This is a genomic window from Paenisporosarcina sp. FSL H8-0542 (assembly GCF_038632915.1).
In the GTDB taxonomy this organism is placed as follows: Bacteria; Bacillota; Bacilli; order Bacillales_A; family Planococcaceae; genus Paenisporosarcina.
Genome location: NZ_CP152050.1, coordinates 817,501 through 1,048,186 on the forward strand (window position 1 = coordinate 817,501; position 230,686 = coordinate 1,048,186).

Sequence of the window (230,686 nt, forward strand, 5' to 3'; positions counted from 1 at the left end):
GTCCGCCGCAGCAGGTAAAAGCCCTGTAGTCGAAAGTTCGTTCTCTCCTGAGTGGATCCTGAGTACGGCGGAACACGTGAAATTCCGTCGGAATCTGGGAGGACCATCTCCCAAGGCTAAATACTACCTAGTGACCGATAGTGAACCAGTACCGTGAGGGAAAGGTGAAAAGCACCCCGGAAGGGGAGTGAAAGAGATCCTGAAACCGTGTGCCTACAAGTAGTTAGAGCCCGTTAATGGGTGATAGCGTGCCTTTTGTAGAATGAACCGGCGAGTTACGATTGCATGCAAGGTTAAGCTGAGAAGGCGGAGCCGCAGCGAAAGCGAGTCTGAATAGGGCGATAGAGTATGTAGTTGTAGACCCGAAACCAGGTGATCTACCCATGTCCAGGGTGAAGGTAAGGTAACACTTACTGGAGGCCCGAACCCACGCACGTTGAAAAGTGCGGGGATGAGGTGTGGGTAGCGGAGAAATTCCAATCGAACCTGGAGATAGCTGGTTCTCTCCGAAATAGCTTTAGGGCTAGCCTCAATTTTGAGAATCCTGGAGGTAGAGCACTGTTTGGACTAGGGGCCCATCCCGGGTTACCGAATTCAGACAAACTCCGAATGCCAGAGATTTATAATTGGGAGTCAGACTGCGAGTGATAAGATCCGTAGTCAAGAGGGAAACAGCCCAGACCACCAGCTAAGGTCCCCAAGTAATTGTTAAGTGGAAAAGGATGTGGCGTTGCTTAGACAACCAGGATGTTGGCTTAGAAGCAGCCATCATTTAAAGAGTGCGTAATAGCTCACTGGTCGAGTGACGCTGCGCCGAAAATGTATCGGGGCTAAACAATTCACCGAAGCTGTGGATGGATTCCGTATGGAATCCGTGGTAGGAGAGCGTTCTAAGGGCGTTGAAGCTAGACCGGAAGGACTGGTGGAGCGCTTAGAAGTGAGAATGCCGGTATGAGTAGCGAAAGACGGGTGAGAATCCCGTCCACCGAATGACTAAGGTTTCCTGAGGAAGGCTCGTCCGCTCAGGGTTAGTCGGGACCTAAGCCGAGGCCGATAGGCGTAGGCGATGGACAACAGGTTGATATTCCTGTACCACCACTCCACCGTTTGAGTAATGGGGGGACGCAGAAGGATAGGGTAAGCGTACTGTTGGTTATGTACGTTCAAGCAGTAAGGCGTGGAATGAGGCAAATCCCGTTCCTATAACGTTGAGCTGTGATGACAAGGACCATTAGGTCTGAGTTCCTGATTTCACACTGCCAAGAAAAGCCTCTAACGAGGTGGAAGGTGCCCGTACCGCAAACCGACACAGGTAGTCGAGGAGAGAATCCTAAGGTGAGCGAGAGAACTCTCGTTAAGGAACTCGGCAAAATGACCCCGTAACTTCGGGAGAAGGGGTGCTCTATTAGGGTGTTAAAGCCCGAGAGAGCCGCAGTGAATAGGCCCAGGCGACTGTTTAGCAAAAACACAGGTCTCTGCAAAACCGTAAGGTGACGTATAGGGGCTGACGCCTGCCCGGTGCTGGAAGGTTAAGAGGAGTGCTTAGCGCAAGCGAAGGTGCGAATTGAAGCCCCAGTAAACGGCGGCCGTAACTATAACGGTCCTAAGGTAGCGAAATTCCTTGTCGGGTAAGTTCCGACCCGCACGAAAGGCGTAACGATCTGGGCACTGTCTCAACGAGAGACTCGGTGAAATTATAGTACCTGTGAAGATGCAGGTTACCCGCGACAGGACGGAAAGACCCCGTGGAGCTTTACTGTAGCCTGATATTGAATTTTGGTACAACTTGTACAGGATAGGTAGGAGCCTGAGATTCCGGAGCGCCAGCTTCGGAGGAGGCGTCGGTGGGATACTACCCTGGTTGTATTGAACTTCTAACCCTTGCCCCTTAGCGGGGCAGGAGACAGTGTCAGGCGGGCAGTTTGACTGGGGCGGTCGCCTCCTAAAGTGTAACGGAGGCGCCCAAAGGTTCCCTCAGAATGGTTGGAAATCATTCGTAGAGTGTAAAGGCAGAAGGGAGCTTGACTGCGAGACCTACAAGTCGAGCAGGGTCGAAAGACGGGCTTAGTGATCCGGTGGTTCCGCATGGAAGGGCCATCGCTCAACGGATAAAAGCTACCCCGGGGATAACAGGCTTATCTCCCCCAAGAGTCCACATCGACGGGGAGGTTTGGCACCTCGATGTCGGCTCATCGCATCCTGGGGCTGTAGTCGGTCCCAAGGGTTGGGCTGTTCGCCCATTAAAGCGGTACGCGAGCTGGGTTCAGAACGTCGTGAGACAGTTCGGTCCCTATCCGTCGTGGGCGTAGGAAATTTGAGAGGAGCTGTCCTTAGTACGAGAGGACCGGGATGGACACACCGCTGGTGTACCAGTTGTTCTGCCAAGAGCATCGCTGGGTAGCTATGTGTGGCCGGGATAAGTGCTGAAAGCATCTAAGCATGAAGCCCCCCTCAAGATGAGATTTCCCATTACGCAAGTAAGTAAGATCCCTCAAAGACGATGAGGTAGATAGGTTCGAGGTGGAAGCGCGGTGACGTGTGCAGCTGACGAATACTAATCGATCGAGGACTTAACCAAAATGAATTTGAATGGTTTTCAATGACCCGTTTATCCAGTTTTGAGTGAACAAAAAAGTTTTTTTATTTTAAAAAAACGCTTGTAATTCTCATGAGATTTGATATAATAAATCTTGTCTTAAAAAACAAATAGTCTGGTGATGATGGCGAAGAGGTCACACCCGTTCCCATACCGAACACGGAAGTTAAGTTCTTCAGCGCCGATGGTAGTTGGGGGTTTCCCCCTGTGAGAGTAGGTCGTCGCCAGGCTATATATTATTGATCCGAAGTAGCTCAGTGGTAGAGCAATCGGCTGTTAACCGATTGGTCGTAGGTTCGAGTCCTACCTTCGGAGCCATATCTTTGGGGAGCTGTCCGAGTGGCCGAAGGAGCACGATTGGAATTCGTGTAGGCGGGTTAAACTGTCTCAAGGGTTCAAATCCCTTGCTCTCCGCCAGATAATTTCCTTCTATTATATATGGCCCCTTGGTCAAGCGGTTAAGACACCGCCCTTTCACGGCGGTAACACGGGTTCGAATCCCGTAGGGGTCACCAATTTCTTTTTAAGAAAATATAACCAGTTTTCATTTCCGGAGGATTAGCTCAGCTGGGAGAGCATCTGCCTTACAAGCAGAGGGTCGGCGGTTCGAGCCCGTCATCCTCCACCATTTACACTATAAACACTTTCGATAAAGTAAAACGCGAGGGTGACGCAAATATCTAAATCGGATGTTCTAAAGAACAACGCGAGGGTGGAGCAACGAGCCTTACGAAGAAGGCGAAAGCCGATGCAGATGTCAAACTTCTATAAGCGTTGAGTCATAGTGTTTATAACATAATATTATCGCGGGGTGGAGCAGCACGGTAGCTCGTTGGGCTCATAACCCAAAGGTCGCAGGTTCAAATCCTGCCCCCGCAACCAAATGGTCCCGTGGTGTAGCGGTTAACATGCCTGCCTGTCACGCAGGAGATCGCGGGTTCGATTCCCGTCGGGACCGCCATTTTTTATGAAGTGTTAAGAATTGGAATAAGCAAAGAAGGTCTAGGAAGCAAAATGAGTAAGTGAAGGAGCGTACTAATGTACGTGACTGAACGAACGAATGAAGCTGACAACGAGATTCGAAGCTTAGTACAATTCGAATGTGGCTCAGTAGCTCAGTCGGTAGAGCAAAGGACTGAAAATCCTTGTGTCGGCGGTTCGATTCCGTCCTGAGCCACCATTATATTTTTTCCCGCCGGTGTAGCTCAGTTGGTAGAGCAACTGACTTGTAATCAGTAGGTCGAGGGTTCGACTCCTTTCGCCGGCACCATCTTCAATTGGAGGGGTAGTGAAGTGGCTAAACACGACGGACTGTAAATCCGTTCCTTCGGGTTCGGCGGTTCGAATCCGCCCCCCTCCACCAACTTTAGGGGCATAGTTTAAAGGTAGAACTGAGGTCTCCAAAACCTCCAGTGTGGGTTCAATTCCTACTGCCCCTGCCAATTTTATTTTATAGTGGCGGTTGTGGCGAAGTGGTTAACGCATCGGATTGTGATTCCGACATTCGAGGGTTCAATTCCCTTCAGTCGCCCCATTTTTAATAAATTTACTTACAAAAGCATATACTAACATTATGGCGGGCGTGGCGAAGTGGTTAACGCATCGGATTGTGATTCCGACATTCGGGGGTTCAATTCCCCTCGTTCGCCCCATCTTATTAGTGGGGTATAGCCAAGCGGTAAGGCAACGGATTTTGATTCCGTCACGCCCTGGTTCGAATCCAGGTACCCCAGTATTTTTGCGGAAGTAGTTCAGTGGTAGAACACCACCTTGCCAAGGTGGGGGTCGCGAGTTCGAACCTCGTCTTCCGCTCCAACATGATTTGGCGGCATAGCCAAGTGGTAAGGCACAGGTCTGCAACACCTTTATCACCGGTTCAAATCCGGTTGCCGCCTCCATAATATATTTTCATATGTCTGCATGTATTGATTTGCCCGAGTGGTGGAATGGCAGACACGCCGCACTCAAAATGCGGTGCCGCAAGGCGTGCCAGTTCGAGTCTGGCCTCGGGTATCATTAAAAAAGCAGTATCTACTTATGTAGATACTGCTTTTTTAATTTTATATAAATAATAGGGAATACTGAAAGTACAACGGTTTACCTCTGATCGTTCTTTTTATCATTATTGACGGGGTGATTGGCCGCCTTTTTCGTATTTGTTTTTGCTGCTTTGTTTTGACCTATAATATCTAAATCATCTGGACTTAAATCGTATCCATGGCCAAATTCTTCACGATCAAATCTTGCCTTCTTCAAGTTTTTATTTTCTTTTTGTTTGATATTGCCTTTATCTGTAGTCAAAGAAACTCACCTCCATTTCCTGTTAGGATGTTCTGAAAGCCCCAGTTTATTCAAATCCATCTATTGATTAGTTACAAAAAAAACGCCTAAGCAAAATGCTTAAGCGTTTTATGCGAGAAATAAAACATGGCTTATCAACCCAAGCCCCGCACTATTGAGTATTAGCTTTATTTCACTTCATAAACGTTGAAAAATATTCCAATGGAGCGAACCGAAGGGGCTAAGTTTATTAATTTGAATTACAAACGCATATCTTGTTTAAAAGAGTTATTGGATTTTGACTTTCCTTGAATTCGGTTTGGGTTGTAAATAACTCTTCTGTAAAGGAAGGCTGAACAAACCAAGTTCTGCCCAAGAATACAATCAGAAATAACACAAGTGCGTATAAATATGAAATCCATGGAGATAAGAAAAAATTGGACTCCACTGCTTTAAATTGAATGATTCCATCCCCGACGTTCCCAGATACTCCATAAAACAGTCCATATGCAATATTTTATCCACCGTGCAATCCTGAATTTGCCCAGATTGAATGGGTCTTGTAAAAGGAGTGAGCCAAGCTGATACCCAGACAGGCTGAAAAAATAAAGTTATTTATCGTCAATCCTTCTAACCAAATATCGTCAAGCGTATAAAGGATTACCGAGATTACAATCGGCATTCCAAATGCCTTATTAAATAGACGAATTTCTGGTAAAGGAGATATATCAAGATATGATTAAGTCGTTATTCACTTGACCACATTGAATATATCAAATAAAGATAAAGGTGATAAAATGGTTGGCTGGGCTTGGCTGTTAGTTGTATTAAATAGTTTGGATGGAATTGCCACATATGTCGGAATCACAATGTTGATTATCTCCGAAGCTAATCCACTATTAATAAAGTTAGACCCGTTTACTATTCTCATAATTAAACTGTTTTTAAGCACCCTTTTTGCAGTATTTATTTTAAAATATCCATTCCAACAGTTTGGTAAATGTTTTAAATACGTATTGAGTTTTGCCAATGCCTGTTATCTAAGTGTTTTCTTATTTCACATTTTTTGGATTGGCATGAGCATTATGTCTTAAAATTATGCGATATTCAAAAATAGGAATAAAACATTTTCATAAGGGAATCCAGAATAATGTGACCAATGTGATCATTATTTTGGATACTCTAAAGGAGATGATAGCAATGACAAATGTAAAATTAGCCGTTGTTTATTACAAGAAAGAGACATTCCAACTTTTAGATCAACGTACGCTGGTTTAGAAACGATCATTAGGGAACTGAACAATAACGAATAGAAAAAACCGCTTCGATTGAAGCGGTTTTTCTTTGCAATCATGATATAGTTGGCAAGTTAGCCTGAACCTGCTCTTTAGATAAAATTACGGATGAAAAGTTTCCTCCGTTAACTTGTGTAAACATTTTGCCAGCCGCAGTAACAAGCTGCTCTGCAGCCTCAATCGACATGGAAGGCTTTAAAAAGAAAACTTGTAAAGCGTCAACGGTTAGTTCACTGACAGCGGTGCGGAGTGAATCGACAAAAGGGCTGCCAAATGGACCTATCGTATCTTGGATGGTAAGGATGCCATGTAAATTATTTTCACGTCCATTGATTCCGGTATATGTAGTGTCAGATACTCCTAGTTCTATGTGAATATCACTTTCTACATGAGATAAATCATAAAGACCAACAGGGATTTCGTATTGCAAGGAAAAGAAGTTATTTAAATCCACACCACTGTTTAAAGGCTGTAAATAGTTTTGATTGCGAATTCGACGCATCATGGCCTCCATGGCGGGGCGATAACGACCAGGATCGGCTCCAAACTTTTTCCAAAGAGCCCGCCATTCTTTAATTCCTTCATAATCAGTCAATTCTTTATCTTGTAAGTCAAAAAATAAGTGTTCTTGAAATAATTGCATGCGTCCTTTTAACATTTGAGGCGATTCTGAGATGACAAATTTGGTATAATGGTTAATGCCTATTTTAATAAATGCGTCGATTTGAAAAATGGACGATTCTATAGAAGCTTTCATGCTTTCACCTACAATTCGTTTTTCAATAGTTTATCACAAGGAGGGAGAAGTTTTATGAATGTCAATCAATTTCAACAAGAACTAATAACTTATGCACATTCCATTGGCATCGATAAAATCGGCTTTGCTTCTTCCGATCCTTTTCGTGAGTTGAAGAATCGATTGAAACGCCAACAGGAACTGGGGTACCAATCAGGCTTTGAAGAGCCTGACCTTGAAAAAAGAACAGTTCCATCGCTTTTGTTGGACGAAGCAGAGAGTATTATTTCAATCGCTATTGCCTATCCATCCCGCATGGAAAATGCACCGCAAGGGAAGAAAGGTGAGCGACGGGGGATTTTTGCCAGAGCCTCTTGGGGAATGGACTATCATACAGTGTTAAGGGACCGTTTAGCTAAATTGGAGCTGTTTATAGCGGAACATATTGAAGACGCTAAAACACGCTCTATGGTGGACACAGGAGAGTTGTCTGATCGGGCTGTTGCCGAACGTGCGGGAATCGGATGGAGCGCTAAAAATTGTTCGGTTATTACTGCGGAATTTGGATCGTATGTTTATTTGGGTGAAATTATTACGAACATTCCCTTCGCACCCGATACACCGATGGAAGATGAATGTGGAGAATGCCGATTGTGTTTGGACGTTTGTCCGACTGGTGCCTTGATTGAAGGTGGTCAGCTCAATGCGCAACGATGTATTGCTTTTTTGACTCAGACCAAAACATTTTTGCCAGATGAGTTCCGAACCAAAATCGGAAACCGCATCTATGGGTGTGATACGTGCCAAACGGTTTGTCCGAAAAATAAAGGTAAATTCAATATGCATCAAATTGATTTTCAGCCTGACCCTGAAATTGCAAAGCCGTTGCTATTACCACTGTTGAAAATGAGCAACAAGGAATTCAAAACTAAATTCGGCCATGTGTCCGGTTCCTGGAGAGGGAAGAAACCCATCCAAAGGAATGCCATTTTAGCACTGGCACATTTTAAAGAAGATAGTGCCATTCCGGATTTGATTGACTTACTCCAATCTGATGAACGACCGGTGATTCGTGGCACAGCTGCATGGGCCATAGGTAAGATTGGTACATCTGAAGGAATGGAAGCTTTGCAAAAAGCTTTAACAGTAGAGAAAGATCCAGAAGTGATTGAAGAAATTCTCAAAGGGATATCCTTTGAAACCATACATTGAGGAAGTGACGGAAATGGCTATACATGTGGTACTTTATCAACCACTTATCCCAGCAAATACAGGTAACATTGCACGTACGTGTGCAGGGACGGATACGAAATTACATTTAATACGACCATTAGGGTTTTCAACCGACGATAAAATGCTAAAACGTGCAGGGCTCGATTACTGGGAGCATGTTGATATTCACTACTATGACGCTTTAGAAGAGTTGTTTGCTAAATATCCGGAAGGGGAGTTTTTCTTCCTTACGAAGCATGGGTCTAAACCACATACTACGTATAACTATAGCGAGATTGAGAAAGATTTCTTTTTCGTCTTCGGAAAAGAAACGTCTGGTTTGCCTCGTGAATTGATTGATGCGAATCAAGACCGTTGCCTACGTATTCCTATGAATGATAATGTACGCTCATTAAATTTGTCTAATACAGCTGCTATTTTAATTTATGAAGCACTGCGTCAACAAGATTATCCGAATTTAGATTAAAAAAACGGGATTGCTAATTATAGCAATCCCGTTTTACATGATTATTTCTTTTCAGATGCACCTGGTTTGTCATCGTACCCTGCCGTGAAGATCGCAGCAAGGAATGCAACAGTAACACCAAGAATAAGTAGTAAGCTCATTTTTGTTGCCTCCTTTTGAGAGTATTACAATATCATACCTAAGTATAGCTTACTTCATTTCAAAAAGAAATATTCTCCTCGATACAATTATGGCGAAATTCGTTCAATGCAAATGTTGCTTTCTCTGTAAGGTTCTTATACGATAGCAAAAAGGAGCTGAGCGAACATGTCGAAAAAAGAACGAGATCCTGAGAATGGTTCAATGGCTTCATCGATGGAAGAGATGAAACAGCTTGGCCGTCAAATGGAAAAAATGCGTGATGAACATGAATTGAAAAAAGATCATCGAGTTTCCGATCCTGCACAATCGGATGAAGCTGAACCGATTCATAAACGAAAAAACGACTGAAGTCAAAAGGCTCCAGTCGTTTTTATATTAATGAGGCAAGAATAGTAACTGATACAGGAACAGAGCAGCGAAGATATATAGTAACGGATGTACTTTTCGTGCCTGGCCTTTAAAGATTTTTAATAATGGATAAAGGATGAATCCTAGTTCAATACCTGTGGCAATACTTGATGTCAGTGGCATTGTTAAAATAATTATGAAAGCAGGGAAGGCCTCGTCGAAAGAATCCCAATCGATATGCTTCACTGCACTGATCATCAAACTACCGACAATAATCAAAGCTGGTGCAGTAATGGCAGCTACACTTGATAGCGAAGAAACGAGTGGTCCAAAGAAAGCGGCAATGATGAATAAAACAGCGACAGTAACAGATGTTAAACCTGTACGACCACCAACAGCTACACCTGAAGACGACTCGATGTATGCAGATGTTGGGCTTGTACCGAACATAGCTCCGACTGTTGTCGCTACTGAATCTGCAAGTAAAGCCTGTCTTGCACGTGGCATTTTATTGCCTTTCATTAGCCCAGCTTGTTTTGCAACACCAATCATCGTTCCTGTAGTATCAAATAAAGTAACGAGTAAGAAAGAAATAACGATGCCGAACATGCCATAATGGAAGACATCCATAAAAGCAACAGCTGGGTTCCATACAATGATGCCTTCTGGTAAAGACGGCAGTTTCATCAATGTTTCTTCAAACTTCAGTTGGCCTGTGAAGAAAGCAACAATTCCGGTAACAATCATTCCATAGAATAAAGCTCCGTAAACATTCATCACCATCAAAATCAATGTGATTATCAATCCGAACAATGTCAGCAATACTGGTGCACTTGTTAAATCGCCAAGCTTCACCAAGTTTTGGGGATGAGCTTCAACCAAATGAGATAGTCGCAGACCGATAAAAGCGATAAACAAGCCGATACCAGCGGTAATACCATGTTTTAAATTTTCAGGGATAATTTCGATTAATTTTTTACGTAAAGGTGTTAAAGATAAAATGATAAATAATAGTCCGGCAATAAATACTGCTGAAAATGCAGTGATGTAATTAATTTCTCCATTGGATGAAATAACGACGGTGTAAGTGAAAAATGCATTTAAACCCATACCTGGTGCAATGGCGATAGGATAGTTTGCAAATAACCCCATCCATAAAGTACCTATAACTGCTGAAATAATAGTTGCTAGAAAGACTTGATCAAAAGGTACGCCAGCATCTGCCAAGATGACCGGATTGACAATTACGATATAAACCATCGTCAGAAATGTCGTCATACCTGCGAGGATTTCAGTTTTTACATTAGTATTATGCTCATTTAAGCGAAACATAGTGTGTCTCCTTTCAAAAAAGACGAACGAAATAACCAACATTTCATATATTATTCGCTTTTAGGGGGATATGCAATAGTTTTTGATGAATAAATCATCTCACTCGTAAAATTTAGATTCAATTTGTACAATAGATGTATGAAGAAAGAACAAGGAATGGAAAGGATGAAGAACATGACTTTAACAATACAATCCACCAAAACATTACATAACGGCATTGAAATTCCACGCCTGGGTCTAGGCGTTTATAAAATGACAAATCCCGAAGAAGCAGTAAAGGCGATGACTACGGCTCTTCAAGTAGGTTATCGTGCAATCGATACTGCTTCTTTATATGCCAATGAAAAAGAGGTCGGCGAATCGGTTCGGGCAGCTGGTTTAAAACGTGAAGATGTTTTTGTTACAACCAAAGTGTGGAACGCCGATCAAGGGTATGATCAGACATTGCGTGCTTTTGAAGCGTCGCTTGAAAAATTGGGTTTCGACTATTTGGATCTGTATTTAACACACTGGCCGGTTAAAGAAACGTTCGCAGACACATATCGTGCGATTGAACGTCTGTATGATGAAAAATTGATTCGTGCGACAGGTGTATCCAATCACCATCAGCATCACTTAGAAGAAATTTTTGCGAAAGCAAATGTCAAACCAATGGTTAATCAAATCGAGTTAAGTCCACGTCTTACTCAGTATGACCTAAGAACGTTTTGTGCAGACAACCAAATCGCTGTGACTTCCTGGTCCCCATTGGCACGTGGCGGTCTGCTGGACGAGCCATCACTTGTAAGAATGGGGAATAAATATGGAAAGACGTCAGCTCAAATCATCATCCGTTGGCATTTGCAACATGACCTGCTAGTGATTCCGAAATCGGTAACACCAGAACGCATTGCAGCCAATGCCGATGTGTTTGATTTTGAGTTGTCATTTGAAGATATGAAAAATATTGATTCATTGAATTTGAACGAACGCACTGGGGCAGATCCAGATAATTTTTCTTTTAATTTCTAATACAAAGGCTCTGCTAAACGATAATGTTATTATCGTTCATATGCGCTAGCCGCATGTCCCATATGAGCCAACAAGTATGAAAAACTTGTGGGTCTACAGCATTCTATAATAAAGCCAATACAAAAAGAGATTCCATGAGTCATTGATGACTTAGGAATCTCTTTTGTTTTTACTTATTTATTTTGGCTTTCGCATTCTTCGTCTATACAGTTGTTTCATTCGGTTACTTTCTTGAAACTGCGAAAGGTGAGTTATTTATAGTCCTCGACCACAATCATTTCTTTCGTAATCGGGTGAACAAATTGTAGTTTTTTCGCTTGCAAAGAATAATTGTCCGCTCTTGTTCTTGAACCATATAATCTGTCACCTGTAACGGGGTGGCCGATAGAGCTCAAGTGAACACGGATTTGATGAGTGCGTCCAGTTTCCAAAATTACGTGTACTTTTGTGAAATTAGAATCTTGTCCCACAACTTCAAAGTGAGTGATAGCTGTTTGACCTGATGGAGAGACTGTTCGGCGGGTTGAATCATGGCGATCCTTACCAATCGGTGTGCGAATCGTTCCATTTTTTTGAGTCATGTAGCCATCAACTATCGCTTCGTAGACACGAATGATTTGTTTGTCTTCAAGCATACGATCCAACATGGATTTAATAAGAGGATGTTTGGCAATCAATACTAAACCTTTCGTGCCTTGGTCGAGACGATGGACATGCTCTGCATAAACGCCACCTTGTTTTTTAATATAGGCCATGACATGGTTCATACAAGTGCCCGTCTGGCCAGGCTCATTTGGATGTGTTGCCATATCGGCAGGCTTTGAAACGACCAGTATATGTGCATCTTCAAAAAGAATCGGGACATCACAATTTTGTGTCGCTACATAAGAAGAAGGCTCCACTTTCACATTGAAAGTAAGTTTTGTTCCTTTTGGGTAATGATGTTGCCATACCATAGGTTCTCCATTTTCTTTTACGATACTTTTGGCCATACGCATTTCATGCATGATTTTCTTACCAATATGAAAATCGTCGCGCAGAAGTTGTTCGATGGTAATATTGTCTGTTTGCAGCTCATATTCAAATGTTTTAATCATTTACAGTCCTCCTAAAAAGAGACCATGTACGAGGACATGGTCTACGGTATCTTCTATTTTAATACAAATTCATTGAAAAAGGTTTCTATTTGTTCTTTTGGTTGATTACCGACCATACGTGCAACTTCTTTTCCATCTTCAAAATGAATCATAGTTGGAGTAAATTCTATCTTATAATCTTCCCAGCCTTGCTCAAATTCATAAATATTGTATTGCACTAAGTCAACTTCCATATCTTTTACGATTGGCATTAATACAGGAGTCATTGCTTTACAATGAACACAAGTCGGGCTGAAGAAATAAGCAGTTACGGGTTCACCGCTTTCTACTTTTGCTTGTAAGTCATCAGGTAGAATGATATTTTGATAGTTTTCGTCGTCCAGTTGATCAATGGTTTCTTGTTTTAAGTCGTTGGTACCGTAAGGATTGTCCTCTAATTTATTTTTGTTTGATGTATTGTTCAGGACAATCAATAAAGCAAATAAGGCTACGATGATTCCACCGATAATTAATAACTTCTTCATTCTACTTTTCCTCCTTTAAAGCTCTCAATAACATGAAACTTGTAATAGCGATAAGAATAAACGCAGTCAGCGCCAAAAATGGAATCGTGATGAATCCAAAGATGTTGATATATTCACCTGTGCAAGATACACGTCCACAGGCAGGTGCGTTTTCTGATAAAAAGCTGACTTTTTGTAAACCATAATGATATAACGAAATCGCTCCACCAATAATGGAGAACGTAGCAGTCGTTACAGCAATGCGTGCATTTTTCTGCACGTAGGCGATACCTAGAATTATGACGAGTGGATACATGAAAATGCGTTGAATCCAACATAACTCACACGGTTCATAATGCCTTATTTCTGAGAAAAATAAGGACCCCATTGTTGCTGCTAAAGAAACGACCCACATAAACAATAACATATTCTCTGATTTTTTCGACATGTTCTAATCTCCAATTCTGAGGGTAAACTCTTATCAAATTATAATTCTAAGCTTCAAATATGTAAAATATTTTCAACGCAGTCTGCAGTCCTATATAATGAAGTATGAAGCTTTTGTGAAGGAGACGATCTACATGTCAGAGCAATTCGATTTATCCCAATTTGAAATGAAAATGGTCATCAGACAGACGACAATGGATGATATAGAACCTATTTTAGCGATGCAAAAGCTTTGCTTCCCAGGAATGGACCCTTGGAAAGTTGACCAACTACGTAGTCATTTAACTATTTTTCCAGAAGGCCAGATGGTCGCAGAACTGGATGGACATATTATCGGCTCATGCTCGAGTTTAATTATCAACTTTGATGAATATGATGACCGCCATTCTTGGTCAGATGTCACGGATGACGGCTATATAACGAATCACAATCCAGAAGGCTACAATATGTACGGTATAGAAGTTATGGTGCATCCCGAATATCGACGCATGAAAGTAGGGCAGCGTCTATATGAAGCGCGTAAAGAAATTGCCCGTCAATTCAATTTGAAGTCCATTATTATCGGTGGACGTATACCGAATTACCATAAACATTCGGACGAAATGTCGCCACGTGAATATGTGGATGCTGTGTCTCGACACAAAATTTATGACCCAGTATTGACCTTCCAAATCATGAACGGTTTCACGCTTATGCGTATTAATCCGAACTACTTACCTGACGATACAGCTTCAGGTAAGTATGCAACTTTGATGGAATGGAACAATGTTGACTATAAACCGATGTCAAAACGTCATTTCAAAACGAGTTATCCCGTACGTATCTGTGTTGTGCAGTACATGATGCGTGCTATTGAATCATTTGATGACCTGGCAAATCAATGCGAGTATTTTGTAGACGTGGCATCCGATGCGCATTCTGATTTCGTGGTATTCCCGGAGATTTTCACTACTCAGTTAATGTCATTTTTAAATGAACCTTCACCGAGTCGTGCTATTCGTCGATTGACTGAATTCACACCACAATATATCGAACTCTTTACCGATTTGGCAGTTCGCTACAACGTCAATATCATTGGCGGTTCACATTTCGTAAAAGAAGAAGACGATGAGATTTACAACATCGCCTACTTATTCCGTCGCGATGGTTCGATTGAAAAACAATACAAGATTCACATCACACCAAACGAACGAAAATGGTGGGGAATCAGTGCAGGCGATTCAGTCCGCGTCTTTGACACCGATTGCGGAAAAATCGCCATCCAAATTTGTTATGATATTGAGTTCCCTGAACTTGCACGCATAGCAACGGATATGGGTGCCAATATTATTTTTGCACCTTTCTGTACAGAAGATAGACAAGGTTATTTACGCGTGAAATATTGTGCACAAGCCCGCGCGGTAGAAAATCAAATTTACACGGTTATTTCGGGTACTGTCGGCAACTTGCCACAAACCGAAAATATGGACATTCAATATGCACAGTCTGGTATATATGCGCCGTCTGATTTCGAATTTGCCCGTGACGGGATCGTTGGAGAAACGAACCCGAACTTGGAAATGGTGTTAATCGGAGACGTAGATTTAGAAATTTTACGTCGCCAACGACAAGATGGTACGGTCAAACAATTAAAAGACCGTCGCCATGACGTGTATCGTATCGAATATAAAAAAGGCCAATGAGATATAGAAAAGCTTAAGTGCCAGTTACTAGACTGGCACATGAAGCCTGAGCATTTCTCATCTGCTTAATCAACGTTTTTAATGGGGGAATAGATTTGAGTTATCAACGAACTGCCGAAAAGTGGCTTACCTTTGACAAATTGGAGCCTGAATTGAAAGAACAACTTTCTGCAATCGCCCAAGATGAAAAGCGACTGGAAGATGCATTTTACAAAGACTTGGAATTTGGCACTGGCGGGATGCGCGGTGAAATTGGTGCGGGTACGAACCGCATGAATACATACACTGTCCGTAAAGCTTCCCAAGGGGTTGCGGATTACGTAAAAGCAGCTGGCACAGAAGCGATGAAAAAAGGAATTGTCATCGCCTATGACTGTCGCAGGAAATCTCCTGAATTTGCGATGGAAGCAGCAAGTACTTTTGCCAAAAATGGAGTTCAAGCCTATTTATATGAAGAGCCAAGAACTACGCCACAATTATCGTTCAGTGTAAGGGAACTGGATGCTTTTATGGGGATTGTGGTAACAGCAAGTCATAATCCTCCTGAATATAACGGCTACAAAGTTTATGGGAAAGACGGGGCCCAGTTAAATCTGGCAGATGCCGAGGCTGTGATTTCATTTGTTCAGCAAGTAGGCGATGAGTTGGCAGTAGAAGCTGGTAACATTGAACACGCTAAAGAAAATGGATTGATTCAAATGGTTGGTCGTGAGCTTGATGAGTCCTATCTTGAAAATGTCGAATCCATTCAACATCATCAAGACCTGACAGGTAAAAATGATTTAGCTGTTGTATTTTCACCTCTTCACGGGGCATCAGGGTCAACTATACGCAATTTGATGAAACGAGCGGGTTATGAAAACTTTACATTCGTAGAGGAGCAAATGGAGCCGGATGGAGAATTTCCTACATTGAAATCACCGAACCCGGAAGAAGCCAGTGCTTTTGAATTAGCGATGGCTCAAGGTAAAACAACCGGGGCTGACTTATTAATTACAGCTGATCCGGATGGAGACCGTGTGGGTGTGGCAGTGCAAAAAGGCGACAGCTATGTTTTATTGACTGGGAATCAGACTGGTGCCATTTTAATTGAGTATTTATTAACGCAATTAAAAGAAGCAGGAAACATGCCAGCAAATGGACGGGTGTTCAAAACCATTGTGACTTCTGATCTCGGACGAGTGATAGCAGAATTCCATGGTTCATCAACAGAAGATGTACTGACCGGATTCAAATTCATTGGGGAGAAAATTCAGCAATACAATGAAACAAATGAATACACATTCCTGTTTGGTTACGAGGAAAGCTATGGCTATTTGATAAAACCATTTGCACGTGACAAAGATGCGATTCAAACTGTCTTAGCGATCACAGAAGCGGCCGCTTTCTACAAAATGCAAGGGAAGTCATTGCTTGACGTCCTCCACGATTTGTTTGAAAGACATGGCTATTATTTTGAAGGATTAGTATCCGTAACTAAAAAGGGAGCAGATGGAGCACGTGAAATCAAAAGTCTGTTAACCAGTTTACGAACTCAACCTTTGAAAGAAGTTGCAGGCATTGTGATTTCATCACAAGAAGATTACTTGACGCAAACACGCAGCTTTGTTGACGGTCGCAAAGACGAGACACTTATACTGCCACAAGCCGATGTATTGAAATATTTCCTGTCAGATGGATCATGGGTTTGTGTAAGACCAAGTGGAACTGAACCAAAAATCAAATACTATATTGGTGTGACAAGTCCTACCGAAGCTGAAAGCAAGGAAAAAATTGAACGAATAAAAACACAATTCACTGCTGACATGGATAAGCGTTTCGGCCTGTAATTGGAAACCCTATTAGCAAAAAGCTAATAGGGTTTTGTTGATAAGGGGGATAAAAAGTGAATGTGGAAACAACAAGATAACGCATTAAGAAAATCTATAAAGGACATTAATTGGGACGATTTGCTGTTGTACTTAGGACGCAATAACAGAGAACTATTGCACCGTGTGGATTTCGAAAAGCAATCCGTATTAAAAGCGATTCGAATTGATAATGAAATCTTATTAATCGAAGTATCTTACATCCATAACAAACTTGTCATAGCTTTCCCACAATTGAGTACAATTAGTGACCTTGCTATCACCGTAGCGACTGCGTACGTAGAAGTGTGGTTTGATTTATCTCGTGATTTACGCCCATTTTATACATTAGCTGAAGAAGATGCGATATTATCTGGTGTTGTCTCGGCTTATAAAGGGCTCAGGATAGTTGGTGTGGCAGATCTATTTGAAGCGCTTTGTTGGTCGATTATGGGGCAGCAAATAAGTTTGCACGTTGCGTATGCATTAAAACAAAAGCTCGTCACAACATATGGTGAATCTATCGAATATAAAGAAGAAAAGTATTGGTTATTTCCTTCACCCGAGAGAATTGCTACATTGCAAGTTGAGGATTTGCGCAGCCTTTCCTTCACTCAGCGAAAAGCAGAATATGTCATGGGTGTTGCTGGGATCATAGCAACCAAACAATTAACAAAGGAACAGTTTGTTGGGTTGTCATTAACGGAAATGGAAGCCAGGTTAACAGCCATTCGAGGTATCGGGAAATGGTCGGCAAACTATGTCATCATGCGATGTTTCAGGCACCCGGATGCTTTTCCAATAGCTGATGTCGGTCTACATAATGCATTGAAAAAAGTGCACAACGAATCGCAAAAACCGACTTTAGAAGAGATCGAAAGATGGTCCGAAAATTGGGCTGGTTGGCGCGCTTATGCCACGTTTTACTTATGGAGAACTCTTCAGGAGTAAGCATTTCAGTCAAAAGTATGAATCTGTCTTCATGCGAATGCATGAAATCGAATGGTATGATAAGAGTTACAATGATGGTATGACGGAGGCGACTGTATGCAATCAAATGGACATTCAAATATCGGTTTACTGAAAGAGATTGCCGAGTTATTAAATGAAGAAACCGAAATGACAACGATGCTGCAGGGCGCATTACGAAAATTTTTAGCTGGCACACAGTTTGAAACAGGATGGATATTCTTCATTGATACAAAAGGAAGGCATCAATTAATTGCACATGAAAATTTACCAAATGCACTGGAACATGATAGTTGTCGTCATCTTCAAAAAGGCGGCTGCTGGTGTGTTTCCAAGTATCGCAATGGTGAACTAAAGAAAGCGACGAATATGATAGAATGTCAGCGGATAGAGAATGCCATCGATGCAAAATTAGGTGATCACGGAGGCATTACACATCACGCAACCGTTCCGCTTCAATCAGGTCAGGAAAGATTTGGTTTGTTGAATGTAGCATCCCCCCATACGATTGGATTTACGAATGACGAATTAGCGTTGCTCGAATCGGTTGCCTTGCAAATGGGTTCAGCCATCAAACGAATCGTCTTAACGAAGCAAGAACAGGAAATGGCATTAGTTCAGGAGCGCAACCGATTAGCCCGTGATTTACACGATTCAGTGAACCAGCTTTTGTTTTCCGTTACGTTGACTGCGCGAGGTGGAAGCGAAATGGCGGAGCAGACAGAGGTAAAAGAAACGTTTCGTGAAATTCAACATTTAACGCAGGAAGCTTTGACAGAAATGCGTGCACTTATTTGGCAATTACGTCCAAAGGGTCTTGAAACCGGCTTGGTTGAAGGGATAAAAGGCTATGCAGAAATGCTTGGTTTGTCCTTGAAAGTGAATGTAACCGGGGTTATTAACTTGCCATCACGCATAGAAGAAACTTTGTTTCGTATAGCACAAGAAGGATTAAATAATGTCCGTAAACATTCAGGTGTGCAGGAAGCTGAATTATTCATCACGGTGACACCTTCCGATATGTTACTCGTTTTGAAAGATGAAGGATGCGGATTTCAAATGGATACAAATGTACGAATTCCTTCTATCGGTTTACAGAGTATGCGCGACCGTGCCCAGGCTGCTGGTGGATCCGTAGATTGGGTGAGTGAAATTGAAAAAGGAACGGAACTGTTAATCCGTTTGCCATATTAAGGAGGAATCTGCATGATACGAGTGCTGATTGCGGATGATCATCATGTTGTTCGCCGCGGTTTATTATTTTTCTTGAAAACGCAAAAAGACATGGATGTGGTGGGAGAAGCGACCAATGGGAAGGAAGCTGTTGAATTGACAGCAAGTCTCAGACCCGATATTGTATTAATGGATTTAGTTATGCCAATAATGGATGGGATTCAAGCAACGAAAAAAATCAAAGAACAGTACCCGCAAACAGAAGTGCTGATGCTTACGAGCTTTTCAGACCGTGATCATGTCATTCCTGCTATTGAAGCGGGAGCTGCAGGCTATCAGCTAAAAGATATTGAACCTGACGATTTAGTGGAATCCATCCGCAAACTGATGCGTGGGGAAAATACGTTGCATCCGCTTGCCACCTCGGAACTGATGAAGGTCCGGGAACCGCAAATTGATCCACCGCACAAATTATATCCTTTGACTCCACGAGAGCAGGATGTTTTATCTGAGCTTACAAAAGGGAAAAGCAATAGAGAAATCGCTTCCTCATTGTTTGTCACGGAAAAAACAGTCAAAACCCACATATCCAATATTTTTTCAAAACTACACGTCCAAGACCGCACGCAAGCCGCACTTTATGCAGTAAAGCATGGACTAACTGAACCGAGCGGACTGTAAAAGGAGAGAATGAACATGAAAATTTTAGTCATAAGTGGAGGACCACGTAAACATGGTCGTACCGCAATTGCAGCTCGATTTATTGAACGTACTTATGGATTCCATACAATGGATTTAAGTGTAATGGGAATGCCGATGTACACTGGAGAAGAAGAGCAAGCAAATGAGTCTGTTGTAAAATCTTTACGTCAAGCTGTGCTAGAAGCTGATGCTGTATTGTTGTTATCACCTGAATATCACAGTGCCATGAGTGGAGCGCTGAAAAATGCATTGGACTTCCTGGGCAGTACACAGTTTCTACATAAACCAGTCGGCTTACTTGCTATCGCTGGTGGAGGAAAAGGTGGCATCAATTGCTTGAATAATATGCGTACAGTGATGCGAGGCGTTTATGCCAATGCAATTCCACGCCAGTTGGTGCTTGATCCAAGTACATTTGATTATGACCGAGATGGTCTAGTAAAAGAAGCGGCTGAACAAGTCGATGGCTTAATCGAGGAATTGAAAATGTACGCACGGATCGGGAATGAAATGAAATCGCAAAGTTTGATTTAAAAAGTTGAGAACCAACCTGTTATGGTTGGTTCTCAACTTTTTGCTTTGGTATAGGATTGATCAGTTAAATGTTGTATGTTGATGTACTATTAGTGGAGTTAGTTGTTAATTATTGGGTGATTAAATCTCGATTGATGCCGGTTAAACCAGCTCAAGAGCCGATTAAACAGATATAGACAGAGAAATGCCTAATCAAACAAAAAGCCAACCCATGAAATAGAGGTTGGCCATTTTTGTTATCTTTTTTTAGTAGGTCTTTTCCGCATATCTTTCGTAATTTGTTTCCATTTCCCTCGCTCTGTTTTTTGGGCAGCGGCATCCGCTTTTCGTTCCATGTAAGCAAGCTCACGTTTTATTTTTTCATAACTTGCATATCGTTCTTGTGTCAGGGAGCCATTATTCAACGCTTCCTGCACACCACATCCAGGTTGGCCATTATGTTGGCAATCTGAAAAGCGGCATGTTCTCGCAAATTGCTCTACGTCCTTAAAGCCAGTATCTAAACTTTCACTGTTATCCCACATTTGGAATTCACGCATACCAGGAGTGTCAATCAACAGACCGCCTCCAGGCATTCGGAACAATTCTCGATGAGTTGTCGTATGGCGGCCTTTATCATCATCTTCTCGAATGTCCTGAACGGCCATGACATTCTCACCGCATAGTGCATTGGTTAAAGAAGATTTCCCTACACCAGATGAGCCCAGCAACGCAGCAGTTTTGCCGTCTTTCAATAAGTCTTGAAGTTCGTCAATGCCTTCTCCGGTAACACTGCTGACGACATGTATCGGTACACCAAATGCCACTGTTTCAGCTTGATCCACATAAGAATGTGGATCATCACAAACATCTTTTTTCGTTAAAACGATAACAGGGTTTGCGCCTGAGTCCCAAGCTGCAACCAAATATCGTTCCAATCGACGAAGGTTGAAATCCATGTTCAAAGACATGACGAGAAAGACGATATCTACGTTAACGGCTACAATTTGTTCTACCGTTGTACCACCCGCTACTTTTCGTGAAAATATAGAAGTTCGTGGCAGTATGTTTCGAATGATACCTTTTTCTTCACCTGGCATTTTTTCAACCGCTACCCAATCACCGACAGCCGGATAGTCCCGGCGTTCATGTGCCTGGTGTTTGAAGCTGCCGGAAAGGGAAGCTAGCCATTCACCTTCATCTGTCACCACTCTGTACATATGTTTATGTTCAAGCAATACGCGTCCAATAACGCAAGCTTGCAACTTTTCATTCGAGGACTGGTCTTGCCATTTCGTTGCTAAAGACTCGTTCCATCCGTAATTTTTAATTGTTTTCAATGTGTTAATCATTTTCAATGTGTGTTCCTCCTGATTTGTGTATAAGAAAATTGGAATGCGCCATATGCGCTTCAGTCCATTTACATTTTCTTGGGAAATAAAAAAACCGTGGCTGCGAAAGGCAGTCACGGTTCATACACATCACAAAAGAAACGTTCTACTTGTTAGAAAGCATACGTGTGATGAGATACCTGGAACATGCCAATTCGCAATTTTACGTTCTCAATTAAATTTGCCATAATACCTCACCTGCTTTCGATTTAATAAAGTAACCATAACAAAATCATATTCATCATGTCAATACTATATGTGAGAAATTTTACCCAATTCTGAAAAAAAGTAATTGTCATGTTTATGAAACCGTAACGTAAGGGTATCTAACTAATAAGTTGTTAGAAAAATACTAAAATACGAAAGTGGAGGTATTCGAAATGATGACGAATTCAATTGCCGGACAAAAATGGTGGAAAATTGGTGCTGCAGCTTTCCTGACAGTAGGTTTACTAGGGGCATGTGGTGATGGAGACGATGAAGATGTTGAGAATGAAATCCAAGATGAACAAGACTCTGAATAAGACTTCAAAAAAAACCGCCGATATGGCGGTTTTTTTATGGATTAAAAGTAATATGATTTGGTTTTTTTATAAAAAATATTACATTCACTTGAACATTTTAGAATGGAGTTAGTAAGATGCTGGAGGAAAACGATATATGTAAATTTTGGTAACTGTTATATTATTGGAACCGAATTGCACTGATTACGTCTACTTGTAGTCGTCTCTTTTAAAGAATTATTATTGATAGGATATTCTTTTACTTAAAAGGAACAAATTTTTGTTTTTAAATTCTCGGTTTAAAGTTTCATGATGTACACGAACAATCTATGATACTATATTGTTTTGTAAATATAAGCTTTCTAGCTAGTGGGGTTTTCATATGTTTTCTCAATCATTTTTACAATTAAATACTATTTTTATCAGCATATTAATAGAATCCATACCTTTTGTGCTGATTGGTGTTTTTATTTCAGGATTCCTTCAAATGTTTGTATCGGAAGAAATGATTGCACGAGTTATCCCGAAGAATCGATTTTTGGCCGTCCTCTATGCAACTATTTTGGGTGCCTTCTTTCCTGCCTGTGAGTGTGGCATTGTGCCGATTGTTCGCAGACTTCTCCTAAAAGGGGTCCCTTTGCATGCAGGAATTGCTTTTATGTTAACCGGGCCGATCATCAATCCTATTGTTTTATTTTCCACTTACATTGCTTTCGGAAATCAATGGGACATGGTGTTATACCGCAGTGGACTTGCTTTTATTGTCGCAATGACAGTTGGTATTATCTTGTCCTATCAATTTAAGGGGAATCAACTGTTAGAAAAGGGGAAGATGAATACTCATCATCATCATCATTCTAAGGGACAATCGTTTAAAAGTAAATTTGCGGATATGCTTCGACATGCAGTGGATGAATTCTTTTCTGTAGGTAAGTATTTAATTTTGGGTGCATTTATTGCAGCAACAATGCAAACCTACTTGAAAACTTCTACATTGCTGGACATCGGTCAAACCGACATTACTTCATCGCTTGTCATGATGGTTCTTGCTTTTGTCATGTCGCTTTGTTCAGAAGCAGATGCATTTATTGCTTCTTCATTCAGTAGTACTTTTTCAGTCGGATCTATCGTGGCATTTCTTGTATTTGGTCCAATGGTAGACATTAAAAATACTCTTATGATGCTCAGTGTTTTCAATAAACGTTTTATCTTTATCTTAATTGGCTATATTGCCCTATTTGTTTTAGTCGGTTCACTATTGATATGAAGGAGGGAAAGTCTTGGTAAGGACGTATATTTTACTCATTTTCACTTTCTTCTTTGCACATTTACATGCTTCAGGAAATATTACGAAATACATTAACATGAAGTATTCCTATCTTTCCTATAGCGCAATTTTCATTTTCGCCATTTTAACAATTGTCCAAGCATATACAGATATCAAACAGTCAAAAGATGAACCTGATGAATCTTGTTGTGATGGAAATCATAGCCATGAAAAAACGAAGCCTTTTTATCAGAGATGTTTCATTTATGGGGTTTTTATATTTCCTTTACTAACTGGCTTTTTTCTGCCGATTGCAACTCTAGATTCTACAATTGTTAAATCGAAAGGATTTTCGTTCAAGGCAATGGAAACAACCGATGAATATGCTGTCACTCAGTACTTGAAACCTGATACCAGTATTTATTATGGCAAGGAAGGCTACGATGAATTAATGGATATTGAAAAAAATAAATATCTATCCAAAAGTAGCGTAATACTTAAAGATACAAACTATCTTAAAGGGTTGGAAACAATCTATAATTATCCTGGGGATTTTCTTGGGAAGACAATTGAATTTGATGGTTTTACATTTAAAGGGGAGACTGTGAACAAAAACCAGCTTTTCGTCCTGCGATTTGGTATTATTCATTGTATTGCAGATTCGGGTGTATATGGAATGTTAGTTGAATTTCCTGAGAATATGAATATCGAAGATGACCAATGGATCCATGTCAAGGGAACCCTCTCTTCAGTCTATTACCAACCATTTAAATCCACCATCCCAGTGTTGCTTGTAGAAGAATGGGAAAATACCAAAGAACCCAAAGAACCATATGTTTATCGTTCATATTAAATTTCATCGATAGTGAAATTCTAAAATCCATAGGCAAGAAAAAAAGGCGTCGCAGACTAACTGGTTCTGTTATGAAGTACAAAATAAAAATATATAACTAAAAGCACCGCAATTGGTACAAATCTGTCATAAGATTTGTATCAAAAAGCGGTGCTTTTTCTATTTCAGTTTATTGACTTGAGAATAGCAATACTAATTTTATAAAAAGGGAGCATGGGGGGTTTGTGTAAATAAGTAAAAGATAGAAAAATGTAACTTTTCTGTTTTTATAACGTATTACAATTAACAAAAGATAATAATTTTAACGTAACACAAATTATCAGGGGGGATTAGAATGTATTATAAACGAATTAAAAAAATTGGAGGCATCTTATTCTTGGTTAGCTCGTGTTTTCTGTTTGCCGCCTGTTCGGAAGAAATTCCTGAACAGCAAAAAGAAGTGGTTGTTTCATTAGAAGATAAAAATGAAGAAGCAGTCCAGGCTGTTCTTGAATCAGAATTCACAGTTCCGAACGAAGAATATGTGCTTATTGTCAAAAACATTGATAAAAAAATGACCGAAATAGGCAGCCACACACCTGAAGCGAATGAAGTAAATGGAGATGTAGAGTCAGGGGTCTCAGATGAATGGCGTGCCTACGAGGAATTAGTTAAAAAAACATATGGACCTTACTTTACTGACCATCTATATGATTACCTTATTTCCAATGTTATTGCTTTTCATTATCACTATGGATATATAGGCTTTGACGAAAATATTCGGTATGAAATGAAAGTTAGTGATATACAAGTAACTAAAAGTGAGAATAAAAACACACCCAAGCATTATGACTTTACCGCTCAGGTAGAATATACGAATAATGCAGGTGAAGTTTCACAACACGAAGTAAAAGGTACGGCAATTCTTTCTGAACCAGGAAAAATTGGGAAGTTTGAAATACTGGATGATGGTGGTTTAGGAGAAAAAGTATCAGTGGACCGACAATAACAACAAAACATTGTGATTTTGCACTGTCTTCGGATGGTGCATTTTATATTTTAAAAGAAAAGCACCGCTAAATGCGGTGCTAATTAATTACTAAGTGATATCCGATATCGGATATTATTTAGTTTTTTTTTCCTCTCAAGAAAACTCGATAGGATTTTTTCAGCGTTTCTTATCGTTAATAAATCAAACTTCTTCGTTTTACCCCAATCCTTCAATTCTTTAATCGATTGTCTCGTGGGGTTCAATATGAACCAGAACCATGCAAAATGGTATTACTAAATGTATTTTTTTCTCAATCTCTTCCGTTATTCGATGACTCTCCACAACATTTAATGATGGATCAACTGTAACGGTTAAATCGACAAACATTAGATTCCCATGCATGCGTCCTTTGAAGTCTTCTAAATGGATGACACCCTGTACTTTTCGAACGAGAACTGAAAGAGTTTCAACCTCATCTTCGTTAAAACCGTCAGTCAAGGTATGTACTGCCTCATTGAAGATATCGAATGCCGTTTTCATGATCAGTAATCCGACTAAAATGGCTGTAATTGAATCCAAGATAGGGAGTCCAAATATAGCAGCTAATATCCCGATAGATGCCCCGATACTGACGAGGGCATCGGATCGGTTATCATATGCTGCGGCTCGAACCGCGGAGCTATTAATTCGATTAGCCAGCCTTAAATTGTATCGATAAACCACATACATCACAATGGCACTACCAGCAGCAACAAATGCTGTTAAGATGGAAGGTGTTTCGTGAATCGGGTGAAGCATGTTCTTTCCTGCATTTATTAATACTTGCAAACCGACAGCAGCCATAATAAAAGAGGCGACAAGGGATGCAACTGTTTCGGCACGGAGATGTCCATAATGATGATTATGATCCGGAGGTTTTTGTGATATTCGAAGTCCAATCAATACAGCAATTGAAGCAGCGATGTCCGTCGAATTATTGAGACCATCTGCTTTTAAAGCTTCGGAAGTACCGATATATCCGATGGTCAATTTTATAGTGCTTAGAACTAAATAGGTACCGATACTTATCCAAGCACCTTTTTCCCCTTCGCGTAATTGTGTATATAGCTCCAATTTGTTTCCCCCCTGCAAAACTTTCAGACATAAGAAAACGACTCTCTTAGTGAGAGTCGTTTCTTTCTAATCGTTCTTCAATCATATTTTCTAATTCTTCTTTAGTTAATTTAATGACTTCAAGATACAGTATGTGATGGCCTTCCATATCTTTAATCGTGAATTCGTATCCTTGTTCAATTATTTTTTCACCTTTAATGGCTTCAAAATGTTTAGTCAGGAACCATCCACCGATTGTATCAATATCTTCTTCATCAATATCAATGCCCAAAATATCATTAACGTTTTCTATTAAAATTTTGGCATCAAGGATATAGTGATGATCTCCTAATTTTTGAACATCCGGCAATTCATCATTATCAAACTCGTCTCGAATATCACCGACAATTTCTTCAAGAATGTCTTCGATTGTTACGAGACCCGATGTTCCGCCATATTCATCCATCAATATTGCCATATGAATACGTTCACGTTGAATTTTCAATAACAACTCACCAATTGGAATGGTTTCAATGACACGAATGATTGGTTGCATATAATCAATGACCGGTCGATTAATATTCTCAGAATCCTTAATATAAGCAGTCAATAAATTCTTCATGTTCACCAAACCGATTACATGATCTTTGTCGCCATCTGTTACTGGATATCGCGTATACTGTTCGACGTTTACCTGGTCAAACACTTGGCGAAGGGTCGTATCTTTATCAATGGTGCTCATCTCGGTACGGGGAGCCATAATTTCTTTGGCAATCCGATCGTCAAATTCAAAAATCTTGTTTACAAACTTATATTCCGATTGGTTGATTTCACCACTTTTCAAGCTATCCGATAGAATTATACGAAGTTCTTCTTCTGTATGTGCCAGCTCTGATTCAGATGCAGGCTTTAATCCAAATAAGCCTGTAAGTGTTCGAGCGGAACCATTTAGGAATTTAATAATTGGATACATGATGCGATAGAACCAAATCAATGGTTTTGCCGTAAACAAGGCAACTTGCTCCGCTTTTTGAATGGCTAACGTTTTCGGTGCCAATTCACCGACCACTACGTGCAAAAATGTAACGAATGAGAACGCAATTCCGTAAGATAGGATATTTGACGTGCTATCACTTAGCTCGAAACGTTCAAATAGTGGATGCAATAAAAGTTCGACAGTAGGTTCTCCAAGTAAACCTAAACCTAACGCGGTCATTGTAATACCCAACTGACACGCAGATAAATATTCATCCAAATTTGAAATGACGCGTTTAGCGTGAACGGCACGTTTATTTCCTTCCGCAACCAATTGATCAATGCGGGTTGATCTCACTTTTACAATAGCAAACTCACTTGCCACGAAGAATGCCGTAAAGGCGATTAAGACAGCAAATGCTGTCAATCGTATGGCTATGTCCAAAGAATTCCTTTGTTCCAGACCCGAATGAGGGGGAGAACAAAGTGTACACCTCCTGTTTTCTAAAAAATAGTTAATACCTATAATAATAAAATACTCAGGTTTAAAAAACAAATATTACTTTCCACACGCAATTTCCCTTTCAACGGTTTCCTTATTTTTGTATCCTAAAAGAAGAGACTTATATGATGGGGGAGTGAATAAATTATGGGAAAAGCTAAGAGAGGTCGATATCTTGAAATCTTGTCCGCTTCAACCAAACTAGGGTTAACTTCCTTTGGAGGTCCAGCAGCACATATCGGTTATTTTAGAGATGAATACGTGCAAAAGAGAAAATGGCTCGACGATAAGCTGTATGCTGATTTGGTTGCCTTATGTCAATTCCTGCCCGGTCCCGCGAGTTCACAAGTAGGGATATCAATCGGTATGCTACGTGGAGGATTACTCGGTGGTATTTTGTCATGGATTGGTTTTACACTTCCTTCGGTTTTAATATTGATGGCCTTTGCATGGATTGTTATGCAATCGGGATCATTTGAAAGTGGTTGGATTCAAGGCTTGAAAATCGTTGCTGTTGCAGTTGTCGCGCATGCATTGATGGGGATGGGCAAAACGTTAACACCGGATCGTCCGAGATTGACAGTCGCAATGATTGCCGCAGCCGCAACATTATTGATTCCGACGGCTTTGGGTCAGATTCTGATTATCATACTAGCTAGTTTGTTTGGCGTACTGTATTACAAAAATGAAAAAGCACCAGATGCAGTCGATATGCCATTGTCATTCGGTAAGAGGACAGGAATTATCGCATGGATTCTATTCTTTGCTTTACTCATTATATTGCCGATCTTTAGACCATTTGTACAAGCTACCTGGTATGCGATCTTTGATATTTTCTATCGTGTTGGTTCTATCGTGTTCGGCGGGGGGCATGTTGTTTTACCAATGCTGGAACGGGAAGTAGTACCAGCCGGTTGGATGTCTTCGGAAGCTTTCATAGCGGGTTATGGTGCAGCTCAAGCGGTACCGGGTCCATTGTTTACACTGGCTGGCTATCTTGGTCAAATCATGGGAAGCTTCTCCGGAGCTGCCATTGCCGTGGTTGCAATGTTTTTACCTTCCTTCCTACTTGTAATGGGAACGTTGCCTTTTTGGGCGGTTATTCGTACTAAACCAAGAATTCAAGCGGCATTGAAAGGTGTGAACGCGGCCGTAGTAGGAATATTACTGGCAGCATTGTATGACCCGGTCTTTACAAGTGCCGTACATGCCCCAATTGATTTTGTCATTGTGTTAATTTCATTTACTCTGTTAGTATTTTATAAACTGCCACCTTGGATTGTCGTGATTATCACCGCAATATTAGGTGCATTGAGCTTCGCTATATTTGGTTAAAAGGGAGAGATGGCTTTGGATACGACTGTGCAATATGCAATAGAAATGGATAAGCATGATAAGATGAGTTCTTTTAAAAAAGAGTTCTACTTACCAGAGAATCAATTATATATGGATGGGAACTCGTTGGGGCTTATGTCAAAACGTTCAGAAGCAACTTTGGATAAACTAATTTCCAGCTGGCGTGAAAAAGGGATTGATGGCTGGACTGAAGGTGAGAATCCATGGTTTACATATCCAGAGCAGTTAAGTGAACGTGTCGCCAAAATTGTCGGTGCTCAAGGAAATGAAGTGATGGTGACTGGCTCCATTACCGTGAATATTCACCAAATGCTATCTACTTTGTTCCATCCGACACCTGAAAAGTCTGTTATTGTCGTTGACGAACTGAATTTCCCTTCCGATATTTATGCGGTGGAAAGTCATTTGCGGTTGCGCGGTCTGGACCCTGCTGTATCGATGCGAAAAGTGAAAAGTACTGACGGCTATACACTAACAATGGATGCAATTGAAGAAATGTTAACAGAGGATGTAGCCATCTTAATGTTACCTTCTGTGTTGTATCGAAGCGGCCAGTTGTTGGATTTGCGTCGCATCACTGAAATGGCCCATGCGAAAGGAATTTTGGTAGGCTTTGATTTGGCACATTCCATTGGCTCCGTACCTCATAACTTACATAATGATGACGTAGATTTTGCAATATGGTGCCATTACAAATACATGAATAATGGTCCTGGGGGAACTGGTGGGCTTTATATTCACGAGCGTCATCATCACGAGTTGCCTGGTCTTGCGGGCTGGTTCGGTTCAGATAAGACCAAGCAATTTGATATGTCTCATGAATTCTCCAAAGCAAATGGAGCGGGTGCTTATCAAATCGGGACCCCGAATTTATTCAGCACTGCGCCTTTAAGCGGAAGTGTGGAGCTTTTTGAAGAAGCGGGAATGGACGCAGTCCGTTCGAAATCACTTGCGTTGACAAAATATTTACGTGAGTTGATTCAAGCGGAAGCAGGTTCATTCGGCTTTGTTGATGTCACGCCCTTTGCAGATGAATCAAGAGGTGGACATATTGCTCTTGCCCATCCAGAAGCTGCCCGGATTTGTAGAGCATTGAAAGAAGCAAATGTCGTTCCCGATTTCAGAGCACCAGATATTATTCGATTGGCGCCGATTAGTTTTTATTCGAGTTTTGAAGATGTGTGGGAAATGGTCCAACGCTTAAAAACCATTATGGTAGAAGAAACATACAAAACGTTCACTAATGAACGAAATGTGGTGGCTTAAATGAAAATACATGACATTTCGATGTTGTTGAACCAGAACGTTGCAGAATGGCCGGGTGATACGCCATTCCAATTTCATATCAACTGGACAAAAGAACAGAGTGGTTCGGTAAACGTCGGACAAATTACGACGAGTACACATATAGGTACCCATATCGATGCTCCTTTTCATTTTGATGAAAACGGAAAGAAAGTTCACGAACTTCCTTTGGAAAACTATATCGTCGACGCGATTGTGATTGATGTGAGTGGAAGTGAGGTTATATCGAGAGAATTGTTGAAAGGTAAAGTGACTGGGGAAGCAAAAGCGGTTCTTTTCCGAACGAATGCCTGGCAGCAAAGAGATGTATTCCCTGAAGCAATTCCAGCATTTGATGCGGATATTGTGGATTGGATGGTTGAGAACGAATTGTCTTTATTTGGAGTCGACTTACCATCGGTTGATGCGATTACTAGCAAAGATTTACCTATGCATCATGCTTTAGGAACTGCAGGTCGCTATATTCTTGAAGGACTTATACTGGACGATCTCAAGGAAGATACTTATCAATTAATCGCACTTCCTTTGAAAATAGAAGGAGCGGATGGAAGCCCCGTGCGCGCAGTATTAATTGAAAAGTAATATGGAATACGAGGACCTTGGCTGAAACGCCGAGGTCCATTTTTAAATAGAAAGTAGTTGGTAGTATACACATGTTCTATGCAATCGCTTTATTTATCCTAGCTGGACTCGCTGAAATCGGTGGAGGATTGCGGACAGTGCTTTAAATGCAAAGCCTTCATACCCACGTTCGAGCAATACCCGTTTAAATACCCTACTTAAATATGCCTAAACGCAATTTATTAACAGAATAATAATTTTTTTCTAAATCTATTGACAATCCAAAAAATGTCATGATAATCTTAATAAGTAAATAACTATGAGAAAAGGAGGTACGTGTCATGATGATCAGAGTTGAAGTTGCTACAAACTACATAGTTAGTCCGTACCTACCAGTCATTTCTCTTTGAGTTCACATTAATCAAGGAACAGGTATGGACACCTGTTCCTATTTTCATGCGCACACGCATCTGGAAACAGGGCGTGTGCTTTTTTGTGTTTTTTTACTACCAAATTTTGGTTGTTGCAGCTCTGCTGTTTCAAATAGAAATGCCAAAGACCATGAATGACCTGTCTGAGGTTGAAAGCAAAAAAACTATGAAAAGGAGTGCTGAAGATGAACATTCAGCTACAGAAACAAATTTTAATCAAGGAATCTCTAGAAGGTGGCTAGTTAAGCCCAACCTGAAAAAGAAAGAAGGAAAATCTTATGTTCTCCGTATTATTTAAACTTAAATGGTTTTTCGCAGAAAACTGGAAGCGATACACAATTGCCATTTCATTATTGATGGTCACGAATGTAATCGAAGTTGTTCCACCATGGCTTCTAGGCGAATCTATTGATGCCATTTATCAACAAACGTTAACATCACAGTTATTGATGACTTTCTTACTTGCTTTACTTGGTGTAACGGTTCTCAATTACTTAAGTAACTTTGTGTGGCAGTACCAACTATTTGGCGGAGCCTATGTTATTGAAAAACAATTACGTAGCCGCTTGATGAAACAATTTTTACGCATGACGCCTTCGTTTTATGAGAAGAACCGAACAGGGGATTTGATGGCGAGAGCGACAAATGATTTAAAGGCAGTCTCCACAACAGCAGGATTCGGTATTTTAACATTGATTGACTCATCCCTTTATATGCTTACGATTTTAGTGACGATGGGAATGCTCGTTAGTTGGAAACTGACATTAGTAGCACTTCTTCCACTGCCTATCTTGGCGATCATCATGCAAATTCTCGGCAAGCGCATCCACGAGAAATATATGAAGGCTCAAGATGCCTTTGGCGATATGAATGATGGCGTACTGGAAGCAGTAGCGGGGGTTCGAGTGATTCGAGCATACGTGCAAGAACGTGCATCAGAAAAACAATTCGCTGATATGACGGAAGATGTGTATTCGAAAAACATGGAAGTTGAAAAAATCGATGCATTGTTCAATCCCATCACGAAAGTATTGACCGGAGTCAGTTACATGATCGGGATAGGGTACGGTGCGTATCTCGTTTCACAACAGCAAATGACACTGGGGGACTTAGTATCATTCAACGTGTATTTAGGGATGATTATTTGGCCAATGTTTGCAATCGGGGAATTGATCAATGTCATGCAGCGAGGGAACGCTTCTCTTGATCGCGTTCAAGAAACGCTCGATTATGAAGAAGATGTCAAAGACGCGTCTCATCCAGTAACAGTCAATCAACCTGGACGCATCGGTTTCAACCAAGTGAAATTCCAATATCCACAGTCTTCGTCGGTAAATTTAAGCGACATCAACTTGCAATTGGAGCAAGGTCAAACGCTTGGAATTGTCGGGAAAACGGGAAGCGGAAAAACGACGTTGATTAAGCAGTTACTTCGTGAATATCCAACTGGAGAAGGAACGATTTCATTAGCCGGCATTCCAATTGAAGATCAAACAAAAGACCAGGTTCGGAATTGGATTGGCTATGTTCCTCAAGATCATGTGTTATTCTCACGGACTGTCAGAGAAAATATTCTGTTCGGTCAACCGGAAGGGACGGAAGAGGATATTGAAACTGCAATTCGTTTATCTCATTTCCAAAAAGACCTGCAATTGCTACCACAAGGATTGGAAACACTTGTTGGTGAAAAAGGGGTCGCGTTATCTGGCGGTCAAAAACAACGTATTTCAATCGCCCGAGCACTCATTAAAAATCCTGAAATCTTATTATTGGATGATTCATTATCTGCTGTCGATGCGAAAACAGAAGCACGGATCATTGAAAATATCCAATCAGAACGACAAGGAAAAACAACGATTATTACCACGCATCGTCTATCAGCCATCCAACATGCAGATTGGATTATTGTATTGGACGACGGTGTAATGATTGAAGAAGGTACACATGAAGATTTGCTGGAGAATGAGGGCTGGTATAAAGAACAGTTCGACCGACAGCAAATTGAGGAGGTGTCATCATGAGTACAGGAAAAAGATTATGGCTGTACGCCCTTCATTATAAAAAATTATTAATCATGGGAATTGCCATGCTGACGGTTGCAGTTGCAGCCGACTTGGCCGGTCCCTTGATTGCCAAAAAAATCATTGACGAACATATTGCAGATACGACTGCAGGTTCAATAGATTTTGAACCGATTGTGATGCTGCTGGGTGTGTTCTTTGCCTTAACGGTCGTGGCAGCAATTTTTCGTTACGGTGAATATTTATTGCTACAAAAAGCTGCGAACCGTGTTATTCAAAAAATGCGAAATGATGTGTATCAACACATCCAAACATTGCCGATCCGCTACTTTGATAACTTGCCTGCCGGTAAAGTAGTTGCTCGTATCACAAACGATACGGAAGCAATACGAGAATTATATGTAACAGTTCTTTCTCAATTTGCTTCAAGTGCTATGTACATTACAGGTATTTATGTGGCGTTGTTCTTCTTGGATTGGAAGATGGCTTCTATCGCATTATTTGTTTTACCTATTTTGTTTGTATGGATGGTCTTGTACCGAAAATATGCATCGAAATATAACCACATCGTCCGTGCAAAAGTAAGTGATATGAACGCGATGATTAATGAATCCATTCAAGGTATGACGATTATTCAAGCATTCCGTCGTGAAGAACAAATGCAAGAAGAGTTCGAAGTGATGAATCGCGAACATTACAAATATCAAAATAAACTGTTGTACTTGGATGCGGGAACTTCACATAACCTGGTTGGTGCAATCCGCTCTATTACATTTGTATTATTCATTTGGTATTTCGGCGGAGCATCTTTAAATGCAACTACTGCGATTTCAGTTGGTGTGTTATATGCTTTTGTTGATTACATTACGCGACTATTTAACCCAGTGACGGGTGTTGTGAATCAGTTAGCTAAATTAGAGCAAGCACTTGTAGCTGCTGAACGAGTTTTCCGTTTGCTGGATCGCTCTGGTGAAGATGTCAGCGACGAAAAAATTGCCCGTTATCGAGGCAATGTTCGATTCGAAGACGTGTGGTTTGCTTATAAAGATGAAGAGTATGTACTAAAAAACATTTCATTTGAAGCTAAGCAAGGGGAGACGGTGGCGTTAGTTGGTCATACCGGATCCGGTAAAAGCTCAATCATGAACTTATTGTTCCGTTTCTATGATGTATCCAAAGGTGCCATAACCATCGATGGAACAAACATTCAAGACTTGTCCCGACAAACTGTGCGAGATCATATGGGAATTGTCTTGCAAGATCCTTACTTATTTACAGGCACCATTGAATCCAACGTCAGCCTTGGAGATGCAAGAATATCCCGTGAAAAAGTGATAGCTTCTCTGGATGCAGTTGGAGGAGAACGTGTTCTGAAGCATTTACCAAATGGAATTGATGAGCCGGTAATTGAAAAAGGAAGCACTCTTTCTTCAGGTCAGCGTCAATTAATTTCATTCGCTCGTGCATTAGCATTTGATCCTGCGATATTAATTTTGGATGAAGCAACTTCCAATATTGATACAGAAACAGAAGAAATTATTCAGCATGCTATGGAAGTGCTGAAAAAAGGACGTACAACTTTCATTATTGCGCATCGACTTTCTACTATTAAAAATGCAGATCGCATTTTAGTATTGGATCGAGGGGCAATTGTTGAACAAGGAACACATGATGAATTAGTTGCACTCGGTGGCCGCTATGAACAAATGTATCGCTTACAATCTGGAGTGGCTCTTAACCCGCAAGTGGGTTAAGGGGCACTCCCTTTTTTATGCTTATTACAAAGTTAGAACTTTTCGAGGTAATTTCTTTCCTTCATGATTTGCTGTGTCCAAATCCAAGCGCCAGCTCGCACCTAAGCTTCAGTCTCTCATGTGAAAGCAGGCTTTCGAATCGAGCCTTCCAGCACCGGTGTCGAGCTTGAGTGACGCTATACGCTTTTCTAGGCATTGCATCTTCCAATTGAAAGTCTTATATTTAGAGAGGCGAAATAAAGGGGTAGGGGATATATATAAACATGAATACCTGGTTGTCTGAATGGAAGAAAAAAATTACAGGTTTTAATCAAAACATACGGATGTTCATGCTTGCGAATGTCCTGATTCAAATTGGTATGGGCGTGTTTATGGTCATGTACAATTTATATATAAAAGAACTCGGATTATCCGAAGTCGTGAATGGGAAAGTCATTTCATATATGTCTTTAGCAACAGCACTTGTCCTGATTCCTGCTGGATTTTTGAGTGATCGTTTCGGAAGGAAATGGAGCATAGCGGTCGGTACATTACTGACGGCGAGTACATTATTTTATAGAAGTATAGTTGTAACTGAAGAACCTATTGTCATTGCAGCGTTCTTTACAGGACTCTTTATGGCTATTGTGCAGGTGTCAGGCGTTCCTTTTCTCGCAGAAAACTCAAAAGCTTCCGAGCGTATGCACTTGTTCAGTATTCACTTTTCGGTTGTCACAGTGGCAAGTGTAATTGGGAGTCTCGGAGGCGGGGTATTGGCTGATGTTCTCGAATTTGGATTTGGAATGACTGCGGTCGACGCCATCCGTTGGTCTCTTCTTGCAGGAGCAGCACTGTTCACATGTGGGATTGTACCTTTATTGAAATTAAAACCTGAAACTGTTTCGGAGGTATCGAAAGTAGAAGCAGTAATAAATCTTCCCGAACAAGACAGCGGATTTAAAATAAATGTACGCATTATTGTGTTATTTGCCTTTGCTCAATTATTAATAGGAATTGGATCGGGTCTAGTCATTCCTTATTTGAATTTGTATTTTGCCAATCGATTTGATGCTTCGTCCGCATTTATCGGATTAGTGCTTTCTCTTGGTTCGGCAATGACAGCTATTGCGATGCTGATTGGTCCGATGCTGATTGGTCCGATGCTGGTCAAAAAAGTTGGGAAAGTAAATGCCCTGGTGCTATTTCAGTTAGGGTCGTTGCCGTTTTTGTTTTTAACGGCTTTTACAACTTCCGTATGGCTTGCATCTGCTGGTTTTTTAATGAGGCAGGCGTTAATGAATGCAGGTAATCCGATTCAAAGCGCGATTGCAATGGAAGTCGTCCATGATAAATATAAAGGATTAGCAAACTCCGTTAATCAAATGGTATTCAATATAGGGTGGGCAGTGATGGGTCCTGTTTCTGCTTTATTAGTGACGACATATGGCTCCTATTGGGGTTACGCCTATGCCTTTTCAATCACGGGTGTTTTATACATTCTTTCTTCCAGTTACTTTTATGTTATATTTGGAAGAAAAAAACAGGTGTTGTAAGGGTTTTTTTCACTTAAATCCGCTATGATGAGTTGGACGGACTTGCATTATGATAAAGATATGACGAATCGTTTAAAACGTCTGGAAGGATAAGTGCGAGGCTTCATCAGAATGATGGTAGGGTAAAGATTGCCGTGATGTTGTAACTCTACTTTCTGCTGTACGTTCTGCTTCAGATCGCACACTTGGATTGATTATCGCCAAAAATTTAGAAAACTGTATTATTGAAGCTAATGAAAGAGGCTCTTCTACAGAAACTGCCATTCAGGAAGCTGTCAGTATGTTGGTGAAAAGTAGATAAATGAGAAATAGCTGGAGACGCGAGATACAGGCGTTTCCAGCTATTTTTGTGTATGAAATAATCCTTCATTCGTAAACATGAAAGAGCATCAGCTCGTGAATCATTTTTTTTACAATTTCTTCATCTGGAGGTATAGAACCGTTTGTCCATGAAATGGATCCATCCGGTAAGTATTCACCAGAATAACGACTTTGCTTATAGAAAAATGAAAATGTCCAGCCAGGTAGTTGTTTGTTTTCAAACATGGGTTTGAAGCTAAAATGTTGCAGCATGATTGGGCTCCTTTCATAGGTAGAGACACACCTGCATACGCTAGAAAAAAGGCGTAAAGGAGTGGCCTAATGTTTAATGAACAATTAAAACAAGCCATATTAGACGAGTATCGAGATTTTTATTTTTATAAATCCATGTTGAAGCTGACTGATGATCCATACTGGCAATCGTTTATCAGGCATGCGATGGAGGACGAAAAAAGTCATTATGAAATGTTCCAACAACTCCATTATATGCTCACCGGCGAATTTGTACAAAATCCCCCTAAACCAAAACCACCAACTAACTTAAAGCAAGCAGCAAAAGAGTCGCTTGAAAAAGAGCTGGAAGCGACCGATTTTTACAAAGAAATGCTGCTTACCGTTCCCTTACCCGAAGCCTACAATCCCTTTTTCATTGCCATGCATGACGAAATGGAACACGCGATCAGATTTTCTACGATGTACAATGCACTTTAAATGAGAGGTTCACATTTTTATCAATCTGCCTTTGTCTGTTATAATGAAAGGCAGATTGACAGAAAAAGGTGAACCAACTTGGACTTTATATGGACATTACTTTTCATGGCATTTATTGGTGCCTTAATCGGTGGGTATACGAATCACCTTGCGATTAAAATGCTGTTTCGGCCTCATGAAGCGAAATATATCGGCAAATGGCGTGTGCCATTTACGCCTGGACTAATTCCAAGGCGAAGAGATGAGTTGGCGAAACAACTTGGCCGAACGGTTGTAGAGCATTTATTGACACCAGAAACATTTAAACGACGTTTCTTCTCTGATGATATGCGAAGAAAAGCGGAGTTATGGATTCAAGGTCAACTAACCAAACATCTTTTTGAATCAGATATGACCTTACAGCAATGGCTTTCAAAAGCTGGCATCGAAAACGTTCCTGCACTTGTAGAAAATAAAATGGATTCCGTTATCGATGAACAATTCGAATCACTTGAATCCAAATTCGCATCAAAAACAGTGAAGGAGCTTGCACCCGAACAGTGGCAGAAACAAGCCGATGAACGCATTCCTGAAATCGTTTCGTATATGATTGCAAAAGGGGAAACCTACTTTGCTTCTGAAGAAGGACGGAAAACGGTTAAACGACTGATAGACGATTTCCTTTCGTCAAAGGGTACTTTTGGCAATATGATTCAAATGTTTATGGGAGAATCTTCTTCTATCGTGGATCGAGTGCAACCGGAAATTCAAAAATTCTTACGCGCACCTGGAACATTTGAACTTCTTACCAATGTTATTCACGGAGAATTGGACAAATTAAAAGATCGTCCCTTGTATGAATTGATTGGTGGGTTTGATTTACAGCCGGTAATAACGGTTGTAAAATCGTATGTCAAACAAGAGGTGGCACTTGAAAAACGTCTGGATGCTACGTTACAATCGTACTGGCCAGAGGGTGCTGATTGGACAGCCAATAACTTGACGCCCAAAATGACTGAATTTATTTTTACCCAAGGCGAAATAAAACTGGAAGAAACGATTCAACGATTAAAGCTTGAAGAGATGGTAGAAGAGCAAGTTGATTCTTTCCCTGTTGAACGTCTTGAAGATCTAGTATTGGGTATCTCTAAAAAAGAATTTAAAATGATTACGGTACTTGGGGCATTACTTGGTGGACTTATTGGTTTAATCCAAGGTGGTATCATGTACTTAATCAATACTATGTAGGAGTGATCACATGTCAGTTAATATTTATGATGATATCAATCGATTAGAAACCACATTCAGAAAAACGTCAGAGTATGCTTCTGTACAAAAAGCAGTAGCAGCAGTAAAGGCGGATGAACAAGCATTAGCGTTGTTTAAGAGCTTCCGTGATTTGCAAATGACACTGCAACAAAAACAAATGCAAGGTGAAGAAATCTCGGGTGAAGAACTTGAGTACGCTCAGAAAACGGCACAACTTGCTCAATCGAATCCTAAAATTGAACAGATGCTTCAAGCTGAAATGGCGCTTAGTGGGTTAATGGAAGAAGTTAACCGTGTATTAATGAAGCCTGTACAGTCATTATATGAAGGAATTTAAACCGGCGATTGCCGGTTTTTTTTTATGGAGAAGTAATTTAACTGAAAGAGGGTAATAAATGAACTAGAGGAAAACTGAAAGGTCCCAAAAAGCATTGCATGAGTTAGAAGATATGCTATAATCTAAGAATCCTTTAAATTGTGTTACTTTACTTGAATGAAGACCTCTGCTCACAACATGAGCAGAGGTTTTTTTGACATTTATGAAAGAATAAATTATTCAAGGTTTTTCTAGTGTTAAAGTTTTGCTATGTTCAGCTCCAAGTGCCAGCCTGTATCTAAGCTTCAGTCCCTCATGAGAAAGCGGGGCTTCGATTCGATGCTTCCAGCGCCGGAATCAGACTAGAGTGGCACTTTGCGCTATTCTTATTTGCTTTTTATTTTGGTCAAATAAAAAACAGACTCTACATTGTAGAGTCTGTTGAAAGGTTAAATTATGCTTTTTGAACGTTTGAAGCTTGAGCTCCACGAGCGCCTTGCTCAACGTCGAAAGTAACTTTTTGACCTTCGTCTAAAGATTTGAAACCTTCACTTTGGATTGCTGAGAAATGTACGAATACATCGTCCCCATTTTCACGCTCGATAAAACCAAAACCTTTTTCTGCATTAAACCATTTTACTGTACCTTGTTCCATTGTTGTTGCCTCCTAGTGTGAAATTCACACAATGTAATACTATCCCTGCCCAAAGTGATCATTAAGACGATAAGTCTGAAACGTATACAAATCTTTTACACCGACAAAAATAATTCTTCTTTATCATAGCACCATTCTCTCGGATTAGCAACTGATTTGATTAAGTGTAAAAAAACATAGTCTAAATGATTAGTTTATTCCATGTTCATTTATCAGTAGAAAGCTGATACAGAGCAGTTTCTGAATTGTATAGGATAATCATTTCTAAATCGTTAATTTCTTATTAACATGATGCCAAAAAGGATTCCTGTAATGATGAAAATAATAACTCCGAAAAAAATGAACCCATAAAGCAAAGAACTCATTCCACTGAATACATCGCCAACAAATGTCTTTGAATATTTCAAAATTTTATCCATTTCCTAGTTCCTTCCTACAATGATTTTCATTAGAAAGCAAAATGATTTACTTAAAGTATTTGTGTTCGGTTTATTATTTTTAATTATACAGGAAAAAATGTAAATAAATAGGGTGCTATCAAAATAGTTAACAAAAATAAAAAGATGCTAACCGAGGTCAAAATTCCCATTGAAAGGTCAAAGACAATTGTGTTAAGATATCAATACAAGCTGCATTGTTCGTAACAATATTAAGTTTTAACCTTTAAGCTGTTGTAGGGAGTTTTTATAGAAACAGGAATGACATGCCACATTCACTTAGGTCAATGAGGACAGGCAGGATGGTTTCCGCGAACACCCACTTTGAGGAGTGGTGGTCTAAAACTTTCTTATTTTATTTACGGCAAAGGCGGCTTTCTTAAAAAGTCTTTAATAGCAAGGTTTTATATGCACTCTTACCAGAAATGGTGAGGGTGCTTTTTTGTGGTCAATTTCTCTGTTGGTGTTAATTTGGTGCAAACTTGCAACAGTTTGGAGCGTCATTTTTCTTTATATATCATAGGTTTATTACGATCAATAATCAAAATTTGCATTAGAATTGACTACGTATTTTTCATCTTCATAAAAACTTGTAAACGAAAAAACATCCATTGTCAGTTTTGTTTGATAAGTACAAACGTTTGTTCTATAATTAGAAATATATGTTCCGATAGTAGGTAACTCATGAAACCCTGGTTTACAGAAGTCGTATAGGTAGTAATGTTTAGATGGAGGATACTGATAATAGTGAATAATGAATCTTATAATATTTGGACATCATCGAAGGCAATTCACAATGATCTCCTTATTGCAAAGGAGCTACTATATAATAAGTGTGGATTTGACTGCACTCTCCCAAGAGCTGAATCTGAAAGTGCCGATTATGGCGCTTATACTTTTGAGATTAGCGGGTTATCTATTAAATATCGAGTAGCTAAGATAACTCCAACCAAGATAGGACAGTTTGTTACTTTATGGAAGAGGGAAGGTAAGGGACCTATTCAACCATTCCACAACTCGGATAATATAGATTTATTTATTGTAAGCACTCGAAAAGACAATTATTTCGGGCAGTTTATTTTTCCGAAATCTGTATTACTGGAAAAAGGAATAATATCAGACTGTAACAATGAAGGTAAACGAGCCATTAGAGTTTATCCACCCTGGGATAATACAACAAGTAGACAAGCGCTAAAAACTCAAAAATGGCAATTAGAATATTTCATGGAAATTATTGAAGATCAATCAATTGATTTAACTCGCGCAAAAAAACTGTTCCAGAGATAAAATGATTTTCATTCCAACGATATAGTCAATAATTTAATGAACCGCCTTATATAAATATAGCCCAGTTCCTATCTAGGAACTGGGCTATATTTATTGAAGACTCTGTTAACGATATTGTAAATATAAAATCGCAATGCTTATTGCATTAAATAAACAATATAAAAAAGGATAATACCGATATCTGCGAGTGTGTGGCTAATCACTGAAGCGGTGATGGATGAAAAAATCTTTCTAAAATAGCCCCAAAGCAAACCTGCAAGTAGGACTGGTATGGTTGCGATAACACTCAAAGGCATATCAACGAGCGGAATCAGAACCAACAAATGATAGAGGGCATAAAAAAATGAAGTAATGATGACACTTCGCATGGTTCCTAATTTATCAAGATATCGCTTGTACATAAATTCACGCCAATACCATTCTTCCAAAAATGGATTGATGCAAATCAATATGAAAATATAGAGCCACATAATCGGACCACTAAATTCCCACTGGACGAGTATATCCGAAACATGATCAATTTCAAATAAGTGACCCATTGCTAATGACAATGAGCCGAAGATTGCAATGGCGCACAAAACTCCGCTAATAAGACCGGTCATAATGGATTTCAATGTTTTTTCAGTTTTGATGGATTGATAAAATGAAGATTTAAGTGCTGGGTTCCTAAAATAAGAAACAAAAGGAATTAAAAAAAGCCAGCTATAAAATAAACCGAATGTGATGGGAATCGATTCAAATATATTGATACCTAAAAAAATCATGATTGTAGGACCGAAAAGGTAGATTACATTTTTCATGTTGCCTCCTGATTGATGGAATGACAAAATCATCTCGACTTTAGTATTGAAATTAAACCATTGGATTATTCGCTTGCCAATTAAGTATAGCAGCAAATGGAATTTTGACCCATATGTCTTATGATTTCAACAGACAATAAAGATTTTTAGTAATAATTAAAGGATTTATCCTTAGTTTCTCGAATAATAATATTATGAATGACTATTCACTCGGAGAGAGGTGTCTAATTTGACATATGAAACAGTAAGTGTAGAAAAAAATGGACGCTTGGCGACGTTGACTTTGAACCGTCCTCAAAGCATGAATGCAATGAACGCTTTAATGATGAGAGAAATTGCCGAAGCACTGGAATGGTTGCACGAAGAGAAAGATGTGCAGGTGTTATTAATCAAAGGAGAAGGACGTGCTTTTTCGGCAGGTGGTGATATTAAAGCAATGTTGGATCCGGAAAGTCCAATGGATATTGACTCAGTCATGGGCGATATATCCCGTCTAGCGAAGGCACTTTATACTCTTCCTATGGTTACGATTGCTTCTGTTCATGGAGCAGCAGCGGGACTGGGGCTTAGTTTAGTGCTTGGGTGTGATGTTGTCATTGCAGAGGAAAACAGTAAACTTGCTATGAACTTTATTGGCATTGGCTTGATTCCAGACGGAGCAGGACATTTCTTCTTAAAAGAAAGAGTGGGTATTCCAAAAGCTAAGCAACTGATTTGGTCAGGTAAAGTGTTGAATGGACACGAAGCCTTGTCCCTTGGCATAATTGATGAAGTGACGGCTGAAGGAAAGGCTTATGATCATGCGGAACTTTCGGCAGCAAAATTCTTGTCTGCCCCTTTGAAAGCAATGATTGCATCTAAACAAATATTACATACGCAACATGTACATGAATTGGAGCGTGTTCTGGCACTTGAAAGTACATCTCAATCAGCAATGCGTCGGACGAAGGATCATTTGGAGGGCATACAAGCCTTTGTGGAAAAACGAAAACCAATTTTTAAAGGTATATAAAAAAATCTGCTTGTAGCGAGATTCGCTTCAAGCAGATTTTTTTATACGTGAAATAAAATTAATTTCCCGGAATTATTGACCAAGCGATGCGTCCGGTCGGTAAAGTCTTTTTCATCGATTAAATCTTGTCCTTTTGCTTTTGCTTCCTCATCAGAGGCAAACTCCCAAGTCTCTTCGACGATTAATTTCCCTGTTTTTTCAAACGCTGTGAATTTATAAGATTTCAAAAATATCAAACCCCTTTGAAATGAATATAAGTTCATTATACAAGTTTTTAAAAAGAAAAAATAGTTTGTGAATTACACATATTTTGGATAAGTAAAGTAAGCTTTACGTAAAGTTAACTTTACGTAAAGGAGGGATGATGGTTGAAGAATTTCGTGAAAGAGAAGCGTATGGAATTAAATATGACGCAAGATGATCTTTCCGAAAAGTTAGATGTATCAAGACAAACCATAATTTCGTTAGAAAAAGGAAGATACAATCCGTCCATCAATTTGGCATTTAAATTGGCACGATTATTTAGTTGCACGATTGAAGACTTATTCGTTTATGAGGAGGAGGAAAAAGGTGTTTGAAAATGTTGATAATTTAGCTGCATTGTCTGGATTCTTTTTCGGTTTTTTGACAGTTACCATCGCACTTTATTTCAATCATAAAATCGGCAAAAAGAAACGAAGATTTGATGAACGTTACCATCAAATGCATACCCGTGCACGGTCGATTGCCTGGAGCATATCAACTTTCTGTATCGTAGGTGCCTGGATGGCCTCAATAATTGTGGAAGGAGCAGGTTTTTCATTTTTTATCTTAACGTTTGTATATGTTGCGCATATGATTGCGTATTTGATTAGTAGTATAGTTGTCGAGAAAAAATTCTAAGGGGTGTTCACATGACATTACAGATAGAACATGTAACGAAGAAATTTGGGGATTTCACTGCAGTCAAAGATTTATCCATGTCTGTTAAACAAGGGAGCATGTTTGGTTTTCTAGGTGCGAATGGCGCTGGCAAAACGACTACTTTCCGCATGATTCTTGGATTATTGGATCCAACAGAAGGGGCCATTACTTGGAATGGCCAACCAATCAGTTATGAAAACAGTACACATATCGGGTATTTGCCTGAAGAACGTGGACTCTATCCAAAAATGAAAGTGGAAGATCAGCTGGTTTATTTAGGTCAGCTCCGCGGCATGAAAAAGAACGATGCAAAAATTGCAGCACATCAATGGCTTGAGCGATTTGAAGTGCCACACTATGCAAATAAAAAAGTGGAAGAACTCTCGAAAGGAAATCAACAAAAAATACAAGTGATTGCCTCTGTAATCCACAAGCCTTCGTTAATCATTTTAGATGAGCCATTCAGTGGGCTGGATCCGGTCAATGTAGAAATTTTGAAAAAAGCGATATTGGACATCCAAAAAGAAGGCGCAACAATTGTCTTTTCTAGTCATCGTATGGACCATGTAGAAGAACTGTGTGAACAGCTTTGCATCATGCATCACGGGGAAGCAATTGTCAGAGGGTCTCTACGTGAAGTGAAAAGAGGATTTGGACGTCAAAACGTTCGATTGAAAGCGGATTTCGATCTTTCCTTTTTAAGTGACATGGAAGGTGTGAATTCATTCAAGCCTTCCATCGAAGGTGGACTATTTCAAATTTCGGAAGAACAAACTGCACATGAATTATTGCGAATGGCCTTAACGAAAGGTGATATTCGATATTTTGCAATTGAAGAGCCATCCCTTCAGGACATCTTTATTGAAAAGGTGGGAAAAGAACATGCGTAATTTCTGGACAATATTTAAACAATCATTTTGGACGAAAGCTAAAACGAAATCTTTTGTGATTACGACACTCATTGTGATTGCCGGGATTTTCCTGATGGCCAACATTGCGACCATAATTACCAAAATTCAGGATGCAGGTGTATTTGATGGGGGAGCGGAGAAAGATACAATTTACGTTGTTGAAGAAGATGGAAAATTGCTCAATCAACTTCAGCAACAATTAAAGGCTTCGGAGAGTGATATCACATTAAAAGCTACCAGCAAATCTGTGGAGGACCTGGAGCAGCAAATTACAGATGAAAAGATTGCTAGTTTCTTAGTGTTGAAGTTAGATGATACAGATACTATCCAAGCGACTTATATATCTAAAAATGCTACTGATTTTGAGCAACCGATGCAGGTTCGTGAAGCACTTCAAACCGTGCAGACAAATATTAAAGCAACTTCTTTGGAACTGTCACCAGAAGAAGTCGGACAATTATTTTCACCAATTCAATTCGAACAGGATGCGGTAAGTGCCTCATCTAAATCAGAAGAAGAATTGAGTCAGGCACGCGGATTGGTTTATGTATTGATTTTTGTCATTTATTTTGCCGTGTTCTACTATTCAAATATGATTGCAATGGAAGTTGCAACTGAAAAATCTTCAAGGGTTATGGAAATCATTATTTCGAGTGTTTCTCCCGTTAAACACATGTTTGCGAAAATTGCAGGTGTGGGCACGTTAGGCTTGTTGCAGATTGCGATATTCGGAGCGGCTGGTTTTACCGCATTGAAAACAAGTTCGTCTGATTTGACGTCCGGTGTATTTTCCTTTTTTGGTTTTTCAAATGTCAGCATTAGTACGATGATTTTCGCTGTTATATTCTTCCTTCTCGGCTATTTCCTGTACGCAACTCTTGCAGCGTTGCTTGGCTCACTCGTGAGTCGAACTGAAGACGTGCAACAACTATTGTTGCCTATGACTTTTTTAATAATTATTGCGTCATTCATTGCTTTTTCGGGTCTTGGAAATCCGGAGGCATCATATGTTCAGTTTGCATCATACTTCCCATTCTTTACACCGCTGGTTATGTTCCTTCGTGTTGGGATGCTTGATTTGCCTATTTGGGAACCTCTATTGGGTATTGGAATATTATTAGTCACTATTTTCATTTTGGGCTGGTTCGGCTCACGGGTATATCGTGGGGGGGTATTGATGTACGGTGCCTCACAATCGTTGAAAGATATTAAGAAGGCATTGGATTTAGGAAGAAAATAAATAGAATCACTAGTAAAAGTGGGGCATAAAATGTCCCGCTTTTTTCTTTTGTAAAAGATATTTCTTTGTTCACCAGAACTGGAATCTGCCTTTCTGGCAAGTAGCATTTTTTACGTGAGAATGATAAAATGAGAACAAATATTCGTTTTTTGGAGGAGGGGCATTATGACAACCATTCGCTTTTTCCACGTGGCTGACTTACACCTTGATAGTCCATTTAAAGGTGTCACATCGATGCCAGAACATCAGTTAAAGACTCTCCGAGACAGTACGTTTAAAGCTTTTCAAACACTGATTGAAACGGCCGTTCAAGAAAAGCCGGATTTCATTTTAATTGTCGGGGACATATATGATGGAGAAGATCGTAGTTTACGTGCACAACATAAGTTTCAGGAAGGGATGGAAGTGCTCAACCGTCATCAAATTCCTGTATTTCTTTGCTATGGAAATCATGATCATCTTGGAGGCAAATGGACACGCTTTCGACTTCCGGAAAATGTCCATGTATTTCGGGATCAAGTAGAAAAAGTGAATATTCAAATTCGACATCATGATGTATACATAAGTGGTTTCAGTTATCCGGAACGCCATGTGAAAGAATCGATGACGACAATGTACGAAGAAGCATTCGAGACGGATGCATTTCACATTGGCATGCTCCATGGCAGTTTGGCAGGGGATACGACACACGCCGTTTATGCACCATTTACTAAAGAAGAACTTATCAATAAAAATTATGACTACTGGGCGCTTGGTCATATACACAAGCGACAAGTTCTCCATTCGGATCCACCCATTGTATATCCAGGAAACATCCAGAGCCGTCACCGGAACGAAAAAGGTACAAAAGGATTTTATGATGTCTTTCTTGAAAAAGGCAACGCGCAATTTAATTTCATACCGACTTCGTCAATTATTTACGACCAAATAAATTGTTCGTGTAAGGGAATTGTTCATGCTAATGAATGGTTTGAAACAATCGATTCGGCAATTGAAAATTTCCGCAATGTTCATGGTGCTGGCGTTCTTGAGATTAATCTAACGGACGTTGATACCAATACGTTAACAATGCTAGAAGGTACTCCACTTGAAGAGTGGCTGTCAATGGTACGGGAGACACAAGAGATGAAAGAGCCTCATATTTGGGTACATGCTATTACATTTGATGCTATAGATGCATTTGAAATGGAATCAAGCGGAATGACTGAACAGGTGATTTCCGTCATGGATACGTGGGATACACAACAATGGAAAGAAATTATTAGTGATGTCTATCAACATCCAAGGTTGAGTCGATATATTGAAAGACTGAATGACAATGACTATGAGACGATTCACTCAGAGGCTCGAACTTTCATCCAAAAAGAACTTGTAGGAAAGGAGTGAAGACCTTCCATGCGTATTCAGAAACTGGTGATTTATGGATTCGGACAACATGAAAATGTAACGATCAATCTGAAAGATGGAATCAATGTATTCTTCGGAAACAATGAAGCGGGAAAAACGACCATTCAACAATTCATTTTGGCGATGATGTTCGGGTTCCCACTCCGCAATCAATCCAATATGAGATATGAACCAAAAGGTGGCGGTCGACACGGTGGACAAGTTCATATCGATCATTCTGAGTTCGGTCACGTGGTGATAGAACGAGTCAAAGGTAAATCTGCCGGAGATGTAACAGTCTTTTTCGAAGATGGTACGCGAGGCGATGAAGAAACGTTAAAAAAAGTACTTTATCGATATGATCGAAACTCCTTTGAATCGATTTTTTCTTTTTCTATTCATCAATTGCAAAACTTTGATAAGATGACCGAAGTAGAGCTAAGTCGGACTCTTCTTTCCTCAGGAACAACGGGTGTAGACACGCTGACGAAGCTGGAGCAACGGGCGACAAAAGAAATGAGTGGCTTATTCAAAAAATCTGGCAGAAATCCGGAAATGAATATGAAAATAGAAGAAATCCGCATGTTGGACCAGAAGCTCAAAGAAGCACGAGCGGAAATCGATCAATACGAACCAGCCATTTTACGGATTGCTGAAATTGATGGAGAAATTGAAAACTTGAATCATGTTGAGCTGCAGGTCAAACAACAAAATGAGCAATTTGCTAAACTCCTTCAAGCTAAACCATTACTGGAAAAACAGAAACAACTTCAATCAGAACTCGCTATCAACCAACAAGGAAATTTTCCTATAGAAGGAATTCGACGGTACGAGAAAACTAAAGATCGCATGCACGAAGCCAAAATTCAGGTGGAACAGCTACAATCTGCTATTCATCAACAACTAGAGCAAGTGAATGAATTATGGTCGTTTGAACAAACGCGGGAAATAGAAGAGTTATTGGCTAAGGAGTCCGAATGGCATCATTGGCTGCTTAGAAAGCAACAGTTGACGAGCGACCTTGAACAAGCGAAATCCGACATACAACAGCAAGCGCGAATGCTAGGGGTCAAAGACAAGTCCCATTTTTCTCAAGTGATAGCTATGGATGTATCTCTTCAAAAAGAAGAGCACTTTCAACAAGTAATGCATCGATTGCAACAAGCCGAAGAGGCTATTCGATTTGAACGACAAAGCTGGGAACGAACAAAAATCGAAAGAGAAGAAATTGAAAGTAGAATGCAACAGCTTCGTGCGTCTGCACCTACTGAAATGGAGCAACAACAAAGTGGAAATGTGCAAAAACTGATAAGACAAGTGGCTGAGTTGAAAGCCCGCCAGCAACTGGAGACACAGCCGGCAGCAGTGACGACAAACATTCCCAAAATTATCACCATCATGATTTGTATAGCCTCCATTCTAGGGGCTATTCTTTCAGGAAACTGGACGATTGCAATTGGTGGAATTGTGTTAGCAGGACTTATTTTTGTGTTATTGAAAAAGATGAACCAAGGTACAGCTGACAGGAAACCCGATGATTATTCATCGCAGATTGCAGCACTAGAACAGGAATTGTCCAGTACGGAGCATTTGGCCGATCGGGTGAGATTGTATAATGAACGAATGGATCAGCTCAAAGAAAAACTTCAAGATCAACATCGGTTGACGGTGAAGGTAGAGCAAAGTATCGGTATTCAAGAGGCAAAATGTGAGGAAGCGAAAGAAACATTATCGGATTTTCTTCAGCTTCATGGATTTACAGAGCTATTGCATCCGAAATTGTTCCCAGAACTGTTTAAACGCATTCGTCATATTCAGGAACAGCAACAATCAATTTCACAAAAATTGACGGATGTTCAATCTCTTGAAGAAAAAATTCAAAAACGACTTAAAAAAATGTCCGAAGCAACGGGAGAGGCACTTTCAAAAGAGCATGCTTATCATCGGTTGCGTGAGATCTGCAACGCTGCAAAAACAAATCGAAAAGAGCATGAAATGTATCAAGTAAAAATGAAAGAATGGGAAGCTCAGCTATCAGAAAAAGAGAAGTTGTTTGATGCCCTGTCTGAAGACGTACAAAAGTTGTGGAGTGAAGCGCAAGTCGATTCTGAACGTGGATTTTATGAAGCCGACGTAGCATACCGTCTGAAACAAACCCTTCAACAGGAATACCAGTCGATTCAAGCTCAACTCAAATCAATTGGTGAAATCGCAATGTCTTCTGTAAATCATGAGGAACAAGAAGCCCAGTTGACTCAATTAAAGGAACAAGCAAATAATCTTACCAAATCCCGCCAAGACTTATTGGAGGTAAAAGCATTACTGAGACAGCAAACTAGCTCAATGCTTAGTGATGAAAATTATGGGTATATGCTACAACAATTTGAACAAAAGAAAACTGAACTCGCAGAACTTGCACATAAATGGTCCGTCAACAAAGTTGTATCGGAAGCCATCAGGCAAACGATGCACAATTTAAAAGAAAATAGACTCCCATTTGTTCTTGAAAAAGCACAGCAGTTCTTTAGGCACTTAACAAATGGACGTTATGAGTCACTTGAAGTTAATGATGAGGGAATTTTCGAAGCGGTCCATTCACAAGGCATGCGTTATCGAATTGCGGAATTGAGTCAAGCTACGAAAGAACAAGCGTATATTGCCATGCGATTCGCTTTGGCGGAATCATTGGTTGGATCCGTGCCTTTCCCATTCGTAATGGATGATCCATTTGTCCATTTCGATCGTTTCCGTGTGAAACAAATGGTACAATTAATGTCAGATTTAGAAAACCATCATCAATTCTTGTATTTCACTTGTCATGAAGAGATGACGGCAATATGGACTGATGCACACATCATAGATGTTGCATTGTTGCAAAAGGAAAGGAGTGTATCGCCGGTATGAAAGGTAAAGGTATTTCAAACTTAGCAGTGGGCGAAACTGTCGATCATAATCTATTAATCAAGCAATCTATAAAGGCATTCACAACGACCGGAAACCCTTTTATGACCCTTATTCTTCAGGACAAAAGTGGAGATATCGAAGCGAAGCTCTGGGATACAAATGAAGAGCATGAAGCGTTGTATCATGCGGAAGCAATTGTTCGTGTAGGTGGAGAGATACAACATTACCGTGGGAAAAACCAATTGCGAATCAAAAGCATTCGAGTTGTAAAAGATGATGAAGGAATTTCATTAAGTGACCTTGTGCCATCTGCTGAGAAAGCGAAAGAAGTATTGTTTGAGGAGTTAATGCAATTCTTCTTTGAAATGAAGAATCCACAGATTCAGCGAATAACGCGTCACTTGTTGAAAAAACATCAAGCGGCCATCATGACTTATCCTGCTGCAACGAAAAATCATCACGATTATGTCTCTGGTTTAATTGACCACGTCGTATCGATGTTAAAGCTTGGTAAATCATTATGTGATTTGTATCCTTCATTGAATAAAGATTTACTCTATGCAGGCATTATTTTGCATGATGTAGGAAAAGTTACCGAGTTATCAGGGCCAATCGCAACTTCTTATACCATCGAAGGGAATTTGTTAGGCCATATTACAATCATGGTCAATGAGATTTCAAAAGCGGCAGAGGAGTTACAAATTGAAGGGGAAGAAGTCATGCTTCTCCAGCACATGGTTTTGTCGCATCACGGGAAAGAAGAGTGGGGCAGTCCTAAAAAACCAATGCTGCGTGAGGCAGAAATTCTTCACTATATTGATAATATCGATGCGAAGATGAATATGCTGGATCGAGCATTAAAGAAAACGAACCCTGGAGAGTTTTCCGAGCGTCTATTCCCACTCGACAATCGTTCATTTTATAAACCAACGTTTGAATAAGAAAACGTGTATTAGGTAGTTAGTTATGCAAAGATTAACAATGATAAATAACAAGGCTCAGTTAATAGAAACGGTCGTTTATCGTACATTTGCGCTAGCCGCATGTTCCGCATGAGCCAATCAGTATGAAAACCACATACTTGTGGGTCTCATTCTTCGAAAGTGCTACTCCTGCGGTTACTCGTCGCCAAGATTATGTCAAACTACCTTTGACCATAATCTTGGCTAGCAAGACCCCACAGTGTGGACAATGGAACGAAGGCTAACGCCTTTGTGACCAACATCCTGTTGGCCCGAGGAGGCTTGCTAGTTCGTTCGCGGAAAGGGCACAGATTCCTTCTTTTTTAAAGAACAACCGTGAAAGTTAACATAGCACATAACAAAAAGGCGCTTCCTCAAATGGGAAGCGCCTTTCCTGTACACATTATTATTCAGCAGCTTCAGGTTCTGCTGGCTCTGGATTTAACATTTGATCGATTGCACCTTTTAAGTCTTCATCGTTAATCTTGATATCTGCTTCTTTCATTAACTTCGATACTTTAGGTAGCAAAGTGCTTTGATCAGCTTTTTGCAATTTTAAGGTTTTAGTTATTTCTGCTTTTTCATCTTCAAATGAACCAACCTTAGCTTCACGCTTGTCCGTTACTTGGATAATATGATAGCCAAATTTAGTTTTTACTGGCTCACTGATTTTATTAACTTCCAATGCCAATGCTGCATCAGAGAATTCTTTTACCATTTTATCTGGAGTAAACCAGCCAAGTTCGCCTCCTGATTGCTGTGCTGCTTGCTCAGTTGAATATTCTTTTGCTACAGTAGCGAAATCAGCGCCACCATCAAGCTTCGCTTTAACTTCCTTCGCAGTTGCTTCGTCTGCTACTAATACATGACGTGCATTTAATTCTGTTTTCATGTTTTCGTATTGAGCTTTTACTTCTTTGTCGGTAACTTTAACGTCTTCAGTTAAAGCTTTTTCTTGCAATAAGTTCAAACGAATGTATTTTTTATAGCTCTCTTCTGTTTGACCTTGTTGTGCAAGATATTGATCAAAGCTTTCGCCCATTTCTTTTTTCTCTTTGTCAAATTGAGCTTTTACTTCTTTGTCTGAAACTTCATATTCTGAAGCTAATACTTTTTCAATGATTAAAACTTGAAGTGCTTGTTTACCAACGGATTCTTTCATTTCTTCATAAAGTTCGTTTTTCGTAATATCTCCAGCTTTAGACGTGACGATTGGTTTGTCGTCTGACGCTGAGTCGCCATTACAAGCTGATAAAGCTAATACAGATGCTGCTAATGTCAATGTTAATACGGTTTTTTTCATGGGAAATCTCTCCTAACTATCTTCTTATTGCCGTTGTTACTATACCATAGACGACGGAAAAACAAAAATGGTTCCCTCATATGCCTACGCTTGTTGAACACAAGAGCATACGATAACAAAGAGGAAGGGGGTGTGCGAAGTGAGTGGTGGGTTCCAGCATCAATCCAGCTTTGCTTTAATCGTTGTATTATTTATTCTTTTGATCATCGTAGGTGCAGCATTTTTGTGCTAATTTAAAAATCAGTAACGGCTGAGATAGACCGACATTGGCGTTGCATAAACTATCGGAAAAGAATATTTTCGGATGAAGTAGTGAAACGACTGTCCGAACTTACGCTGAAGCTGAACAGAGAGGCTCTCTTAATTTGTGGGTTTCTTTAAAAAGTATTCTTTGCTTTTCAAAAAGAAAAAGTCCATTTGCCTGGAGTCAGGCGAATGGACTTTTTTATGCGGTCAATAATATTTCTACATAAAAGGAAACAAGTAAAATCGTCACCAATACATTAATGGTTCGGAAAATCTTATTTTGTTTCTCTTCAGGAATTTCTCGTTGCGCACATAATGCATAAGTCATGCGATTAATCTGGAATAAATACACAATCGAGAATAGTACTACAACTGCGATAATCAAGTTTATTCCTCCCCTCTGCCAATCTTCACAAGCATATCAAAATCAAGAAAAAAAGAACAGCAATCCGTTTAAAAGGTAGCTGGAGGAACAAGAATTTCATATCCCGTTTCCGTTTCTTCAATTAAAGCTTTTTTGGGTGAACGGGCAAGATTTTTAATATATAACAAATCAATCAGACAGAGACCACAATGATAAGCTAGTAGCATCGTAAAATAATGACCAAATTCGGGCATCATGAATGCACCAGTAATCAGCATGCTGTTAATAATAAAAAACGGAGCAAGTAAAGCAAACAAGAAAAGTGCTTTAGGTACAGGCTCTTTTATGCGAATCGATAATATAGGCATAAAGCTGAATTGTTTTTTTACTGAGAAGTGTATGCGATTCCGATATCGAATCAATGGTAAAAAGTGAAGACTCTTATGAACCGGATACAATAACAAGAAACTCAGTAAAAAAACAGCGAATCGATCATCCGAAAGGCGATTGTCGTGTAAAATTTCGAGCAACACATAAAAAAGTGAAAATACGGCAACGACGAGTAATGACGATAACATGAAAATACGATCAAATCCGTATTGTTTTTTTACATTGATGGTTTTCCAGCAGTGCACTGTATGCATCTCCTATTGTAAAATAATGTACTTGCAGATACATACATTACGATGTTTTGATAGAAAAAGCAAGCCAATATTTATTACAAATTAGATAGCGTTTTCAAACGTTGCTATATTAACTCTTGTTTGTAACGGCCGGTTTAATGTTACCAATCTTTTCATCAAAGGATTGATCAATGTTTTTAAATGAATGTTCGAAGATTTCCATAAAGTCATCTCCATAAATATTTCGGATTACTGCCATGACTTCCATGAATTCGGGGAAACGCCCGTATAAATCTTTAAGAGGCATTGAACCTTCAATAACAGCGTGCTGAGAATCGTGATAATGCTCAATCATTTTAATTAATAATTCTTCACCTTGTTCAGTAAGCTCGATATACGTATTCCGCTTGTCATCTTCTCGTTTTGAAAAAGACAAAAGCCCACGTTCTTCCAATTTTTTTGAAAAGTTGAATGCAGTAGACACATGCATTACACCAAACTTTGCAACATCTGAAATGGAAGCCCCTTTTAAATGATATGAAATCCATAAAATATGATGCTCATTAATATTCAAGTCATAAGGTTTTATCCATTGTTGCCAATCCTTTTCGACCGCTTTCCAAAGCGCTTTCGACAACTGGGCAATTCGCTGGCTGTAGAGCATAGCTTCTTTCATGGTATACAATTGTTCAGACATATCGTCACCTGCTTCCATAAAAATCAATTTCTATCATTATAGCAATAAAGTAAAGGCCTGCATAGTTAGAATGTTGGAAATATTAAGATTTAAGTAGTTTTTTTGTTGACGAGAAATTGATTCAAATAAAAAATGCCCTGCAAATTTTTTGCGGGGCATTATGCTTAATTATGAATTGGCTGGTGAAGCATCTTTTTGATGCTTTGTGATTGATTTTTCAAGTTCCTCCATTGCCAACTGAATTGAAGCAATTTCATTTTGAAGACTTTCCTGAATAGGTGCAGTTTCTGACTGCCATTGTTGTACAGATTGTTTCAACTCATTAATCGTTTGCGGTACATCAGTCTTTGCCGTATTAGTTAAACCAGCTATCGATTGTTTTAAATCGCTTATTTGAAACTTAACGTCAGATAATTTCTCTTTCCAATCAGATGATGCCATTTTGACATTCGAACGTAATTCGCTACCGGATTGAGGAGTAGAGAATAAGACCACTGCTGATCCTGCCACAAGACCTGAAACCAGACCAACAAAAAATGTAGAAGCTTTCATTATAGAGGCACTCCCTTCATATATATGTATACTATTCCTTCATTTCAATTAATTAAAACATGTCGGACAAGCCAAAACAACAAGAAATGCGAAAAGTGCCTAGAAAGCCCGATTTCCGTTGGTTGCTAGAGGATAAAAAAAGGCCTGCCATGATTGGCAGACCATAGATTATTTAGTTTGAAAAAGCGGTATCGAATTTTGAACGCTTCAACAATTGCGTTACAATCGGGAAAATAAAGAAGAATGCGATGGCATTCAACGCTACAGTTGGTAAAACAACCCCAACTACAAGACCGCCAAAAGGAACATTTACTCCGAGTACAAAAATGGCAACGGATAGGAAAATGATGCCTGACAGAAGTGTACCAAATCCTGCAAGTGCGACCGAAACTGAAAGTTTATGTGTGAAATGTTTAAGTGCCACAACGACTGCAAAAAAGACAAATGCTGTAATAAACTTATCAATCACGTTTGGTAAAAAACCAGCTGGAAAAGTCGAAAATAATCCAGATATAACGCCAGTTGTCAGTGCGAGTAAAAATACATGTGACGCTTTTGGAAACAATAAAATCCCAATAAACATCATCGTCAACATGAAGTCAGGTTTCATTCCACCGCCGAAACCTGGAACGATTAAGTACAACGCAGCTCCTACACCGACTAATAGGGCCATTAACACTAAATTTTTTGTATTCATTTGCTCATCTCTCCTCAACTATTCTAAACTCATATTTAGGAATCTCCTGACGTATCCTGTGATCGACAGCGAGAAACTTACTTAAGATATTACAAGGTTTGGCAGTAAAATGCAAGTTTACTTGTGTATGTTTGACTTAATCAGTTCTGCATACTCAGCGAACATTTCATTGGTATATTGCTTCTCTTTTGTTTGCCAAGTTGCCTTAAATCCATCAGTTTGATCATATCTAGGTATGAAATGAAGATGGAAGTGGAAAATGCTTTGCCCTGCAGGAGCACCATTATTATTCAGCAAATTCAAGCCGGCTGGCTGAAAAGAAGCTTTGATTGATTCAGCGATTTTTGGCGCAACAGAAAATAATTGTCCAGCTTCTTCTGATGACATGTCATAAACATTTTCATGGTGTTTTTTGGGAATTAATAGCGTATGCCCTTTTGTCAGTGGCATAATATCCATAAAGGCTAACACATGCTCGTCTTCATATACTTTTGTACTTGGAATTGAACCGTCTACAATTTTGCAAAATAGACACTCACTCATTTTGGGTCACGTCCTTTCAAGATATGGTCATAAGTTTATCATACAAAGAAGTGGCAAGTGAAAAGCCATACAGCAAATTTTTTGATAAGATAAAGAATAAAAGGGGTGTATCTGATGAACGTATTGGAAGTAAACGCAGTAACAGGTGGCTATACACGGAAACCAGTCATTCATGATTTATCCTTTTCCATTGCCCCCGGTGAATTAGTGGGCTTAATAGGATTGAACGGGGCAGGGAAAAGTACAACCATTAAGCACATAATTGGGTTGATGAATCCAAAAGATGGAGAAATTCGACTAAACGAAGTGACAATGAAGGAAAATATGGACGTCTATCGTTCATCGTTTTCATATATCCCGGAAACTCCCGTTTTGTATGACGAACTAACATTAAAAGAACATTTGGAACTGACTGCGATGGCCTATGGGTTAGATGAAGCAACTTTGGCAGCGCGTTCAGAAGTATTGTTGAAAGAATTCCGCATGGAAAAACGGTTAAATTGGTTTCCATCACATTTTTCAAAAGGAATGCGACAAAAAGTCATGATTATGTGTGCCTTTTTAGTAAATCCTTCATTATATATTATCGATGAGCCTTTCGTTGGACTCGATCCACTGGGCATTCAATCTTTACTGGATCAAATGAATGAAAAAAAACAAACTGGCGCATCTGTCCTCATGTCTACGCATATTTTATCGACAGCTGAACGCTACTGCGATCGTATTTTGTTATTGCACAACGGTCGCATTCGTGCGCAAGGGACGATGAATGATTTACGGGCAGCGTTCAATATGCCACTTGCTACTCTTGATGATTTGTACATCGCAATGACGAAGGAGCAAGACCATGAATAACCTGCATGATGTATGGCGAATACGGTTTATTCATTATATAAATGAACTACAGAAATACATGAAATATGTATTTACAGGACATCTAGCAATTGTCTTTGTGTTTGTCCTTGGAGCGGGTGGTTATCAATATAGTGAATGGTTGAAGTCTGCACCAACTGATTTTCCGGCTACATGGCTAGTATCTATTGTAATCGGACTATTATTGGCATATAGTCCGCCTACCACATTGATTCGTGAACCGGACCAGGTATATTTATTGCCTTTGGAATCAAAGTTAATGTCATATATGAAGAAAGCGTTAGCTTGGTCATTTTGGTCTCAGATATTTCTAGTCTTACTGCCATTAGTTGTTGCCATTCCTTTACTTACACAAGTAGGACAAGTCAAACCAATGACGATTGGTATGGTTCTTATCACCATTGTATTGTTGAAATTTTGGAATGGCCAAATTGAGTTTGCCTTCCAGTGGGCTAATTCAGGCAAGAGAATCTGGGGAGATCGTTCTATACGTGCCTTAATTTCTATATCTACAATCATAGCCACTTTCACACTGGTTCCCTTTTATTTGGTGCTATTGATTTTCCCAATTGGTTTTTATAGTCTTTGGATTAAGCAGGTTAAGGGACAACCATTCCCGTATGAGCACTTTGTGAAAATGGAACAAAATCGTATGTTGCGTTTTTATAGATTTGCTAATTATTTCACGGATGTTCCTCATGTACGGGGAAGCATTCACCGTCGTCCCTGGATGGATGTCATGTATCGATTGATTCCATTCCAAGAGGGAAACGCACAAAATTACTTAGTGTTTCGTACTTTTGTTCGTACAGATGATACTTTCTACTTATGGCTTCGCTTAACTGCACTTTCTGCAATAGGTGCGGCATTTATTGGCATTCCTGTTGTTGTAATGATTTTTGTAGGAGCTTTGGCATTTGCTTCTGCTATTCAAATCAAACAAGCCCTATCGTCATCAAGTGAATTCCGAATGGATATGCTTTATCCTTTGGACGAAAGTGCGCGGAAGAAAGCGGTGTTGAAATTAGTAAGAGTTGTACAAGTTTTGCAAGCAATAATCGTACTGATTGCTGTGCTTCTTACTGGCGTAGAGCAAGGAATTTTATATGCTTTGCCTCTAATTGTCGTAGTAGTTAGTGAGATTACCTTAAGGATGAGTAAATAGGGAATTTAAAAAGGTCTCATAACCCCCATTACATGGGGGTTATGAGACCTTTTTCTAATACATTTGGTAATAGAAATTACTTTTTCAGAAGGGCAGTAATTTTTCGAGTGGACCATCTGGCTGAATGATATTTTGAATGTCAAGAATCGGAATAGGGAAGTATGGGAAGCCCCAGACGTAAGCGGTGATTTCGTATTGCTGGAAGTAAATGACCAGTGAATGGTCAGCAAAGTAGAAATCTTGATCTGGCCTGATTTTTGTGAATGGTTCAAGCAATTGAATATCCCAATCTTTGATTTTCTGTCCAATGATTTTCGATAAAACTGTGACGTAATCACTATCTGGTTTAAATAAATCTTTTAATTCATACTGTCTTCCTGTAGTTACATCAAACGACAGTGCTTTGACTATGGTATTGCCGTGAGCGCCACCGGTAAACCCATAAACGGTTAATGTCAGACTTAAAATATTTCGTTCGTTTGTCTTGATTTCAAATTGTCCGACCATTTCCTGTAGAAATGGCTCATGAAATCCAAGTTCGACCATAGTGTTATTCATTGTTGAAACAATGACGGAATTGATTTTCATTTCCGCTTGTCGATTGGCGAGACCAATTACAAAAGGATAGTATACGTTAACTTTAGGTGTTTGCTTTTGAAGAACTTTGTGAGCTATGGTAACAGGTAAATCCATTCGTTCATCCTTTCTAAAACATGTCTAATCTTTATCCTCTATAACCGTTACCTCAAAAGTTCCAAGACCCATCGAAGTGGAAAGTTTGTTGGTAAGATCCTGTATGTAGTTTTCTGCTTTTCTTTGACTCGTATCGATTCCATGCAAAATGATCGTTAATTCCTTTTTATCCATACTGAAAATCGTGTACGCAATGCTTCCAGTAGGTTTATATCCTTCATTTTTTAAGGATGTAATAAGTTGTTGCTGAAAGTTCGTCTCGGTCAATTTACTGGTGACGGCTTCAACTTCTTTCACATCTCGCAAATAAAGGTCCTGATCCGATTCGCTAGTCAAAGACGATAGAATTATAATCACGACTACCAGACTGATAAATAAGAAACCTAGCAACATTACTCCTTTTTTTGACCTTCTCATCGCAACCTCCAATTAGACATGGTTTTAAAATCATATGCCTAATCCTTTTAATTATTCGAGGTTTGGCATGAAAGCATGAACCGGGAATAAATAAAAGCTACTTCTTATAAGAACTAGCTTGATGAGGAGGCTTGCCTGTTCATCCGCATAAGGGGCACAGATTCCTTCATTTTTATAATATCAACCCTGAAAGTTAACTGAGCCATTCAAAAAAAGAACCCGACACCATGATATTGATGTCGGATTCTCATTTATTTTACGTCTTGATAATCTACGACTGCTGCACCTAATGTTTTTGCCGCAATCAACATGGCACTTTCATCAAAATCAAATTTGGGATGATGATGTGGGAACATTTCTCCTTGCGGTTGCGCCCCGGTAAAGAAGAATGTACCTGGTACTTTTTCCAAATAGTAACCAAAATCTTCACCGCCCATATGTTGTTCAGTTTCACGGACTTCACTGACACCTGGCACATGTTCAGCCAGTTCTTTCAAAAATTGAGTTTCAGCAACATGGTTAACGACAGCGTTGTAACCACGCTCATATGAAAATTCGTATGTGCAATCATTCGAATGGCATGTTCCTTGAATGACACGTTCCATTTCTTTTTCAATAAGATCACGGACTTCAGGATTGAATGTACGGACTGTTCCAATTAACTTCGCTGAATCCGCAATGACATTGAATGCATTCTCGGCTACAAAAGAACCCACAGATAATACGGCCGATTCCACTGGACTCACTCGACGAGAGACGATTTGTTGCAGGTTAGTAACTAGTTGAGCACCGATTACAACTGAATCTTTTGTTTGGTGGGGGCTGGCTCCGTGTCCTCCGCGACCTTGAATTGTAATTTCGAATCGGTCAGCTGCGGCCATGACCGGTCCGACTCTGTATTCAATTGTTCCTGCAGGAGTCAGTGACCACAAATGTGTACCAAAAATGGCATCTACACCCTCTAAACAGCCTGCCTCAATCATTGGTTTCGCTCCACCAGGCGCATACTCTTCCGCATGTTGATGAATGAGTACGTATTCTCCGGAAAGTTGTTCGCGCATTTGATGCAATGTTTTTCCAAGAACTAATAAAGTAGCGGTATGACCATCGTGACCGCAAGCATGCATAACGCCAGGAACCGTCGATTTATACGAGACATCTTTCTCGTCCTGAATTGGCAATGCATCGAAGTCCGCACGCAGGGCAACAGTTTTACCTGGCAAAGCACCTTTGACTCGTGCAACTACACCATTTCCGCCAACATTTGCTGTGAACTCAATACCTAAATCTGCATAGTAATCTTGAATGTATTTTGCTGTATTTGTCTCTTGAAATGAAACTTCAGGATGCATATGTAAATATCTGCGGATGACTAACATTTCCTCAAATGCCGCATCTAGTTTTTCAAATAATTGATTCTTCACAAAAAAATCTCCTTTCGACTGTCGAAATAGTTTGAATGTTTGTTATTATATCATTGAGGGAACATCAGAACAATTGAAGTTTAATAAATTAACCAAACAAAGCAAATTCCGTCTTAAGGCGGAGAACACATCCCACTAGCGAGAGAAGTATTCGCAAAAGATTTAGTTAGAATAAAGGGTATAAGAAATTTTAGATTGGTGGTAAAAACATGAAAAGGCCATTATTGTCCACGTTTTTTTTTATTGGGATGGGTGCGATTTTACTTAGTTTGAATTTAGGTGTATTTAACTTACAAGAGACTCCCTGGACAACTTTTATTATTCCAGGAATCCTTATTGTGCTTGGATTGATTGCTCTGGATAGTTATATCAAAAAAGATCGCCAAGGTATTTCCTTAGTTTGGGGACTGTTTGCCGCTTTGTACGGAATTCTTATTACATTGGGAATACTGGATTATTTTGAATTTGCATATAGAGACTGGTTGAAATTATGGCCGATTTTATTTGTTGCTATAGGTGTACATCAACTATTCAAACGGCCTTTACAAGAGAAAAAGAAGAAAATCATTACAATTAATACATCAAAAAATAGTGAAAAGAAATCTTTTCACAGTCCTGATTGGGAATTAGGGCCTCTACAATTAACAAAAAATGTGGCTGAATATTTTTTTGACTTTTCAAAGGCAATTATTCCGCCTGGCGAGACTCCGATACAATTAACTGGTTTTGTAGGAGAAATCCATATGTTAATCCCTGAACATATCGGTGCTCATATTACGATTAAAGCGAATGTAGGTGAAGTTGAATTATTCGACCAACTGGATAAAGGACTTGGTTCAGACCTCGTTTATGAAACACCAAACTTTGAAACTTCAGAAAAACGTCTGAGAATATTCATTAAGTACAATGTCGTCGATGTTAAAATTCATGGCGTCTAGGAAGGAAGAGTAGGAATGAAGTCATTTCATGTTGAATCAATTAAACAAGGCTGGCGGCTTGCACGTGATGTCTCCATTTTCCTATTCGCCATTCTTCAACTATATGTTTATTTCATTCCGTACCCATTTATTACTATAAAAGGTTCTATTGTAGTGCCTATCATCGTTTTTATAGTAATCGCTACGTACGAAATGATCCGGGGATATCGAAGGGACAATCATTTATCAAGTCGCCACCGCGATCTACTGGCCGGTTTTGGCATGTTGCAAAACGGCAAATACCGTACCCGTCTTCCCGTTCAAGGAAATGACGAGCTTGGGTTGCTCGAAGAAGGTTTTAATGAGTTGGCAGAACAAATGAATGTCCAATTAAGAACTTTACAACGTCTAGTGGATCAGAATGTCATGATGATCAAACAAGCTGAACAAGCTGCAATGACGGAAGAACGTCAAAAAATTGCACGTGAATTGCATGATGCTGTCAGTCAGCAATTGTTTGCCTTATCGATGCTGTCCTCTGCTGCAGAGAGAACAGTTCTACAAAATCCTGAAAGAGCTGTATCCATTATTCAGCAAATATCTGTTCTATCCGTTAAAACCCTCAATGAAATGCGAGCTCTATTGCTTCATTTAAGACCAATGGATTTACAAAATAAAACCCTCTTTGTGGCACTTTCAGAGTTACTCGAAGAGTTGGAGACGAGGACTGATGTTAAATTCGACCTTAAATTCCCAGAAGAGTCCTGCTTGTCTCAAGGAAGTGAAGAGCATGTGTACAGAATTGTGCAGGAAGTGCTTGCCAATTGTCTTCGTCATGCAGAAGCCACACATGTAAAAATTTTAGCGGAACTCAGTAGTTCACAATTTGTATTGACTATCAGAGACGACGGAAGAGGGTTTGATTCGGCAAAGAAGAAGCAAACATCATATGGATTGATGACGATACGAGAACGCTGTGAAGAAGTAGGCGGCACTGCCCGTTTGCACTCAAAAGAAGGGGAAGGAACGGAGTGGCTTTTCCAGATTCCTTGCCAACCTTTAAAAGGAGGTATGCGTGATGAAACCGATTCGAATTGGCATAACGGATGATCATGAAATGGTCCGACTGGGATTGGTATCTTATTTTATGACAGAACCGGGAATCGAAGTTGTTGGAGAAGCGAGAAGTGGTAAAGAAGGAATCGCCTTAGCTAAAAAACATCTGCCCGATGTGATGCTGATGGACTTGTTAATGGAAGATGGCAATGGAATCGAAGCGACAAAAGAAATCCTGGCTTTTCATCCAACATGTAAAATCATGATATTAACGAGCTATTATGATGAAGAACAAGTATTTCCAGCGCTCGAAGCAGGGGCTTTCAGCTATTTATTGAAAACGTTACCAGCCCATAAAATTTCTGAGGCGATTCATGATGCCGTTAAAGGGCAGGCGACGATTGCCCCTAAAGTGACTGACTTGATGATGAAAAAGCTGCGTCCTAAAGAGCGGTTTCTTCACGATGATTTAACGGAGCGGGAATTGGATGTATTAAAATGCCTAGGGGACGGGCTTAGTAACCAGGAAATTGGGGGAAAGTTATTCATTGGCATCAAAACAGTGAAGACTCACGTGAGCAATATTTTAGGGAAGCTTGAATGTGCCGACCGTACTCAAGCGGCTGTTTATGCCAATCGCAATGGGATCTTGCACGGGAAAGAATAAACTGACTTTCACATTGAGGAGTGTCGAATGATGCCTGTTATCATACACATTACTTACATAAAAGCACCGATTGAAGTGTGTTTCAATCTTGCCAGAAGCGTTGAAGCGCATATGCAAACTACCTCTCAAACAAATGAAAGGGCAGTTGATGGCGTAATAACAGGATTATTGGAAAAAGGTGATTGTGTCACTTGGGAAGCCACTCATTTTGGAGTGAAACAGAGGTTAACTGCCAAAATTATAGAGATGGTTAGACCCAATTTTTTTATAGATGTTCAAGTTAAAGGAGCTTTTCAATCATTTACACATACGCACGAATTTACGGAAATCCATTACGGAACAATGATGAAAGATACATTTGTCTATCATGCACCATTCGGCATCATTGGGCGCGTGGCAGATAAACTGTTTTTGGAAAAGTACATGCAAGGATTTATTGAATCCCGTTCGAATGAGCTAAAGCATCTGGCAGAATTACGAATGAGGGAAATGAAGTCAGAATAAACCTGTTACAATGGACATTTCAAATTTCGAGGATTGGAAATTTCATATCACCTTTGCCACACCCCATCCATACAATATGGGTATTGATTGAAAGGAGTGTGGCATGAATGGATGATCAACAACAGTCCGTAGAATTTGTCAGCAATTTTGATCCTTTTGTGTACCAGACGTTAACGTCAGCTGTAGGAGGAAAAATTGTTGTTCAATTATCAAATAACAGTGTGGTCACAGGTGTACTTAAAGAGGTTGTGCCCGATCATATCGTAGTAGAAAAAAATGGAACACCATTTTACGTTCGTATCCAACAAATTATTTGGGTGTCTCCAGCTTCTCATAAATAATAATTTAATATATTCACTTACTGCACACACGGGAAGAGTCGAATTCGTTTAATTATCAAATTTGAGAGAAGGAGATTCCATGTTTAAACGCGTAAATAGGCTGGCAATCGAGTTGCCTGTACCCGAATATGGCGATGCAAACGCAGCCGCAGCCGTTCAAGAACTTTTGGGTGGTAAATTCGGAGAAATGTCGACTTTGAATAACTATATGTATCAGTCATTCAATTTTCGTCAAAAAACGAAATTTAAACCATTTTATGACTTAGTCGCAAGTATTACCGCTGAAGAATTTGGACATGTTGAGCTGGTTTCCAATACCATCAATATCTTGAACAAAGGTATTTCTTTTGCAGGTGATCCTGATTTGACACCATTGCAAAATGGTAAAGATTTACGAAATACTTACGCGCTCATAGCAACCGCCCAAACTTCGATGGCAGGGGATTCCATGGGTAATCCATGGCGCGGTGACCATGTGTTTTCTAGCGGAAACTTAGTGCTGGATCTGTTGCATAATTTTTTCTTGGAATGTGGAGCAAGAACCCATAAAATGCGCGTTTATGAAATGACGAGTCACGAAACAGCGAGAGAAATGATTGGTTATCTTCTCGTACGCGGTGGCACGCACGTACTTGCGTATGCGAAAGCCATTGAAATGGCCACCGGTGTTGATATAACAAGAATGCTTCCAATACCGAATCTGGATAATCGGTCATTTGATCATGCGGTAAAATATGAAGATCGTGGTTTAGGAAATGTTCTCTTTACATGGAATGATGAAGGGCAGTATAAAGATATTCGCTCTATCTGGAAAGGCGATAATCCGAGTAACGGTCAGCCACTTGTTGTTCAAGATGGTATTCCTAAAGGTGGCCCAATTCCGGACCTTGACGATTTACCCGAAGAGTTTGCCCCAGGCATTGGGCCGGATGAATATCAACAAATTGCCAAACGTTTAATGGCTAACATGTAGGGTTTTAAACGATTTCTCAAGAAGTTAACTTGCTTGTGAACCGAGTTTGAGCGATAAAGTGTTTGATTTGAGCGATAAAAATTTCACGAAATTATTATTAAGAAATCCATAGCCATCAAAAAAGCGCCGTTCCCTTGGGAATAGGCGCTTTTCAATATTATTAAGCTTCGTCTGTCTTTTTTGCAGTTTTATAAGTTGTAACATAAGAAGCACTTGAGAAGATATTTGGACGTTTGTCGATGCCTTCATCGGTACCTCGTTTTTCATGTGCCTTGTTATAAGCTTGTGAATTCTGCCAAGCTTCGAATGAGCCTGCACCAGTCCATTCCGTCAAAATGATGTATGTGTCCGAACCGACTGGACGCAATACGCGGATTGCAATAAATCCTGGCTCATTTTCAATAGCACGCGGACGATTTGTGAATCGGTGTTCAAAAATCGGGCGACCTTCTTCCGTTACTGGGATATTGTTGAAAACGAAGTAGCCCTGGTCACTTAATTCACCTGAAGAGTCGATGACTTCATACTTACGCGGTGTTTGAAAAACTGTTTTGCCACTTGTTTCATGAAGTAGCACTGCATTTCCTTGTCCGTGTAGGACGACCATCTTTTCTCCCGCATGTTTTTCCTTTAAAGAATTCATGAATTCAGGTGTACCTGACGTCAAATAAATATTCATTCAAAATCCCTCCATTCTATAAGTACATTATAATCTTCCCCAGTTAAAAGTGCTCAAAACAACACTTTGTCAAAAGAGTGTCGTTGAATCAAGACAATTCTATGACAATTGCACTTGAAATCTATACAATAGTGTAGAGAACGTCTATATTTAGAACGAATATAACAAGGACGACCCCAAATATGTAATGTTGAAAGGCAGGAAGGCAATTCATGAGACAGATTAACGACACTTTTTTACGCGCAGCGAGAGGCGAGAAAGTAGATTACACACCTGTATGGTATATGCGTCAAGCAGGACGTTCACAACCGGAATATCGCAAAATTAAAGAAAAATATTCTTTAGAAGAAATCACGCATCAACCAGAACTTTGTGCATACGTCACACGCTTACCGGTTGAAAATTACAATGTGGATGCCGCGATTTTATATAAAGATATCGTGACACCACTTCCTGGAATCGGCGTTGATGTGAAAATCAAATCAGGCGTGGGTCCTGTTATTTCTAATCCGATTCGAACAGTGCAAGATGTAGAAAAACTTGGTGAACTTTCGCCTCAAGATCACATCCCATTTGTTCTTGAAACCATCAAAATTTTGACTGAAGAACAACTGGATGTTCCGTTAATCGGTTTCTCTGGAGCTCCGTTCACGCTTGCAAGTTACATGATTGAAGGCGGGCCTTCTAAAAATTACAACAAAACGAAAGCATTCATGGTCTCTGAGCCTCAAGCGTGGTTTGCATTAATGGACAAGCTTGCTGATATGATTATCATTTATACTAAAGCACAAATCGATGCTGGTGCTAAAGCCATTCAAATTTTTGATTCATGGGTTGGCGCATTGAATATTGAAGATTACCGTATTTTCATCAAACCGGTAATGACACGAATTTTTACTGCTATTAAAGAACAAGGTGTACCTGTAACGACATTTGGTGTTGGTGCAAGTCATTTAGCAAAAGAGTGGCATGATCTGCCGGTGGACGTAGTAGGTCTAGACTGGCGCTTATCAATCAAAGAAGCTCGAGCAATGGGCTTAACAAAAACGCTTCAAGGAAACTTGGACCCATCTCTTTTGTTGGCAGATTGGTCTGTCATTGAAGAACGTGCTAAAGAAATCATCGATCAAGGAATCGCTCATCCTTCACACATTTTCAATTTAGGACATGGCGTATTCCCTGAAGTAAATCCAGATACATTAAAACGATTGACGTCATTTGTCCATGAATACAGCCGTGCACAAATCAAAGCACATTCATAAGGCTTACATGTTCGCGCAATGAAATTGAACCTAGCAAAATGAAGATTGTAAATTAATGAACGAGGTGATCAAGTTGACTAAAAAAACAATGGGACTGCTTGTGATGGCTTACGGTACGCCCTATAAAGAAGAAGATTTAGAGCGTTATTATACACATATTCGTCATGGTCGTCCGCCAAGCCCAGAAGCTCTTATCGATTTAAGAGACCGCTATCGTGCAATCGGTGGAATTTCTCCTTTGGCAAAAATTACAGACGACCAAGCGACTGCACTTCGTGACCGTTTGAATGCCGTTCAAGACGAGATTGAATTCAAATTATACGTTGGGTTAAAACATATTGAACCGTTTGTTGAAGATGCCGTGGAGCAAATGCATAAGGATGGAATCACAGAAGCGGTTTCCATTGTACTTGCACCTCATTTCTCAACATTCTCGATTAAGTCGTATAACGGACGCGTACAAGAAACTGCTGAAAAATTAGGTAGTCTACAGATCACTTCAGTAGAGAGTTGGTACGATGAACCAAAATTCATTCAATATTGGTCTGAAAAGGTTTCCGAAACTTTCAATTCGATGTCGGCAGAACAACGTGAAAAAGCTTGTTTAATCGTTTCTGCACACTCATTACCTGAAAAAATTATCGCAAATGGCGATCCATATCCAGATCAATTAAAAGAAACGGCCAACTTAATCGCGCAATCAGCTGGTATTGAAAACTACGAAGTCGGTTGGCAAAGTGCTGGTCAAACGCCAGAACCTTGGATTGGACCAGACGTTCAAGACCTTACTCATGAATTGCACGAACAAAAAGGCTATTCTACATTTGTCTATACGCCAGTAGGGTTTGTCGCAGATCATTTAGAAGTGTTATTCGACAATGATTATGAGTGTAAAGTGGTGACTGATGAAATCGGTGCCAATTACTACCGACCTGAAATGCCTAACACACAACCATTATTTATTGATGCTATGTCCGATGTTGTATTGAAACATTTAGATAAAAAATAAGGAAACTGAAATCGAAAGTGATGATGACTGTGTCTCAAGGAAAACGAAAAGTAGCGATAGTTGGTGGGGGAATTACTGGATTGGCAGCTGCATATTACTTGCAGAAAGAAGCGAAAGAAAAAGGGTATCCTCTTGAAGTAGTTTTGATAGAAGCTTCCCATCGACTCGGAGGGAAAATCCAAACAGTCCGCAAAGATGGATTTGTCATTGAACGGGGACCTGACTCGTTTTTGGCACGTAAAAAAAGCTTTGGCATTTTAGCCGAGGATCTTGGCATCAGTGACCAACTTGTCAGCAATGCAACTGGACAGGCATATATTCTGGTCAATGACGGGCTGCACCCAATTCCTGGAGGGTCTGTCATGGGCATCCCTACACAAATATCGCCTTTCGTCACCTCAGGATTGTTCTCATGGAGCGGGAAATTTCGCGCGGCTGGAGATTTTATTTTACCTAAGTCCTCTGTTAACGGAGATCAGTCGGTTGGACAATTCTTACGTAGACGTTTCGGCGGTGAAGTGGTTGAAAATTTAATTGAACCTTTATTATCAGGCATCTACTCAGGAGACATTGATAAAATGAGCCTTCAGGCTACGTTTCCCCAGTTTTATAAACTGGAACAGGAACATCGAAGTTTGATAATCGGTTCGAAAAAAACGACACCAAAACAGCCGATTGTTAAGTCAAAAGAAGGTATTTTCCGTACATTCAAAAATGGATTGGAAACTGTTGTGGAAGCAATTGAAGAACAGCTTGAACCAGGTTCAGTTATGAAGGGTGTTCGTGTGGAACGTTTCGAACGAGTTGGGGAACAAGTGAATTTGTTCCTAAACAACGATTCAGAAATGCTTCTCGATCAATTGATTTTTGCAACACCACATCTCGCCGCTCTGCCATTATTTGAAGAGCACGGATTGATGGCTGATTTCGAGGAAATGCCTGCTACTTCAGTGGCGACTGTTGCACTGGCTTTTAAAGAAGAAGCAGTCAAACAAGATAAAGAAGGCACTGGCTTCTTAGTGTCTCGAAACAGTGATTACTCCATCACTGCCTGTACATGGACACATCGTAAGTGGCCAACAACAACACCAGAAGGGCATGTATTGCTTCGAGGATTTGTTGGTCGGGCAGGCGATGAGTCTGCGGTTGAATTATCAGACAGCGAACTTGAAAAAATCGTTCTCTCGGACTTACGCAAAACGATTAACATTGATCAAGAACCTCTATTTTCGGTCGTCACTCGATGGAGAAATGCTTCTCCCCAATATGTGGTAGGGCATAAAGAGCGCGTGGCTAAAGCGAAAAGAGAGATTCAAGAGCGTTTTCCAATGATTAAGCTAGCAGGAAGTTCTTATGAAGGACTTGGGCTACCTGATTGTGTCGATCAAGGGAAAGCCGCTGTCAGTGAAGTTTTGGATGACTTGTTTGTTAAATAAATGAATGTGAAAGGGCAACTCCTCGGAGTTGTCCTTTTGTTTACGTTTATTGTAGAGTTATTATAAAAGATTAGAGTGGTATAAAATACCAATTTTCGCTGCGGTAGCTTCGGAGGAATGGTCATGACCAAATAACCTTTAGTAAAAGTAAACGGAGCCTTTTGATTAAGCAGAGAGTACAAGGATAATAGTACCTGCCATATTCACAAAAAAGTTATGAAAAACCAAGTGAAACATCGCGATAATACGATAGAATGTCCTGTATTGACTCCTCAAATGATATGCTAGGTTGCCATCCAAGTTTATTGATTGAATTAGGTCTAAGAGGTTTAACTACTTCAAGGTAATTGCCCAATGTTTGAATCTCAAATTCAACAGAAGAATAAAGACGGAGAGTATTTATCAGGTCTTTTAAGTACTTGTATTTTCCAGACGATATTACATACATTTTGCCAGGAATACCTTTTTGAAATAATGTATCGTACGCCAAAATAGCATCTCTAACATCCAAAAAATCGAGTCTCGCATGTAAGTTAATTACTTTAAGTATTTTTTCGGCATTAGTGAATTCCATTTCAACTACTTTTTTTGCAAGGATTGAGCATTGCCCGAAAGAAATGCCCGGACCGATAAGATTAGAAGGCTTTGCGATAATAACATTCATTCCATAAAGCATTTCCCAGGACTGTGCAATCAATGTTTGAAGAGTTTTCGATAAAGCATAGGGATGGTGAGGAGCGGAGAAGTCGGCAGGATTGAATTCCAGCGAGGATCCAACAACTACAATTCTACAATCAGATTCTTCATTTCGCAGGGCTTCCAATAAATATGCAGTAGAGAAAACATTTGCCTCGAGAGAGCCAAGTGGATCACTCCAGGATGCTTCAACATGGTTCTGACCTGCCAAATGAAGAAGAAAATCGGGTTTTGTTTTTTTGATTAGCATTTTAACTGCCTGTTTATCTGTAAGTTCACATTTTTCATAGGTTATTAAGCGATTTGAAATTTGATTGGTTGCCATTCTCGTTACTGCAATCACATGATAGTTCTCATTCATAAAGTATTGGCATGCGTGTTTCCCCGTAAATCCATTTGCTCCTGTAATTAAAATCCTCGGTTTCCCCAATGGTATAGCATTTAGCGGGAACTGGCTTGATGACTCGTTATTTTGCGTCAAATCCTCCACTCCTATCGGAATGAAAATTGAAAGGACCTAAAAATGAACGGTCAATTAGATCGATAAAAGCATGGGTATCATTCATTCCCTTTTGGATTTTAACGATAGGATCCCAATATAGCCCTTGATGTGCGTTTTTATTAAAAAGACAACTATGTTTGATATCTACATCCGGAGAAGCAGTATGGAGTGGTTGCATATTAATACCATTAATATCTGCCAGTAACTTGAAAAGCTCATTGATGGAAGATTTTTTCGCCGTACTTACTCCTGACAAAATGAACGCGTCAAATAAATGGGAACTAATAAATCCGGCTTTTCCCGTGACAACAACTTTCAATTCACAAACATCCTTTTGTTTTTTACATTGTATGTAGTAGGTGACTATGAGTTTAGGCATTCGAATTTTTACATATAGACCTTCACTTATCGTAGGTAACTAATAGAAGATAAGTTTAAGTTACAGAACACAAATGTATTTTTATTGGGATGGAATTTAAGCAATGGATTGTGAGGAATTGAGTGAATTTGGGTAATGATTTGAGAATTTTCCCCTTTATTTGTTCAACCTTTGTCGTCACGAGTTCCGGTTAGAATTAGAATTATAGGAAGTTAATCCAGATAAAAGTTAATTATAATAGTTGGCGCTAATCTGTTTTGTGTTTTTTCAATTGTTGAAAGTAAGGGCTTTTTTAAAAAAGCTCTTTAAATTGTATTATAGTGTTTAGTAAATCTATCAAAAATTGTAATAGTAGGTGGGAAAACTATGTATCTTATTATGAAATTTATGATTTTCATCATTTTAATCTGGTGTTTTGATTTTCTGTTGAAGATTATGATTTTCCATCCTTTTGGTGCTGATGGCATTATGAGTCTATTCATTCGCTCCATTATTGCAACCATTTTAGCCATTATCAGTTCATACTATATATTAAGAAGGATTAATGATTTATGAACAAATAGTGACAGTAATGAATTGCCTATTGTAAAAAACATAAGAATCTATTATGATTATGACTAGATGACCAATATGGTTTTTTAGTCAATTTTATGAGATGAGGTGAAAGAATTGGATCGCAGACATGAAATTTTAGAAGCAGCAACTAAATCATTTTCTTTATTTGGTTATAAAGCGACCACCATGGATCAAGTGGCGAAGGTTGCAAATGTAGGAAAAGGGACGATTTATACATTTTTTGCAAATAAAGAAGAATTGTTTCATGAAATTGCCTTTACGATGATTAATGAAATGAAGGCAGAAAAAGATGCCATCATTTCGGATCAGTGCTCTTTCCAGAAAAATGCCCATCTCGTATTAATGAAAATGCTGGAATTCCGGGAGCGACACGCTTTACTTGCAAAGTTGATTGCTGAAGAAAAAGATATGAAAACGCCTGTCGTTCAGGCTGTTCTTGTAAAGGTTGAACAAGAAATTGTACGATATATAGCAGAGCATATCGAGCGGGCGATTGCCAAGAATGAAATAAGAGTAGTAGATGTTGAACTAGTCGCCTATTTAATTTTTAAAGCCTATATGGCCTTTGCTGTTGATTGGCAAAAAACTCATGAGCAAGCGCTGCCGGAAGAAAAAATAGTGGATGTATTTCGTGACACTATATTCCGAAGTCTCATTAAGTGAGACTCTTTTTTTGAAACAAAATGACCAATTGAGAAATTCGGTCAATAAGTATTAGGAGGAAATTAGATGATAAAACAAGAATTTCTAAACATTGTTAAGAACCGTAAATTACTTGTTCCAATCCTAGCGGTTTTATTCATTCCGGTATTGTATGCGGGGATGTTCTTATGGGCGTTTTGGGATCCCTATGAACAGTTAAATGAACTGCCAGTAGCAATAGTTAACGAGGATGCGGGAGCTGAATTGGATGGGGAACGCATAACGGTCGGGAAGGATCTCACGAAGAACCTGGTAGATAGTCAAGAGTTCCATTTTGTGGAAGTGTCAAAAAAACAGGGAGAAGAAGCTCTGAAAAAACAAGACTATTATATGGTAATTGAGATTCCTTCGAATTTTTCTCAAAATGCAACGACACTTTTAGATGAGAAACCTGAAAAATTGATGATTGAATACAAACCGAACGAAGGGTTTAATTTCTTATCCGCACAAATTGGTGAGTCAGCAATTGAACAAATTCGTGCAGAAGTAAATAAACAAGTCGTCGCTAGTTACTCTGAAAATCTTTTCGCTTCCATTTCTAAAATGGGCAATGGGTATGGGGAGGCTGCAGACGGAGCTGAGAAATTATCGGCTGGAGCAGATAGTCTTACTTCTGGAGCGACGGATTTGAAAGGTTACTTGGAACAATTGGCAAGTGGATCGGTACAATTGGCTGATGGGTCAACAGCACTTGCTTCAGGAGCCGTAAAAGCATCAAATGGAGCAACAGAATTAAATGAAGGACTTGGGAAACTTACAGCAGGAGCGGGTCAGTTACAACAAGGTGCTGGCAAAGCAGCAGATGGAGCAGGCCAACTGCAAGATGGAGTTGCGTCTTATACGCAAGGTGTCGCAAAAGTATCAAATGGATTAGCGGCGGCAAATGAAAAAGAACAGCAACTCAATGAAGCGCTAAGCCAACTGCAACAAGGTGCCACCATGACGAATCAATCTGTTGGAAAATTGGCAGGGGGGTCTACTCAAGTAACAGCTGGTTTAGAGACTTTATCTGAACAAATGGCTCCGATTCTCGCATCCCTTCCAAAAGAGCAACAAACCGCTTTGAAAGGGGCACTTGAGCAACTTCAACAAGGAAGTTCACAAGTTTCTCAAGGTTTAGGTGAGTTACAAGTCGGAACAGAACAGCTAAGCGGCGGCATGAGTCAAGCATCATCTGGTGCAGAGAAATTAGCTACAGGTCATCAGGAGCTTGCGAATGGATTGTCTACCTTAACTCAATCTTCCGAAGCATTAAATACAGGGGCTGCATCTTTAGCATCTGGAAGTGACACCCTTTCGACTAAGTTGGGAGATTTGAAAAACGGGTTGGCAAGTGCCTCTACGGGCAGTAATGAACTTTCAAACGGGTTGCAACAACTTGTTCAAGGTTCGAACGAGTTAACTTCAGGTACATCACAAATTGCATCAAAATCTGGAGAACTTGCTGCTGGATCCACTGAGCTTGTTGATGGGACAGCGAAACTAGCTGAAGGTACGTCTTCTTTACAAGAAAAACTTGCAGATGCTTCTACTGAAGCAAGCGCAGTAAATGCTAACGAAGATACTATTGACATGGCTTCTTCTCCAGTTGGCGTAACAAAATCAGCTGTCAATCACGTGCCAAACTATGGAACAGGATTTGCGCCATATTTCTTGTCACTTGGATTGTTTGTGGGAGCATTGCTAATTTCGATCGTTTTCCCTCTGGTGCAAACAGCTATCCCACCGACAAGTGGTTTTGCATGGGCAACGAGTAAAATGACCGTTCTCGGTATCGTTGGCGTTGTGCAAGCACTGATTGCGGTAGCAATCCTAATTTTCGGATTAGGATTAGATCCAGAAAATCTTGGATGGTTTATTGCGATTGCCATCATGACGAGTTTCACCTATTTAGCCATCGTGCAATTGCTCGTCTCAGTTCTTGGTGACAGTGGTCGATTTGTCGCCATCATCATTCTTATTTTGCAACTGGTGACAAGTGCAGGAACGTTCCCGCTCGAAATGATTCCGCAACCATTGCAAATATTTAACCAATGGTTGCCGATGACCTATTCCGTACAAGGATTCAAAGCTGCGATTTCCTCAACGGATATTGACTTTATTCAGTGGAATATCGGAATATTGCTGGCATTCTTTATAACAGCAGCTGCATGCACGATGACTTATTTCGTCATTTTGTTCAAGCGACGCTATTCAAAAGTCCAGGAAGCATAAAAAAACGGCCGTTCAGGAGGTAAATCCTGAACGGCTGTTTTTTTAATTAAATAGTATTACATTTATCGCATGTATTACCGTAACATTCATGCTGTTCTTCGATTTTTTCTCCACATTGGGCACATTGCTTAGGGGGAAGGTTCTTGAAAAACTCTACTACATTCTCAATCATGTCGGTGACCTCCTTTTTCTGTACTAGTACTGTTATCGTATATGGTATTGTATTATAACAGTTAAACGAATGTCAACACAAACGCCTAATATTCCTATATAATATGAATAACATCTAAAAGGAGCGATACCCTCATGTATTTTATTGATAACAAAGGAATTACAGATCCTCGCATAAATTTGGCGATTGAAGAATATGCACTAAAAACAATGGACATAGAAAAGGATTCTTTCTTTCTGTTCTATATCAATGAACCAGCTATTATTATCGGCAAGAACCAGAACACCATTGAAGAAATTGATACAGATTACGTAGATATTAACGGTATTCACGTAGTACGCAGACTATCTGGTGGCGGAGCTGTTTATCATGATTTGGGTAATTTAAACTTCAGTTTCATCACGAAAGACGATGGGGACAGCTTCAGAAACTTTAAGAAATTTACGCAACCAATTGTGGATGCGCTGAAAGAAATGGGCGTTGATGCAGAACTGTCAGGACGCAATGATATCTTAGCCGAAGGTAGAAAAATTTCTGGAAATGCCCAATTCACAACAAAAGGCCGTATGTTCAGTCATGGTACATTAATGTTCAATACTGAAATTGATGCAGTGGTTTCTGCATTAAAAGTACGCAAGGACAAAATTGAATCAAAAGGAATTAAATCAATTCGCAGTCGAGTGGCAAATATTACCGAGTTTTTGGACAAGCAAATTACAATTGAAGAGTTTCGTGTGAAATTGCTCCACTCAATTTTTGGTGGAGAAGAAGTTAAAACAATTGAATTGACTGAAGAGGACTGGGCAAATATCAAAGCCCTATCAAAAAAACGTTATGGAAATTGGGAATGGAATTATGGCAAGTCTCCGGCATTCAATATGTCCCATTCAGAAAGATTCCCAACTGGTGGAATTGACGTGAGATTGCAAGTGAAAAACGGAGTCATTGAAGATGCTAATATTTATGGTGATTTCTTCGGAGTAGGCGATGTTGCAGATATCGAGAAGCGAATCATCGGTGTGACTTACGATAAAGCGGCGATTTCTGACGCGCTAGGTGATATGGAAATCTCAACGTACCTTGGCGGAATTACAAAAGAAGAATTCCTACAGTTGATTTATTAATATTCATTACGAAAGCCTGACTTCGGTCAGGCTTTTTTTATGGACAAGAGGTAGCAGGATGGTCGTCCAAATCCAATTTGTGCAACCTGGAAGGCCAAACTATCTACCTAGAAGGCGATTCTGTCTACCCGGAACACCAAACTGTCTACCTGGAATTACGCCATTGTTCCATTCTCTCCTTTCATCGGAATAATCTACATAGAGTAGCACTTCGAGCTGTTCTTAAGTACAATTAAGAAAAAGATATTAAGGGGGAGGACAAGATGTCGACACATCGCATTTATATCGTTGAAGATGATCGGAAAATCGCCTCGCTGCTTGCCGATACGTTACGTAAATATCATTATGAAGTGCAAACGGTTCAAGACTTTGAACTGATTTTAGAAGAATTCGAAGCGTTCGATCCGCACCTCATTTTGCTTGACATTAATTTACCTTCTTATGATGGATACTATTGGTGTCGTCAGTTCCGCATGAAGACGACGTGCCCGATTATTTTTATCTCAGCACGTTCTGGTGACATGGACCAAGTGTTTGCGCTTGAAAATGGTGGGGATGATTTCATCACGAAACCTTTCCACTATGAAATCGTCCTAGCCAAAATAAGAAGTCATTTACGAAGAACTTACGGTGAATATGCAGCGAAACAAGAAGAACGAACGATAAAAACGGGCAAACTCTGTTTATATTTGGAGCGCATGGAACTTCATACTTCTTCGCAAGAAATTCCACTGCAAAAACGTGAGTGTACAATACTTGAGCTATTAATGACCCAGTCACCAAAAGTGGTCACTCGTGAGCAATTACTGGAAGAACTTTGGGACGACCAAGCGTTTGTCGATGAGAACACATTGAACGTTAATATGACTCGTGTAAGGAAGAAATTACAGGACTACGGAATCACCTCAACTATTGAAACAGTAAGAGGGGCTGGGTACCGTTTCATATTAAGTGTGGAGGAGTCGTCATGAATTTCCGGCTTTTTGTGAAAGAACATGCTGCTTACTTGATTTTTCAACTTATTATGGTGCTCTTTATTATGTTGCTGTATTGGTTGGATGGATTTCGCAATGTCGATACGGCTATTTATTCAGTTGTCATCAGCACGTTACTGATTTTATCGTTTTTATTTGGTCGGTTCGTGAAACGATACGCATTTTATCAAAAAGTATTGTCTCCACCCAAGCACATGGAAGAGGCTTTGCAGCGTGATGGGAAATCACCCGAACAACAACAAATAGAGGCGTATTTACAGGGCTTGTATAGACTGTACCAAAATGAAGTTCAAGCACTCTACGCCAACCAGCATCGCCATCTTCAATTCATGAATCAATGGGTGCATCAAATGAAAACACCTCTATCTGTCGTGGAATTGCTATTGCAAGAAGATGGCAATGTCGATAAGAAAAGTATGCAGGAAGAGATTGACCGCTTGAAGCGCGGACTTGATTCTGTCTTGATGAATGCTCGCTTGGATACGTTTGAACAGGATATGCAAATTGAACAAGTACATCTAAAGACATTGGTGTCGGAAGTAGTGTCGGAAAATAAACGCTTGTTCATTACACATCATGTGTATCCAGTGATTGCGATTGATGATGAATTTATCGTGCCAACAGATGAGAAATGGATGAAATTTGTGATCGGTCAATTTATCACGAATGCCGTAAAATACACGTTTGAAGAAGGCAAGAAAGTAAATGTTCAAGCAACCTGTCAACAAGGACAAGTTCTCCTTTCTGTTCAAGATGAAGGAATCGGTATTCCTGCGACCGATCTTCCCCGCGTCTTGAAAGCTTTTTTTACGGGGGAAAATGGTCGGAAAACAGGAGAAAGTACAGGAATGGGCTTATATTTAGCTAATGAAATTTGTGGGAAACTCGGTCATGAAATGAGTGTAATGTCTGAGCAGGGCAAAGGCACGACAGTATCGGTTTTATTCCATAAACATGAAGCTGCAAAGCGAGGTGTAACAGAAGATGAGCATATTGAAAATGGACGAAGTGACGAAAGTGTACGAGGGGAAAGTGACGCATCGTGCAATTAACCAAATAAGTTTTGAAGTGGGAAAAGGTGAATTTGTTGCTGTCATGGGCCCGTCAGGTAGCGGGAAAACTACCCTGCTCAATCTAATTTCAACGATTGATACGGCAACTTCAGGTACCCTCACGATTGATGGGCTACGTCCAGATGAAATGTCAAAAACCGAGCTTGCTCTTTTTCGTCGGAGACAGCTCGGTTTTGTCTTTCAGGATTTTAATTTATTGCAAATGCTTACAGTGGAAGAAAACTTGGTTCTCCCATTAACACTGGATGGACTTCCACTAGATGAAATGAAGCGACGTATAGAGGATTTGGCGAAGAAATTGAACTTGGAACAAATACTTGAAAAACGACCGAATGAAATTTCTGGAGGACAAGCACAACGGACTGCGATTGGGCGGGCGCTCATTCATCATCCCGCCTTTATTTTAGCCGATGAGCCAACCGGGAACTTGGATTCTAAAGCTTCTCGTGATGTGCTAGAACTATTGGCAAAGGTAAATCAGGAACAAAAAACAACGATACTCATGGTCACACATGATCCAATTGCCGCAAGTTACTGTGACCGTGTCATTTTCATAAAAGACGGTGAGTTTTTTAATGAAATTTATAGCGACAATCGCAGGCAAACCTTTTTCCAACGTATTTTGAACGTGCTGTCTTTGCTAGGAGGCAATGTCAATGACCTTTCGACAATTCGCCTATCGTAATGTCATTCGAAATCGTCGAATATATGCCGCTTTTTTTATGGCGAGTATGTTTTCAGTCATGGTCTTTTTCATGTATTCCATGTTACTATTTCATCCGAAAATCGAAGATGAATTTTTAAGGGAATTTGCGGCCTCAGGGATGATTGTAGCGGAAATAATATTGTACATATTTACGCTGTTTTTCCTGTTCTATTCCATGAGCGCTTTTTTACAGGCCCGTTCCAAAGAGTTTGGGTTGCTACTTCAGCTTGGTATGGAGAAGAAGCAATTGAATAAATTGATTTTCCTAGAAACGATGTTGATTGGTGCTGTATCTGTAGCAACCGGAATCTTTTTTGGGTATGCCTTTTCCAAATTCTTTTTTATGATTGTGCGCGAATTGCTTCAATTGGAAAGTTTACCTTTATATGTATCAGTTAAGCCCTTTGCCTTGACAATTGGGGCATTTTTCAGTCTTTTCGTCATCATTGCGATGACGAGCGTCGTGTTCATACGAGAGCAAAAAATAATCGAACTGATACGTGGTTACTGGAAGAACGATGAACTACAAAGTTACTCGACGGTGAAAGCGATTCTAGGCATTGCCATGTTATTGTTTGCGTACGGAGCGGCCGCGTTTACATCGATGAATGTGGTACTGGCTTTGGCCATTGTTTTACCACCTCTTGCTGCACTAGGTACGTATTTCTTCTTTACACATAGTGTGTTGTTTTTGCTTCATCAAGTACGCAAACGCAAGTCTCTTTACTGGCATCCGTATCGCATGATCGCCGTTTCGGAAGTGGCTGTAAAGCTCCGTGAAAATGCACGTATGTATTTTATCGTCACCATCGTTTCGACTGTTGCTTTTTTATCAGTTGGAACATTAACATCTCTGTCTTCCTATACAGGGCAGTTTCGTGAAATAAACCCGCTTTCGCTAATTTATTCGAGTGAAATGAATAATCCATATGAATCGGACCACATTTCATTATTGCGTAAGGAATTGGAAGAGCAGGGGTTATCCTACACGCTTGTGCCGTTCTTAATTAAACAGCAAACTTCATCCTTTTCACGGAACTCGGTGGATATTTTAAGAGAGTCGGATGTCAATAGTTTAGCACTAGCACTCGGTTCGCCACTCATTGAATTGGCTCCTGGAGAAGCCATGTTTATTCCGTATTCTGAGGAATCAATCGGCAATTTAAAAGGTAAAGAAATTCAGACTGTTTTGGAAGAAAGCAATGTCCCGATTAAAATCCATGGTGTATATCCGAAGATGTTATTTCCTTCAATGATTATAGGATCAAACATTGTGGTAGTAGACGACATAGACTATCGATTGATAGACGAACCGTTTGCAGGAAGAACAATGCTTAACTCATCGTATAAATTTTTTGCTTTCCATGTAGCCGAATGGGAACGTACAAAATCAATCGGATTAGATATAGACTCCCAAGTGACGAACGCAATTTATGATGGAGGTTTTACCACTCTGCCATTTTACTTTGAAAATCCAGGATTGAACTACAGTGTTATACGGGCAACATTTTCGTTGTTATTGTTTACAGGGTTAATGGTTGCAGCCGTTTTGTTATTGGCTGCCGGAAGTTTTGTTTACTTTAAACTATATACGGGACTGGAGCGGGACAAACGACAATTTGATGTGTTGAAAAGGATGGGCTTGACCGAACCGGAAATCATCAAAATCGTCAATCGCCAACTGGTTCCTCAGTTTTTCCTACCCTGGGGGATTGCGATGTTACACAGTGCATTTTCATTTTTGTCACTGCAAGTCATTTGGAGGAACTTGGCGGAAGTCTCCATTTTGAGCGAAATGATTTTAGTATTGATTGGTTTCACATTAATTCAGGTCGTTTATTATTTTTTAATACGCTGGCGTTATATTGCACATGTCCGAGCATAAGAACTGATTGCGACGAAGCAGTGAAGCGATGCAACGCACTTTCATGTTTCGAAGCTAGCACAGCGATGCAGAAACAGGAGCATAATGTTTCCAATCAGTAACCCAGGAGCATAATCATTGCGACGAGTAACCGCAGGAGCACCGTGAAAGTTCACGGTGCTTATTGTATTGACTGAACATTTCTTATATAATGAATATATTGAATAATGAGTGAGTATTCATTCAATACAAAGGGGATAGTCAGATGAATTTAGTATCTCGGGTTCGTGAAACGGCTTTGCAACAACCATCTAAAACGGCTTATCATTTTATGGGGAAAGATACATCCTATGCAGAATTCGATCAATCAATTGCTCGTTTTGCGTCAGCTTTGCGTGAACAAGGTGTGGAAAAAGGAGACCACGTAGCATTATTGCTCGGCAATACACCACACTTCTTGATATCTCTTTACGCAACGATGCGTTTGGGAGCTACAGTAATACCAATCAATCCAATCTATACACCTGATGAGATTTCCTACATCCTTCAAGATAGTGACGCGAAAGTAGTAATAGCACTTGATATGCTTTTGCCATTTGTTGTGAAAGCAGCAGGAGCATTTCCGTCAGTCCATACATATGTAATTTGTGAAACTTCTCCAGATATGGAAGAGAAGCTGGCTGCTCTTCCTAAAGAGCTTCGCGGAAAAGTGAAATCTTTTACACAACTAGTCATGTCTGCTTCACCTGACGTTTTACCTGTTGATATTGACCAGAATGACAATGCCGTTATTTTATATACTTCAGGAACGACGGGTCGTCCTAAAGGGGCTATGTTAACGCACGGAAACTTGTATTCAAATGCACGTGATTCAGCTGACTATTTAGGCTTTTCCTCATCAGATAAAGTGCTCGCAACTTTACCTGTATTTCACGTATTTGCACTGACAGTTGTCGTGAATGCGCCACTATTAAAAGGTGCTACGATATTACTAGTGCCTCGCTTTAACCCGCAAGATGTTTTTGAATTAGCGAGGGAAAAGCAAGCAACTGTCTTTGCAGGGGTTCCGACAATGTACAATTTCCTGTATCAATTCCCGCAGGCAAATGTCGAAGATTTCTCAACGATTCGTTTGGCGATTTCAGGAGGTTCTTCTTTACCTGTTGCCTTGCTGCATAACTTTGAAGATAAGTTCAATGTGCAAATTTCGGAAGGATACGGTTTGTCAGAAGCTTCACCCGTTACTTGCTTCAATCCATTAGATCGTAATCGTAAAGTAGGCTCAATTGGGACTTCAATCAGCAACGTTGAAAATCGGGTTGTGAATGAACTTGGCGAAGATGTAGGGGTTGGTGAAGTTGGCGAACTGATTGTCCGTGGACCAAACGTGATGAAAGGCTACTACAAAATGCCAGAAGAGACTGCCGCTACAATCCGTGATGGGTGGTTGTACACAGGTGATTTAGCGAGAATTGATGAAGATGGATATTTCTATATTGTGGACCGCAAGAAAGATTTAGTCATTGTTGGGGGCTACAATGTTTACCCACGTGAAGTGGAAGAAGTATTATTTGCTCACCCGGGTGTCGTGGAAGCAGCCGTGATTGGTCTACCGGATGCCAACTTCGGAGAGACTGTCCATGCTTATGTGGTAGTTAAAGACGAAAGTCTCGACAGTGTAGCTCTGTCCAGCTATTGCGGAGAACATTTAGCAAAATATAAAATTCCACGTAGTTTTGAGTTTCTGACAGAATTACCGAAAAACACGACGGGTAAAATTTTACGTCGTTCTTTAAGAGATCAGGCACTTGCTAAATAATTGAGCAAAACGAAAAGAAACGATTCCATCAATGTGGAATCGTTTCTTTTTCTATTTACAGCATTTTCTCCAAGGCCATGGTTGCTTCCACAGCTGTTTTTTTATCAACTGATATTTGGTTGATGATGCGACCTTCCAAGAGTTCCTCCAAAGCCCACGTTAAATGGGGCAAGTCAATGCGATTCATCGTCAGGCAAGGGCACATAAAGGGATTCAAGGACACGATATCACGGTCAGGATAGGTAGCGATTAAGCGGTTCACTAAATTCATTTCCGTACCAATTGCCCATTTCGAACCTACTTCAGACGCCTCAATCATATCAATGATGTATTTTGTGGAACCAGCATAATCAGATGCGGCAACCACTTCATACGTGCACTCCGGATGGACTAAAATTTTGCGATCCGGCTCTTTTTCTCTTAAATTTGCCACGTGTTTAGGCAAGAAATTCATGTGCACCGAGCAATGTCCTTTCCATAGAATTACTCGAACGTCTTCTAAAGCACATTGCAATTCCAGCTGGTTTTTAATCGGATCCCAAATTGCCATCGTTTCCAAAGGAATGCCAAGTTTCACGGCAGTGTTGCGTCCTAAATGCTGATCAGGTAAAAATAGCATGCGCTCTTTCTGGGAAAGTGCCCATTCCACCATTTCTTCTGCGTTAGAGGAAGTTACCGTCGCACCACCATTGCGACCGACAAATGCTTTAATCGCTGCAGTAGAATTGACGTACGTCAAAGGAACAATTGTATTACCGAAGCATTTTTGTAATTCAATCCAGGCACGTTCTGTTTGATCAATGTTCGCCATATCTGCCATTGAACAACCAGCTCTCATATCAGGCAAAATCACTGCTTGGTTTGGAGTAGTTAATATATCCGCGGTTTCCGCCATGAAATGGACGCCGCAAAAAATAATATAATCGGCCGTTTGTTTTGCTGCAATTTGCGATAACTGAAGCGAGTCGCCAGTCACGTCTGCAAAGGTAATGACTTCATCTTTTTGGTAATGGTGCCCCAAAATGTACAACCTTTCACCCAATAACTTCTTAGCCTTCAATGCTCGTTCATGTAGTTCTTTTGCAGGCGTGTTCAAGTAATGGGCAGGTATTGGATCAGCAATTTGTAATTCTTCTAATAACGATGTCATGCGAAAACGGCCTCCTTGCTTGAAACGGTTAAATTCATGCTGATATCTATGTTTGAGACACTATGTGTTAGTGCGCCAATGGAAATAACATCGACTCCAGTATGACGGTATGATGAAAGTTTATATAAATCAATTCCGCCAGAAGCTTCTGTACGAATGGAAGCTGGCACAAGTTTTGACCAACGTGTCATCGTCTCAGGCGTTTGATTATCAAACATGATGACATGTGGTTTTGCCGCAATTGCTTCAAGTAATTGTTCTTCTGTTTCTACTTCCACTTCAATCATGACCATATGACCAAGCGAAGCACGGACTTTTTCCACGGCTTGCGTAATGGAACCAGCCGCAGCGATATGATTGTCTTTCAACATCACCGCATCATATAAACCGATGCGATGATTAAACCCGCCTCCAGCCCGAACTGCATATTTTTCAAACATCCGGAGACCCGGTGTAGTTTTGCGAGTATCCACAATGCGTGTATGCGATGAGCCAAGTGCTTCCACACATTTAGCTGTCAAAGTTGCAATGGCACTCATTCGCTGAACTAAATTCAATAGCACGCGTTCTCCTGACAGTAAGGAAGAAATCGGACCCTTCAATCGAACAATAGCTTCACCAGATGCCACATGATCCCCATCTTTTTTTAACAGTTCTACTTCCACTGTGTTATCCAGTAAACCATAACCCCATGTAAAACACTGCAAACCAGCTACCACTCCATCCTCTTTAAGACGCACAATGGCCTCGCCGATGTCGGATTCCTGGAAGAGAACTGAGGACACGTCACGATCTCCTATATCTTCAATCAAGAAATTTTTTAACGCAGCTTCTACTTTTAAACGATTCATTTTACAGTCTCCTTACTTTCAATTTCACGTAATCTCGTCGATTCCCCTTGAATGGAACGTTCGATAACTTTTCCTGTCCATTCATCAGCCGACGTTGGATAATCATGTCGATAATGACCTCCTCGGCTTTCAGTTCGAAGGAAGGCGGATTTTGCAATTAAACTGCTAGCTGTATAACGGTGAATAAGCTGTATTTCTTCTTTTGTGTAGTTTGCAAGGTCAAGGCGAGAGAGAGGGAATTCTTGAATGAAATCTGCAAGACCGTTTCCCGTGCGAATAATTCCGACTTGTTCCGTCATTCGTAGTTGCATAGTCGTTAGAGAGACCTGAATGAATGAACAATCTACTTCTTCATCAAGTTGAACTCCTGAGCGAATCACGTTTTCTTGCAATCTCTTTGCCAATCGTTCTGCAAAAACGAGACCTTCCAATAATGAATTACTAGCTAAACGATTCGCTCCATGCACACCTGTAGAAGCTACTTCACCAATTGCATACAGCTGAGGAATGGATGTTTCTCCAATATCATTCGTTTGTATGCCACCCATATGAAAGTGAGCGCCTGGACGAACAGGTAATAACTCATGAAGTGGACTCACACCATAACTCATACAATTAGCATAGATTGATGGAAATTTTTTATCGAACCGGTGAATATGTCGAGCATCCAAATAAACGGGGTCGTTTTTTTGCCAATGCCACTCAATGACACGAGCGACAATATCCCGTGGTGCTAGCTCCATCAACGGGTGAACATCCTTCATCACACGAATTCCGTCTTGATTAACGAGGAAAGCACCTTCACCTCTTACGGCTTCAGAAATAAGACCGCACGATTTTCCATTCAACGTAAAAATGGTGGGGTGAAATTGAACAAATTCCAAGTCTTCCAAAATAGCACCCGCATGATAGGCAAGGGATAACCCATCTCCCGTTGCTACTGGGGAATTGGACGTCTGACTATAAAGTTGACCAATACCACCGGTCGCAAGAACAACATGTCTCGCTTTAATAAGATGTTTGTGACCATTTGAATCACTAACGAACGCCCCAGTACATTGCCCGTCATCAATTTGCAATTGCAGTACGGTATGAAAAGGGAGGCGGGTAACTTTTTCTTGTGTTTGTTCGAGCAAATAATGCATTAACATCTTGCCGGTCTGATCTCCACCAGCATGTAAAATCCTCCGTTGTGTGTGTGCTGCTTCTTGACCAAGTTCGGGTAAGCCATGCGAGTTAGCATCAAAAGGAAGTCCTTGTGCCATCAATCTTTCGATGAGTACTTTTCCCTCATGAACAAGAAGCTCCACGCGTGTATAGTGCGCATGATCAGCAGTAGCAAGTATTGTATCGACGGCATGTGTTTCAGGGGAATCATAAGGAGCAAGTGATGCTGCAATTCCACCTTGAGCAAGTGCAGTATTACTAGTGAAAGGATTTTCTTTTGTGAGGATAGCAATGGACATGGAAGCGGGGAGAGAATGAGCGAGCATTAACCCTGCGACTCCACCACCGATGATACAAATATCAAACATTCTTCACACCAACTTTTCGAAAAGTTTACAGCTGTCTTGACACTATTAATGACATAAAGATACAGTGATTACAAGAAGAAAATCGTTTTTGGAAGGAAAATGGGTGAGTTTTGATGATTTACTTAGATACAGCTGCCACATCACCAATGAGAAAAGAAGCGATTGACGCCTATGTAGAGGCGGCAACGATAGCGTTTGGAAACACACAAAGTTTGCACGATGCGGGTTCAATCGCTGCAGAATATTTATTATCTTGTAAGCAATTGTGGGCAAAATTATTAAATGGACGTGCGGAAGGGATTTACTTTACAGCCAATGCTTCAGAAGGAAATCAATTGACGATTCGATCCTTATTAAGAGGAAGACCTATTGAATATCGGGATATCGTCACAACCAAACTTGAGCATGCTTCCGTATTAACCGCACTGCACGAATTAGAAAAAGAAGGCTACCGTATTCACTACATACCGGTAGACAAATATGGTGTAATCGATTTGCCATTGTTTAAGAAATCGGTGAAACATAATACCGCTTTAGTCATCATGCAGCTAGTCAACTCGGAAATGGGAGCCATTCAACCGGTTGTATCATGTGCAACGCATGCCAAGCAATTTGGCGTGCCTATTCATTGCGATATGGTGCAGGGAGTCGGGAAGATACCCGTGGATGTTCGTGCATTGAATGTAACGTCCGTCGTTTGCTCAGCGCATAAAATTGGAGGACCTAAAGGGGTAGGAATCGTTTATTTAGACCCGTCCGTACACTGGGAATCTGTTTATGAAGGTACCACGCATCAAAGTGGATTTCGAGCTGGCACAGTCGATATCCCAGCAATTGTAGCAGCGACAATCGCGGCAAAATATGCCTTTACGGAGCAAGATGGTGCCTATCAACAGGCGAGTCATTTACAAGATTTTATCTTGGCTAATCTACCTGAATCTGTCCATTTAGTAGGAAACCCAGCGACTAAGTCTCCTTTTATACAAGGATTAATTTTGCCACATGTAGAAGGGCAGTGGCTGATGCTAGAATGCAATCGTCATCAGATTGCCATCTCCACTGGAACGGCTTGTAAAATTGGCTATGGAGAAGCAATTTCTGCTTTGAGCGCAATTGGCCTTGAACGAGATATGGCAAGTAGATTTATAAGAGTTTCTTTTAATCACAAGACAACTGTGGAAGAAATTAATGCATTTTTACACGTTGTGCAAAATTCTTTAAGAGATAACAAGACGAAAGCCACTCCATGAGAAGAGTGGCTTTTAACATTCCATTATATGGGCAATTGAGTATAAAAAATAAATTGTTAATAATTGAAACACAAATGTGAGATATTGCGTATTCTATATATAAATAGAAACTTAAAGAGAGGGGGAAACAAATTGAATATAGGTGACTTCTTTCTCACTATTATTGTGTTCATCATTCCAGTACTCATCACTGGCCTCTTAATTTATATGTTCATGTCCTCGAAAAGCCGTAAAAATCACAACCAACTAAAAGACTCTTTATCAGAGGGCGTATCCAAAAAACAAATCAAGTAAAAAAGCAGAGACTGCAATGGAATAAAAATCCCGGCAGTTTCTGCTTTTTTAATTAGTTGTTTAGAGCAATAAATGTAGGTGATTTGATACTTGTGATTCTAGGTATTTGAGCTTCAGCAGATGTGTAGTCTTGAGTAGCAAAACCTAAAATAATAACTGAAGCCAATAACATAACTGCTAATTTCTTTTTCATTATAATTCCTCCAAGTAAGTAATAGATTTTTGTAAAAATTGATATTCTAATGCTTTTTGATACGTTAAAGACGAATTTTTGTATTTCCTGTGGTAACTATATAAATCAGCTAATTTAATAGCATATTTATTGGCGTGTCGATAATCTTTCGTTTTTTCAAAATAATCTATGGCCGATTTGTATAAGTTTACGTCCTTTAAATCATTATTATTCATAATTTCATAAATTTTAAAATGAAAATAATATGAATTGTTCTTTTCGGAAGGACTTGATTGTAATAAATCAAATCCAGTTTTACACCATTCAATGATTTTCACTGTGTTTTTTTGTTTTGAGTATTCTTTAACTATTGAAAAAATTGATAATAAATAACCTTCAGTATTCTTGGGGCTATTAAAACTCTCGATATAAAATTCTATTGCCTTCAAATGATTATTCTTTTGAGAATACAAAAACCCTAAATTTTGAGTAATTATACCTTCATACTCTTTATACTTTAAATCATTTGCAAGTTTCTTTGCGAGTAAATAACTTTCTTCTGCACTTTTGTACTTTGCAGTATAGGCTTGAGCAATACCAATCACAATATAACAATCAATTGCTCTCTTAAAGATTAAATTATCTTTATAATAACTCAATGCTTTTGAAGAATATTCAATCGTATTTAACAAGTGATTGTTAGAGAGATAAGAAATACTTAAAACGTTATAAAAGTCAGCTATTTCCCAGTCATCCAAATGGAATACAGTTATGAGTTCTAAAGAAGATTCAAGATAAATGAGGGATTCTTTGTATTCTTGCTCAACATGTAACAATATTCCACAGTTTGTATTGAAGAGAAAAAGTTGGCGATCATCAAAGTTTTCTTTCATTTGATTCAACGCTTCCATCAAATTTAACAATATTTCGTTATTTGTATCAGTTATTAAATGTAAACGGAAGAAATAAAGATTGTAGGTATAGAAGTTATGTTCATCTTTAAAAAGAAAATTTCTTTCCTTATAAGATTTCAACTTTTCCAGAATTTCTTCTTTATTTCGATTAATAATTGCATCTTTATAAAGAAGATAAAGCTCAGATAGGAACTCTGTTTCCTCTTCAGTGGAGAGATCCTCATAATCCAGATTTAATCTTTCCAATAAAAGCTGCAGGACATCTTCGCTTGGAACCGTCTGGTTATTCTCAATCTTGCTTAAATAGGAGGTGGAACAGATTCCTTTTGCTAACGTAACTTGTTTCATATTTTGTTGTATGCGGGACATTTTGATGAGTAAACCGATATTATTCATATATCCACCTTTTATACTAATAGAGTCATTGAGTAATATCTACTACTTGTAGTTGGGAAACAAAACTTAAATACCTATAATAAAACGCGTGTTTTGGAAAAAAGTTTCCCAACCTGTTTTTCTTTCTTATTCTATCTTAACGAATTATGATTATATTGTAACTAGTTAATGAATTAGTATTTCTTCAAATTCTACGTTTATTATGAATATTTAGCAATTTTTATCTTTCAACAAGCAAATTATCATTTAAAAAGGAGCTGTTCAGTATGTTTACAGGTAGAATGTATAAATTGGATCGATTTCAGGATGATTTAGCAGTTCTCTTGGAATTTCCTAGTGAATCAAATGTATTGGTCGTTCCAACAGATGATTTAACTTATGATATGAAAGTTGGCGACGTATTACTAGTAGACATTCAGGAAGAAGGCTTTCATATCTCGAAAGTGAACAAACGTGCTGCAAATAAACAGAAAGAAACAGATTCTGTTTCCACTGCACAAAAAATTAACAGTTACTATATTGATTACGAACACGGTTGTTTAGTTTATACAACGGCCAGCTGATTTTAGCGTTCAAAGGCACTGCCGCCAGTGTCTCTGACATATACCGAAAAGCCTGTAATTATTTCCCCCGACCTCGGGAAATAGTTACAGGCTTTTTGATTTGGTTGTTTTACAAATCCTCCCAGGATGTGTAATTGTTTTTTAGAAACAGATACTTATTTGAAGCAGCGTAATATTTTGCAGCATTTTTATATTTATTGATCTCATTAAAATATTCCGCTAAAAAAATATAATATTTATAAGTATATAGATAATCCTTTGCCTCTTTAAAGTATTGGATAGCATTAAGAACTACCTTTTCAAAGTTAACGTAATTCGAGTTCTTTGAAATGTAAATATTAAAATGATGCTTGAAACGGATTAAGCCATTTTCATGTTGTTCATTCAGTAATTCAAGTCCTTTATTTGACCATTCGATTACTTTTAGAGAATTAGATTGCTTTGAGTACTCTTGAACAATAGAAAGTACACTTATTAACTTTATTTCTGTTCTATCACTCAACGTCATACTCTCTAAATAGTTTTCAATCGCTTCTTTCGATTTACCCCGTAATGACATTACGGCACCAAGGTTATGGTAGATAACAGTGAATTGTTCTTCTAAATTAAGCTGTATTGCAATTCTCTTTGCTAGAAGCAATGTCTCTAATGCATCATCTAGTTTAAATGAGGTTTTTTGGGCAACGGCTAGAACTAAATAACACTCAACCGCACGAATGTAAAAGAAATTATCTTTAAAATAAGCTAATGCTTTTTGAATAAATTCAGTAGAGATCACCACTCTTTGATGTTGGATATAAATTATGCTCAGCATATAATAAAAATCTGCTGTTTCCCATTCTTCAATGGATAAATTTTGATGTTCTTTATAGGCTTTTTCAAACGCTGCTAATGATAATGAGAAGTCATGTTTGAAATAATAAAAGCTTCCTAAACAAGAATTGAATAAAAACATCTGGTATTCATCAAAGTTACTGGATAGCTCGGATAATGCCATAATCAGTTCGGTTGTGTCATTTTGAGCATTTTGTACAATTAAAGTCAATCTAAGGACCATGAGCTGATATGTATAAAAATTTGAAGAATCTTTAAATAAGTAACGTTCATTATTAATTTCTTTTAACGCTATAGCTGTGAGTTCGCGGTCTTTGTTCATGACGGCATTGAAATATATCTCACGAATTTGCTTCAGATAACTTTCGTCGTCTAAACTTTTGTTTTGGTTAATCGCAAGTTCGAGTCGGCTTAATAGTAAATTGACCACTTCTTGACTTGGAACGATGGAATTGTTTTCAATTTTACTTAGGTAGGAGGGAGTACAAATCCCTTGAGCTAATGTAATTTGCTTCATATTCCTTCTAATTCTCTCAAGTTTAATCACATGTCCGAAGTTATTCATGGTCGAAGCTTCCTCCTTTACTTATATTTTACATCTTTAAAATTCAATCTTTATCCTACTATACGTTCATTAAACTTAAAACAAAAGTTTAATCAAGAAATTTATTTCATAAAAATGATATATATATGCCCTGAATGTGAAAACTTTCCCAACATTATCGACATTTTTCGACGTTTTTTTCATGTAAACTACTACTAGAGGAATTAAACGAGAGAATATAAAGGGGAGGTGAGTAGGAAATGAAAAATACATCATTGATTTTGATTCAAATTGCTTTGGGCTTTTTTCTTCTAAGAAACAGAAGAAATATCACGAAACCCATACACATAATTGCGTTCGCTTTTTTTACCTTGCTCATGATCTATTCCATTTCAAATCTACTCCCTATTCTTGGTGAAGGTGTAACGGTTGTGAAAAAGCACATCAACACTGAAGTAATCAGATTCTGAAACGAAAAACCATTTGTGTAAATCTGATCCACAAATGGCTGTAGAGGTAATACGAACAATAATATCATCTCGTTTTTGACGTTTTGGATCTTCCACTCCTTTGACTTTGATATCTTTCGTGCCTTTAAACGTAATCGCCTTCATATACCATCCTCCTCAAACGGTGTTCACCGCCTAAAACTTTACCCATATGATTTTTTTCGAAACATTTACAAAAACAACATGTAAAAAGCAAGCAACTCTTTATAAGAGCTACTTGCTAGTGTGTGTGTTTAAACTTTCAATACAAAACTGTCCTATTGAATATGTCCTAGACGTTGTTTCCAAAAAGTTAATTTATCTGCGTTCTAATGGTTTCACGGCAGGACCTTCTAAAACTTCTCCTGTATAAGAGAACCGTGAACCGTGACAAGGGCAGTCCCATGAACGCTCACTGTTATTCCAATGAACATCGCAGCCTAAATGGGTACATGTAGGTTTTACTAAATGTATTTTCCCATGCTCATCTTTATATGCGCCTGTCTTGTGATGATCAATCATGACAATTTTGCCTTCGTCCACCTGTAAATTCTCAAGGGTATCAGAAGGTCTCGTGAATTTTCCTTTTACTAATTCTTTCGCCACATTTGAGTTTACTTTTACAAAGTTTTTCGTATCATGTTGTTTTAGTTTTGATCGAGTAGGTGAGTATAAATCTTTATTGGGATTAAATTTATTTTGGGCAAGATCGGCTAACAATAGACCTGCGGCCGTCCCATTTGTCATACCCCATTTCGCAAAGCCAGTTGCCACAAATACATGAGGCAATCCAGATGTCATTTCGCCGATATAGGGAATACGGTCGAGCGTTTCTAAATCTTGGGCAGACCAATGAGTGTCGATGGACTGGACAGGGAAATGCTGTTTGGCAAATTGTACGAGTGTTTCATAGCGTTCAACGGTAGAATCATCATGAGTAGTATCTTCATACTGCCCGGCTTTGTGACCTTCACCACCGACAATCACGTAGCTTTCTCCTTTATCACCTTTGGCTGTTCGAATTGAACGGGTAGGTTTTTCTACATTGATATACATGCCGTTCATATGCTCATCTGGAACTCTGACACACACCGCGTAGGAGCGTTGCGGCGACAATTTTGAAAAATACAAACCGTCTTTATCGTTAAACGGATAATGACTTGTAACAAGGACTTGCTTGGTCGTGATTTTCATTCCCTCCGTCGTTTCGATAATGATTTCATCATTATGTTTAAGGGAACTTGCTCGGGTTTCTTCGTGAAAAACGACGCCAAGATTCTGTGCTTCTTTAACTAATCTGTTGATATATTTGACAGGGTGAAATTGCGCCTGTTTTGGTAAGGTTAATGTTTCACTTACCGGAAATGGGAGCTCATCCAAGGATATCGATAGTTCACCAGGAATACCAAGCTTGTCATAAGCTGCTTTCTCCGTATGTAATTGGTCAACACCCTGTGTAGTTTGTGCGTACAGAACGGCATCTCGTTCTTCAAAATCACAATCTATGGAAAGCTCGTCTACCCACATTTGTATTTGTTCACGTGCTTGTTGATTTGCATCAAAATATTGGCGTGCCTTGGTCTTTCCGAATGTCTGTATTAACTCATCGTAAATTATTCCGTGCTGTGCGGTTATTTTCGCTGTAGTAAATCCAGTAGTTCCACTGGCGATTTTGCTTCCTTCAATTACGATTACTTTTACGCCTGCCTTAGCGAGGACATATGCTGCAGTCACCCCGGTAATGCCAGCGCCTATAATACATACTTCTGTTGAGACATCCGATTCTATTTGTGGAAATGTTTTGTTTGATCGTACTTTTCTCCAATAGGATTTTGTGAATTTAGGCAATTCAAGTGCACACATAATATAAACCCTCCTGCTCGTAGTTTCTTCATTATTACCCGTTTCCAGAAAATACAATCATGGATGGAAGAATTTGAACTGTAAGGAGGGTTTGAAAATTATATTTCTTCCAAAATAATCATAACCCCGATCAAAATAGGCAAAAGGCAGACAAGGAATAAAATACTCCTAGCAAGCCAAATCGGCAGTTTTTCGAAAAATACTGCAATCAAGATTACGCCAATAAAGAAAAGAATGGAGACTATGATGCTGTCTGATGTAGGAGAGTCTATATAATTCAAATTGACTTTATCACGATCGTATTTGTACACCCAAAAATATATCCCCACTAAGCCTAGAAGAATCAATGCCATTCCACCTAGTATCCAAGCCATAATAAAACCTCCAATTTTCATATAAATAACATACTGCATTAAATTTAAATAATCGATGGGAAAATTATGGTTCAGATTTAAAGGAAAACTCTTACGGATGTCGAAATAGGAATTATGTGACACCTAGGGAGGAAATTAAATGTCAAAACGCAAATTAACTATAGAAGATTTAAATCAATTGGTTTCTGTTACTCAGCCTACTTTAGCACCAAATCAAAAAGAAGCAGTTTTTGTTCATACAAAAATAGACGACAAGGAAAATACATATCAAGCGAATTTATGGCATGTGGAATTGGATTCAAAGAAATTGACACAATGGACACATGGTAAAGAGAAGATTTCTTCTCCTACATATTCCATAGACGGCACGCAGCTTGCATTTTTATCTACTCGTGATGATAAGAATCAACTTTATGTATTGTCCACAAAAGGCGGAGAAGCACGTAAAGTGACTTCATTTGAAGCAGGTGTCAGCAGTTTTGTGTGGTCTCCATGTGGAAAGAAAATATGGTTTTCTGCTTCCTTAAAAGAAGGAAAGAAATTTACTGATGAACCGGATAAAGAGGAAAAGAAAAAACCAGAACCATACGTAGTGGATAAAATGAAGTACAAAATGGACGGTACGGGATTGCTGCCTCAAGACAGTTATAAACATATCGGTGTAATTAATCTTGAAAACGGGGAAGTAACACAATTTACGGAAGGCAATCATTTTTATACGCTACAGTCCGTTTCACACGATGGATCGAAACTGGTCTTCAGTGTCAATCGTTCTGAAAACCAGGATTTCGAATTCCGTCAATCATTGTATTTGGTGGATGTGGAATCGAAGGAAGAAACGGTTGTTATTGAAGAAGATGGTTACTTTGGTGGTGCTGCATTTTCTTTTGATGATTCGAAACTGGCATTTGTCGGTAGCGATGCATCTTTCAAGAACGCAACACATACAGAACTATACGTATATGATATCGAGTCAGGTTCACGCCAAAACCTGACTGAAGGAATTGATGCTCCAGTTGGGGATTATGTCGTAGCAGATACACAACAAGGGGCAAATGCGCCTAACGTTGTATGGACGAAAGATGACCACTTGTATTTCCAAGTATCTACTATGGGGGACGTTCGATTATATGCCGCTTCATTGGAAGGGGAAATGTATCCGGCGACTGGCGACGATGAATATATATATGGCTATGGTGTTGCAAAATCTGGGGAGTTTGCTCTGGTAACGGTGTCCAATCCAACCAGCATTGGCGAACTATATGTACAAACGATTGCGACTGGTGAAAGACAAGCATTAACGACATTCAATGAAACATTTGAAAACGAGGTGGAATTGGTATCACCTGAGGCAATTGTTTATGAAGGTGCAGAAGGATGGAACGTTCATGGTTGGTTAATGAAACCGGCGGACTACGTACAAGGTGAAAAGTATCCATTAATTGTAGAGATTCATGGTGGTCCGCATGCTATGTACGCGAACACTTTTTTCCATGAGCTTCAGCTTTTAGCAGCACAGGGTTATGGCGTTCTGTATGTAAATCCACGTGGCAGTCATGGCTACAGTCAGCTATTCGTTGATGCGGTTCGCGGCGATTATGGCGGCGGTGATTATGAAGACATAATGAAAGGCCTCGATTCGGTACTTGCTGAAAACGACTGGATTGATGAAAATCGTCTTGGAGTAACTGGCGGAAGCTATGGCGGGTTCATGACGAACTGGATTGTCGGTCATACGAATCGCTTTAAAGCGGCGGTCACTCAACGATCGATTTCAAACTGGGTCAGCTTCTTTGGGGTATCTGATATCGGATATTATTTCAACGAATGGCAAATTGGCGCGGATATGACGGATGTTGAAAAACTGTGGAATCATTCCCCTCTGAAGTACGCCAAGAACATCGAGACACCATTATTGATTTTACACAGTGAAAAAGATTTCCGTTGTCCGATTGAGCAGGCAGAGCAACTTTACATTACATTGAAACAAATGAAAAAAGAAGCGGGCTTTGTGCGTTTCCCGGATGCAGATCATAACTTGTCTCGAACGGGTTATCCAAATTTACGCTATGCCCGACTAGAGCAAATTACTGGTTGGTTTGATAAGTATTTATGAGGTGAAATGATTTGATTGAGGCAAGTTCACAGGTCCACTTGCGACCTTTTTATGAAGAGGATTTATGTAGACTATGGGAAATGAGTGCGAAAGAAGAAAATCCCGAATGGAAGAAATGGGATGCACCCTATTATCCATATTCACCAAAAACGTTTGAACAATTTTTATCCGATAAAGATCGTTATCTCAATAAGGAGCATATGTATGGGATTGAAGTGAATGACGAACTAATCGGGATGGTGTCCTATTACTGGGAGCATGAACCTTCTTTATGGCTTGAGATGGGAATCGTCATCTTTAAGCCGGAATATTGGAGCGGAGGCTACGGTGCAGAAGCCTTAAGAAAATGGACGAATCGTCTCTTTAAAACCATGCCGCTTGTACGTGTAGGCTTTACCACGTGGTCCGGTAATTATCGGATGATTCGGGTAGGGGAAAAGCTTGGCATGACGATGGAAGCCCGTATCCGTAAGGTTCGTTACTACAATGGCACATACTATGACTCGATTCGCATGGGCATTTTACGTGAAGAATGGGAAGCACAATCTAAATAATATCAAGACCCCTTTCGCATAATTTGAAAGGGGTCTTTTGGAATTTAGGAGTAGAAATAACGGGTAAACTATGTTATAAATAAGTCAGTTAACCTAATACCAAGTAAACTTATTGGAATAATATATATAAATAAAAAGGAGGATTTACTATGGGACGTGAATTCGTAGATATTTTTGACGAGTGGGTACATTCTTATGATGCATCCGTTTCCGGAAAAGATCCAGAATACCGTGATGTGTTTGAAAAATATGAAGAGATTCTTTCTGCGGTTGCTTCTAAATCATTTGGCACAATTGTTGAATTTGGAACAGGGACTGGAAACTTGACGGCGAAATTAATAGATGCAGGTCATTCTGTTATTGGTATCGAACCAAATAAAGCAATGCGTACGGTAACAGCGAAACGTTTTCCAGAATTAGCAATACTGGATGGGGACTTATTGAAATTTGAAGCACCCGAGAAGGTTGATACATTTGTCAGCTCGTATGTATTTCATCATTTAAAAGATTTAGAGAAAGAAAATGCTTTGGTCACATATGCTACTATATTGCCGGTTGGTGGGAAAATTGTATTTGCAGATACTGTATTTGTTTCAGAAGAAGCAAAACAAGCACAGATTACAAAAGAACGCGCACGTGGTTTTAACAATGTGGCAGATGATTTGGAACGCGAGTACTACACGACGATTCCTGTTTTGACTCAAGCATTTGAAAAAGCTGGCTTTGACGTTCAGTTTGAACAAATGAATGATTATGTGTGGTTAATGGACGCAACTAAAAAATAGACTCTGTTAAACAATGTTGTTGAACTTCAGGGAATCTGTGAAAAAAGCATCTGCTCCTGCGGTTACTCGTCGCAAAGATTAGAACACTGCTCCTGCGGTTACTCGTCGCAAAGATTCCCACCTTCTCAATAAAAATCAACAGTAAAGAGTAAAAAATAAGGAGTGTTTTTGATGAAACAAATGAATGTTGAAAGCTTTAACTTAGATCATACAAAAGTAGTGGCACCTTATGTACGTCTTGCTGGTCGTAAAATGGGCACGAATGGCGACGAAATCCTGAAATATGATATCCGTTTCAAACAACCAAATAAAGAACATATGGAGATGGCAAGTTTGCATTCCATCGAGCATTTAATGGCTGAAAATATTCGCAACCATACAGATCAAGTGGTTGATATGAGTCCAATGGGATGCCAGACTGGATTCTATTTGGCTGTAATCAACCATGACAATTATGAGGAAATCCTAACGATTCTTGAAAAAACGCTGGAAGATGTCCTTCAAGCTACGGAAGTTCCGGCTTGTAACGAAGTCCAATGTGGATGGGCTGCAAATCACAGTCTCGAAGGAGCGAAAGAAATTGCACGCGACATGCTATCGAAGAAAGATGAGTGGCGTAACGTATTTGCGGAGGAAGCATAATGAACGTATACGGCAGCGTACATGAATTAATCGGCAATACACCGGTTGTTGAAATTAAAAATTGTGAAATTCCTAATAATTGCCGTATTTTTGCCAAGCTTGAATTCATGAATCCAGGTGGTAGCGTAAAAGATCGATTAGGCGTTTCTTTATTAAAAGATGCTGAAGAATCGGGAAAACTTCAACCAGGTGGCACTATTATTGAGCCGACCGCTGGCAACACAGGAATCGGTGTGGCTCTTGCCGCCATCGGCAAAGGTTACCAAGTGAAATTTGTGGTCCCGCAAAAGTTCAGTATGGAAAAACAAACTTTGATGCGCGCATTGGGCGCTGAAATTATCAATACACCAACTGAACTTGGAATGAAAGGGGCTATTGAAAAAGCCGCAGAGCTTGTCAAAGAAACACCAGGCGCTTTTTCACCATCTCAATTTTCAAATCCAGCTAATCCTGAAACGTATGTCCATACTTTAGGACCTGAACTTTGGCGTGATTTGGACGGTCAAATTGACGTCTTTGTCGCAGGCGCAGGTTCTGGTGGAACCTTTATGGGAACTGCGAAGTATTTAAAAGGGCAGAATGCAGATATTAAAACAGTGATCGTAGAACCAGAAGGCTCTATTTTAAATGGTGGGGAACCTGGTTCGCATTACACGGAAGGCATCGGTATGGAATTTTTACCAGCCTATATGAACAAAGCATATTTTAATGCTATCCATACGGTTACGGATAAGAATGCTTTTGAAAAACTGCGTGTGCTGGCTAAAGAAGAAGGTCTTCTCGTAGGCAGTTCGTCAGGAGCGGCATTTTATGCTGCACTGGAAGAAGCAAAGGTTGCAAAACCAGACAGCCATATTGTAACTATTTTTGCAGATTCAAGCGAACGTTATTTAAGTCAAAAAGTTTACGAATTATTGAAGGAGGATGAAGCAGAGTGAGACCGAAAACGAAATTAATTCACGCTGGAATAGTAGGAGACGAAACAACGGGTGCCGTTTCTACTCCGATTTACCAGGTAAGCACGTATAAACAGGATGCCGTAGGTGATTTCCGTGGATATGAATATTCACGTACAGGGAATCCGACTCGCCATGCACTTGAAGTTTTAATTAGTGATTTAGAAGGTGGCCATGCAGGCTTCGCTTTCGGGTCAGGAATGGCAGCAATTAGTTCAGTCATGATGCTTTTCAATTCTGGTGATCATATCGTCATGACGGATGATGTATACGGTGGTACATACCGTGTCATGACAAAAGTATTAAACCGTTTCGGAATTGAATCCACGTTTGTTGATTCTTCAAACGCAGCTGAATTTGAAGCGGCAATTAAAGAAAATACAAAAGCGGTCTTTATTGAATCTCCAACCAATCCATTGCTGAAAGTAACGGACATTGCGGAAATTGCACAATTGGCAAAAGTAAAAGGTTTACTGACTATTGTTGATAACACGTTTTTGACTCCTTACTTGCAACAGCCACTTTCACTTGGAGCAGATATTGTGTTGCACAGTGCAACGAAATATATTGGCGGCCATAGTGATGTAGTTGCTGGGTTGGTAGTTGTTGCGACAGAAGAGTTAGCGAAAGACCTACACTTTGTTCAAAACTCAGTAGGGGCAATTTTAGGACCACAAGATTCATGGTTATTGATTCGTGGCTTGAAGACACTCGGAATCCGCATGGAAGAAACAAATTCAAATGCTAAGCGCATTGCTGATTTCCTAGTTGCTCATGAAGCTGTTAGAAACGTGTTCTATCCAGGATTGGAATCACATGCTGGGCACGGCATCATGAAGAAACAGGCATCTGGCTTTGGCGGAATGATTTCATTTGATGTGGGCAGTACTGAAAAAGCCGATCAGCTGATCAAGAAATTAAAATACTTCACACTTGCTGAAAGTCTGGGAGCGGTGGAAAGCTTGATCTCCACCCCGGCACGGATGACGCATGCGTCAATTCCGGCAGAACGCCGCCAAGAACTTGGCATTCTAGACGGCCTTGTTCGTATTTCGGTTGGTATTGAAGACGTTGAAGATTTAATTGAAGATTTAGAGCAAGGGTTAGTTTAATATTCGTAGACATCAGCCACTCCATCGAGATATGGAGTGGTTTTTGTTTGGCTTATGATAAACGATGTTGCTGATAATAAAATAGTCTTTCATCAATAAAAATTAACAGAGCGGTTTGTTTAATGAATTAGATACTATTTATCCTCCTTATGAACATATTCTATAATATGGATAGGAGGTCGCCATGAAAAAAATCAGTTTGGTTCTTTGTTTATTGTGCGTAATCCTTTGCACAATTTTGGGGGTGCGGTATGGTCATATCTTGGCTCAGGATGAAGGGACAATTCGACTTGGTTTGGCAGTTGCAGTTTTGGATGTCACTACACGTGAGTCTGTAAAGTTTCAGGAGACGGAATACGTGAAACGTTATGTTTCTGAATATACGGAAGAGGCGACATTTGACCATGTGAAGAAAATCATGAGTGATCTGGGATGGTCGTATGAAACACAAGAAGGAACGGCCTTATTTTTCAAGAAAAATAAAGATACGATTGTGGTAGAAACCGCCATTTTTATAGACGATTATTTATTATGGGACATGCCTTTAGAAGCTATTGATTCAGAGTGATATTTAATTTCCATTTTTTTCTGGACAGTGAGTGATAACAATTTTATATTTTTATTGAAGTCTATTTAAAACTTTAATCTCTATTTAGGAGTGTTCCCAGTTGTATCATACAATTGTCGTCGGTGCTGGTCAGGCTGGATTAGCTATGAGCTATTTTTTAAAGTCAAATGAGAAGGATTTTCTTGTTCTCGACAAAGGATCATTCATTGGTGAGAGTTGGGTTAATCGATATGACTCATTGGTTCTTTTCACACCACGCCTTTATAATTCCCTTCCAGGCATGATAATGGACGGAGAGCCGCATGGATTGCCGTCGAAAGATGAAGTCAGCCGCTACTTAGCACTGTATGCCAAGAATTATCAATTCCCCGTTCAATTTAATACGGAAGTTCATGGAGTCGTTCAAAATGACGATCAGTCGTTTAAGGTAACGACAAATAATGGTGTTTTTCAAACAAAAAACCTCGTCATGGCAACTGGGCCTTTCCATAACAAGTTTGTTCCTTCAATGTCTAAATCAATTGATGATTATGTTGTTCAATTGCATTCATCCGAGTATCGCAACGAAAGTCAATTGCAGGAAGGCAATGTGTTGGTGGTAGGTGGTGGGAACAGTGGAGCACAAATTGCTGTGGAATTATCGAAATCAAAGAAAACATATTTGGCGGTCAGTAAAAACCCCGATTATATGCCGTTATTCATCATGGGAAAAAGCATTTTTTGGTGGTTGGATAAAGTGGGAATATTAAATGCGTCTTCAAATTCCATGCTAGGTAAATTCATACAGCGAAAAGGCGATTTTATTTTTGGTCACGAGTTGAAAAATGCACTAAAACAAAATCGGGTTGTACTAAAATCAAGGCTCATTGAGTGCAAGGCGAATGAAGTAAGATTCCAAGATGATTCCACCTTACATATACAAAATATCATCTGGTCCACAGGATTCAGATCTGACTACTCTTGTATTCAAATTAATGGAGCCATTAGTGAGAAAAATGAAGTGCTGCATCAACGAGGAATCAGTCCAGTAAAGGGATTGTATTTCTTGGGCTTGCCATGGCAAAGTAAAAGAGGATCCGCTATTCTTCAAGGTGTAGGAGACGATGCGGAATATGTGATGACTTTTTTAAAAGACTGATTCTATTGAAACGTGGTAGTGAAGATACTACCAAAAAGAGCTATTCCAGAGGTAGTGTGAAATCTCTGGAATAGCTCTTTATTATTTCCCTTTAAAGACAGGCTTTCTTTTTTCGCCAAATGCAATCAAGGCTTCAACACGGTCTTCAGTAGGTATCGTTATTTCATAGGCTTTTCGTTCAATGTTCAAGCCTGTATGTAAATCAGCGTTCATGCCGTGTTTAATAGCAAATTTCGCTTGTTGTACGGCAATCGGCCCGTTTGCTAAAATCAGATTGGCAAATTTCCCCGTTTCTTCTAGTAAGCTTCCGCTGGAAACTACTTTTGTTAAAACGCCGTAAGCCAGAGCTTCATCAGCAGTTAAGCGACGTGCAGTTAGGATTAATTCAAGAGCTTTTGCTTCTCCGATCAAGCGTGGTAGGCGCTGTGTACCACCGGCTCCTGGAATAATGGCTAAGCTCGTTTCAGTGAGACCAAGTAATATATTATCTGCTGCAATTCGGAAATCGCATGCTAGTGCAAGTTCCATTCCCCCACCGAATGCGTGACCATTCATCATGGCAATTGTAGGTTGTGGCAAGTTTTCAATCGCTGAAAATACTTCACCGATTTTGTAAATATTGCGTTTTACTTGTTGCTCTGTCAATGTTTTGCGTTCTTTTAAATCTGCACCTACACTAAATGCTTTTTCACCAGAACCTGTGAAAACAACGAGACGAACGTCTGGATTGATGCGAATGGCTTCGGCAACCTGACCAAGTTCACGTAACATATCATAGTTAAAGGCGTTCATAGAGTCCGGACGATTGAGTGTGATGATAGCTAAATTCCCGTTTTGTTCGTAGCGAATGGTGTCCATGGTAAATCCCCCTTATAATGTTCACAATTTTGAAAGTTTTCCCCTTCAAAACATATCACTTTTTGGACGTTGTCGCCATCTCTCTCTATAATGGTAGGCAAAGGAGGCGCTTGAAATGGAACGTTTAGCAATTTATCGAATTTATCGCATTGTCTGGATGTCCGTAAAGTTTTTTACACAAGTAACGCTTTTTCAGCGCCGTTATAAAGGTCGTTTTACACCGGTAATCAACGAAAAATGGGAGCGGCTTGTGACGAGGCAAGCGAAGGAATATAAACGGACCGCACTCAAACTTGGCGGATTAATGATTAAAATGGGACAGTTTTTATCGACACGTGCGGACATAATGCCGCCTTCATTTATTGCAGAGCTAGAAGGGTTGACCGACCGGGTTCCTGCTGTTCCGAGAGAGAAAGCAATTGATCTTCTCGAACAAGAGTGGAATGAAACTCATACGGATATTCTCATGAACCTATCGGATAAACCTGTCGCATCTGCATCGATCGGTGAAGTCTATAAGGGCTCGCTGAAAGACGGGACGCCTGTGGCAGTGAAAATTCAACGCCCGGAAATCGAGCGCATTTTACGTGCTGATTTTCGTGCCATGAAAATTGTGATTTGGCTGGCAAAACGTTTCACGGCTTTTGGCAAACAAATTGATTTCAATCTGTTGTATAGCGAGATGGTCGATACGGTTGGGGCAGAGCTTAATTTTTTACAGGAACTACGTAATGGGCGCAGCTTTGCGGACCGTTTCGAATCAATGCCGGGTGTTCGTTTCCCTGTGTACTATGATGAATTTTCTACGCGTCGCGTTCTGGTGATGGAATGGATTGAAGGTGCCCGTATAACCGACCTTGCATTTATTGATTCTAATGGGATAAACCGTCGCGTTTTATCGGAGCGACTGTTTCGGTTGTTTTTAGAACAAGTGCTGGATGGTGGACAATTCCACGCGGATCCACACGGTGGAAATATCTTAATTAAACCCGATGGCACGATTGTGTTGATTGATTTTGGAATGGTCGGTTCTATCAGTAAAGAGGAAGCGCGTTCCGTGTTAAAAGTCGTTGAAGGTATACTGCTCAAACAGTATGACCAAGTATTGGATGGTCTGGAAGAGTTGAGATTCTTGTTGCCGCAGGCAGACCGCCGTTTACTGGCAGATGCAATTGCCAGAGTGGTTGCAGCGTATGAATCCGAAGAATTGACGCAAATGGACAGTTTTGTCGTCGACCGTTTACTGGATGACTTAAAAGGAATTGTCCGTACGCAACCTGTGCAACTGCCTGCGGAATTCGCCTTTTTCGGGCGGGCAGTTTCGACTTTTATTGGAGTTCTTCATGTTCTGGATCCGAAAGTGGATTTACTTGCTATTGCGCGGCCGCGTGTGCTCGAATGGGCAACAACCCAAAAAGAGGGGGACAAATCATTTTCGAAAGAGGATGCGGTACGCTTTGCATTAAATGCAATCGGACCATTGCGTGCTTTCCCACAAAAAGTAATTACTTTTCTTGATGAACCGACTCGAATGCGGGAATACATGCAAATTCGGGATGCAGAATCCAAAGTGGAACGATTCCAACTGCAAACGCGAATGTTTGCCGGAATCATATCTGTTTTGTCCTTGGCTACAGGGTTTTATGCGGTATGGGATGATCATTCTCCATTAATGGTTACATCCGGATTTTTCTTTATCGCTTCTGCTTGGGTTTATCGAGGGAAATCACATAAATAACGCTGAACCATCTCTTTTTTGAGGTGGTTTTTTTGACGAATATTTCATGTCATCTCACGATCAGGTTAACTTGAAGTGAGACGCAGCAACACTTCCAGCGAAATTCCCCTGATTTCCCACTTGTATTTTTTAAAAATGAGCGTACAATATAAAATACGAACAAACGTTCTTTAAGGAGGCGAAAACATGCCGCTCATTCCCGCCGATAGTTTACCCTATTTTGAAAAAATGATTTATCTCCCCATGGTATTGACCATTTTGGAGCGCGACCGGGAAATCGTTGAAAAAGGCCCATTCAAGTTGAAGAGACCTTATGTGGCCATGATCGATCAAGCAGTGAAGGAAGCGCAGCGTGAATTGAAAGACACCAAAATCTATTTGCGCCAACACAATATGAAAGTCATTCGAGGCAATCACGATGACACCTTTACCGAATATGTTTTTTTTCACAGTGGATACGAAGAGCATCGCCGCTATTTGAACGTGCGCTTGAGAAATCGAGTCGAGGAGCTGCTGAGTGTGTATCTGTCAATTGCAAAACAGGCTAATTGAGTGAGTGGGGAAATTGAGTGAAAATCAAAATAATAAGCCCTTTCACAGAGAAAGGGCTTAAGGGTATGTATTATCTGATAGGATTTGTTTGGGTTGGTAAATATGTAAGCTTTGACTGAGAAAAAGGATGGTTCATTTGATCGCGTGTTTTTTGAAATTGATTCGTCAGGAAATGGGAAAGCACAAATTGTCTGCACATCGTTGTGTACGAAACATTCACCGGTAGAATCTGCGAATTAGTGAAATGCACTAAACATTGGTTGTGGGAATTAATTGAATAGCTATCGATAGCAGAAAAGGATACCCATATATTTCCGTCTGATTCGGCAGATAGGGTCGGCATCATGATTAATGGAACTCCAAAATCATGTGAAATGATGAGAGGGACTTTATGCAAAGGGCCAATGGATTCACGAGAGAAAAACGTAGCATGTTTATAAGAGTTTCCATAAAAAATAAGTGATTTTTTTATAATGGCCCCAGGCTTCATTCTAACGATAAATTCAATATGGTTTTCAATGACACGAGTGTAAAGATTATTCTCATTCCAGAACGGTACGAGAGCAATGGTGTTGAATGACACGATGTAATTCGAGGCAGCGGAGATTTTTTTATCCATCTATTCACATCCCTATTTTAGACTACAAACCCTATTATAGAGAAAATTGGGAATTTTGCAATACTTTTGACTAATTAGTACAAATATTAAGAAAAAATAAATCATACGTAATATTCAGAAAAAACATTTGCAACTTCCTGGGTTTTTTATTTATAATAGAAAAAAGGCATCCGAGGTGATTGCAATGGATAAGTATTATTCATATGCTGATTTTCTGAAAGCGATGGGGCGAAATCAGACCGTTAGTGAAGCGGAGAAACTGTTGAACGATATCTACATGGATTTGTTCTTGAACCATGTGCATCGCGAGCAACGGAAAGAACGCTTGCTGACCTTGATTGACGGAGCGCTCGATCTGAAAGATAAAGAATCGTTTGTGGCATATACAAGCGAATTACGTCTGTTGCAACAAGAAAGTGTGTAATGATTAGATGATTAGTTCCTATAGACTTGTGAATTATCCGCTCTTCGCGAAGAGCGGATTTTGTTTTTTTAGCAGAAAAACATACGTTCGCTTTTTATTCGTGTTCCATTGGGGAATATGATAAAATATGAACATTCAATAAAAATGGCCGAACCCCGCTAACCTTAACAAAAGTAGCGCTTTCCGCTTTATAAACAAGGAGGAAATTATGGTACAGAATTTTGATTTGCAGGCTCCTTACAAACCCGATGGAGACCAACCGCAGGCGATTCGCGAATTGGTAAAAGGAATTGAAGAAGGTCGGAAATACCAGACGTTACTTGGTGCAACAGGAACAGGTAAAACATTTACCGTGTCGAATGTAGTGACGGAAATCAAAAAGCCGACATTAGTCATGGCTCACAATAAAACACTTGCAGGACAACTGTACAGTGAGTTCAAAGAATTCTTCCCGAATAATGCGGTGGAGTATTTTGTTAGTTTCTACGATTACTATCAACCGGAGGCTTATGTTCCACAAACGGATACGTATATCGAAAAAGATTCAAGTATTAATGAAGAGATTGATAAATTGCGCCACTCCGCAACGTCGGCTTTATTTGAACGAGAGGATGTATTAATTGTTGCATCCGTTTCATGTATATATGGACTCGGAAATCCCGAAGAATATCGGGAAATGGTGTTGTCCCTACGTACGGGAATGGAAATCGAACGCAATCAATTACTCCGTCGATTGGTCGATATTCAATATGAACGAAACGATATGAATTTCGTCCGCGGGAAGTTCCGTGTGCGAGGAGATGTCGTTGAAATTTTCCCGGCTTCCCGTGATGAACGGTGCATTCGTGTTGAGTTTTTCGGGGATGAAATCGACCGGATACGTGAAGTGGATGCCTTAACAGGTGAAATTATCGGAGACCGTGAACATGTAGCGATATTCCCGAACTCCCACTTCGTTACCCGTGAAGAAAAATTGCTGAAAGCGATAGAAAATATTGAAATTGAATTAGAACAGCAACTGAAAGTTCTACGTGGCGCAGACAAATTACTAGAAGCGCAGCGTCTGGAACAACGTACCCGCTACGACTTGGAAATGATGCGCGAGATGGGCTTTTGTTCAGGTATCGAAAACTATTCACGTCATTTAACACTGCGCGAATCTGGGGCCACCCCATATACATTACTTGATTATTTTCCAGACGATTTCCTGATGGTCGTGGATGAAAGCCACGTAACATTGCCTCAAGTAAGGGGGATGTTCAACGGGGACCAGGCTCGTAAGAAAGTGTTGGTGGATCATGGGTTCCGGTTACCATCAGCCATGGATAATAGACCATTGACATTCCAGGAATTTGAAGGTCATATGGGGCAAGCCATATTCGTTTCAGCGACTCCAGGACCTTATGAATTGGAACACACACCTGACATGGTTGAGCAAATCATTAGACCGACAGGCTTGTTAGACCCTACAATCGATGTCCGTCCAATTGAAGGTCAGATTGATGATTTGATTGATGAAATCCGTCAACGGGCCGAGCGTAATGAACGTGTTCTTGTGACCACATTAACGAAAAAAATGTCAGAGGATTTAACCGATTATTTAAAAGAAATCGGCATTAAAGTTAATTATTTGCACTCGGAAATTAAAACACTTGAGCGAATTGAAATTATTAGAGAACTTCGCATGGGTACGTATGATGTATTGATTGGCATCAACTTGCTCAGAGAAGGACTTGATATTCCGGAAGTTTCGCTAGTGACGATTTTGGATGCGGACAAAGAAGGGTTTTTACGTTCCGAGCGTTCACTTATTCAAACAATTGGACGGGCAGCACGTAATGCCAATGGACATGTCATCATGTATGCGGATCGCATGACGGATTCAATGACCAAAGCAATTGGTGAAACGCAGCGACGCCGCGATATCCAAATAGAGTATAACGAAAAACATGGCATTACCCCGCAAACAATTCAGAAGAAAATTCGCGATGTCATTCGTGCTTCTCATAATGCAGAAGAAACATCGACATATATGGAAAAAGTAACAAAAGGCAAAAAATTGACCAAAGACGAGAAAGCGACATTATTGCTGACTTTGGAAAAAGAAATGAAAGACGCAGCGAAAGCACTCGATTTCGAACGTGCAGCTGAACTGCGTGACACGATTTTGGAACTGAAAGCGGAAGGATGAACCGATTTGAAAAACCAGGAAATTCGTATACAAGGTGCACGTGCACATAATTTGAAAAACGTAGATTTAACAATTCCACGAGACAAGCTTGTTGTCATGACAGGCTTATCGGGATCGGGTAAATCTTCACTTGCTTTCGATACGATTTATGCAGAAGGACAACGACGTTATGTCGAGTCATTGTCTGCCTATGCACGACAGTTTTTAGGTCAAATGGATAAACCGGACGTAGATGCCATTGAAGGCTTGTCACCTGCCATTTCCATTGACCAAAAAACAACAAGCCGCAATCCTCGTTCCACTGTGGGGACAGTAACGGAAATTTATGATTATTTACGACTGTTATTTGCACGTGTCGGGAAACCGATCTGTCCAAATCACGGGACTGAAATTACATCACAGACCATTGAGCAAATGGTTGACCGTTTGATGGAATTCCCAGAACGTACGCGGATGCAAATTTTAGCGCCGATTGTTTCCGGTCGTAAAGGTACTCATGCAAAAATGCTGGAAGATGTGAAGAAGCAAGGCTATGTACGAGTGCGTGTAAACGGTGATTTAATGGATCTGGATGACGACATTAATTTAGACAAAAATAAAAAGCATGACATTGAAATTGTTATTGACCGTGTCGTGATGAAGGATGATGTTGCAGCACGACTGGCAGATTCATTGGAGTCCGCGTTAAGACTGGCGGATGGTCGTGTCTTGATTGATGTAATGGAACATGAAGTATTACTGTTCAGTGAACATCATGCATGTCCAATTTGTGGATTTTCAATTGGGGAACTAGAACCACGCATGTTTTCATTCAACAGTCCATTTGGTGCCTGTCCGGAATGTGATGGTCTAGGTACGAAGCTTGAAGTGGATCCTGAACTTGTGATTCCCGATTGGTCAAAATCGTTGAATGAAGGAGCGATTGTACCGTGGGAACCGACCAGTTCTCAATACTATCCACAACTTTTGGCGGCAGTATGTAAACATTACAAAATCGATATGAAAAAACCCGTGAAAAAACTGCCGAAAGAACAAATGGATAAAATTCTTCATGGCTCTGGCAAGGATAAAATTACATTCCGTTATGAAAATGATTTTGGACAAGTTCGGAGCAATGAGATTTATTTTGAAGGCGTATTAAAAAATATCGAACGCCGTTATAAAGAAACGTCGTCGGATTATATTCGCGAGCAAATGGAAAAATATATGGCCCAACAAGATTGCCCAACATGTGAAGGCTATCGTCTGAAACCTGAAACATTGGCAGTAAAAGTAGCTTCACTACATGTCGGACAAGTGACGTCTTTCTCCATTCAGGAAGCTGATGCATTTTTCAAATCACTCGAGTTATCCGAAAAAGATATGCAAATTGCACGACTCATTTTACGTGAAATCGATGAACGACTTGGGTTCCTTATTAATGTGGGACTGGATTATCTAACGTTGAGTCGGGCTGCTGGAACATTGTCGGGTGGGGAAGCACAACGTATCCGTTTAGCGACTCAAATTGGTTCGCGTTTATCGGGCGTACTTTACATTTTGGATGAACCTTCAATCGGCTTGCATCAACGAGATAATGATCGCTTGATTTCAACGCTTAAAAATATGCGAGATATCGGTAACACGTTAATTGTGGTTGAACATGATGAAGACACGATGATGGCTGCAGATTATTTAATTGACGTGGGTCCTGGAGCAGGAGTACATGGTGGAGAAATTGTCGCTTCCGGAACACCGGCGCAGGTCATGAAAAACACGAAGTCCATTACCGGTCAATATTTAAGCGGGAAGAAATTCATTCCGCTGCCTACAGAACGTCGTAAACCGGACGGTCGTTTGATAACGATCAAGGGAGCGACAGAAAACAATTTGAAAAATGTTACCGTGGATATTCCGCTGGGTGTTTTCACTTCGGTTACAGGTGTGTCAGGTTCAGGGAAAAGTACGTTGATAAATGAAATTTTGCATAAAGCTCTCGCTCAAAAGCTAAATCGAGCAAAATCGAAACCTGGACAGCACATAGAAGTAACAGGTATCGAACAATTGGAAAAAGTCATTGATATTGACCAGTCTCCAATTGGCCGAACACCAAGATCAAATCCAGCTACCTACACGGGTGTATTTGATGATATTCGTGATGTGTATGCGTCAACGAACGAAGCGAAAGTGCGTGGCTACAAAAAAGGTCGATTCAGTTTTAACGTTAAAGGTGGACGTTGTGAAGCTTGTCGTGGTGACGGTATCATCAAGATTGAAATGCATTTCTTGCCGGATGTCTATGTACCATGTGAGATTTGCCATGGGAAACGATACAACCGTGAAACACTGGAAGTGAAATACAAAGACAAAAATATTGCAGATGTATTGAAAATGACAGTGGAAGACGGTCTGAAATTCTTTGAAAATATCCCGAAAATCAGCCGTAAACTTCAAACAATTGTCGATGTTGGCCTAGGCTATATGGAGTTGGGCCAGCCAGCTACGACGTTATCAGGTGGTGAAGCACAACGGGTTAAGTTGGCTTCGGAATTGCATAAACGCTCAAACGGAAAATCGTTCTATATTTTAGATGAACCGACAACAGGACTTCATGCACATGACATTGCCCGTTTGCTTGTTGTCTTGCAGCGATTGGTTGAAAGCGGCGATACCGTTTTAGTAATCGAACATAACTTAGACGTTATTAAAACTTCCGATTACTTGATTGATTTAGGGCCAGAAGGTGGCGATAAAGGCGGCACCATTTTAGCAGTGGGTACCCCTGAAGAAATTGCCAATGTCAAAAAGTCATATACAGGTCGCTATTTAAAACCTGTGCTAGAACGTGACCGTCAGCGCATGGAAGATCAAATCGCAAAAGCTTCCACAAAAAAGAAGGCGAAAAAAGAGACAGTTTCAGCTAAATGAAACCTTTTTGTGGATGAACCGTATGTATAAGGGAAGAACAAAGTTCCGCGCAAAGCGGCTTTGAAGGAGGCCAACTATATGCAAGAAGAACGTAAACGCATTTTAGATCTAGTTGAAAAAGGAACGATTTCTGCTCAAGAAGCGTTGGTATTACTAGAGGCTCTTGGAAATGATAAGGCTAAACCTAGTGTGCCGGCATACGCTGGACCGGGAACGTCTGATGTGCATAACCATTCCACTCATACAAATTCTGAAACACACAACAAGAAAACCACATCCTCTCAAGCAGAAGATTTTATGGAAGATATTAAAAGAGATTTTTCGCAATTCAGCGACCGTTTCATGCAATTTATGCAAACGGCTGTCGGTAAAATGAAATCATTCGATTTCGATATGCCTTTCGGTGAACCGAACGAATTTCATCACACCTTTACAAAAGAGTTGGCAGATTTCAAAGAAGTCTCTGTCGACATTGCCAATGGGAAGTTCGAAATTTATCCTTCACAAGACGGTCAAGTACGAGCGGAATGCCATGTGAAAGTGTATCGTGCTCCCAATGAAGAGGATGGGAAGAAAGATTTCTTTGAAAAATTTGTATTTGTCGTGGATCAACAAAGATTGCGCATTATCAGCGATATGAAAACAACTTCTGTCAATGTCGTCTTGTATGTTCCAAAACAAATGTATGATTCCATATCGGTTCGATTGTTCAATGGAGCCTTCATCAGCAAACATCTAGAAGTGGGACGCTTTAAAGTCAAAACCGCTAATGGCAAAATTGAATTGAAAAATGTTCAATTGGAGGATGGCGAAATCCAGACTGCCAATGGCGCCATTAATATTAAAGATGCCATTGGAAACAAGGTTGATGCAGAAACCATAAATGGTCGTATTTACATTGATGGCCATTTAAAAGATATTGAAGCACAATCTGTGAATGGTCATGTCGTTGTCACCACGAAAAATCCCGAAGCACGTAAAGTTGAGGGACGTGCAGTGGCTGGTACAGTAGAAATTTATGTCCCTTCCACGGTTGCCTTGCAAGGAGAAGTGGCTTCGAATTTCGGGAAAATGGACGTATCATTGCCGGATGTGACACGTTTAAATGAGCAAGAGCATTTCTTGCAAAAAAATATCCGTTTTACAAAAGAACTCACAGATTCAACAGCAGCTCCTCTATATATTAAAGGGGAAGCAAAAACAGGCTCGATTGTCGTACGCTATACAACAGCTGAATAACTAGAAAATCCCCAAATCGAAAGTACAATCGATTTGGGGATTTTTTTATTCCTTATTATAATGAACACAGTATACCGAAAACGATGGCTTGTGCACATTGCTGTTGATATCCTAGACTTTTTAACAAGTCTGCTTCTTTTTTATTTGTCATAAATCCACATTCCACTAATATGGCAGGCATCGTCGTTTCCCTCAGCACGGCTAAGTCTCCTTTTTTAACACCTCGATTTTTTCTATCTGTGCGCATGATCAAAGCTTGCTGCACAAAAGTAGCCATCCGAGTTGAAGTTTCGCTTGGGTTCAAACAAGTATACGTTTCAATGCCTTGAGCTTGGTTCCAATCATTGCCGAAAGCATTCGCATGAATCGATATAAATGCTGAAACTTTCAGTTTGTTCGCTAGAGATATGCGTTCTGAAAGTGCAACATCGCAAGAATTATTATGCGAAAATAGTACGGTAAATCCTTCAGCAGTTAAGAGTTTCTTGACATGTATAGCCGTGGCTACATTAAAAGTGAATTCCCGTAAGGCTCCATCAGGCGATCGTTTACCTGAAGTTTCTGGACCATGTCCAGCATCGATGATTATCTTCTTCATTCTTCATCCCTCCTAATACTTACATAGGAAAAATGAAAGAAGAGAGATAATTTCGATAGAGATTACCTTCAATTTAGTACAATGAAATTAATGTTGTACTATCAAAATGCTTGTCTAGCTCAAATTGCCATCCCTAACCTTCCAGCGCAGATGTACAGCAAAACGGCACTTTGCGCTTTTCTCAAAGTGCATGCTAAAATAAAGGACATGACGGATAATTCGCATTTCGAAGAAAGCAGGTGATATTTTGGTACAAGTGACAACAAAAGATGTAATGGAAATGTTCGATTTAAAACTAGTCAGTGGCCAGGAAGGCATCGGCAGGCATATTGCCATCAGCGATATCTCAAGACCAGGGTTAGAAATGGCCGGTTATTTTACACACTACCCAGCAAACCGTGTCCAACTACTCGGCACGACAGAACTGTCATTTTATGATATGTTGCTGCCTCACGAACGAATAGATCGCATGAAAAAGTTATGCTCACCTGATACACCAGCTATTATTGTTTCACATGGTATGACCGTACCGGAAGAACTGAAGATTGCTTCGAATGAAGAGCACGTACCGGTATTGACTGCAAAAATGGCAACTACGAGGTTCTCCAGTTTGCTGACAAACTTTTTGGAAAGCAAACTCGCACCTACCACTGCAGTACACGGCGTACTCGTTGATATTTATGGGGTAGGCGTTTTGATTACAGGGAAGAGTGGGGTCGGTAAAAGTGAGACCGCTCTAGAACTTGTCAAAAGAGGTCATCGCCTCGTTGCTGACGATTGTGTGGAAATCAGACAAGAAGCCGAAAATACACTTGTAGGGAATCCACCAAAACTGATTGAGCATTTACTAGAAATCCGTGGACTGGGCATTATTGATATCATGACTTTGTTCGGTGCAAGTGCAATACGCAGCTTCAAACGGATATCTCTAGTAATTGATTTAGAGATTTGGGATGCACAGAAAACGTATGACCGTCTCGGGCTCGAGGAAGAAAAAATGAAAATTATTGATACGGATCTGACGAGACTGACGATTCCCGTTCGACCTGGTCGGAACTTAGCAGTTATTATTGAAGTGGCAGCGATGAACTATCGTTTGAAACGTATGGGAGTCAATGCAGCAGAGGAATTTTCCAATCGTCTGAACGATGTCATTAGTCAAAATGAAGACGCTACATATTAAAAGCAGGAAGTATGGAAGGGGTATAACATGAATTTTTTACTTGGAGCATTTGATCCAATCGCGATTTCTCTTGGACCGATTGATGTACGATGGTACGGCGTCATTATCGCTTTTGGAATTGTTTTGGCATTTCTAGTAGCACAGCGTGAAATGCTGAAACGAGGTTTTCACGAAGAATTCTTAACGGATTTATTGATATGGGCTGTCCCATTGGCAATTCTTGGGGCGCGTCTTTATTACGTAATATTTAAATGGGAGTATTACTCCGAAAATCCCGGTGATATCCTTCAAGTTTGGGAGGGAGGACTTGCCATACATGGAGCATTGATTGCTTCATTCGTTACCGCTTATGTGTTTACGAAAAAACGCAAAGTCTCATTTTTGAAACTGGCGGACGTAGTGGCACCAAGTATCCTAATCGGTCAGACAATAGGACGTTGGGGTAACTTTATGAATCAGGAAGCCCACGGAGGACCTGTATCACGTGCTTTCTTAGAGAATATGTTTTTACCAGACTGGATTATCGAACAAATGCGAATTGATGGGACGTATTACCATCCCACTTTCTTATATGAATCTATATGGAATTTCATGGGTGTTGTTATCTTAATATTATTGCGTAGAGTTAATTTACTACGCGGAGAAATGTTCTTGTTTTATCTTATCTGGTATTCTGTGGGACGTTTCTTTATTGAAGGATTGCGGACTGACAGTCTGTACTTACTCGGGGAACTTCGCACGGCACAGGTAGTGTCTCTTATTACAGTTGTTGTTGCACTATTGATTGTTGTTTACCGTCGTATGACCATTAAAGATCCTGTGCGTTATAAAGACGCATAAATAAGGAAGTATCATACATGACTACAATAAAAAATGGACTGCTGGCGGGTCTTAAAACAACCTGGACGCTTAGCAAAATCATATTTCCAATTACACTGTTGCTGGTTATTTTGCAGTACACGCCAGTTCTTCCGTGGATTATTGACTTCGTTTCTCCCATCATGGGTTTATTCGGATTGCATGGCGATGCAGCGATTCCGCTAGTATTAGGAAACGTGCTCAATTTGTATGCAGGGATTGCCGGAATACTTTCACTCGAATTGACTGTGAAAGAAGTCTTTATTCTGGCAGTCATGTTGTCATTCTCTCATAATATTTTTATTGAAACGGGAGTGGCATTAAAGGTTGGCGTAAAATTGTGGGTAGTTTTACTCGTAAGATTTGGTCTTGCAGCTATATCGGCAATCGTCATAAACCTGGTGTGGTCTGGTGGTTCGCAAGTCGCTCAATATGGGATGGCACCAAAAATGGCTACCATGCCTGAAGGGTGGCTTGAAATCATCTTACTCGGACTGCAAAAAGCAAGTTATGGGGTACTGCAACTCGCCCTGGTCGTTATTCCATTAATGGTTGTCATTCAATATTTGAAAGACAAACAGTATTTGCAGAAGTTTTCACAAAAAATAGCACCTTTTACAAAGTTGCTCGGAATTAAACCAAATGCTTCGATGACACTGGTATCTGGATTGGTTATCGGGTTGGCATTTGGTGCAGGCGTAATGATTCAGGCAGTACAAGAGGACGGGGTCAGCAAGAAAGATGCAACGCTGGTCTTTATCTTTTTAGTCGCCTGTCACGCAGTTGTAGAAGATACGCTTATCTTTATTCCTCTTGGAATACCGATTTGGCCATTATTTTTACTAAGGCTCGGCATCGCTTTTATATTGACGATTGTGGTCGCATCAATTTGGAAAAGAGCTGAGCAAACGAAAAGAAAGGAAGTACTTACATCATGAAATCTCAACCAATAACAACGCTTCTTTTCGATTTTGATGGTACATTGCTGGATACGAATGAGCTCATCATTCAAACGTTTTTAAGTGTTTTGGGTAAAAGATATCCCGGAAGATTTACTAAAGAAGACGCGCTGCAATTTATAGGACCGTCCTTAAAACAGACCTTTGATTCGATTGATGAAACATTGACAGAAGAGCTAATTAAAGAATACCGCGCATGGAATATTGAAATGCACGATCAAATGGCTGTCGAATTTGATGGTGTTACTGATACTCTCCGTATATTAAAAGCTCGAGGCCTTAAGATGGCGATTGTATCAACGAAAAGGCAAGGTATGATTCAGAAGGGATTAACATTAATGGGGATTGAGGACATCTTCGATGTTGTGATTGCACTCGACGACGTGGTTACTCCAAAACCAGACCCTGAACCCATTCTTTTGGCACTTGAGCGTTTGAATGCAACGAAAGAAGAGGCAATAATGATCGGGGACAACTCCCATGATATCGAGGGTGGTCAAAACGCAGGTGTAAGAACAGCTGGTGTTGCATGGACTGCTAAAGGCGAAGCATATTTAGCTACTTTTAACCCAACATATATGTTGCAGCATATAACGGATTTGCTTGAAATCGTGGACGGAACATCTTCATGAGAAGGACGGAACGTTATCCCGTAGAAGGGGCAAACTCGTTGTGGCATATTTACCGAACGGTGCCTTTTTGGAAGGTGATGAAAAATTTTATCGTTATTCAACTGGGCAGATACAGCCCTTCATTACCACTGAAAAATTTCCTCTACCGACACTTTTTACATATGAAAGTTGGAGAGCAAACTTCATTTGCCTTGATGGTTATGCCTGATGTCATGTTTCCGGAGAGAATTACAATTGGAGAGAATACAATCGTCGGGTACAATACGACGCTTTTAGCTCATGAGTACTTAATTGACGAATATCGTATTGGAGACGTCATTATTGGGAATCGTGTTCTTATAGGAGCGAATTCTACCATTTTACCTGGAGTTACTATTGGTGATGGTGCGATCGTTTCCGCTGCTACTCTTGTGCATAAAGATGTACCAGAAGGCAGTTTTGTCGGGGGGAATCCCATGAAAATCATTTACACTGCTGAAGAAATGGCGACACGTCGCCTTATATAACCAGAAAAGACCTCATGAAGAGAATTCCAATGCTTCATGAGGTCTTTTGTATTGACGCACTCTATTAGTTACGTTAAAATATATTTTATTTCATTGTAGTAGCATGCTAGTGTGCTAAAGTAAAATATCCTTATTTTGGGAAGTGATGAAAGAATGACGCCAATTCGAAAATTTGAGAAACCGCTAGGGATGAGAGACTCATTTCCGTTAATAAATGAAAAAAAGGAAAATGTACGGGATGTCGGCAGAAAGTTTTTCCGAAATCACGGCTTTGATTTTATCAAAACACCTACTGTTGAATATTACGAAACCGTGGGGAAAGCCTCGGCAATTTCAGATTCATCATTGTTTAAATTAGTCGATCGCCAAGGTGAGACACTTGTCTTAAGACCAGATATGACGACACCAATTGTTCGTGTGGCAACATCTAAGCTATTGAAGGAACAAATACCATTGCGTCTAGCATACTTTGCGAACGTCTTCCGTGCACAGGAAAATGAAGGCGGAAGGCCCGCTGAATTCGAGCAAATGGGCGTGGAGTTAATAGGAGATTCTTCGGTTTTCGCAGATGCAGAAATGATTATAACCGCATCGGATTTTGTACAGGAACTTGGAATTGGTGAATATCATTTAACGGTCGGACATGCTGGGTTATTGCAATCAATTTTGACGCAATTTACCGAATCCAAAGAACAAGTTAAAGAACTGCGTAAATTACTTGTGGAAAAGAACATGGTTGGATTTGAAGAGGCTGTACAATCGTATGGATTATCGAAAGTAGAAGAAGAACGCTTTATTGAATTTATTGGACATGCTTCCAATGTGCAATCCATTCAATCATTACATCCTTTTATCGACCAATCAAATATTCAGCAAGTGAACATGTTTATGTATCTTAGTGACTTGTCCGTATTACTAGAAAATACAGGTCTTTCAAATCTGGTCACATACGATCTGACACTTACTAGTGAAATGAGTTATTACACTGGGATGTTATTTGAAGTTTTTGCGAGTGGATCAGGCTTTCCGATAGGCAATGGAGGTCGCTATGACGGTTTGTTGCAGGAATTCAATTGTGATGTTGGTGCAACAGGTTTTGGATTGAGAGTAGACAGATTGCTTGAAGTGATGACTACATCGACAACACGTAAGCCACATACGTTAATATTTTTTGATGAAGCTAATTATATGGATGCAGTCAATGAGGCGAATAAATTTAGACAGCAAGGGATTCGGACAACTATTCAATATGTTAATGGTGTAGAGGACAGACAGGCTTATCAGGATAACTTTACAGAAGTATTGTGGTTAACAGAAGGAGATGGAAAAAATGAGTGAACTGACAATTGCGATGCCGAAAGGACGAATTTTTGAAGAAGCTTATGTGTTACTTCAAAAAGCGGGTTTTCAGTTGCCGGATGACTTTGAAGAATCACGGAAACTCATTGTTGAAGCTCCTGGTGAAAAGATTCGATTTATTCTTGCGAAACCGATGGATGTACCTGTTTATGTGGAACATGGGGTTGCAGATATAGGAATAGCGGGTAAAGATGTATTACTTGAACAAAAACGAATTGTTCATGAGTTGCTGGATTTAAAAATCAGCGAATGCTATATCGCAACTGCAGGCTTGCCGAATACAGTCATGAATGAGATTGCGCCTCGTGTGGCAACTAAATATCCTGAAATTGCTTCGGCTTTTTACAAAGAAAAAGGGGAGCAAGTTGAAATTATTGGATTAAATGGTTCAATCGAACTGGCACCCATGATTGGGCTGGCCGATCGAATTGTGGATATCGTATCTTCTGGCCGGACATTGAAAGAAAATGGACTTGTTGAATACGAACGCATTGTGGATGTGACATCGAGGTTAATTGCTAATCCCGTCAGTTACCGCCTAAAAAGCGAACGCATCCGCGATATGGTGAAGCGACTGAAAGATTCAATGGAGTAAGGAGGATATTATATGCAAATCGTTTCTTTAACGAAAGATATATCATTAAAACGACCTTTGGAAATGGGCAATGAGGAGCAATTGAACACCGTGAAAATGGTATTGTCCGATGTCAAAAAACGCGGTGACCAAGCAGTCGCGGACTATAGCGAGAAATGGGACGGAATTAAACTAAGTGAATTTAGTGTTTCGATGGATGAAATTCAACACGCACTCGCCAATTTTGATGAAGAACTTAAAAATGATTTGGAAGAAGCGGCAAAAAATATCCGCCTTTTTCATGAAATGCAAAAACGGTCATCTTATGAAGTTGACGTCAAAAATGGCTCATTTATTGGACAACGAGTAAGTCCATTGGATGCAGTTGGTTTGTACGTGCCAGGTGGTTCCGCTGCTTATCCGTCATCGGTATTAATGAATGTCATTCCGGCACAAGTGGCTGGTGTTGAACGAATTGTCATTGTGTCACCTCCAAACGATAAAGGAGCACTACCAGACGCAGTATTGGTTGCGGCTTCGATTTTAGGAATTGAAGAAATTTATAAAATGGGTGGAGCTCAGGCAATCGCTGCTCTTGCATATGGTACCGAATCCATTGCACCTGTAGATAAAATAACAGGTCCAGGTAATGTGTTTGTTGCATTGGCCAAACGGGAAGTATTTGGTGAAGTGGCTATTGATATGATTGCAGGACCGAGTGAAATTGCCATCATCGCAGATGATACTGCATATGCGGACGAAATTGCCGCCGATTTATTATCGCAAGCTGAACATGATCCGATGGCTTGTCCGATTTTACTGACGACGAGCAATGTATTTGCTCAGGAAGTTGCAATAGAAGTGGAGAAACAATTGCGAACGCTCCCGCGTGAGAAGATTGCACGGGCAGCTGTTGAAAAGTTCGGGAAAATTTATGTTGCAGAAACAATGCTGGATATTATTAAAGCTGTAAATAAATTGGCACCGGAGCATTTGGAAATCATGACAATCAATCCTCATGAAGTTGCACAACAAGTGAGACATGCAGGTGCGATTTTTATCGGTCGATACAGTTCGGAACCAATTGGTGACTACTTTGCAGGGACCAATCATGTTTTGCCGACAAACAGCACTGCTCGGTTCTCCAGTCCATTATCGGTGGATGATTTTATCAAAAAAACAAGCATCATTTTTTACACAGAAGAAACATGGCAACAACATGCAGACAAAATAGCAAGACTGGCTAGAATGGAAGGGTTAGAAGCCCATGCAAGAGCTGTAGAATCAAGAGGCTGGAAAAAGGGGATGAATCAATCATGACACGCGAAGCAACGATTAATAGAAAAACGAACGAAACAAAAGTGAAAGTTACGATGCAACTGGATGGAGAAGGACTGGCCACGATTGATACTGGCGTCCCTTTTATGGATCATATGCTTGATTTATTTGTGAAACATGGATTCTTTAATGCGACCATTCAAGCGTCTGGTGATACACATATTGATGATCATCATACAACTGAAGATATCGGGATTGTACTCGGGCAAGTTGTCAAAGAAGCGTTAGGTGACAAAAAAGGGATACGTCGATACGGTAATGCATTTGTGCCGATGGATGATGCACTGGCGCAAGTGATTGTGGATTGTTCAAACCGTCCTCACCTTGAATTCAGAGCGACATTCCCTAAAGAAAAAGTAGGGAATTTCGATACGGAACTTGTCCATGAATTTTTATGGAAATTCACTCTCGAAGCACGGATGAATGTTCATGTAATCCTTCATTATGGCCACAATACACACCACATGATTGAAGCCATATTCAAAGCTTTGGCAAGAGCGCTCGATGAAGCGGTATCCATTGATCCGCGTGTCAAAGGAGTGCCATCCACGAAAGGATTATTAACATGAAAATTGGTGTAATCGATTACGGCATGGGCAATTTGTATAGTGTTGAACAAGCGCTGCTCCGACTAGGTTGTGAAGTTTCCATAACGGCAGATACAAACATCTTAAATCAAATGGATGGTTATGTTTTACCAGGTGTGGGGGCATTTCCAGATGCCATGAGTCGTCTGCGTGAGTCTGGCTTAGATCAATATATTAAACAAATCGAGAACACCAACAAACCGTTACTTGGCATATGTCTGGGCATGCAGCTTCTATATGAAGATAGTACAGAAAATGGATGGACGGAAGGTTTAGGTATATTAACGGGTCATATTCAGAAATTTGAACAACTGGATACAGAGCAAAAACGTATCAGAATTCCTCATATGGGATGGAATCCATTATCTTTTACACATCAACCAGATTGGCTGAAGGGTCTCGATAAAGAAGATTCAACTCATGTCTACTTTGTCCATTCCTATTTGGCACAAAATACAATGCAAAAAGAAGTACTGGCAAGCAGTACATATGCAGGTCAGTTTGTTCCTGGACTTGTCCAGAAAGACTCAATCACTGGTATGCAGTTTCACCCTGAAAAGTCTGGACCGTTCGGAAAGTACTTGTTGAAAAAATGGGTCGGTCAAGTAAAAGAAAGGAGTGAACAAAGATGACAGTGATTGAATTATTCCCTGCGATTGATATGCGTGGAGGCAAATGTGTGCGCTTATTTAAAGGTGATTATAATCAAGAGACGGTTTATGCGGAATCTCCTATTGAAATGGCAAAAACGTTTGCATGCCAAGGAGCAAAGTGGATTCACATGGTAGATTTGGATGGCGCGAAAGATGGGAAACGAATTCATGATAAGGATGTAATCCGTGCGGCTACTGAGCTTGGTGTGAATGTGCAAATTGGCGGAGGAATACGCACTGAAGAAGATGTGAAATATTATCTGGATAATGGTGTGGCAAGAGTCATCATCGGAAGCTTGGCTATTCAGCAACCAGAGCTAGCGGTCTCGATAATCCAAAAGTTCGGTGCAGAGAAAATAGTTATAGGCCTTGATGCAAAAGATGGCATGGTTGCTACACATGGATGGTTGGAAACTTCCTCAAAATCCGCGATTGAAGTAGGGCAATATTTTGCAACTCATGGTGCGAAAACCTTTATTTTTACGGATATAGCAACGGACGGAACATTAAGTGGACCTAATATTCTTGCGAATGAACTTCTTGCCGAAGCTACGGGAGCAGAAGTGATTGTTTCTGGGGGCATTAGTTCACTTTCAGACGTAAAGAAAGTTGCAAAAGCAGCCGCAGGTTCAAAAATTGGTGGCGTGATTATTGGTAAAGCACTTTATGAAAATCGCTTCACGTTACCGGAAGCATTACGTGAGGTGGCTTCATGTTAACAAAACGAATTATTCCATGTTTGGATGTCAAAGAAGGACGAGTTGTAAAAGGGGTTCAATTTGTTTCATTACGAGATGCAGGAGATCCGGTCGAACTTGCAAAATTTTATGATGAGCAAGGGGCAGATGAGTTAGTATTTCTAGATATATCGGCTTCGCATGAAGGAAAAGAGACGATGATTGATGTCGTACGTCAAACTGCCGTTGAACTGGCTATTCCTTTTACCGTTGGAGGCGGAATCCGAACACTGGATGATATGAAAAACATGCTGCGGGCAGGTGCAGATAAAGTATCAGTCAATACATCTGCACTTGAACGTCCCGAATTGATTGCTGAAGGTGCGGCTTATTTCGGTTCACAATGCATTGTCGTCGCTATTGATGCAAAATGGTCAGAAGATGACGGGACGTGGATGGTCTATACGCATGGTGGTCGACGGCTTACACAATGGACAGCAGTTAAATGGGCACAAGAAGCCACTCGATTAGGTGCAGGAGAAATTCTCCTGACGTCCATGAACAAAGATGGTGAAAAAAGTGGTTTTGATTTGGCGTTAACGAAAGCGGTTCGGGAGGCTGTCAATGTTCCGGTTATCGCAAGTGGTGGAGCAGGAAATGCCCAACACTTTTATGATGTATTCAATGAAGTGGATGTAGATGCGGCATTGGCGGCTTCCATTTTTCATTATAAAGAGACAAGTGTAGCAGAAGTGAAAAGTGTACTGCGAGAGAAGGGAGTGTCAGTCAGATGACAAAAAACGTAATGGAAACCATTAAATTTGATGAGCAAGGACTGATACCGGTTGTTGTTCAACATGCACAAACAAAAGAAGTGTTGACGGTCGCTTATATGAATCGTCAATCAATGGAAAAAACAATTGAAACGAAAGAAACATGGTTCTTCAGTCGTTCGAGACAAGAACTATGGCATAAAGGTACAACGAGTGGTAACAAGCAACAAGTAGTAGCCATCCGAACAGACTGTGATGAAGATGCATTAGTGGTGGAAGTGTTGCCAAAAGGCCCTGCTTGTCATACGGGTGAAGCCACTTGTTTTCATAAAGACATCCTCTCTCCAGGACAAACTGTCGGCAGTTTCGGGATTTTGGCAGATTTGGTACAAGTCATTCAACAACGTGAAAAATCTATGCCAGAAGGTGCCTATACGACCTACTTATTTGAAAAAGGCGTGGACAAAATCGGCAAGAAAATCGGCGAAGAAGCGACAGAAGTCGTAATTGCCGCAAAAAACCGTGATGCCGAAGAATTGCAATGGGAAGCGGCTGACTTGATCTATCACTTATTAGTCTTGCTTCAAGAACAAAAAGTGAATTTGTATGATGTGTTGGAAGTTTTACAGAAACGACATGAGAGTAAATCATAAGCCAATGTGCTATAATAGAGAGATACTGAAAAGGGACCTGTTGTGTTCCTTTTTATTTTTTCGGAGGCATTAATTGGAGAAAAAACACAAACAACTCGCGAATGAAAACATCGTCTCGTTTATTCCTACAGGCGAATATTATTATCAAAAAGCGTTAGTAGCTCTGAATCGTGAGCATTTTGAAAAAGCGCATAAATATTTGAGACGTGCAGCGGAACTGAGTCCTGATGATCCGCTTATATTAATGCAATACGCAATTGTGGAAATGGAAGTGGAAAAATACGACCATGCCCTTGAATTATTGCAAAGTGCGTACAGTCTTGATCCAAATGAAAGTGAAATTGTTTTCTTCTTGGCCGAAGTCAATGCTCATCTCGGTTTTCTTTCGGATGCCCATAAGTACGCCAAACAGTATATTGAATTGGATATGACGGGAGCTTACGCTGAGGAAGCGATGGAGATCATTGATTTCTCGGAACAAGAAGACTGGCCGTTATTTGAAGATGATAATATCGGAAGCGAAATTTTAGTCATTCAAGAAAAAGCAAGACGGATGATGGAACAAGGAAACTTTGAGAAGGCAATTGAAGTTTTGGAGAATTTGATTGAAGAAAATCCGGATTTCTGGGCTGCATTCAACAATTTGGCGCTTGCTTATTTTTATATCGGCGAAGTCGATCAAGCAAAAGCTTTATTACATAAAGTGTTGGAAGAAAACACAGGGAATTTGCATGCATTGTGTAATTTGGCAGTCGTTCATTATTACGAAAAAAATGAGCAGGAACTCTCTTATCTTTTGAATTTACTTGGGAAAATCCAACCGTATATGCTGGAACACCGCTACAAGCTGGGTGCAACTTTTGCTTTGGTTGGTAAATATGAAGATGCGTATAAATGGTTACGTTCACTTCAAAAACGCGGATACGAGGGCGACCCTGGCTTTTATTTCTGGTTGTCACATTCCGCATACTTTTCGGGACATGAAAAAGAAGCTCGTCAATACTGGAAACAACTGATTCAAATTGATCCCGAAAAACACGGACTGGAACCTTGGGCTGGCCAAAAAGAAGGCGAATCTTTAGATGGCATGGAGCACAATCGTGATTTTATTGTAGAAAAGCTTGAAAATGCGTATCGCAGTGAGCGAATGTTCGGTTTGTTTTTGTTGGGTAAGACTGCACATAAACAAGAAATTATCGCTCATCCTGAATGGGTAAATGTAGAAACGTACTCTACGATGGAAAAATGGTTGTTGGCCCATGCCCTTGGGCACGAATTTGAAACTAGTCGACTTGCTGAACGTTCTTTTTTAAGAGCGGTCGAAGCAACAGAAGTGCTGTACCGGAAAAATCACCCGTTAACAATTGACGGATCATTCCTCTTTCAAATGTGGTTTGTGTTAATTGAGCGTGGTATTGATAAAGGCTATGCCTTTAAAAATCCTAAGGCTTTAGCGGCCGCTGCGGATTATATGTTCCAATCATCACGTTCACAAGGCATTACAAAAAAAGCACTAGCGGAACGCTATGAGATTACCACACCAACCATCACAAAATATGTAAATGAACTTATTCAATTTTTACCGCTTTTTGATACTTAAGCAAAAAAGTTGAATGACTTGCATGAATCTTATACGATTTGTGATAGAAGGATTTAGGAGGTATTTTTAATGACTGAAGAAAAAATTTATGATGTTGTGATTATCGGGGCTGGTCCTGCAGGTATGACAGCAGCTGTATATACATCACGAGGAAATTTATCGACTTTAATGATTGAACGTGGCATTCCAGGTGGCCAAATGGCAAATACTGAGGAAGTTGAAAACTATCCCGGTTTCGAACATATTTTAGGACCGGAACTTTCAACGAAAATGTTTGAACATGCCAAAAAATTCGGTGCGGAGTACGCATACGGAGATGTACAGGAAATCACTGATGGTGAAGCATTCAAGACAATTAAAGCGGGTGGGAAAGAATATAAAGCCCGTTCAATCATCATCACAACCGGTGCTGAATATAAGAAAATGGGAATTCCAGGCGAAACTGAACTGGGTGGACGTGGAGTAAGTTACTGTGCGGTCTGCGATGGCGCATTCTTTAGAAATAAAGAATTAGTCGTTGTAGGAGGCGGAGATTCTGCTGTGGAAGAAGGAGTGTATTTAACACGTTTTGCTAGCAAAGTAACGATTGTTCACCGTCGTGATGAACTTCGTGCACAAAAAATCCTGCAAGAACGTGCGTTTGCAAATGAAAAAATCGACTTCATCTGGAACCATACTGTGAAATCGATTAACGATGAAAATGGCAAAGTCGGAAGCGTGACATTGGCATCAACAGTAGATGATTCGGAACAGGAATTTAAAGCAAACGGTGTATTTATTTACATCGGAATGCTTCCATTGACAAAACCATTTGCTAAATTAGGTATCCTGAACGAAATGGGGTATATCTTAACAAACGAACAAATGGAAACGAGTATCCCTGGTATCTTTGCTGCCGGAGATGTACGTGAAAAAACGTTGCGTCAAATTGTAACGGCAACAGGTGATGGCAGTATCGCTGCACAGGCTGCACAGCATTATATCGAAGAATTACACGAAAAATTAAGCATTAAGGCTTAATTTTAATCATTCTTTAATCCATCTGTAATACCCTTGCAACAATAAAGGTGTATATTAAGGATAGTAAATTGACCCCCTTTTTATAGCAACATTTTGAAAGGCTGTTTCTCGGTGCAAATCGATGAAACAGCCTCTTTTTTTGCCGTTTGGAAAGGTGTTTGAAAGTGTATGGACAGAAATTGCTTCGAGCTGGACGGAAAATCAAGTTAACCGGTCAGAAAACGTCTTTGAGTGGTCAATAACGGTTCTGAATGGTCAGATATTCAATAACAATGGTCAAAACTCTTGAAAACAACTTGCCATGATGTCATTCCGGTCACTAGACGAGCTTTACGCTTTTCTTTTTTGCATACTTTTTGATATGCCATCCTTCAAAGTTGTATAATAGAATAAGTGAGTTTATTTGGATGTGGAGTGTCGAATGTGCAGCGTATAGCAAATTTAATTGTTTTGAAAGAACAACAGGTTCTTTTATTGAAAAAACCACGTAGAAATTGGTATGTAGCCCCTGGCGGGAAAATGGAAGCAGGCGAGTCCATTTACAGCGCGGCCATTCGTGAATTTCAAGAGGAAACCAACACCGTACCTGTCAAACCTCATTTAAAAGGCGTTTATACGATGATCGTACAAGACGAACAGCAGATCGAAAATGAGTGGATGCTCTTTACATTTGTGTCGCATGATTTAGAAGGTATTCCATTTGAAGTAACAAAAGAAGGAATTTTGGAGTGGCATCCTGTGGAAGCCTTGGCACATTTGCCAATGGCAGAAGGAGATCGTACGAACTTACAATTTGCTGTATCAGGACAAGGGGTTCAATACGGGACATTTGTTTACACCCATGATTTTGATTTGATTAAACAAGATATACAAGCGTCATATGAGGGAGAGAAGCAATGATGGAATCAAAACAAACTCAGGATTCGGAATTGGTCATCATTACCGGCATGTCTGGCGCAGGGAAAACAGTTGCCATTCAAAGTTTCGAAGATCTAGGGTTTTTCTGTATCGATAACTTGCCACCAGCTTTATTAATGACGTTTTTAAAATTAATGAAGGAATCAGGAAAAGACATGAATCGGATTGCTGCGGTAATGGATATGCGTGGCGGAGATTTATTCGATTCGTTGATTGGTGCTCTCGATGAAATGGCGCAAGGGAATTTATGTACACCAAAAATTTTATTCCTGGAAGCGGACGATGAAACTCTGGTCAGACGCTATAAAGAAACACGGCGTTCACATCCGCTCGCTCCTGAAGGCTTACCTTTAGAGGGGATTGCAAAAGAACGTTTGTTGCTTTCTGAGTTGAAAGGAAGAGCTCAATTCATTTACAACACCTCAACCCTGAAACCGAAAGATCTTCGTGAAAAAATACAAGAAGAGTTTTCTTCAATAGGAAGCTCTACATTTACTGTAAACGTCATGTCATTCGGTTTTAAACACGGCTTACCGATTGATGCGGATTTAGTATTTGATGTACGATTCTTGCCAAATCCTTATTATATAGAAGATTTGCGTCCGAAAACCGGCTTGGATTCTGATGTATCTGGTTATGTGTTGAAATGGCCGGAAACCCAAATATTAATTGAAAAACTGACTGATTTACTGACTTACATGATTCCTCAATATAAACGAGAAGGAAAACGCCAGCTCGTCATTGCATTTGGTTGTACCGGTGGGCAACACCGTTCCGTAACCCTTACGGAATACTATGCGAAATTGTTCCAACAAGATTATCAAACTGTAATTACGCATCGCGATATTAAACATAGAAAGGGCTGATGGAATGGCACGTTCCAAACGCCGGAAACGAATCGTCATAATCGGCGGGGGGACGGGTCTATCCACGTTGTTGCGAGGATTAAAGAAATTCCCGGTCGATATCACTGCAATTGTTACAGTTGCAGATGATGGAGGCAGCTCAGGCAGACTCCGCGACGATTACGATATTCCGCCTCCGGGAGATATTCGAAAAGTAATGGCTGCATTATCAGATGTAGAGCCTTTAGTTGAAGAAATGTTCCAATATCGTTTCAGTCAATCTGATGATTTAGGTGGACATTCACTAGGTAATTTAATGTTAACAGCGTTGACAGATATAACTGGTGACTTTTCGCATGCGATTCGGGAAATGAGTCGCGTATTAAATGTTCATGGTACTGTATTGCCAGCTGCGAATCAGACAATCACCCTTCATGCAGAACTGGACGACGGGACCATTGTTACGGGAGAATCAAAGATTCCTACATACAATCAACGCATTCATCGTGTCTTTCTGACACCCAATGATGTGGAACCGCTTCCAGATACGATTAAAGCAATTTGCAAAGCTGATTTACTCGTATTTGGACCAGGAAGTTTATATACTAGTATTTTGCCCAATTTATTGGTTCAAGGAATTCAAAAAGCAATACTCGAATCGAAGGCACCAAACGTATACATTTGCAACTTGATGACACAAGCTGGAGAGACATTGAACTATTCAGCGGCTGATCATGTCCGTGCATTGATGTTGCATATGGGTGCGCCGTTTATTCAGACGATTTTACTTAACACGGATGAAGTTCCATTATCCGTTCAAGAAATTTATGCACAAGAACAGTCTATGCCGGTGAGTTATGACGAATCAAGATTAAATCAATTAGGAATAACAGTGGTCAAAAAAGATATTGCGACCATCCAGGATGGAGCCATTCGTCATGACGCAACCAAAGTTGCGGAATGGCTGGTCCATTATGCGGAAGATAAGGAAAATGCAATCAAGCAATCATTTATCTAACTTTCGCTCGAAAGGGGGAAATATATATGTCATTTGCATCTGAAACAAAAAAAGAAATGACGCAGGCTGACATAACACCTTGTTGCGCGAAAGCAGAACTATCTGCACTCATCCGCATGAATGGTGCGCTTTCATTTGCGAACCGAAGTTTGAGTTTGGATGTACAAACCGAGAATGCAGCGATTGCCAGACGTTTATATACATTGATGAAAGAATTGTACCCGTACCAAGTAGAACTATTGGTACGAAAAAAGATGCGCTTGAAAAAAAACAATGTATATATTTGTCGGGTGCGAGATGGGTCAAAAGCTTTGCTGGAAGATTTGAAAATCATTACAGAAGACTTTCAGTTCAATCATACAATTTCAGCTGAACTGGTTAAAAAGAATTGTTGCAAGCGGGCGTATTTGCGTGGTGCATTCCTGGCTGGTGGCTCAGTCAATAATCCGGAAACCTCTGCATACCATTTGGAAGTTTATTCGCTATATAAAGACCATAGTGATGCACTTGTTAATTTAATGAATGGCTTTGGATTGAATGCTAAAACAATTGAACGTAAAAAAGGGTTTGTGACCTATTTAAAAGAAGCTGAAAAAATATCGGATTTTTTAAGTATTACCGGAGCTCATCACGCATTATTGAAATTTGAAGATGTCCGCATTGTCCGCGATATGCGAAATAGCGTAAATCGGCTCGTCAATTGTGAAACTGCCAATCTCAATAAAACAATTGGCGCATCCATACGACAAGTGGAAAATATTCGTTATATTGATAATGTCATGGGAATTGATCAATTGCCTGAAAAGCTGAGGGAAGTAGCTAGATTGCGTGTAGAGTACACAGATGTCACGCTGAAAGAACTTGGCGAGATGGTTTCAACAGGTACAATCAGTAAATCAGGCATTAATCACCGATTACGTAAGCTTGATGAAATTGCTGATGGACTTCGCGGTGGAGTTGCGTTCGATAAAGTGAAAAGATAGTTGTGAGAATGACTCATTTCAGCTAACATAAAAAACAATACATGAACGGACAGAGATTTGGGGGGGCATGAACTAATGACGGAAAATCAAGTACAAGTTGAATTGAAATCAGGATTACAGGCAAGACAGGCTGCTCTTTTTGTGCAAGAAGCAAATCGTTACCAAGCAGATGTATATCTGCAAAAAGACGATAAAAAAGTAAATGCAAAAAGTATTATGGGCATAATGAGCCTAGCCATCAGCAAAGGATCATCAGTTACAATCAGTGCTGAAGGATCAGATGAAGAACAGGCGGTTGAAGGACTAATCGCCATGATTCAAAAAGAAAATTAAAATCAAAAACCTTCGACGATCTGTCGAAGGTTTTTTTATGGACAAAATTCATCAAGTTCACAATGTTTCACTTAATAACTATTGCTACTTTTCGATAAATCTAGTAAATGACTCAGTCCCAATAGATTTACGAGAATACTATGGGTTATAGCTACAATACTATTTAATTTTAAATAATAGGGGCATAAAAGCGACGATGACTATTCATGGTTTTTTCGAATGTTATTAAAAAATGGGATAAAAATCTTAATAGGAAAGGGGGAAATAGAAATGATTAAAATAGCATGGTCTGCAGGACATGGATTGACTACTGCAGGGAAACGGTCGCCAAATGATGAAAAAGAATGGACATTCAATAACAAAGTGGTTCTGTCAGGCATGGCACATCTGGATAAATATGAAGGTGTTCTACAAATGCGGGTCGACGATCCCAGCGGAAAAACGGATATACCCTTAGCGTCTCGCACTGATATGGCAAATGCTTGGAAAGCTGATATGTACATCAGCTGTCACCATAATGCTCTTGGAGGGCAATGGGGAAATCATGGAGGAATCGAAACCTACGTAATGGAGCCGGCAAACAATAATCCATCTTCACTCAAACTGGCCAATTCCATTCATCCGAAAGTAGTGAAAGCGATGGGGTTGAGGGATCGCGGTGTGAAATCTGCCAACTTTCATGAATTGCGGGAGACAGTTATGCCAGCAGTACTAGTAGAAGGTGGTTTTATGGATAGTCTCACGGATATCATAAAAATGCGTGATGACAACTATTTGAATGCACACGGTGTAGCAATCGCTCAAGGTATCGCGTGGAGTTTCGGACTGAAAATGAAAGAAGTTATAGATTCTTCAGGAAAGGAGGAAGCGAAGTTTTTCAATACAGGTTCATTATCATTAAATAATGAATTTAAAAATATGTTGACCAAGGCGCGTGAACAAGGCGTAATTGAATCCAATCATTGGGAGAAAAAGGCTGAGGAGGGAAGCTTGACAGAATCTGAAGCGATTGGCTTAACTGCAATTGTGTTAAAACGGTTGTTCTTGGATAAAATATAAAAAATTCACGGTTTTGAATGGGTGAAGATTTTGTAATGAAAGCCACTGATGCAAAAAAGGTTGTTACTCGCAGATTTCCATTCTTTGTGGAAGTTAAAGTAATCCATTGTCTGAATGAATATAAATAAAAAAACCGACCCATACGCCTTCTAACGTTTGGGTCGGTTTACCTTTTGACGCCCTCGGAGGGAATCGAACCCCCATCTCAAGAACCGGAATCTTACGTGTTATCCATTGCACCACGAGGGCAAGTGACTTACCTATTATACAAATAGAAGGCAAACATTTCAACTGTACTTTTTTGTGCATAATATTTGACCTTCCTTGACCAACTTGTATATTATAAAGGAACAACCGAGTACAATAGATGATACTCGGGATGTACGAAAATTATTATAAGCTTGAAGGGGGCATTTCCATGAATTTAATTCCTACAGTTATTGAACAAACAAGCCGCGGAGAGCGCGCTTATGACATCTACTCACGTTTATTAAAAGACCGAGTGATTATGCTTGGAAGCGGCATTGACGATAATGTTGCAAACTCCATCGTGGCACAATTACTTTTCCTAGAAGCTGAAGATCCAGAAAAAGATATTTCTATTTACATCAACAGTCCAGGTGGAAGTATCACGGCGGGTATGGCGATTTTTGACACAATGCATTTCATCAAACCGGACGTGCAAACAATTTGTATCGGGATGGCAGCTTCAATGGGCGCATTCTTGCTTGCGGCTGGAACAAAAGGTAAACGTTATGCTTTACCGAATGCTGAAGTCATGATTCATCAACCACTTGGTGGAGCACAAGGGCAAGCGACTGAAATTGAAATCGCTGCAAAACGTATTTTATTCTTGCGTGAAAAATTAAACGGTATCTTGTCAGAACGTACAGGTCAACCGATTGATGTCATCGCAAAAGATACGGACCGCGATAACTTCATGACAGCTGAGCGTGCAAAAGACTATGGTCTTGTTGATCACATTATTTCTCGCAGTGAATTGAAAAAATCATAATAACCAAAGCTACAGTGACTTTTTAAGTCATTGTAGCTTTTTTGTTTATGGCTATGTTAAAGGATACTGTAACGAAAGAGTGCATTTCCGGATAGCTTAAAAGCACGAGCCGGTAAGGCTAATCAAGGAAGGCAGTAGTGGCGGTGGCGCTGGTCATGGTTTTTAAATGAGGGTACAGCAAGCGGCTTAAGACAGCCACTTGTTTTTTTATGAATTTATGACGTGCAATTGCGAAAAATAGAGTACAATTCTGGATATCAAGATGTTAAAGACGTGAAAGGAAGATGGATAATGAACGTACAATTTTATTCTCGCCCGAACTGTCCTTTGTGTGAAGACGCACGAATGATGCTGCAACTTGTAAAAGAAGATGTTGAATTACATATAGAAGAAATCAATATTGAAGACAATGATGACATCCATGAAAAGTACTTACTCCGCATTCCAGTAATCGAAAGCAACGGAGTGGTCATTCAGGAAGGACGGATTGATTATCCTACGTTATTAGAGGCGTTTACATCGTAAACGTCTCAGGCTGTAGACAAACAAAAAAATGAGAGAATATAACTGTATACTATTGAACAAGAAAATGTTGATTTCCATTGCGGCGGACGCGTTTCGCGGGCACGACTTCAGTCTCCTCGTCACTACGTTCCTGCGGGGTCTTCAGCTCGTGCTATTCCCGCTGAAGTCGCCGCCTCCACTCCAATCAACGGATTTCGCTTCTGTTTGCGTGTCTCTTCATATTATTTTAGTAGTAAGACGGTCGGCTATTTCTGAAGACTCCTGCGGAAAAACGAAATAAGCTAGACCCCACAGGCTCAACTGTCATAGACAGCTGAGCCGAGGAGGCTAGCGTTTCGTCCGTGGAAAGCGAAAGAAATAGCCGACCATAAAATTTTTCGATAGAGTGCAAAAGATAAGAATGCGAATTTTTATACTTTTATATTGATTAATATTCTTTTGTCAACAAGCTGAGGCGTTTACATCGTAAACGTCTTTTTTATTTGCTCTTTTTTTAGAAAAGGAGTATATTAATATTAAGGTGGGACATAAAATAATGTAGTGGGACAAAAAACGTCCAACCACTTTTCAGAAGGAGAATGCAATGAATCAATTACTTGGAGCACAACAAAAATTGTTACCGGAAATGACTGCGCTTCTCCAAAAAAGATATCGTTTATTGATGACCATCCAGCTAACTGCTGGAATTGGTCGCAGAGCCCTCAGTGAAATCGTTCATTCAACCGAACGGGAGACAAGAAGAGAGCTTGACATTTTACGGGCACAAGGATTAATACATGTGCTTGCAAATGGAATGGAAATTACACATGAAGGTAAAGATGTTTTAGATAGCTTGAAAAATTTAGTTCACGAATGGTCTGGATTAAGTGAACTGGAAAAACAACTTGAAAAGAGTTTCAAGTTAAGTCGCGTAATCATCGTACCTGGAGATAGCGAAAAAGAAAGTCAAGCGAAGTCATTGATTGGTCAGGAAGCTGCAAAGCAACTGGAGCAATTATCGAAAGAGCGTGATATTGTAGCTGTAACGGGCGGAAGTACGATTGCTGCCATTACAAATCACTTGTCGGTGCACATCAAACCAAAGAATCTAGTGTTTGTGGCAGCGCGGGGAGGAATCGGGGAAAATGTGGAACTGCAAGCGAATCATATTGCATCTGCATTTGCCGCACAAGCTAGTGGTACTTCCAGAACACTATACTTACCTGATCATTTAAGTGAAGCTGCATATAAGACCATGATAAAAGAGCCTGTCATTAAGGAAATGATGGACTTATATGATCACACGAACATTGTCATTCATGGTATCGGTGATGCAAAAGAAATGGCTAAACGACGCAACTCAAGCCTTGAGGAACTGGATATCATTTCAGGGAAACAGGCTGTGGGAGAAGCGTTTGGATACTATTTCAATGAGCAAGGCAAAGCAGTCCATCGGATTCGGACAGTTGGAATACAATTAAAACAACTGAATCAAGTGAAGCATTTACTAGCAGTAGCTGGTGGAGCATCAAAAGCTTCTGCCATGCTTTCATATTTAAAACATGCACCAAATCAGACCGTATTGATTACGGATGAAGGTGCAGCGAAGAAATTAACTCAACTTATGAGTAATGAAAATTAGGAGGAACTATAAATGACTTTAAAATTAGCGATTAACGGATTTGGACGTATTGGGCGAGTGGTATTCCGCGAGGCATTACAACGTGATGGAGTGGAAGTAGTAGCAATTAACGACTTAACTGATGCAGCGATGTTAGCTCATTTACTGAAATACGATTCAATTCACGGTGTTTTTGATGCTGATGTTTCTTCTGAAGGTGAATACTTAATCGTCAATGGTAAACAAGTACGTGTGTATGCAGAAAAAGACCCATCGGTATTGCCTTGGAAAGACCTTGAAATCGATATCGTAATCGAATCAACAGGAATCTTCCGTGATGAAAAAACTGCAGGCAAACATATCGAAGCGGGTGCGAAAAAAGTTATCGTTTCTTCTCCTGGTAAAGGAAGTATGCCGACATTCGTTATGGGAGTTAACCACGAGTCATATAACGCGGATTCGGATAATGTCGTATCAAATGCTTCATGTACTACAAACAGTTTGGCACCAGTGGCAAAAGTACTTCATGAAAGCTTTGGTATCAAACGTGGGATGATGACAACAATTCATTCTTATACAAATGATCAACGTATTTTAGATTTACCACATGAAGACTACCGTCGCGCACGTGCAGCTGCTGAATCAATGATTCCAACTTCAACAGGTGCTGCAGCTGCAGTATCACTAGTTCTTCCTGAATTAAAAGGCAAATTAGATGGTATGGCTGTTCGCGTACCTACACCAAACGTATCACTTGTTGATTTAGTAGTTGAGCTTGAAAAAGATGTAACGACTGAAGAAGTAAACTCAGCACTTAAAACTGCTTCTGATAATGAACTTAAGGGTTACCTAGAATATAACGAGTTACCATTAGTATCTCGTGACTATAACGGTAACGCTGCTTCATCAACTGTTGATGGATTGTCTACAATGGTTCTTGAGAAAAACATGGTAAAAGTATTGTCTTGGTATGATAACGAAACAGGCTACTCTACTCGTTGTATCGACCTTGCATTACACATGGCTAGCAAAGGTTTATAAGGCGTTTAAGTTCTTGAGCTATAGTAGCGAATATTGTCATTAACCTCTATAATAAAGTAGGGTAAAAGGAACGGAGGTACCCTCCGTTCCTTATTTTTTTAATTTTTGGAGGAGGAGATTCTTCATGAAACAAAAACAGACAATGCAACAGCTCGAATTAGCAGGAAAACGCGTATTTTGCCGGGTGGATTTCAACGTCCCGATGGAAGATGGCAAAATTACTGATGATACACGCATACGTGCAGCACTTCCAACGATTCAACAATTGATGGAAAAGGGTGCGAAAGTAATTTTGGCGAGCCATATGGGCCGTCCAAAAGGAGAAGTCACTGAAGAGTTACGCTTGACTGAAGTCGGTAAACATTTAAGTGAGCTATTACATAAACCTGTTCAAAAACTGGACGAGTCAGTCGGCGCGTCGGTTGAAGAAGCAATTGCCGGAATGGAAGACGAAGACATTGTATTGCTTGAAAATGTCCGTTTCCATAAGGGTGAAGAAAAAAATGATCAACAATTGGCTGAGCAATTCGCGAAGCTTGCAGATGTGTTTGTAAACGATGCTTTTGGAGCTGCGCACCGCGCTCATGCTTCAACAGAAGGTATTGCTAAGCACCTTCCAGCAGTTTCTGGTTTGTTGATGGAAAAAGAATTGGATGTACTAGGTAAAGCATTATCGGAACCCGACCGACCATTTACAGCGATTATTGGTGGGGCAAAAGTAAAAGATAAAATCGGTGTAATTGATCATTTATTGGATAAAGTGGACAACCTTATTATCGGTGGAGGCTTATCTTATACATTTTCTAAAGCACAAGGCAATGATATTGGGAAATCTTTGCTTGAAGAAGACAAAATTGATTTAGCCAAATCATTTATCGATAAAGCGAAAGAAAAAGGCGTGAATTTATTCTTGCCGATAGACGTTGTCGTTGCAAATGAATTTTCAAAAGATGCCGAAACAAAAGTTGTCGCAATCGATTCGATTCCTTCTGATTGGATGGGTCTTGATATCGGACCAAAAACAACGGCTCAATATGCGGATGTTATTGCCAATTCGAAACTGATTATTTGGAATGGACCAATGGGCGTATTTGAAATGGCACCATTTGCGGAAGGCACGAAAGGTGTTGCAAATGCTATGGCCGAAACACAGGGTTATACAGTAATCGGTGGCGGCGATTCAGCCGCAGCTGTTGAAAAATTCGATGTTGCAGAAAAAATGGATCACATTTCGACTGGTGGCGGAGCTTCATTAGAGTTCATGGAAGGTAAAGACTTACCTGGAGTCATAGCTCTGAACGATCAAAACTAAGGAGGAATTCGTATGAGAAAACCCATTATTGCTGGCAACTGGAAAATGTATAAAACGTTATCTGAAGCAAAACAATTTGCAGAAGAAGTAAAAGGGTTGGCTCCGGATTCTGTGAAAGTGGATACGGTTATTTGTGCACCTGCTCTTTTTCTGGAGTCATTGAAACAAATCGTATCGGATTCTAACGTACATGTAGGCGCACAAACGATGCACTTTGAAACAGAAGGCGCTTTTACAGGAGAAGTCAGTCCTGTCCAATTAGCGGATTTAGGTGTTGACTATGTTATTTTAGGACATTCAGAACGCCGTGAATACTTCAACGAAACAGACGAAGCGGTGAATAAGAAAGCACATGCAGCTTTTGTCCATTCTTTAACGCCAATTATTTGTGTAGGTGAAACACTCGAAGAGCGTGAAGCTGGAAACACCACATCTAAGGTTGAAGGCCAAGTAGAGAAAGCGCTTGCAGATTTAACGGAAGAACAAGTGAAACAGTCCGTCATCGCGTATGAGCCAATCTGGGCAATTGGTACAGGCAAAACTGCGACATCTGAAAACGCAAATGAAGTATGTGGCGCCATCCGTGCGAAAGTGGAGTCATTATATGGACAATCGGTAGCAGAAGCTCTTCGCATCCAGTACGGTGGCTCTGTAAAACCTGAAAATATTGATGAATTGTTAAGAATGGAGCATATTGATGGAGCTCTAGTAGGTGGGGCAAGCTTACAGCCTTCTTCTTTCCTGAAATTGTTGGAGGCTGGTGCCAATGTCTAAATCACCAGTTGCCTTGATTATTCTTGACGGGTTTGCACTACGTAATGAAGTTTTTGGCAATGCAGTAGCACAAGCGAAAAAGCCGAATTTTGACCGCTATTGGAATCAATATCCCCATGCATCGTTGATTGCGGCAGGAAATTCAGTGGGACTTCCTGAAGGTCAAATGGGTAATTCAGAAGTTGGGCATCTAAATATTGGAGCAGGACGGATTGTTTATCAAAACTTGACCCGTATCCATAAATCGATTTCCGATGGTGATTTCTTTGACAACGCTGCATTTTTAGATGCCATTGAACACGTTAAAGTACATGGCTCAAAATTACATTTGATGGGCTTATTATCGGATGGAGGCGTCCATTCACATTATGAACATTTGTTTGCTCTGTTAGTGGTGGCGAAGAATAATGGACTGGATGAAGTTTTTGTACATGGATTCCTCGATGGGCGAGATGTCGGACCTACAACAGCCATCAACTATATTGAAAAAACCGAGCGTCAAATGGCGGAAATCGGAATCGGTAAGTTCGCAACCATAAGTGGACGTTATTTTGCAATGGACCGCGATCGTCGCTGGGAGCGAGTAGAGAAAACATATCGTGCGCTCGTCGATGGTGTAGGTGAAACAGCTGTGTCAGCTTTGGCGGGAGTACAGGCATCCTACGACAGTAACGTCGTGGATGAGTTTGTATTGCCGACTGTTATTGAAGATCATGGACAACCAGTTGCAACGATTGATTCACAGGACGCGGTCATTTTCTTCAATTTCAGACCTGACCGTGCGATTCAATTATCGTCTGTTTTTACCAATCCAAGATGTGAAACAACATTTCCTTTAAGCGTGAAGCATCCAACAGATTTGAAGTTTGTGACTTTTACTGCTTACAGTGATGAAGTTGTGGCTACAGTTGCTTACGAAAGTGATAACTTACTGAACACGGTTGGAGAAGTTCTTTCAGCAAATGGAAAAACACAATTACGCATTGCTGAAACAGAAAAATATCCACATGTAACTTTCTTTATGAGTGGCGGACGGGAAGAACGGTTCCCTGGTGAAGAACGAATCCTCATCAATTCACCGAAAGTGGCGACATACGATTTACAACCAGAAATGAGCGCTTATGAAGTGACGGATGCATTATTGCAGGCCATTGACTCCGATCGTTTTGATGGAATCATACTAAACTTTGCCAATCCAGATATGGTGGGGCATAGTGGCATGCTCGAACCGACGATTCGTGCAATCGAAGTGGTTGACGAATGTTTAGGTCGAATTGTGGATGCCTTGCTAGCTAAAGGTGGAGCGGCCATTATCACAGCAGATCATGGGAATTCTGACGAGGTCTTAACGGTCGAAGGAACACCGATGACTGCACACACGACAAATCCAGTGCCGGTCATCGTCACGAAATCAGGCGTTGCATTACGAGAAGATGGCATTTTAGCCGATTTGGCGCCAACCATGTTACACTTATTAGGAATTAATCAACCACCTGAAATGACAGGTGAAACATTAGTGAAAGCTGAGGAGATTTAAACATGCCAATTATTACACAAGTACAAGCTCGCGAAGTATTGGATTCACGTGGTAATCCCACAATCGAAGTAGAAGTATTCACGGAAAGCGGCGCATTCGGCCGTGCAATCGTACCTTCTGGTGCTTCCACTGGTGAACATGAAGCCGTTGAACTTCGTGATGGAGACAAAGGTCGCTACCTTGGTAAAGGTGTGTTAAAAGCTGTTGAAAACGTTAACGATATCATTGCAGCTGAAATCGAAGAAAACTTCTCTGTTTTGGATCAAGTATCGATCGATCAGGCGATGATTGAATTAGATGGTACTGACAATAAAGGAAAACTTGGCGCTAACGCAATTCTTGGTGTATCAATTGCTGCTGCTCATGCTGCTGCAGATTACTTGGATATTCCACTTTATCAATACTTGGGTGGATTCAACGCGAAGCAACTTCCAGTTCCGATGATGAACATCCTTAACGGTGGAGCACACGCAGATAACAATGTTGATATCCAGGAATTCATGGTTATGCCTGTTGGAGCAGAATCTTTCCGTCATGCACTACGTATGGGTGCTGAAATTTTCCATAGCCTGAAATCCGTGCTACATGAAAAAGGATTGAACACTGCAGTTGGTGATGAAGGTGGATTTGCACCGAACTTAGCTTCTAATGAAGAAGCTCTTACAACAATCTTGACTGCTATTGAAAAAGCAGGTTACAAACCTGGTGAAGAAGTCTTGCTTGCAATGGACGTAGCTTCTTCTGAGTTCTTTAATAAAGAAGACGGTAAATACCACTTGGCTGGTGAAGGCATCGTGAAAACATCTGAGGAAATGGTTGCTTGGTATGAAGAGCTTTGCAATAAATACCCAATCGTTTCAATCGAAGATGGTTTGGACGAAAACGACTGGGCTGGTCATAAATTACTGACAGAGCGTTTGGGCGACCGCGTTCAATTAGTAGGAGACGATTTGTTTGTAACGAACACAACGAAACTTTCACGAGGAATCGAAGAAGGTGTTGGCAACTCGATCTTAATCAAAGTTAACCAAATCGGTACATTGACTGAAACATTCGATGCAATCGAAATGGCGAAACGCGCTGGCTATACTACTGTAATTTCACATCGTTCAGGTGAATCTGAAGATGCAACGATTGCTGACATTGCTGTAGCAACAAATGCAGGCCAAATCAAAACGGGTGCACCATCACGTTCTGACCGTGTGGCAAAATACAACCAATTACTTCGTATTGAAGATCAATTGTATGACACTGCAAAATATTTAGGACTAAAAACGTTTTATAACTTGAAAAAATAATTGGAAAGCCGCACACCTTTTTAAAAGATGTGCGGCTTTTTTTATTTTGGATTTTTTAAAGAAATAGGTGTTTAACGTACATTTGCGCTAGCAATTTCTATTCTCTGACTAACTTAATGCGCCATCCTGGAATTAGATTCAGTCCATTATGCGATAGGTTATTTTTCGAATCTCTCCAGCAAACTATGGAGTCAAACTATATAAGTGCTATATTTCTGCAAGATTCTATCATATTATCTAATAATCTGACAGAATTCTTATTCTATTTCTCTTAACATATTGTGCTTATCTCTATTATTTGGTAAAATAGTTATTGTTGTGATGTTTCTGATCGGAGGTGGAACAAATGCATGCGTTTTTACTGACTTTACTCGTCATCGTTTCGCTAGCATTAATCGTTGTTGTGTTGTTACAATCAGGGAAAAGTGCAGGTTTATCAGGTGCCATCTCTGGCGGAGCTGAGCAACTTTTCGGTAAGCAAAAAGCAAGAGGTATTGATCTTGTCTTGCACCGTGTAACGATTGTATTAGCAGTATTATTTTTTATTTTGGCAATTGCCGTAACAAAATTATAATCAACACATACGAACCGCCTGACCGACTGAACTGGTTAGGCGTTTTCTTATTCCATGAATTGATGGGAAAAGTTGGATGACATAATTAAAAACATTATTTAGATACATACTGATTGAATGATGTGTTTTGTAAAGGAGAGGTTTTTTTAATGCGAATTGCGCAACCCAAACCGTTCTTTTTTGAAGCGGGTAAAAGAGCCGTATTATTGTTGCATGGATTTACTGGGAACTCATCAGATGTACGCATGCTTGGCCGTTTTTTAGAAAAGAATGGTTACACATCATTGGCTCCTCATTATAAAGGGCATGGTGTTCCACCGGAAGAATTGATTCAAAGTGGACCTGCTGATTGGTGGAAAGATGTCATGCGTGGCTATGATCAATTGAAGGCTGCTGGATACGAAGAAATAGCTGTGGCAGGTTTATCATTAGGTGGTGTTTTTTCACTGAAATTAGGGTATACCGTTCCTGTAAAGGGTATCGTGACGATGTGTGCGCCAATGTCCATGAAGACTACTGAACTCATGTATGAAGGTGTATTGAAATATGCGAGGGATTATAAGCGCTATGAAGGAAAAGACACATCACTTATCGAAGAAGAAGTAGAAGCACTTCAAAAGACTTCGATGGATTCACTACCTGAATTACGAAAACTCGTATATAACGTTCGTGATCATGTGGATCATGTCTATGCACCACTTTTTGTTGTGCAAGGCCGTCAAGATAGTGTTATTGATGTGGACTCGGCTAATATTATATATAATCAGGCGGAATCATTTGAAAAGCAGATTAAATGGTACGAACAATCAGGCCATGTAATTACACTTGATAAGGAAAAAGAGCAATTGCACGAAGATATTTTAGAATTTTTACAATCACTTGACTGGCATGTGTAAAAATTGCCATGCACGCACACGCTTATAGAAGGAGGGATGAATCATGGAACAATCTTTAGAAGAACAATTATTCGCGATATTACGAGAAGAAGATTATAAACCAATGACCGTTCAGGAATTAGAATCAAAGCTTGAGCTGGAGTATTCCGAGGAATTTAAGGAATTAGTGAAGACGCTTGCCCGATTAGAAACACAAGGCGATGTCATCCGCTCAAGATCGAACCGTTATGGACTCCCGCAACAAATGAATTTATTAAAAGGGAAGTTCATTGGACATCCACGAGGATTTGGATTTGTTTCACCGGAAGAAGAAGGTATGGATGATATTTTCATTCCACCAACAGAAATTAATGGAGCAATGAATGGAGATAGCGTTTTAGTTCGTGTTTCAAGCTCAAGCTCAGGCGATAGACGTGAAGGCTCGATTACCAAAATTACAGAACGTGGCATCACGAAAGTGGTCGGACAGTTCCAAGATAATAAAGGCTTCGGCTTTGTACTTCCGGACGATAAAAAAATCTCAATGGATATTTTCATTGCGAAAGAAGATACACTTGGAGCGATGGAAGGACATAAAGTAGTTGTAGAAATTACTGGATGGCCAGAAGGTCGTAAATCAGCAACGGGTATGGTTACACAAATTCTTGGACATAAAAATGATCCTGGTGTAGATATTTTATCCATCATCCATAAGCATGGAATCGAAACGGAATTCCCGAAACCAGTATTGGATCAAGCTAATGCAGTGCCTGATGAAATCACTGAAGCGGACTTGGAAGGTCGACGTGATCTTCGAAATGAAGTTATCGTGACGATTGATGGTGCAGATGCAAAAGACTTGGATGACGCCGTTACAGTCACGAAGAATGCAGATGGGACATACAAACTCGGAGTTCACATTGCAGACGTTAGTCACTATGTAACTGATGGTTCTCCAATGGATACCGAAGCGTATGAACGCGCAACGAGTGTCTATTTGACTGACCGTGTAATCCCAATGCTTCCACATCGTCTTTCTAACGGAATTTGTTCATTAAATCCAAAAGTGGACCGTTTGACATTATCATGTGAAATGGTGATTGATGGCAGTGGGAAAGTCGTATCACATGAAATCTTCCAAAGTGTCATCAAAACAACGGAACGTATGACATACACGGATGTTTTCAAGATTGTCGAAGAAAAAGATGAAGCACTAATCGAACGCTACCGTGATTTGGTTCCTATGTTCGAATTAATGGCAGAACTGGCTGAAGTTTTACGTCAAAAACGTGCAGACCGCGGTGCGATTGATTTCGACTTCAAAGAATCAAAAATTTTGGTGGACGAAGATGGATGGCCAACAGATGTTGTCATTCGTGAACGTACGATCGCTGAGCGCTTGATTGAAGAATTCATGTTAGCTGCGAACGAAACAGTTGCAGAGCATTTCCACTGGATGGATGTACCGTTCATTTACCGTATTCACGAAGATCCAAAACCTGAAAAGCTTCAACGTTTCTTCGAATTCATTACAAATTTCGGTATCGTGGTAAAAGGTTCGGGTAATGAAATTCATCCACGTGCGTTGCAGGAAATCGTAGAGTCAATCGAAGGACTACCAGAAGAACCGGTTATTTCAACGATGATGTTACGTTCCATGCAACAAGCAAAGTATCATGCTGAAAGTTTAGGACATTTCGGATTATCGACGGACTACTATACGCATTTCACATCACCGATTCGCCGTTATCCGGATTTAATCGTTCACCGATTAATTCGAACGTATTTAATTAATGGAGATGTTTCAAAACCGACAGTTGCCCATTGGGGTGCAGTGATGGATGAAATCGCTGACCACACTTCTGGACGTGAACGCCGTGCGGTGGATGCAGAGCGAGACACAGAATCATTGAAGAAAGCACAATACATGGCAGATAAAATTGGTGAAGAGTTTGAAGGAATCGTCAGCTCTGTAACAAACTTTGGTATGTTTATCGAACTTCAGAATACAATTGAAGGACTCGTGCATGTAAGTAATATGACAGATGACTATTATCGATTTGATGATCGTCAGATGATGATGATTGGTGAAAGAGCAGGAAAACAATTCCGAATCGGGGATGAAGTTACGGTTCGTGTGACATCTGTTAAACCTGAAGAGTCTGCCATCGACTTTGAAATTGTCGGTATGGTCAAAACTTTCAACCGTCCTCCTCGCAAGGAAACGCCGAAAGTCATTCATGCGAAACGAAAAGAAGGAGCAGGAAGAGGTAAATCTTCTGCTGATAAATCATCGCCAGGACCAAAAAAAGGCGTGAATCAAAAGAAAAAGTTTTATGAAGACATTGCCAAGAAAAATAAAAGCAGTCGTAAGCGTAAGAAAAAGTAAGTAATAGGAGCGGTGGTTAGCCGCTCTTTTCCACAAAGCTAATAAACTATAAAATTATGTTATGTCTAGCTCCAAGCGCCAGCCTACGCCAAAGCTTGGGCCCACAGGATGTGGGTTATGAAGGCGTTACCGCAGGACGCGGTGACTTTAGTCTTACTATCGAAACGAATGCACTTCGATTCGGTAACTTCAGGCGATGGTGTAGGCTAGAGTGGTGCTTTGCGCTTTTCTTGACAGCGAGGTGTAGACAGATGCCAAAAGGAACTGGGAAAGTGGTTGCGCAGAATAAGAAAGCCAATCACGATTATTTTATTGATGAAACAATTGAAGCAGGAATTGTGCTTCAAGGTACGGAAATCAAATCAGTCCGTAACGGGAAAGTTCAGCTGAAGGATGCATTCGTCCGCATTCGCAACAATGAAGCATGGATTTCGAATATGCACATCAGCCCATATGAACAAGGAAACCGATTCAACCATGAACCTTTGCGTTCTAGGAAACTGTTACTGCATAAAAAACAAATAAGTGAATTGATCGGTCTTTCAAAACAAGATGGCTATTCAATCATTCCCATCAAAATGTACATGAAGGATGGCTTTGCCAAAGTGTTAATCGGCATGGGTAAAGGGAAAAAGAATTACGATAAACGCGATGATCTCAAGAAGAAAGAAGCGAAGCGAGACATTGAACGTGCATTCAAATCCCGCAATCAAGATTGATGGTACTTGAAGTTTGACCAATTTTGCCTTATAATAGATTTACAGCTTTGCCAGCTGAACTTTTTGTTCACCCGAACATCCCTTATCATAAAGAGTTAAAAGACTTTATGATTATCCTATAAGGGGACGTTACGGATTCGACAGGGATGGTCTGAGCTTAAGTTGCGCGTCGGAGGGATCGGCTCCGTATCAACGTCATTTTATAATAACTGGCAAAAACCAAAACCTAGCATTCGCAGCGTAAGCTGACAATGTTGCTTGTCTTGACCATCGCCCATGTGGTCCTGTACGAGCTCACTCTTAGTGGGATACGATCGTCGGTGCGACTTGAGCCGCCGAGAAGAGAATTTCAAGTTAGCGCACAAGACGCCCGCTTGTCGGCATAATGCTGCGCGAAACCTCAATAGGCAAGATACACGCGTAGAAGCTTAAGTGTTGGAGTTTCTGGACGCGGGTTCGATTCCCGCCGTCTCCATACTACGAAATCATATGATTTCATACAGCGTCAAAACCCTTGGTATTCAAGGGTTTTTTCTTTTTGTCTATTTCATCTAGTTTCAATGAGTATCAACGGAACGTAGTCAAAAACACTACATGTTCAAATAGCTTGAGTACTTTAAAATTGCTTCATCTTTTGCTTTCTGTGTAACATGTGTGTAAATATCCATTGTTGTTTTTACATCATAGTGTCCTAAACGAACCTGAAATTCTTTTAAACCTACACCCGGTTCGATTGAACACAACCTTATAAAAGCAGTTGTGAACAAGTAAATTGTTAATAGCTGCTTTCTTTTTGTTTTAAATAATAATGTTTTTACATGAATGTGGGATACGAAGTGAGGGATAAAAAATATTTAACTCTGCTAAATAATCAATAGGCTGCTAAAAAACTATAGCCTTTGAACACATATTCATACGGTATAGCTAGTCAATCTCTCATTACACACATTACGAATAAAAATCAAAGGTTTATCAGGAATATTTTGATATACCCCCCCAGTGCCTAGAAAATTGCTTGTTGAAGCGGCATTACAGGGGTGCTACGTGATACCTATGGGAAATTTTTCGTGAAAAGTGATGCGGAATCAAAACATAGAAGCAATAAAAAAGGACATTCTCCTATTATATATATATATGAAAGTGTCCTCTTTTTACAGGAGGAAATGAAAATGGAACAGTTTCTAAATTTAATTGATTATTTGAAATGTGGAAAAGAAACGTTTACCATACAATCATACTTTGATGGTAAAAAACGTCAGCAGATGAAAAGGCAAAGCCTAAAGATCAAACATACAAAGAACTAAGCAGTAATAACATCGCAAATGAAATAGCATCTGCATTAGATTTAAAAGAATTAAATCAGTCCCACTCTAGTCTACCCTGGTTTACCGTGGGCGGGCAGGACATAAGCTACTTTATGAAGTTGAAGAAGCAGCATGGGTTCGATACACTTCCTCTTTCTTCAATGTCACGTGAAACGATTAATGCATCTACATTACATCCAACTTTTAAGAGAATCCTTTAATTTATTTGATGTTTATTTATATGAGTTAGAGGTTAACACTTTCAGAACAAAAAAATTGATGAATAGTCCAAAGTAAGACCAGTTTAAATGATTGCAATCTTTATTTATTATCTAGAATATAAGTTCCTAAATATAAAAATCAACATAGCAAAAAGTAACAAATATATAAGAAATAAGTAGGGGGATTTGGTAAAATAGAATTAGATGAGTCAATTTCATAAATCATACTTTTAAAAAAGTGTTGACTACGTTTCTAACCATTTTTTCTGTTTTTTAAAATTAGGCTGCTGTTAAAAACGTCTGCTTGGCTGATTTAAATCGATCGATTGCTAGTCGTGATGCGTTGTAAATTAGTGTAACGAATTGAAAATGGATCTTCGCTTTTTTACCAGTACGATGGCGCACGTTGTTTATAGTAAGGGTCCATTTTAATTAGCCTCTCGCTATGGAAGTATATTTACGAAGGTCTAAGACTCCTTTTGATTTTTAAATTTTTTTGACACAATGAGTCATCCTTTAACGGACAGGTTGCACATTCTTTGGGACGAGAATATTTCAAGGTTTCATATTTCGTATCATAACTATCGTAACGATACGAATGTTCTCGCACACAAGTAGGTGCAAAGTGTTCATCAAAACCGATTATCTCGCCCTCATTTCGTGGGTTGTAAGCAATGACTGCGTGAAGATTCATGCTACGTAATTGTTGATAAATGGGTGTATAATCATATCCCTTATCCATGAGGACAGCCTTAAATAGACCAGGCATCGTTTGCTGGATTTGTTTCAAAAGTGGGATGGCAGCTTTCCCATCATTCAAGCTACCTGAACTCATTAAACTTCTGACGATATACTGACTCTCGGTACTAACGGCCAAATGGCCCTTGTAACCAAACCAAAACTTCCATTACTATTTTTCTTGACGCCCCCATTTTGGGGCAAGTGGCATCTCATTCACGAGTGTCTCTTCTGATTCATTCAATTGATGAACAATTTCTTTTTCATAGATTGTTTTTTCTTCTTCAAGTTTTTGTTTGGCTTCTAGCCATTCAGCGCGCTCGTTCTTAGACTTTCGTCCACGCTTTTTAGGCGCTGATTTTCCCTTCTTCTCTGACGCTTCAGGTTTATCGCGTGCTTCGAAATGAGTGGCATCTATTGCTAGAGATTCTTCTGTTATGTAGCCTTCTTGGATGGCTTGAGCGATGAGAACATCTTGCACTTTCGAAATCGCATCCGTTTCACTGATAGTCGAAATCATCCTTGAGTAAGAAGCTTCGGAAGGGACGTCGTCAGACAATAGAAAAACACAATCGAATCGCAAAAATGGATCGTTTTTTAATCGTTTAACCAATAACTTAATAGTTGGAATGCGCTCCACCACACGAGCGATCAATGAGTAAATCATGGCACCGTAATTAAGTTCTCTTGGAGCACCTCTTCGGGTCTTTTTGTCGAAGATGAGCAGCAATGGCGCAAGTTCTAACGTAGAAAATATCGCATTAATCGATGGGTAGGTTCCATTTCGAATAATTCCTGCATGTCAAACAGGCAATCTTGTCTTATAATAGGTATAGAGCATTTTCCCTCCTGTGTTTGTGTGTTGTGGTGACTTACATTATACAGGATTTGGGGAGGTGCTCTATTTTCTTGTCATTTTATTCTTAGAGCCGCAAGGGCTCTGAATTATGAAATTAACTCAGATGTATATATAAACTAGATTTTCAAGTGTTTAATTCAATTGAGGTGTAGAAAATGGAATATGCTTACACAAGTGAAAATAAATTAATATCATCGTCCGAGGCTTTTAAACGTGGAGATTATGAGTGTCCTGTATGTAGAGGTAGACTTAATTTTTTTCCAGGGAAATCTAACAAACCACATTTTCGGCATACGAAAGATGTGCCGAAAGCAATTAAACAAGCATGTGAACTTTACTCATTTACTTTATCTACATTTAATCATTTTGAACAAGAGGAACTTGCAAATCAACAAGTTCGACTGGTGGTGACACCAAATAACAGTTCATATAATTTTTCGCTTCGTTTTCCATTTATTGAAGCCAAATTTACATCTAGAGTTATTTATGATGACCTTTATTTTAACTATTATTGTGATGAGTTTGATAATTTAACCTTGAACAATAAGAGTCTACTGTTTTCGATAAATGAATGTTTAAAAGAAGTTCCGTTAAATGAGTTATATACATTTTCTTGTGATAATCCAAAATACGAAAAAATGTTAAATTTACACATTTCAGGTAAATATGAGCCATTTAGAAATGGTGCTTTATTGTTCAAAAACATACAAGGTGAATATCGATCAATTCATTATCGTCAACTAACATTAGAAGGACGATTTTTTATTATGTCTAAATATTCTTTGAGAAATATTCCAAAAAATATTGAAGTGATTTCATCAACGAAAATAAATCGGATATATTTATATGATTTGGTTATGCCAGAAATTTTAGATGAAAATCTTCAAAATTGGTTCAATAAAGAATTACATTACACAGTATTACCAGCCACAAGTTATCTTGATTTAATAAAGCCTATAAGGTTTAAGAAAATAGGGTCAACATACGAAGTGTTAAGTGATGAATGTGAGCTTCTTTGTACAACTAAGGGGATTCAGATCGCAAATCCAATGATTTGTATTGTGTCGCCTCTAGGAGAACTAAAAAGGTTTCGTCTTTCTGAAGAGGGGATTATCTCTCTAAAGCTAGTTTCTTCCGGAGATTATAGGTTAACAGTTGAAGCCGGAGTATCAGAGGTTTATACAATTCGAAAAAAAGAGAAAATTGTTAATAATACTCCCTATTCTAAGCACTTTACTATTAGTGATGAAAATTATTTATTGAACTCAAAAACTATTTATAGTGATTCGATAGAGATATCTACCAATTTACCTTTTAACTTACATAATACAACTGAAATTTGCTATCCCTATAAATATGGTGGGGATCATAATATACAAGCACCAGCAATTTTATCATTACCCAGACTTTGGAAATTGGAGTTGCGAGATCCGCTACAAGAAGTTTTAACTAAGATTAATTGGGATATTATTTTACATATTTTTATTGCTGCAAAGAAGTATCCTAAAAAAGTTTATAGTAGAAGCTTGATGAAAAAATTAGAAAGTGAATTACAAAAAAGCGAATATCAGCATAAAAAATTCTTGTTAAGTTTAATTCGAAAACAAAGTGTTTATGTTCCTGAGCCAATAATAAATGAATTAGAAAAGTTGAGGTAAATTATTATGATCGTTTTAGTTAAACTTTTTAATAAGGAGTCCTACAAAGAAGGTACAGAATTTGGAGCCGCAAAACCTTTTGCAATATATGAAGAAGGAATTTTTACCATTTTTAGGTCTGACGAAGACTATTTGAAATATCTCCCTAATACAGGGAAGATATTTGTCCCGTATAAGAATGAAAGAGAACAGATTTTTGCACTCTATCAATTAAGTGAATCAAATACTTTCGAACCGGATCGTCCAACCTCGAATAAGTATATTTTAAGTAAAGAGGTATTTGGTCAATCATTCTATGAACTAGTTGATTTATTTTATAGTTTAGAATCCGATTTTGAAATAATAATGCGGATTTTGAGGAAGGGCTTACCATTTGATTATTCTCCTAAAAATGATGTGGTATTTCGAACAAAAGACGGTTACTTAATTGGCCCTGTAAGGTTAATTAAAAATGAAGTTGGATATGGTTTGAAAAATACTGGATTTGTTCCATATTACAAAGTAGAAGTTAATACTGTTACTGTCTTCGACGATTTTATCAGGAAAAACCGCACATTTTTTGTTCATGAATTTGATGTAGAAGATACTAAGGGGAACTTTGATTTAGCCGATGATAAAACGATATTATCATTTGTGTTACAACACCTAAAATCTAATACAGAGCTAGGTGAAATGTCTAGAAAGTTAAGACAAAACTTAAGTAATTGGTTGACTGCTCCAACTATTGATGAATCATATATTATAGACCGTTTTAATAGAGCAATCGAATTAATAGATAACCAAACTTTGGACGGAGAATTATTGAAGAAGTATACAGATCAATTGTTATCACTAGAGTTAACCAAAATAATAATTGAACAAAAAATCTCTCAAAAATTTAATGACGAGTACAATAAATTTGTTAAGGAAAATAAGAGTTTAATAAATGAAACTAAAAGTAATGTAATTCTATTTAATGAATGCTCGAACAAATTAAATGATACTAAGATAAAACTAGCTAATGCACAGCAACTGCTATATACGATTGAACAAACATTTCATCAGAAAATTGAAGAGCTTCAAACTGATTATTCTAAAGTCTATGCTAATGAACTTTTAAATTCATCAATTGGACTACAACCAAAAGCACAGAGTTTAACGGCTCTAAGTGGACAAGGTATCTATAATAATTTTTCTTCAGCGAAAGGTATTCATTTTAAATCTATAGAGGATGTATTTGAGGGATTGAAGGTGAATTTGAGGAAGTTTAAAGCAAGAGATCCTAAGAATATACTACCTGCCACAATAATTTCTGCAATTTTGTTAGAGCAGCCTTTGATAATCACGGGCAAATATTCATTAGAGCTAGCACAGTGCTTAGCATATACCGTTGCTAGTGAAGAAACCTTGATCGTTATTCCAGAACTAGAATCTTTTGGATTAAATCAGTTAGAGGCCTTATTTAAACAATATGAATGTGAACAAAATGTTAAAACACTAATTCTGCATAATGTTCATTTAACTTCAGCGCAATACTCATTGCCTGTGTATCTTAAGCAATTAAAATGGTCACAAAATAGTCTGAATCCTAATTTGTGTATTTTGACTATAGAAAAAGAAAATGACGCAAATGAATTATTAAGTACGATGGGGGAAGTTCCTATTATTGACTCAGAGGAATTTATTCTAAGCTCTATCCGAAAAAGCCAAGTACAGCAATTAATTGCAGGTCAATTAATTTCAGAAGATATAGAATTGTACTTCGAATTCAATGAAGTACGTGGAATTTCTAAAGAATTTATAGATTGGTATTTAGATAATAATATGGAAATAGATGATCTTGAACTAACAATGGAACTTACTAAGTGGTTACAATACTATACGAATATATTAGGAAGTGACGATGGTTACATAGCATTTTCTACTATGTTTAATAAGTATTTATTGATGGATTCGGATGAGTTTTAGAGGTGATAAGATGCTTGAACAACTTTTGGTACAAAAAAAATTACAACACTATATAACATACGTTAAAAATTTGATAATTGGATTAGCTGAAGAGTTTCAAACAGAAAAAGTTCATTTTAGAAGAATTTTACCAGTAATAGACCGACTGTTTTCCCATGAAAATGAAGAGTTTTTAAGTTTTTTTAATGGGAAAAAGAACCGGGAATCATGGCAGTTACTACAATTAATGCATCAGCAAGGAGAAATTTTTAATGAGGGTAAAGGATATTATTCAGTGCTTCCAACGAGAGTTATTCAATTTCCAGAGGAAGAAACAAATGTGATAGTAAGTGGCTATGACTTCATGACAAATGAGTCATTCTTTGGCTTAGCTCAATTACACTTAAATCAACAGATAATTTATCCAGTTTTAAAACCAGATGATTACGCATATAGACCTGTACTCTTAGGTATTATGTCTATTTTGGAAAAGAAATTATCGCCTTTGAACTTAGATATATCTGAAGCTATTCGATTTATTAGTGGAAGACAACTAAAAACTTCTTTAGTTACGAATATTAAAGAAGGGGAGTGGTTTATTGCAATTCATGAAACGCCTTTTAATAGTAAAGATTTCTATGTAGCTTTAAAAAGAGATAATACAATACATGGAACGTATATTCTTAAACAAAATTATTTAAGAATATGTTTTGCACTTTGTGACTTTTATGGGATTGAAAATAAATATACGGTAAAGCCATTAAAAAACGGATTAGTAGAAATTTATTTCAATCGTCAATTACCAATAGAAGAATTAAGTTTATTAAATTTAATTGCATTTCCTAGTTGTTATGTGAATCCGAAAAAGTTCATTACTCATAGGCTTCAGCTAGTAAATATCCAATCAATACTTGAAAATTTGAAATTAAAGGAGATGAAATAAATTGGAGTATACAATCAATGAGGTCACAAAAAGATTACATAAAAAACTAAGTGAGTATATAGAGACACAATATCCAATCAGTGAAATTAGTATCCAAAGAAAGCGTACGGAATTACTTAATAGTCCGGGAGTTATTTCAACGAAGCCATTTATCGAAGCGACGCCTATTTATGAAATTGGAAACACGTATGAGGAAATGAATATTCCTGAAACAGCAAAAAAATTAATGACTAATTTAGCTTCATTAAATCCTTCAGTAGGGGTTTTTCCACGACCGTATGTTCATCAACAAGTAGCGTTAGAAGAGTTTCTAACAAATCATTCTGATCTTATTGTTTCAACGGGGACAGGCTCCGGTAAGACGGAATCATTTTTGCATCCTATGCTGAATATGTTGTATGCTGAAGCAAAAAAATCCCCAAAAACGTTTAAGCAAAGAGCGGTTCGTGCGTTGGTATTATATCCGATGAATGCATTAGTTAATGATCAGATGACAAGATTAAGACGATTATTTAATAATACAGAAATGACTGATTTATTCCATGAAGCGGCCGGCAGAAACATCCAATTTGGTATGTATACATCTCGCACTCCATATGCTGGAGCGCATTCAGATGAAAAAGATAAATATCATTTAAATGATATCTTGAAGTATTACATTGATTTAGAAATATCCAACCCCGAAGAAGTAGAAAAAATGAAGGTAAGAGGGAAGTGGCCGGCAAAAGATATAGCTGCTTTTATGGCTTCGAAGAAAAAGGGACATGGACCACATAAAGGGAAATTAACGGATGTTGAGTTATTAACAAGGCATGAAATGCAGAATACGCCGCCAGATATTTTAGTAACAAACTATTCCATGCTAGAGTACATGCTGATGAGACCTATTGAACGTTCAATCTGGGAAGGTGCCAAGGAATGGCTTCAAGAAGATGCAAATAATCAGTTTTTATTAATTTTAGATGAAGCACATATGTATCGTGGAACAGGCGGAGCAGAAGTTGCGTTATTAATTCGTCGTCTACAGGGACGTTTGGGAGTCGAGCGAGATCAAATTCGTTGTATTTTAACATCAGCGAGTTTAGGCAAAGCAGGTGATGAAAGCAAAGCGAAAGAATTTGCCTATCAACTGACTGGAAAGCCAGTTAAAAGAGATTTTAAGTTTATTGAGGGGACTCAGCAATCAAGAATTACACCGAGAGAAGCGACGGTTCAAGAGGTTGAAATATTGTATAGCATTAATTCAGAATCATTTGTTGAATATATTAAAAATTATAAGAAGGCTTTGGTAAATTTGAAGCCTGCCTTTAAACTAATGGGGTGGAGTGAGCCTCCTGTTAGGCAGGAAGAATTTCAAGAGTATCTATATGATAACTTAGAACATTATCAACCATTAAGTTTAATTTTTAAAAAAATTAGTGGGAATGGTACTTCTTTAGAAGACTTAGCGAAGCTTTTTTGCTCGGATGCAGAGCTTTTCAAATCTGAAAAAGCAGTTAGTAATTTGTTGTTATTGGCAAACGCAGCAAAAAAGGCCGATAAAATATTATTGCCAGCACGTGTACATATTTTATTTAGAGGTCTAGCAGGTGTATATAGCTGTATAAATCCTTCTTGTGAAACGAATCAAATGGGAGATTTATTAGGAACACTTTTTGATGATCATCGAACTTCGTGTAAATGTGGTTCAAGAGTATATGAATTAATGACACACCGTTATTGTGGATCGGTTTATTTGCGAGGATATATATCAGAAGAACAAAGTGGAAACATGTTTTTATGGAATGAAAGCGGAAATGGTATTGTAGGAGAAAAATTAAGAGAAATTCATTTTTTAGTAGAGCAACCTAGAGAAGAAGCTATTAATAAGATTGAACCAATGTGGCTACACATGAAAACAGGATTCTTGTTGGATAGTAAACCAACTTCGACTAAAGGTTATTTAAAAATATACAAGTCTAATGAAAAAGTATCCAAAGGGAAAGAAAAAGGATTCTATTCCGATATAATGTCATTTAAAAAATGTCCTTGCTGTTTAAAAAGTGCAAAGTATAATATTCGGGATTTACGCACGAAGGGGGAACAACCGTTTGCAAATTTAATACGTGAGCAATTTGTAGTGCAGCCTCCCTCAATATCAATAAAGGAAAGTGTAAATGAAGGACGAAAAGTATTAATTTTCTCAGATGGTCGTCAACGTGCAGCTAGGTTAGCTAGAGATATTCCTGAAGAAGTTGAAAAGGATGTTATACGTCAATTATTAGTGAAATCAGCATATAAATTAAACGAATTAGGTACAGAGGCAGCGATTGGTGGTGAAATATATCCTGCAATTTTACATTTTATGAATGAAAATAAAGTACGCCTATTAAATGATATGGATAGAAAAGATCTATTGATAGATATAAAAGAATATGTTGAATTAATTGATTATGAGTTTGAAACTTATGAATTTGATGAGATAGATTTTGAAAGTAAATCTTTTAGAGATTTTAAGATTAATAATGAGTTGAAAACTAGATTAATTCATGTACTGGCTTCTCCTGGTTATTCATTGTATGAAACGACTGTAGCTTATGTTTCGCCAGTATCTATAAGTACGCTTCATCGCTCAGTCAAAGATATTATCTCGAAAGAAGATTTAATGACAGTAGCTGTTTTATTTATTCGTGAAATGTTAGAAGAGGTTGCAATTGACAAGGATACTTCAAGTGGAGATAGATGTGAAATATTTGGATTTTATCGAAATGATGAGCAATGGGGAAAAACAAAAGGTACTATATCGCCAGAATTAAAAAAAATTATTCAAATGTATGTTGAAACAAATGATGAGCTACAAAAAGTGGTTGAAGCATTGTTTGGTAAAGGGTTATGTGAGCATGAACATGATAAATACTACTTGAATATTGGGAACTTAGCGGTAAAGGATGGCATTGATCACACTTGGTATCGATGCATAAAGTGTAAACAAATACATGCGGTAAATCCTAAAAATACTTGTCCAACATGTTTATCCAAAGTTTTAGAAGAGTTAGCTTCAGATAGTGAGATACTAAATGCTGAAAAGGGCTTTTGGCGTACTCCAATTATACAAGTTTTAGAAGGAGAAAAAATTTCAAACATTTCGGTTGAGGAACATACTGCTCAATTATCACAAAAAGATCCCAGTATAGCTTTTGCTACAACTGAAAAATACGAAATGGCATTCCAGGATATCATTTTAGATGAAGATTTAGGTGCTGTTGATATTTTAAGTTGTACAACAACAATGGAGGTCGGCATTGATATTGGATCTTTAACTGCAGTTGGATTACGTAATATCCCACCACAAAGAGAAAACTATCAACAGAGGGCAGGTCGAGCTGGTCGAAGAGGTTCATCGCTATCTACAGTTGTAACTTATTCTCAGAATGGACCGCATGATGCATATTACTTTGAAAATCCACAACATATTATAAGTGGTGATACAAGAGAGGCACTTATTTACATTGATAATAAAAAAATTATTACGAGACATTTAAATGCTTTTATGATACAAACATATTTTCATAAATATGCAAAAGAAGGAGAGCAAGCTTTAAGTAACATCATAGAGTCATTAGGACTTACAGTAGACTTCTTTAGTTTTAACAGTCCCTTTGATATAAATAGCTTTGAAGAATGGTTAGGGCGACAAGTCAATAAAAAATTTATAGATCTCCCTGAAATATTTGCGATTGTCCCTGATGAAGCAGCATCTAATATTGAAGGGAAATGGAAATTAATCAAGGAGGCAGCAGATTGCTTAGGAGAAAATTTACAAGATGTTTATGATTCCATAGAATCGAATTTAAACCAATATTATAGAAGTATTGAAGAAGATTTAGAGGTAGAGAAACATCCGGATTCACAGTTTTTATCATTTTTATTTAATTATGGTTTCTTACCAACATATGCGTTCCCGCGCAATTTAACAAGCTTATATATTCAGAAATGGGATTCGAATAAAAAGAAGATTGTAATTGATCAACGCCCACAGTTAGATTTAAACCGTGCGTTAGGAGAATATGCACCTGGCAGACAAATAGTTGTGAATAAGAAAACGTATCGTATTGGTGGTATTTATAATCCATTTGCAAAAAATCCTGAGCAACCCTTTACGGAAGTGAATCTTACTGAAAATAAAATGTTATACTGCGTAAATTGTAATTATGTCACTATTCATGATGAAGGGAACAGGGATTGTCCAATATGTAAATCTAACTTACTAGTAAAGCCATATATTCGTCCATTAGGTTTTTCTCCAGAAAAGGGAAGAGAAGTGAGAAAGGGAGATAAAGTTCAAAATTTTAGTTATGCCAGTACCCCACAACTTGTACCTAATAATGAAGAGGTTTTTAAATTTGGTTTAATTCCAGGTGCAAAGTTTATGCTGTCTGCGCATGGAGCGGATCAAGAATTAATTGTAACTAATAAGGGGATTGATGGAAAAAGTGGATTTGCTATTTGCGAAGATTGTGGCTACATTAAGGCCGTATCTAGAAAAGGTAAATTTGAAGAACAAACCAAGCATGAAAAGCCATTTAAAGTTCGATCTACAAGTGATTCACGATGTGTAGGGAATATGGTGGAAGTATTTTTAGGAAACGATTTTAAAACAGATCTACTTCTGATTCGACTAATATTAGGTCAACATATCGATTTCGATTTCTCTAAGCAATGGGCTGAGGATGCTTTTGTTACGTTAGGAGTAGCTTTTGTATTAGCAACAAGTAGAGTTTTAGATATAGACCCACAAGAGTTAACTGTAGGGCATCGTATTAAAGTTTTAGAAGATGGTAGTTATAACGTAGATCTTTATTTATTTGATAATTTATCTGGCGGAGCGGGATATTCGTATGTTGCTGGAGAGAGAATAGAAGATATCAAAAATGAGGTATTCAGTGTTTTAAAAAGTTGTCCAAATGATTGTGATGGTTCGTGTTATAAGTGTTTGCGAAATTATCAAAATCAAATGAAACATGCTCAAATGAATCGACATTTAGCATTAGAGCTATTTAATTATTTAACTTTTGGAGAGACTGTTGTCTATGATTGGAAATCGAAATATAAATATTTGCTACCTCTTATAGAAGCTTTTGAATTACACAACGGCAAATCGTTTGCGGAATGGTGTGAGAAGGAAGAGGTTATCAAATTGAACAATGGTAATAAAATTGGTTTGAAAAATAATATTGAAAAACGAATAGATGATGAATCAACTATTTACTTTTCACCTTACGAGATTAGAAACGACTTACCAAATGTTTATGAGAAAGCAACATTAGTGTTAAGTTTTAATTAGCTTAAATGATACTTGGAAAATTACTTAATCGTTCTATTTTTCACATATATCATATGAAATGTATGTTAGAAGAAATAATATCTAAAATCATCTAATTAGGACATTGGTATTCCAGCACTTTTCTGATTTTCCAATTCAAGACCCGCCGTCTCCATATTACGAAATCATATGATTTCATACAGTGTCAAAACCCTTGGTAGTATTCAAGGGTTTTTTCTTTTTGTCTATATCATCTAGTTTCAATGAGCATTAACCGAACAGCGTCAAAAACGTAGTCAAAGCGTAGTCATCCACTACATTTCGATGTAGCTGGCGAACTTCAGTATTGCTTCTTCTTTTGCTTTCTTCGTAACGTGTGCATCGAAAACTATTCCTAATATCATCCCGATAATGCCCATCAAGAAAAATAGTACATTCATTATGTTCACCATCCTTTGGTTCCATTTTAGGAAATATGTTGAAAAAATGTACACAATAAAAAACAGACAACTTTATTTGTCGTCTGTTTTATTATCTGCTTTTTGTTTGCGTTATCTTGCCTTCAAGCGGAGATAATTGGTCCTTATAAATTTAGACTTGAAGGTAGGCTGCAAATGAATGGCGGTCAAATTGTTACAAAAATGGGGAACCGCAATCCTAAAATATAATATTCCTTTATCAACATAGGTAACATTTAATAAATAGTATATGGACATGATAACTTATAAATGTATACTTATTAAGTAAGTTTAATGGTCAGACGTTTAACCTTTTAATAATACAACTTTGTGGAGGCATTAAATGAATTATTTAATCTCAATCGTAGGCTTAATTGTTGTTCTGGGTCTTGCCTGGGTTGCAAGTAACAATCGTAAAGAAATAAAGATAAGACCAATTATCCAGATGATCATTATTCAGTTAATATTAACTTTTACATTACTGAATACCAAATTTGGATTGATTCTTATAGAGGGAATCGCAGCCGTGTTTACAAAATTATTAGATTACGCTAATGAAGGAATCAATTTTGTATTTGCCGGCATTGCGAATGAAGGACAAGCTCCTTTCTTCTTAACTGCTTTACTTCCAATCGTATTCATTTCGGCTCTGATTGGAATTCTACAACACATTAAGGTTCTTCCTTTCATTATGAAATGGCTTGGATGGGCAATCAGTAAAGTAAACGGCATGGGTAAATTGGAATCTTACAATGGAGTAGCATCCGCTATTGTTGGACAATCTGAAGTATTTATTACTGTGAAAAAACAGCTTGGACAATTATCCCCTCAACGTCTATATACACTAAGTGCGTCAGCGATGTCTACTGTATCGATGTCTATTGTCGGAGCTTATATGACGATGATTGAACCGAGATATGTCGTAACTGCAATCGTGATTAATTTATTTGGAGGATTCATCATTTCTTCAATCATTAATCCTTACTCTGTAACCGAAGAAGAAGATCTCCTTGTTGTGCAAGAAGAAAAACAAAGCTTCTTTGAAATGCTTGGCGAATATATTATGGATGGATTCAAGGTTGCAATTGTGGTTGCGGCGATGTTACTTGGATTCGTTGCACTAATGGCAGGAGTAAATAACTTATTTGATATGATATTTGGAGTCACGTTCCAAGCGATTATTGGATATGTCTTTGCTCCATTTGCGATTTTAATGGGTATCCCTGTTTCAGAATCAGTAACAGCAGGCGGTATTATGGCTACCAAACTAGTTACAAACGAATTTGTAGCGATGCTATCATTAAATGAATTAGCGTCAAATCTGAGTGAACGATCAATCGGAATCATTTCAGTTTTCCTTGTTTCATTTGCAAACTTCTCTTCAATTGGCATCATCTCAGGTGCTGTAAAAGGTCTTCATGAAAAACAAGGAAACGTTGTAGCACGATTCGGCTTGAAACTTTTATACGGAGCAACGTTAGTGAGCATATTATCAGCGATTATTGTGAGTTTTATCCTATAGTTAGAGAAAGTGTCATCCAAAACCCTAATAAAAGCAACATCCCAGCGAATACTTATAAGTAATTCCTGGGACATAAAAGGACGTCAAATAAACCTTTTCAGTGAGTAGGTATAAGAACGGGATACGAATTTTAATATTTTATCTCCATTCTCTTCTTACTGTAAAGATTACCAAAGAACCTTCTAAATTAATTATGATTAGGAGGTTTTTTGTGTCTAAAAAATCAGGTGTCTTTATTATTTCCAATTCGCGTATAGGACGGTGTACCCTATTAGGTGCTGAAAAATCGTTGGAAATACTGGTATTTCAGCACTTTTCTATAATTTCATTTCAAGACCCGCCTTCTCCATAATTTAATTTCATGGAGATTCAATGAACGTCAAAATCCTTGATACATAAGGGTTTTGGCGTTTTTGCTATTTTATCGAGTTTCAATTTATTTTAAATTACGAATAGTTTATAAATACAGAAATTGTGAAGAGAATTTACTTAACTAACACGGCTGGTTAGTTCAATACCATTAACCATACGTAGAATCTAGGTTAAGTAAAAAATTTAAATATTTTGTAACTTTTACTATATATATCCGTAAATTAATTATAAGCATACAAATTGTGAGAAGAATAATAATGATTAACACATCGTTCAGAAAACTTTCCGCCAAAAAGTTAACCATGTTGTTATTAGTGACATTCGTTATCACTTGTTTATTAGTAGCGGGATGTACTCAGGAAAATCAGTCAATCGAACCAGAAGAACCAACTAAATCTGAGGATATAAACGTAAAGACTGTTGAAGCTGTTCTAGAACAGGAATTTACAGGTCCCGATAAAGAATACACTCGTTTATGGGAAAAAGAGGGCCAAGAAAAATTTGAAGAAATGCATTCTTATCTCATGAATAAATATGAGCCGTATTTCACTAAAAATGGATTAGACAATTTTGTGATAATCGCACACCATTACCATTTTTCAGATGCAGACTATCAAATGAGCGTCGAAGAGATGGAAGTGAAACAAAGCGATAATAAAAATGCAAGCAATCAATACGATTTTACGGTTCAAGTCGCTATTGAAACTCCAAACGAAGAGAAAACACTTTACGAAATGACTGGCAAGGCAATCTTCTCGGAGGAAGGTAAGATAGGGAAAATGCTTTTAGGCGAAAGATCTCCTCTGTTGGGAAACAAATTAAATGAATTAATGAACCTTGAATAACGGGGTTGCAAACAGATAGATCCACTCTTACTTAGAGTTGTTTTTTTGTTTCTTACACAGCGAGCACACACTATGAATTATAAAAGCTACAATTGCTGAGGATAATTCAGGATTGTGGCTTTTTTGTTATTTGATGTCCCTGCCTTGTCCATATGCTCCCAAAATTGCAGCTAATACAAGGACGGTTTTCATAAGATATCCCAAAAGATAACAAAAAAAATCGATATAACATTCTAAAAATTTGTGATAGAATAAAATATCAGTCTATTTAAAGTTAAAATAAGTACACATTATTTTAACGAGGAGAAGTGATTGTGCGTTTTTTATGCGTGTTTTAAGAAAATTTTTGGGGGTAGTAGAATGAAGAATTTATTTGTTAAATGGAATCAAGTGAGCCTAGTAAAAAGGATTATGATCGGTATTATTGTCGGTCTTATCTTAGCTTTAACGGTTCCTAAAGCCGCAAGTTGGATCTCCATTTTCGGTTCTTTATTTGTCGGTGCATTAAAGGCAGTTGCACCAATATTAGTATTATTCTTAGTGATGCATGCGATTGCCGTACATAAAAGTGGTAAGAAAACGAATATGAAATCGATTCTTGGTCTTTATGCTATTGGTACATTCCTAGCTGGGGCTGTCGCTGTAGTTGCAAGCTTTATGTTCCCAGTTACATTAACACTGACATCAGGAGCAGAAGACATATCTCCACCAGAAGGTATTGTTGAAGTTATTCAAACATTACTATTTAACGTAGTTGCTAATCCAATTGATGCATTAGTAAATGCTAACTATCTAGGTATATTAATGTGGGCAATCGTTCTTGGGATTGCATTAAAAAATGCGAATCAAAATACGAAAGACATGTTAGGTAATTTTTCAGATGCAATTACTAAAGTTGTACAATGGGTGATTAATTTAGCACCGCTTGGTATTATGGGGCTTGTATTTAGTGCAATTGTAACAAGTGGTCTTTCTGCTTTACTTGATTACGGTAGATTAATTTTAATTCTAGTTGGATGTATGTTGTTTATTGCACTTGTAGTGAATCCGTTAATCGTATTCATCTATACGCGAAAAAATCCTTATCCACTTGTTTTAATGGTTTTAAGAGAAAGTGGTATTACGGCATTCTTTACACGTAGTTCAGCTGCAAATATTCCGGTAAATATGAAATTATGTGAAAAACTAGGCTTAGATGAGGATACTTATGCAGTGTCAATCCCTCTAGGTGCTACAATTAATATGGCTGGTGCAGCCGTAACAATTGCTGTACTAACTCTTGCAACAGTAAATACGCTTGGTATTGAAGTTGATTTTGTGACTGCACTTATGCTTTCTGTTGTAGCAGCAATCTCTGCAGCAGGTGCATCAGGTGTTGCAGGCGGATCACTATTGCTTATCCCACTAGCATGTAATTTATTTGGAGTTCCAAATGATATTGCAATGCAAGTAGTTGGTGTTGGTTTTATCATCGGTGTTGTTCAAGATTCTTGTGAAACTGCACTGAATTCTTCTTCTGATGTACTGTTCACAGCTACAGCTGAGTATGCTAAAGAACGTAAAGAAGGTTCAGTAGTTACTATGAAATCTTAGGATCTACGACTCTAGTAAAAAGAATATAGAAGCTTAACTATTGATCTGAAGCTCCATAAAGGTATTCATTTGATTGAATTCGATTCATGAAGATATAAAAAGCCGCGATTACCGAGGACGACTCGGTGATCGTGGCTTTTTTTCCACCTTTTAATAGTTTGTTTTTTTATTATTGTTTCTTACAAACCATCAATAACAATTGACTATAATTCAGACCAACTTTTTAAAAGAAAATAAATTTAAGAATAGAAGAATTTGTTGGAACATACATATCGTACCAATTTACAGGTTTTTCTAAATTTGATGTGTGATAGTATTTTAAGAGAATAGTAGTGGAGGATAGGGGATATATATATGATTGGAAAAAAGTTCTCATTTCCACTAGATTGATGATAAGGATTTAAACTGGGCTGGATAAAGAAGTTGAACTTACTAAATAAAATTACAAAGTGTTTGGAGTTGTTGTGAAATGAAGGCTTATGAATATGGAGTAGAGTTCACATAATAAGTTTTTACTGATATATGCAATGTTAGGCAGTACACTAATAAAGTAAAAAGGTTTACTTCAGTAAAATAAGGTATATTATATTTGTTGAATAGATTCTCTTTAAAGACAAGAAAAGTAGGTGAACAAAGTGGGGAAATATCAATTGGATACCAAAGGTCAGGTGGCTGTGGCAAAGTATCATGAAAAACACAAGCCTGCCAAATTTGATAAAAAGCAGCAACTTGAAAAAATACGTGCGGAGTATTTGAAAAAAAAGCAAAAACAAACAGATAAATAATATGAATGAAAACATAGGAAGACTAAAATCTCCCTATGTTTTTCTTATTCGAAGTTCTTTTTTTCAATTGATGATAGAGTTTATTATTCTCCTAAATTTCAGATTCGGTGACAAAAAACTCGTCATCAGATATCCATTCCTCACTAATTGATTTTGACATTGAAACGACATAGCCATTATTCAAAATAATACCGTTGTTATATAGGGGTTCACCAGCTACAATTGAGGACAAGAATTACATGAATTGAAATCGTTGCTGGTGGCTTAGAGGTAATATCATACAGCTCACTCATCCAAGGGTGCTATTCCATTCCATTTAACACAAAAGCAGATATTTAAATTTTTATTGAAAGAAAATGGGCATTGAATAAAATCACTAATACTTTGTAATTATAAAAATGGAGGAATAATTAAATGTCGCAGTATTCAATCGAACAAAACGTTGAAATGATCACACATCACAAATCAAGAGAATACTTTAAAGAAGTGATGCAATCATACGTTATTGGGAGTTACCGTTCTGCAGTGGTAATGCTTTACTCTGTAGTTATATGCGATTTAATTTATAAACTTAAAGAATTAAAAGATTCATATGAAGATTCAACGGCAATAAGTATTCTGGAAAAAGTTGAGAAAGTGAAAACTGACAAACCAGAAAGTGGGGAATGGGAAGTATTACTGTTAAAAGAAATTGAAGAACGAACCTTTTTGTTAGAACCAATTGATAAAGCAAACTTGTATTATTTAAGGACTCAAAGGCATTTGTCTGCCCATCCCGTATTATCTAAAGAAGACTTACTAATAAGCCCTAATAAAGAAACAGTTAGATCTTTGATGAGAAATATGCTTGAAGGTATACTTACAAAAAGTGCTGTAATGTCTACTAAAGTTTTTGAAACTATACTTGAAGATTTATCTCAACATCGAGATTTTTTCATAAATGATATTACCTTGGAAAAACATTTGGATTCAAGATACTTAAGAAATATTAATGAGCACGTAATAACAAGAATATTTAGACAACTTTGGAGTATTACTTTTAAATGTCAAAGTGAAGAGTGTAAGATGAACAGAATGATTAATTATAGAACAATTAAAATTCTTTATAAAAAATACAAATCACAATTGAACCCATTTATAAAAGATAATGCTACTCATTTTAGTAAATTCGAAATCGTTGATATCGATACATTTGAAAGATTGTTTGCTCTAATAGGTCATAATAAAGAAATATATGAACTTCTTGAAGATCACGGTAAGACGAAGTTAAAAGAGAAAGCAAATACAAATTGGACATTAAGAATTAAAGCTCCATTTTTAAGTCAAAGTATGAGTGAGCATTTTATTTCTCTAGAGCAAGACCTGTTTGGTAGTGAATATCCTTCATTTGATATATCAAAAATTGAAGAAATTCTTCTTTTTGGGTGGGCTGAAGAACATGATTGCGTAGATGTTTATTACGATTTTCTAATAAAGTATTTCACTTTTAGTACCTATTTTGATATGGCAAGTAATAACTTTGAAAATTACATTAAACCAAATCTAAGTCATTTCTCAAAAGATCAACTATTAATTATTTATAAAGGAATTAATGATAATAGCCAATGTAATGGACATCGTATGGCAAAAATACACAATTCTCAAATTAAAACTTTTTCTGATGCATTATTCGATGAAGAATTTGATTATAATGAAGAATTTCCAAACGTTCTATTTTCGTAATAAGTGACATACGAACATAGAAAAATAATGTAATAATTACAGAAAAAAGAAAGTTGAATTTATCAACTTTCTTTTCTTCAATACACTGGAAAAATTGGTTCCTAATTCCCTTCACCAGATTTTAATGAAAGTTTCAAACAATTTTACATTCCTACTATCAATTGCTTGTTTATCCCAAAGTAAATTATTTGCTATATCTTTATTTTGAGAAATGTTACTTTGAATGTACTTCAATTTTTTTAGATCAAAATCATCGTTTCCAGCACTACTATTTTTTGTTCCTAATAATAAAGTCATGTTCCCAATATAATGTGTATACAAATTTCTTGTTTCTTCACTTGGGAAGGTATTAATCCAATTGCTATTTGAATCAGGATTTTGAGGTAAAATATGTTCTAAACTTACATGTTGAGCGTTTTCAAATATTACTACTTCATTACTATTTTCATAATTATAAATTGTTCTTAAAATGTATCTAATAATTTTTTTCTCTGTATCAGTCCTAATAGTTCTTGCCACAAACTTATGTTTCAGAAGTGAATTACTAATCATCTCACCTTTTATTTGATTAATTATTCCATCTAATTCATATTTCATATTATAAATATCTTTAGCCAAATTTGGATAAAAATGTTCTAGACTATTTGCAGACTCTTGAGAAATGAACATATTTTTAATATGAAGTTTTAATACTTCAGATAATACCTCATTTATTTCAGATAATTTGTAGTTCTTTAATTCCATCGCTAATATTACAGATTTATATTGATTTGCTGAAGCCATTGCTAAGGTTTCAACTAAATTCTCAAATCTTTTTAATGCAACTTTATCAGTTGACTGACGCATTCTAGGAGATTGTAAAAATGAATATCTTTCCGAAGCGAGTTTTAATTCCAAAAGAGTATTAACAGCTTTACTAATGCTAACAAGTTTCTCTGATTTTTCAATTGCTTTAAAAATATTGCTTTCAGAGGTTTTTCCGTTAAAAACAGACACATAAGCTGTAAGAAACTTATTTTTACTTATTCCATCTAGATTGTCTTCAATTGAATCCCAATCTCTCGCCATAGTTTTTTCACCTAAAAGACGTACTAACTGGTTTTTAAGTACATAAAAGTCCGCTATTTTTTTACCTGTATTATTCAAAGTTTCAAACATTTGGTTTGCAACATCTTCACTAGATGTTTCTAAGACAATTAAATACACGTCGTCTAATATAGCACTGATTAAATTTGTTAATGTTGAGCTGAGATTCAACTTACCAAATGACTTATCAATTAAATTTGAAATTTCATTGTAATTCGTTTTTATAGCTTTTTCTTGATCATTTAATAATAAATCATTTGGGATTTCTTTTCCAGAAATTATATAATCTCTAAAAAAAACATTGGTTGATTCTTTTTCGAAAGATAATTTGTACTGAATTTGCTTTGTTCTAAAATTCTTTTTAACTATATAGTTTTCAATTACTCCATCAATAAACTCTAAATCTGCATCTGGTAGGTTTCTCATTTTATTTAATATCGCACATAGAATTATATAAATTGACACACTTCTTTGTTGTCCATCAAAAATATTAATATTATCTTTTTCTTTATAAAGCGTTATGAAATTTAATATATGTTGATCAGCTTTATTTTCATATACATTACAAAAATCGTAGAACAACCTTGAAATTTGAACTTTACCCCATTCATAAGGTCTTTGGGTAAACGGAATCTGCATAAGTCCATATGAAATATTTAAATATTTTTCTAATGTTAGTCCTCTTGCTTCTAAAGTTGTTTTATCCATTATATTACTCCTTTTAGTTCTTATTGAGAGATCACCAGTGTTTACTCTATGTATTGTACACTGTAAATTTTGTAGACGGTTATTTTTTTATGTTTTAAGCAGGAGCTAATTTATTTGCACAAAGCGGTACTTAATCTTGATAAAAAGGTAATTGACCTGCTACTATTGAGTTACAGAAATAGCGTAAATAATTGAATTGTATATTTTATAGAAGAAATACTTCTTTGTGGTAGGAATATCGAAATAGCAAGGTTTTTCGTCAATGAAGTGCCGAACATCAACCGAGTGCTTTATGATATTACGAGCAAGCCACCAGCAACAATTGAATGGGAATAGTAGAGAATAGAATAAATATAGTAAAAGGAGAATCTAAATTTAAAAGATTCTCTTTTTATTTTAAATAGACATGGTATATTGTGGTTAAGATGGTTTATAGCCAAGTTCGTAAATGATGTATTACACCCCAATAATAAAATTGTTTAAATATAAAGTATGGATGTCAGCAAGAGATTTCCAAGTTAGCGTACATGACACCCGCTTGTCGGCATAGTGCTGCGCGAAACCTCAATAGTCAAGATACATGTAGCTTAAGTGTTGGAGTTTCTGGACGCGGGTTCGATTCCCGCCGTCTCCATTTACATGATTCATATTGTTGGATTTAATCACCATCAAACACGTCTTTCGATTCATTTCGAAAGACGTGTTTTTTTGTTTTGTACATAATGGTTTGGGATATATTAAATTATTCTTTTACTAATAGAAAACACCTCCAAGTTGGTTCAGGTATTCAATACCCGTTTTCAACTTAAAGGCGTTCTATTTGTCTCACGCTATCTACATTCATTATTGTTCACATAATAGTGGATAGTGTGACTGGTAATATTAATTTCATACTGAAATATCTTGGTCAGTTGTTTGATTCATGCGCTGTTTCTTAGATTTTCTAAAGTAAAGCAATTCATACATACAAGGAATAACGATTAGGGTCAGCACGGTTGCCAAGGCAAGCCCACCAATTACAACAATAGCTAGACTTTGTGATACTAAGCTTCCTGTTTCGGCCTGTTTTAGTAGCAGTGGAAGCATCGCACAGATGGTTGCAATTGCAGTCATGAAAATCGGTCTCATCCTTGTTGCTGTCGCTTCCACTAGAGCATCACGTATAATCATTTTTTGTTCATTTTGTTTTACTCGGTCTAGAAGGACTATGGCATTTGTTACGACGATACCAATTAGCATTAATGCTCCTAGTAGTGCTGTGATATCAACTGGAATTCCACTGATGAGGATTCCTAAAATTGCGCCAATCGCAGCAAGTGGAAGGGAGCAAAGAATGGCGATTGGTGCTTTGATCGACTTAAATGTGATGACCATAATTAAAAATACTATTCCGATCGAAACAAGCATTATTAGAAATAAATCTGTAAAATCATCTGCCTGTTGGCTACTTGATCCACCTACTAGAACCTCAACATTATCTGGTAGATCCATGCCTTTATTGTCTTTTTGATCGCCGAAAATCTCTAGATTGATTGTTTTTGAGATTTCAGAAAGCTTTGCAGGATCAACTGATGCTGTAACACGAAGGTAGGCATCCCCATCTTTATGAAACTGGTTGGTTGAAAGCTCTTCACTTTGTAAAGTAGCAATGGATGATACTGGTACAAGGCCGGAATCGGTCATGACTGGTATATTCTCCAAGTCTTCAGGTGTCTCCGTATCCAGGAGCGGTTCCAGGAATACAGTTTTCTGCTTGTCATCTAAACTAATCGTTCCAATTGGTGTTTTATTTAACATCACACCCAACTGCTGTGCGATTTGCTCAGTATTTCCTTTTGTTGGATCTACAACAAGGTAGTGTACAGTTTTCTTCTCGTCTTGATTGGTCGATACTTCCTCGACACCCTCAATGTTTTGCACTTTTTCTTTAATATTGGTTGCCACTTCTTCAAGGTCTGCTAAATTTTCACCGACTACATCAATGGTGATATTTGTACCTGCTCCTCCCATCATAAAGGAGGCTGTAGTTACTTCTAGAATGGCATCAGGATATTGATCCTTTTTCTTTAACATTTCTTTCACTATGAAGTCTGTATCATTTTTATCGTCTAATAAAATACTGAAGGACGCTTCTGTCGGTGATCCAACATAGCCATATTGAGCAGCTTCAGCTGGAGAACCTACCTGTGAAAACACATGTTTCACTTCATCCATATCTCGAATGGATGATTCAAATTCAATTGTCTTTTCCTTTACTTCTTCCACTGGCGTATCATTCGGGTAACTCAGCGTGGTCAGGACATAGTCAGCAGAGGAGCTGTCAACTGCACCTTTTGGAATGAAAAAGTAAGTGCCTATGGATCCGATGAATAGGAGGATGGAAATCGAGAAAACAATCCATTTATGATTCAAGGACCAAGTAACTACTTTTGGAAAACGAACAGCTGGTTTATGTTCAGGAAGCTTTGTATTCTTTAATAATCCCGCACTCATTAACGGAACAACAGTCAACGCGACAATCAAGGATGCTAGCAAGGAATAAGTAACGGTTAAAGCGAATGGTAAAAGAAATTCTTGAAGTCCACCATTCAGTAAACTCATAGGTAAGAAAACGGCTACTGTTGTTAATGTAGAGGCAGTAATAGCAACCCCTACTTGCTTCGTTGCGTCAATAACCATTTGAACTGAGAATTTCTCTGTTTGCATTTTCCGGAAAATATTTTCTATGACGACAATACTGTCATCAACTAGGCGTCCAACTGCAACAGCGACACCACCGAGCGTTAAGATATTCAATGTCACACCAGACCAAGACAGAAGGAATAGTGTGAAACACAGGGATAGAGGAATCGATATTATGGTAATAAAAGTAGAACGGATATTTCGCAGGAAAACCATAATGACGATTGTTGCAAATAGTGCACCAAGAAGAACTTCTTTTATCATAGTATGAACGGAATTTTGAACCATATCAGCAGAGGAAATATAAATAACAGATTCCTGCTGATCATACTTTTCATTGATTTTCTTTGTTACTTTTTCAATTTCTTTGCTAATAGTCACCGCATTGGATTGGCTATCCTTTGTGATGCTAATATCTAGGCTTTCCTTTCCATTGAATCGGCTTATGAAATTTGCATCTCTTGTTTCTTCAATTGTTGCAATATCTCCAAGCGTCACACTGGGTGCAACAGTTAAACCTTTTAGTTTTTCAATGCTTGTTAAATCACCGATTACTTTAATATTGCTTGTTTTTCCGTCAATAATCTTTTCACCAACAGCTACAGCAGTATTTTGACCATTAAGAATGCCCATAACTGCTTGAAGAGAAATTTGATTTTCAGCCAATTTTTCATCATCAATATTCACGGAAATGACGGAATCTGTAATCCCATATAGATCTACACTGGAAACACCTTTGATTTCTTGATAAAGAGATTGAAGCTCTTCACGAGCAAAATCCACATTTTCTGTAGTCACACCTTCTTCAAAGGTGACAGCAATGTTAGCAATTGGAATCATAGATGTATTAAGCTGTGATATGGTTGGCTTGGATATATAGTGCGGCAAAGCTACATTACTTAACGCATCTTGTACATCCTGTTTGGCTTGTTTCATATCATATCCTGCCTCGAAAAACAGGTCTACTTTTGAAAATCCATCTCCTGTTGTAGAATAGACAGATGTTTTTCCATTCAATCCTGCAACAGCTCTTTCAATCGGATAGGTTACTTCTGATTCCATCGTATTGGAGTCAGTTCCCTGACCTACGGAAATAATGGTGACTTGCGGATTATCCGCAGATGGTAAAAATTCCATAGGCAATCTAAAATAGCTGACAATACCTATCACCAATATTAAAATGGTTAATACAGCGACAGCAGCCCTGTTTCGAAAAGCCCACTTGGTAAATATCGACATAACAATTTCCCTCCATAAAATTACAAATTTGATATCAAAAGAAATATACTATAAATGCAAAACGAAAAATCAGACTTTTATTAAATTTTACAAAAACTTAATTCAAACTATGTGCTCCCTTCTTACCATCTTTTCAGTTACATCTTCATTGTAAAAAAAAGGAGTCTCTTCCACATTGATCCTTAGAATTATGTTTTTCTAAGACCTAAGACTTAGAAGATAATGGAAAAGTAAACGGAGTGATGTTTTGAACATGAGAAAACATCAAATAACCTCTCAAACTATGCATTGTATTAATCAAATAGAACAACGGCATTTACAGACAATTACGTTGTTATAAGGGGGTAGCGGCCACGCCGTTTCCATTTACATGATTCATTTAAATGTAGATGGATTTACCCATCATTAACCACGTCTTTCGATTCATTTCGAAAGACGTGTTTTTTTGTTGTTCATAAAAAGGTTCTGTATAAGGTCCTTGGCTGAATATAATCTCATATCGCCTCTTATAAAAAGTGCGACTTGAGCGACTGTAAATAGTCCAAGCCTCTCAGATTAATTCTTAAGCAATCGGAAGTTTCTCATTTATTTCCTCGAAACCATTCAATATCAACTGATAATAGAAGGGAGAAATTAATGAAGGTTTACCATATCCGGTCATTGGAGCAATTGAAACCTTATCAGAAAATGTGGGATCACATTTTGGATATCAATCAGAACGATAACCCATTCATTGAATTTCAATGGATAGAGAATTGGTGGAAATACCTTGGGCGCAATCGGGGAGTCGAAATTATCGTCGTAGAAAAAGCAGATAACGTGATTGCCTTTTTCCCTTTGCAAATCACTCACATGATGAAGTCGACCGTCATTGAGTTCCTCGGGCGTGGTGAAGCGCATTACATGGATATCGTCGTATACGATGATGAAAGAGAACAAGTGATTCAATATGTTTTCGATGAATTAATGGAGTCGATGCCGAAATGCATCTTTAATTTACATGGGTTATTGTCAAGCAGTCCTACAACCAATATGTTGAGTTTGTATCTGGCTAGAAGAAAGTGTGAACCCACCATATTTTCAATTGTTACGCCTTTCGTGAAAACGGACACGCTCAATCTCGAAGATTACTTGAAAAAAAGAAGTAAAATTCACGGTCTCAATCGCAGGGAAAAGAGACTTCGTTATTTAGGTCATCCAAAAGTAATGACTAGCAGTCCAGATGAAATCGAACAAGTTTTTACGCTACATGATAAGCGATGGAGAAAGATGGACGAGACCAATTTCACGGATGAAGAACATCAGATGTTTTACAGTGCTTTATTAAACTGTGAAGATGGACCGATGAAAGCAAAAGTGGAAGGCTTATATTTGGATGATCAAATGATTGCGTTCTCTTACGTATTTAAGTGCAGAGGTCGACATGTCGGTTATTTGAACGGGCACGATCCTGACTACAGCCTTTATGGACCTGGAACAATCCTCGATAAAGAATTAATCACTAGAAGCCAAAATAATGATTTGAGAATTTATGACTTGAGCATTGGCTACGAGCCATATAAGTTCGACTGGAATACGGGAGTAGACTACACGAACAATTTCTTGTTTTCTTCTAATGAATGGCAAACTCAAATGGTCTTCCAACTGATCAAAGGTAAGGGGTATGTAAAAGAAATTTTAAAGAAGAACTATAAAGTATTGTTATTTAAAAATGAGTTTCTTGGAAAAAATCTGCATTTTTTTCGGAATGCTAGCTTCAGGGAGTGGGTAAAAGCGTTTCGCAGCCAAGTTGGTAAAATTTATTCGAAGAAATCGGTCGAGATTTATCAACAAAAGCAAGGTACTGAAGATTCGCTGGATTATCAAATGCTTATCTATCCCGAAGCACGAAAACGACATCACGACCTGAAGCAAACGAATAAATGGTTTTATAATGGGTTTACCCCCTATGGTGATGCCAATGTTTCGATGTTTTGGGTTCATCCAAATGTTATACGTGTAGATGAAGTTGATTACTTGCAGGAGTTGCCAAAAAACAGTGCGTATATTGCAGAATGGCAAATTCATAAGTTGTCGAGTGTATGTTCATTTTTGCGGCAAGATAATGGAGTTCAGGACATTTTTCTTCATACCACAAAGAAAGATGAAGTGACTACGAAACATCTTCAACAATTAGGTTTCACTCATGTCAGCAGTATCAAGAAAAGAAATTTGTTATTTAAGCCATCTACACAAGTTTTAACTAATTCGACGAGCAAGCAGTGAGCTTGGCTGAGTTGTTGGTTTAAAAATGGACATGCAACAGTAAATTGGTTTTGGGGGAGATCATGTGAAAGTATATTCCGATTACGTATCAAAACATCGGTTAGGAAAGCTTATAATATGGTTGAGAAATGTGCAAAGAAACAAAGAGAGAAAAAATCGATAAGTCATTACTCTTAGCTTCCTAAAATACATCTTGTGTACCATCTGCCTGACCACTACGATAAAGTGGCAGGTTTTTTTATTGTTAATGAACTTTTTCGACAGTACGATGTCTAATACATAACAGAGGTTGAAATGAGGGGTCGATTTGGGGGAAATTGAAATCGTCAAACGGGCAATTGCTGGAGATGATGAATCATTCCTGCTTGTAATGCAATTCAATAAAGAAGCATTGTACCGGACAGCATTCGCTTTTTTAAGAAATGAACATGATGCGCTGGAAGCCATGCAGGAAGTCACCTACAGAGCATATAAAAAAATTCATACAGTCAAAGAACCTTGCTACATTAATACATGGCTGACTCGTATCATGATGAATTATTGCCAAGATCAATTGAAAAAGAAAAAGCGTTTCTCAAATTCTGAACTAATTAATGAAATATCCGTTAATAATGATTTGGTTCAATTTGAATTGCAGGAAGCCTTAAATAAGTTATCAGAGCAGGAGCAGCAATTGGTGTATATGAAATATTTTCAAAATACAAAGATTAAGGACATTGCGGTGATAGAAAATATACCTGAGGGAACCGTCAAATCCCGTCTTCACAAAATCTTGAAAACGTTGCGCCAACATCTGACGGAGAAAGGGGAAGTGGATCATGTTTGAAAACGAGGAAGAGAAATTGGCAGAACTTCGACGTCAGCTTGAACACATCAGTATTCCTACCGAACAGCTGGACGGAGCAATTGGGCAAGGCTATGAACGTGCAAAGCTTGAAAAAGTGAAGAAGAAAAAGAGAAAAATACGAAATTATGGAATGCTTGCAGCAACTGCACTTCTCATGATTACATTGGCCACATTCATTCGAGTGTCTCCAACTTTTGCAAATGCGGTTTCATCTATACCTGGACTGGAAAAAATTGTTGCAATGATTCACTATGATAAGGGCTTAACGTCTGCTATTAAAAATGACTATTACCAAGAAATTAATGCTTCTCAAACCAAGGAAGATTTAACACTAACCATTGACGGTGTCATCCTAGATGAATCGGGGATGAATGTTTTTTATACCGTTAATTCTGAAGAAGCCATACAGAATGTTCGGGTTGGAAATGTAGAATTAAGGAACGACGAAATTATTTCGCCAAGTAGTTCTTTTAGTATCTCAGCTAATGATCAAGCTGTTAAAGAGTTGAGTAATACAATCGATTTTCATTTTCAAAAGCCAACGAAGTTTAATGATTTATCATTTTCACTCGTGATGACAATCGAGAATGAAGGAAAGGAAATAGAATATATTATTCCGTTTACTGTTCCCGAAAATGTTAAACCGAGCATTAATTTTGTATTAAAGAAAGAAGTAGAAATTGAAAATCAAAAGTTTACGATTGAAGAAGTAACGATCAATCCTCGCCGTGTAGATGTTCGAATTTCAATAAATCCAAATAACTCGAAAAAAATCCTCCAATTTCCGGATTTACGTTTAGAAGATGAAAATGGAGAGATTTGGGGTTCTAGAAGTGGAATTTCTGGAAGTGAAGTAGGAGAGTTAGAACAAATTATATACGTACAAAGCAATTACTTTGAAAAACCAAAAGAACTATACTTACGTATAAATAAATTACAGGCACTTAATAAAGATGAAGCAATTGTTGTTGTAGATACTGAAAAAAATATTTTATTGAACAGTCCACGTGATGGAAGATTGCAATTAGGTGAGTCTAGTAAAACTCACGCTGATTTCTTCTTAACACAGGCCAAAGATGTAAATAACAATTTTAGTTTAACCAGCATAATACAAGACGCCAATGGAAAATCGATAAGTTCTCCATCTACCTCAATGTTTTATGATTCAGGAAAATTGGAAAGTCATTGGACACTAGATTTTGATACTACCGACTATAAGAATCCACTAGAGCTCGAATTATTGGCATATCCAAATTACATTGAAGGCGATATTAAGGTAGAATTGAAAAAACCAAATAAGTAAAAAAAGAGGATGCCCACCCATTGTTGGGACATCCTCTTTTCTAATTATTAATAAAGTCGATTCCAGTCTTCAAACGTTAAGGAAAAGACGAAAGCATCGTGAGTTTTACCACCTTGATATAAATAATTTCTTAGCAATCCTTCTTTTTCAAACCCCATTTTCAACAATAGCTTCCACGAAGCTTCATTGTCAGGAAATGTAACGGCGCCAACTCGGGAAAGTTCAAGTGTTTCAAAGCAATGTGACAAAACCTTCTCCAGTGCTTCTTTCACATAGCCCTTGCCCCAAAAATCTGGATGCAGGTCATAGCCAACTTCACATTTTTTGCTCCAAAGCTGCAGATTATTTAACCCGATTGTTCCAGCCAACTCTCCAGTTTCTTTTAGTTGGATGCCCCATCGTGCTGAACGTTTTTCCATGAAGCCTTTATTCATATTGGTAATCATTTTTTCTGCTTGTTCCATTGTTGTGAGGGGGTCCATCCCATAGTAACGTGTGACATCTTCACGTGAGAATTGATTGAACAAGTGGACTGCATGGGATTGATTTAAGTCGATTAAGTTAAGTCTATCGGATTCTAGTACAGGAAAAGACAACAGGAAAACCTCCATAATTAGCTTTGAATTTCATTTGCAAAATAAATGTAATCGACTGGAACGCCCTCCAAATCAAACTGACGCAGGAATGAAGTCACCTGACCCCGATGATAGGAAGAGTGGTTGATGAACGTAAAGAACATTTCGTCTCGTTTGTTGGAAAACGGAGCACCTTTTATATTGGTAAAATTCACTGTTTCTTTCCACTGTTCGTCAGTTAGCGTCGAGAAAAATTGTTCCATTTTTTCGTGTAAAGCTGCAAATGCTTCTTTCGTTGATTGAACAGAACTCACATCAAATTGTTTCCATTCCGGCTTAGCAATACCAATTAAACGCTTATACCATAAGTAATCAACACTGATGACATGTGAGTAAGTTTCACTGATAGATGGAAATGAATTTTTTGCTTCTTGGTGAAAGATAGATGCATCTAGTGAATCTACATGATTCAATAGTTTTTGTGTAGCCCATTTGTGATAATGAAACATCGATTGCCATTCCAATTGAATTCCTCCTCTAAAAAATGTGAATATTCCCCATTTTAACACTTTATTAAGATAGTACACTACCACTGCATCTTGTTATAATTTGGAAAATAGTAATTGCAGTTCATTATATACACACATATACTCGAAGTATAGGGGTGATTATGATGATCTTATTAACTGGTGAGAAATTAAATTTAGAAGAAATGCGATCCATATTATTTCAGAATGAAACAATAAATCTTGATTCAAATGCATTAACACGTGTTCAAAAAAGCCGTGAAGCGGTTGAGAGAATCGTAAGAGAAGGCAAAACAGTTTATGGCATTAATACGGGCTTTGGTAAGTTCAGTGATGTCAGCATTGATGAGGAAGATGTACACGCACTACAACTCCATTTAATCCGTTCACATGCATGTGGAATTGGTGAACCATTTGAAGAACGAGTGTCCCGTGCAATGGTCGTCTTACGATTGAATGCATTATTGAAAGGTTTCTCGGGCATTCGAGTAGATGTATTAGAACGATTGGCTTACATGGTCAATCATTCGATTCATCCAGTCATTCCTTCACAAGGATCTCTAGGGGCATCCGGTGATTTAGCACCTTTGTCTCATCTGGCACTTGTATTGGTGGGGGAAGGGTTTGTCTGGCATGAGGGACAGCAAATTCCAGCTCATGAAGTATGGGGGAATAAAGGTATTGAACCATTAGTGCTGGAAGCAAAAGAAGGCTTGGCGCTAATCAATGGTACGCAAGCCATGACAGCTCAGGGCGTGGTGAACTGGTTGGAAGCGGAGACTCTCGCTTACCAAAGTGAATGGATTGCGGCGATGACGATGGAAGCGCTTCACTGTATCACAGATGCATTTCATCCAGCTGTCCATCAGGCACGTGGCTATGTCGAGCAAGTAGATGTGGCACGTAGAATGCTAGAGTGGTTGCAAGGCAGTCAACTTGTTACAACTCAAGGTGAAAAGCGTGTGCAGGATGCCTATTCGCTGCGTTGTATTCCACAAATTCACGGTGCCAGCTGGCAGGTGCTTGGTTATGTAAAAGAGAAGCTTGAAATCGAAATGAATGCAGCAACAGACAATCCATTGATTTTTGAGGATGGGGAAGTCATCATTTCAGGAGGTAATTTCCATGGTCAGCCGATTGCTTTTGCGATGGACTTTCTGAAATTGGCAGTTGCGGAGCTTGCGAATGTTTCGGAACGCCGAATCGAACGATTGGTCAATCCACAATTGAACGAAGGATTACCGCCTTTCCTAAGTCCACAACCAGGACTTCAATCAGGTGCCATGATTCTGCAATATGCGGCGGCAAGCTTAGTATCGGAAAATAAGACGCTGGCACATCCAGCCTCGGTTGATTCAATCCCATCTTCGGCTAATCAGGAAGATCATGTGAGCATGGGGACAATCGGCGCACGTCATGCTGGAAATATGATTCAAAATGCACGACGCGTGTTGGCAATCGAAGCTTTCTGTGCATTGCAAGGTTCGGAGTACAGAGGCAAAGATAAAATGTCTCCATTGTTACAGGATAAATGGAATGAATTCAGAGCATTCGTCCCATCGATGGATGAAGACCGGATTTTCAGCACAGATATCGAGCGAATCAGCGTACATTTAAAGAACGAAACTGCTTCCTCAATTTATGCGAAAAAAGAGGCTGTAACCGTCCAGTAAGCGATGAGTCAAGATGTCTCAAAGGTCGTTTTCAGACGTGAATCTGCAAAGTCAGATGTGAACGCTAATTTTTCAGACGTGATACCCAAAAAGTTAGACTGAGATACGGCTCAGCTACTCAACGAGCCAATAAAAAAGGCAGTCTCCATTATTGGAGACTGCCTTTCACTTATTTAACACCATATTTACGATCCAGTTGCACTAAATGGGCATCGGGGTGATGGCCATCAATTATTAAATCCCTCAATATTTGTGAACCAAACATGCTATAGACTGTACCATTCCCACCATATCCGAGTAAATAATAATGATTTTTCTTGGTGGGATGTTGTCCGATAAATGGCATGTTATCCTTCGATTCACCGAAGGTAGCGCCATAAGCATAATCCAGTTCAATTTGAAAATGAGGGAAAAGTTCTTGTATTCGAATCAGCAACTTTTCGGCTTTTTCATTAATCAGTTCCAGTGATTTCGGCGCATGAGCTATCTCTTCATCCAAACCACCAACGATGATTCGGTTATCTGTTGTTGTTCGAATATAAAGATATGGTCTAGCTGTTTCCCAAATAAACGCTCGTTGATACCATTGTGTAATCTGGTCAATGGGTTTTGTTACAACTGCATATGAACGATTGATTTTTGCACCAATCCTTTTCCCAACCGGAGTAGTTTCATAACCCGTTGTATAAATTATATGTTTAGCATTGAAAGTACCTGCATTTGTCTTTATTAATATGCAATCCTCTTGTGTCATTGAATCTGTCACTTCAACAAAATCGAATAAATGCGTCCCTTTTTCTTCAATCAATTCTAATATTCCATTCACTAAGCGATACGGATTCATTTCGGCATCCTCATATGTCACAAATGCGCCAGGTTTTGTGAAAGACACATTTTCCGACATTTCATCAGGGGTCCAGTAATCACATGGAAAACCATGCCTTCTCAATGTTTCGTACTCTTCTTTTATTTTTTTGACATCAGCATCTGAACTTGCGAAACAGATACTTGGTCGTACGATAAAATCAGAAGAAATAGGAAGACGATTTGATATGGTTTCTAAATCCTTAACGGCTTTCAAACACATTTGATAATATCGTACAGCATCCCGTTCACCAATTTGATCGATTAACTCATGTAGCATAATATCATTCGAATACTGAATGAACCCGGTATTTACCATTGTACTGCCAGTGGCCATTTGTCGTTTATCCAATATCGCTACGCTTAGCCTGGCATCGGTTAAAGCCAATGCAGTCAAAGCCCCTGACATGCCACCACCCACAATGACAACATCATAGCATTCTGACCTTTCGTTAACTTCAAAAGGTTTTCTAAGTGGGAAGGTAGTTGGCCAGTAAGGTGAACCGTTGTGTATATCCATAAAGTATTCTCCATTCGCTCAAGCTTATTCGAAAATCCCACTTCTAAGAACGGTAAAGTCAACTTTAATATTTACTTTCGCGTCCTTATACATCTCATGCCATTTTTCATAAGTGAGATTGGACTCTCTGACCGAGCTTCGGTAAAATTCACCTAAACCAAAAACATCGGAGTCCACTTCCTGACAATAAACGAGTATTTTTGCAAGGTTCTTGGACATACTTTTCTCGATTTCTTCTTCCAATTTCTGCACATTTTTGGGGTTGTCCATATCCATATTTGCTTCTATTTCTAATAATCTTCCATGAACTGTGATGTGCATGTCGAATTCCGGTGTGTCTGGATTAATGAGTTTCAATTTTTTCTTCGTAGAGATAGTATCAATCACTACTGTAATATCTTCTTGAGATTCCTGTGTTTGTGAAGCTGGTAGTGATTCTTTAGGAATCTTCGTTTCAAACATGGCAGCCTTATGAAAATCTCTAGCCAATTTAAGGTAAAAACTATTTTCAGCCGATAATTTCCCGACCATTTTGTCTTTGTTGAATAAAGCAACTCCTGAAATTTCCACAATTTCCTCCTTTCTTTTAATTATGGGTAAAGCAACGTCCCTACCCGGAGAGTAATAATCGTGTGCTACTTCATGAATAGTGGATGAAATTATTTGTTCGCTCTTGATGTTTTGTTCTAGCAACTTGAAGATATGGGTTCCTATATCTTCGATATCCTGATATTGATATTCAAGTAATGATTTTGTTTCACCTTCAACAACAGCCACATACAAGCCACCGCTCGTCTCAGAATTCTTCGAAAGAGTATCAATATTATGAGCAATTCCGTCTTTTGATATTTCTTCTCCAAACAAGACTACTCGCATCTGACCGGTCACGATTTTTTTCGATGTTTTTCTATTAATAACAGTACGGGCACCACGAATAGTTTCATTCTCAGCCGAAATTACTTCTACATTACTTTGGAATTCTGGATTCACTTGACGAACGACTGCTGTTACCGACAATTTATCGTCTTCTCTCAAATCATATCCAAGTAAGGTCGTCAATCCAATCTGTTCCAGCAATTTCTGTTCCGCACATCCAACCAACGAAACAAAGAGAACAACGAATATGAAGCCAAGTTTTATTTTTTTCATATCTTTTGCTCCTTACGAGTCCGATATTTCTTTTTCATTATTGCGAGCAAGTATATTAAGATGGGATAAACAAATATGACATAAAATCCAACTTTGGAAAAGTAAGTGTTCACTGCATTGATTTGAGTACGAGTTTCAATGGAAATAGAGAGCATAAAGATGACAACCGAAAAAAGCCAAATAAATTTGGTTGAATTTACTTTCACCAATCGTATGCTTCCACGATAAGCAGCCCATAGGTATAGACAAAGGTTGGGCAAAATCACTAACATCCAAAAGCAAACGGCAATATATTCAAACCGTTCGATAAATGGAAATTGGACGATGCTGAATAATGTTAAGGTGGCCCAAATCGATTTATTTAATTGTTCTGGGCTGAAGTATGTGATAGAAACTAATATGACAGATAGATAAATGATCGTAGTTGCCAACAATCCAAAATGCACATGCTTTTGTACTTTATTTTTATCCTTGATGAATGGGTAGATCACATTGAGTATCTCAAACCCCGCAATAGTAAACGTCATGGACTGTGCACCTTTTAAAATTCCGATAATATCGGTTTCCATTATGGGCAGCAAACTTCGCGCCGAAGTAAATTGAAGTGGATATACCAACATGGGCAAAAGCCAAATGGACAGAACGAAACTGAAAAATGAGATTCCAACAATAACACGCAATCCACCTGTAAAAGCGTAGATGACTATCAGCAGTAAAGTAGCGGAAATAAACCACGTACTCAAGTTCGGAAAAACCCACGTTTGAACCACTTCAATATAGTTTCGTAATACAGAGAAAAATGCAGTTGAACAATACAATACATATAAAAGATTTAAAAAGTTGCCGAACCATTTTCCGAAAATGTCTTGATGGATGCCGTATAAATCATTAGAACCGTAGATTTCCAGAGTTTTAATCATAATAATCGCGATAATATGAGTGGCAATTCCGACGAGCAGAACAGAAATCCAGGCATCTTGTTTGGCGTCCTGATAAATGACACGTTGGAAGCCATGGATACCAACACCTACTTGAATCGTATGAATCACAAAAAAAAGTAGAAAAGCATTGATCATCTCTTGGTTTTTCACATGTATGGTGTTGTTCACTCAAATCACCTTCAGTTCAACTTTTTTCTGGATTGATTGGTTCTGGTTGATATTTATCTGCATCCTGTGGCCTTGCATTTGATTGCCTTTTGTAAGCAAATGGTAATGGCAACCTAATGATACTATCTCTCCAATCCTTAAAACGCGGGGGATAGAAAGGAGCAGTGTATGGTGCTCCCAAACTAGACTGACGAATCAGGTGGATCAAGATGAAGCAAAAACCGAGCATGATTCCATAAAAACCCCAAAAACCCGCTAACAAAATCAATGGAAATCGGATGACCCGAATGACGTTACCCATCATAAAGCTTGGCGTCGTAAAAGAAGCCAATGCGCTTAGCGCAACAATGATAATAAGAATATTACTCGTAATCCCGGCTTGTACCGCCGCGGTTCCTATCACGATACCGCCTACGATACCGATGGTTTGTCCAACTTTGGTCGGTAATCTTGCCCCTGCTTCCCTTAATAATTCAATTATCAATTCCAGGAGTAATGCTTCAATTATTGGTGGGAATGGCACTAGAGCTCTTGATTCGCTTAAAGGAACTAACAGTGATTGGGGGATGACTTCATAATGAAAAGTCAGAGCTGCTACATACATAGGTGTCAAGTAAGTGGACAAAAATATGGCACCGAATCTCAAAAGTCGAAAAAAGGAAGCGATTGGCCATCGCAGGTTTTGATCTTCCCTGCTTTGGAAAAATTCAATGAACGCGTATGGGCATAATAATGCCATGGAACTGCCATCCACAAGGATGCCTAATTTACCATTCAGCAACCCTTCGCAAAACCTGTCCGGTCTTTCAGTAAGAAGCATCTGGGGAAATGGTGATAAAGAATTGTCATCAATCATTTCAGCAAGAGCCGAACTGTCCAATAAGGCATCCAGCTTTAAGCTGGTAATCCTGTCTTTCAGCGTATTCACCATGTCCTCGGATGCAATGCCCTTGATATATAAAAGGGCAATCGTTGTATTCGTTTGTTTTCCAACAATAAATTTTTCATTGCACAGCTCAGGATTTTTAATATACCTTCGAATTAGTGATTCATTGGTAGACAGGCTTTCATTGAATCCGACCTGTGCCCCGATTACCTGTGATTCATTTTCAGGTGCTGTCAAGCTTCGGGACTCTTTCGTCGTGATTTTTGCCATTACAACTTGAGAAAATCCATTTATATGAATCAGTGCCGTCCCGTTATACATAGAAAGTACGGAATGATCCAGTTGTTCATCCAAATCTACCTCGGGCAGGGAAAGTGCAGATTTAAGACTTTCAGGTGATTCATACTCTTTTCTTAAAAGGTCTGGAAGGAGCTGTTCTTTTATGGTTCGGCCATCCACCAAACTATCTATGTAAGTAAGCGTGAGATTTGGAGAAATTGTTTTGACAACTAAGTCAGTTGGATTGTTGGTTGCTTTTTTAATAGCCTCTAAATAATCTTTTGATGAGATTGGAAACAAGCTTTCATTATGAACCTTACTTGCTTTTTCATCTTTGTGATTTTTGCCATCTTCAACAGTCGGTTTATTTTTCGAGGAAGACTGTCTGCTCTTTTTTTTAAACATTTCTTTCCCTCCTTTTACAACCCTTTCTTTTAGAATAGGCTCCAGGAAAATAATCTATACTCATAATTCAAATGTAATAATATTTTTTGACACTTATAGAATACAGACTTTCGTACAGTTCGATCTGCATTTGTTATACTGAAACAAGATATTTTAAAAGGAGAGATTCCAATGAAAACATTCGCCTTGATCGCTGGAAGTTTGCGGAAAGAATCATTAAATCGAAAGTTACTTGCCTACTTACAAGAAATGTACAAAGTGGACATAAAAATGGAGTTTATTGAAATCAATGAGTTTCCATTGTTTAATGAAGATATCGAAGCTAAGGTTCCAGAACAGGTGAAAAAAGCCATCCAACTGATACAAGAATCTGACGGTGTGCTGATTGCGACGCCTGAATATAACCATTCAGTGCCTGGAGCATTGAAGAATGCATTGGATTGGCTTTCAAGAAAAGAAAAAGTTTTTGTAAAGAAACCAGTTCTGATCATGGGTTGTTCAGGAGGACCAGTAGGAACATCACGTGCTCAAAATCATTTACGATTAATATTAAATTCACCAGGACATCAAGCGTTAACACTACCTGGAAATGAAATTTTGATTGGACAAGCACCAACGAAATTTAATGATAAAGGAACACTAACTGATGAAAAGACCGTAATATTCATTAATGGAGTCTTGAAGAAATTCATTACATGGATCGATGCTACAAAAGAGTGGCAGAAAGAGGAGATATAATGCAATCCAATCAGAGACCCCACATTTTATTAGTCGACGGAATGGCACTTTTATTCCGTTCGTTTTTTGCAACTTCAGTCTTTGGACAATACTTTAGAAATGAACAAGGCGTCCCAACTAATGGTGTACAAGGGTTTGCCCGTCATGTGATGAGCGCAAAACAAATTATGCAACCGACTCATATGGCCATTTGTTGGGATATGGGTATGCACACTTTCCGCAATGATTTGTTTGATGGATACAAATCCAACCGTCCTGCTCCGCCTGAAGAAATGCTGCCTCAATTTGATATGGCTAAGAATCTTTCTGAAATGCTTGGCTGGAAAAACTTTGGGGAAGTTGGGATGGAAGCGGATGATTTAATTGGCTCTATGGCATGCAAGTGGCAAAATGAAGCAGATATCACCATCGTAAGTGGAGATAAAGATTTATTGCAATTACTCAATCCCACAACTAAAATCGCTTTTACGAAAAAAGGGTATAACATCTATGACGAATATACATACGAACGTTTTGTAGAAGAGTATCAAATTGAGCCTTCGGTTTTTGCCGATGTGAAAGCATTTATGGGAGATTCGAGTGACGGGTACCCGGGAGTTAAAGGAATAGGACCGAAAAGTGCACTTCAACTCATTCAAAGCTATGGTTCTGTTGAAGGAGTCATTGAGGCGTTACCGGAGTTAAAGCCGGGTCAACAAAAGAAGATTCAGGAAAACCTGGACATGTTACGATTATCAAAAAGACTTGCTACGATCCATTGTGAAATGGATTTGCCGATTGAACTTGATCAATTGATTGTGCCTTCATACAGTCAGCAATTATTAACTCAGGTAGAGGAAGCTGGATACGGCATTACGAGTCGGTATGCTCGAACTTTATATTCGATTTAACTTTATTTGGAGGAAACTTGGTCGTGTCGGAAGTTACTCATCTCTTAAACGAGCATTGTCAGTAATTCAAACTTCTTAGTATTTGGGGATATTTTTACGAACGTTAAAATTCCTTTGTTCTTTTCATATGAAATTTGGCGAATTCGGCTTGGGCGATTTCTTCCACCATTATCGTGGATGATCAGCGTCAAGTCGTTTTCTTTTTCTTCAAACCCGATGAGCGGGACCCAATGATAGGAAAAATCATAAGAGCTGAACCAGTGAAATGAAAAGTACCGATCAAATTTACATGCCACTGGTCGACCGGCTCGTAATTCTTTTTTTGCTTCTTCCATCGAACAGGTATCAATATCCCAATTAGGGCCGAGAAGTTTCCGTAAATTACGTTTTAAATGCCATGTAAATAAACCAATTCGAGTACCTCCAAGTAAACGGTATAATCGATTCGCATCATAAGGACATGAATTCGGCATCAAGTAACGCAAAATGGTCAGGGCAGTAACAGGTCCACATGCAGATTTCTGATACTGTATTTTGATTGATCTATCAAATTGCGATAGACCTTGTAATTCTAATTGAATACGCATAATGTCACCTCAGTGAAAAAAGAGTTTTTCCGTCTGATTTAACAGTACGGAAAAACTCTTTTTCTGTAAACTTTGAAGCTTTCGTTGCGACTAAAAATAGAAGAGAAACTTAAAATCTAGCGATCTATTAAATTACAAGTATTGATGAACGTCTACGTTTGCACCTTCGGCAAGTGCATGCCCAAGCGATTCATCGGCGCGGTGGAAGTTTGCAATCGCTCGACCTACGATATCGCGATTTTCAATGCCAGAGAACTGATCAAGTAAGTTTTTAATTAATGCTTGTTTTGTCGATTCATCATAACTTCTATAAATTTCACCAGCTTGACCGAAGTTATTTGTTTTTTCGATTGCATTTTTACCTGCAACTCCTGAAATTGGTTGATCAAATTCTTTGAATTCAGGCGCTTCTTTTGGTTCTGAGTCGAAACTATTTGGTTCGTAGTTTACGCGAGACATTTGTTGTCTAAATGGCATAGCGCCGTCACGTTGGTTATTTGAGAATGGACATTTTGGTGCATTGATTGGCAACTGTAAGTAGTTTGCACCAATACGGTAGCGTTGTGTATCTGAGTAAGAGAACAAACGACCTTGCAACATTTTATCTTCAGATGGTTGTATACCAGGTACAAGTACACCAGGATTAAATCCAACAGATTCTGTCTCTGCAAAGAAGTTATCCACGTTACGGTTTAATGTCATCGTACCAACCAACTCATAAGGGAAATCTTTTTCTAGCCAATCCTTCGTCGCATCTAGTGGATCGAAATCAAAGTTATCCATGTCCTCTGGTTTTAATGTTTGAACATATAAATCCCACTCAGGATAGTCACCACGTTCAATTGCTTCGTACAAATCACGTGTAGCATGACTAAAATCTTTTCCTTGCTGTTCTGCCGCTTCTTCAATTGTCATGTTTTTAATGCCCTGTTTAGGAACCCAACGAAGTTTTATATATGTAGTTTTGCCATCTTCGCTGATCCATTTGAATGAATGCACAGAAGATCCACGAATGTGACGGTAATCTTGAGGGATTCCTTCATCTGTAAACAAGTGAATGAGCATATTTGTCGTTTCAGGCGAGAGACCCATGAAATCAAAAAGACGTGAAGCATCTTGAAGGTTCGTACGTGGATCTGGTTTTAATGAGTGTATAACATCAGGGAACTTGATTGCATCCCGGATAAAGAATACAGGCAAATTATTCCCAACAAAATCATAGTTGCCTTCTTCTGTATAGAATTTTACTGAGAATCCACGTGGATCTCGAGCAGTTTCTGGTGAGTGAAGCCCGTGAATGACGGTAGAGAATCGAGTGAATACTGGCGTTTCTTGCCCTTCATTTTGTAAGAAAGCAGCTCTTGTATATTTTTTCATACTGTTTTTGACGACGAATGTACCGTGGGCAGCAGCTCCACGAGCATGTACAACTCGTTCAGGAACACGTTCACGGTCAAAGTGTGCTAATTTTTCTATTAATTGATAATCCTCTAAAAGTGTTGGGCCACGTTCACCCGCAGTTCGGGAATTTTGATTATCGCCGATTGGTACACCTTGGTTAGTTGTTAGCTTTTTCATTGTATCGACTCCTTATTTATAATGATTACAAAAAAGAACTAATTCAAATGTAAAGTATATTTAAGTAATTATCAAGTAATATGATTGAGTGAAAGACTTAAAAATTTTTACTAGCTTGTAGACTTGTAGAAGATAAAAAAATACAATTATAGAAGAGAAAGAATGTTTCCACGAATCAAATCGTAAAGTTAAACATCACTAACAAAGGGGGAATAACTGGTGAATATCACATATAAACGGTTATCATTGTTAAATTTTGAAGATGCACTTGCTTTGTTCAATAAAGGTTTTGAAGGATACCTAATCCCGATGCATTTAACAATGGAACAGTTTGTTGGACGCTTTGGCAACGAAGGATTGTCGGTGGAACTATCAGTTGTAGCTTTTGATGGAAACACACCAATTGGGTTTATTCTGCAAGGAATAAGAGAAAATGACGGAGTTAAAATTTCCTGGAATGGTGGTACGGGGATCATTCCTGAATATCGGGGCAAGGGCGTTGGACTTCACCTAATGAAAGAAGCGGAGCGCATTCTTGTGGAAAATGAAGTAGCCATTGCAACTTTAGAGGCTTTATCTGAAAACGAGCCTGCAATCAAATTATATGAAAAGTGTGGATACGAAATTCAGGATAAGCTTGTATTTTTATCTGGTTCCGGAAAACTAATCGACAAACTGCCTGAATTAGGAGAGTACGAATTAGAAAGATTTCCTGCGTTTCTAGCCATTGGATCAGATCTTTTTCCAACGCTCGTCCCGTGGCAAACAGCCGAGAGTGTTGTACCCAAAGTCGGTGGAGAAGTAGTGAATTTGTTAAAAGATGGGGAAATAAGAGCATCCTGTTTAATTCGAAAAAGAGGAATTTATAATAATCCTTCTGAAGGAATTACCTTATTCCAAGTGACTTCCGGAGACGAACAACATGAGGTTAACATTCTATTGGCACATGCACTTGAATATGATCAACCTGTTAGTCGATCTACATACAACTTTATGACGGGTAAAGGCAATGTGGTATCTTTACTACAGGAAAGTGGTTTTGAAAATACAGCAATTTCACAAGTCTTTATGCTCAAGAAATACTAAAAAACAACCAATCATTCACCCAAGGGAGTGAAGCGATTGGTTGTTTTCTTTTAATAGACGTTGAAGAGCTGCACGGAAATTTACATACGTTTCGATTTCCACTTGAATACCAGCATGAACAATTTCACGGACAAATCGAGGATTAAAACCAACATAAATCGGACGAATACCCATTAGTTTAAGTGAGTTATTCAGTTGGTAAATTTCCGTTGCCAAATCATTGTAATCAAATGATGCAACGTCTTCTACAGTAACTCCAGTAAAATCAAAGATAGCTCGCTCGGTCTCACGATGGGTTCCTGCATATTGAAGTGCTTTGGTTTGAATCATTTCAAAGCGTTCTTTGAACATATATCCGGCAATCGGAATCAATATTGTATTTGGCACGACAGAAGGAATCACTGGGGCAGACATGTTCTTGATAATATTTTCATAGTATTTAACTTTCTCTTTCAGTTGTTGCAATTCAAGTGATTGAGTCATTTTACACCTCAGTGATTATTTTCACTAAGTATAGCATAATCGATTCTTGATTCTGCACGAAAAAAGGATAGACATGAAGTCTATCCTTTTTGACTCTGCAAAAATTCAGTTACTTGTTCAGGTGATTTTGCATTTGCACTGTGCAAATGAGCTTTCTTTTCGCTATCCTGATAAATCAGCAAGCTTGGAATGCCCATAACATCATACTTTTCAGCAATTTCAGGAAGTTCGTCGCGATTTACTTCGTACCAAGTGTATTGTTTATACTCTTCAACGATTGGATCAATGAACATGTCCATGCGCGTACAATCAGGGCACCATCCAGCAGTGAATTTTACGATGACTTCATTATCAGAAGAAATAACGTCATTAAATTGTTCAGTTGTTGTAATAGATTTCATTTTTGTTCCTCCTTGACTTCTATAGGAACAGTTTACACGGTTTTACTTCCATCGGATAGCAATTTGTTTCATTACTGAAGCTGTTGCTTGTATCCCTGGAATTGTTGTGTCGCTTGTTGGATTTCTTTAGGATCTGCCGGAGTCAATTTATACCAACCATGCTTGAACATTAAGTCGTAAAGGCTACGTTGTTGTTTGGATGTAGCTCTCAATTGAGTAAAAATGATTTGGTATAGCGCATCATGGCTGGCCTCATGCATTGCCGTTGCATAAGAATTACATAAATATTTTTCAGTAGAAAGGGCATCATTTAAGATGTCGCGGTCGTTTAATTGCGGTGTTTCAACATAAGGAGTTTGTGGATTTTTCACTGTTTGCTGATTCATGAAACAGAACCTCCTTCATTTTGTTTCAGTAACTTGAGCAACTCGTCGTAATGATTACTGTGCATTTGTTCAGCTGTCTCAAATTCTTTCTTCAAATCAGGGAGTTGGCAATTTTCAGCCGCCCAATTCATTTTTTTAGCTGCCAACAAATTCCATGACATCATATCGGTCAAGTAGCTGAAATCTTTTGAAGAAACCATTTTAGGGGGTTCGGGAAATACCATTGGCTGTTCTTTTTGTTGTGAAAATAAATTCATGTGATGTATCCTCCTTTTCGTTTTAGTGTGAGGCAGAAATGATTATATATACATTTTCCGTTTAGTTTCTTTTGTAAAAAAGATGTTAGGGTAGTTATGTATATATATAGGAAAGAACATACTAATAAAATGTATTTGAATAGAGGAGGCTGGAACTCATGATCGAACAATCGATGCGTGAATTCCAAAATTAATGTGGATGAGAATTTCAAAAAAATCATTAAAATCCATTTATTTAATGATTAACTATACGAAAAAATTAGTTAAGGAACATGGGATTGCAAGCAATCAATTCGAGTTCCAGATGTTGTTTGGTATTCGTGAAGAATTACAGCGCCAACTTGTAAAAGAAGGCTATAAAAGCGTATTTATGTCCCATATGGGTCTGATTGGTATGGTTATTTTATGAGACGCTTAGCTGAACGGTCAGCAAATGTTGCGTTTGTTGCCAATGGTATTTTGAATAAATAATAGGAGAGGAGATGCCAACGAGCATCTCCTTTTTGAATTAGACTTGGAAAAGTTTTATTTGAATTCTTCAGCTACATAGTGCATACAAAAAATACGCCTTTCATAGAATAAAAGGACGCAATAGTTAGCAAGATTTTTCGGGGTAAATTTTGGTTTTTAATCATCATTTAAATATTGCGAAAAAATTGAAAATGAACTAAACTAATAGACATAGAGGTTGTTTCTATTTTTTTTCACTAAAAAATGAATGAGTATTCATTCAAAAACTCTAAAGGAGGCTTTGCACGTGACTTATCAAATTAAAAAGGCTGCTGTTCTGGGTTCTGGCGTTATGGGTTCAGGAATCGCTGCTCACTTAGCAAATATCGGAATTCCAACTTTATTGCTTGACATGGTACCTCGAGTTTTAAAAGAAGAGGACAAAAATAATTCAAAAGCTCGTAATCAAATAGCCCAAGGTTCACTAGAGAAACTTTTAAAACAAAAGCCCGCACCCCTAGCGTCAAAGAAAAATCTTACATTATTGACAGCAGGAAATCTCGAAGACGACTTGGATAAATTAAAAGATGTCGACTGGATTATCGAAGTTATTGTAGAAAATCTGGATATTAAAAAAGGTCTTTACGAGAAAATTGACGCGGTTCGTAAGCCAGGCACAATTGTCAGTTCTAATACTTCCGGCATTAGCATCAATGCAATGGCTGAAGGACGAAGTGAAGATTTTCAAAAGCACTTCCTTGGCACTCATTTCTTCAATCCGCCACGTTATTTAAAACTGTTGGAAGTTATACCAGCTCATCATACGCTCCCGGAAGTTGTAGTATTCATGCAAACATTCGGTGAGGATCGTTTAGGAAAAGGTGTTGTTCTTGCGAAAGACACACCAAACTTTATTGCGAACCGCATTGGTACGTATGGCCTTCTTGTGACACTTCGTGAAATGCTGGCAAGAGGCTACTCGGTTGGTGAAGTGGATTCCATTACGGGTCCTGTCATTGGTCGTCCGAAATCGGCGACGTTCCGTACGCTTGATGTGGTCGGGTTGGATACTTTTGGTCACGTCGCAAAAAACGTTTACGACCAGACTACAGGTGACGAACAAAAAGTGTTCGAATTGCCGACCTTGATTACTAATATGCTTGAAAACGGCTGGTTAGGTGCAAAATCAGGTCAAGGATTTTTCCTGAAAAAAGGTAAAGAAATTCTTGAATTGAATGCTGAAACGATGGAGTACGAACCAGTGAAGAAGCTGAAAACCCCTTCATTGGAAATGGCGAAGCAACAAAAAGGTCTTGCAGCTAAAGTGAAAACATTAACTTATGCTAAAGATCGCACGGGAGAATTACTGTGGAGCATTTTAGCACCTACATTGTCCTATTCCGCAAAACTACATGGAGAAATTGCAGATGATATCGTGGCAATCGATAATGCGATGAAGTGGGGGTTTGGATGGGAACAAGGACCATTTGAAGTATGGGATGCCATCGGCGTAAAAGAGTCCACTGAAAAAATGGTAGCGGAAGGGTTGGAAATTCCAACTTTCACACAAAGCTTACTTGATCAAGGATTCGATTCCTTCTATAAAGAAGACAATGGAGATTTGTATTTCTTCAATGGTGAGGGTTATTCATTGGTTCCAACGAATGAAAAAGTAATTAACTTAAAACGTTACAAGAAAAAACATGGCGTAATCAAGAAAAATTCAGGTGCCAGTTTAATAGATTTAGGAGATGGGATTGCTTTACTGGAGTTCCATTCACAATCAAATGCAATCGGGCTCGATATTATCCAAATGATTAACTTTGCAGTTGATGAAGTAGAGAAAACCTTTAAAGGTCTTGTGATTGGTAACCAGGGGAAAAACTTCTGTGTAGGCGCAAACCTTGGCATGATTCTTATGGAGGCCCAGGACGACAATATTTTTGAACTGGATTTCGTCGTGCGTTCGTTCCAAAACGCCATGATGAAAATAAAGTATTGTTCGAAACCTGTAGTGGCAGCTCCATTCGGCATGACGCTTGGTGGCGGGGCGGAAGCATGTCTGCCAGCTGCACACATTCAAGCATCTCATGAAACATATATGGGATTAGTTGAGGTGGGAGTGGGACTCATTCCTGGAGGCGGCGGAAATAAAGAATTGTATATGAAACACTTAAAAGGCTTGCCAACGGGTGTTCATGTCGATTATCAGTACGTGGCAAACAAAGTGTTTGAAACAATTGCCATGGCAAAAGTATCGACATCTGCCGAAGAAGCACGTGAAAATAACTTCCTGAACTTTGCAGACGGTATCAGTGTAAATGCTGATCACTTAATCTATGATGCGAAACAAGTTGCACTTTCGCTATATGAAAACAACTACAAAGCACCTCTTCGTGAAAAAGTACCAGTAACCGGCGAGTCAGGATATGCAACGCTGTTACTTGGAGCTGAAGGAATGTTCCTTTCAGGTTTCATCAGCGATCATGATTTAAAAATTGCGAAGAAATTAGCCTACGTGCTAGCAGGAGGAAAAGTGCCTTACGGTACTTTGGTCGATGAACAATATTTACTCGATTTAGAACGTGAAGCATTTTTAAGTTTAGTAGCTGAACCAAAATCTCAAGCGAGAATGCAGCACATGTTAGTGAAAGGAAAGCCACTTCGTAACTAAGCGTACGTAGCGGCAATGAGGAGGAGAACTTATGCGCGAAGCAGTTATTGTAGCAGGTGCCAGAACACCTGTAGGGAAAGCGAAAAAAGGCTCCCTTGCAACAGTGAGACCAGATGACTTTGGTGCATTGGTTGTAAAAGAAACGTTAAAAAGAGCGGGCGGTTATGATGGTCCGATTGACGATTTGATTTTAGGCTGTGCAATGCCTGAAGCGGAACAGGGGATGAACGTTGCCCGTAATATAGGTGCACTGGCAGGACTTTCAGATACAACACCAGCGATTACTATCAACCGCTTCTGTTCTTCAGGTCTGCAATCAATCGCTTATGCAGCAGAACGCATTATGCTTGGTCACTCTGAAGCAATCATTGCAGGTGGTGTTGAATCGATGAGTATGGTTCCGATGATGGGAAATACAATTCGTCCTAACGCAACACTTGCAGAAACAGCACCTCAATACTATATGGGGATGGGGCATACTGCTGAACAAGTGGCAATGAAGTTTGGCATTACCCGCGAAGACCAGGATGCTTTTGCTGTACGCTCACATGAGCTTGCAGATGCAGCCATCGCGGCAGGTAAATACAAAACAGAAATTGTACCAGTAGAAGTTCTGAAAAGATATATTGATGAAAATAACAAACCACAAGAAAAGAAAATCATGTTCGAAATGGATGAAGGCGTTCGTGTTGGGACGAACATGGAGACTCTGGCAAAACTTCGTCCGGTATTCAACGCACGTGGCACTGTAACAGCAGGAAATGCATCTCAAACGTCTGACGGTGCAGGTGCTGTGCTTGTCATGGATCGTGAAGTAGCTGAAGCGCAAGGACTAAAACCACTAGCTAAATTCCGTTCATTTGCGGTTGGTGGGGTTCCACCAGAAGTAATGGGAATTGGACCGATTGTAGCGATTCCAAAAGCGTTGAAGCTAGCGGGTCTTTCAATCGAAGACATTGATTTATGGGAATTGAACGAAGCATTCGCATCGCAATCGATTCAAGTAATTCGTCATTTAGGAATCGACATCAATAAAGTGAATGTCAATGGTGGTGCCATAGCACTTGGACATCCACTTGGTGCTACAGGTTCGATTTTAACGTTGAAAATGATTCATGAATTAAAACGTCAAGGCAAGCAATTTGGTGTTGTCACGATGTGTATCGGCGGAGGCATGGGTGCAGCTGGCGTATTTGAGATTCTTTAATAGAATTATTGAAAAAATAGGAGGGAAACAAAATGACGAAGACGATTGCAAATGTAATTAAAGGCGGAAGCTTTTTAGTGGAAGATGTAGCACTTGATCGCGTCTTTACACCGGAAGACTTTACAGATGAACATAAAATGATTGCTAAAACAACAGAGGATTATGTTACACATGAAGTGGTGCCAGTCATTGAAAACTTGGAACATCATGAGTTTGAGCATTCTGTAAGACTATTAAAATCAGCTGGTGACTTAGGTTTACTAGGTGCAGACGTGCCTGAAGAATACGGCGGTCTGGCATTGGATAAAGTTTCATCTGCACTGATTGCAGAGAAAATGTCGCGTGCAGGTGGTTTCTCCATTACTCACGGTGCACACGTTGGAATTGGATCATTACCAATTGTACTTTTTGGGAATGAAGAGCAAAAACAAAAATATTTGCCTAAACTCGCCACTGGCGAACTAATTGCCGCTTACGCGCTAACAGAGCCAGGTTCAGGTTCGGATGCTTTAGGTGCTAAAACTTCTGCCAAGTTAAATGCAGAAGGTACGCACTATGTATTAAATGGCGAGAAACAATGGATTACAAACGCTGGTTTTGCGGATGTATTTGTTGTGTATGCAAAAATTGACGGAGAACAATTCTCTGCTTTTATCGTAGAACGTGAATTCTCAGGCGTTTCAGTAGGCGCGGAAGAGAAGAAAATGGGGATTAAATCTTCTTCGACACGTACATTAATTTTACAGGATGCACAAGTGCCGGTTGAAAACTTACTTGGGGAAGTTGGCCGTGGCCACGTTATTGCATTCAATATCTTGAATATTGGTCGTTACAAATTGGGAGTGGGTACAGTTGGTGCATCCAAACGTGCTTTTGAATTGGCTGTTGCCTATTCGAACCAACGTCAACAATTTAAAACACCGATTTCTTCTTTCAACTTAACAAAAGAAAAGCTTTCAACAATGGCATCCAAATTATATGCTTCGGAAAGTTTGATTTATCGCACAGTTGGTTACTTTGAAGACCGCATGAGTCAATTGAGTCCTGAAGAGCAAAAAGATGGCAAAGCTATCGCTGCTTCTATTGCGGAATATGCTATTGAATGTTCAATCAACAAAGTGTTCGGCACAGAAGTATTGGATTATATTGCGGATGAAGCAGTTCAGTTGCATGGCGGTTACGGCTTCATGCAAGAGTATGAAGTAGAGCGCATCTATCGTGACTCCCGCATTAACCGTATTTTCGAAGGCACAAATGAAATCAATCGTTTGCTGGTACCTGGTACGTTCTTGCGTAAAGCTATGAAAGGTGAACTTCCACTTCTTCAAAAAGCACAAGCGCTTCAATCAGAATTGTTAATGATGATGCCAGAAGAAATTGAAGATGCACCATTAGCTCAAGAAAAAGTATTGGTGCAAAATGCTAAAAAAATCGGCTTGCTAGCTGCAGGTTTAGCGGCTCAACGTTACGGTACAAAACTTGAAACTGAACAAGAAGTATTGGCAAACATTGCGGACATCGTGAGCAATCTATTCGCAATGGAATCAGCTGTTCTGCGTACAGAGAAAGCAATCCAGCGTGACGGTGTTGATAAAGCGAACCAAAAACTTCTATACACTCAAATCTTCTGTCAGGAAGCTTTTGAATGTATCGAAAAAGATGCGAAAGAAACATTGATTGCTGCAGTTGAAGGCGATAACTTACGCATGATGCTTTCTGCACTGCGTAAATTGACTCGCTCTACTCCTTATAATGTAATTGCCAAAAAACGTGAAGCTTCGGTTAAATTGATTGACGCTGAGAAATACGTAGTTTAATAAAATCTCGATATTTGACCCTATTATTGAACAAGGCGAAGTGCTTCTGCCACTTCGCCTTGTTTGTATTTTAAGAAAACTATTAATACTAAAAATCACCGATAGGTTCTTCGATGAACCTAAGGAGAACTTCCTTCAATACTGGAAATAAACAAGTGAAAATATTTGATTGACGCAAAGAAAAACGTAGAATAAAAAATCCGAACGCTTCTGATGAGGTGTTCGGATTTATTTTTTGATAGACTGGTTAAAATGATGATAAGGAGGTTGAATGATGGCTATTACGTATTATGGATATCCGAAATGTAGTACTTGCAAAAAGGCTAAAGCATGGTTGGATGCCGAAGGTCTTTCGTATCATGATGTACATATTGTAGAAACTCCCCCTTCAAAGGAAGAGTTGAAAAAGATCGTAGAGACAAGTGGGTTGCCGCTTAAGAAGTTTTATAACACGAGTGGAATGAAATATAGGGAGCTTGGTTTAAAAGATAAACTGCCGACGATGTCAGATGAAGAACAATATGAATTGCTTGCTTCAGACGGGATGCTCATTAAAAGACCCCTTGTGACGGACGGCTTGAAAGCCACAGTAGGTTTTAAGGAGTCGGATTTTACTGTGAATTGGAAAAGCTGATTTTCTGTTCTTGTTTTTAAGGAAAGATTATGTCAAACTGAAGTTGAATATATTACATATTTGGAGGGGTATTAATGAGCACACCAAAAGAATTACGCTACTCTGAGGAACACGAATGGGTTAAAGTTGAAGATGGAAAAGCACGCATCGGCATCACTAACTTCGCTCAATCTGAGCTTGGTGATATTGTATTCGTAGAACTTCCACAAGTAGGCGACGAAATCAAAACGAACGAACCATTTGGCAGTGTTGAATCTGTTAAAACAGTTTCTGAGCTATACGCACCAATCAGTGGTAAAGTAGTTGAAGTGAACAGCGGATTGGAAGACAGTCCTGAATTCGTGAATGAATCTCCATACGAGAATGCATGGATGATCGTTGTAGAACCTACAGATTTGTCTGAAGTGGACTCATTAATGACGGCTGAGCAATACGAAGAAATGACACAAGAGTAATATCGTTAGTTGAACGCCGACATTTGTTCGGCGTTTTTTGCATATGTCGATTATAACAGCGAGTTTAAAACGGGATATTGAAAAGAGTGGCATTGGTTGTGATCGGGAAGAGTTGCAACCTGATGGACTCCGTTTCAAGAAAACTTTTTAAACAATCTTTTATGTCAGTACAGCCAGGAGTGATCCCATGCCAATTGATAAAGTCATAATTGTAGAAGGTCGATCAGATAAACAGCGGATTCTGCGTCTTATTGCAGAGCCAGTTGAAATTATCTGCACGAACGGAACAGTCAGCCCCACGCGATTGGAAGAAATATTAGCCCCCTACGATCAGTTGGAGATTTATGTATTTGTCGATGCTGATAAGTCCGGAGAGAAATTACGTGCGCTCATTAAACGTGAATTTCCCGAAGCACTTCATTTATATACTGATCCAGCCTACCGAGAAGTTGCGACTACACCAATGAAAGTTCTAGCGACTGTGTTGCTCGGAGCGAATATCGATGTTAAAGCGGAATTTATTGCCTAAAGGATGAATACAATGAAAGAATGGACGCGTGCGGAGTGGGAAAATCATTCTCAAAACGCAAAGAGGGCAGCTTATTATTTATATACGCCCATGTGTGGAACTTGCCAAGTTGCCTCAAAAATGATGGACGTTGTGGAAGAACTTTTGCCGGATTTGCAAATAGGGAAAGCAAACTTGAACTATGTAGAAAGTTTAGCGGTCGATTATCAAATCCAAAGCGTCCCTTGTTTACTCATTGCGGAAAATGGTCAAATAGTTGAAAAAGTTTATGCTTTTCAATCAGTTCCCTATCTCTATAATCGTTTGCAAAAAAATAATTGACGTTCGCATTTGAACGTGTTACATTATCATTCGTAACTAAAAACTTAATATCGTAAACTCTTATAAAGAGAGGCTGAGGGAAGTGCCCTATGAAGCCCGGCAACCGTCACAATTTGTGAAATGGTGCCAAATCACTCAAAGCGAATTCGCTTTGAAAGATGAGAGAACGGTCTAACGTATATAATTGTGCATTAGTCCCTTCTGCTTGTCTGCGGAAGGGATTTTTATTTTTTTAGGATATTTCAATAAAATGATGTTGATATTAAATAAAATGAAAGAGGTTATTTGCGCACGCTAAGCTTGAGAGCAGGTAAGTGGTTTTAAACTTGTTGACTCATGCGAAACATGCGGCCAGCGCAATTGCACGATAAAGAAAACAAATAAAATGCTTGATAAATTCAGAGGTGAAGTAAATATGATTCAATTAAAAAACTTATCAAAACGGTTTGAAACCGGTAATGGACAACTCATAGCGGTAGATGACGTGAATGTGACGATTGATCAAGGCGAGATTTTTGGCATAATCGGTTACAGTGGAGCCGGAAAAAGTACGTTAATCAGATTATTGAATGGCTTGGAAAAACCTACTTCAGGTAGTGTCACTGTAAATGGACACGAAATCTCGTCCAGTTCAGGACAAGATCTTCGTAGTGCAAGACAAAAAGTAAGCATGATTTTTCAACATTTCAACTTACTATGGTCGCGGACAGTCGAGGAAAATATTTCATTCCCACTAGAAATTGCAGGGATTAGCAAAACGCAACGTTCAGAACGAGTTAAAGAATTAATCGAACTAGTTGGATTGACAGGGAGGGATAAAGCATACCCTTCCCAATTATCCGGCGGTCAAAAGCAACGGGTAGGAATTGCCCGTGCCCTTGCCAATAATCCTGAAGTGCTGCTATGTGATGAAGCGACATCAGCACTTGACCCTGAAACAACAGATGCCATTTTGGAACTATTGGTAGATATCAACAAACGGTTGGGTTTGACAATTGTCCTGATTACACATGAAATGCATGTCATCCGTAAAATTTGTCATCGGGTTGCGGTCATGGAAGCTGGAAAAGTGGTTGAAATGGGAAGTGTACTTCAAATATTCCAAACTCCTGAACAACCCATTACGAAACGCTTTGTTGCCCAGGTAAATGGTCCGGAGTCAGCCAGCCAGACTATTGCTCATTTGGTAGAGCAATATCCCTCAGGCAAGCTTGTGAAACTAGTGTTTGTCGGAGATAGAACGGAGCAACCGATTCTATCAAGATTAATTAAGCAATATCAAGTAGAAGTTAACATCGTTCAAGGGAATATCGCACAAACTCAAAATGGTGCATATGGAACGTTATATTTACAAATCGACGGTGATTCAAATGCCATCGACCAAGCGATTGATTATTTACATGGACAAGATGTTCATACGGAGGTGATTTCACATGATTGAAAACCTTCTACCGAATGTGGATTGGGAAAAAATGTGGGAAGCCACACTTGAAACGTTATATATGACTGCAATGGCTACCGTTTTAACTTTCATAATTGGACTTGCACTTGGAATTTTGCTGTTTGTAACTAGCCCTCGTCAATTATGGGCAAATAAAATAGTGTACTGGTTAACAGGGGCGTTCGTTAATATTTTCAGATCCATCCCGTTTATCATCTTAATTATTTTGTTGATTCCGTTTACTAAATTCCTACTCGGTACGATTCGTGGGGCAAATGCTGCATTACCGGCACTAATCATAGGTGCAGCACCATTTTATGCCCGCATGGTCCTGATTGCATTACGTGAAATAGATAAAGGTGTAATTGAAGCTGCTCGCTCAATGGGTGCTAAAACTTCCACAATCATTTGGAAAGTGCTACTTCCGGAGTCCATGCCTGCATTAATCTCAGGACTGACCGTTACAGCAATTGCCCTTGTAGGTTATACTGCGATGGCAGGAATTATCGGAGCGGGCGGTCTTGGAACACTCGCATTTTTAGATGGCTTCCAACGCAGTAGGGGAGATGTAACAGTTGTTTCCACAATTATCATTTTACTAATTGTCTTTATCATCCAATGGGTGGGAGATTCGATTACAACAAAAACAGACAAACGTTAAGGTGCTTTCGGGTGAAAGCTCGATCACATAAACAAAAAAAGGGAGAGATAATGATGAAGAAATTTGTAGCAGGAATTTTATTATCGGCAAGTGCAATCACTCTAGCAGCATGTGGCGGAGGAGCTGACTCATCATCAGGTGGAGACAGTAAAGAACTTGTAGTGGGAGCATCTAACATACCCCATTCAGAAATTTTGGAACAAGCAAAACCGTTGCTTGAAGAAAAAGGTATTGAACTTAAAATTGAAACTTACCAAGATTACATTTTACCGAATGAGGATTTGGAAAATGGCGATTTGGATGCAAACTACTTCCAGCACATTCCTTACTTCGAAGCTCAAATGGCCGATCATGGCTATGATTTTGCCAATGCTGGTGGTATCCATATTGAGCCAATCGGTGTGTACTCAAAAAAATATAAGTCTCTGGATGAACTTCCTGAAGGAGCAACGATACTAATCAGTAATTCAGTTGCTGACCATGGTCGTATCCTATCTATGTTGGAAGCTGAGGGTCTAATCACATTGAAAGAAGGCATTGATAAGACAACAGCCGAAGTAAAAGATATTGTAGACAATCCGAAGAACTTGGAATTTGATGCAGAATACGAAGCAGCACTACTTGTACAAATGTACGAAAATGAAGAAGGCGATGCGGTGTTAATCAACTCAAACTACGCAATCGACGCTGGGTTGAACCCATTGGAAGATTCAATCGCTATTGAAAACTCAGAATCTCCATACGTAAATATCATTGCTGTAAAAGCTGGTAATGAAAAAAATAAAGAAATTAAAGCATTAGTTGAAGTATTGAAATCTAAAGAAATTCAAGATTTCATTTTAGAAGAATGGGGCGGCTCGGTCGTTCCAGTTAAATAAAGTAATCCTATGGACGTCGGGAAACCGACGTCTTTTCTATTTCTTGGAAGAGGATACTTAGTCAGTAACTTGAAGATTGTTTTTTTGTGGGAATCAATGGGTGAGACCGATTAAATGGTATTTGATGCCGATTAAAACTAAGTCAATGCCGTTTAAATCTCGTTTGAACCCAATTAAATTCAAGACAATGCCAATTAAATTTCATTTTACTCCAAATTAAATGAGTGTCATACCGAGTTAGGATTTAATCCAAACGATGATTATACTAATGATTGTACATTACATAGCACAGGATAGTTTTGAATTGACAACAAATATAAATGAAGATGAGGCATTACCATGTTAATCGTGAATCGACTTTCACGTGAAAAAACTAATGAAAGTAGCTCTTTGGAATCATAATTTTCAATGTGTTCCGACTATTTTGTATAGCCTTTACATTGGGAATATTGTTATGGTAGGATAATGATGCAAATTGACTACATATAAAGGAGATTCAATGATGAAAAAATTATTACTACTACTTACTTCACTTACAATCGTTCTTGCGGCATGTTCATCTGATAAAGAAGAAAAGCCGGAAACAACAACAAACGGAGCAGCAAAGACTGAAGAAAAAGCTAATCCTGCAGCAGATATGATGAAGTTTTATTTATCCATTTCTCAATCAATTAATGAGGTTGATGCTGATTTAAACGCTTTTGAAGATGCACAGGGTGAAGCAGCACTTCCTGAAGGTGCCGATCTTCAAGCGATGAAAGATGCAGCAAAAGCTTCTGCAGACAATGCATCAGCAAAAGTAGAAGCGTTGGAAGTTCCTAAAACCTTAACAAAGCAACAAGAAGCAATTAACAGCGCACTTTCTAAAATTCAAGAAGCTTACACAATGAAATCAAAAGCGTTAGCTTCTGAAGGCGAAGTTCAATTAGATGAAGCAAATGCAAAATTCCAGGAAGCTGACAAAGAGTTAAATGCTGTCCTTGAAGAAATCGGTTTGGTTGGTTCAAGTATTTTTAATGAAGTTTCTTTATAAGAAACAAAATGTTTTCCAAAAAGTTCTTCCGTTAATTCGGTCGAACTTTTTTTTTTTGAGCTGATAACTCGTTGTAAATTGTACATATGCGCTTGCTGCTTGTTCGGCCTGATCCAACGTACTGAGATTAACCAGTTCGTCCATGAAAATCGAATCGATACATATTTTGTTATAAATCAAAAATAAAAGTTATGAGAGTTTTTGTTTGAAAGTTTGACCAGTGGGTATATATACAAATGTGAAGGATTACAACTTACAACAGTAGGTTGAAAATTTGAAAGGAATGATTCACTATCCAATCACTAGATTTTACCTACACAGAACGTATGGACCAAGCATTCAGAAGCGCACATGGAGTTGGATTGGTTGATTATCAAAACGACGCCGATATACGAATTAGGGTTGAAATGCAACGTGAACGTGATCATGAAATTGGCCAACAAATCGCGGCTCGTCTAGAGCGTCAAGCACATTGAGAAGTATAATAAATAGTAGCAAAAGTCAGTGAGCCTAGGTTCATTGGCTTTTTTTTGTCGTTTCTTAGTGAAATCGATTCTCAATTAGATTCGCTTTATTGAAAATGAAAAACTGTGAATGATAGTATATGATAAATCGTGCTGATATTAGTTAATTTCAATTGTGTTAAACGATTTTCATATATTTAATAGGCCGTTTAAAAGATTTGCAAGGGGTCGATAATTCGGTTAAGATTAGAATGATAATAAATTAAGAATGGTTTTTTCCGTTCATTTATACAATATGGAGGTTATAAAATGTCGACTTTAGTTATTCAAGATCTTCACGTTGCCATTGATGGTAAGGAGATTCTTAAAGGATTGAACCTTACACTTAATACAAACGAAATTCACGCAATCATGGGACCAAATGGTACTGGTAAATCTACTTTAGCTTCAGCAATCATGGGTCACCCGAAATATGAAGTAACTTCTGGTTCAGTCACTTTAGACGGTGAAGATGTACTGGAAATGGAAGTAGATGAGCGCGCTCAAGCGGGTCTTTTCTTAGCAATGCAATACCCAAGTGAAATCACTGGTGTAACGAATGCTGACTTCTTACGCTCAGCAATTAACTCACGCCGTGATGAAGGTGATGAAATTTCAATTATGAAATTCATCCGTGAACTTGATTCGAAAATGGAATATCTAGAAATGGACCAAGATATGGCTCAACGCTATTTAAATGAAGGTTTCTCAGGCGGAGAGAAAAAACGTAACGAAATTCTTCAATTAATGATGCTTCAACCAAAATTTGCGATTCTTGACGAGATTGACTCTGGTTTAGATATCGATGCACTTAAAGTAGTTTCTAAAGGAATCAACCAAATGCGTGGCGAAGGTTTCGGTTGTTTAATCATCACTCACTACCAACGCTTATTGAACTACATCACGCCTGATCATGTACATGTAATGATGCAAGGTCGTGTAGTGAAATCTGGTGGAGCGGAACTTGCTCATAAACTAGAAGCACAAGGTTACGATTGGATTAAAGAAGAATTAGGAATTGAAGACGAAACTGTAGGTCAAGAAGCGTAAGGAGGAGACATACAAATGACGGTTGAAACAAAATTGGCATTAACCGAACAAGATGTACGCTCCTATTCAACGGCGAAGCAAGAACCGTCTTGGTTTGCTGAATATCGTGTACAAGCTTTATTAGCGGCAGAAGATCTGCCTATGCCAACACCAGATAAAACGAAAATCGATAAATGGAATTTCACTAACTTCCCAGTTCACGCTGTTGAAAGCAAACCATTTGCTTCACTTGCCGAATTACCGGAAGAAGTAAAAGCCATTGTAAATGATGATCAAAAAAGCGTTTATATTCAACGAAATAATACACCTGCTTTTTTACAAATTTCTGATGAGTTAGCAGCACAAGGTGTCATTTTTACAGATATCTTTACTGCTGTACGTGAACATAGCGATCTTGTTCAAAAGTACTTCATGACAAACGGTGTGAAATCGGACGAGCATAAGCTCGCTAGCTTACATGCAGCGTTGTTAAATGGTGGCGTGTTCGTATACGTACCGAAAAATGTTGAAATCGTTGAACCAATTCAAGTTGTTTTCCTACATGACGATGCTCAAGCTTCTCTATTCAACCACACAATTGTAGTGGCGGATGCGAATAGCTCAGTAACTTATGTAGAAAACTATCTTTCAACTGTTCCCGAATCAGCAGGACTTGTAAACATTGTTTCTGAAGTATTTGCTGAAGACAATGCCCGCATCACTTATGGTGCGGTTGATGTCCTTGCTAAAGGCGGCACAACGTATGTTAACCGTCGAGGCATTGTTAATCGTAATGCACGAATAGAGTGGGCTCTTGGTTTGATGAATGACGGCGATACAATTTCTGAGAACGTTACACACTTGGTGGGTGACGCATCTTATGGCGATACTAAAATGGTTGTTGTAGGTCGCGGGAAACAAAAGCAAAACTTCACGACTAAAATCATTCATTGGGGCAAACACTCCGAAGGATACATTTTGAAACACGGCGTCATGAAAGATGAAGCTTCTTCTATTTTTAACGGAATTGGCAAAATCGAATATGGTGCAACTAAATCAAATGCTGTTCAAGAATCGCGTGTTTTGATGTTAAATGAAAAAGCACGTGGGGATGCAAACCCAATTCTATTGATTGACGAAGATGATGTTACAGCAGGACATGCAGCTTCCGTAGGTCGTGTAGACCCACTTCAACTTTACTATTTGATGAGTCGTGGTATTTCGAAGCAAGATGCAGAACGACTAGTAATTCATGGTTTCCTTGCGCCAGTTGTAAACGTATTGCCAATCGAGGGCGTTAAAAAGCAACTGACGGAGGTAATTGAAAGGAAAGTGCGCTAATGATCAGCAAAGACATTCGAAGCTATTTTCCCATATTAAATCAAGAAGTGAACGGCAATCCGCTTGTCTATCTTGATAGTGCAGCGACATCCCAAAAGCCTGTTCAAGTCATTGAAGCATTAAAAAAATATTATGAGTTCGATAATTCAAACGTTCATCGCGGTGTTCATACACTTGGCAATCGAGCGACTGAAAGTTATGAAGGAGCGCGTGAGAAAGTGCGCAACTTCATTTCTGCAAAGTCTACTCAGGAAGTCATTTTCATGCGCGGGACAACAACTGCAATTAATACTGTCGCACAAAGTTATGGTGGAGCAAATGTTGAGGAAGGCGATGAAATCGTCATTACTTACATGGAGCATCATTCAAACATCATTCCATGGCAGCAATTAGCAAAGGAAAAAGGTGCGGTATTAAAATACGTAGATTTAGAAGAAGACGGTACCCTTTCTTTGGATAAAGTACGTGCAACAGTTACCCCGCGTACGAAAATTGTTTCAATTATGTATGTATCAAATGTTCTTGGCACAATGAATCCAATAAAAGAGATTACACAAATTGCTCACGAAAATGGAGCAATCATGGTAGTCGATGGTGCACAAGCTGCACCTCATCTACGTATCGATGTGCAAGATCTGGACTGCGATTTCTTTGCTTTCTCTGGTCATAAAATGTGTGGTCCTACTGGGATTGGCGTACTTTATGGCAAGAAAGAGTTGCTAGAGCAAATGGAACCGATTGAGTTCGGTGGCGAAATGATCGACTTCGTTGGTCTATATGATTCAACGTGGAAAGAGCTTCCTTGGAAGTTTGAAGGAGGAACTCCGATTATTGCGGGTGCGGTCGGATTAGCCGCAGCTATCGATTTCCTGGAAGAAATCGGACTCGATGAAATTGAAAAACATGAGCACGCACTTGCTGCTTATGCGTTGGAACGCATGTCTACAATTAACGGTTTGACAATTTACGGTCCAAAAGATCCTGGAGAAAGAGCAGGAATTGTTACTTTCAATTTAGATGATGTACATCCACACGATGTAGCGACAGTTCTCGATATGAACGGAATTGCAGTTCGTGCGGGGCATCATTGTGCACAACCATTAATGAAGTGGCTGCAAGTAACAGCGACTGCACGTGCAAGTTTCTATGTTTACAATTCGGAAGAGGATATTGACCGATTAGTGGCTGGACTTACCACGGCAAAGGAGTATTTTAACGATGTCTTTTAATAATTTAGATCAACTTTATAGAACTGTGATTATGGATCATTACAAAAAGCCTCGCAATAAAGGGACATTAGAGGACAGTGTCACAATCGATATGAATAACCCTACATGTGGAGACCGTATTCATTTGACTTTGCAAGTAGCTGATGGTGTCGTAAAAGATGCCAAGTTTGATGGAGAAGGTTGTTCCATTTCCATGGCTTCCGCATCCATGATGACGCAAGCTGTAAAAGGCAAGCCGGTGGATGAAGCGTTAAAGCTATCCACCATCTTCTCGGATATGATGCTTGGAAAAGAATATGATGACTCTAATGACTTAGGTGATATCGAAGCTCTTTCTGGTGTAGCCAAGTTTCCTGCGCGTATCAAATGTGCAACCCTTGCTTGGAAAGCTATGGAAAAAGGTGTAGATAACGAATCACATTCGTAACAGAACGGAGGAAAGATGATGGCTAAAAAAATGCCTGAAATCGGCGATTACAAATATGGTTTCCATGATAAAGACGTGTCTATTTTCCGTTCAAAACGTGGACTGACACGTGAAATCGTTGAAACAATTTCAAATATGAAAGAAGAACCTCAATGGATGTTAGACTACCGTCTAAAATCTTTGGAGTTGTTCTACGCAAAACCAATGCCACAATGGGGTGGAGATTTATCTTCTCTTAACTTCGATGAAATTACGTATTACGTAAAACCATCAGAAGCGACTCAAACTTCATGGGATGAAGTGCCGGAAGAAATTAAACGTACGTTTGATAAACTAGGTATTCCTGAAGCAGAGCAAAAGTATTTAGCGGGTGTATCTGCTCAATACGAATCAGAAGTGGTTTACCACAACATGAAACAAGAACTAGAAGATATGGGTATCGTCTTTAAAGATACTGGTTCTGCTCTACGTGAAAACGAAGAATTGTTCAAAAAACATTGGGGTACAGTCATTCCAAACTCGGATAACAAGTTTGCTGCATTGAACTCGGCTGTATGGTCAGGTGGATCGTTCATCTATGTGCCACCTGGTATCAAAGTTGAAACGCCTCTACAAGCTTATTTCCGAATTAACTCAGAAAACATGGGACAATTCGAACGTACACTTATTATTGTTGATGAAGGTGCACACGTACATTATGTAGAAGGCTGTACAGCTCCTGTTTATACGACAAATTCACTTCATAGTGCGGTTGTAGAAATCATCATCAAAAAAGATGCATATTGCCGTTACACGACAATCCAAAACTGGGCGAACAATGTGTATAACCTAGTAACGAAGCGTGCAGTTTGTGAAGCAAACGCTACGATGGAATGGATTGACGGAAATATCGGTTCTAAATTAACAATGAAATACCCTGCTGTCATCTTAAAAGGTGAAGGTGCACGTGGTATGACATTATCTATTGCATTAGCTGGTAAAGGTCAACATCAGGATGCAGGTGCGAAAATGATTCACTTGGCTCCAAACACGTCTTCGACAATTGTTTCTAAATCAATTTCGAAACAAGGCGGAAAAGTGACTTATCGCGGCGTTGTACGATTCGGTCCTAAAGCGTCAGGTGCCCGTTCAAATATCGAGTGTGATACATTGATCATGGATAACCTGTCGACATCAGATACGATTCCATACAACGAAATCCTAAACGACAATGTATCTTTGGAACATGAAGCGAAAGTTTCAAAAGTATCTGAAGAGCAATTGTTCTACTTGATGAGCCGCGGCATTTCACAGGAAGAAGCAACTGAAATGATCGTTATGGGCTTCATTGAACCGTTTACAAAAGAATTACCGATGGAATATGCGGTTGAGATGAACCGTTTGATTAAGTTCGAAATGGAAGGCAGTATCGGGTAATAAACGAATCGTGTATTGCTCACTTTTTGAGTGATTCGTCTACTATTCTGTATGATAATAGTGAAAATTTTCATGAACGATAAAAGCTGTAGACACATTACAAGTGTCTACAGTTTTTTTTTGTAGGTTATCTTCACGGGTGGCGTGATTTATTGATTATGGAACTTCTTTGAAATGGAAATTTGATTTTGTTATGCTTATTATAGGTACGATAATGTATGTCGTAGTGAAATTTGAATACAAAAAGGGTGAGAAGCTCGTGAAATATGATGTAATATTATTTGATTTGGATGACACGTTATTAGACTTCAGTGAGACGGAGAAAAATGCTTTTAATAATTCATTTACAGCATTTGGTTTGCCGAATGGTTTAACAGATTACAGAGCCAGCTATAATGTGATCAGTAAAGGTCTATGGTCTGACTTGGAGCAAGGACATATTTCACTTTCTGAACTTAAAGTAGAAAGGTTTAAGCGCTTATTTATGCAGCATCAACTGACATTAAGCGCGGAAGACTTTGGTCAATCCTATTTAGATAACCTAGGGCAAGAAGTACATTTGATCGATGGTGTCCAGGAAATGCTCAATAATCTTTCTAATTGTAGGCTTGCTGTATTAACGAATGGGTTTCAAGAAGTTCAACATTCAAGAATAGCAATTTCATGCATGAAGGATACTTTTGAAGCCATCATTTCTTCTGAGGAAACCGGCTATCAAAAGCCACAAGCGGAAATTTTCGAATATGCTTTTGAAAAACTGGGTATTTCTACTAAAGGAAATGTGTTAATGGTAGGGGATTCCCTTACATCAGATATTCAAGGTGGCAACAATTTTGGAATCGATACTTGCTGGTTTAATCCACATGGAAAAGAAAATGTATCGGCAATTAAGCCAACCTATGAAATTAGCGAGTTTATAGAATTAGTACAAATCGTGAAGGATAAGGTTTTGATAGAATAAAAAAATGACAGTGTTGGTCATCTCTACTTTGGTGTCTTTACATTGAAAACAATATTGTTCATTATAGTTTGCTAAAAGGAAAAAGGGTATCCCGAGTGCTTATGGGATACCCTTTTTCCTTTTAATTGATTCATTGATTCAACATAGCTTGAAAAGCAGAAGTGGATTTCAAAGAATTAAGCCGTCTTTCATTGAGATAATGTGGTCTGCATATGAAAGCATTTCTTCATCGTGGGTCACCATTAACGTGGTAATATTCAACGTTTTAGTTAATTCTCTGATTAACGTCATCACATCTTTCGATCTTTTCGAATCTAAACTCGCAGTGGGCTCATCCGCAAAAAGCATTTTAGGTTTGTGGATGATTGCGCGTGCAATTGCCACCCGTTGTTTTTCCCCACCTGACAATGAAGCAGGGTAGGAATCCTTACGGTGTTCCATATCAACCAATTTAAGTATTTGTGCAACTTCCTCTTTTTGTTTCTTTTTTTTCATCTTTGTTTCCGAAACGTCGAGCATCAGCATAAGTTGTTCTTCTACAGTGAGAAAAGGAACAAGATGAGAGGATTGAAAGACAAATCCGAACTCACTTGCCCGGATTTTTCGAATTTGCTCCTGACTCATCTTAGACAAATCTTTCCCATCGAATAGAACCTGACCATGCGTTGCGCGTTGAAGACCGGCGGCTATTGTAAGTATCGTACTTTTCCCAGAACCAGATGCTCCTACTAAAGCTGTTATTTCCCCTTGTTGAAGAGAAAGATTGATTCCTTTTAATACTTGCTCTTCTACTTCCCCGTTTTTAAACGTTTTTTTGACATCATCAATTGTGAATACAGTCATATTAAACCTCTCCTTGTTGAATCGCTTGTAGTGGCTCGACTTTTTTAATTTGGATACCCGATAGCGTAGCGCCAATAAATCCGATGAACACGAATATGAGTGATAATTGAACCGTTGTTTGAATGGTTAAACTAAAAGGCATTCCTTCAGGTGCAATCATTGTGAAAGCTTGGCTCAATGCAACTGACAATGTTAGTGCAATTGCGGTAATAAATAGCATCTGCGACCACATCATCCCAAATAATTGACTTGTTTTAACCCCAAGCGCTTTCAAAATCCCGTATAATCCAATTTTTTGAACGTTCATCATGTAGAAGAATATCGCGAACAACATCCCGCTGATGACGACTAAAAACCATACAATCATATTGAGCGACATCTGTTCTGCGCTATAACTTGGAATCGTATTGAGAAATTCTTTATTTGAAAATGATTGTAATCCGTCAATTGCTTGTTCCTTATCATTTCCAGGTACAAATACCAATTGCATATCTTCCACACCGTAGATTTCTTTGTAGTTTTCCATATTGATATAAGCAACAGGTGCGTGGCTATATTTCTTTTGATCGACAAAGCCTTTTACTTTAAACTCACCGCTAAACTGATTGTTTGTTATGGTATCCCCGACATTTATGCCGTCTTCTTCTAATGAACGATCTAATATGATTTCTCCTTCTCCAACTTTTTCAAATAACTTCGAATCAGTTGAAGTAACAAAGGCAACGCTATGTTGTTTGTCGTCTGCATCGTTCACAAAGCCCATCTGAATTGAAAGTGCCGCTGCATCCTTCTGGTTATTTATTGCTTTGTCTTGTAATTTTTCATCTATTTTCGAAAGATTATAGGTTTCATTTGCTTCTTCATTCATATAGAATTGACCATTCGGCAGATCTTTTATTAAAGCCGCATTATCTTGAGATAAACCATTCGATAATCCAGAAATGATAAACGTTAAAAAACTAACAAGAAATATAATTGATCCTAAAATGATAAATTTTGCTTTACTCTTCCTAATTTCCTTCCATGCAATATTCATCTTTTACGCCTCCGTTTTTTTATGATAACTAGAGTATATTCGTGTTAAGTGAACGGAATATGAACTGAAGATTACATCGTAAAACGACTGTCGAATACTTTTTCTTTTCGGGATACAGAGGGATTTATCTGGATCGTTACTGTGGTGACTTGTGCATGTATACTCAAAAACTGGCTATCATGTTTACGTAGAAAAATGCATTACATTTATCTTTGGATTGATAAGTAATTAATTCGTGTTATGATGTTCATGTACAACTGAATAGTAACATCTTCCACTAGGGGGACCTTGCAATTGATAAATGGAAATCATTTATTCATTAAATAAAGGTTGAGATTAAAGTAATGCTTTAAGACCCTTAGAACCTGATCTGGTTTATACCAGCGTAGGGAAGTGGAGTTGCGGAGCAGTATGTTTTTTTACTATTTTTCCAATACAACCACTTTCTTATGTTTGTTAAGAGAGTGGTTTTTTATTTGCTCTAAATTTGGCGGAAGTGATTCGATTCAGTTGAGCAAAACTTTTTTGGAGGTTGTTTTATGACATTTTCAAAGCTTTTAAGAGAAGAATCAGATCACATTTGGGAAGCAAGCTTTCATCATCCGTTCGTTACAGGAATTGGGGATGGGACATTGTCTTTAGAGTGTTTCCGTTATTACGTTATGCAGGATGCATATTACTTGTCCCACTTTGCAAAGGTTCAAGCTTTGGGTGCAGCTAGAGCTAATGATTTTGAAACAACGAGTAAAATGGCAGCTCATGCACAAGCCACATATGAAGCGGAATTATCGCTGCATAAGAATTTTTCACGTCGACTCGGAATAACAGAAGAAGAACAAGCAAGTTTCAAGCCTTCGCCTACTGCGTATGCTTACACATCCCATTTGTATCGTGCAGCATATCACGGACATTTAGGCGATATTATCGCAGCCATTTTACCTTGTTATTGGCTTTATTTTGAAATAGGCGAGAGACTTCAGTCGTGTACTCCTGAAGAACCGATTTACCAAGAATGGATTGCAGCATATGGTGGTGAATGGTTTAGATCGAAAGTCGAGGAACAAATTAATAGACTAGACAAGCTTGCTGAAACAGTAACTGCTGAGGACCGCGAACGGATGAAAGAACATTTTATCATTAGTAGCCAATACGAATATTCATTTTGGGAGATGGCCCATACATTAGAAAAATGGCCAGCTCAAAAAGAAGTAGTAAGTTTCACGTAGTAAATTGTAGCTGGCGTAGGGAAGAGGAAATGTTAGTTATGTTTTATGCATATCACAACAAACCACTCTAAGCGCCAGTGTGGTTTTTCTACACCGATAAGAGAGTGGAAGTTTTCGGAGGTCAGTAGCTTGCACCATTGTGGATGCAAACTGTGTTTTTCTAATTTAATTTACATTAGTTTATAAGGCAATCAACTTTAGGCTTTTCGAAAGGGGATTAAGAGTATGGATCATGCAAAACTACATGTTATATCAACTGGAAGACAGAAGCCAGAGCAATTAGCAGAAATAGCTGGGGCGATCCATCCATATATCGATGCCATCCATATTCGAGAGAAGTCGAAAACAGCCATAGAAATCTATAGATTAGTGAGTTTATTAACGGGCAATAAAGTCCCATTATCTAAAATAATTATCAATGATCGACTAGATGTGGCCTATGTGTCAAAGGTTGGAGGAGTTCAACTCGCCTATCATTCTATACCAGCTGATATTGTGAAAATACAGTTTCCAAGTTTAAGAGTTGGTTGTTCGGTTCATTCAATTGATGAGGCTCATATTGCGCAAGAACAAGGTGCAGATTATGTGATTTTCGGACATGTTTTCCCCACACAATCAAAGCCGGGATTAGTTTCAAAGGGTTTAGAGCAATTAGCCACCGTCTCTCATTCAGTTACTATTCCCGTATTTGCAATAGGCGGTATAAAACCGCTAAATGTTCGGGAAGTAATCGAAGCTGGGGCAAGTGGTATTGCTGTGATGTCAGGAATATTAGAAGCTGATAATCCGTTAGAAGCAGCAAAGGAATATTATCAAAAGCTAACGTCTTTCAATTGACTTAATAATTATCCAGGGAAAAAGGGGGGATTTGATGAAATATCAGTATGACGCAATCGTGGTGGGCGGTGGAGTTATTGGGGGAGCCATCGCTTATAATCTTGCCAAAAGAGGGATTAAGGTACTTTTGTTAGAAAAAGATCGACTTGCGAGCAAATCTTCTGGAGCCGCTGCTGGAATGTTGGCCGCTCAAGCAGAATTGGATGGAGTGGGACCACTTTTTCAATTAGCCAGAAAAAGCAGAGCGATGTTTTCAAGATTAGCAGATGAAATAAAAGGGACCAGTGGAATAGATATTGAACTCATAAATAAAGGCATGCTAAAGGTTGCCATTAATGAACAGGAACAACAGGAATATATGAGACTCATTGGAATCCAGAGACAAAGTGGAGATCAAGCTGATTGGCTTACAGCTGAAGAGGTAAGAGAAAAAGAGCCTGCATTATCACAAGATATTATTGGAGCAATGCTTCTTGATAAAGATGGGCATGTAGAAGCCCCCCAGTTAACTTTAGGGTTATTAAAGTCTGCAGCAGTACTTGGTGTGGTAATAAAGGAATACGTGGATGTTTATGACTTTCAGTTCACGAAAGAGCGAGTTACAGGTGTTGTGACGAGTGAAGGTGATTTTACCAGTGAAAATGTCATAGTGGCAGGTGGGGCTTGGAGTAAGAAGTTACTTTCAAAAACAGGGATACAGTTAGAAACCCATCCCGTAAAAGGTGAATGTTTTTCTATCGTAACACATCGTCCATTGCTAACTAGTACGATATTTTCGCATGGTTGCTACCTCGTCCCCAAAAAAGGTGGAAGAATAATCGTGGGTGCTACCGTTAAACCAAGAACTTTTAACCCAAAAGTTACGATAGAGGGGATATCCTTTCTGATGGAAAATGCTAAAAAATTGATGCCGTCCATTTTGGAAGCAGAATTGGAGCAGACCTGGGCTGGAATTCGACCACAAACCGCTGACGGGTACCCGTACTTGGGAGAACATCCTGTATATAAAGGGTTATTCATCGCAACAGGACATTTTAGAAATGGAATATTACTTTCTCCAATAACTGGTGAGATTATCTCCGACTTGGTTGAAGGAAAGTCCACATCGGAAAATTTGGCACCTTTTCGAGTAGATCGTTTGGTAAAACAATTAGTTTAAGTGTGGGGTGAAAGAATGAAATTAGTGATTAACGGAGACATAATAGAAGTCCCAAATACAGTGGAAACAATATCTAACCTGTTGCAGCATTTCGAATTAGAAAAGAAGGTTGTAATCGTTGAATGGAATAACACGATATTGGAAAAAGGATCGCATCAAGAAACCATACTAAGTGATGGGGATAAAGTTGAATTAGTACATTTTGTAGGAGGCGGATGACGATGTTGAAAATTGGATCATATGAATTCATGTCAAGATTACTATTAGGTACAGGGAAATATCCAGACTTTGATGTACAAAAGGAAGCAGTAGAAGTGTCAGGAACAGAGATATTAACGTTCTCTGTTCGTAGGATGAATGTATTCGAGCCAAGCCAACCTAATTTTTTAGAAAAGCTAGATCTTAATAAGTACATATTACTTCCAAATACAGCAGGTGCAAGTACAGCAGCAGAAGCGGTTCGTATTGCTAAATTAGCTAAAGCTTCAGGTCTTTGCGACATGATTAAGGTTGAAATAATTGGTTGCCAAAAAACATTATTACCGGACCCAATAGAAACATTAAAGGCATCAGAGGAACTGTTAAAAGAGGGATTTACGGTCCTACCATATACGTCTGACGATGTTCTCCTAGCTAAACGACTAGAAGAATTGGGGTGTCATGCCATTATGCCAGGTGCATCACCAATTGGTTCCGGCCAAGGGATTATTAATCCATTAAACCTCAGCTTTATTATTGAGCAAGCAAGTGTACCAGTTATTATCGATGCTGGAATAGGGACTCCATCTGACGCAGCCATTGCCATGGAATTAGGTGCGGATGGGGTGTTACTAAATACTGCAGTTTCAGGAGCAAATGACCCAGTGAAAATGGCGAAGGCAATGAAACTTGCGATTGAAGCGGGTCGACTAGGATTTGAAGCAGGACGGATTCCGAAAAAGCGTTATGCAACTGCGAGTAGCCCAACGGAAGGAATGAGTATGAGTTGAGTGAACGGTATTCACGACAAGAACTCTTCGTTCCAATTGGAGTAGAAGGACAATCAAAAATAGGGGAAAAACATGTGTTAGTAATTGGTGCGGGTGCACTTGGAACGGGAAGTGCAGAAGTGCTTGTGCGTGCAGGTGTTGGTAAGCTGACGATTGTTGATCGTGACTATGTGGAGTGGAGTAATCTCCAACGTCAGCAATTGTATACCGAAAATGATGCGAAGCAACGCATTCCAAAAGCAATTGCAGCGAGAGAACGTTTAGCGCACATAAATTCAGAGGTAGATATTGTTTCCCATGTAATGGATGTCTCTGTAGAGGAACTAGTAATGCTTGTTAAAGATGTGGATTTAATCATGGATGCAACTGATAATTTTGATATTCGGATGATAATTAATGACATTTCACAGAAGTATCAGATTCCCTGGATTTATGGGGCATGTGTTGGAAGCTATGGGATTGCATATACGATCCTACCAGGAGAAACCCCTTGTTTACATTGTTTGTTACAAACTGTGCCAATGGAGGGGGTTACTTGTGACACTGTCGGAATAATTAGCCCAGCTGTTCAAATGGTCGTCTCCTTTCAAGCAACAGAGGCATTAAAAATTTTAGTAGAAGATTATCAAGCTTTAAGAAAAAAGCTCGTTTCATTTGATTTATGGAAAAATCATCATGCAGCAATTAGCGTAGATAAGATGAAGAAAGAAAGTTGTTTATCTTGCGGTACACACCGTACGTATCCGCATTTAGCTTTTTCAAATCAAACAAAAACCGTCGCATTATGTGGAAGGGATACGGTTCAAATCCGACCACCTGAACCTATGGATAGAAATTTAGAGAGTTTGGCTAACGTCCTTTCGGGACAAGGAAGAAAGGTCTCACAAAATCCATACTTACTTTCTTTTTCAGTCGGTCATCACCGCCTTGTTATTTTTAAGGATGGCCGGGTATTAGTCCACGGAACAAAAGACATTGCCAAAGCTAGAACTTTATATCATCGCTACTTAGGCTGAGTTTTATTATTGAATGATATTAAGGGTTGTTAATCGAGTGCTTCCAACTGCTTGTCTACTGAACTTGCAGCATCATCAATAAATTTAGGCGCAATATTAATTTCCATAATATCATCACCTTTCCATACTTATTATTGTACCTAAATTTTACTAACGGGTGCTTTACTTCAATAAGGAGTAAGACCATTTCTTATTCAACTAACGGGGCAGCATTCCTGTTTGAAGGATTTGTGCCATCTTGAAAGAAAAAAAGCCCTCTAGTATGATGTGAGTGTCAACGACCATTGACCCATCAGCTAACTAGGAGGACTTCTCTATGCAGTTTAAATGCAATGAAAAAATTAATCAAGTGACTGAAAATACACTCGTTGTCGGTATGGATATTGCCAAGCGTGTTCATTATGCGTGCTTTGTCGATGAACGAGGGCGTGTGATTGAAAAATCCTTTGCAGTAAATCAATCAAAAGAAGGCTTTGAAAGTTTGTATGAAAAGATTCGTCAAACCATGAAGGAAGCTAAGAAAACAGACGTTATCGTTGGAATTGAGCCTACAGGCCACTATTGGATGAACTTGGCTTATTTCTTAGGTAACTATGGCATTCCACTCGTCATGGTAAATCCAATGCACGTCAAACGTTCGAAGGAACTGGACGATAATTTACAAACAAAGAACGACAAAAAAGATGCGTTGGTCATCGCACGCTTATTGAAGGATGGCCGTTTTAGTTATCCACGTTTGTTAAAAGAGGTAGAAGCTGAACTTCGTATCGGATCTACTCTCCGTTCAAAGTTAACGGAAGATTTAGCGAGTATTAAAAATCGAATCGTCCGTTGGCTTGATCGCTATTTTCCAGAGTTTACTCAAGTCTTTCCGTCTTTTGGAAAGATGGCGTTGGCGGCATTGGAAATGACTCCATTTCCACAGGATATTGAAGGGAAAACAGCTGAGGAGTTGGTTTTTCTATACCGTGAGGTAGAGGGTATGAGAACGCCACAGTTGCCGAAAGCAAAGCTTCTCATTGAAGCTTCGACTAACTCAATCGGCCTGAAAGAAGGAGAAAAGATGGCCCGACATGAAATCGCCACGCTCCTACGTCAGTATCGCTTATTAGAAACCGAAATTGCCTCTGTAAATAATCAATTAGCCGAAATGGCACAAACAACAATGGAATATGAGTTACTCAGTTCCGTTCCTGGTTTAGGAGATGCGACGATTGTTGATTTACTTTCTGAAGTAGGGAGCTTTTCACTTTATGAAAATCCACGCCAACTTATCAAACTAGCGGGATTAACACTACGTGAAAACTCGTCTGGTCAACATAAGGGACAAAAACATATCTCGAAAAGAGGGCGAAAGAAACTCAGATATATCCTCTTCAAAGTAATAGTTCCACTCATACGTCATAACGCGGCGTTTAAACAGCTTCATGAATACTACACAACACGCAAACAAAATCCCTTACGGGGTAAGCAATCAATGGTGGTCTTGTGCGGTAAATTACTGAAAGTATTACATGGCATATGTAAAAAGAAAGTCCATTTTAATGAGCAGTATATGATGAAGGATCTTTACTGCCTCTCAGAGGCAGCGTAAACATTTCGATGATCGATTTATGACAAGAAGGATGACACGGAGAAGCCAGCAACATAACTAAACTAAGACCATGAGTCCCCGGGGCAGCTTAGCAGGCCTCTGCCTTATGAATAGACCAAACGAAGGAATGTAAGCGCACTGACGCTAAGAGACATGGGAGGGTCCGTCATCATAAGTTTCGCAGAGATCCATTGTGCATCACATAATGGCAAAGAAAAGCTAATGATTTCCATTAGTTTTAGCGAAGCGTACTCTTAAGTTGGTAATAAAAACTATATATTCAAATCTATGTTTATTGAAACCGTCAAAAATATTTTTCCTCACATCACGAAGTGATGTAAACCGTTGATACATCAATGTTTATAGAGGGAGGTTAGTTCAACAAGGAAAACTTTGAAAATGGTTAGAGTTATTTATGGTCTTTTGAAGATTATCAGCACCTCTTACAAGTTCGCCTCAGAACAAGGGAGATATAATAACTGTGGAGGTGAAAATGTGAAATATACTTGCCCGTGTTGCGGATATAAAACATTAGATGAAGAACCACCAGGGTCGTTTGATATATGTGAAATCTGTTATTGGGAAGATGATAACGTGCAATTTGATGATCCGGATTTTGAAGGTGGTGCAAACGAAGTTTCTTTAAGACAAGGTCAACGAAACTTTATAAAACATGGAGCATGTGACAGTGACCATTTAGAGTCAGTGAGACCCCCAAATTGTTTAGATATAAAAGATGCTGCTTGGAAAATGCTATGACTACATAGCAAAAGCGTTTTCGGAGATATTGAACTAACGGGTGCTTTAGTAAAAATCTTTGGGCTGCTTTGGTAGCCCTTTTTTCTTTTTCAACTAACGGGGCAGGCTAGCATAATGAGTAAGTCCAAAAACAAACTCTTTACTTTATATCTTATAATACGATATAATCGTAATTAACGATATAAAGGAGTGGTATTTGTGAACAGTAAAGTTTCACTATTAAACCAATATTGGACAGATATTTATTTTCATTTACATTATCTCCATAAAGAAAAAATCTCTCATCAAGTGGTCCGTATTCTTCAACTTGTAGATAAACAGGAAGAGATAGGAGTAAATGAAATTGCTTCCTACATACAGGTTTCTCATAATACTGCCTCGGAACACGTTAAAAGAATGATTGAAAAGAACTATTTAAGTAAGGGGAGAGATCCTCTTGATGAAAGAAAAGTAATTCTTTGTCTAACGGGTTTTGGTAAAGAAGTTTTACATAGAAATACGAGTTTAGATGAAGAAAAATTAGAACATGTGTTGAATCAACTGGATGACAATGAAAAGAATTTAGTAGAACAAGCCCTCAAAATCTTAAGTGAGCGTGCAAAACAATGTATGTGATAACGAAAATTATTGCTTCAGCAATCGTTATCGGTGTTGTGACGGAGATTTCAAGAAGATTTCCTTCATATGGAGGAATAATAGCTGCTCTTCCTTTAGTAAGTTTACTAAGCATTACATGGCTGTATGTCCAAGGGGAACAAACAGCAACGTTAAGCAAGTTTGCATTAGGGGTACTTTGGGGATTTCCTGCAACTGCTGTTTTGTTAGTAATCGTTTATATAGCCCTACAAAACTCCGTTCATTTATTTATATCCATTGGTTTAGGAGTATGTGGCTGGTTGATATTTTTATTGGTTCAAGATCTTGCTTTAAAATACGTTAGAGTTCTGTTCTTCAACTAACGGTTGCTTTAGTTGAAGATCATTGGGTTGCTTAAGCAGCTCTTTTTTTTATTGAACTTACGGGGCAGGTTAGTTGAATAAGGATTTATTATAAGAATTAATTTTAGAAGTGTGATTCTATATAAGAATCACACTTTTTTCTGGAACCATTTAAAAAAGTGAAAAAGGGTGTTAACTTTTTAAAATCAATGGAGTCTTATAAGTGGAAAGGAGGGGAGTTATTGAATCAGAAAGAAGAACTGTACGTAGTCTTACAAGAAAAATCAGGAATTATTTTCAAATATTTAATTAAAGTAGGTGCAAACCCCCGAGATGCTGAAGATATCTTACAAGAAGCATTAAATAAATTTATTTTATACATCGATTCTGTCGATCCAAACAAGTCGTTTAGCTGGTTATTCAGGGTAGCGATTAATCTATATTATGATTTATGTCGCAAGCAGCAAAAACATATACTTGTATCCTTTGAAAACTTTGAGTTTGTGGACGATACTCATCTGCCAGAAGAATATGTTCATCAATCTGAGATGAAAAAAGAAATACAAGTCATACTTGATCAGCTAACTCCCCTACATAAACAGTTAATATTGCTAAAATACGAGCTGGATTTAAGTTATGAAGAAATTGCTGAGATGTTAGATTTGAATTCTGGAACCTTAAAGACATATCTATTTCGTGCAAGAAAGACCTTTAAAGAACTATATAGGAGGGAGCAAGAAAAACATGACCGATTACAAAGAAAGTAAAGAGGAAATGGAGCTTAATGAACTTTTTGAAGGGAAATCGACTAGCAGCATTTCCAAATTAGTTAAAAGGGCTAAAAGAAGAACAATCCTTCGGAACATTGTTATCTCTATTTTGGTTATATTTTTTCTAAGTGTGACTTTAGGTTTTACATGGCTTTCTATAATGAGATGGAGTCAGGAAAATGCTATGCGTGACATTCAGTTGTTTAGTCGGATAACGAATCCTAATGTTGAGGAATTAGGGGCCCAAAATGAGGGGAATGGCTTGTTTGAAGGTATTTTAACCTTTAATCGATACAAAGAGATTGAAGGAATCCCGGTAAACTGGAGTGATCGTGTAGTTACTTATAGCCTCTTTGGTGGAGTAAGCCGGCTAACAGGAGACCATTCACCCATACAAATACAAGATAAAAACGATGGTGAAATGAAATTTTATGATCGGGTGACAAAACAAAGAATGATGAAATTTTATCATCCGGATGTAGAGTACCCTAAACTAAGTGATGACTTAGCAAGTCTAAATAATGTTGCAGATGACACTCTAGTAGAATTGGCATTATCATTTGATCAAAAATATTCACCTCAAGAAGTAAGAGGAATAATGCCTGAAGGTATTACTCTCAAATGGTATTGGGTGGATACTTACTCAAAAACAGATATTGAAAGATTAAACGATAATACAGTTGAAGCAGTTAATGGAGGAGAGTTCCAAACTGAAGCTTCACCTGAACTAGCTACAGAAATATATGGTTTTGATGAAATGCCAGAAGATCCTGAAAATCCGTCGTTAAGTGAACAAATGTTTTTAGGCGATGTTGAAATGGGTGTAAGTTTGGAAGATGGAAAATATCATGGAGAATTCGAACGGATTTATAAGCAGCTGAAAGGAGATTCTTCAACTCTAAATGCAAAAAACATACATGTAATAGGGGCAGTTGTAACTGGGGAAGCCTCGGACTTAGCTAAATTAAACAACATGCCTATGATTCGAGCTACTGTTCTTGGAGTCACTGCAAATCCAAATGAGTAATGATGGATGGGTCAATAATATTGGAGGAAATAGAATGAAGACGAAAAACCCTGTTGGTCTAATACTGAGAGCATTAGCTTTTCTAGTGGAATTTAGCATGATGGTCATCCTAGGCGGTTTTGTATTAAACTAACGGGGGCTTTAGTTAAAGATCATTGGGCTGTTTAAACAGCCCTTTTTCTTATTGAACTAACGGGGCAGGTTAGTTTAATAAGAATGTTACAATAAAAAAAAAATGAAGCAAGGTGATATTATGTTTATAACGTTTTTTAGTTTTTTTGTTATTTTTTTTAGTATTGCAAGATTTGTTAGCCTAACCGGTAACATTAGCTGGATGCCAATGATAAAAACAACTACAAAACACGATGCAATATTAGCAATAATCTTTGCATTCATTGTTACTGTTTTAACCCTTAATTGATAAACTTATTGAACTAACGGGTGCTTTAGTTTAAGAACATTGGGCTGCTTAGGTAGCTCTTTTTTTCGCTAAAGGGGCAGGTTAGGTAGACTATATATAACTTTATTTAACGGGGCAAACTACCTTAATTGATAAAATAAGGTGGTAATTAAAAATATGAAAACCAAACAAATTTTCTTTATGTTGATTTCATTCGTTTTAGTATTAATGTTATTTTCTACGGGATTGATGTCGAACAAAGTTACAGAAGAATCTGAGAAAGTCATTGCTGAAGAAAAACGAGAACGAATAGTTTTACTAAGTGTCCCTTCAGAAAATAGGCATCAAATGATTTACTTAATGGCAGATAAAATAACTTGGATGGACTATGAGAACTTTGTTATTCAAGTTGGTGATAGTACACAAGAAGCGTTGTATCGCTTCCCTAATTGGTATCACGGAAAGTATCCGCCTGAAATATTTTACAAAGATGTGAATGGTGACACCTTTAATGACATTATCATTGTGCTTAATAATGATAAGGCTGGTATTGGGAATCCTCAAAAGGACATTCATATCCTAAATTTTATCAAAGAGCGAGAAGAGTATGAAGAAGCCCCTATCGAATCTATGGAAAAGACAAAAACAACAATTAAATCTAAAGTGACACTAGGGAAACAGGGCAATATCGTGACTATTCGTGTAGGCGATGAGAAGTACACCACCGACATCTCCAAATACAATTACCGGAACCCACGTGAACCATTCTTCATCGGCTTTGAGCTGACAAAATACTTTGTTGAAAATGGACAACTGTTTGGAAAAGTCCCTGTTTATATATCACAAGATAGTGTCACCGGAGGATTAATTGGTTTACTTAAACTTGAGTACGATTGGAATGGGAAAGAGTATGTTGTAGAGCAGATAAAGTTTTTACCATATAATTCTGATGATGAACAATTTTTCTTCCCATACTAACTAATTCAGCCGAAACTATTTGGAAGTTATTGTACTAACGGGGCAGGTTAGTGAAATTAGGATTAGGACACTTACTTTTCTTCTTGCAATATAATGATATATATATACTACGAAAGTGAGTGCGATTTATTATGAAATTCGTTTTTGACTTAGACGGAACAATTTGTTTTAAGGGGCAGCCAATATCCCAGAAGATTCTTATTTCACTATCGAATTTAACTCAAGAGGGTCACGAAGTTATTTTTGCATCTGCGAGACCTATAAGGGATATGTTACCCGTGATAGATGAAGCTTTTCATCATTATACAATGATTGGAGGTAATGGCTCTCTTATCTCAAAAGAAGGAAAAGTAGTACTATCTACTGCATTCTCACCTAATGAAATTAACGAAGTAAAAAATCTTATTGAGCAACATAATGCCACTTTCTTAATAGATGGTGAATGGGACTATGCTTATACTGGTCCTAATACACACCCTATATTACAAAACTTAGACCCAGCTAGGTTAGCGAAATTGGTTAGTTTAGAGTCTCTTGATTCAATAGTCAAAGTGCTGTTGCTAACTGCAAATAATATGGAAGAATTAGCAGAAAAACTTTCAAGTATTGACGTATACGTCAATAAGCATAGTAACGAGAATGTCCTTGATATTAGTCCAAGTGGGATAAATAAATGGAGTGCTCTGAAGGCGTTAGGAATTAAAGAAAAAACATATATTGCATTTGGAAACGATGCAAATGATATATCAATGTTTGAAAATGCATTACATACAGTTATGATTGGCAATCACGAACGATTATCTCCTCTTGCAAAAGAGACCATTCCACTAGATGGAGATTACGAACAGGAAATAGTGAATAAATTACATTCACTATCAATGGAGTATAGTCGAATACAAATTTAAGTAATGTCTATTCTTCTTCAACTAACGGGTGCTTTACTTCAATAAGGAGTGAAGCCTTTTTTCTTATTGAACAAACGGGGCAGGTTAGTTGAAGAAGGTATTTCGACATTCAATAAAGAATTTGATGTAAGGGGTGAAAACATTGAGTAGAATTAGAAGACAGCGAATTCAAGTTGTATTGGCTTTTTCTTGTGTGAAGTAAACAAATATCCTAACATGCCTGTTGAAATAACGGGTGCTTTAACTCAAAATGAATAAAATTTTATATATAATAATGCAAGGTTTTAAGCATTTGTTGATATTCTTTTTGAGTGTGAATGTTTGAAAGCTAAGTAACCTAAGGATATGATAAAGGAAAGATTTTCAAGAAAAATTCCTCAAGGATAGATTCGTATATTCATGTTTTTCTCCTTCAAAAAATAGTTCTTGCAAATATTTTCCCCAATTCAGTATGAAGGACTGGCATTAAAGCAACTAGAAATGTTTGAAGGAGATTGTTAATGGAATATGTTTTATTGGTAATTGTGGGATTGATATCTGGCATCGTGGGTGCATTGGTTGGTTTAGGTGGAGGGATCATTCTGGTGCCTGCGACTCTTTACATTGGTGGAACACTTGGATTGATTCCAGGAATTACTCCTCAGAATGTCGTTGGACTTTCTGTTATTATGATGATTTTTACGGGACTAGCCTCTACATTGACCTACATGAAATCAAAAACAGTTGATTACCGCAGTGGTCTGATCTTTTTTGCTGGAAGTGTTCCAGGAACGATTTTAGGAGCTTGGGTGAACAAAGGTTTGGATTTGCCTTCATTTAATTTGTATTTTGGCATTTTAATGATAATTATTTCAACCATATTAATGGTTCGGAAATATTTAAAGCCTGTAGAGTGGTTTGTGAAACATGGTAAGCAAAAGACTTTCACAGATGCTAACGGACAAAATTACATATACGGGTATCCTGTATGGTTCGCACTGTTATTGACCTGCGGAATTGGTTTCGCTTCTGGATTGTTTGGGATAGGTGGTGGGTCTATAATTGTACCAGCCATGATTTTACTATTCTTATTCCCACCACACGTTGCGGTCGGAACTTCCATGTTCATGGTGTTCTTATCCGCTTTGGTTAACTCAGCCAGCCATATTTCGCTTGGGAATGTTCCGTGGTTATATACAATTCCAGTCGTACCGGCTGCTTATATTGGAGCCAAAATAGGAGCAAACTTAAATCAACGTATCCAATCGGAAACATTGGTATTTGCTCTGCGTATAATTTTATTATTACTTGGTGTTCGCTCGATTGCTGCAGGACTGATGGGATAAGGAGTTGGCCAAATGATTGAAACCATTCATTTTTATCATACTAATGATTTACATAGTCATTTTCAGCATTGGCCACGTATTCATGAGCTCGTGACAGCACGAAAAAAATGGCATGTTGAAGAAGGCGAATCGAGTTTCACGATAGACTTGGGAGATCATATCGACCGTTCCCATATTTTCACGGAAGGAACGCTCGGCAAAGGAAATGTGAATCTCTTAAATGAAGCTCTATATGACGTTGCTACTATAGGTAACAATGAAGGTATAACTTTGTCATACGATGAATTAGAAAATCTTTATGAAGATGCACAATTTAAAGTCGTGGTAGGAAACTTGTTTAATCAAAATGGGGAAGTTCCAAATTGGTTATTGCCAACCACTGTTCTTACAACGATGCATGGTACAAAGATAGGTGTGACAGCCCTAACTGCTGAATACACTCAGTTTTATGAACAGCTCGGATGGCAAGTAACGGATGCATTTGTAGCTTTAAAAGCCCATGTTGAGCAACTAAAAGGTGAAACTGACGTCATCATTTGTATGTCTCATTTGGGGATTCAAGCAGATGAAGAAATGGCTGAGCAAATTCCCGAAATTGATGTCATTTTTGGGGCACACACTCATCACATTTTACATGAAGGAAAGCTGGTCAATCGTTCTCTGTTAGCAGCCGCTGGCAAGTTTGGATATTACGTAGGGCATGTGACTCTAGAATACGATTTGGAAAAGAAAGAAGTTATAAAGAAACATGCACTTTTGTACGATACAAATGAATTGCAAGAAAGTGTCGACGAAGAAGGATTTCTAAATAATTTGGTCAATGTGGGCAAAAACCTTTTATCAGTTCCAGCGTTTTACCAAAAGGAACATCTTCCAAAAGAATGGTTCAAGGATTCCGCTTTGTCGACTTATTTTGGGAACGCATTAACCACATTTTGTAACACCGAATGTGCCCTGTTCAATGCAGGCTTGTTCTTAACGGACTTACATAGAGGAGAAATATCACATTTTGATATTCACCAAATGATGCCTCATCCAATCAACCCTTGTGTCATTGAACTGACTGGAGAACAATTAAAAGATATTTACAACTTGTCGTTAAATGAAAGCTGGCCAAATCTTGAAATTAAAGGACTGGGCTTTCGTGGGGTAGTGATGGGTAAAATGATTACCCATCAATTTAAGGTAGTTGAGGATGATTTGTTTATACGTGGGCGTCTCATTGAACCTACAGTCAAGGTTCGATTGGCAACTCTTGATATGTTCACATTTGGTTATTTCTTTCCAGCATTCAAAGAATTGCCAAAGACTTACTTTATGCCAGAATTCATTCGTGACATTCTAATTGCATATGGTCAAAAGAACGAATATAGGAATAATTGAGGCTTCCTGGTCGTAACATGACCTAGGAGGCTTTTTTTGTGCGATTACGTAAAATATCAAAAAGGTCAGTTTATTGGAAAGGGAATAACATTGTTCCTTTGCTATTTGTTTTTATCGTGATCTCCGTTGCTTTAATGTTTTATCTCGTCAACGTTCGCCTGACTCCAATTTACTTAGATTATGCAGAAGTTCAATCCAATAAAATTGCCTCACTTGTCGTAAGTAAAGCAATCAACTCACGCACTGCTGATGTGATGGATGTAAATGATATAATTGAAGAAATACCAACGGACCAACCCAATATGGTAACGACGAAGTTCAAGACGGATATCATCAATCGGGTACAGGCGGAAACTAGTCAATTGGTGCAAACCCACTTGGAGCAGGCTGAAGAAGGGAACTTGGATAATTTACCTTATTTAGATGACATCGAGTATGATCCACAGGCAATGGAAGATAACGGTGGAATTGTGTTTTATGTACCGCTTGGTCAAGCAACGAATATCCCGCTTCTTGGTAATCTGGGACCAAAAATTCCTATAAGATTCCATGTGATCGGCAATGTGCAATCAGACGTAAAATACGAAATCACGGAGTTTGGCATTAACAATGCAATGGTTGACGTGAGCATTGTTATTGAGGTCACTGTACAAGTCATTGTGCCGCTGGCAACTAAATCGACGAAAATTAAACGAAAAATACCTGTTGCACTAGGAATCATCCGAGGACAGGTTCCTCAGATCTATACAAAAGGTGAAGGAAATACTCAACCTTCAGTAGAAGTACCATTACAGCCCCCAGCAGCCCCAACTTCACCACCACCTGAATGAGTTCGTACAAAGAGACCAGAGGGAGAGGTATCACGGTAAGTTAAGATGCATGCTGGTTCAAAATTAAAAGCAAAAATAAAGCTCCTCTTACACAGAGAAGCTTTATTTTTTGATTCCAGAGAAGGTTGTGGGACGTGTTCGAATATGGTACATTGACAACAGTGAGTTACTTGCCTACATAGTCTGAAAAGAATGGGGTTACAATCATGACAACTAAACAAACACATATTCGAAAACCAGCTTGGTTAAAGATTAAATTAAATACGAATGACAATTATAAAGGTCTTAAGAAAATGATGCGTGAAAACAATTTAAATACTGTATGTGAAGAAGCGAAATGCCCAAACATTCACGAATGCTGGGGTACTCGACGTACAGCAACGTTCATGATTTTAGGTGCAATTTGTACACGTGCATGTCGTTTCTGTGCAGTTAAGACGGGTTTACCGAATGAACTTGATTTAGCAGAGCCAGAACGTGTAGCAGATTCAGTTGTCATGATGAATCTAAAACATGTCGTCGTAACCGCGGTTGCGCGAGATGATTTAAAAGACGGTGGTTCTGCTGTATTCGCAGAAACTGTGCGTGCCATTCGTCGCAAAAACCCATTCACAACGATCGAAGTTTTGCCTTCTGATATGGGTGGGATAGAGGAAAATCTACAAATGCTGATGGATGCAAAACCTGATATTTTAAACCATAATATAGAAACAGTTCGTCGTTTAACACCGAGAGTTCGTGCACGAGCAAAGTACGATCGTTCTCTAGAATTTTTACGTCGTTCAAAAGAAATGCAACCTGATATTCCAACAAAATCTTCTCTTATGGTGGGTCTAGGTGAAACAAAAGAAGAGATTATTGAAGTAATGGATGATCTGCGAGCAAACAATGTGGATATTATGACAATTGGGCAGTACCTACAGCCATCTAAAAAACATATTGCAGTTCAAAAATATTATTCACCGCTCGAATTTGGAGAACTACGTAAAATTGCGATGTCCAAAGGTTTCTCACACTGTGAAGCGGGACCATTGGTTCGTAGCAGTTACCATGCGGATGAACAGGTAAATGCAGCAGCAAAAGAAAAACAGCGTCTTGGTGACGAGCAATTAACTCTCACAACAAGTTGATGGAGCGTGAATTGATGATTACAATCGATCGATGGGAATATGAAATTCTGATAGATTATCGGGAAGCATTTAAAGAAGAGGCTTTTCAAGATCGTTATAGTGAAATTTTAAATAAATATGATTACATTTTGGGCGACTGGGGTTATGGACAACTTCGCCTGAAAGGTTTCTTTGATGATAAAAATCAAAAAGCGACTTATGATACGAAAGTCAGTACGTTACAGGATTATTTGTATGAATACTGTAATTTTGGATGTGCGTACTTCATATTAAAAAAATCTGGACCAGCAAAACCGGTAGCAATTTTAGCTGCAATAGAAGAAACACCACAAACAGAAAACCTCGATTTGGATGTTCCATCATCCTAATCGAGGTTTTTTCTTATCCTAAGACTCAGTTAAACGTTATCGATGTGTGTCTCATTCTTCAAAAGTGCTACTCCTGCGGTTACTCGTCGCAAAGAATATGATCAAAACTACCTTTGACCATATTCTTTGGGGCTTGCTAGGTGCAAAGATAGTTCGTCCGCGGAAAGGGGCAAAGATTCCTGCTTTTTATAAAATCAACAATGAATGCTTAGCCTAATAATTCCTGCAAATAATCGCGTAGTTCTGCGGCTTCTTCTTTGTTGCGGTTATAGACATGTTCCAAATAACCTTCTTCTTCTAAATCATCAGAGCCCAATATAGCAAAACGATTATATTGAATATCCATTACGAGTACTTTTCCGAAAAAACGGCTACTTTGCAAAATTGCTAAATCATATCGTTGAGACTCACCTGTAAAGCTAACAAATCTCGTTTTTGTATCTTCCACATCATCATATAAGAAAAATCGTTCCATTTGGCAGTTCTCCTTCCACTCCTAGCAATTATGGTACTATAGGATGGAAAAGACAATCAACTTAGAACTGATAAAGTGAGGGAACCTTATGTATTTTGTAGACCGAAAAAAAATTAATCATACATTGAAGTATATGACAACACTTATGGAAATGCTGGAGACATCAGTGAATTCTTCTATGAATGAATTTGAAAAATTGGCATTGGAGCGAATTGCTCAAAACATTATCGAGTCCATGATTGATGTTGGGAATTCCATGATAGACGGCTTCATTATGAGAGACCCAGGCAGCTATGATGACATCATTGACATATTGACTGACGAAAAAGTGATATCTGTTGAGATGGACGCACCTCTAAAAGAAGTAATTGGACTTCGTAAAATGCTGGTGCGAGATTTTATGAGCGTTAATCATAAGGAAGTGCAAACTATATTGCAATCAAATTTCCAGGAGTTAAGACAATTTCCAGCGAGTATTGAGCATTATTTAACGCATGAACTTGGGCCAGTGTCTGCATTTTTACCAGAGGATTAAGCATGAAAACTTATAAATGTTATTGCATTGACCTGGATGGAACAGTCTATCGTGGTAAACAGCCGATAAAAGAAACAGTACAATTTGTTCACCATTTACAACACCAAGGAATAGAACCTTTTTTTGTGACTAATAATGCTTCTCAGACACCGGACCAAGTGCTATCGAAGCTTGCAGGCTTTGGGATTATAGCAAAGCGCAGTCATATTATGACTTCTGCTTTGGCGGCAGCGAAGTACATTGCACTTCACTACCCTGGAAAAGAAGTTTCAATGATTGGGGAAAGTGGATTGAGGGAATCACTTCTTGAGAAAGGAGTGTGTATAGTGCCTTCTTCGAAAGAAGTGTTTGTGATGGGAATCGACCGGGATATCACATATGAGAAAATTGCACAGGCCTGTCTGGACATCAGACAAGGAGCAACGTTTATATCTACAAACAGTGATCGTGCTTTCCCAAATGAAAGAGGCTTGATGCCAGGTAATGGTGCGTTTACAGCGTTGATTCAAAGTTCTACTGGAGTTGAACCTATTTATATAGGAAAGCCGCATGGTCATATGCTTGAAATGATTCAGCTTGAACATCAGTATTCAAAAGAGGATATGGTGATGATTGGAGACAATTATGATACCGATATTATGGCGGGAATAAATTTTGGAATTGACACGATTCACGTCAATACGGGTGTGACTTCTACGGAAGAAGCATTGCTGAAACCAGAACGTCCAACTGTA

217 protein-coding genes, 17 tRNA genes, 2 rRNA genes, 2 other RNA genes, 5 pseudogenes and 2 riboswitches (2 of these 245 running past the window's edge) are annotated in these 230,686 nt (G+C 38.9%); of the genes and pseudogenes, 184 read left to right on the forward strand and 59 right to left on the reverse strand.

Features of this window, described 5'->3' with window-relative positions; all coding sequences use genetic code 11:
* The 18 genes from MHH33_RS04320 to MHH33_RS04405 form a co-directional block, all read left to right on the forward strand.
* Positions 1-2,578, forward strand: a 23S ribosomal RNA gene (locus tag MHH33_RS04320); it begins 354 nt to the left of the window's first position.
* Between the two features lie 132 nt (positions 2,579-2,710).
* Positions 2,711-2,826, forward strand: a 5S ribosomal RNA gene (gene rrf, locus MHH33_RS04325).
* A 13-nt stretch (positions 2,827-2,839) separates the two neighbouring features.
* Positions 2,840-2,914, forward strand: a tRNA-Asn gene (locus tag MHH33_RS04330).
* Positions 2,915-2,921: 7 nt separating this feature from the next.
* A tRNA-Ser gene (locus MHH33_RS04335) sits at positions 2,922-3,013 on the forward strand.
* A gap of 23 nt (positions 3,014-3,036) precedes the next feature.
* A tRNA-Glu gene (locus MHH33_RS04340) sits at positions 3,037-3,111 on the forward strand.
* Between the two features lie 37 nt (positions 3,112-3,148).
* Positions 3,149-3,224: transfer RNA gene (locus MHH33_RS04345), tRNA-Val, on the forward strand.
* A gap of 177 nt (positions 3,225-3,401) precedes the next feature.
* A tRNA-Met gene (locus MHH33_RS04350) sits at positions 3,402-3,478 on the forward strand.
* Between the two features lie 3 nt (positions 3,479-3,481).
* Positions 3,482-3,557 (forward strand) — tRNA-Asp (locus MHH33_RS04355).
* Between the two features lie 143 nt (positions 3,558-3,700).
* Positions 3,701-3,776: transfer RNA gene (locus MHH33_RS04360), tRNA-Phe, on the forward strand.
* A 14-nt stretch (positions 3,777-3,790) separates the two neighbouring features.
* Positions 3,791-3,866 (forward strand) — tRNA-Thr (locus MHH33_RS04365).
* Positions 3,867-3,875: 9 nt separating this feature from the next.
* A tRNA-Tyr gene (locus MHH33_RS04370) sits at positions 3,876-3,959 on the forward strand.
* Between the two features lie 5 nt (positions 3,960-3,964).
* Positions 3,965-4,038 (forward strand) — tRNA-Trp (locus MHH33_RS04375).
* Positions 4,039-4,054: 16 nt separating this feature from the next.
* A tRNA-His gene (locus MHH33_RS04380) sits at positions 4,055-4,130 on the forward strand.
* A 42-nt stretch (positions 4,131-4,172) separates the two neighbouring features.
* Positions 4,173-4,248: transfer RNA gene (locus tag MHH33_RS04385), tRNA-His, on the forward strand.
* Between the two features lie 9 nt (positions 4,249-4,257).
* Positions 4,258-4,329: transfer RNA gene (locus MHH33_RS04390), tRNA-Gln, on the forward strand.
* A gap of 7 nt (positions 4,330-4,336) precedes the next feature.
* Positions 4,337-4,411: transfer RNA gene (locus MHH33_RS04395), tRNA-Gly, on the forward strand.
* Positions 4,412-4,420: 9 nt separating this feature from the next.
* Positions 4,421-4,494 (forward strand) — tRNA-Cys (locus MHH33_RS04400).
* Positions 4,495-4,528: 34 nt separating this feature from the next.
* Positions 4,529-4,609 (forward strand) — tRNA-Leu (locus MHH33_RS04405).
* An 84-nt stretch (positions 4,610-4,693) separates the two neighbouring features.
* Here MHH33_RS04405 and MHH33_RS04410 read toward each other — a convergent pair.
* Positions 4,694-4,897, reverse strand: a complete 204-nt coding sequence (locus MHH33_RS04410; protein WP_342543037.1) for a hypothetical protein — start codon at positions 4,895-4,897, stop codon at positions 4,694-4,696.
* 743 nt (positions 4,898-5,640) lie between these two features.
* Here MHH33_RS04410 and MHH33_RS04415 point away from each other — a divergent pair.
* On the forward strand, positions 5,641-5,970 hold the full coding sequence (locus MHH33_RS04415; RefSeq protein WP_342543038.1) for a DUF5658 family protein: 330 nt from the start codon (positions 5,641-5,643) through the stop codon (positions 5,968-5,970).
* 256 nt (positions 5,971-6,226) lie between these two features.
* Here the strand turns inward: MHH33_RS04415 and MHH33_RS04420 are convergent, their stop codons facing one another.
* Positions 6,227-6,928, reverse strand: coding sequence for a phenylalanine--tRNA ligase beta subunit-related protein (locus MHH33_RS04420; protein WP_342543039.1), 702 nt, complete (start codon positions 6,926-6,928; stop codon positions 6,227-6,229).
* A 54-nt stretch (positions 6,929-6,982) separates the two neighbouring features.
* On the opposite strand from MHH33_RS04420, the gene queG reads away from it, so the two are divergent.
* The 3 genes from queG to MHH33_RS04435 all read left to right on the forward strand — a co-directional run bounded on the left by queG (position 6,983) and on the right by MHH33_RS04435 (position 9,095).
* Positions 6,983-8,119, forward strand: coding sequence for a tRNA epoxyqueuosine(34) reductase QueG (gene queG, locus MHH33_RS04425; protein ID WP_342543040.1), 1,137 nt, complete (start codon positions 6,983-6,985; stop codon positions 8,117-8,119).
* A gap of 13 nt (positions 8,120-8,132) precedes the next feature.
* Positions 8,133-8,606 (forward strand): tRNA (uridine(34)/cytosine(34)/5-carboxymethylaminomethyluridine(34)-2'-O)-methyltransferase TrmL, encoded by a 474-nt coding sequence (trmL, locus tag MHH33_RS04430; RefSeq protein WP_016429213.1) that lies wholly within the window; start codon positions 8,133-8,135, stop codon positions 8,604-8,606.
* A gap of 306 nt (positions 8,607-8,912) precedes the next feature.
* Positions 8,913-9,095: a hypothetical protein gene (locus tag MHH33_RS04435; protein WP_016429211.1), complete on the forward strand. Its 183-nt coding sequence runs from the start codon at positions 8,913-8,915 to the stop codon at positions 9,093-9,095.
* Between the two features lie 27 nt (positions 9,096-9,122).
* On the opposite strand, the gene MHH33_RS04440 is transcribed toward MHH33_RS04435, so the two are convergent.
* Positions 9,123-10,427: an NCS2 family permease gene (locus MHH33_RS04440; protein WP_016429210.1), complete on the reverse strand. Its 1,305-nt coding sequence runs from the start codon at positions 10,425-10,427 to the stop codon at positions 9,123-9,125.
* 174 nt (positions 10,428-10,601) lie between these two features.
* On the opposite strand from MHH33_RS04440, the gene MHH33_RS04445 reads away from it, so the two are divergent.
* Positions 10,602-11,438: an aldo/keto reductase gene (locus MHH33_RS04445; RefSeq protein WP_342543041.1), complete on the forward strand. Its 837-nt coding sequence runs from the start codon at positions 10,602-10,604 to the stop codon at positions 11,436-11,438.
* Positions 11,439-11,689: 251 nt separating this feature from the next.
* On the opposite strand, the gene MHH33_RS04450 is transcribed toward MHH33_RS04445, so the two are convergent.
* From MHH33_RS04450 to MHH33_RS04460, 3 genes are read right to left on the reverse strand one after another with little or no spacing between them, the layout of a single operon-like run.
* Positions 11,690-12,535, reverse strand: coding sequence for an RluA family pseudouridine synthase (locus tag MHH33_RS04450; protein WP_342543042.1), 846 nt, complete (start codon positions 12,533-12,535; stop codon positions 11,690-11,692).
* A gap of 53 nt (positions 12,536-12,588) precedes the next feature.
* The gene (locus MHH33_RS04455) at positions 12,589-13,059 is read right to left on the reverse strand and encodes a thioredoxin family protein (RefSeq protein WP_342543043.1); all 471 of its coding nucleotides are present in this window, start codon (positions 13,057-13,059) and stop codon (positions 12,589-12,591) included.
* A 1-nt stretch (position 13,060) separates the two neighbouring features.
* Positions 13,061-13,486, reverse strand: coding sequence for a disulfide oxidoreductase (locus tag MHH33_RS04460; RefSeq protein ID WP_342543044.1), 426 nt, complete (start codon positions 13,484-13,486; stop codon positions 13,061-13,063).
* Between the two features lie 133 nt (positions 13,487-13,619).
* Between MHH33_RS04460 and MHH33_RS04465 the strand changes: the two genes are divergently transcribed.
* The 6 genes from MHH33_RS04465 to MHH33_RS04490 all read left to right on the forward strand — a co-directional run bounded on the left by MHH33_RS04465 (position 13,620) and on the right by MHH33_RS04490 (position 20,392).
* Complete coding sequence (locus MHH33_RS04465; protein ID WP_342543045.1) at positions 13,620-15,167, forward strand: GNAT family N-acetyltransferase; 1,548 nt, start codon at positions 13,620-13,622, stop codon at positions 15,165-15,167.
* 95 nt (positions 15,168-15,262) lie between these two features.
* The gene (locus tag MHH33_RS04470; RefSeq protein WP_342543046.1) at positions 15,263-16,996 is read left to right on the forward strand and encodes a phospho-sugar mutase; all 1,734 of its coding nucleotides are present in this window, start codon (positions 15,263-15,265) and stop codon (positions 16,994-16,996) included.
* 60 nt (positions 16,997-17,056) lie between these two features.
* Positions 17,057-17,965: a DNA-3-methyladenine glycosylase gene (locus MHH33_RS04475; RefSeq protein WP_342543047.1), complete on the forward strand. Its 909-nt coding sequence runs from the start codon at positions 17,057-17,059 to the stop codon at positions 17,963-17,965.
* A 96-nt stretch (positions 17,966-18,061) separates the two neighbouring features.
* Positions 18,062-19,177 (forward strand): GAF domain-containing sensor histidine kinase, encoded by a 1,116-nt coding sequence (locus tag MHH33_RS04480; protein WP_016429202.1) that lies wholly within the window; start codon positions 18,062-18,064, stop codon positions 19,175-19,177.
* 12 nt (positions 19,178-19,189) lie between these two features.
* The gene (locus MHH33_RS04485; RefSeq protein WP_016429201.1) at positions 19,190-19,837 is read left to right on the forward strand and encodes a response regulator transcription factor; all 648 of its coding nucleotides are present in this window, start codon (positions 19,190-19,192) and stop codon (positions 19,835-19,837) included.
* Between the two features lie 15 nt (positions 19,838-19,852).
* Positions 19,853-20,392, forward strand: coding sequence for an NADPH-dependent FMN reductase (locus MHH33_RS04490; protein ID WP_016429200.1), 540 nt, complete (start codon positions 19,853-19,855; stop codon positions 20,390-20,392).
* 236 nt (positions 20,393-20,628) lie between these two features.
* Here the strand turns inward: MHH33_RS04490 and rsgA are convergent, their stop codons facing one another.
* Positions 20,629-21,723, reverse strand: a complete 1,095-nt coding sequence (rsgA, locus tag MHH33_RS04495) for a ribosome small subunit-dependent GTPase A (protein ID WP_342543732.1) — start codon at positions 21,721-21,723, stop codon at positions 20,629-20,631.
* A 419-nt stretch (positions 21,724-22,142) separates the two neighbouring features.
* On the opposite strand from rsgA, the gene MHH33_RS04500 reads away from it, so the two are divergent.
* The 4 genes from MHH33_RS04500 to MHH33_RS04515 all read left to right on the forward strand — a co-directional run bounded on the left by MHH33_RS04500 (position 22,143) and on the right by MHH33_RS04515 (position 25,373).
* Complete coding sequence (locus MHH33_RS04500) at positions 22,143-22,286, forward strand: hypothetical protein (protein ID WP_016429197.1); 144 nt, start codon at positions 22,143-22,145, stop codon at positions 22,284-22,286.
* A 361-nt stretch (positions 22,287-22,647) separates the two neighbouring features.
* The gene (locus MHH33_RS04505; RefSeq protein WP_342543048.1) at positions 22,648-23,532 is read left to right on the forward strand and encodes a permease; all 885 of its coding nucleotides are present in this window, start codon (positions 22,648-22,650) and stop codon (positions 23,530-23,532) included.
* Positions 23,533-23,545: 13 nt separating this feature from the next.
* Positions 23,546-24,385, forward strand: coding sequence for a TIGR03943 family protein (locus MHH33_RS04510; RefSeq protein ID WP_342543049.1), 840 nt, complete (start codon positions 23,546-23,548; stop codon positions 24,383-24,385).
* 334 nt (positions 24,386-24,719) lie between these two features.
* Positions 24,720-25,373, forward strand: coding sequence for a hypothetical protein (locus tag MHH33_RS04515; RefSeq protein ID WP_016429194.1), 654 nt, complete (start codon positions 24,720-24,722; stop codon positions 25,371-25,373).
* 219 nt (positions 25,374-25,592) lie between these two features.
* Here the strand turns inward: MHH33_RS04515 and MHH33_RS04520 are convergent, their stop codons facing one another.
* Both MHH33_RS04520 and MHH33_RS04525 read right to left on the reverse strand, forming a co-directional pair.
* Positions 25,593-26,468: a cation diffusion facilitator family transporter gene (locus tag MHH33_RS04520; protein ID WP_342543050.1), complete on the reverse strand. Its 876-nt coding sequence runs from the start codon at positions 26,466-26,468 to the stop codon at positions 25,593-25,595.
* Between the two features lie 46 nt (positions 26,469-26,514).
* The gene (locus MHH33_RS04525; RefSeq protein ID WP_342543051.1) at positions 26,515-27,849 is read right to left on the reverse strand and encodes a hemolysin family protein; all 1,335 of its coding nucleotides are present in this window, start codon (positions 27,847-27,849) and stop codon (positions 26,515-26,517) included.
* Positions 27,850-28,071: 222 nt separating this feature from the next.
* On the opposite strand from MHH33_RS04525, the gene chrA reads away from it, so the two are divergent.
* The 8 genes and pseudogenes from chrA to MHH33_RS04565 all read left to right on the forward strand — a co-directional run bounded on the left by chrA (position 28,072) and on the right by MHH33_RS04565 (position 37,185).
* Entirely contained in the window at positions 28,072-29,259 is a 1,188-nt protein-coding gene (gene chrA / locus MHH33_RS04530) for a chromate efflux transporter (protein WP_342543052.1), read from the forward strand.
* Between the two features lie 15 nt (positions 29,260-29,274).
* Positions 29,275-30,546, forward strand: a complete 1,272-nt coding sequence (kynU, locus tag MHH33_RS04535; protein ID WP_342543053.1) for a kynureninase — start codon at positions 29,275-29,277, stop codon at positions 30,544-30,546.
* Positions 30,547-31,167, forward strand: a complete 621-nt coding sequence (gene kynB, locus MHH33_RS04540; RefSeq protein WP_342543054.1) for an arylformamidase — start codon at positions 30,547-30,549, stop codon at positions 31,165-31,167.
* Positions 31,168-31,602: 435 nt separating this feature from the next.
* A complete protein-coding gene (locus MHH33_RS04545) occupies positions 31,603-31,875 on the forward strand; it encodes a hypothetical protein (RefSeq protein WP_342543055.1) in 273 nt (90 codons plus the stop codon).
* Complete coding sequence (locus MHH33_RS04550) at positions 31,856-33,598, forward strand: ABC transporter transmembrane domain-containing protein (RefSeq protein WP_342543056.1); 1,743 nt, start codon at positions 31,856-31,858, stop codon at positions 33,596-33,598. Before MHH33_RS04545 ends, MHH33_RS04550 begins: the two co-directional genes overlap by 20 nt.
* Positions 33,595-35,352, forward strand: a complete 1,758-nt coding sequence (locus MHH33_RS04555; protein WP_342543057.1) for an ABC transporter ATP-binding protein — start codon at positions 33,595-33,597, stop codon at positions 35,350-35,352. The genes MHH33_RS04550 and MHH33_RS04555 overlap by 4 nt, the downstream gene beginning before the upstream one ends.
* A gap of 263 nt (positions 35,353-35,615) precedes the next feature.
* The gene (locus MHH33_RS04560; protein ID WP_342543058.1) at positions 35,616-36,884 is read left to right on the forward strand and encodes an MFS transporter; all 1,269 of its coding nucleotides are present in this window, start codon (positions 35,616-35,618) and stop codon (positions 36,882-36,884) included.
* Positions 36,885-36,977: 93 nt separating this feature from the next.
* Positions 36,978-37,185: pseudogene (locus tag MHH33_RS04565) on the forward strand (metal-sensing transcriptional repressor).
* Between the two features lie 65 nt (positions 37,186-37,250).
* On the opposite strand, the gene MHH33_RS04570 reads toward MHH33_RS04565, so the two are convergent.
* Entirely contained in the window at positions 37,251-37,457 is a 207-nt protein-coding gene (locus MHH33_RS04570) for a YheE family protein (protein ID WP_016429185.1), read from the reverse strand.
* Between the two features lie 69 nt (positions 37,458-37,526).
* On the opposite strand from MHH33_RS04570, the gene MHH33_RS04575 reads away from it, so the two are divergent.
* The 3 genes from MHH33_RS04575 (at position 37,527) to MHH33_RS04585 (ending at position 39,501) form a co-directional block, all read left to right on the forward strand.
* Positions 37,527-37,916 carry a ferritin-like domain-containing protein gene (locus tag MHH33_RS04575; protein ID WP_016429184.1) on the forward strand — a complete coding sequence of 130 codons (390 nt, stop codon included), beginning with the start codon at positions 37,527-37,529 and terminating at the stop codon, positions 37,914-37,916.
* 78 nt (positions 37,917-37,994) lie between these two features.
* Positions 37,995-39,143 (forward strand): DUF445 family protein, encoded by a 1,149-nt coding sequence (locus MHH33_RS04580; RefSeq protein ID WP_342543059.1) that lies wholly within the window; start codon positions 37,995-37,997, stop codon positions 39,141-39,143.
* 10 nt (positions 39,144-39,153) lie between these two features.
* Positions 39,154-39,501, forward strand: a complete 348-nt coding sequence (locus MHH33_RS04585) for a YlbF family regulator (protein ID WP_342543060.1) — start codon at positions 39,154-39,156, stop codon at positions 39,499-39,501.
* A 433-nt stretch (positions 39,502-39,934) separates the two neighbouring features.
* On the opposite strand, the gene cspC is transcribed toward MHH33_RS04585, so the two are convergent.
* Positions 39,935-40,135 (reverse strand): cold shock protein CspC, encoded by a 201-nt coding sequence (gene cspC, locus MHH33_RS04590; RefSeq protein ID WP_016429181.1) that lies wholly within the window; start codon positions 40,133-40,135, stop codon positions 39,935-39,937.
* 623 nt (positions 40,136-40,758) lie between these two features.
* On the opposite strand from cspC, the gene ssrS reads away from it, so the two are divergent.
* A non-coding RNA gene (ssrS, locus tag MHH33_RS04595) (6S RNA) lies at positions 40,759-40,953 on the forward strand.
* Positions 40,954-41,319: 366 nt separating this feature from the next.
* On the forward strand, positions 41,320-41,859 hold the full coding sequence (locus MHH33_RS04600; protein ID WP_342543061.1) for a MepB family protein: 540 nt from the start codon (positions 41,320-41,322) through the stop codon (positions 41,857-41,859).
* A 137-nt stretch (positions 41,860-41,996) separates the two neighbouring features.
* Here the strand turns inward: MHH33_RS04600 and MHH33_RS04605 are convergent, their stop codons facing one another.
* On the reverse strand, positions 41,997-42,659 hold the full coding sequence (locus MHH33_RS04605; RefSeq protein ID WP_342543062.1) for a type II CAAX endopeptidase family protein: 663 nt from the start codon (positions 42,657-42,659) through the stop codon (positions 41,997-41,999).
* A 229-nt stretch (positions 42,660-42,888) separates the two neighbouring features.
* On the opposite strand from MHH33_RS04605, the gene MHH33_RS04610 reads away from it, so the two are divergent.
* Positions 42,889-43,671 carry an enoyl-CoA hydratase gene (locus MHH33_RS04610; protein WP_342543063.1) on the forward strand — a complete coding sequence of 261 codons (783 nt, stop codon included), beginning with the start codon at positions 42,889-42,891 and terminating at the stop codon, positions 43,669-43,671.
* A 41-nt stretch (positions 43,672-43,712) separates the two neighbouring features.
* On the opposite strand, the gene MHH33_RS04615 is transcribed toward MHH33_RS04610, so the two are convergent.
* Complete coding sequence (locus MHH33_RS04615) at positions 43,713-43,898, reverse strand: YhzD family protein (protein WP_016429176.1); 186 nt, start codon at positions 43,896-43,898, stop codon at positions 43,713-43,715.
* 141 nt (positions 43,899-44,039) lie between these two features.
* Here MHH33_RS04615 and MHH33_RS04620 point away from each other — a divergent pair, with 141 nt between their 5' ends.
* The 7 genes from MHH33_RS04620 to yhaM all read left to right on the forward strand — a co-directional run bounded on the left by MHH33_RS04620 (position 44,040) and on the right by yhaM (position 51,956).
* Positions 44,040-44,249, forward strand: coding sequence for a helix-turn-helix transcriptional regulator (locus tag MHH33_RS04620; RefSeq protein ID WP_342543064.1), 210 nt, complete (start codon positions 44,040-44,042; stop codon positions 44,247-44,249).
* Positions 44,242-44,553 carry a hypothetical protein gene (locus tag MHH33_RS04625; RefSeq protein ID WP_342543065.1) on the forward strand — a complete coding sequence of 104 codons (312 nt, stop codon included), beginning with the start codon at positions 44,242-44,244 and terminating at the stop codon, positions 44,551-44,553. The genes MHH33_RS04620 and MHH33_RS04625 overlap by 8 nt, the downstream gene beginning before the upstream one ends.
* A gap of 11 nt (positions 44,554-44,564) precedes the next feature.
* Complete coding sequence (locus tag MHH33_RS04630; RefSeq protein ID WP_342543066.1) at positions 44,565-45,464, forward strand: ABC transporter ATP-binding protein; 900 nt, start codon at positions 44,565-44,567, stop codon at positions 45,462-45,464.
* Positions 45,457-46,725, forward strand: a complete 1,269-nt coding sequence (locus MHH33_RS04635) for an ABC transporter permease (protein WP_342543067.1) — start codon at positions 45,457-45,459, stop codon at positions 46,723-46,725. Before MHH33_RS04630 ends, MHH33_RS04635 begins: the two co-directional genes overlap by 8 nt.
* A 165-nt stretch (positions 46,726-46,890) precedes the next feature.
* Entirely contained in the window at positions 46,891-48,111 is a 1,221-nt protein-coding gene (locus MHH33_RS04640) for a DNA repair exonuclease (RefSeq protein ID WP_342543068.1), read from the forward strand.
* 9 nt (positions 48,112-48,120) lie between these two features.
* On the forward strand, positions 48,121-51,015 hold the full coding sequence (locus MHH33_RS04645) for an AAA family ATPase (protein ID WP_342543069.1): 2,895 nt from the start codon (positions 48,121-48,123) through the stop codon (positions 51,013-51,015).
* Positions 51,012-51,956: a 3'-5' exoribonuclease YhaM gene (gene yhaM / locus MHH33_RS04650; RefSeq protein WP_016429169.1), complete on the forward strand. Its 945-nt coding sequence runs from the start codon at positions 51,012-51,014 to the stop codon at positions 51,954-51,956. Before MHH33_RS04645 ends, yhaM begins: the two co-directional genes overlap by 4 nt.
* A gap of 427 nt (positions 51,957-52,383) precedes the next feature.
* Here yhaM and MHH33_RS04655 read toward each other — a convergent pair whose 3' ends face one another.
* Complete coding sequence (locus MHH33_RS04655; RefSeq protein WP_016429168.1) at positions 52,384-53,280, reverse strand: peptidylprolyl isomerase; 897 nt, start codon at positions 53,278-53,280, stop codon at positions 52,384-52,386.
* A 139-nt stretch (positions 53,281-53,419) separates the two neighbouring features.
* On the opposite strand from MHH33_RS04655, the gene MHH33_RS04660 reads away from it, so the two are divergent.
* Positions 53,420-53,512: a YjcZ family sporulation protein gene (locus MHH33_RS04660; protein ID WP_147640353.1), complete on the forward strand. Its 93-nt coding sequence runs from the start codon at positions 53,420-53,422 to the stop codon at positions 53,510-53,512.
* A 213-nt stretch (positions 53,513-53,725) separates the two neighbouring features.
* On the opposite strand, the gene MHH33_RS04665 is transcribed toward MHH33_RS04660, so the two are convergent.
* The 6 genes from MHH33_RS04665 to MHH33_RS04690 all read right to left on the reverse strand — a co-directional run bounded on the left by MHH33_RS04665 (position 53,726) and on the right by MHH33_RS04690 (position 57,002).
* Positions 53,726-53,911 carry a hypothetical protein gene (locus MHH33_RS04665; RefSeq protein WP_016429167.1) on the reverse strand — a complete coding sequence of 62 codons (186 nt, stop codon included), beginning with the start codon at positions 53,909-53,911 and terminating at the stop codon, positions 53,726-53,728.
* 68 nt (positions 53,912-53,979) lie between these two features.
* On the reverse strand, positions 53,980-54,525 hold the full coding sequence (locus MHH33_RS04670; RefSeq protein WP_016429166.1) for a DUF3267 domain-containing protein: 546 nt from the start codon (positions 54,523-54,525) through the stop codon (positions 53,980-53,982).
* Positions 54,526-54,643: 118 nt separating this feature from the next.
* Entirely contained in the window at positions 54,644-55,210 is a 567-nt protein-coding gene (locus MHH33_RS04675; protein WP_016429165.1) for an HTH-type transcriptional regulator Hpr, read from the reverse strand.
* A 168-nt stretch (positions 55,211-55,378) separates the two neighbouring features.
* Positions 55,379-55,762: a YtxH domain-containing protein gene (locus tag MHH33_RS04680; RefSeq protein ID WP_016429164.1), complete on the reverse strand. Its 384-nt coding sequence runs from the start codon at positions 55,760-55,762 to the stop codon at positions 55,379-55,381.
* 172 nt (positions 55,763-55,934) lie between these two features.
* Positions 55,935-56,459: a tryptophan transporter gene (locus MHH33_RS04685; RefSeq protein WP_342543070.1), complete on the reverse strand. Its 525-nt coding sequence runs from the start codon at positions 56,457-56,459 to the stop codon at positions 55,935-55,937.
* Between the two features lie 117 nt (positions 56,460-56,576).
* Positions 56,577-57,002 (reverse strand): HIT family protein, encoded by a 426-nt coding sequence (locus MHH33_RS04690; protein ID WP_016429162.1) that lies wholly within the window; start codon positions 57,000-57,002, stop codon positions 56,577-56,579.
* Positions 57,003-57,116: 114 nt separating this feature from the next.
* On the opposite strand from MHH33_RS04690, the gene MHH33_RS04695 reads away from it, so the two are divergent.
* A complete protein-coding gene (locus tag MHH33_RS04695; protein ID WP_016429161.1) occupies positions 57,117-57,857 on the forward strand; it encodes an ABC transporter ATP-binding protein in 741 nt (246 codons plus the stop codon).
* Positions 57,850-59,040 carry an ABC transporter permease gene (locus MHH33_RS04700; RefSeq protein ID WP_342543071.1) on the forward strand — a complete coding sequence of 397 codons (1,191 nt, stop codon included), beginning with the start codon at positions 57,850-57,852 and terminating at the stop codon, positions 59,038-59,040. Before MHH33_RS04695 ends, MHH33_RS04700 begins: the two co-directional genes overlap by 8 nt.
* An 84-nt stretch (positions 59,041-59,124) precedes the next feature.
* Here the strand turns inward: MHH33_RS04700 and MHH33_RS04705 are convergent, their stop codons facing one another.
* The 3 genes from MHH33_RS04705 to MHH33_RS04715 all read right to left on the reverse strand — a co-directional run bounded on the left by MHH33_RS04705 (position 59,125) and on the right by MHH33_RS04715 (position 61,574).
* The gene (locus MHH33_RS04705; protein WP_342543072.1) at positions 59,125-59,733 is read right to left on the reverse strand and encodes a DUF3298 domain-containing protein; all 609 of its coding nucleotides are present in this window, start codon (positions 59,731-59,733) and stop codon (positions 59,125-59,127) included.
* 24 nt (positions 59,734-59,757) lie between these two features.
* Positions 59,758-60,150 (reverse strand): hypothetical protein, encoded by a 393-nt coding sequence (locus MHH33_RS04710; protein ID WP_016429158.1) that lies wholly within the window; start codon positions 60,148-60,150, stop codon positions 59,758-59,760.
* A gap of 251 nt (positions 60,151-60,401) precedes the next feature.
* Positions 60,402-61,574: a M20 family metallopeptidase gene (locus MHH33_RS04715; RefSeq protein ID WP_342543073.1), complete on the reverse strand. Its 1,173-nt coding sequence runs from the start codon at positions 61,572-61,574 to the stop codon at positions 60,402-60,404.
* 248 nt (positions 61,575-61,822) lie between these two features.
* Here MHH33_RS04715 and liaF point away from each other — a divergent pair, with 248 nt between their 5' ends.
* The 6 genes from liaF (at position 61,823) to MHH33_RS04745 (ending at position 66,032) form a co-directional block, all read left to right on the forward strand.
* On the forward strand, positions 61,823-62,512 hold the full coding sequence (gene liaF / locus MHH33_RS04720) for a cell wall-active antibiotics response protein LiaF (RefSeq protein WP_342543074.1): 690 nt from the start codon (positions 61,823-61,825) through the stop codon (positions 62,510-62,512).
* Positions 62,513-62,527: 15 nt separating this feature from the next.
* Positions 62,528-63,601: a histidine kinase gene (locus MHH33_RS04725; protein WP_342543075.1), complete on the forward strand. Its 1,074-nt coding sequence runs from the start codon at positions 62,528-62,530 to the stop codon at positions 63,599-63,601.
* The gene (locus tag MHH33_RS04730) at positions 63,570-64,214 is read left to right on the forward strand and encodes a response regulator transcription factor (protein ID WP_342543076.1); all 645 of its coding nucleotides are present in this window, start codon (positions 63,570-63,572) and stop codon (positions 64,212-64,214) included. Before MHH33_RS04725 ends, MHH33_RS04730 begins: the two co-directional genes overlap by 32 nt.
* A gap of 30 nt (positions 64,215-64,244) precedes the next feature.
* On the forward strand, positions 64,245-64,718 hold the full coding sequence (locus MHH33_RS04735; protein ID WP_342543733.1) for an SRPBCC family protein: 474 nt from the start codon (positions 64,245-64,247) through the stop codon (positions 64,716-64,718).
* A gap of 107 nt (positions 64,719-64,825) precedes the next feature.
* Entirely contained in the window at positions 64,826-65,059 is a 234-nt protein-coding gene (locus MHH33_RS04740) for a DUF2642 domain-containing protein (protein ID WP_016429152.1), read from the forward strand.
* A 79-nt stretch (positions 65,060-65,138) separates the two neighbouring features.
* Entirely contained in the window at positions 65,139-66,032 is an 894-nt protein-coding gene (locus MHH33_RS04745; RefSeq protein ID WP_342543077.1) for a manganese catalase family protein, read from the forward strand.
* 160 nt (positions 66,033-66,192) lie between these two features.
* On the opposite strand, the gene MHH33_RS04750 is transcribed toward MHH33_RS04745, so the two are convergent.
* Complete coding sequence (locus tag MHH33_RS04750) at positions 66,193-66,711, reverse strand: antibiotic biosynthesis monooxygenase (protein WP_342543078.1); 519 nt, start codon at positions 66,709-66,711, stop codon at positions 66,193-66,195.
* Between the two features lie 212 nt (positions 66,712-66,923).
* On the opposite strand from MHH33_RS04750, the gene hemE reads away from it, so the two are divergent.
* From hemE to hemY, 3 genes are all read left to right on the forward strand, one after another.
* Positions 66,924-67,973: a uroporphyrinogen decarboxylase gene (gene hemE, locus MHH33_RS04755; RefSeq protein ID WP_342543079.1), complete on the forward strand. Its 1,050-nt coding sequence runs from the start codon at positions 66,924-66,926 to the stop codon at positions 67,971-67,973.
* A 73-nt stretch (positions 67,974-68,046) separates the two neighbouring features.
* Positions 68,047-68,982 (forward strand): ferrochelatase, encoded by a 936-nt coding sequence (hemH, locus tag MHH33_RS04760; RefSeq protein ID WP_342543080.1) that lies wholly within the window; start codon positions 68,047-68,049, stop codon positions 68,980-68,982.
* Between the two features lie 20 nt (positions 68,983-69,002).
* A complete protein-coding gene (gene hemY / locus MHH33_RS04765) occupies positions 69,003-70,418 on the forward strand; it encodes a protoporphyrinogen oxidase (RefSeq protein ID WP_342543081.1) in 1,416 nt (471 codons plus the stop codon).
* A 214-nt stretch (positions 70,419-70,632) separates the two neighbouring features.
* Here hemY and MHH33_RS04770 read toward each other — a convergent pair whose 3' ends face one another.
* Positions 70,633-71,595 (reverse strand): NAD-dependent epimerase/dehydratase family protein, encoded by a 963-nt coding sequence (locus MHH33_RS04770; protein WP_016429146.1) that lies wholly within the window; start codon positions 71,593-71,595, stop codon positions 70,633-70,635.
* Positions 71,582-71,995 carry a hypothetical protein gene (locus tag MHH33_RS04775; RefSeq protein WP_342543082.1) on the reverse strand — a complete coding sequence of 138 codons (414 nt, stop codon included), beginning with the start codon at positions 71,993-71,995 and terminating at the stop codon, positions 71,582-71,584. The genes MHH33_RS04770 and MHH33_RS04775 overlap by 14 nt, the downstream gene beginning before the upstream one ends.
* Positions 71,996-72,373: 378 nt before the next feature.
* On the opposite strand from MHH33_RS04775, the gene MHH33_RS04780 reads away from it, so the two are divergent.
* The 3 genes from MHH33_RS04780 to MHH33_RS04790 all read left to right on the forward strand — a co-directional run bounded on the left by MHH33_RS04780 (position 72,374) and on the right by MHH33_RS04790 (position 75,487).
* Positions 72,374-72,550, forward strand: a complete 177-nt coding sequence (locus MHH33_RS04780) for a hypothetical protein (protein WP_342543083.1) — start codon at positions 72,374-72,376, stop codon at positions 72,548-72,550.
* A 114-nt stretch (positions 72,551-72,664) separates the two neighbouring features.
* Positions 72,665-73,234: a TetR/AcrR family transcriptional regulator gene (locus MHH33_RS04785; protein ID WP_016429143.1), complete on the forward strand. Its 570-nt coding sequence runs from the start codon at positions 72,665-72,667 to the stop codon at positions 73,232-73,234.
* A gap of 66 nt (positions 73,235-73,300) precedes the next feature.
* Positions 73,301-75,487, forward strand: coding sequence for a YhgE/Pip domain-containing protein (locus MHH33_RS04790; protein ID WP_342543084.1), 2,187 nt, complete (start codon positions 73,301-73,303; stop codon positions 75,485-75,487).
* Positions 75,488-75,533: 46 nt separating this feature from the next.
* Here MHH33_RS04790 and yhfH read toward each other — a convergent pair whose 3' ends face one another.
* Positions 75,534-75,659 carry a protein YhfH gene (gene yhfH / locus MHH33_RS04795; RefSeq protein WP_016429141.1) on the reverse strand — a complete coding sequence of 42 codons (126 nt, stop codon included), beginning with the start codon at positions 75,657-75,659 and terminating at the stop codon, positions 75,534-75,536.
* A gap of 134 nt (positions 75,660-75,793) precedes the next feature.
* Between yhfH and MHH33_RS04800 the strand changes: the two genes are divergently transcribed.
* The 6 genes from MHH33_RS04800 (at position 75,794) to MHH33_RS04825 (ending at position 83,240) form a co-directional block, all read left to right on the forward strand.
* Complete coding sequence (locus MHH33_RS04800; protein ID WP_016429140.1) at positions 75,794-76,783, forward strand: lipoate--protein ligase; 990 nt, start codon at positions 75,794-75,796, stop codon at positions 76,781-76,783.
* A 263-nt stretch (positions 76,784-77,046) separates the two neighbouring features.
* Positions 77,047-77,754, forward strand: coding sequence for a response regulator transcription factor (locus MHH33_RS04805; RefSeq protein WP_016429139.1), 708 nt, complete (start codon positions 77,047-77,049; stop codon positions 77,752-77,754).
* Positions 77,751-78,830 carry a sensor histidine kinase gene (locus tag MHH33_RS04810; RefSeq protein ID WP_016429138.1) on the forward strand — a complete coding sequence of 360 codons (1,080 nt, stop codon included), beginning with the start codon at positions 77,751-77,753 and terminating at the stop codon, positions 78,828-78,830. Before MHH33_RS04805 ends, MHH33_RS04810 begins: the two co-directional genes overlap by 4 nt.
* A complete protein-coding gene (locus MHH33_RS04815) occupies positions 78,763-79,536 on the forward strand; it encodes an ABC transporter ATP-binding protein (RefSeq protein ID WP_342543085.1) in 774 nt (257 codons plus the stop codon). Before MHH33_RS04810 ends, MHH33_RS04815 begins: the two co-directional genes overlap by 68 nt.
* Positions 79,508-81,442: an ABC transporter permease gene (locus MHH33_RS04820; protein ID WP_342543086.1), complete on the forward strand. Its 1,935-nt coding sequence runs from the start codon at positions 79,508-79,510 to the stop codon at positions 81,440-81,442. The genes MHH33_RS04815 and MHH33_RS04820 overlap by 29 nt, the downstream gene beginning before the upstream one ends.
* Before the next feature lie 244 nt (positions 81,443-81,686).
* Positions 81,687-83,240 (forward strand): fatty acid--CoA ligase family protein, encoded by a 1,554-nt coding sequence (locus tag MHH33_RS04825; protein ID WP_342543087.1) that lies wholly within the window; start codon positions 81,687-81,689, stop codon positions 83,238-83,240.
* 55 nt (positions 83,241-83,295) lie between these two features.
* Here MHH33_RS04825 and nadA read toward each other — a convergent pair whose 3' ends face one another.
* Genes nadA through nadB form a run of 3 tightly spaced genes read right to left on the reverse strand, consistent with a single transcriptional unit; the run spans position 83,296 to position 86,776 of the window.
* The gene (gene nadA, locus MHH33_RS04830; protein WP_342543088.1) at positions 83,296-84,390 is read right to left on the reverse strand and encodes a quinolinate synthase NadA; all 1,095 of its coding nucleotides are present in this window, start codon (positions 84,388-84,390) and stop codon (positions 83,296-83,298) included.
* Positions 84,387-85,241, reverse strand: coding sequence for a carboxylating nicotinate-nucleotide diphosphorylase (nadC, locus tag MHH33_RS04835; RefSeq protein WP_342543089.1), 855 nt, complete (start codon positions 85,239-85,241; stop codon positions 84,387-84,389). Before nadC ends, nadA begins: the two co-directional genes overlap by 4 nt.
* Positions 85,238-86,776, reverse strand: a complete 1,539-nt coding sequence (nadB, locus tag MHH33_RS04840) for an L-aspartate oxidase (protein WP_342543090.1) — start codon at positions 86,774-86,776, stop codon at positions 85,238-85,240. The genes nadC and nadB overlap by 4 nt, the downstream gene beginning before the upstream one ends.
* Positions 86,777-86,889: 113 nt before the next feature.
* Between nadB and MHH33_RS04845 the strand changes: the two genes are divergently transcribed.
* Both MHH33_RS04845 and MHH33_RS04850 read left to right on the forward strand, forming a co-directional pair.
* Complete coding sequence (locus MHH33_RS04845) at positions 86,890-88,026, forward strand: IscS subfamily cysteine desulfurase (protein WP_342543091.1); 1,137 nt, start codon at positions 86,890-86,892, stop codon at positions 88,024-88,026.
* A gap of 132 nt (positions 88,027-88,158) precedes the next feature.
* Positions 88,159-88,320: a hypothetical protein gene (locus MHH33_RS04850; protein WP_342543092.1), complete on the forward strand. Its 162-nt coding sequence runs from the start codon at positions 88,159-88,161 to the stop codon at positions 88,318-88,320.
* 52 nt (positions 88,321-88,372) lie between these two features.
* On the opposite strand, the gene MHH33_RS04855 is transcribed toward MHH33_RS04850, so the two are convergent.
* Complete coding sequence (locus tag MHH33_RS04855) at positions 88,373-88,513, reverse strand: hypothetical protein (protein WP_342543093.1); 141 nt, start codon at positions 88,511-88,513, stop codon at positions 88,373-88,375.
* Positions 88,513-89,802 (reverse strand): helix-turn-helix transcriptional regulator, encoded by a 1,290-nt coding sequence (locus MHH33_RS04860; protein ID WP_342543094.1) that lies wholly within the window; start codon positions 89,800-89,802, stop codon positions 88,513-88,515. Before MHH33_RS04860 ends, MHH33_RS04855 begins: the two co-directional genes overlap by 1 nt.
* 266 nt (positions 89,803-90,068) lie before the next feature.
* Between MHH33_RS04860 and MHH33_RS04865 the strand changes: the two genes are divergently transcribed.
* Positions 90,069-90,365, forward strand: a complete 297-nt coding sequence (locus MHH33_RS04865) for a DUF3006 domain-containing protein (protein WP_342543095.1) — start codon at positions 90,069-90,071, stop codon at positions 90,363-90,365.
* Positions 90,366-90,474: 109 nt separating this feature from the next.
* On the opposite strand, the gene MHH33_RS04870 is transcribed toward MHH33_RS04865, so the two are convergent.
* From MHH33_RS04870 to MHH33_RS04885, 4 genes and pseudogenes are all read right to left on the reverse strand, one after another.
* Positions 90,475-91,764 carry a helix-turn-helix transcriptional regulator gene (locus MHH33_RS04870; protein ID WP_342543096.1) on the reverse strand — a complete coding sequence of 430 codons (1,290 nt, stop codon included), beginning with the start codon at positions 91,762-91,764 and terminating at the stop codon, positions 90,475-90,477.
* Positions 91,765-92,228: 464 nt separating this feature from the next.
* Positions 92,229-92,357, reverse strand: a pseudogene (locus tag MHH33_RS04875) (glutathione-dependent formaldehyde dehydrogenase); the annotation flags it as partial.
* 192 nt (positions 92,358-92,549) lie between these two features.
* Positions 92,550-94,094 (reverse strand): FAD-dependent oxidoreductase, encoded by a 1,545-nt coding sequence (locus MHH33_RS04880; RefSeq protein WP_342543097.1) that lies wholly within the window; start codon positions 94,092-94,094, stop codon positions 92,550-92,552.
* A gap of 98 nt (positions 94,095-94,192) precedes the next feature.
* On the reverse strand, positions 94,193-94,468 hold the full coding sequence (locus MHH33_RS04885) for a hypothetical protein (RefSeq protein WP_342543098.1): 276 nt from the start codon (positions 94,466-94,468) through the stop codon (positions 94,193-94,195).
* A gap of 139 nt (positions 94,469-94,607) precedes the next feature.
* Here MHH33_RS04885 and MHH33_RS04890 point away from each other — a divergent pair, with 139 nt between their 5' ends.
* The 8 genes from MHH33_RS04890 (at position 94,608) to MHH33_RS04925 (ending at position 102,339) form a co-directional block, all read left to right on the forward strand.
* A complete protein-coding gene (locus MHH33_RS04890; protein WP_342543099.1) occupies positions 94,608-96,584 on the forward strand; it encodes a S9 family peptidase in 1,977 nt (658 codons plus the stop codon).
* A gap of 11 nt (positions 96,585-96,595) precedes the next feature.
* Positions 96,596-97,138, forward strand: a complete 543-nt coding sequence (locus tag MHH33_RS04895; protein WP_342543100.1) for a GNAT family protein — start codon at positions 96,596-96,598, stop codon at positions 97,136-97,138.
* Positions 97,139-97,287: 149 nt separating this feature from the next.
* Positions 97,288-97,923 carry a class I SAM-dependent methyltransferase gene (locus MHH33_RS04900; protein ID WP_016429119.1) on the forward strand — a complete coding sequence of 212 codons (636 nt, stop codon included), beginning with the start codon at positions 97,288-97,290 and terminating at the stop codon, positions 97,921-97,923.
* A gap of 171 nt (positions 97,924-98,094) precedes the next feature.
* Positions 98,095-98,565, forward strand: a complete 471-nt coding sequence (locus tag MHH33_RS04905) for an S-ribosylhomocysteine lyase (RefSeq protein ID WP_342543101.1) — start codon at positions 98,095-98,097, stop codon at positions 98,563-98,565.
* Positions 98,565-99,503 (forward strand): cysteine synthase family protein, encoded by a 939-nt coding sequence (locus MHH33_RS04910; protein ID WP_342543102.1) that lies wholly within the window; start codon positions 98,565-98,567, stop codon positions 99,501-99,503. Before MHH33_RS04905 ends, MHH33_RS04910 begins: the two co-directional genes overlap by 1 nt.
* The gene (locus tag MHH33_RS04915; protein ID WP_342543103.1) at positions 99,500-100,633 is read left to right on the forward strand and encodes a bifunctional cystathionine gamma-lyase/homocysteine desulfhydrase; all 1,134 of its coding nucleotides are present in this window, start codon (positions 99,500-99,502) and stop codon (positions 100,631-100,633) included. The genes MHH33_RS04910 and MHH33_RS04915 overlap by 4 nt, the downstream gene beginning before the upstream one ends.
* Before the next feature lie 184 nt (positions 100,634-100,817).
* On the forward strand, positions 100,818-101,201 hold the full coding sequence (locus MHH33_RS04920) for a hypothetical protein (protein ID WP_342543104.1): 384 nt from the start codon (positions 100,818-100,820) through the stop codon (positions 101,199-101,201).
* A 100-nt stretch (positions 101,202-101,301) separates the two neighbouring features.
* The gene (locus MHH33_RS04925) at positions 101,302-102,339 is read left to right on the forward strand and encodes an NAD(P)/FAD-dependent oxidoreductase (RefSeq protein ID WP_016429114.1); all 1,038 of its coding nucleotides are present in this window, start codon (positions 101,302-101,304) and stop codon (positions 102,337-102,339) included.
* 81 nt (positions 102,340-102,420) lie between these two features.
* On the opposite strand, the gene MHH33_RS04930 is transcribed toward MHH33_RS04925, so the two are convergent.
* Positions 102,421-103,197 (reverse strand): enoyl-CoA hydratase-related protein, encoded by a 777-nt coding sequence (locus tag MHH33_RS04930; RefSeq protein WP_016429113.1) that lies wholly within the window; start codon positions 103,195-103,197, stop codon positions 102,421-102,423.
* 115 nt (positions 103,198-103,312) lie between these two features.
* Here MHH33_RS04930 and MHH33_RS04935 point away from each other — a divergent pair, with 115 nt between their 5' ends.
* Both MHH33_RS04935 and MHH33_RS04940 read left to right on the forward strand, forming a co-directional pair.
* Positions 103,313-104,935: an AarF/UbiB family protein gene (locus MHH33_RS04935; protein ID WP_016429112.1), complete on the forward strand. Its 1,623-nt coding sequence runs from the start codon at positions 103,313-103,315 to the stop codon at positions 104,933-104,935.
* Positions 104,936-105,121: 186 nt separating this feature from the next.
* The gene (locus MHH33_RS04940) at positions 105,122-105,487 is read left to right on the forward strand and encodes a hypothetical protein (RefSeq protein ID WP_342543105.1); all 366 of its coding nucleotides are present in this window, start codon (positions 105,122-105,124) and stop codon (positions 105,485-105,487) included.
* A 70-nt stretch (positions 105,488-105,557) separates the two neighbouring features.
* On the opposite strand, the gene MHH33_RS04945 is transcribed toward MHH33_RS04940, so the two are convergent.
* Positions 105,558-106,106 carry a competence protein ComK gene (locus MHH33_RS04945; RefSeq protein ID WP_016429110.1) on the reverse strand — a complete coding sequence of 183 codons (549 nt, stop codon included), beginning with the start codon at positions 106,104-106,106 and terminating at the stop codon, positions 105,558-105,560.
* A gap of 184 nt (positions 106,107-106,290) precedes the next feature.
* On the opposite strand from MHH33_RS04945, the gene MHH33_RS04950 reads away from it, so the two are divergent.
* The 4 genes from MHH33_RS04950 to MHH33_RS04965 all read left to right on the forward strand — a co-directional run bounded on the left by MHH33_RS04950 (position 106,291) and on the right by MHH33_RS04965 (position 112,867).
* Entirely contained in the window at positions 106,291-106,530 is a 240-nt protein-coding gene (locus tag MHH33_RS04950) for an IDEAL domain-containing protein (protein WP_016429109.1), read from the forward strand.
* Between the two features lie 208 nt (positions 106,531-106,738).
* Positions 106,739-108,721 (forward strand): excinuclease ABC subunit UvrB, encoded by a 1,983-nt coding sequence (gene uvrB / locus MHH33_RS04955; protein ID WP_016429108.1) that lies wholly within the window; start codon positions 106,739-106,741, stop codon positions 108,719-108,721.
* Positions 108,722-108,727: 6 nt separating this feature from the next.
* Positions 108,728-111,628: an excinuclease ABC subunit UvrA gene (uvrA, locus tag MHH33_RS04960; RefSeq protein WP_016429107.1), complete on the forward strand. Its 2,901-nt coding sequence runs from the start codon at positions 108,728-108,730 to the stop codon at positions 111,626-111,628.
* 78 nt (positions 111,629-111,706) lie between these two features.
* Positions 111,707-112,867, forward strand: coding sequence for a DUF4097 family beta strand repeat-containing protein (locus tag MHH33_RS04965; protein ID WP_342543106.1), 1,161 nt, complete (start codon positions 111,707-111,709; stop codon positions 112,865-112,867).
* Positions 112,868-112,922: 55 nt separating this feature from the next.
* On the opposite strand, the gene MHH33_RS04970 is transcribed toward MHH33_RS04965, so the two are convergent.
* The gene (locus MHH33_RS04970; protein ID WP_342543107.1) at positions 112,923-113,465 is read right to left on the reverse strand and encodes an N-acetylmuramoyl-L-alanine amidase; all 543 of its coding nucleotides are present in this window, start codon (positions 113,463-113,465) and stop codon (positions 112,923-112,925) included.
* Between the two features lie 247 nt (positions 113,466-113,712).
* Here MHH33_RS04970 and hprK point away from each other — a divergent pair, with 247 nt between their 5' ends.
* From hprK to MHH33_RS05075, 21 genes are all read left to right on the forward strand, one after another.
* A complete protein-coding gene (gene hprK / locus MHH33_RS04975) occupies positions 113,713-114,648 on the forward strand; it encodes an HPr(Ser) kinase/phosphatase (RefSeq protein WP_016429104.1) in 936 nt (311 codons plus the stop codon).
* 27 nt (positions 114,649-114,675) lie between these two features.
* A complete protein-coding gene (gene lgt, locus MHH33_RS04980) occupies positions 114,676-115,488 on the forward strand; it encodes a prolipoprotein diacylglyceryl transferase (RefSeq protein ID WP_342543108.1) in 813 nt (270 codons plus the stop codon).
* A gap of 17 nt (positions 115,489-115,505) precedes the next feature.
* Positions 115,506-116,444: a nucleoside recognition domain-containing protein gene (locus tag MHH33_RS04985; RefSeq protein ID WP_342543109.1), complete on the forward strand. Its 939-nt coding sequence runs from the start codon at positions 115,506-115,508 to the stop codon at positions 116,442-116,444.
* The gene (ppaX, locus tag MHH33_RS04990) at positions 116,441-117,097 is read left to right on the forward strand and encodes a pyrophosphatase PpaX (RefSeq protein ID WP_342543110.1); all 657 of its coding nucleotides are present in this window, start codon (positions 116,441-116,443) and stop codon (positions 117,095-117,097) included. Before MHH33_RS04985 ends, ppaX begins: the two co-directional genes overlap by 4 nt.
* On the forward strand, positions 117,094-117,603 hold the full coding sequence (locus MHH33_RS04995; protein ID WP_016429100.1) for an acyltransferase: 510 nt from the start codon (positions 117,094-117,096) through the stop codon (positions 117,601-117,603). Before ppaX ends, MHH33_RS04995 begins: the two co-directional genes overlap by 4 nt.
* 153 nt (positions 117,604-117,756) lie before the next feature.
* Positions 117,757-118,941, forward strand: a complete 1,185-nt coding sequence (locus MHH33_RS05000) for an ATP phosphoribosyltransferase regulatory subunit (RefSeq protein ID WP_342543111.1) — start codon at positions 117,757-117,759, stop codon at positions 118,939-118,941.
* Positions 118,934-119,557 (forward strand): ATP phosphoribosyltransferase, encoded by a 624-nt coding sequence (gene hisG / locus MHH33_RS05005; protein WP_342543112.1) that lies wholly within the window; start codon positions 118,934-118,936, stop codon positions 119,555-119,557. Before MHH33_RS05000 ends, hisG begins: the two co-directional genes overlap by 8 nt.
* A 12-nt stretch (positions 119,558-119,569) precedes the next feature.
* Positions 119,570-120,856, forward strand: a complete 1,287-nt coding sequence (gene hisD, locus MHH33_RS05010; protein WP_342543113.1) for a histidinol dehydrogenase — start codon at positions 119,570-119,572, stop codon at positions 120,854-120,856.
* Entirely contained in the window at positions 120,853-121,443 is a 591-nt protein-coding gene (hisB, locus tag MHH33_RS05015; protein ID WP_342543114.1) for an imidazoleglycerol-phosphate dehydratase HisB, read from the forward strand. Before hisD ends, hisB begins: the two co-directional genes overlap by 4 nt.
* Entirely contained in the window at positions 121,440-122,093 is a 654-nt protein-coding gene (gene hisH, locus MHH33_RS05020) for an imidazole glycerol phosphate synthase subunit HisH (RefSeq protein WP_016429095.1), read from the forward strand. Before hisB ends, hisH begins: the two co-directional genes overlap by 4 nt.
* The gene (gene hisA, locus MHH33_RS05025; protein ID WP_342543115.1) at positions 122,090-122,833 is read left to right on the forward strand and encodes a 1-(5-phosphoribosyl)-5-[(5-phosphoribosylamino)methylideneamino]imidazole-4-carboxamide isomerase; all 744 of its coding nucleotides are present in this window, start codon (positions 122,090-122,092) and stop codon (positions 122,831-122,833) included. Before hisH ends, hisA begins: the two co-directional genes overlap by 4 nt.
* The gene (gene hisF / locus MHH33_RS05030; protein WP_342543116.1) at positions 122,827-123,585 is read left to right on the forward strand and encodes an imidazole glycerol phosphate synthase subunit HisF; all 759 of its coding nucleotides are present in this window, start codon (positions 122,827-122,829) and stop codon (positions 123,583-123,585) included. The genes hisA and hisF overlap by 7 nt, the downstream gene beginning before the upstream one ends.
* The gene (gene hisIE, locus MHH33_RS05035; RefSeq protein WP_342543117.1) at positions 123,582-124,217 is read left to right on the forward strand and encodes a bifunctional phosphoribosyl-AMP cyclohydrolase/phosphoribosyl-ATP diphosphatase HisIE; all 636 of its coding nucleotides are present in this window, start codon (positions 123,582-123,584) and stop codon (positions 124,215-124,217) included. Before hisF ends, hisIE begins: the two co-directional genes overlap by 4 nt.
* Before the next feature lie 73 nt (positions 124,218-124,290).
* On the forward strand, positions 124,291-125,817 hold the full coding sequence (locus tag MHH33_RS05040) for a tetratricopeptide repeat protein (RefSeq protein ID WP_016429091.1): 1,527 nt from the start codon (positions 124,291-124,293) through the stop codon (positions 125,815-125,817).
* 69 nt (positions 125,818-125,886) lie between these two features.
* Positions 125,887-126,837, forward strand: coding sequence for a thioredoxin-disulfide reductase (gene trxB / locus MHH33_RS05045; RefSeq protein WP_342543118.1), 951 nt, complete (start codon positions 125,887-125,889; stop codon positions 126,835-126,837).
* Between the two features lie 423 nt (positions 126,838-127,260).
* A complete protein-coding gene (locus MHH33_RS05050; RefSeq protein WP_342543119.1) occupies positions 127,261-127,737 on the forward strand; it encodes an 8-oxo-dGTP diphosphatase in 477 nt (158 codons plus the stop codon).
* Positions 127,737-128,621 carry an RNase adapter RapZ gene (gene rapZ, locus MHH33_RS05055; RefSeq protein WP_036660187.1) on the forward strand — a complete coding sequence of 295 codons (885 nt, stop codon included), beginning with the start codon at positions 127,737-127,739 and terminating at the stop codon, positions 128,619-128,621. The genes MHH33_RS05050 and rapZ overlap by 1 nt, the downstream gene beginning before the upstream one ends.
* Before the next feature lie 4 nt (positions 128,622-128,625).
* A complete protein-coding gene (locus MHH33_RS05060; RefSeq protein ID WP_342543120.1) occupies positions 128,626-129,618 on the forward strand; it encodes a YvcK family protein in 993 nt (330 codons plus the stop codon).
* A gap of 26 nt (positions 129,619-129,644) precedes the next feature.
* Positions 129,645-130,601, forward strand: coding sequence for a DNA-binding protein WhiA (gene whiA / locus MHH33_RS05065; protein ID WP_016429086.1), 957 nt, complete (start codon positions 129,645-129,647; stop codon positions 130,599-130,601).
* A 75-nt stretch (positions 130,602-130,676) separates the two neighbouring features.
* Positions 130,677-130,934: an HPr family phosphocarrier protein gene (locus MHH33_RS05070; RefSeq protein WP_016429085.1), complete on the forward strand. Its 258-nt coding sequence runs from the start codon at positions 130,677-130,679 to the stop codon at positions 130,932-130,934.
* Between the two features lie 270 nt (positions 130,935-131,204).
* A complete protein-coding gene (locus MHH33_RS05075) occupies positions 131,205-131,993 on the forward strand; it encodes an N-acetylmuramoyl-L-alanine amidase (protein WP_342543121.1) in 789 nt (262 codons plus the stop codon).
* 177 nt (positions 131,994-132,170) lie between these two features.
* Here MHH33_RS05075 and MHH33_RS05080 read toward each other — a convergent pair.
* Positions 132,171-132,242 (reverse strand) — tRNA-Arg (locus MHH33_RS05080).
* Positions 132,243-132,411: 169 nt separating this feature from the next.
* Between MHH33_RS05080 and clpP the strand changes: the two genes are divergently transcribed.
* From clpP to MHH33_RS05150, 14 genes are all read left to right on the forward strand, one after another.
* Positions 132,412-133,008 carry an ATP-dependent Clp endopeptidase proteolytic subunit ClpP gene (gene clpP, locus MHH33_RS05085; protein ID WP_016429083.1) on the forward strand — a complete coding sequence of 199 codons (597 nt, stop codon included), beginning with the start codon at positions 132,412-132,414 and terminating at the stop codon, positions 133,006-133,008.
* A gap of 291 nt (positions 133,009-133,299) precedes the next feature.
* Positions 133,300-133,533, forward strand: a complete 234-nt coding sequence (locus MHH33_RS05090) for a glutaredoxin family protein (protein ID WP_342543122.1) — start codon at positions 133,300-133,302, stop codon at positions 133,531-133,533.
* A 583-nt stretch (positions 133,534-134,116) separates the two neighbouring features.
* Positions 134,117-135,154: a sugar-binding domain-containing protein gene (locus MHH33_RS05095; RefSeq protein WP_342543123.1), complete on the forward strand. Its 1,038-nt coding sequence runs from the start codon at positions 134,117-134,119 to the stop codon at positions 135,152-135,154.
* Positions 135,155-135,166: 12 nt separating this feature from the next.
* Entirely contained in the window at positions 135,167-136,174 is a 1,008-nt protein-coding gene (gene gap, locus MHH33_RS05100; RefSeq protein ID WP_016429080.1) for a type I glyceraldehyde-3-phosphate dehydrogenase, read from the forward strand.
* Between the two features lie 124 nt (positions 136,175-136,298).
* Positions 136,299-137,486, forward strand: coding sequence for a phosphoglycerate kinase (locus tag MHH33_RS05105; protein ID WP_342543124.1), 1,188 nt, complete (start codon positions 136,299-136,301; stop codon positions 137,484-137,486).
* A gap of 12 nt (positions 137,487-137,498) precedes the next feature.
* Positions 137,499-138,260, forward strand: a complete 762-nt coding sequence (gene tpiA / locus MHH33_RS05110) for a triose-phosphate isomerase (protein WP_342543125.1) — start codon at positions 137,499-137,501, stop codon at positions 138,258-138,260.
* Positions 138,253-139,797: a 2,3-bisphosphoglycerate-independent phosphoglycerate mutase gene (gene gpmI / locus MHH33_RS05115; RefSeq protein ID WP_342543126.1), complete on the forward strand. Its 1,545-nt coding sequence runs from the start codon at positions 138,253-138,255 to the stop codon at positions 139,795-139,797. Before tpiA ends, gpmI begins: the two co-directional genes overlap by 8 nt.
* Before the next feature lie 2 nt (positions 139,798-139,799).
* Positions 139,800-141,095, forward strand: a complete 1,296-nt coding sequence (gene eno / locus MHH33_RS05120; RefSeq protein WP_016429076.1) for a phosphopyruvate hydratase — start codon at positions 139,800-139,802, stop codon at positions 141,093-141,095.
* Positions 141,096-141,441: 346 nt separating this feature from the next.
* Entirely contained in the window at positions 141,442-141,669 is a 228-nt protein-coding gene (gene secG, locus MHH33_RS05125; RefSeq protein ID WP_016429075.1) for a preprotein translocase subunit SecG, read from the forward strand.
* A gap of 149 nt (positions 141,670-141,818) precedes the next feature.
* A complete protein-coding gene (locus MHH33_RS05130) occupies positions 141,819-142,565 on the forward strand; it encodes a carboxylesterase (protein WP_342543127.1) in 747 nt (248 codons plus the stop codon).
* A gap of 43 nt (positions 142,566-142,608) precedes the next feature.
* A complete protein-coding gene (rnr, locus tag MHH33_RS05135; protein WP_342543128.1) occupies positions 142,609-144,933 on the forward strand; it encodes a ribonuclease R in 2,325 nt (774 codons plus the stop codon).
* 251 nt (positions 144,934-145,184) lie between these two features.
* Entirely contained in the window at positions 145,185-145,652 is a 468-nt protein-coding gene (gene smpB / locus MHH33_RS05140) for an SsrA-binding protein SmpB (RefSeq protein ID WP_016429072.1), read from the forward strand.
* A 122-nt stretch (positions 145,653-145,774) separates the two neighbouring features.
* Positions 145,775-146,130: a transfer-messenger RNA gene (ssrA, locus tag MHH33_RS05145) on the forward strand.
* 691 nt (positions 146,131-146,821) lie between these two features.
* Positions 146,822-146,956 carry a hypothetical protein gene (locus MHH33_RS05150; RefSeq protein WP_342543129.1) on the forward strand — a complete coding sequence of 45 codons (135 nt, stop codon included), beginning with the start codon at positions 146,822-146,824 and terminating at the stop codon, positions 146,954-146,956.
* Positions 146,957-147,456: 500 nt separating this feature from the next.
* Here the strand turns inward: MHH33_RS05150 and MHH33_RS05155 are convergent.
* Positions 147,457-148,749, reverse strand: a pseudogene (locus MHH33_RS05155) (transposase).
* Positions 148,750-148,929: 180 nt separating this feature from the next.
* Here MHH33_RS05155 and MHH33_RS05160 point away from each other — a divergent pair.
* Genes MHH33_RS05160 through MHH33_RS05175 form a run of 4 tightly spaced genes read left to right on the forward strand, consistent with a single transcriptional unit; the run spans position 148,930 to position 158,624 of the window.
* Positions 148,930-150,432, forward strand: coding sequence for a hypothetical protein (locus tag MHH33_RS05160; RefSeq protein ID WP_342543130.1), 1,503 nt, complete (start codon positions 148,930-148,932; stop codon positions 150,430-150,432).
* A gap of 6 nt (positions 150,433-150,438) precedes the next feature.
* On the forward strand, positions 150,439-152,379 hold the full coding sequence (locus MHH33_RS05165) for a hypothetical protein (RefSeq protein ID WP_342543131.1): 1,941 nt from the start codon (positions 150,439-150,441) through the stop codon (positions 152,377-152,379).
* 10 nt (positions 152,380-152,389) lie between these two features.
* Complete coding sequence (locus tag MHH33_RS05170) at positions 152,390-153,301, forward strand: hypothetical protein (RefSeq protein ID WP_342543132.1); 912 nt, start codon at positions 152,390-152,392, stop codon at positions 153,299-153,301.
* Between the two features lies 1 nt (position 153,302).
* Entirely contained in the window at positions 153,303-158,624 is a 5,322-nt protein-coding gene (locus tag MHH33_RS05175) for a DEAD/DEAH box helicase (protein ID WP_342543133.1), read from the forward strand.
* 293 nt (positions 158,625-158,917) lie between these two features.
* Here MHH33_RS05175 and MHH33_RS05180 read toward each other — a convergent pair whose 3' ends face one another.
* Positions 158,918-159,043 (reverse strand): hypothetical protein, encoded by a 126-nt coding sequence (locus tag MHH33_RS05180; RefSeq protein WP_342543134.1) that lies wholly within the window; start codon positions 159,041-159,043, stop codon positions 158,918-158,920.
* Positions 159,044-159,404: 361 nt separating this feature from the next.
* Here MHH33_RS05180 and MHH33_RS05185 point away from each other — a divergent pair, with 361 nt between their 5' ends.
* The 5 genes from MHH33_RS05185 (at position 159,405) to MHH33_RS05205 (ending at position 165,900) form a co-directional block, all read left to right on the forward strand.
* The gene (locus tag MHH33_RS05185) at positions 159,405-160,583 is read left to right on the forward strand and encodes a nucleoside transporter C-terminal domain-containing protein (protein WP_342543135.1); all 1,179 of its coding nucleotides are present in this window, start codon (positions 159,405-159,407) and stop codon (positions 160,581-160,583) included.
* A 629-nt stretch (positions 160,584-161,212) separates the two neighbouring features.
* Complete coding sequence (locus tag MHH33_RS05190; RefSeq protein ID WP_342543136.1) at positions 161,213-161,800, forward strand: hypothetical protein; 588 nt, start codon at positions 161,213-161,215, stop codon at positions 161,798-161,800.
* A 360-nt stretch (positions 161,801-162,160) separates the two neighbouring features.
* Positions 162,161-163,393, forward strand: coding sequence for a serine/threonine transporter SstT (sstT, locus tag MHH33_RS05195; RefSeq protein ID WP_342543137.1), 1,233 nt, complete (start codon positions 162,161-162,163; stop codon positions 163,391-163,393).
* Positions 163,394-164,028: 635 nt separating this feature from the next.
* On the forward strand, positions 164,029-164,178 hold the full coding sequence (locus MHH33_RS05200) for a hypothetical protein (protein ID WP_016429071.1): 150 nt from the start codon (positions 164,029-164,031) through the stop codon (positions 164,176-164,178).
* Positions 164,179-164,592: 414 nt separating this feature from the next.
* The gene (locus MHH33_RS05205) at positions 164,593-165,900 is read left to right on the forward strand and encodes a hypothetical protein (protein ID WP_342543138.1); all 1,308 of its coding nucleotides are present in this window, start codon (positions 164,593-164,595) and stop codon (positions 165,898-165,900) included.
* A 111-nt stretch (positions 165,901-166,011) separates the two neighbouring features.
* Here MHH33_RS05205 and MHH33_RS05210 read toward each other — a convergent pair whose 3' ends face one another.
* On the reverse strand, positions 166,012-167,694 hold the full coding sequence (locus tag MHH33_RS05210) for a DUF262 domain-containing HNH endonuclease family protein (protein ID WP_342543139.1): 1,683 nt from the start codon (positions 167,692-167,694) through the stop codon (positions 166,012-166,014).
* Between the two features lie 240 nt (positions 167,695-167,934).
* On the opposite strand from MHH33_RS05210, the pseudogene MHH33_RS05215 reads away from it, so the two are divergent.
* Positions 167,935-168,030: pseudogene (locus MHH33_RS05215) on the forward strand (hypothetical protein); the annotation flags it as partial.
* Positions 168,031-168,582: 552 nt separating this feature from the next.
* Here the strand turns inward: MHH33_RS05215 and MHH33_RS05220 are convergent.
* Positions 168,583-171,615 (reverse strand): efflux RND transporter permease subunit, encoded by a 3,033-nt coding sequence (locus MHH33_RS05220; protein ID WP_342543140.1) that lies wholly within the window; start codon positions 171,613-171,615, stop codon positions 168,583-168,585.
* Positions 171,616-172,251: 636 nt separating this feature from the next.
* Between MHH33_RS05220 and MHH33_RS05225 the strand changes: the two genes are divergently transcribed.
* From MHH33_RS05225 to MHH33_RS05235, 3 genes are all read left to right on the forward strand, one after another.
* Entirely contained in the window at positions 172,252-173,880 is a 1,629-nt protein-coding gene (locus MHH33_RS05225) for a GNAT family N-acetyltransferase (protein ID WP_342543141.1), read from the forward strand.
* Between the two features lie 307 nt (positions 173,881-174,187).
* Positions 174,188-174,706: a sigma-70 family RNA polymerase sigma factor gene (locus MHH33_RS05230; RefSeq protein ID WP_342543142.1), complete on the forward strand. Its 519-nt coding sequence runs from the start codon at positions 174,188-174,190 to the stop codon at positions 174,704-174,706.
* Positions 174,699-176,030: a DUF4179 domain-containing protein gene (locus MHH33_RS05235; RefSeq protein WP_342543143.1), complete on the forward strand. Its 1,332-nt coding sequence runs from the start codon at positions 174,699-174,701 to the stop codon at positions 176,028-176,030. Before MHH33_RS05230 ends, MHH33_RS05235 begins: the two co-directional genes overlap by 8 nt.
* Before the next feature lie 47 nt (positions 176,031-176,077).
* On the opposite strand, the gene MHH33_RS05240 is transcribed toward MHH33_RS05235, so the two are convergent.
* Together MHH33_RS05240 and MHH33_RS05245 are read right to left on the reverse strand one after the other, a co-directional pair.
* A complete protein-coding gene (locus MHH33_RS05240; RefSeq protein WP_342543144.1) occupies positions 176,078-176,626 on the reverse strand; it encodes a GNAT family N-acetyltransferase in 549 nt (182 codons plus the stop codon).
* A gap of 17 nt (positions 176,627-176,643) precedes the next feature.
* Entirely contained in the window at positions 176,644-177,129 is a 486-nt protein-coding gene (locus MHH33_RS05245) for a DinB family protein (protein ID WP_016429062.1), read from the reverse strand.
* A 149-nt stretch (positions 177,130-177,278) separates the two neighbouring features.
* On the opposite strand from MHH33_RS05245, the gene hutH reads away from it, so the two are divergent.
* Positions 177,279-178,805, forward strand: coding sequence for a histidine ammonia-lyase (hutH, locus tag MHH33_RS05250; RefSeq protein ID WP_342543734.1), 1,527 nt, complete (start codon positions 177,279-177,281; stop codon positions 178,803-178,805).
* A gap of 169 nt (positions 178,806-178,974) precedes the next feature.
* On the opposite strand, the gene MHH33_RS05255 is transcribed toward hutH, so the two are convergent.
* From MHH33_RS05255 to MHH33_RS05270, 4 genes are read right to left on the reverse strand one after another with little or no spacing between them, the layout of a single operon-like run.
* On the reverse strand, positions 178,975-180,189 hold the full coding sequence (locus MHH33_RS05255) for an FAD-dependent oxidoreductase (RefSeq protein ID WP_342543146.1): 1,215 nt from the start codon (positions 180,187-180,189) through the stop codon (positions 178,975-178,977).
* A gap of 24 nt (positions 180,190-180,213) precedes the next feature.
* Positions 180,214-181,338: a Ger(x)C family spore germination protein gene (locus MHH33_RS05260; protein WP_342543147.1), complete on the reverse strand. Its 1,125-nt coding sequence runs from the start codon at positions 181,336-181,338 to the stop codon at positions 180,214-180,216.
* Positions 181,335-182,447 carry a GerAB/ArcD/ProY family transporter gene (locus MHH33_RS05265; RefSeq protein WP_342543148.1) on the reverse strand — a complete coding sequence of 371 codons (1,113 nt, stop codon included), beginning with the start codon at positions 182,445-182,447 and terminating at the stop codon, positions 181,335-181,337. Before MHH33_RS05265 ends, MHH33_RS05260 begins: the two co-directional genes overlap by 4 nt.
* 16 nt (positions 182,448-182,463) lie before the next feature.
* Positions 182,464-184,017, reverse strand: coding sequence for a spore germination protein (locus MHH33_RS05270; RefSeq protein WP_342543149.1), 1,554 nt, complete (start codon positions 184,015-184,017; stop codon positions 182,464-182,466).
* Between the two features lie 171 nt (positions 184,018-184,188).
* Here MHH33_RS05270 and MHH33_RS05275 point away from each other — a divergent pair, with 171 nt between their 5' ends.
* Both MHH33_RS05275 and MHH33_RS05280 read left to right on the forward strand, forming a co-directional pair.
* Positions 184,189-184,755, forward strand: coding sequence for an NADPH-dependent FMN reductase (locus MHH33_RS05275; RefSeq protein WP_342543150.1), 567 nt, complete (start codon positions 184,189-184,191; stop codon positions 184,753-184,755).
* A complete protein-coding gene (locus MHH33_RS05280; RefSeq protein ID WP_342543151.1) occupies positions 184,755-185,645 on the forward strand; it encodes a 5'-3' exonuclease in 891 nt (296 codons plus the stop codon). Before MHH33_RS05275 ends, MHH33_RS05280 begins: the two co-directional genes overlap by 1 nt.
* A gap of 44 nt (positions 185,646-185,689) precedes the next feature.
* Here MHH33_RS05280 and MHH33_RS05285 read toward each other — a convergent pair whose 3' ends face one another.
* The gene (locus MHH33_RS05285; RefSeq protein WP_342543152.1) at positions 185,690-186,232 is read right to left on the reverse strand and encodes a C39 family peptidase; all 543 of its coding nucleotides are present in this window, start codon (positions 186,230-186,232) and stop codon (positions 185,690-185,692) included.
* Between the two features lie 132 nt (positions 186,233-186,364).
* Entirely contained in the window at positions 186,365-187,810 is a 1,446-nt protein-coding gene (locus MHH33_RS05290; RefSeq protein WP_342543153.1) for a catalase, read from the reverse strand.
* 219 nt (positions 187,811-188,029) lie between these two features.
* Here MHH33_RS05290 and MHH33_RS05295 point away from each other — a divergent pair, with 219 nt between their 5' ends.
* Positions 188,030-188,896, forward strand: coding sequence for a GNAT family N-acetyltransferase (locus MHH33_RS05295; RefSeq protein ID WP_342543154.1), 867 nt, complete (start codon positions 188,030-188,032; stop codon positions 188,894-188,896).
* Positions 188,897-188,911: 15 nt separating this feature from the next.
* On the opposite strand, the gene MHH33_RS05300 is transcribed toward MHH33_RS05295, so the two are convergent.
* The 4 genes from MHH33_RS05300 to MHH33_RS05315 all read right to left on the reverse strand — a co-directional run bounded on the left by MHH33_RS05300 (position 188,912) and on the right by MHH33_RS05315 (position 190,423).
* Positions 188,912-189,379 carry an STAS domain-containing protein gene (locus MHH33_RS05300; RefSeq protein ID WP_342543155.1) on the reverse strand — a complete coding sequence of 156 codons (468 nt, stop codon included), beginning with the start codon at positions 189,377-189,379 and terminating at the stop codon, positions 188,912-188,914.
* An 80-nt stretch (positions 189,380-189,459) separates the two neighbouring features.
* On the reverse strand, positions 189,460-189,780 hold the full coding sequence (locus MHH33_RS05305) for a thioredoxin family protein (RefSeq protein ID WP_342543158.1): 321 nt from the start codon (positions 189,778-189,780) through the stop codon (positions 189,460-189,462).
* A gap of 71 nt (positions 189,781-189,851) precedes the next feature.
* Complete coding sequence (locus tag MHH33_RS05310; protein ID WP_342543159.1) at positions 189,852-190,166, reverse strand: spore coat protein; 315 nt, start codon at positions 190,164-190,166, stop codon at positions 189,852-189,854.
* Positions 190,163-190,423, reverse strand: coding sequence for a hypothetical protein (locus MHH33_RS05315; protein WP_342543160.1), 261 nt, complete (start codon positions 190,421-190,423; stop codon positions 190,163-190,165). The genes MHH33_RS05310 and MHH33_RS05315 overlap by 4 nt, the downstream gene beginning before the upstream one ends.
* Before the next feature lie 186 nt (positions 190,424-190,609).
* Here MHH33_RS05315 and MHH33_RS05320 point away from each other — a divergent pair.
* The 19 genes and pseudogenes from MHH33_RS05320 to MHH33_RS05410 form a co-directional block, all read left to right on the forward strand.
* Positions 190,610-190,894: pseudogene (locus tag MHH33_RS05320) on the forward strand (proline dehydrogenase family protein); the annotation flags it as partial.
* 286 nt (positions 190,895-191,180) lie between these two features.
* A complete protein-coding gene (locus tag MHH33_RS05325) occupies positions 191,181-193,547 on the forward strand; it encodes a 3-hydroxyacyl-CoA dehydrogenase NAD-binding domain-containing protein (protein ID WP_342543161.1) in 2,367 nt (788 codons plus the stop codon).
* 31 nt (positions 193,548-193,578) lie between these two features.
* Positions 193,579-194,754 (forward strand): acetyl-CoA C-acetyltransferase, encoded by a 1,176-nt coding sequence (locus MHH33_RS05330; protein WP_342543162.1) that lies wholly within the window; start codon positions 193,579-193,581, stop codon positions 194,752-194,754.
* 32 nt (positions 194,755-194,786) lie between these two features.
* Positions 194,787-196,571, forward strand: coding sequence for an acyl-CoA dehydrogenase family protein (locus tag MHH33_RS05335; protein WP_342543163.1), 1,785 nt, complete (start codon positions 194,787-194,789; stop codon positions 196,569-196,571).
* Between the two features lie 274 nt (positions 196,572-196,845).
* On the forward strand, positions 196,846-197,205 hold the full coding sequence (locus MHH33_RS05340; protein WP_016429044.1) for an arsenate reductase family protein: 360 nt from the start codon (positions 196,846-196,848) through the stop codon (positions 197,203-197,205).
* A gap of 74 nt (positions 197,206-197,279) precedes the next feature.
* Positions 197,280-197,660, forward strand: coding sequence for a glycine cleavage system protein GcvH (gene gcvH, locus MHH33_RS05345; protein ID WP_016429043.1), 381 nt, complete (start codon positions 197,280-197,282; stop codon positions 197,658-197,660).
* Between the two features lie 187 nt (positions 197,661-197,847).
* Positions 197,848-198,189, forward strand: a complete 342-nt coding sequence (locus MHH33_RS05350; protein WP_016429042.1) for a toprim domain-containing protein — start codon at positions 197,848-197,850, stop codon at positions 198,187-198,189.
* A 12-nt stretch (positions 198,190-198,201) separates the two neighbouring features.
* A complete protein-coding gene (locus MHH33_RS05355; protein WP_016429041.1) occupies positions 198,202-198,510 on the forward strand; it encodes a thioredoxin family protein in 309 nt (102 codons plus the stop codon).
* 57 nt (positions 198,511-198,567) lie between these two features.
* A riboswitch (SAM riboswitch) is annotated at positions 198,568-198,675 on the forward strand.
* A gap of 250 nt (positions 198,676-198,925) precedes the next feature.
* Entirely contained in the window at positions 198,926-199,951 is a 1,026-nt protein-coding gene (locus MHH33_RS05360) for a methionine ABC transporter ATP-binding protein (protein WP_342543164.1), read from the forward strand.
* On the forward strand, positions 199,944-200,612 hold the full coding sequence (locus tag MHH33_RS05365; RefSeq protein WP_342543165.1) for a methionine ABC transporter permease: 669 nt from the start codon (positions 199,944-199,946) through the stop codon (positions 200,610-200,612). The genes MHH33_RS05360 and MHH33_RS05365 overlap by 8 nt, the downstream gene beginning before the upstream one ends.
* A gap of 53 nt (positions 200,613-200,665) precedes the next feature.
* The gene (locus MHH33_RS05370; protein ID WP_342543735.1) at positions 200,666-201,490 is read left to right on the forward strand and encodes a MetQ/NlpA family ABC transporter substrate-binding protein; all 825 of its coding nucleotides are present in this window, start codon (positions 200,666-200,668) and stop codon (positions 201,488-201,490) included.
* Between the two features lie 499 nt (positions 201,491-201,989).
* Positions 201,990-202,523, forward strand: coding sequence for a hypothetical protein (locus MHH33_RS05375; protein ID WP_342543166.1), 534 nt, complete (start codon positions 201,990-201,992; stop codon positions 202,521-202,523).
* Positions 202,524-202,849: 326 nt separating this feature from the next.
* A complete protein-coding gene (locus MHH33_RS05380) occupies positions 202,850-202,999 on the forward strand; it encodes a hypothetical protein (protein WP_342543167.1) in 150 nt (49 codons plus the stop codon).
* A gap of 297 nt (positions 203,000-203,296) precedes the next feature.
* A complete protein-coding gene (gene sufC / locus MHH33_RS05385) occupies positions 203,297-204,076 on the forward strand; it encodes a Fe-S cluster assembly ATPase SufC (protein ID WP_016429036.1) in 780 nt (259 codons plus the stop codon).
* 15 nt (positions 204,077-204,091) lie between these two features.
* Complete coding sequence (gene sufD / locus MHH33_RS05390) at positions 204,092-205,396, forward strand: Fe-S cluster assembly protein SufD (RefSeq protein ID WP_016429035.1); 1,305 nt, start codon at positions 204,092-204,094, stop codon at positions 205,394-205,396.
* Positions 205,396-206,625: a cysteine desulfurase gene (locus MHH33_RS05395; protein ID WP_342543168.1), complete on the forward strand. Its 1,230-nt coding sequence runs from the start codon at positions 205,396-205,398 to the stop codon at positions 206,623-206,625. Before sufD ends, MHH33_RS05395 begins: the two co-directional genes overlap by 1 nt.
* On the forward strand, positions 206,615-207,052 hold the full coding sequence (gene sufU, locus MHH33_RS05400) for a Fe-S cluster assembly sulfur transfer protein SufU (RefSeq protein ID WP_342543169.1): 438 nt from the start codon (positions 206,615-206,617) through the stop codon (positions 207,050-207,052). Before MHH33_RS05395 ends, sufU begins: the two co-directional genes overlap by 11 nt.
* Before the next feature lie 18 nt (positions 207,053-207,070).
* Complete coding sequence (sufB, locus tag MHH33_RS05405) at positions 207,071-208,468, forward strand: Fe-S cluster assembly protein SufB (protein WP_016429032.1); 1,398 nt, start codon at positions 207,071-207,073, stop codon at positions 208,466-208,468.
* Positions 208,469-208,727: 259 nt separating this feature from the next.
* Complete coding sequence (locus tag MHH33_RS05410; RefSeq protein WP_036660177.1) at positions 208,728-209,429, forward strand: YjjG family noncanonical pyrimidine nucleotidase; 702 nt, start codon at positions 208,728-208,730, stop codon at positions 209,427-209,429.
* Positions 209,430-209,597: 168 nt separating this feature from the next.
* On the opposite strand, the gene MHH33_RS05415 is transcribed toward MHH33_RS05410, so the two are convergent.
* Complete coding sequence (locus tag MHH33_RS05415) at positions 209,598-210,272, reverse strand: ABC transporter ATP-binding protein (RefSeq protein WP_016429030.1); 675 nt, start codon at positions 210,270-210,272, stop codon at positions 209,598-209,600.
* 1 nt (position 210,273) lies between these two features.
* Entirely contained in the window at positions 210,274-211,308 is a 1,035-nt protein-coding gene (locus MHH33_RS05420) for an ABC transporter permease (protein WP_016429029.1), read from the reverse strand.
* 269 nt (positions 211,309-211,577) lie between these two features.
* Positions 211,578-211,717: riboswitch (TPP riboswitch) on the forward strand.
* 130 nt (positions 211,718-211,847) lie between these two features.
* On the opposite strand from MHH33_RS05420, the gene tenA reads away from it, so the two are divergent.
* From tenA to MHH33_RS05515, 19 genes are all read left to right on the forward strand, one after another.
* The gene (gene tenA, locus MHH33_RS05425; RefSeq protein ID WP_016429028.1) at positions 211,848-212,534 is read left to right on the forward strand and encodes a thiaminase II; all 687 of its coding nucleotides are present in this window, start codon (positions 211,848-211,850) and stop codon (positions 212,532-212,534) included.
* A gap of 225 nt (positions 212,535-212,759) precedes the next feature.
* Positions 212,760-213,371 (forward strand): thiazole tautomerase TenI, encoded by a 612-nt coding sequence (gene tenI, locus MHH33_RS05430; RefSeq protein WP_342543170.1) that lies wholly within the window; start codon positions 212,760-212,762, stop codon positions 213,369-213,371.
* Positions 213,372-213,405: 34 nt separating this feature from the next.
* A complete protein-coding gene (gene thiO, locus MHH33_RS05435) occupies positions 213,406-214,530 on the forward strand; it encodes a glycine oxidase ThiO (RefSeq protein WP_342543171.1) in 1,125 nt (374 codons plus the stop codon).
* Positions 214,531-214,545: 15 nt separating this feature from the next.
* Complete coding sequence (gene thiS, locus MHH33_RS05440; protein ID WP_342543172.1) at positions 214,546-214,749, forward strand: sulfur carrier protein ThiS; 204 nt, start codon at positions 214,546-214,548, stop codon at positions 214,747-214,749.
* Between the two features lie 2 nt (positions 214,750-214,751).
* Positions 214,752-215,519 carry a thiazole synthase gene (locus MHH33_RS05445; protein WP_016429025.1) on the forward strand — a complete coding sequence of 256 codons (768 nt, stop codon included), beginning with the start codon at positions 214,752-214,754 and terminating at the stop codon, positions 215,517-215,519.
* Positions 215,516-216,535 (forward strand): thiazole biosynthesis adenylyltransferase ThiF, encoded by a 1,020-nt coding sequence (locus tag MHH33_RS05450; protein ID WP_342543173.1) that lies wholly within the window; start codon positions 215,516-215,518, stop codon positions 216,533-216,535. Before MHH33_RS05445 ends, MHH33_RS05450 begins: the two co-directional genes overlap by 4 nt.
* Positions 216,536-216,851: 316 nt before the next feature.
* Positions 216,852-218,129, forward strand: coding sequence for an IS110 family transposase (locus tag MHH33_RS05455; RefSeq protein ID WP_342541766.1), 1,278 nt, complete (start codon positions 216,852-216,854; stop codon positions 218,127-218,129).
* A gap of 495 nt (positions 218,130-218,624) precedes the next feature.
* Entirely contained in the window at positions 218,625-218,888 is a 264-nt protein-coding gene (locus tag MHH33_RS05460; RefSeq protein ID WP_342543174.1) for a CPCC family cysteine-rich protein, read from the forward strand.
* Between the two features lie 198 nt (positions 218,889-219,086).
* A complete protein-coding gene (locus tag MHH33_RS05465; RefSeq protein ID WP_342543175.1) occupies positions 219,087-219,503 on the forward strand; it encodes a MarR family transcriptional regulator in 417 nt (138 codons plus the stop codon).
* Positions 219,494-219,847, forward strand: coding sequence for a DUF3147 family protein (locus MHH33_RS05470; RefSeq protein ID WP_016429014.1), 354 nt, complete (start codon positions 219,494-219,496; stop codon positions 219,845-219,847). Before MHH33_RS05465 ends, MHH33_RS05470 begins: the two co-directional genes overlap by 10 nt.
* Positions 219,848-220,068: 221 nt before the next feature.
* Positions 220,069-220,593, forward strand: a complete 525-nt coding sequence (locus MHH33_RS05475; RefSeq protein ID WP_342543176.1) for an RNA polymerase sigma factor — start codon at positions 220,069-220,071, stop codon at positions 220,591-220,593.
* Positions 220,571-221,623: an anti sigma factor C-terminal domain-containing protein gene (locus tag MHH33_RS05480; RefSeq protein ID WP_342543177.1), complete on the forward strand. Its 1,053-nt coding sequence runs from the start codon at positions 220,571-220,573 to the stop codon at positions 221,621-221,623. Before MHH33_RS05475 ends, MHH33_RS05480 begins: the two co-directional genes overlap by 23 nt.
* A gap of 577 nt (positions 221,624-222,200) precedes the next feature.
* On the forward strand, positions 222,201-223,001 hold the full coding sequence (locus MHH33_RS05485; RefSeq protein WP_342543178.1) for a hypothetical protein: 801 nt from the start codon (positions 222,201-222,203) through the stop codon (positions 222,999-223,001).
* Positions 223,002-223,132: 131 nt separating this feature from the next.
* Positions 223,133-223,906, forward strand: coding sequence for an HAD-IIB family hydrolase (locus MHH33_RS05490; RefSeq protein WP_342543179.1), 774 nt, complete (start codon positions 223,133-223,135; stop codon positions 223,904-223,906).
* A 500-nt stretch (positions 223,907-224,406) separates the two neighbouring features.
* Positions 224,407-225,231, forward strand: coding sequence for a sulfite exporter TauE/SafE family protein (locus MHH33_RS05495; RefSeq protein WP_016429013.1), 825 nt, complete (start codon positions 224,407-224,409; stop codon positions 225,229-225,231).
* Positions 225,232-225,243: 12 nt separating this feature from the next.
* Positions 225,244-226,614, forward strand: coding sequence for a bifunctional UDP-sugar hydrolase/5'-nucleotidase (locus MHH33_RS05500; protein WP_342543180.1), 1,371 nt, complete (start codon positions 225,244-225,246; stop codon positions 226,612-226,614).
* Positions 226,615-226,652: 38 nt separating this feature from the next.
* Positions 226,653-227,444: a sporulation protein YunB gene (yunB, locus tag MHH33_RS05505; protein ID WP_016429011.1), complete on the forward strand. Its 792-nt coding sequence runs from the start codon at positions 226,653-226,655 to the stop codon at positions 227,442-227,444.
* A gap of 206 nt (positions 227,445-227,650) precedes the next feature.
* Entirely contained in the window at positions 227,651-228,574 is a 924-nt protein-coding gene (gene lipA / locus MHH33_RS05510; RefSeq protein ID WP_016429010.1) for a lipoyl synthase, read from the forward strand.
* Positions 228,575-228,588: 14 nt separating this feature from the next.
* Positions 228,589-228,942 (forward strand): YutD family protein, encoded by a 354-nt coding sequence (locus MHH33_RS05515; RefSeq protein ID WP_016429009.1) that lies wholly within the window; start codon positions 228,589-228,591, stop codon positions 228,940-228,942.
* A gap of 208 nt (positions 228,943-229,150) precedes the next feature.
* On the opposite strand, the gene MHH33_RS05520 is transcribed toward MHH33_RS05515, so the two are convergent.
* Positions 229,151-229,417: a DUF3055 domain-containing protein gene (locus tag MHH33_RS05520; protein WP_342543181.1), complete on the reverse strand. Its 267-nt coding sequence runs from the start codon at positions 229,415-229,417 to the stop codon at positions 229,151-229,153.
* A gap of 88 nt (positions 229,418-229,505) precedes the next feature.
* Between MHH33_RS05520 and MHH33_RS05525 the strand changes: the two genes are divergently transcribed.
* Positions 229,506-229,952 (forward strand): DUF86 domain-containing protein, encoded by a 447-nt coding sequence (locus MHH33_RS05525; RefSeq protein WP_016429007.1) that lies wholly within the window; start codon positions 229,506-229,508, stop codon positions 229,950-229,952.
* A gap of 2 nt (positions 229,953-229,954) precedes the next feature.
* Positions 229,955-230,686, forward strand: the 5' portion of a protein-coding gene (locus tag MHH33_RS05530) for a TIGR01457 family HAD-type hydrolase (RefSeq protein ID WP_342543182.1). It continues 30 nt past the right edge of the window; 732 of the gene's 762 nt are visible here — the first part of the coding sequence; its start codon is at positions 229,955-229,957; the stop codon falls past the right edge of the window.

Coding starts and splice junctions, on each gene's coding strand:
- MHH33_RS05420 (WP_016429029.1), bottom strand. CDS start 211,308: ATGAATATTGCATGGAAGGAAATTAGGAAGAGTAAAGCAAAATTTATC.
- ppaX (WP_342543110.1), top strand. CDS start 116,441: ATGAAATCTCAACCAATAACAACGCTTCTTTTCGATTTTGATGGTACA.
- MHH33_RS05290 (WP_342543153.1), bottom strand. CDS start 187,810: ATGAAAAAGCTAACAACTAACCAAGGTGTACCAATCGGCGATAATCAA.
- lgt (WP_342543108.1), top strand. CDS start 114,676: ATGAATTTTTTACTTGGAGCATTTGATCCAATCGCGATTTCTCTTGGA.
- secG (WP_016429075.1), top strand. CDS start 141,442: ATGCATGCGTTTTTACTGACTTTACTCGTCATCGTTTCGCTAGCATTA.
- MHH33_RS05180 (WP_342543134.1), bottom strand. CDS start 159,043: ATGAATGTACTATTTTTCTTGATGGGCATTATCGGGATGATATTAGGA.
- clpP (WP_016429083.1), top strand. CDS start 132,412: ATGAATTTAATTCCTACAGTTATTGAACAAACAAGCCGCGGAGAGCGC.
- MHH33_RS04970 (WP_342543107.1), bottom strand. CDS start 113,465: ATGAAGAAGATAATCATCGATGCTGGACATGGTCCAGAAACTTCAGGT.
- MHH33_RS04730 (WP_342543076.1), top strand. CDS start 63,570: ATGAAACCGATTCGAATTGGCATAACGGATGATCATGAAATGGTCCGA.
- MHH33_RS04655 (WP_016429168.1), bottom strand. CDS start 53,280: ATGAAAAAAACCGTATTAACATTGACATTAGCAGCATCTGTATTAGCT.
- MHH33_RS04505 (WP_342543048.1), top strand. CDS start 22,648: ATGTTTTCTCAATCATTTTTACAATTAAATACTATTTTTATCAGCATA.
- MHH33_RS04900 (WP_016429119.1), top strand. CDS start 97,288: ATGGGACGTGAATTCGTAGATATTTTTGACGAGTGGGTACATTCTTAT.
- nadB (WP_342543090.1), bottom strand. CDS start 86,776: ATGTTTGATATTTGTATCATCGGTGGTGGAGTCGCAGGGTTAATGCTC.
- nadC (WP_342543089.1), bottom strand. CDS start 85,241: ATGAATCGTTTAAAAGTAGAAGCTGCGTTAAAAAATTTCTTGATTGAA.
- MHH33_RS04870 (WP_342543096.1), bottom strand. CDS start 91,764: ATGAATAACTTCGGACATGTGATTAAACTTGAGAGAATTAGAAGGAAT.
- MHH33_RS04560 (WP_342543058.1), top strand. CDS start 35,616: ATGAATACCTGGTTGTCTGAATGGAAGAAAAAAATTACAGGTTTTAAT.
- MHH33_RS05235 (WP_342543143.1), top strand. CDS start 174,699: ATGTTTGAAAACGAGGAAGAGAAATTGGCAGAACTTCGACGTCAGCTT.
- MHH33_RS04950 (WP_016429109.1), top strand. CDS start 106,291: ATGGATAAGTATTATTCATATGCTGATTTTCTGAAAGCGATGGGGCGA.
- queG (WP_342543040.1), top strand. CDS start 6,983: ATGAATGTCAATCAATTTCAACAAGAACTAATAACTTATGCACATTCC.
- MHH33_RS05190 (WP_342543136.1), top strand. CDS start 161,213: ATGATTAACACATCGTTCAGAAAACTTTCCGCCAAAAAGTTAACCATG.
- yhaM (WP_016429169.1), top strand. CDS start 51,012: ATGAAAGGTAAAGGTATTTCAAACTTAGCAGTGGGCGAAACTGTCGAT.
- sufU (WP_342543169.1), top strand. CDS start 206,615: ATGTCTTTTAATAATTTAGATCAACTTTATAGAACTGTGATTATGGAT.
- tpiA (WP_342543125.1), top strand. CDS start 137,499: ATGAGAAAACCCATTATTGCTGGCAACTGGAAAATGTATAAAACGTTA.
- MHH33_RS04825 (WP_342543087.1), top strand. CDS start 81,687: ATGAATTTAGTATCTCGGGTTCGTGAAACGGCTTTGCAACAACCATCT.
- MHH33_RS04790 (WP_342543084.1), top strand. CDS start 73,301: ATGATAAAACAAGAATTTCTAAACATTGTTAAGAACCGTAAATTACTT.
- MHH33_RS05075 (WP_342543121.1), top strand. CDS start 131,205: ATGATTAAAATAGCATGGTCTGCAGGACATGGATTGACTACTGCAGGG.
- MHH33_RS04855 (WP_342543093.1), bottom strand. CDS start 88,513: ATGAAAAAGAAATTAGCAGTTATGTTATTGGCTTCAGTTATTATTTTA.
- MHH33_RS04775 (WP_342543082.1), bottom strand. CDS start 71,995: ATGCCTAAACTCATAGTCACCTACTACATACAATGTAAAAAACAAAAG.
- MHH33_RS05485 (WP_342543178.1), top strand. CDS start 222,201: ATGAAAACCAAACAAATTTTCTTTATGTTGATTTCATTCGTTTTAGTA.
- MHH33_RS04490 (WP_016429200.1), top strand. CDS start 19,853: ATGAAAATTTTAGTCATAAGTGGAGGACCACGTAAACATGGTCGTACC.
- MHH33_RS04545 (WP_342543055.1), top strand. CDS start 31,603: ATGCGCACACGCATCTGGAAACAGGGCGTGTGCTTTTTTGTGTTTTTT.
- MHH33_RS05380 (WP_342543167.1), top strand. CDS start 202,850: ATGGACCAAGCATTCAGAAGCGCACATGGAGTTGGATTGGTTGATTAT.
- MHH33_RS05340 (WP_016429044.1), top strand. CDS start 196,846: ATGGCTATTACGTATTATGGATATCCGAAATGTAGTACTTGCAAAAAG.
- MHH33_RS05300 (WP_342543155.1), bottom strand. CDS start 189,379: ATGACTCAATCACTTGAATTGCAACAACTGAAAGAGAAAGTTAAATAC.
- MHH33_RS04705 (WP_342543072.1), bottom strand. CDS start 59,733: ATGGATTTACCTGTTACCATAGCTCACAAAGTTCTTCAAAAGCAAACA.
- MHH33_RS04675 (WP_016429165.1), bottom strand. CDS start 55,210: ATGTCTGAACAATTGTATACCATGAAAGAAGCTATGCTCTACAGCCAG.
- MHH33_RS04995 (WP_016429100.1), top strand. CDS start 117,094: ATGAGAAGGACGGAACGTTATCCCGTAGAAGGGGCAAACTCGTTGTGG.
- MHH33_RS04910 (WP_342543102.1), top strand. CDS start 98,565: ATGAACGTATACGGCAGCGTACATGAATTAATCGGCAATACACCGGTT.
- MHH33_RS04445 (WP_342543041.1), top strand. CDS start 10,602: ATGACTTTAACAATACAATCCACCAAAACATTACATAACGGCATTGAA.
- hisD (WP_342543113.1), top strand. CDS start 119,570: ATGCAAATCGTTTCTTTAACGAAAGATATATCATTAAAACGACCTTTG.
- MHH33_RS04550 (WP_342543056.1), top strand. CDS start 31,856: ATGTTCTCCGTATTATTTAAACTTAAATGGTTTTTCGCAGAAAACTGG.
- MHH33_RS04480 (WP_016429202.1), top strand. CDS start 18,062: ATGCAATCAAATGGACATTCAAATATCGGTTTACTGAAAGAGATTGCC.
- MHH33_RS04810 (WP_016429138.1), top strand. CDS start 77,751: ATGAATTTCCGGCTTTTTGTGAAAGAACATGCTGCTTACTTGATTTTT.
- MHH33_RS05395 (WP_342543168.1), top strand. CDS start 205,396: ATGATCAGCAAAGACATTCGAAGCTATTTTCCCATATTAAATCAAGAA.
- MHH33_RS04680 (WP_016429164.1), bottom strand. CDS start 55,762: ATGAAAGCTTCTACATTTTTTGTTGGTCTGGTTTCAGGTCTTGTGGCA.
- MHH33_RS05060 (WP_342543120.1), top strand. CDS start 128,626: ATGGCACGTTCCAAACGCCGGAAACGAATCGTCATAATCGGCGGGGGG.
- lipA (WP_016429010.1), top strand. CDS start 227,651: ATGACAACTAAACAAACACATATTCGAAAACCAGCTTGGTTAAAGATT.
- MHH33_RS05220 (WP_342543140.1), bottom strand. CDS start 171,615: ATGTCGATATTTACCAAGTGGGCTTTTCGAAACAGGGCTGCTGTCGCT.
- MHH33_RS05370 (WP_342543735.1), top strand. CDS start 200,666: ATGAAGAAATTTGTAGCAGGAATTTTATTATCGGCAAGTGCAATCACT.
- sufD (WP_016429035.1), top strand. CDS start 204,092: ATGACGGTTGAAACAAAATTGGCATTAACCGAACAAGATGTACGCTCC.
- MHH33_RS04640 (WP_342543068.1), top strand. CDS start 46,891: ATGACAACCATTCGCTTTTTCCACGTGGCTGACTTACACCTTGATAGT.
- MHH33_RS04780 (WP_342543083.1), top strand. CDS start 72,374: ATGAAATTTATGATTTTCATCATTTTAATCTGGTGTTTTGATTTTCTG.
- thiS (WP_342543172.1), top strand. CDS start 214,546: ATGAAATTAGTGATTAACGGAGACATAATAGAAGTCCCAAATACAGTG.
- MHH33_RS04745 (WP_342543077.1), top strand. CDS start 65,139: ATGTTTAAACGCGTAAATAGGCTGGCAATCGAGTTGCCTGTACCCGAA.
- hutH (WP_342543734.1), top strand. CDS start 177,279: ATGATCTTATTAACTGGTGAGAAATTAAATTTAGAAGAAATGCGATCC.
- MHH33_RS05150 (WP_342543129.1), top strand. CDS start 146,822: ATGGAACAGTTTCTAAATTTAATTGATTATTTGAAATGTGGAAAAGAA.
- MHH33_RS05310 (WP_342543159.1), bottom strand. CDS start 190,166: ATGAATCAGCAAACAGTGAAAAATCCACAAACTCCTTATGTTGAAACA.
- rsgA (WP_342543732.1), bottom strand. CDS start 21,723: ATGATTAACACATTGAAAACAATTAAAAATTACGGATGGAACGAGTCT.
- MHH33_RS04965 (WP_342543106.1), top strand. CDS start 111,707: ATGCAAGAAGAACGTAAACGCATTTTAGATCTAGTTGAAAAAGGAACG.
- MHH33_RS05170 (WP_342543132.1), top strand. CDS start 152,390: ATGCTTGAACAACTTTTGGTACAAAAAAAATTACAACACTATATAACA.
- sufC (WP_016429036.1), top strand. CDS start 203,297: ATGTCGACTTTAGTTATTCAAGATCTTCACGTTGCCATTGATGGTAAG.
- MHH33_RS04515 (WP_016429194.1), top strand. CDS start 24,720: ATGTATTATAAACGAATTAAAAAAATTGGAGGCATCTTATTCTTGGTT.
- MHH33_RS04435 (WP_016429211.1), top strand. CDS start 8,913: ATGTCGAAAAAAGAACGAGATCCTGAGAATGGTTCAATGGCTTCATCG.
- MHH33_RS04930 (WP_016429113.1), bottom strand. CDS start 103,197: ATGGACACCATTCGCTACGAACAAAACGGGAATTTAGCTATCATCACA.
- tenA (WP_016429028.1), top strand. CDS start 211,848: ATGACATTTTCAAAGCTTTTAAGAGAAGAATCAGATCACATTTGGGAA.
- MHH33_RS05520 (WP_342543181.1), bottom strand. CDS start 229,417: ATGGAACGATTTTTCTTATATGATGATGTGGAAGATACAAAAACGAGA.
- chrA (WP_342543052.1), top strand. CDS start 28,072: ATGGGAAAAGCTAAGAGAGGTCGATATCTTGAAATCTTGTCCGCTTCA.
- MHH33_RS05330 (WP_342543162.1), top strand. CDS start 193,579: ATGCGCGAAGCAGTTATTGTAGCAGGTGCCAGAACACCTGTAGGGAAA.
- MHH33_RS04890 (WP_342543099.1), top strand. CDS start 94,608: ATGTCAAAACGCAAATTAACTATAGAAGATTTAAATCAATTGGTTTCT.
- cspC (WP_016429181.1), bottom strand. CDS start 40,135: ATGGAACAAGGTACAGTAAAATGGTTTAATGCAGAAAAAGGTTTTGGT.
- MHH33_RS04630 (WP_342543066.1), top strand. CDS start 44,565: ATGACATTACAGATAGAACATGTAACGAAGAAATTTGGGGATTTCACT.
- hisA (WP_342543115.1), top strand. CDS start 122,090: ATGACAGTGATTGAATTATTCCCTGCGATTGATATGCGTGGAGGCAAA.
- MHH33_RS05205 (WP_342543138.1), top strand. CDS start 164,593: ATGTCGCAGTATTCAATCGAACAAAACGTTGAAATGATCACACATCAC.
- gcvH (WP_016429043.1), top strand. CDS start 197,280: ATGAGCACACCAAAAGAATTACGCTACTCTGAGGAACACGAATGGGTT.
- MHH33_RS05160 (WP_342543130.1), top strand. CDS start 148,930: ATGGAATATGCTTACACAAGTGAAAATAAATTAATATCATCGTCCGAG.
- MHH33_RS04820 (WP_342543086.1), top strand. CDS start 79,508: ATGACCTTTCGACAATTCGCCTATCGTAATGTCATTCGAAATCGTCGA.
- yhfH (WP_016429141.1), bottom strand. CDS start 75,659: ATGATTGAGAATGTAGTAGAGTTTTTCAAGAACCTTCCCCCTAAGCAA.
- sstT (WP_342543137.1), top strand. CDS start 162,161: ATGAAGAATTTATTTGTTAAATGGAATCAAGTGAGCCTAGTAAAAAGG.
- MHH33_RS04945 (WP_016429110.1), bottom strand. CDS start 106,106: ATGGATAAAAAAATCTCCGCTGCCTCGAATTACATCGTGTCATTCAAC.
- MHH33_RS05225 (WP_342543141.1), top strand. CDS start 172,252: ATGAAGGTTTACCATATCCGGTCATTGGAGCAATTGAAACCTTATCAG.
- MHH33_RS05270 (WP_342543149.1), bottom strand. CDS start 184,017: ATGTTTAAAAAAAAGAGCAGACAGTCTTCCTCGAAAAATAAACCGACT.
- hisG (WP_342543112.1), top strand. CDS start 118,934: ATGAGTGAACTGACAATTGCGATGCCGAAAGGACGAATTTTTGAAGAA.
- MHH33_RS04935 (WP_016429112.1), top strand. CDS start 103,313: ATGGAACGTTTAGCAATTTATCGAATTTATCGCATTGTCTGGATGTCC.
- MHH33_RS04460 (WP_342543044.1), bottom strand. CDS start 13,486: ATGTCGAAAAAATCAGAGAATATGTTATTGTTTATGTGGGTCGTTTCT.
- gap (WP_016429080.1), top strand. CDS start 135,167: ATGACTTTAAAATTAGCGATTAACGGATTTGGACGTATTGGGCGAGTG.
- MHH33_RS04585 (WP_342543060.1), top strand. CDS start 39,154: ATGTCAGTTAATATTTATGATGATATCAATCGATTAGAAACCACATTC.
- MHH33_RS05070 (WP_016429085.1), top strand. CDS start 130,677: ATGACGGAAAATCAAGTACAAGTTGAATTGAAATCAGGATTACAGGCA.
- MHH33_RS04475 (WP_342543047.1), top strand. CDS start 17,057: ATGTGGAAACAACAAGATAACGCATTAAGAAAATCTATAAAGGACATT.
- MHH33_RS04685 (WP_342543070.1), bottom strand. CDS start 56,459: ATGAATACAAAAAATTTAGTGTTAATGGCCCTATTAGTCGGTGTAGGA.
- MHH33_RS05500 (WP_342543180.1), top strand. CDS start 225,244: ATGATTGAAACCATTCATTTTTATCATACTAATGATTTACATAGTCAT.
- kynB (WP_342543054.1), top strand. CDS start 30,547: ATGAAAATACATGACATTTCGATGTTGTTGAACCAGAACGTTGCAGAA.
- hisF (WP_342543116.1), top strand. CDS start 122,827: ATGTTAACAAAACGAATTATTCCATGTTTGGATGTCAAAGAAGGACGA.
- MHH33_RS04570 (WP_016429185.1), bottom strand. CDS start 37,457: ATGCTGCAACATTTTAGCTTCAAACCCATGTTTGAAAACAAACAACTA.
- rnr (WP_342543128.1), top strand. CDS start 142,609: ATGGAACAATCTTTAGAAGAACAATTATTCGCGATATTACGAGAAGAA.
- MHH33_RS04985 (WP_342543109.1), top strand. CDS start 115,506: ATGACTACAATAAAAAATGGACTGCTGGCGGGTCTTAAAACAACCTGG.
- MHH33_RS05355 (WP_016429041.1), top strand. CDS start 198,202: ATGAAAGAATGGACGCGTGCGGAGTGGGAAAATCATTCTCAAAACGCA.
- MHH33_RS04860 (WP_342543094.1), bottom strand. CDS start 89,802: ATGAATAATATCGGTTTACTCATCAAAATGTCCCGCATACAACAAAAT.
- MHH33_RS04555 (WP_342543057.1), top strand. CDS start 33,595: ATGAGTACAGGAAAAAGATTATGGCTGTACGCCCTTCATTATAAAAAA.
- MHH33_RS05515 (WP_016429009.1), top strand. CDS start 228,589: ATGATTACAATCGATCGATGGGAATATGAAATTCTGATAGATTATCGG.
- MHH33_RS05305 (WP_342543158.1), bottom strand. CDS start 189,780: ATGAAATCTATTACAACAACTGAACAATTTAATGACGTTATTTCTTCT.
- MHH33_RS04455 (WP_342543043.1), bottom strand. CDS start 13,059: ATGAAGAAGTTATTAATTATCGGTGGAATCATCGTAGCCTTATTTGCT.
- MHH33_RS04815 (WP_342543085.1), top strand. CDS start 78,763: ATGAGCATATTGAAAATGGACGAAGTGACGAAAGTGTACGAGGGGAAA.
- MHH33_RS04450 (WP_342543042.1), bottom strand. CDS start 12,535: ATGATTAAAACATTTGAATATGAGCTGCAAACAGACAATATTACCATC.
- MHH33_RS04440 (WP_016429210.1), bottom strand. CDS start 10,427: ATGTTTCGCTTAAATGAGCATAATACTAATGTAAAAACTGAAATCCTC.
- MHH33_RS04920 (WP_342543104.1), top strand. CDS start 100,818: ATGAAAAAAATCAGTTTGGTTCTTTGTTTATTGTGCGTAATCCTTTGC.
- eno (WP_016429076.1), top strand. CDS start 139,800: ATGCCAATTATTACACAAGTACAAGCTCGCGAAGTATTGGATTCACGT.
- uvrB (WP_016429108.1), top strand. CDS start 106,739: ATGGTACAGAATTTTGATTTGCAGGCTCCTTACAAACCCGATGGAGAC.
- MHH33_RS05000 (WP_342543111.1), top strand. CDS start 117,757: ATGACGCCAATTCGAAAATTTGAGAAACCGCTAGGGATGAGAGACTCA.
- MHH33_RS05255 (WP_342543146.1), bottom strand. CDS start 180,189: ATGGATATACACAACGGTTCACCTTACTGGCCAACTACCTTCCCACTT.
- trmL (WP_016429213.1), top strand. CDS start 8,133: ATGGCTATACATGTGGTACTTTATCAACCACTTATCCCAGCAAATACA.
- MHH33_RS05415 (WP_016429030.1), bottom strand. CDS start 210,272: ATGACTGTATTCACAATTGATGATGTCAAAAAAACGTTTAAAAACGGG.
- MHH33_RS05280 (WP_342543151.1), top strand. CDS start 184,755: ATGCAATCCAATCAGAGACCCCACATTTTATTAGTCGACGGAATGGCA.
- hisH (WP_016429095.1), top strand. CDS start 121,440: ATGAAAATTGGTGTAATCGATTACGGCATGGGCAATTTGTATAGTGTT.
- MHH33_RS04800 (WP_016429140.1), top strand. CDS start 75,794: ATGTATTTTATTGATAACAAAGGAATTACAGATCCTCGCATAAATTTG.
- MHH33_RS05130 (WP_342543127.1), top strand. CDS start 141,819: ATGCGAATTGCGCAACCCAAACCGTTCTTTTTTGAAGCGGGTAAAAGA.
- MHH33_RS05480 (WP_342543177.1), top strand. CDS start 220,571: ATGACCGATTACAAAGAAAGTAAAGAGGAAATGGAGCTTAATGAACTT.
- MHH33_RS05470 (WP_016429014.1), top strand. CDS start 219,494: ATGTATGTGATAACGAAAATTATTGCTTCAGCAATCGTTATCGGTGTT.
- MHH33_RS04485 (WP_016429201.1), top strand. CDS start 19,190: ATGATACGAGTGCTGATTGCGGATGATCATCATGTTGTTCGCCGCGGT.
- MHH33_RS04735 (WP_342543733.1), top strand. CDS start 64,245: ATGCCTGTTATCATACACATTACTTACATAAAAGCACCGATTGAAGTG.
- hemE (WP_342543079.1), top strand. CDS start 66,924: ATGAGACAGATTAACGACACTTTTTTACGCGCAGCGAGAGGCGAGAAA.
- MHH33_RS04645 (WP_342543069.1), top strand. CDS start 48,121: ATGCGTATTCAGAAACTGGTGATTTATGGATTCGGACAACATGAAAAT.
- MHH33_RS04575 (WP_016429184.1), top strand. CDS start 37,527: ATGTTTAATGAACAATTAAAACAAGCCATATTAGACGAGTATCGAGAT.
- MHH33_RS04905 (WP_342543101.1), top strand. CDS start 98,095: ATGAAACAAATGAATGTTGAAAGCTTTAACTTAGATCATACAAAAGTA.
- MHH33_RS04605 (WP_342543062.1), bottom strand. CDS start 42,659: ATGAAAAATGTAATCTACCTTTTCGGTCCTACAATCATGATTTTTTTA.
- MHH33_RS05165 (WP_342543131.1), top strand. CDS start 150,439: ATGATCGTTTTAGTTAAACTTTTTAATAAGGAGTCCTACAAAGAAGGT.
- MHH33_RS04700 (WP_342543071.1), top strand. CDS start 57,850: ATGAATAACCTGCATGATGTATGGCGAATACGGTTTATTCATTATATA.
- MHH33_RS04750 (WP_342543078.1), bottom strand. CDS start 66,711: ATGAATATTTATTTGACGTCAGGTACACCTGAATTCATGAATTCTTTA.
- MHH33_RS05090 (WP_342543122.1), top strand. CDS start 133,300: ATGAACGTACAATTTTATTCTCGCCCGAACTGTCCTTTGTGTGAAGAC.
- MHH33_RS05275 (WP_342543150.1), top strand. CDS start 184,189: ATGAAAACATTCGCCTTGATCGCTGGAAGTTTGCGGAAAGAATCATTA.
- hemY (WP_342543081.1), top strand. CDS start 69,003: ATGATGACTGTGTCTCAAGGAAAACGAAAAGTAGCGATAGTTGGTGGG.
- MHH33_RS05210 (WP_342543139.1), bottom strand. CDS start 167,694: ATGGATAAAACAACTTTAGAAGCAAGAGGACTAACATTAGAAAAATAT.
- MHH33_RS05495 (WP_016429013.1), top strand. CDS start 224,407: ATGGAATATGTTTTATTGGTAATTGTGGGATTGATATCTGGCATCGTG.
- MHH33_RS05095 (WP_342543123.1), top strand. CDS start 134,117: ATGAATCAATTACTTGGAGCACAACAAAAATTGTTACCGGAAATGACT.
- MHH33_RS04420 (WP_342543039.1), bottom strand. CDS start 6,928: ATGAAAGCTTCTATAGAATCGTCCATTTTTCAAATCGACGCATTTATT.
- MHH33_RS05105 (WP_342543124.1), top strand. CDS start 136,299: ATGAAACAAAAACAGACAATGCAACAGCTCGAATTAGCAGGAAAACGC.
- MHH33_RS05260 (WP_342543147.1), bottom strand. CDS start 181,338: ATGAAAAAAATAAAACTTGGCTTCATATTCGTTGTTCTCTTTGTTTCG.
- MHH33_RS05445 (WP_016429025.1), top strand. CDS start 214,752: ATGTTGAAAATTGGATCATATGAATTCATGTCAAGATTACTATTAGGT.
- thiO (WP_342543171.1), top strand. CDS start 213,406: ATGAAATATCAGTATGACGCAATCGTGGTGGGCGGTGGAGTTATTGGG.
- MHH33_RS04635 (WP_342543067.1), top strand. CDS start 45,457: ATGCGTAATTTCTGGACAATATTTAAACAATCATTTTGGACGAAAGCT.
- MHH33_RS04805 (WP_016429139.1), top strand. CDS start 77,047: ATGTCGACACATCGCATTTATATCGTTGAAGATGATCGGAAAATCGCC.
- MHH33_RS04865 (WP_342543095.1), top strand. CDS start 90,069: ATGTTTACAGGTAGAATGTATAAATTGGATCGATTTCAGGATGATTTA.
- MHH33_RS05525 (WP_016429007.1), top strand. CDS start 229,506: ATGTATTTTGTAGACCGAAAAAAAATTAATCATACATTGAAGTATATG.
- gpmI (WP_342543126.1), top strand. CDS start 138,253: ATGTCTAAATCACCAGTTGCCTTGATTATTCTTGACGGGTTTGCACTA.
- MHH33_RS04710 (WP_016429158.1), bottom strand. CDS start 60,150: ATGAGAAGGTCAAAAAAAGGAGTAATGTTGCTAGGTTTCTTATTTATC.
- MHH33_RS05360 (WP_342543164.1), top strand. CDS start 198,926: ATGATTCAATTAAAAAACTTATCAAAACGGTTTGAAACCGGTAATGGA.
- MHH33_RS04885 (WP_342543098.1), bottom strand. CDS start 94,468: ATGGCTTGGATACTAGGTGGAATGGCATTGATTCTTCTAGGCTTAGTG.
- whiA (WP_016429086.1), top strand. CDS start 129,645: ATGTCATTTGCATCTGAAACAAAAAAAGAAATGACGCAGGCTGACATA.
- hisIE (WP_342543117.1), top strand. CDS start 123,582: ATGACAAAAAACGTAATGGAAACCATTAAATTTGATGAGCAAGGACTG.
- MHH33_RS05455 (WP_342541766.1), top strand. CDS start 216,852: ATGCAGTTTAAATGCAATGAAAAAATTAATCAAGTGACTGAAAATACA.
- MHH33_RS04740 (WP_016429152.1), top strand. CDS start 64,826: ATGGATGATCAACAACAGTCCGTAGAATTTGTCAGCAATTTTGATCCT.
- sufB (WP_016429032.1), top strand. CDS start 207,071: ATGGCTAAAAAAATGCCTGAAATCGGCGATTACAAATATGGTTTCCAT.
- MHH33_RS04500 (WP_016429197.1), top strand. CDS start 22,143: ATGATGACGAATTCAATTGCCGGACAAAAATGGTGGAAAATTGGTGCT.
- MHH33_RS04880 (WP_342543097.1), bottom strand. CDS start 94,094: ATGTGTGCACTTGAATTGCCTAAATTCACAAAATCCTATTGGAGAAAA.
- tenI (WP_342543170.1), top strand. CDS start 212,760: ATGGATCATGCAAAACTACATGTTATATCAACTGGAAGACAGAAGCCA.
- MHH33_RS05315 (WP_342543160.1), bottom strand. CDS start 190,423: ATGAATTTATTTTCACAACAAAAAGAACAGCCAATGGTATTTCCCGAA.
- MHH33_RS05365 (WP_342543165.1), top strand. CDS start 199,944: ATGATTGAAAACCTTCTACCGAATGTGGATTGGGAAAAAATGTGGGAA.
- MHH33_RS05335 (WP_342543163.1), top strand. CDS start 194,787: ATGACGAAGACGATTGCAAATGTAATTAAAGGCGGAAGCTTTTTAGTG.
- nadA (WP_342543088.1), bottom strand. CDS start 84,390: ATGACATCGTTATTAGAAGAATTACAAATTGCTGATCCAATACCTGCC.
- MHH33_RS04725 (WP_342543075.1), top strand. CDS start 62,528: ATGAAGTCATTTCATGTTGAATCAATTAAACAAGGCTGGCGGCTTGCA.
- MHH33_RS05285 (WP_342543152.1), bottom strand. CDS start 186,232: ATGCGTATTCAATTAGAATTACAAGGTCTATCGCAATTTGATAGATCA.
- trxB (WP_342543118.1), top strand. CDS start 125,887: ATGACTGAAGAAAAAATTTATGATGTTGTGATTATCGGGGCTGGTCCT.
- MHH33_RS05490 (WP_342543179.1), top strand. CDS start 223,133: ATGAAATTCGTTTTTGACTTAGACGGAACAATTTGTTTTAAGGGGCAG.
- smpB (WP_016429072.1), top strand. CDS start 145,185: ATGCCAAAAGGAACTGGGAAAGTGGTTGCGCAGAATAAGAAAGCCAAT.
- MHH33_RS04695 (WP_016429161.1), top strand. CDS start 57,117: ATGAACGTATTGGAAGTAAACGCAGTAACAGGTGGCTATACACGGAAA.
- MHH33_RS04465 (WP_342543045.1), top strand. CDS start 13,620: ATGTCAGAGCAATTCGATTTATCCCAATTTGAAATGAAAATGGTCATC.
- liaF (WP_342543074.1), top strand. CDS start 61,823: ATGGGTGCGATTTTACTTAGTTTGAATTTAGGTGTATTTAACTTACAA.
- MHH33_RS05185 (WP_342543135.1), top strand. CDS start 159,405: ATGAATTATTTAATCTCAATCGTAGGCTTAATTGTTGTTCTGGGTCTT.
- MHH33_RS04690 (WP_016429162.1), bottom strand. CDS start 57,002: ATGAGTGAGTGTCTATTTTGCAAAATTGTAGACGGTTCAATTCCAAGT.
- MHH33_RS04845 (WP_342543091.1), top strand. CDS start 86,890: ATGATTTACTTAGATACAGCTGCCACATCACCAATGAGAAAAGAAGCG.
- hisB (WP_342543114.1), top strand. CDS start 120,853: ATGACACGCGAAGCAACGATTAATAGAAAAACGAACGAAACAAAAGTG.
- rapZ (WP_036660187.1), top strand. CDS start 127,737: ATGGAATCAAAACAAACTCAGGATTCGGAATTGGTCATCATTACCGGC.
- MHH33_RS05375 (WP_342543166.1), top strand. CDS start 201,990: ATGATGAAAAAATTATTACTACTACTTACTTCACTTACAATCGTTCTT.
- MHH33_RS05350 (WP_016429042.1), top strand. CDS start 197,848: ATGCCAATTGATAAAGTCATAATTGTAGAAGGTCGATCAGATAAACAG.
- MHH33_RS04940 (WP_342543105.1), top strand. CDS start 105,122: ATGCCGCTCATTCCCGCCGATAGTTTACCCTATTTTGAAAAAATGATT.